Source organism: Caballeronia sp. DA-9 (genome assembly GCF_051615025.1).
GTDB lineage: Bacteria > Pseudomonadota > Gammaproteobacteria > Burkholderiales > Burkholderiaceae > Caballeronia > Caballeronia sordidicola.
Genome location: NZ_CP195132.1, coordinates 1,364,251 through 1,594,936 on the forward strand (window position 1 = coordinate 1,364,251; position 230,686 = coordinate 1,594,936).

General features: G+C 60.2%; 195 protein-coding genes and 2 pseudogenes (2 of these 197 running past the window's edge). 77 read left to right on the forward strand and 120 right to left on the reverse strand.

The genetic code is table 11. The features are described from left to right. The 3 genes from ACRWA7_RS12540 to polA all read right to left on the reverse strand — a co-directional run. Window positions 1-172, reverse strand: partial view of a dienelactone hydrolase family protein gene (locus ACRWA7_RS12540; RefSeq protein WP_438391308.1) — the 5' end (the start) only. 704 nt of this gene lie to the left of the window's left edge; the window shows 172 of its 876 coding nt (coding positions 1-172); it begins with the start codon at window positions 170-172; its stop codon lies beyond the left edge, outside the window. A gap of 231 nt (window positions 173-403) precedes the next feature. Next, window positions 404-1,762: an NAD(P)/FAD-dependent oxidoreductase gene (locus ACRWA7_RS12545; protein WP_438391309.1), complete on the reverse strand. Its 1,359-nt coding sequence runs from the start codon at window positions 1,760-1,762 to the stop codon at window positions 404-406. Window positions 1,763-1,793: 31 nt separating this feature from the next. Beyond that, window positions 1,794-4,532: a DNA polymerase I gene (polA, locus tag ACRWA7_RS12550; protein ID WP_438391310.1), complete on the reverse strand. Its 2,739-nt coding sequence runs from the start codon at window positions 4,530-4,532 to the stop codon at window positions 1,794-1,796. 1 nt (window position 4,533) lies between these two features. On the opposite strand from polA, the gene ACRWA7_RS12555 reads away from it, so the two are divergent. Further along, the gene (locus tag ACRWA7_RS12555; protein ID WP_060818492.1) at window positions 4,534-5,283 is read left to right on the forward strand and encodes a TIGR00730 family Rossman fold protein; all 750 of its coding nucleotides are present in this window, start codon (window positions 4,534-4,536) and stop codon (window positions 5,281-5,283) included. A gap of 62 nt (window positions 5,284-5,345) precedes the next feature. Here ACRWA7_RS12555 and ACRWA7_RS12560 read toward each other — a convergent pair whose 3' ends face one another. After that, entirely contained in the window at window positions 5,346-6,878 is a 1,533-nt protein-coding gene (locus tag ACRWA7_RS12560; RefSeq protein WP_438392775.1) for an AMP nucleosidase, read from the reverse strand. Window positions 6,879-7,100: 222 nt separating this feature from the next. On the opposite strand from ACRWA7_RS12560, the gene ACRWA7_RS12565 reads away from it, so the two are divergent. The 5 genes from ACRWA7_RS12565 (at window position 7,101) to ACRWA7_RS12585 (ending at window position 10,605) form a co-directional block, all read left to right on the forward strand. Further along, complete coding sequence (locus ACRWA7_RS12565; RefSeq protein ID WP_060818491.1) at window positions 7,101-7,514, forward strand: hypothetical protein; 414 nt, start codon at window positions 7,101-7,103, stop codon at window positions 7,512-7,514. A gap of 135 nt (window positions 7,515-7,649) precedes the next feature. Next, the gene (locus tag ACRWA7_RS12570; RefSeq protein WP_438391311.1) at window positions 7,650-8,627 is read left to right on the forward strand and encodes a homoserine kinase; all 978 of its coding nucleotides are present in this window, start codon (window positions 7,650-7,652) and stop codon (window positions 8,625-8,627) included. A 3-nt stretch (window positions 8,628-8,630) separates the two neighbouring features. Further along, a complete protein-coding gene (locus tag ACRWA7_RS12575) occupies window positions 8,631-9,452 on the forward strand; it encodes a BPSS1780 family membrane protein (RefSeq protein ID WP_438391312.1) in 822 nt (273 codons plus the stop codon). Between the two features lie 134 nt (window positions 9,453-9,586). Beyond that, a complete protein-coding gene (locus ACRWA7_RS12580) occupies window positions 9,587-10,039 on the forward strand; it encodes a MarR family winged helix-turn-helix transcriptional regulator (protein ID WP_438391313.1) in 453 nt (150 codons plus the stop codon). Window positions 10,040-10,185: 146 nt separating this feature from the next. Then, window positions 10,186-10,605: an organic hydroperoxide resistance protein gene (locus ACRWA7_RS12585; RefSeq protein WP_438391314.1), complete on the forward strand. Its 420-nt coding sequence runs from the start codon at window positions 10,186-10,188 to the stop codon at window positions 10,603-10,605. Between the two features lie 142 nt (window positions 10,606-10,747). Here the strand turns inward: ACRWA7_RS12585 and ACRWA7_RS12590 are convergent, their stop codons facing one another. Continuing rightward, complete coding sequence (locus tag ACRWA7_RS12590) at window positions 10,748-10,921, reverse strand: DUF3563 family protein (RefSeq protein ID WP_438391315.1); 174 nt, start codon at window positions 10,919-10,921, stop codon at window positions 10,748-10,750. A gap of 127 nt (window positions 10,922-11,048) precedes the next feature. Next, complete coding sequence (locus tag ACRWA7_RS12595) at window positions 11,049-12,203, reverse strand: extracellular catalytic domain type 1 short-chain-length polyhydroxyalkanoate depolymerase (RefSeq protein WP_438391316.1); 1,155 nt, start codon at window positions 12,201-12,203, stop codon at window positions 11,049-11,051. A 270-nt stretch (window positions 12,204-12,473) separates the two neighbouring features. On the opposite strand from ACRWA7_RS12595, the gene ACRWA7_RS12600 reads away from it, so the two are divergent. The 4 genes from ACRWA7_RS12600 (at window position 12,474) to ACRWA7_RS12615 (ending at window position 15,473) form a co-directional block, all read left to right on the forward strand. Continuing rightward, on the forward strand, window positions 12,474-13,169 hold the full coding sequence (locus tag ACRWA7_RS12600; RefSeq protein ID WP_438391317.1) for a phosphatase PAP2 family protein: 696 nt from the start codon (window positions 12,474-12,476) through the stop codon (window positions 13,167-13,169). 125 nt (window positions 13,170-13,294) lie between these two features. Next, complete coding sequence (gene modA, locus ACRWA7_RS12605; protein WP_438392777.1) at window positions 13,295-14,044, forward strand: molybdate ABC transporter substrate-binding protein; 750 nt, start codon at window positions 13,295-13,297, stop codon at window positions 14,042-14,044. A gap of 6 nt (window positions 14,045-14,050) precedes the next feature. Continuing rightward, entirely contained in the window at window positions 14,051-14,725 is a 675-nt protein-coding gene (gene modB / locus ACRWA7_RS12610) for a molybdate ABC transporter permease subunit (protein WP_438391318.1), read from the forward strand. Between the two features lie 13 nt (window positions 14,726-14,738). Then, window positions 14,739-15,473, forward strand: coding sequence for an ATP-binding cassette domain-containing protein (locus ACRWA7_RS12615; RefSeq protein ID WP_438391320.1), 735 nt, complete (start codon window positions 14,739-14,741; stop codon window positions 15,471-15,473). Here the strand turns inward: ACRWA7_RS12615 and ACRWA7_RS12620 are convergent. Continuing rightward, the gene (locus ACRWA7_RS12620; RefSeq protein ID WP_438391321.1) at window positions 15,436-16,272 is read right to left on the reverse strand and encodes a TOBE domain-containing protein; all 837 of its coding nucleotides are present in this window, start codon (window positions 16,270-16,272) and stop codon (window positions 15,436-15,438) included. The genes ACRWA7_RS12615 and ACRWA7_RS12620 overlap by 38 nt on opposite strands. Before the next feature lie 84 nt (window positions 16,273-16,356). Next, complete coding sequence (locus ACRWA7_RS12625; protein WP_438391322.1) at window positions 16,357-17,781, reverse strand: CHAD domain-containing protein; 1,425 nt, start codon at window positions 17,779-17,781, stop codon at window positions 16,357-16,359. Window positions 17,782-18,062: 281 nt separating this feature from the next. Here ACRWA7_RS12625 and ACRWA7_RS12630 point away from each other — a divergent pair, with 281 nt between their 5' ends. The 3 genes from ACRWA7_RS12630 (at window position 18,063) to ACRWA7_RS12640 (ending at window position 21,023) form a co-directional block, all read left to right on the forward strand. Then, a complete protein-coding gene (locus ACRWA7_RS12630; protein WP_060818480.1) occupies window positions 18,063-19,652 on the forward strand; it encodes an inorganic phosphate transporter in 1,590 nt (529 codons plus the stop codon). Window positions 19,653-19,953: 301 nt separating this feature from the next. Continuing rightward, a complete protein-coding gene (locus ACRWA7_RS12635; RefSeq protein ID WP_069638401.1) occupies window positions 19,954-20,112 on the forward strand; it encodes a DUF3309 family protein in 159 nt (52 codons plus the stop codon). 122 nt (window positions 20,113-20,234) lie between these two features. Then, window positions 20,235-21,023, forward strand: a complete 789-nt coding sequence (locus tag ACRWA7_RS12640; RefSeq protein WP_438391323.1) for an SDR family NAD(P)-dependent oxidoreductase — start codon at window positions 20,235-20,237, stop codon at window positions 21,021-21,023. A gap of 36 nt (window positions 21,024-21,059) precedes the next feature. Here ACRWA7_RS12640 and ACRWA7_RS12645 read toward each other — a convergent pair whose 3' ends face one another. Both ACRWA7_RS12645 and ACRWA7_RS12650 read right to left on the reverse strand, forming a co-directional pair. Next, entirely contained in the window at window positions 21,060-21,374 is a 315-nt protein-coding gene (locus tag ACRWA7_RS12645) for a hypothetical protein (RefSeq protein WP_060818478.1), read from the reverse strand. A gap of 79 nt (window positions 21,375-21,453) precedes the next feature. Next, window positions 21,454-21,684: a hypothetical protein gene (locus ACRWA7_RS12650; protein WP_060818477.1), complete on the reverse strand. Its 231-nt coding sequence runs from the start codon at window positions 21,682-21,684 to the stop codon at window positions 21,454-21,456. A gap of 210 nt (window positions 21,685-21,894) precedes the next feature. On the opposite strand from ACRWA7_RS12650, the gene ACRWA7_RS12655 reads away from it, so the two are divergent. The 3 genes from ACRWA7_RS12655 to ACRWA7_RS12665 all read left to right on the forward strand — a co-directional run bounded on the left by ACRWA7_RS12655 (window position 21,895) and on the right by ACRWA7_RS12665 (window position 23,412). Then, complete coding sequence (locus ACRWA7_RS12655; protein WP_438391324.1) at window positions 21,895-22,161, forward strand: DUF2866 domain-containing protein; 267 nt, start codon at window positions 21,895-21,897, stop codon at window positions 22,159-22,161. Between the two features lie 94 nt (window positions 22,162-22,255). Beyond that, on the forward strand, window positions 22,256-22,678 hold the full coding sequence (locus ACRWA7_RS12660) for an MbcA/ParS/Xre antitoxin family protein (protein ID WP_060818475.1): 423 nt from the start codon (window positions 22,256-22,258) through the stop codon (window positions 22,676-22,678). Continuing rightward, window positions 22,675-23,412, forward strand: coding sequence for an RES family NAD+ phosphorylase (locus ACRWA7_RS12665; protein ID WP_438391325.1), 738 nt, complete (start codon window positions 22,675-22,677; stop codon window positions 23,410-23,412). The genes ACRWA7_RS12660 and ACRWA7_RS12665 overlap by 4 nt, the downstream gene beginning before the upstream one ends. 12 nt (window positions 23,413-23,424) lie before the next feature. Here ACRWA7_RS12665 and ACRWA7_RS12670 read toward each other — a convergent pair whose 3' ends face one another. The 5 genes from ACRWA7_RS12670 to ACRWA7_RS12690 all read right to left on the reverse strand — a co-directional run bounded on the left by ACRWA7_RS12670 (window position 23,425) and on the right by ACRWA7_RS12690 (window position 29,440). Beyond that, window positions 23,425-24,738: a DNA topoisomerase IB gene (locus ACRWA7_RS12670; protein WP_438391326.1), complete on the reverse strand. Its 1,314-nt coding sequence runs from the start codon at window positions 24,736-24,738 to the stop codon at window positions 23,425-23,427. 101 nt (window positions 24,739-24,839) lie between these two features. After that, window positions 24,840-25,577 carry a metallophosphoesterase gene (locus ACRWA7_RS12675; protein ID WP_060818473.1) on the reverse strand — a complete coding sequence of 246 codons (738 nt, stop codon included), beginning with the start codon at window positions 25,575-25,577 and terminating at the stop codon, window positions 24,840-24,842. A gap of 169 nt (window positions 25,578-25,746) precedes the next feature. Further along, on the reverse strand, window positions 25,747-27,150 hold the full coding sequence (locus tag ACRWA7_RS12680; RefSeq protein ID WP_438391327.1) for a c-type cytochrome: 1,404 nt from the start codon (window positions 27,148-27,150) through the stop codon (window positions 25,747-25,749). A 23-nt stretch (window positions 27,151-27,173) separates the two neighbouring features. Continuing rightward, window positions 27,174-28,775: a GMC family oxidoreductase gene (locus ACRWA7_RS12685; protein ID WP_438391328.1), complete on the reverse strand. Its 1,602-nt coding sequence runs from the start codon at window positions 28,773-28,775 to the stop codon at window positions 27,174-27,176. A gap of 83 nt (window positions 28,776-28,858) precedes the next feature. Next, a complete protein-coding gene (locus ACRWA7_RS12690) occupies window positions 28,859-29,440 on the reverse strand; it encodes a sugar dehydrogenase complex small subunit (protein WP_438391329.1) in 582 nt (193 codons plus the stop codon). A gap of 259 nt (window positions 29,441-29,699) precedes the next feature. Between ACRWA7_RS12690 and ACRWA7_RS12695 the strand changes: the two genes are divergently transcribed. The 10 genes from ACRWA7_RS12695 to treY all read left to right on the forward strand — a co-directional run bounded on the left by ACRWA7_RS12695 (window position 29,700) and on the right by treY (window position 53,224). Further along, window positions 29,700-30,356, forward strand: coding sequence for a DUF1345 domain-containing protein (locus ACRWA7_RS12695; RefSeq protein WP_438391330.1), 657 nt, complete (start codon window positions 29,700-29,702; stop codon window positions 30,354-30,356). A gap of 395 nt (window positions 30,357-30,751) precedes the next feature. Further along, window positions 30,752-32,413 (forward strand): glycogen synthase GlgA, encoded by a 1,662-nt coding sequence (gene glgA / locus ACRWA7_RS12700; protein ID WP_438391331.1) that lies wholly within the window; start codon window positions 30,752-30,754, stop codon window positions 32,411-32,413. 434 nt (window positions 32,414-32,847) lie between these two features. Then, the gene (locus tag ACRWA7_RS12705) at window positions 32,848-36,243 is read left to right on the forward strand and encodes a maltotransferase domain-containing protein (RefSeq protein WP_438391332.1); all 3,396 of its coding nucleotides are present in this window, start codon (window positions 32,848-32,850) and stop codon (window positions 36,241-36,243) included. 135 nt (window positions 36,244-36,378) lie between these two features. Further along, complete coding sequence (gene treS / locus ACRWA7_RS12710; RefSeq protein WP_060818467.1) at window positions 36,379-39,768, forward strand: maltose alpha-D-glucosyltransferase; 3,390 nt, start codon at window positions 36,379-36,381, stop codon at window positions 39,766-39,768. Next, entirely contained in the window at window positions 39,761-41,980 is a 2,220-nt protein-coding gene (gene glgB / locus ACRWA7_RS12715; protein WP_438391333.1) for a 1,4-alpha-glucan branching protein GlgB, read from the forward strand. The genes treS and glgB overlap by 8 nt, the downstream gene beginning before the upstream one ends. Before the next feature lie 602 nt (window positions 41,981-42,582). Continuing rightward, window positions 42,583-43,653: an IS30 family transposase gene (locus ACRWA7_RS12720; protein ID WP_438390622.1), complete on the forward strand. Its 1,071-nt coding sequence runs from the start codon at window positions 42,583-42,585 to the stop codon at window positions 43,651-43,653. A gap of 171 nt (window positions 43,654-43,824) precedes the next feature. Then, window positions 43,825-46,095, forward strand: a complete 2,271-nt coding sequence (gene glgX, locus ACRWA7_RS12725; protein ID WP_438391334.1) for a glycogen debranching protein GlgX — start codon at window positions 43,825-43,827, stop codon at window positions 46,093-46,095. Window positions 46,096-46,203: 108 nt separating this feature from the next. After that, window positions 46,204-48,075 (forward strand): malto-oligosyltrehalose trehalohydrolase, encoded by a 1,872-nt coding sequence (gene treZ / locus ACRWA7_RS12730; RefSeq protein ID WP_438391335.1) that lies wholly within the window; start codon window positions 46,204-46,206, stop codon window positions 48,073-48,075. Then, window positions 48,072-50,315, forward strand: a complete 2,244-nt coding sequence (gene malQ / locus ACRWA7_RS12735) for a 4-alpha-glucanotransferase (protein ID WP_438391336.1) — start codon at window positions 48,072-48,074, stop codon at window positions 50,313-50,315. The genes treZ and malQ overlap by 4 nt, the downstream gene beginning before the upstream one ends. Continuing rightward, window positions 50,312-53,224, forward strand: a complete 2,913-nt coding sequence (gene treY / locus ACRWA7_RS12740; protein WP_438391337.1) for a malto-oligosyltrehalose synthase — start codon at window positions 50,312-50,314, stop codon at window positions 53,222-53,224. The genes malQ and treY overlap by 4 nt, the downstream gene beginning before the upstream one ends. A gap of 32 nt (window positions 53,225-53,256) precedes the next feature. Here the strand turns inward: treY and ACRWA7_RS12745 are convergent, their stop codons facing one another. Then, window positions 53,257-54,663 carry a hemolysin family protein gene (locus tag ACRWA7_RS12745; RefSeq protein ID WP_438391338.1) on the reverse strand — a complete coding sequence of 469 codons (1,407 nt, stop codon included), beginning with the start codon at window positions 54,661-54,663 and terminating at the stop codon, window positions 53,257-53,259. Between the two features lie 60 nt (window positions 54,664-54,723). Then, entirely contained in the window at window positions 54,724-55,869 is a 1,146-nt protein-coding gene (locus ACRWA7_RS12750; RefSeq protein WP_438391339.1) for a sensor histidine kinase, read from the reverse strand. A 256-nt stretch (window positions 55,870-56,125) separates the two neighbouring features. Between ACRWA7_RS12750 and ACRWA7_RS12755 the strand changes: the two genes are divergently transcribed. Next, complete coding sequence (locus tag ACRWA7_RS12755) at window positions 56,126-56,467, forward strand: FKBP-type peptidyl-prolyl cis-trans isomerase (protein WP_060818465.1); 342 nt, start codon at window positions 56,126-56,128, stop codon at window positions 56,465-56,467. A gap of 51 nt (window positions 56,468-56,518) precedes the next feature. Here the strand turns inward: ACRWA7_RS12755 and ACRWA7_RS12760 are convergent, their stop codons facing one another. From ACRWA7_RS12760 to ACRWA7_RS12890, 27 genes are all read right to left on the reverse strand, one after another. Then, on the reverse strand, window positions 56,519-57,712 hold the full coding sequence (locus ACRWA7_RS12760) for an O-succinylhomoserine sulfhydrylase (RefSeq protein ID WP_438392778.1): 1,194 nt from the start codon (window positions 57,710-57,712) through the stop codon (window positions 56,519-56,521). Between the two features lie 282 nt (window positions 57,713-57,994). Beyond that, window positions 57,995-59,542, reverse strand: a complete 1,548-nt coding sequence (gene purF / locus ACRWA7_RS12765) for an amidophosphoribosyltransferase (protein WP_060818464.1) — start codon at window positions 59,540-59,542, stop codon at window positions 57,995-57,997. Window positions 59,543-59,679: 137 nt separating this feature from the next. After that, the gene (locus ACRWA7_RS12770; protein WP_060818463.1) at window positions 59,680-60,216 is read right to left on the reverse strand and encodes a CvpA family protein; all 537 of its coding nucleotides are present in this window, start codon (window positions 60,214-60,216) and stop codon (window positions 59,680-59,682) included. 6 nt (window positions 60,217-60,222) lie between these two features. After that, entirely contained in the window at window positions 60,223-61,110 is an 888-nt protein-coding gene (locus ACRWA7_RS12775) for an SPOR domain-containing protein (protein WP_438391340.1), read from the reverse strand. Window positions 61,111-61,145: 35 nt separating this feature from the next. Next, window positions 61,146-62,468, reverse strand: a complete 1,323-nt coding sequence (gene folC / locus ACRWA7_RS12780; protein ID WP_438391341.1) for a bifunctional tetrahydrofolate synthase/dihydrofolate synthase — start codon at window positions 62,466-62,468, stop codon at window positions 61,146-61,148. 116 nt (window positions 62,469-62,584) lie between these two features. Next, a complete protein-coding gene (gene accD, locus ACRWA7_RS12785; RefSeq protein WP_060818460.1) occupies window positions 62,585-63,457 on the reverse strand; it encodes an acetyl-CoA carboxylase, carboxyltransferase subunit beta in 873 nt (290 codons plus the stop codon). A gap of 64 nt (window positions 63,458-63,521) precedes the next feature. After that, entirely contained in the window at window positions 63,522-64,325 is an 804-nt protein-coding gene (gene trpA / locus ACRWA7_RS12790) for a tryptophan synthase subunit alpha (protein WP_438391342.1), read from the reverse strand. Window positions 64,326-64,386: 61 nt separating this feature from the next. After that, a complete protein-coding gene (locus ACRWA7_RS12795) occupies window positions 64,387-65,250 on the reverse strand; it encodes a DNA-methyltransferase (RefSeq protein ID WP_438391343.1) in 864 nt (287 codons plus the stop codon). Between the two features lie 11 nt (window positions 65,251-65,261). Then, window positions 65,262-66,455, reverse strand: coding sequence for a tryptophan synthase subunit beta (trpB, locus tag ACRWA7_RS12800; RefSeq protein WP_060818712.1), 1,194 nt, complete (start codon window positions 66,453-66,455; stop codon window positions 65,262-65,264). A 48-nt stretch (window positions 66,456-66,503) separates the two neighbouring features. Continuing rightward, window positions 66,504-67,178 carry a phosphoribosylanthranilate isomerase gene (locus ACRWA7_RS12805; protein WP_438391344.1) on the reverse strand — a complete coding sequence of 225 codons (675 nt, stop codon included), beginning with the start codon at window positions 67,176-67,178 and terminating at the stop codon, window positions 66,504-66,506. Continuing rightward, a complete protein-coding gene (gene truA / locus ACRWA7_RS12810) occupies window positions 67,150-68,001 on the reverse strand; it encodes a tRNA pseudouridine(38-40) synthase TruA (RefSeq protein ID WP_438391345.1) in 852 nt (283 codons plus the stop codon). The genes ACRWA7_RS12805 and truA overlap by 29 nt, the downstream gene beginning before the upstream one ends. Before the next feature lie 7 nt (window positions 68,002-68,008). Next, window positions 68,009-70,051: a FimV/HubP family polar landmark protein gene (locus ACRWA7_RS12815; RefSeq protein WP_438391346.1), complete on the reverse strand. Its 2,043-nt coding sequence runs from the start codon at window positions 70,049-70,051 to the stop codon at window positions 68,009-68,011. Window positions 70,052-70,178: 127 nt separating this feature from the next. Then, complete coding sequence (asd, locus tag ACRWA7_RS12820) at window positions 70,179-71,300, reverse strand: aspartate-semialdehyde dehydrogenase (protein WP_438391347.1); 1,122 nt, start codon at window positions 71,298-71,300, stop codon at window positions 70,179-70,181. 468 nt (window positions 71,301-71,768) lie between these two features. Further along, window positions 71,769-72,836: a 3-isopropylmalate dehydrogenase gene (leuB, locus tag ACRWA7_RS12825; protein WP_438391348.1), complete on the reverse strand. Its 1,068-nt coding sequence runs from the start codon at window positions 72,834-72,836 to the stop codon at window positions 71,769-71,771. Window positions 72,837-72,867: 31 nt separating this feature from the next. Further along, window positions 72,868-73,518 (reverse strand): 3-isopropylmalate dehydratase small subunit, encoded by a 651-nt coding sequence (gene leuD / locus ACRWA7_RS12830; RefSeq protein ID WP_060818452.1) that lies wholly within the window; start codon window positions 73,516-73,518, stop codon window positions 72,868-72,870. Window positions 73,519-73,537: 19 nt separating this feature from the next. Further along, window positions 73,538-73,666, reverse strand: a complete 129-nt coding sequence (locus ACRWA7_RS12835) for an entericidin A/B family lipoprotein (protein ID WP_060818451.1) — start codon at window positions 73,664-73,666, stop codon at window positions 73,538-73,540. After that, window positions 73,663-75,072, reverse strand: a complete 1,410-nt coding sequence (leuC, locus tag ACRWA7_RS12840; RefSeq protein ID WP_438391349.1) for a 3-isopropylmalate dehydratase large subunit — start codon at window positions 75,070-75,072, stop codon at window positions 73,663-73,665. Before leuC ends, ACRWA7_RS12835 begins: the two co-directional genes overlap by 4 nt. Window positions 75,073-75,321: 249 nt before the next feature. Then, window positions 75,322-76,422 (reverse strand): polyphosphate kinase 2, encoded by a 1,101-nt coding sequence (gene ppk2 / locus ACRWA7_RS12845; RefSeq protein ID WP_438391350.1) that lies wholly within the window; start codon window positions 76,420-76,422, stop codon window positions 75,322-75,324. 56 nt (window positions 76,423-76,478) lie between these two features. After that, on the reverse strand, window positions 76,479-76,700 hold the full coding sequence (locus tag ACRWA7_RS12850; RefSeq protein ID WP_060818449.1) for a YdcH family protein: 222 nt from the start codon (window positions 76,698-76,700) through the stop codon (window positions 76,479-76,481). Window positions 76,701-76,865: 165 nt separating this feature from the next. Beyond that, the gene (locus tag ACRWA7_RS12855; RefSeq protein WP_438391351.1) at window positions 76,866-77,081 is read right to left on the reverse strand and encodes a DUF3079 domain-containing protein; all 216 of its coding nucleotides are present in this window, start codon (window positions 77,079-77,081) and stop codon (window positions 76,866-76,868) included. A gap of 222 nt (window positions 77,082-77,303) precedes the next feature. After that, window positions 77,304-78,605: a citrate synthase gene (gene gltA, locus ACRWA7_RS12860; RefSeq protein WP_060818448.1), complete on the reverse strand. Its 1,302-nt coding sequence runs from the start codon at window positions 78,603-78,605 to the stop codon at window positions 77,304-77,306. 74 nt (window positions 78,606-78,679) lie between these two features. Next, complete coding sequence (locus ACRWA7_RS12865) at window positions 78,680-78,952, reverse strand: succinate dehydrogenase assembly factor 2 (protein WP_060818447.1); 273 nt, start codon at window positions 78,950-78,952, stop codon at window positions 78,680-78,682. Between the two features lie 13 nt (window positions 78,953-78,965). Next, window positions 78,966-79,670 carry a succinate dehydrogenase iron-sulfur subunit gene (locus tag ACRWA7_RS12870; protein WP_031362534.1) on the reverse strand — a complete coding sequence of 235 codons (705 nt, stop codon included), beginning with the start codon at window positions 79,668-79,670 and terminating at the stop codon, window positions 78,966-78,968. A 15-nt stretch (window positions 79,671-79,685) separates the two neighbouring features. Beyond that, a complete protein-coding gene (sdhA, locus tag ACRWA7_RS12875) occupies window positions 79,686-81,464 on the reverse strand; it encodes a succinate dehydrogenase flavoprotein subunit (RefSeq protein WP_060818446.1) in 1,779 nt (592 codons plus the stop codon). Window positions 81,465-81,467: 3 nt separating this feature from the next. Then, a complete protein-coding gene (sdhD, locus tag ACRWA7_RS12880) occupies window positions 81,468-81,836 on the reverse strand; it encodes a succinate dehydrogenase, hydrophobic membrane anchor protein (RefSeq protein ID WP_438392780.1) in 369 nt (122 codons plus the stop codon). A gap of 8 nt (window positions 81,837-81,844) precedes the next feature. Continuing rightward, window positions 81,845-82,255 carry a succinate dehydrogenase, cytochrome b556 subunit gene (sdhC, locus tag ACRWA7_RS12885; protein WP_060818444.1) on the reverse strand — a complete coding sequence of 137 codons (411 nt, stop codon included), beginning with the start codon at window positions 82,253-82,255 and terminating at the stop codon, window positions 81,845-81,847. Window positions 82,256-82,412: 157 nt separating this feature from the next. Then, window positions 82,413-83,201 (reverse strand): GntR family transcriptional regulator, encoded by a 789-nt coding sequence (locus ACRWA7_RS12890; protein WP_060818443.1) that lies wholly within the window; start codon window positions 83,199-83,201, stop codon window positions 82,413-82,415. Window positions 83,202-83,780: 579 nt separating this feature from the next. Here ACRWA7_RS12890 and ACRWA7_RS12895 point away from each other — a divergent pair. The 8 genes from ACRWA7_RS12895 (at window position 83,781) to ACRWA7_RS12930 (ending at window position 92,830) form a co-directional block, all read left to right on the forward strand. Next, window positions 83,781-84,767, forward strand: a complete 987-nt coding sequence (locus ACRWA7_RS12895; protein WP_056362837.1) for a malate dehydrogenase — start codon at window positions 83,781-83,783, stop codon at window positions 84,765-84,767. A gap of 135 nt (window positions 84,768-84,902) precedes the next feature. After that, the gene (locus ACRWA7_RS12900) at window positions 84,903-85,898 is read left to right on the forward strand and encodes an HpcH/HpaI aldolase/citrate lyase family protein (RefSeq protein ID WP_438391352.1); all 996 of its coding nucleotides are present in this window, start codon (window positions 84,903-84,905) and stop codon (window positions 85,896-85,898) included. A 30-nt stretch (window positions 85,899-85,928) separates the two neighbouring features. After that, window positions 85,929-87,101: a bifunctional 2-methylcitrate synthase/citrate synthase gene (gene prpC / locus ACRWA7_RS12905; RefSeq protein ID WP_438391353.1), complete on the forward strand. Its 1,173-nt coding sequence runs from the start codon at window positions 85,929-85,931 to the stop codon at window positions 87,099-87,101. A 142-nt stretch (window positions 87,102-87,243) separates the two neighbouring features. After that, window positions 87,244-87,762 (forward strand): hypothetical protein, encoded by a 519-nt coding sequence (locus ACRWA7_RS12910; protein WP_060859150.1) that lies wholly within the window; start codon window positions 87,244-87,246, stop codon window positions 87,760-87,762. Window positions 87,763-87,782: 20 nt separating this feature from the next. After that, window positions 87,783-89,234, forward strand: coding sequence for a bifunctional 2-methylcitrate dehydratase/aconitate hydratase (locus ACRWA7_RS12915; protein WP_438391354.1), 1,452 nt, complete (start codon window positions 87,783-87,785; stop codon window positions 89,232-89,234). 73 nt (window positions 89,235-89,307) lie between these two features. After that, window positions 89,308-92,025: an aconitate hydratase AcnA gene (gene acnA / locus ACRWA7_RS12920; protein ID WP_060817805.1), complete on the forward strand. Its 2,718-nt coding sequence runs from the start codon at window positions 89,308-89,310 to the stop codon at window positions 92,023-92,025. Between the two features lie 165 nt (window positions 92,026-92,190). After that, entirely contained in the window at window positions 92,191-92,427 is a 237-nt protein-coding gene (locus tag ACRWA7_RS12925; protein ID WP_060817806.1) for a FitA-like ribbon-helix-helix domain-containing protein, read from the forward strand. Continuing rightward, window positions 92,414-92,830, forward strand: a complete 417-nt coding sequence (locus ACRWA7_RS12930; RefSeq protein WP_438391355.1) for a type II toxin-antitoxin system VapC family toxin — start codon at window positions 92,414-92,416, stop codon at window positions 92,828-92,830. The genes ACRWA7_RS12925 and ACRWA7_RS12930 overlap by 14 nt, the downstream gene beginning before the upstream one ends. Before the next feature lie 42 nt (window positions 92,831-92,872). On the opposite strand, the gene ACRWA7_RS12935 is transcribed toward ACRWA7_RS12930, so the two are convergent. After that, window positions 92,873-94,312, reverse strand: a complete 1,440-nt coding sequence (locus ACRWA7_RS12935) for an NAD-dependent succinate-semialdehyde dehydrogenase (protein ID WP_438391356.1) — start codon at window positions 94,310-94,312, stop codon at window positions 92,873-92,875. Window positions 94,313-94,514: 202 nt separating this feature from the next. Between ACRWA7_RS12935 and ACRWA7_RS12940 the strand changes: the two genes are divergently transcribed. After that, window positions 94,515-95,585, forward strand: a complete 1,071-nt coding sequence (locus tag ACRWA7_RS12940) for an FUSC family protein (protein ID WP_438391357.1) — start codon at window positions 94,515-94,517, stop codon at window positions 95,583-95,585. A gap of 96 nt (window positions 95,586-95,681) precedes the next feature. Here the strand turns inward: ACRWA7_RS12940 and ACRWA7_RS12945 are convergent, their stop codons facing one another. The 3 genes from ACRWA7_RS12945 to ACRWA7_RS12955 are packed head-to-tail and all read right to left on the reverse strand — an operon-like array spanning window position 95,682 to window position 97,727. Continuing rightward, the gene (locus ACRWA7_RS12945; protein WP_060817808.1) at window positions 95,682-96,305 is read right to left on the reverse strand and encodes a hypothetical protein; all 624 of its coding nucleotides are present in this window, start codon (window positions 96,303-96,305) and stop codon (window positions 95,682-95,684) included. A gap of 30 nt (window positions 96,306-96,335) precedes the next feature. Then, window positions 96,336-97,118 (reverse strand): molybdopterin-dependent oxidoreductase, encoded by a 783-nt coding sequence (locus ACRWA7_RS12950; RefSeq protein ID WP_060817809.1) that lies wholly within the window; start codon window positions 97,116-97,118, stop codon window positions 96,336-96,338. 3 nt (window positions 97,119-97,121) lie between these two features. Further along, entirely contained in the window at window positions 97,122-97,727 is a 606-nt protein-coding gene (locus ACRWA7_RS12955; protein ID WP_060817810.1) for a cytochrome b/b6 domain-containing protein, read from the reverse strand. Between the two features lie 211 nt (window positions 97,728-97,938). On the opposite strand from ACRWA7_RS12955, the gene ACRWA7_RS12960 reads away from it, so the two are divergent. Beyond that, window positions 97,939-98,619, forward strand: coding sequence for a heavy metal response regulator transcription factor (locus ACRWA7_RS12960; RefSeq protein ID WP_438391358.1), 681 nt, complete (start codon window positions 97,939-97,941; stop codon window positions 98,617-98,619). Next, window positions 98,616-100,028: a heavy metal sensor histidine kinase gene (locus tag ACRWA7_RS12965; protein WP_438391359.1), complete on the forward strand. Its 1,413-nt coding sequence runs from the start codon at window positions 98,616-98,618 to the stop codon at window positions 100,026-100,028. The genes ACRWA7_RS12960 and ACRWA7_RS12965 overlap by 4 nt, the downstream gene beginning before the upstream one ends. Before the next feature lie 3 nt (window positions 100,029-100,031). Here the strand turns inward: ACRWA7_RS12965 and ACRWA7_RS12970 are convergent, their stop codons facing one another. The 4 genes from ACRWA7_RS12970 to ACRWA7_RS12985 all read right to left on the reverse strand — a co-directional run bounded on the left by ACRWA7_RS12970 (window position 100,032) and on the right by ACRWA7_RS12985 (window position 108,608). Continuing rightward, window positions 100,032-101,849, reverse strand: a complete 1,818-nt coding sequence (locus ACRWA7_RS12970) for an FAD-dependent oxidoreductase (RefSeq protein WP_438391360.1) — start codon at window positions 101,847-101,849, stop codon at window positions 100,032-100,034. Continuing rightward, window positions 101,846-102,922 carry a DedA family protein/thiosulfate sulfurtransferase GlpE gene (locus tag ACRWA7_RS12975; RefSeq protein WP_082850406.1) on the reverse strand — a complete coding sequence of 359 codons (1,077 nt, stop codon included), beginning with the start codon at window positions 102,920-102,922 and terminating at the stop codon, window positions 101,846-101,848. The genes ACRWA7_RS12970 and ACRWA7_RS12975 overlap by 4 nt, the downstream gene beginning before the upstream one ends. Before the next feature lie 338 nt (window positions 102,923-103,260). Then, a complete protein-coding gene (locus ACRWA7_RS12980; RefSeq protein WP_438391361.1) occupies window positions 103,261-106,923 on the reverse strand; it encodes a DUF748 domain-containing protein in 3,663 nt (1,220 codons plus the stop codon). 158 nt (window positions 106,924-107,081) lie between these two features. Continuing rightward, window positions 107,082-108,608, reverse strand: a complete 1,527-nt coding sequence (locus ACRWA7_RS12985; protein ID WP_438391362.1) for a DUF1254 domain-containing protein — start codon at window positions 108,606-108,608, stop codon at window positions 107,082-107,084. A gap of 414 nt (window positions 108,609-109,022) precedes the next feature. Here ACRWA7_RS12985 and ACRWA7_RS12990 point away from each other — a divergent pair, with 414 nt between their 5' ends. Continuing rightward, entirely contained in the window at window positions 109,023-111,329 is a 2,307-nt protein-coding gene (locus ACRWA7_RS12990) for a heavy metal translocating P-type ATPase (RefSeq protein WP_438391363.1), read from the forward strand. Here ACRWA7_RS12990 and ACRWA7_RS12995 read toward each other — a convergent pair. The 4 genes from ACRWA7_RS12995 to ACRWA7_RS13010 are packed head-to-tail and all read right to left on the reverse strand — an operon-like array spanning window position 111,263 to window position 114,670. Then, window positions 111,263-111,760 carry a thioesterase family protein gene (locus tag ACRWA7_RS12995; RefSeq protein ID WP_438391364.1) on the reverse strand — a complete coding sequence of 166 codons (498 nt, stop codon included), beginning with the start codon at window positions 111,758-111,760 and terminating at the stop codon, window positions 111,263-111,265. The genes ACRWA7_RS12990 and ACRWA7_RS12995 overlap by 67 nt on opposite strands. An 8-nt stretch (window positions 111,761-111,768) precedes the next feature. After that, the gene (locus tag ACRWA7_RS13000) at window positions 111,769-112,716 is read right to left on the reverse strand and encodes an L-carnitine dehydrogenase (protein ID WP_438391365.1); all 948 of its coding nucleotides are present in this window, start codon (window positions 112,714-112,716) and stop codon (window positions 111,769-111,771) included. A 53-nt stretch (window positions 112,717-112,769) separates the two neighbouring features. Continuing rightward, the gene (locus ACRWA7_RS13005) at window positions 112,770-113,699 is read right to left on the reverse strand and encodes a 3-keto-5-aminohexanoate cleavage protein (protein ID WP_438391366.1); all 930 of its coding nucleotides are present in this window, start codon (window positions 113,697-113,699) and stop codon (window positions 112,770-112,772) included. A gap of 14 nt (window positions 113,700-113,713) precedes the next feature. Next, window positions 113,714-114,670: a choline ABC transporter substrate-binding protein gene (locus ACRWA7_RS13010; RefSeq protein ID WP_438391367.1), complete on the reverse strand. Its 957-nt coding sequence runs from the start codon at window positions 114,668-114,670 to the stop codon at window positions 113,714-113,716. A 924-nt stretch (window positions 114,671-115,594) separates the two neighbouring features. Here ACRWA7_RS13010 and ACRWA7_RS13015 point away from each other — a divergent pair. Beyond that, on the forward strand, window positions 115,595-116,593 hold the full coding sequence (locus tag ACRWA7_RS13015; RefSeq protein WP_438392782.1) for a GlxA family transcriptional regulator: 999 nt from the start codon (window positions 115,595-115,597) through the stop codon (window positions 116,591-116,593). A gap of 21 nt (window positions 116,594-116,614) precedes the next feature. On the opposite strand, the gene ACRWA7_RS13020 is transcribed toward ACRWA7_RS13015, so the two are convergent. From ACRWA7_RS13020 to betC, 3 genes are all read right to left on the reverse strand, one after another. Then, window positions 116,615-117,763: a porin gene (locus tag ACRWA7_RS13020; RefSeq protein WP_438391368.1), complete on the reverse strand. Its 1,149-nt coding sequence runs from the start codon at window positions 117,761-117,763 to the stop codon at window positions 116,615-116,617. Window positions 117,764-118,038: 275 nt separating this feature from the next. After that, window positions 118,039-118,989 carry a choline ABC transporter substrate-binding protein gene (locus ACRWA7_RS13025; protein ID WP_438391369.1) on the reverse strand — a complete coding sequence of 317 codons (951 nt, stop codon included), beginning with the start codon at window positions 118,987-118,989 and terminating at the stop codon, window positions 118,039-118,041. A 48-nt stretch (window positions 118,990-119,037) separates the two neighbouring features. Next, on the reverse strand, window positions 119,038-120,576 hold the full coding sequence (gene betC, locus ACRWA7_RS13030) for a choline-sulfatase (protein WP_438391370.1): 1,539 nt from the start codon (window positions 120,574-120,576) through the stop codon (window positions 119,038-119,040). A gap of 124 nt (window positions 120,577-120,700) precedes the next feature. On the opposite strand from betC, the gene ACRWA7_RS13035 reads away from it, so the two are divergent. Together ACRWA7_RS13035 and purU are read left to right on the forward strand one after the other, a co-directional pair. Further along, window positions 120,701-121,621, forward strand: a complete 921-nt coding sequence (locus ACRWA7_RS13035) for a choline sulfate utilization transcriptional regulator (protein WP_438391371.1) — start codon at window positions 120,701-120,703, stop codon at window positions 121,619-121,621. A 117-nt stretch (window positions 121,622-121,738) separates the two neighbouring features. Continuing rightward, the gene (gene purU / locus ACRWA7_RS13040) at window positions 121,739-122,629 is read left to right on the forward strand and encodes a formyltetrahydrofolate deformylase (protein ID WP_438391372.1); all 891 of its coding nucleotides are present in this window, start codon (window positions 121,739-121,741) and stop codon (window positions 122,627-122,629) included. A 78-nt stretch (window positions 122,630-122,707) separates the two neighbouring features. Here purU and ACRWA7_RS13045 read toward each other — a convergent pair whose 3' ends face one another. From ACRWA7_RS13045 to ACRWA7_RS13090, 10 genes are all read right to left on the reverse strand, one after another. Next, on the reverse strand, window positions 122,708-123,568 hold the full coding sequence (locus tag ACRWA7_RS13045; protein WP_060817826.1) for a glycine betaine ABC transporter substrate-binding protein: 861 nt from the start codon (window positions 123,566-123,568) through the stop codon (window positions 122,708-122,710). A 142-nt stretch (window positions 123,569-123,710) separates the two neighbouring features. Further along, window positions 123,711-124,919 (reverse strand): 2Fe-2S iron-sulfur cluster-binding protein, encoded by a 1,209-nt coding sequence (locus tag ACRWA7_RS13050; protein ID WP_438392784.1) that lies wholly within the window; start codon window positions 124,917-124,919, stop codon window positions 123,711-123,713. Window positions 124,920-124,960: 41 nt separating this feature from the next. Then, window positions 124,961-126,262 carry an aromatic ring-hydroxylating oxygenase subunit alpha gene (locus tag ACRWA7_RS13055; protein ID WP_438391373.1) on the reverse strand — a complete coding sequence of 434 codons (1,302 nt, stop codon included), beginning with the start codon at window positions 126,260-126,262 and terminating at the stop codon, window positions 124,961-124,963. 63 nt (window positions 126,263-126,325) lie between these two features. Then, entirely contained in the window at window positions 126,326-127,123 is a 798-nt protein-coding gene (locus ACRWA7_RS13060) for an electron transfer flavoprotein subunit beta/FixA family protein (RefSeq protein WP_438391374.1), read from the reverse strand. Further along, entirely contained in the window at window positions 127,120-128,307 is a 1,188-nt protein-coding gene (locus tag ACRWA7_RS13065; protein WP_438391375.1) for an electron transfer flavoprotein subunit alpha/FixB family protein, read from the reverse strand. The genes ACRWA7_RS13060 and ACRWA7_RS13065 overlap by 4 nt, the downstream gene beginning before the upstream one ends. A gap of 3 nt (window positions 128,308-128,310) precedes the next feature. Continuing rightward, entirely contained in the window at window positions 128,311-130,230 is a 1,920-nt protein-coding gene (locus ACRWA7_RS13070) for a (Fe-S)-binding protein (RefSeq protein WP_438391376.1), read from the reverse strand. Between the two features lie 2 nt (window positions 130,231-130,232). Then, a complete protein-coding gene (locus tag ACRWA7_RS13075; RefSeq protein WP_438391377.1) occupies window positions 130,233-132,296 on the reverse strand; it encodes an FAD-dependent oxidoreductase in 2,064 nt (687 codons plus the stop codon). Window positions 132,297-132,357: 61 nt separating this feature from the next. Next, complete coding sequence (locus ACRWA7_RS13080) at window positions 132,358-132,894, reverse strand: DUF5943 domain-containing protein (protein ID WP_438391378.1); 537 nt, start codon at window positions 132,892-132,894, stop codon at window positions 132,358-132,360. Window positions 132,895-132,940: 46 nt separating this feature from the next. Beyond that, the gene (locus ACRWA7_RS13085) at window positions 132,941-133,912 is read right to left on the reverse strand and encodes a dipeptidase (RefSeq protein WP_438391379.1); all 972 of its coding nucleotides are present in this window, start codon (window positions 133,910-133,912) and stop codon (window positions 132,941-132,943) included. Window positions 133,913-133,939: 27 nt separating this feature from the next. Next, on the reverse strand, window positions 133,940-135,229 hold the full coding sequence (locus ACRWA7_RS13090) for a serine hydroxymethyltransferase (RefSeq protein WP_060817835.1): 1,290 nt from the start codon (window positions 135,227-135,229) through the stop codon (window positions 133,940-133,942). A gap of 428 nt (window positions 135,230-135,657) precedes the next feature. On the opposite strand from ACRWA7_RS13090, the gene ACRWA7_RS13095 reads away from it, so the two are divergent. Further along, window positions 135,658-136,668, forward strand: a complete 1,011-nt coding sequence (locus ACRWA7_RS13095) for a GlxA family transcriptional regulator (protein WP_060817836.1) — start codon at window positions 135,658-135,660, stop codon at window positions 136,666-136,668. Window positions 136,669-136,743: 75 nt separating this feature from the next. On the opposite strand, the gene fdhA is transcribed toward ACRWA7_RS13095, so the two are convergent. Continuing rightward, a complete protein-coding gene (gene fdhA, locus ACRWA7_RS13100) occupies window positions 136,744-137,943 on the reverse strand; it encodes a formaldehyde dehydrogenase, glutathione-independent (RefSeq protein ID WP_438391380.1) in 1,200 nt (399 codons plus the stop codon). Window positions 137,944-138,156: 213 nt separating this feature from the next. Here fdhA and betI point away from each other — a divergent pair, with 213 nt between their 5' ends. The 3 genes from betI to betA are packed head-to-tail and all read left to right on the forward strand — an operon-like array spanning window position 138,157 to window position 141,935. Next, window positions 138,157-138,756, forward strand: coding sequence for a transcriptional regulator BetI (gene betI, locus ACRWA7_RS13105; RefSeq protein ID WP_438391381.1), 600 nt, complete (start codon window positions 138,157-138,159; stop codon window positions 138,754-138,756). 10 nt (window positions 138,757-138,766) lie between these two features. Further along, window positions 138,767-140,236, forward strand: coding sequence for a betaine-aldehyde dehydrogenase (gene betB / locus ACRWA7_RS13110; protein ID WP_438391382.1), 1,470 nt, complete (start codon window positions 138,767-138,769; stop codon window positions 140,234-140,236). 10 nt (window positions 140,237-140,246) lie between these two features. Next, a complete protein-coding gene (betA, locus tag ACRWA7_RS13115; RefSeq protein WP_438391383.1) occupies window positions 140,247-141,935 on the forward strand; it encodes a choline dehydrogenase in 1,689 nt (562 codons plus the stop codon). A 33-nt stretch (window positions 141,936-141,968) separates the two neighbouring features. On the opposite strand, the gene ACRWA7_RS13120 is transcribed toward betA, so the two are convergent. Genes ACRWA7_RS13120 through ACRWA7_RS13150 form a run of 7 tightly spaced genes read right to left on the reverse strand, consistent with a single transcriptional unit; the run spans window position 141,969 to window position 149,326 of the window. After that, window positions 141,969-142,232 carry a hypothetical protein gene (locus ACRWA7_RS13120; RefSeq protein WP_438391384.1) on the reverse strand — a complete coding sequence of 88 codons (264 nt, stop codon included), beginning with the start codon at window positions 142,230-142,232 and terminating at the stop codon, window positions 141,969-141,971. A gap of 7 nt (window positions 142,233-142,239) precedes the next feature. Next, the gene (locus ACRWA7_RS13125) at window positions 142,240-142,689 is read right to left on the reverse strand and encodes a dihydroneopterin aldolase (protein WP_438391385.1); all 450 of its coding nucleotides are present in this window, start codon (window positions 142,687-142,689) and stop codon (window positions 142,240-142,242) included. Continuing rightward, window positions 142,686-143,336: a sarcosine oxidase subunit gamma gene (locus ACRWA7_RS13130; RefSeq protein ID WP_438391386.1), complete on the reverse strand. Its 651-nt coding sequence runs from the start codon at window positions 143,334-143,336 to the stop codon at window positions 142,686-142,688. Before ACRWA7_RS13130 ends, ACRWA7_RS13125 begins: the two co-directional genes overlap by 4 nt. After that, window positions 143,326-146,328, reverse strand: a complete 3,003-nt coding sequence (locus tag ACRWA7_RS13135) for a sarcosine oxidase subunit alpha family protein (protein ID WP_438391387.1) — start codon at window positions 146,326-146,328, stop codon at window positions 143,326-143,328. Before ACRWA7_RS13135 ends, ACRWA7_RS13130 begins: the two co-directional genes overlap by 11 nt. Further along, window positions 146,325-146,627, reverse strand: coding sequence for a sarcosine oxidase subunit delta (locus tag ACRWA7_RS13140; RefSeq protein ID WP_438391388.1), 303 nt, complete (start codon window positions 146,625-146,627; stop codon window positions 146,325-146,327). Before ACRWA7_RS13140 ends, ACRWA7_RS13135 begins: the two co-directional genes overlap by 4 nt. A gap of 20 nt (window positions 146,628-146,647) precedes the next feature. Then, window positions 146,648-147,892, reverse strand: coding sequence for a sarcosine oxidase subunit beta family protein (locus tag ACRWA7_RS13145; protein WP_438391389.1), 1,245 nt, complete (start codon window positions 147,890-147,892; stop codon window positions 146,648-146,650). Window positions 147,893-147,931: 39 nt separating this feature from the next. Beyond that, window positions 147,932-149,326 carry an L-serine ammonia-lyase gene (locus ACRWA7_RS13150; RefSeq protein WP_438391390.1) on the reverse strand — a complete coding sequence of 465 codons (1,395 nt, stop codon included), beginning with the start codon at window positions 149,324-149,326 and terminating at the stop codon, window positions 147,932-147,934. A gap of 367 nt (window positions 149,327-149,693) precedes the next feature. Here ACRWA7_RS13150 and ACRWA7_RS13155 point away from each other — a divergent pair, with 367 nt between their 5' ends. The 3 genes from ACRWA7_RS13155 (at window position 149,694) to ACRWA7_RS13165 (ending at window position 151,695) form a co-directional block, all read left to right on the forward strand. Continuing rightward, window positions 149,694-149,978: a hypothetical protein gene (locus tag ACRWA7_RS13155; protein ID WP_060817848.1), complete on the forward strand. Its 285-nt coding sequence runs from the start codon at window positions 149,694-149,696 to the stop codon at window positions 149,976-149,978. Window positions 149,979-150,237: 259 nt separating this feature from the next. After that, entirely contained in the window at window positions 150,238-150,372 is a 135-nt protein-coding gene (locus ACRWA7_RS13160) for a hypothetical protein (protein ID WP_255580681.1), read from the forward strand. A gap of 216 nt (window positions 150,373-150,588) precedes the next feature. Continuing rightward, window positions 150,589-151,695: a GlxA family transcriptional regulator gene (locus tag ACRWA7_RS13165; protein ID WP_438391391.1), complete on the forward strand. Its 1,107-nt coding sequence runs from the start codon at window positions 150,589-150,591 to the stop codon at window positions 151,693-151,695. Between the two features lie 24 nt (window positions 151,696-151,719). Here ACRWA7_RS13165 and ACRWA7_RS13170 read toward each other — a convergent pair. The 4 genes and pseudogenes from ACRWA7_RS13170 to ACRWA7_RS13185 form a co-directional block, all read right to left on the reverse strand. Further along, window positions 151,720-152,673: pseudogene (locus tag ACRWA7_RS13170) on the reverse strand (choline ABC transporter substrate-binding protein). 76 nt (window positions 152,674-152,749) lie between these two features. Further along, entirely contained in the window at window positions 152,750-153,763 is a 1,014-nt protein-coding gene (locus ACRWA7_RS13175) for a GlxA family transcriptional regulator (RefSeq protein ID WP_060817851.1), read from the reverse strand. 39 nt (window positions 153,764-153,802) lie between these two features. Next, window positions 153,803-154,703: pseudogene (gene choW / locus ACRWA7_RS13180) on the reverse strand (choline ABC transporter permease subunit). Further along, window positions 154,696-155,874 carry a quaternary amine ABC transporter ATP-binding protein gene (locus ACRWA7_RS13185; RefSeq protein ID WP_060817853.1) on the reverse strand — a complete coding sequence of 393 codons (1,179 nt, stop codon included), beginning with the start codon at window positions 155,872-155,874 and terminating at the stop codon, window positions 154,696-154,698. The pseudogene choW and the gene ACRWA7_RS13185 overlap by 8 nt, the downstream one beginning before the upstream one ends. Window positions 155,875-156,194: 320 nt before the next feature. Between ACRWA7_RS13185 and ACRWA7_RS13190 the strand changes: the two genes are divergently transcribed. Continuing rightward, complete coding sequence (locus ACRWA7_RS13190) at window positions 156,195-158,171, forward strand: methyl-accepting chemotaxis protein (RefSeq protein WP_438391392.1); 1,977 nt, start codon at window positions 156,195-156,197, stop codon at window positions 158,169-158,171. A gap of 5 nt (window positions 158,172-158,176) precedes the next feature. On the opposite strand, the gene ACRWA7_RS13195 is transcribed toward ACRWA7_RS13190, so the two are convergent. From ACRWA7_RS13195 to ACRWA7_RS13220, 6 genes are all read right to left on the reverse strand, one after another. Next, entirely contained in the window at window positions 158,177-158,809 is a 633-nt protein-coding gene (locus ACRWA7_RS13195; protein ID WP_438391393.1) for a flavin reductase family protein, read from the reverse strand. Then, complete coding sequence (locus ACRWA7_RS13200; RefSeq protein WP_438392785.1) at window positions 158,802-159,704, reverse strand: 3-hydroxyacyl-CoA dehydrogenase family protein; 903 nt, start codon at window positions 159,702-159,704, stop codon at window positions 158,802-158,804. Before ACRWA7_RS13200 ends, ACRWA7_RS13195 begins: the two co-directional genes overlap by 8 nt. Window positions 159,705-159,947: 243 nt before the next feature. Continuing rightward, window positions 159,948-160,247 carry a hypothetical protein gene (locus ACRWA7_RS13205; RefSeq protein ID WP_060817857.1) on the reverse strand — a complete coding sequence of 100 codons (300 nt, stop codon included), beginning with the start codon at window positions 160,245-160,247 and terminating at the stop codon, window positions 159,948-159,950. A gap of 612 nt (window positions 160,248-160,859) precedes the next feature. Further along, entirely contained in the window at window positions 160,860-161,012 is a 153-nt protein-coding gene (locus ACRWA7_RS13210; protein ID WP_167353905.1) for a hypothetical protein, read from the reverse strand. A 293-nt stretch (window positions 161,013-161,305) separates the two neighbouring features. After that, a complete protein-coding gene (locus ACRWA7_RS13215) occupies window positions 161,306-161,749 on the reverse strand; it encodes a hypothetical protein (RefSeq protein WP_438391394.1) in 444 nt (147 codons plus the stop codon). Window positions 161,750-161,900: 151 nt separating this feature from the next. Continuing rightward, on the reverse strand, window positions 161,901-162,584 hold the full coding sequence (locus tag ACRWA7_RS13220; RefSeq protein ID WP_060817859.1) for an MgtC/SapB family protein: 684 nt from the start codon (window positions 162,582-162,584) through the stop codon (window positions 161,901-161,903). Window positions 162,585-162,774: 190 nt separating this feature from the next. Here ACRWA7_RS13220 and ACRWA7_RS13225 point away from each other — a divergent pair, with 190 nt between their 5' ends. Next, complete coding sequence (locus ACRWA7_RS13225; RefSeq protein WP_438391396.1) at window positions 162,775-163,899, forward strand: AGE family epimerase/isomerase; 1,125 nt, start codon at window positions 162,775-162,777, stop codon at window positions 163,897-163,899. Between the two features lie 268 nt (window positions 163,900-164,167). Next, window positions 164,168-164,608 carry a PaaI family thioesterase gene (locus ACRWA7_RS13230; RefSeq protein ID WP_060817861.1) on the forward strand — a complete coding sequence of 147 codons (441 nt, stop codon included), beginning with the start codon at window positions 164,168-164,170 and terminating at the stop codon, window positions 164,606-164,608. Between the two features lie 86 nt (window positions 164,609-164,694). Here the strand turns inward: ACRWA7_RS13230 and ACRWA7_RS13235 are convergent, their stop codons facing one another. The 5 genes from ACRWA7_RS13235 to ACRWA7_RS13255 all read right to left on the reverse strand — a co-directional run bounded on the left by ACRWA7_RS13235 (window position 164,695) and on the right by ACRWA7_RS13255 (window position 169,344). Further along, window positions 164,695-165,543, reverse strand: a complete 849-nt coding sequence (locus tag ACRWA7_RS13235; RefSeq protein WP_438391397.1) for an ureidoglycolate lyase — start codon at window positions 165,541-165,543, stop codon at window positions 164,695-164,697. 219 nt (window positions 165,544-165,762) lie between these two features. Then, on the reverse strand, window positions 165,763-166,605 hold the full coding sequence (locus ACRWA7_RS13240; RefSeq protein WP_438391399.1) for an amidohydrolase family protein: 843 nt from the start codon (window positions 166,603-166,605) through the stop codon (window positions 165,763-165,765). Then, on the reverse strand, window positions 166,602-167,681 hold the full coding sequence (locus ACRWA7_RS13245) for an aldo/keto reductase (protein ID WP_438391400.1): 1,080 nt from the start codon (window positions 167,679-167,681) through the stop codon (window positions 166,602-166,604). Before ACRWA7_RS13245 ends, ACRWA7_RS13240 begins: the two co-directional genes overlap by 4 nt. Before the next feature lie 11 nt (window positions 167,682-167,692). Continuing rightward, the gene (locus ACRWA7_RS13250) at window positions 167,693-168,985 is read right to left on the reverse strand and encodes a UxaA family hydrolase (protein ID WP_438391401.1); all 1,293 of its coding nucleotides are present in this window, start codon (window positions 168,983-168,985) and stop codon (window positions 167,693-167,695) included. Continuing rightward, window positions 168,982-169,344 carry a UxaA family hydrolase gene (locus ACRWA7_RS13255; RefSeq protein WP_438391402.1) on the reverse strand — a complete coding sequence of 121 codons (363 nt, stop codon included), beginning with the start codon at window positions 169,342-169,344 and terminating at the stop codon, window positions 168,982-168,984. The genes ACRWA7_RS13250 and ACRWA7_RS13255 overlap by 4 nt, the downstream gene beginning before the upstream one ends. Before the next feature lie 179 nt (window positions 169,345-169,523). Between ACRWA7_RS13255 and ACRWA7_RS13260 the strand changes: the two genes are divergently transcribed. Both ACRWA7_RS13260 and ACRWA7_RS13265 read left to right on the forward strand, forming a co-directional pair. Continuing rightward, complete coding sequence (locus ACRWA7_RS13260) at window positions 169,524-170,354, forward strand: IclR family transcriptional regulator (protein ID WP_438391403.1); 831 nt, start codon at window positions 169,524-169,526, stop codon at window positions 170,352-170,354. 96 nt (window positions 170,355-170,450) lie between these two features. Continuing rightward, on the forward strand, window positions 170,451-170,996 hold the full coding sequence (locus ACRWA7_RS13265; protein WP_438391404.1) for a hypothetical protein: 546 nt from the start codon (window positions 170,451-170,453) through the stop codon (window positions 170,994-170,996). A gap of 13 nt (window positions 170,997-171,009) precedes the next feature. On the opposite strand, the gene ACRWA7_RS13270 is transcribed toward ACRWA7_RS13265, so the two are convergent. Next, window positions 171,010-173,391, reverse strand: a complete 2,382-nt coding sequence (locus ACRWA7_RS13270; RefSeq protein WP_438391405.1) for a GNAT family N-acetyltransferase — start codon at window positions 173,389-173,391, stop codon at window positions 171,010-171,012. Window positions 173,392-173,675: 284 nt separating this feature from the next. Here ACRWA7_RS13270 and ACRWA7_RS13275 point away from each other — a divergent pair, with 284 nt between their 5' ends. Continuing rightward, the gene (locus ACRWA7_RS13275) at window positions 173,676-174,551 is read left to right on the forward strand and encodes a LysR family transcriptional regulator (protein ID WP_438391406.1); all 876 of its coding nucleotides are present in this window, start codon (window positions 173,676-173,678) and stop codon (window positions 174,549-174,551) included. A gap of 86 nt (window positions 174,552-174,637) precedes the next feature. Here the strand turns inward: ACRWA7_RS13275 and ACRWA7_RS13280 are convergent, their stop codons facing one another. The 9 genes from ACRWA7_RS13280 to ACRWA7_RS13320 all read right to left on the reverse strand — a co-directional run bounded on the left by ACRWA7_RS13280 (window position 174,638) and on the right by ACRWA7_RS13320 (window position 185,710). Beyond that, a complete protein-coding gene (locus ACRWA7_RS13280) occupies window positions 174,638-177,319 on the reverse strand; it encodes a fimbria/pilus outer membrane usher protein (RefSeq protein WP_438391407.1) in 2,682 nt (893 codons plus the stop codon). Between the two features lie 177 nt (window positions 177,320-177,496). Next, window positions 177,497-178,240, reverse strand: a complete 744-nt coding sequence (locus ACRWA7_RS13285; protein ID WP_438391408.1) for a fimbrial biogenesis chaperone — start codon at window positions 178,238-178,240, stop codon at window positions 177,497-177,499. Window positions 178,241-178,324: 84 nt separating this feature from the next. Further along, window positions 178,325-178,885, reverse strand: coding sequence for a fimbrial protein (locus ACRWA7_RS13290; RefSeq protein WP_438391409.1), 561 nt, complete (start codon window positions 178,883-178,885; stop codon window positions 178,325-178,327). Window positions 178,886-179,243: 358 nt separating this feature from the next. Continuing rightward, window positions 179,244-180,611 (reverse strand): MFS transporter, encoded by a 1,368-nt coding sequence (locus ACRWA7_RS13295; protein ID WP_438392787.1) that lies wholly within the window; start codon window positions 180,609-180,611, stop codon window positions 179,244-179,246. Between the two features lie 145 nt (window positions 180,612-180,756). After that, a complete protein-coding gene (locus ACRWA7_RS13300; RefSeq protein WP_438391410.1) occupies window positions 180,757-182,202 on the reverse strand; it encodes an NAD-dependent succinate-semialdehyde dehydrogenase in 1,446 nt (481 codons plus the stop codon). Further along, window positions 182,199-183,236 carry an aldo/keto reductase gene (locus ACRWA7_RS13305; RefSeq protein ID WP_438391411.1) on the reverse strand — a complete coding sequence of 346 codons (1,038 nt, stop codon included), beginning with the start codon at window positions 183,234-183,236 and terminating at the stop codon, window positions 182,199-182,201. The genes ACRWA7_RS13300 and ACRWA7_RS13305 overlap by 4 nt, the downstream gene beginning before the upstream one ends. A gap of 48 nt (window positions 183,237-183,284) precedes the next feature. After that, window positions 183,285-183,824 (reverse strand): formaldehyde-activating enzyme, encoded by a 540-nt coding sequence (gene fae, locus ACRWA7_RS13310; RefSeq protein WP_438391412.1) that lies wholly within the window; start codon window positions 183,822-183,824, stop codon window positions 183,285-183,287. A gap of 133 nt (window positions 183,825-183,957) precedes the next feature. Next, the gene (locus tag ACRWA7_RS13315) at window positions 183,958-184,245 is read right to left on the reverse strand and encodes a DUF1272 domain-containing protein (protein WP_060817874.1); all 288 of its coding nucleotides are present in this window, start codon (window positions 184,243-184,245) and stop codon (window positions 183,958-183,960) included. A 79-nt stretch (window positions 184,246-184,324) separates the two neighbouring features. Next, entirely contained in the window at window positions 184,325-185,710 is a 1,386-nt protein-coding gene (locus ACRWA7_RS13320) for a GntT/GntP/DsdX family permease (protein WP_438391413.1), read from the reverse strand. A 664-nt stretch (window positions 185,711-186,374) separates the two neighbouring features. On the opposite strand from ACRWA7_RS13320, the gene parA reads away from it, so the two are divergent. Further along, window positions 186,375-187,037: a ParA family partition ATPase gene (gene parA, locus ACRWA7_RS13325; RefSeq protein ID WP_438391414.1), complete on the forward strand. Its 663-nt coding sequence runs from the start codon at window positions 186,375-186,377 to the stop codon at window positions 187,035-187,037. A gap of 24 nt (window positions 187,038-187,061) precedes the next feature. Beyond that, the gene (locus ACRWA7_RS13330; RefSeq protein ID WP_060817877.1) at window positions 187,062-188,126 is read left to right on the forward strand and encodes a ParB/RepB/Spo0J family partition protein; all 1,065 of its coding nucleotides are present in this window, start codon (window positions 187,062-187,064) and stop codon (window positions 188,124-188,126) included. Between the two features lie 64 nt (window positions 188,127-188,190). Here ACRWA7_RS13330 and ACRWA7_RS13335 read toward each other — a convergent pair whose 3' ends face one another. Further along, window positions 188,191-189,540: a replication initiation protein gene (locus ACRWA7_RS13335; RefSeq protein ID WP_438391415.1), complete on the reverse strand. Its 1,350-nt coding sequence runs from the start codon at window positions 189,538-189,540 to the stop codon at window positions 188,191-188,193. Between the two features lie 1,748 nt (window positions 189,541-191,288). Here ACRWA7_RS13335 and ACRWA7_RS13340 point away from each other — a divergent pair. Continuing rightward, window positions 191,289-192,503 carry a DNA-binding protein gene (locus tag ACRWA7_RS13340; RefSeq protein ID WP_438391416.1) on the forward strand — a complete coding sequence of 405 codons (1,215 nt, stop codon included), beginning with the start codon at window positions 191,289-191,291 and terminating at the stop codon, window positions 192,501-192,503. A 19-nt stretch (window positions 192,504-192,522) separates the two neighbouring features. Here ACRWA7_RS13340 and ACRWA7_RS13345 read toward each other — a convergent pair whose 3' ends face one another. Both ACRWA7_RS13345 and ACRWA7_RS13350 read right to left on the reverse strand, forming a co-directional pair. After that, a complete protein-coding gene (locus tag ACRWA7_RS13345) occupies window positions 192,523-193,542 on the reverse strand; it encodes a tyrosine-type recombinase/integrase (RefSeq protein ID WP_438391417.1) in 1,020 nt (339 codons plus the stop codon). Between the two features lie 61 nt (window positions 193,543-193,603). Next, entirely contained in the window at window positions 193,604-193,963 is a 360-nt protein-coding gene (locus ACRWA7_RS13350) for a DUF2471 family protein (RefSeq protein WP_060817881.1), read from the reverse strand. A gap of 256 nt (window positions 193,964-194,219) precedes the next feature. Here ACRWA7_RS13350 and ACRWA7_RS13355 point away from each other — a divergent pair, with 256 nt between their 5' ends. The 6 genes from ACRWA7_RS13355 (at window position 194,220) to ACRWA7_RS13380 (ending at window position 198,784) form a co-directional block, all read left to right on the forward strand. Then, window positions 194,220-194,405: a CsbD family protein gene (locus tag ACRWA7_RS13355; protein WP_056363795.1), complete on the forward strand. Its 186-nt coding sequence runs from the start codon at window positions 194,220-194,222 to the stop codon at window positions 194,403-194,405. A gap of 458 nt (window positions 194,406-194,863) precedes the next feature. Next, window positions 194,864-195,343 (forward strand): hypothetical protein, encoded by a 480-nt coding sequence (locus tag ACRWA7_RS13360; RefSeq protein ID WP_374728608.1) that lies wholly within the window; start codon window positions 194,864-194,866, stop codon window positions 195,341-195,343. A 503-nt stretch (window positions 195,344-195,846) separates the two neighbouring features. After that, complete coding sequence (gene serA, locus ACRWA7_RS13365; RefSeq protein ID WP_438391418.1) at window positions 195,847-197,091, forward strand: phosphoglycerate dehydrogenase; 1,245 nt, start codon at window positions 195,847-195,849, stop codon at window positions 197,089-197,091. Window positions 197,092-197,290: 199 nt separating this feature from the next. Next, window positions 197,291-197,836, forward strand: a complete 546-nt coding sequence (locus tag ACRWA7_RS13370) for a chorismate mutase (RefSeq protein WP_438391419.1) — start codon at window positions 197,291-197,293, stop codon at window positions 197,834-197,836. Between the two features lie 73 nt (window positions 197,837-197,909). Then, a complete protein-coding gene (locus ACRWA7_RS13375) occupies window positions 197,910-198,404 on the forward strand; it encodes a hypothetical protein (protein WP_438391420.1) in 495 nt (164 codons plus the stop codon). A gap of 20 nt (window positions 198,405-198,424) precedes the next feature. Continuing rightward, window positions 198,425-198,784: a VOC family protein gene (locus tag ACRWA7_RS13380; protein ID WP_438391421.1), complete on the forward strand. Its 360-nt coding sequence runs from the start codon at window positions 198,425-198,427 to the stop codon at window positions 198,782-198,784. Between the two features lie 42 nt (window positions 198,785-198,826). Here ACRWA7_RS13380 and ACRWA7_RS13385 read toward each other — a convergent pair whose 3' ends face one another. After that, window positions 198,827-199,168 (reverse strand): hypothetical protein, encoded by a 342-nt coding sequence (locus ACRWA7_RS13385; protein ID WP_438391422.1) that lies wholly within the window; start codon window positions 199,166-199,168, stop codon window positions 198,827-198,829. A 105-nt stretch (window positions 199,169-199,273) separates the two neighbouring features. Then, window positions 199,274-199,456: a DUF1289 domain-containing protein gene (locus ACRWA7_RS13390; protein WP_060818386.1), complete on the reverse strand. Its 183-nt coding sequence runs from the start codon at window positions 199,454-199,456 to the stop codon at window positions 199,274-199,276. Window positions 199,457-199,710: 254 nt separating this feature from the next. On the opposite strand from ACRWA7_RS13390, the gene ACRWA7_RS13395 reads away from it, so the two are divergent. Both ACRWA7_RS13395 and ACRWA7_RS13400 read left to right on the forward strand, forming a co-directional pair. Next, window positions 199,711-202,209, forward strand: coding sequence for a PAS domain-containing protein (locus ACRWA7_RS13395; RefSeq protein WP_438391423.1), 2,499 nt, complete (start codon window positions 199,711-199,713; stop codon window positions 202,207-202,209). A 217-nt stretch (window positions 202,210-202,426) separates the two neighbouring features. Further along, window positions 202,427-204,442, forward strand: coding sequence for an AI-2E family transporter (locus ACRWA7_RS13400; RefSeq protein ID WP_438391424.1), 2,016 nt, complete (start codon window positions 202,427-202,429; stop codon window positions 204,440-204,442). A gap of 11 nt (window positions 204,443-204,453) precedes the next feature. Here ACRWA7_RS13400 and ACRWA7_RS13405 read toward each other — a convergent pair whose 3' ends face one another. The 3 genes from ACRWA7_RS13405 to ACRWA7_RS13415 form a co-directional block, all read right to left on the reverse strand. Next, window positions 204,454-204,687: a hypothetical protein gene (locus ACRWA7_RS13405; protein ID WP_060817887.1), complete on the reverse strand. Its 234-nt coding sequence runs from the start codon at window positions 204,685-204,687 to the stop codon at window positions 204,454-204,456. 97 nt (window positions 204,688-204,784) lie between these two features. Then, the gene (locus tag ACRWA7_RS13410; RefSeq protein WP_438391425.1) at window positions 204,785-205,585 is read right to left on the reverse strand and encodes a 3-hydroxybutyrate dehydrogenase; all 801 of its coding nucleotides are present in this window, start codon (window positions 205,583-205,585) and stop codon (window positions 204,785-204,787) included. 81 nt (window positions 205,586-205,666) lie between these two features. Then, window positions 205,667-207,067, reverse strand: a complete 1,401-nt coding sequence (locus ACRWA7_RS13415; protein WP_060817889.1) for a GntP family permease — start codon at window positions 207,065-207,067, stop codon at window positions 205,667-205,669. 303 nt (window positions 207,068-207,370) lie between these two features. On the opposite strand from ACRWA7_RS13415, the gene ACRWA7_RS13420 reads away from it, so the two are divergent. The 3 genes from ACRWA7_RS13420 to ACRWA7_RS13430 all read left to right on the forward strand — a co-directional run bounded on the left by ACRWA7_RS13420 (window position 207,371) and on the right by ACRWA7_RS13430 (window position 210,526). Continuing rightward, window positions 207,371-208,816: a sigma-54 interaction domain-containing protein gene (locus ACRWA7_RS13420; protein ID WP_438391427.1), complete on the forward strand. Its 1,446-nt coding sequence runs from the start codon at window positions 207,371-207,373 to the stop codon at window positions 208,814-208,816. A 128-nt stretch (window positions 208,817-208,944) separates the two neighbouring features. After that, entirely contained in the window at window positions 208,945-210,177 is a 1,233-nt protein-coding gene (locus ACRWA7_RS13425; RefSeq protein ID WP_438391429.1) for a Fic family protein, read from the forward strand. An 82-nt stretch (window positions 210,178-210,259) separates the two neighbouring features. Next, window positions 210,260-210,526 carry a hypothetical protein gene (locus ACRWA7_RS13430; protein WP_438391430.1) on the forward strand — a complete coding sequence of 89 codons (267 nt, stop codon included), beginning with the start codon at window positions 210,260-210,262 and terminating at the stop codon, window positions 210,524-210,526. Between the two features lie 139 nt (window positions 210,527-210,665). On the opposite strand, the gene ACRWA7_RS13435 is transcribed toward ACRWA7_RS13430, so the two are convergent. Continuing rightward, entirely contained in the window at window positions 210,666-211,232 is a 567-nt protein-coding gene (locus ACRWA7_RS13435; RefSeq protein WP_060817892.1) for a lipocalin family protein, read from the reverse strand. A 641-nt stretch (window positions 211,233-211,873) separates the two neighbouring features. Here ACRWA7_RS13435 and ACRWA7_RS13440 point away from each other — a divergent pair. Further along, window positions 211,874-212,830 (forward strand): AEC family transporter, encoded by a 957-nt coding sequence (locus tag ACRWA7_RS13440; protein WP_438391431.1) that lies wholly within the window; start codon window positions 211,874-211,876, stop codon window positions 212,828-212,830. Window positions 212,831-212,924: 94 nt separating this feature from the next. Here ACRWA7_RS13440 and ACRWA7_RS13445 read toward each other — a convergent pair whose 3' ends face one another. Further along, a complete protein-coding gene (locus ACRWA7_RS13445; protein WP_438391432.1) occupies window positions 212,925-213,194 on the reverse strand; it encodes a DUF4148 domain-containing protein in 270 nt (89 codons plus the stop codon). A gap of 755 nt (window positions 213,195-213,949) precedes the next feature. Between ACRWA7_RS13445 and ACRWA7_RS13450 the strand changes: the two genes are divergently transcribed. Continuing rightward, window positions 213,950-214,504, forward strand: a complete 555-nt coding sequence (locus tag ACRWA7_RS13450) for an NADPH-dependent FMN reductase (protein ID WP_438391433.1) — start codon at window positions 213,950-213,952, stop codon at window positions 214,502-214,504. An 82-nt stretch (window positions 214,505-214,586) separates the two neighbouring features. Here ACRWA7_RS13450 and ACRWA7_RS13455 read toward each other — a convergent pair whose 3' ends face one another. The 6 genes from ACRWA7_RS13455 to ACRWA7_RS13480 all read right to left on the reverse strand — a co-directional run bounded on the left by ACRWA7_RS13455 (window position 214,587) and on the right by ACRWA7_RS13480 (window position 222,812). Continuing rightward, window positions 214,587-215,750 carry a hypothetical protein gene (locus tag ACRWA7_RS13455; protein WP_438391434.1) on the reverse strand — a complete coding sequence of 388 codons (1,164 nt, stop codon included), beginning with the start codon at window positions 215,748-215,750 and terminating at the stop codon, window positions 214,587-214,589. A gap of 184 nt (window positions 215,751-215,934) precedes the next feature. Continuing rightward, a complete protein-coding gene (locus ACRWA7_RS13460) occupies window positions 215,935-218,244 on the reverse strand; it encodes a hybrid sensor histidine kinase/response regulator (RefSeq protein WP_374728605.1) in 2,310 nt (769 codons plus the stop codon). 248 nt (window positions 218,245-218,492) lie between these two features. Then, window positions 218,493-219,620: a porin gene (locus tag ACRWA7_RS13465; RefSeq protein ID WP_438391435.1), complete on the reverse strand. Its 1,128-nt coding sequence runs from the start codon at window positions 219,618-219,620 to the stop codon at window positions 218,493-218,495. A 119-nt stretch (window positions 219,621-219,739) separates the two neighbouring features. Next, complete coding sequence (locus tag ACRWA7_RS13470) at window positions 219,740-220,555, reverse strand: ABC transporter ATP-binding protein (protein ID WP_438391436.1); 816 nt, start codon at window positions 220,553-220,555, stop codon at window positions 219,740-219,742. Beyond that, the gene (locus ACRWA7_RS13475; protein WP_438391437.1) at window positions 220,552-221,613 is read right to left on the reverse strand and encodes a FecCD family ABC transporter permease; all 1,062 of its coding nucleotides are present in this window, start codon (window positions 221,611-221,613) and stop codon (window positions 220,552-220,554) included. The genes ACRWA7_RS13470 and ACRWA7_RS13475 overlap by 4 nt, the downstream gene beginning before the upstream one ends. A 5-nt stretch (window positions 221,614-221,618) precedes the next feature. Then, window positions 221,619-222,812 carry an ABC transporter substrate-binding protein gene (locus tag ACRWA7_RS13480; protein WP_438391438.1) on the reverse strand — a complete coding sequence of 398 codons (1,194 nt, stop codon included), beginning with the start codon at window positions 222,810-222,812 and terminating at the stop codon, window positions 221,619-221,621. 185 nt (window positions 222,813-222,997) lie between these two features. On the opposite strand from ACRWA7_RS13480, the gene ACRWA7_RS13485 reads away from it, so the two are divergent. The 5 genes from ACRWA7_RS13485 to ACRWA7_RS13505 all read left to right on the forward strand — a co-directional run bounded on the left by ACRWA7_RS13485 (window position 222,998) and on the right by ACRWA7_RS13505 (window position 228,743). Beyond that, on the forward strand, window positions 222,998-223,711 hold the full coding sequence (locus ACRWA7_RS13485; protein ID WP_438391439.1) for a response regulator: 714 nt from the start codon (window positions 222,998-223,000) through the stop codon (window positions 223,709-223,711). 256 nt (window positions 223,712-223,967) lie between these two features. Next, entirely contained in the window at window positions 223,968-224,813 is an 846-nt protein-coding gene (gene hpnD / locus ACRWA7_RS13490) for a presqualene diphosphate synthase HpnD (RefSeq protein ID WP_438391440.1), read from the forward strand. Next, on the forward strand, window positions 224,813-226,087 hold the full coding sequence (hpnE, locus tag ACRWA7_RS13495) for a hydroxysqualene dehydroxylase HpnE (protein ID WP_060817909.1): 1,275 nt from the start codon (window positions 224,813-224,815) through the stop codon (window positions 226,085-226,087). Before hpnD ends, hpnE begins: the two co-directional genes overlap by 1 nt. Further along, window positions 226,084-228,069: a squalene--hopene cyclase gene (gene shc / locus ACRWA7_RS13500; RefSeq protein WP_060817910.1), complete on the forward strand. Its 1,986-nt coding sequence runs from the start codon at window positions 226,084-226,086 to the stop codon at window positions 228,067-228,069. The genes hpnE and shc overlap by 4 nt, the downstream gene beginning before the upstream one ends. Before the next feature lie 26 nt (window positions 228,070-228,095). Beyond that, on the forward strand, window positions 228,096-228,743 hold the full coding sequence (locus tag ACRWA7_RS13505; protein WP_060818391.1) for a phosphorylase: 648 nt from the start codon (window positions 228,096-228,098) through the stop codon (window positions 228,741-228,743). Between the two features lie 38 nt (window positions 228,744-228,781). Here ACRWA7_RS13505 and ACRWA7_RS13510 read toward each other — a convergent pair whose 3' ends face one another. Then, on the reverse strand, window positions 228,782-229,687 hold the full coding sequence (locus ACRWA7_RS13510; protein ID WP_438391441.1) for a LysR family transcriptional regulator: 906 nt from the start codon (window positions 229,685-229,687) through the stop codon (window positions 228,782-228,784). Window positions 229,688-229,797: 110 nt separating this feature from the next. Here ACRWA7_RS13510 and ACRWA7_RS13515 point away from each other — a divergent pair, with 110 nt between their 5' ends. Further along, complete coding sequence (locus ACRWA7_RS13515) at window positions 229,798-230,502, forward strand: SDR family NAD(P)-dependent oxidoreductase (protein ID WP_060817914.1); 705 nt, start codon at window positions 229,798-229,800, stop codon at window positions 230,500-230,502. A gap of 53 nt (window positions 230,503-230,555) precedes the next feature. Here the strand turns inward: ACRWA7_RS13515 and ACRWA7_RS13520 are convergent, their stop codons facing one another. Next, window positions 230,556-230,686: the final stretch of an MFS transporter gene (locus ACRWA7_RS13520; RefSeq protein ID WP_438391442.1), read on the reverse strand. 1,174 nt of this gene lie beyond the right edge of the window; only the last 131 of its 1,305 coding nucleotides appear in the window; the start codon falls outside the window, past its right edge; the stop codon is at window positions 230,556-230,558.

Sequence of the window (230,686 nt, forward strand, 5' to 3'; positions counted from 1 at the left end):
CGGCCTTGAAGCCTACCGGCCCAGCTTCGAGACCGTCGCTGTCGGTGATGATGGTTTGCGCGGAAACCGGCAAGACGCAGGCGGCAAACCCGCTGCCGACCGCCGCCTTGATGAACGTGCGGCGATTGAACGGAACATGCGGAACGAGGCTGTCGATTTCAGGCGTAAGCATGCAGAACTCCAGCGGCGTGGGGCCGCGAAGGGACGGCCGGCGGCGGCCAGAAGCGCACCGGACCATCCTGAACGGGTAAGCCCCTGTGCCGGGCTGATGCGCCTGGCAGCGAGGCACGGCAAGGATCTTGACTACGACCACGCCTTGAACGAAACCGCTTCCAAGGCGTGCCGCCCATTCTAAACAGCTTTACGCCGCCTGCTCACTTCTGCCCTGCCTGCTTGCGCAGCCTCAGTGCAGCTTGACCCGCGGCGCGGTGGAGCGCCGCAGCCAGTGCGCGACGGTATCGAGCGCCATGCGCGCCCAGCCGTGCAGTGCTGCAATGTGCATCCGGTAAAGCGACTGGTACATGAAGCGCGCAAAAAGCCCTTCAATCAGCATGTTCCCGCCGATCAACCCGCCCATCAGACTGCCGACCGCGCTGAAATGCCCAAGCGATACGAGCGAGCCGAAGTCCCGATACGTATAGTCGGGCAGCGGCTTGTCTTCGAGCCTTCGTTCCAGCGACTTCAGCAGGAAACTCGCTTGCTGATGCGCGGCTTGCGCGCGCGGCGGCACGTTCCGGCCTTCTTTCTCGCCGCCCGGCCACGCGCATGCAGCGCAATCGCCGAGGGCGAACACGTTGTCGTCGATTTCGGTCTGCAGCGTACGGCGCACAATAAGTTGGCCGAGGCGGTTGGTCGTGAGTCCGTCGAGATTGGACAATATGGCTGGGGCGCGAATGCCAGCCGCCCACACGGTCAGATCCGCCGCAATGGTCTTGCCGCTCGCCGTGCGGATCGCGCTGCGCGACACTTCCGCCACGGTTTCGCCGGTCATGAGACTGACGCCCAGTTTTGCCAGCAATTCGGCGGTCGCCGTGGACACACGCTCGGGCAGCGCGGGCAGGATGCGCGGGCCTGCTTCAATCAGCACGATGCCAATATCGTGTTTCGGATCGAGCTTATGCAGCCCGTAAGCGTGCAGCACCTGCGCGGTATTGCGCAATTCCGCCGATAACTCCACGCCCGTCGCGCCGCCGCCGACGATCGCGACCTGAACGCGAGGCTGCCTTGTCGCGGCATCGGCTGGACCGATGGTTTGCGGATCAGGCGCCCGGTATTCCGCGCGGATACACGCGGCGATCAACCGTTTGCGGAACAGTTCGGCTTGATCCACCGTATCCAGCGCGAGCGAATTTTCCTGCGCGCCCTGCACGCCGAAGAACGCGGTTGTACTGCCAATAGCCACGATCAGCGTGTCGTATTCCAGATCGCGCTGCGGCAACAATTCGCCGGCTTCGTCGTCGAGAAGCGCACCGAGCCTGACCTTCTTCGCGGTCCGGTCGATACCCAGCAGGTCGCCCTGCTGAAACTCGAAGCCATGCCAGCGCGCTTGCGCCGCATAGGGCAACTCCTGCGAGAACGGGTCCAGGCTGCCGGCCGCCACTTCATGCAGCAGCGGCTTCCAGATATGCGTGGAATTCCTGTCGATGAGCGTCACCTGCGCACGCGCCGCGCGCTTGCCATTGGCGCTGCCGAACTTGTCGCCAAGGCGCGTAGCCAGTTCCAACCCGCCCGCCCCGCCGCCGACGATTATGAAGCGATGCATTCAATTCTCCCGTGACATCATTGAAACCCGCTCAATGCGCTTCTTCCCAGTTGTTGCCCACGCCGACTTCGGCGACCAGCGGCACCTTCAGCTTCGCGACGCCACACATGAGTTCCGGCAGGCGTCGGCGCACTTCCGGCAATTCGGCTTCGGGCACCTCGAGCACGAGTTCGTCGTGGACCTGCATGATCATCCTGGTTTGTATCTTCGATGCTTCCAGCCAGTCCTGCACCGCGATCATGGACAGCTTGATCAGGTCCGCAGCCGTGCCCTGCATGGGCGCATTGATCGCCGCGCGCTCGGCGCCCTGCCGGCGCGGACCGCTGCCGCCATTGATCTCGGGCAACCACAGGCGCCGCCCGAACACCGTCTCCACGAAGCCATCGCGCTTTGCCTTCGTGCGCGTTTCGTCCATGTAGTTGGCCACGCCCGGATAGCGCTGGAAATATCTGTCGATATATAGCTTCGCCGCGTCGCGCGAGATGCCTATATTCGACGCCAGCCCGAACGCGCTCATGCCATAGATCAGCCCGAAGTTGATGACCTTCGCGATGCGCCGCTGATCGTTCGATACCTCGATGGGCGTCACGCCAAAAATCTCGGACGCCGTTGCCCGGTGCACATCCTCGCCCTCGGCAAACGAGCGCATGAGCGAAGGATCGCCGGAGATATGCGCCATGATCCGCAACTCGATCTGCGAGTAATCGGCTGAGACGATCTTGCTTCCCGGCGGCGCAATGAACGCCTCGCGAATGCGCCGTCCTTCGGCGGTCCGCACCGGAATGTTCTGCAAGTTCGGTTCATTCGATGACAACCGCCCCGTCACCGCGACAGCTTGTGCGTAGTTCGTATGCACCCGGCCAGTCTGCGCGTTGACCATGCGCGGCAGCTTGTCCGTGTACGTCGACTTCAGCTTCGACAAGCCGCGATGCTCGAGCAGGATCTTCGGCAACGGATAATCTTCCGCGAGCTTCTGCAGGACTTCTTCGTCGGTGGAAGGCGCGCCGCTCGGCGTTTTCTTGACCACCGGCAATTGCAGCTTCTCGAAGAAGATCTGGCCAATCTGCTTCGGCGATCCAAGATTGAATTCGCCGCCCGCGAGCATGTATGCCTCGGCTTCGAGCTGGATCAGACGCGTCGCGATCTGGCCGCTTTGCACGCGCAGCAACTCGCCGTCGATCAGTACGCCATTGCGCTCCATCTTGCGCAATACGCGCGAGGTCGGCATTTCTATATCGCGATACACATGGAGCAATTGCGGCTCGTCGGCGAGTTGCGGAAACAGCGCCTGATGCAGCCGCAATGTGATGTCCGCGTCTTCGGCCGCGTATGGCGCGGCCTGGTCCAGCGCGACTTCGTCGAAGCCGATCTGGGACGCGCCCTTGCCCGCGACCTCTTCATACTTGATGGTCTTCGCGCCCAGATGCCGCAGCGCAAGATTGTCCATGTCGTGCGGCCGGTGCGACTCCAGCACATACGACTGCAACAGCGTGTCGTGCTCGACGCCGTTCAACTCGATACCGTAGTTCGCGAGCACTTGCTCGTCGTACTTCAGATGCTGGCCGACCTTTTTCTTCGATGGATCCTCGAGCCACGATTTAAGCTTCTGCAGGACTTCGTCGCGCGGCAACTGCACGGGCGCGTCCGGACCGCGATGCGCCACCGGAATATAGGCCGCGCGTCCCGGCTCGACCGACACCGACAACCCCACGAGCTGCGCGAGCATGGGGTCGAGCGCGGTCGTTTCGGTATCGAAGGAAGTCAGTTCGGCGGCATTGATGCGTGCGAGCCATGCATCGAACTGTTCCCACGTCTGCACGGTTTCGTAATGCCGCTCCATTTCCGTGGCGGGCGCGGGCGGCGTGTCCGTGGGACCTTCCACCGCGTCGGCAATCTCGACTTCGCGCAGCCACGTCTTGAAGCCGTGGCGCGTGAACAGATCGCGCAGTTCGTCGCGCGCTTCAGGCCGCGACGGCAGTGTTTCTTCAATGGACGCGATCTGCGCCTTCAGGTCGCATTCCGTATGTACGGTAACGAGCTTTCTGGCCATGGGAAGGAAGTCCAGAGCTTGGCGCAGATTGTCTCCCACCGCACCTTTGATTTCGCTCGCATGTGCCACGATGCCATCAAGGGTTTCGTATTGTGTGAGCCACTTCAGCGCCGTCTTCGGTCCGCACTTCTCGACGCCCGGTACGTTATCGACCGTATCGCCGATGAGCGAGAGATAGTCGACGATCCGCTCCGGCGGCACGCCGAACTTACTCAGCACCCCGGCGCGATCGAGCGTCTCGTTGGACATCGTATTGATGAGGGTGACATGATCCGTCACGAGCTGCGCCAGATCCTTGTCGCCTGTCGACACGATAACCTTCATGCCGCGCTTTTCGGCAGCCACAGCAAGCGTGCCGATGACGTCGTCGGCCTCCACGCCTTCGATCATCACGAGCGGCCAGCCGAGCGCCCGCACGGTTTCGTGGATGGGTTCTATCTGCTTCGAAAGGTCATCGGGCATGGACGGCCGGTTGGCCTTGTAATCCGCGTACCAGTCGTCGCGAAACGTCTTGCCTTTGGCGTCGAATATGCACGCGCTATACTCTGCATTGATGTCCTTGCGCAGGCGCCGCAGCATGTTGATCATCCCGTACAGCGCGCCCGTTGGCCCGCCGTGCGGCCCGCGCAGATCCGGCATGGCATGGTAGGCCCGATACAGATAGCTGGATCCATCGACCAATAGCAGGGTCTTACCTTCAAGATTAGGTTCTTCAGGCATTATGAACAAAAGAAAAGTGATTCCGAGTCTGCGATCGCTCGCAGATCAAGAGCGCGCGACGGCCAAGAAGGCCCGCGCATCGTGGCAGATGTTCACGATTATGGCAGAGTTTATCGAGGCGACCGAGTACCTGTCCGAGATCCGCCCTGCCATCAGCATCTATGGTTCGGCGCGCCTGAAACCCGAGTCGCCGTACTACCAGCTCACCATTGAAATCGCGCAGAAATTCTCCGACGCAGGCTTCGCCGTGATCTCCGGCGGCGGCCCCGGCATCATGGAAGCCGCGAACAAGGGCGCGCATGCGGGCAAGTCGCCGTCGGTGGGATTGAACATCGAGTTGCCGCACGAGCAGTCGGGCAATCAGTGGCAGGATATCTCGCTGCGCTTTCGCCATTTCTTCACGCGCAAGGTCACGTTCGTGAAGAATTCGGACGCCGTGGTCGTCATGCCGGGCGGTTTCGGCACGCTTGACGAAATGGCCGAAGTGCTCACGCTGATCCAGACCAAGAAGTCGCGGCATGTTCCCATCGTGCTGGTAGGCGGCGAGTTCTGGGAAGGCCTGCTTTCGTGGTTCCGCAATACGCTCGTACCGAATGGCGTGATCAGCGCGAAAGACCTGGACCTGATGCAGGTCATCGACAATCCGGATCAGGTGCTCGAAGCGGTGCTGCAATTCTATGAAGACCGCGAGACGGCGGAAGAACAGCCGGCCGAAGGCAAGTCCGACGAAGACCGGATGTTCTATCTTTGATGGCTTGATGCGTGCACGGCAGGGGTTAGAAGCGGCTCCATAAACGGAGCCGCTTTTTGCGCTTACTGAAACGCGACTTCGGCGAAGCCGCGCAACTTCCGGCTATGCAGCTTCGACAGCCCGTTCATGCGCAGCAGTTCCATCGCCATTACGCCGATCTGCAAATGCTGGTCCACTTGCGCACGATAAAACTGATCCGCCATGCCGGGCAATTTCAGTTCGCCGTGCAGGGGTTTATCGGAGACACACAGCAGCGTTCCGTAAGGCACCCGGAAACGAAACCCGTTTGCCGCAATGGTCGCGCTTTCCATATCGAGCGCAATGGCGCGGCTCTGCGATAAACGCTGCACCGGCTCGCGATGATCGCGCAGTTCCCAGTTGCGGTTATCCACGCTCGCGACCGTTCCGGTGCGCATCACATGCTTGAGGTCCACGCCTTCGAGCTTGGTCACCTGCGCGACGGCTTTTTCCAGCGCCACCTGAACTTCCGCCAATGCGGGAATGGGAATCCAGAGCGGCAGGTCGGCATCGAGCACGTGGTCTTCGCGCACGTAACCATGCGCGAGCACGTAATCGCCAAGACGCTGCGTATTCCGTAATCCGGCGCAATGCCCAAGCATGATCCACGCATGCGGGCGCAACACGGCTATATGGTCCGTGATCGTCTTGGCGTTCGATGGCCCCACGCCAATATTGATCATCGTGATACCGCTGCCGTCCGCGCGTTTCAGGTGATACGCCGGCATTTGCGGCAAGCGCGCGGGCGCGACGCCTTGCGGTTCTTCCTGCAGATCGCCAAGGTTTTCATTTCCCGTGATCACGTCGCCGGGCTCGACAAACGACGTGTATTCGCTTCGATACTTCCGCGTTTCTTCATCGTCGGCCTTGGACATGATCTTGCGCCCGACCTTTACGAATTCATCGATATAAAACTGGTAGTTCGTATAAAGCACGTAGTTCTGCACGTGCGTGGGCGAAGTCGCGGTGTAATGCTTCAGCCGATGCAACGAGAAATCCACCCGCGCCGCCGTGAACAACGCCAGCGGATGCGGCTCGCCCGGACCCGGCTCATACGTGCCGTTCACAATGCGGTCGTCGAGCAGCGCGAGATCGGGCATGTCGAAGATATTGCGCATGGCGAGCAGCCGGTCGCGATCCAGATCGCCCTCCAGGTGAATGCCTTCGGCAAACGCAAAATGAATGGGAATGGGCTGCGCCGACACACCCACTTCAATGCCGACATGATGGTTCTTGGCGAGTAGCCGCAGTTGCTCACGATAATAATCGCCGAACATGTCGGGGCGCGTCAGCGTGGTTTCGAAGATACCCGGCCCGGCGACAAATCCGTACGAACGGCGTGAATCGATCTGCGTATTCAGTTCGGTGCGCACGCGCACGAACGGATAACACGCCCGCACGCGATGCGAAAACGGCTCGTTCTTCCTGTAGCGCGCGAAGGCGTCGCGCAAGAATGCCGTGTTGGCTTCATAGATGGCCGATACCCGCGCCACCGCGGCCACGGGGTCGTCGAACGATTCCGTGGGGAAGTTGTTGGCTGGGGTGGAATGGCTGGCTTGAGTCCGGTCGTTTGTCATGTTCTTCATGCGCTCTTGTGATGAATCGACATTAACACGGAAGAACCACGCGGCCATGAACACCCCTGCCACCGATGCGTTTCTTCAACACAATGAGCCGCCGCGCGGTGCTTTATTTGAAACCAGCGCAAAATGAGGTCGTGGAGACGGTTCAAAAGGCTATAAGCGTCCCTCAAGCGGGTGCGTTTTGCTAAAATTCGGGGACTCATCTGGAGAAACATCATGAAGTCGCTTCAATCTGTCGCCATGGCGGCTTTCCTGGCCGCAGCCAGCATCGGCGCAAACGCGCAGAGCCTTCCCGCTCAATCGGCAGCCGCGACGGATGCCACTCCGGCGCACGTCATGTCTCCCGAGGAAAACGCCGGCTTGCCCGACCTGAAGGCGATCAATCGCCCGGCGGCGGAAGTCAGCTCGAAAGTGGAAATCTCGCCGCCGCGCTTGCCGAGCTATCACGAGACGAGCACGAACGGCACCGAAATCACCGAATATCGCGACAAGGGCAAGCCCGTTGAAATCAACGTGCGCTCGAATTTCGGCACGCGCTACCAGATGAGCGCGCCCGCCGACACGTCGCCGACCGTGCGTGACAACGGTAAGCCGAGCACGCGCCTGCCGTCGTGGAATTTGCGCTACTGAGTTTTAACGCCGCGCCGGGTTTGCATGGGTTAGTTACCACAATAACCATACCCGGCGTTCGCCGATGTGCCGCCAACGTATAACGGCATTCCGCACTGACCCGCCCGCCTTCCAACCTCACCGACGTTCTCCCGCATGGCCGTATTCACCGCTGTCTCCGATTCCCAGCTAACCGACTGGCTCCAGAACTACGAACTCGGCGAAGTGACCGATTTCCGTGGCATTGCATCCGGTATCGAGAACAGCAATTTCTTTCTGACGACCACGCGCGGCGCGTTTGTCCTGACCATCTTCGAGAACCTCACGGCCACGCAACTGCCGTTTTATCTCGATCTGATGCGCCATCTGGCGTCGCATGCGGTGCCGGTTCCGGATCCCATGCCCCGTCGCGATGGCGCGCTGTTCGGCATGCTCAACGGCAAGCCGGCGGCGATTGTGACAAAGCTCGACGGCGCGCCGGAATTGTCTCCCGCGCCGGCGCACTGCATTGAAGTGGGACATATGCTGGCGCGGCTTCACCTGGCGGGCCGCGATTTCGCGTCGTACCAGCCGAATTTGCGCAGTCTCGCGTGGTGGCAGGAAAACGTGCCGGCCGTGCTACCGCATCTGAGCGGCGGCCAGCGCGCGCTTATAACCGATGAACTCGCGCATCAAGCGGCGTTTTTTGCATCGGCTGAATACAGGGCAATGCCCGAAGGTCCGTGCCACTGCGACTTGTTCCGCGACAACGTGCTGTTCGCGCATCCCACGGCGGATGAAACGCGTCTTGGCGGGTTTTTCGACTTTTATTTCGCCGGCAACGACAAATGGCTTTTCGATGTGGCCGTCTGCGTGAACGACTGGTGCGTCGACCTTGCAACTGGCGCGCTCGACGCCGCGCGCACGGACGCGCTCCTGCGCGCGTATCAGACCGTTCGGCCGTTCACGCCTGCCGAAGAACATCACTGGAACGACATGCTGCGCGCGGGCGCTTTGCGCTTCTGGGTATCGCGTCTTTATGACTTTTACCGGCCACGAGAAGCCGAAATGCTGAAACCGCACGATCCTGGCCATTTCGAACGCATTCTGCGTGAGCGCATCCAATCTGCGCCCCCTCCCGCTGACGGTAATTAATCAATGCATTTGATCGAAGTCCCCGCAAAAACCGGTTATGTGTGGTTCCGCCAGGGTATCTGGCTGTTTCGCCGGAATCCGCTCGCGTTTCTCACGGTGTTCTTCGCGTATCTGTTCGCCATGACGCTGATTTCGCGGCTGCCCGTGATCGGTCCCGTGCTGCCGCTGCTGCTGATTCCAGGCGTCGCGGTGGGATTCATGGCCGCTTGCCGCAATACCATCGCCAAGCAGCCCGTATGGCCGACTGTGCTCGTCGATGGTTTCCGCTCGTATGGGCAGATTGTCGCCCGGCGTCTACTGGTGCTGGGCGTGGTGTACGTGCTCGCGATGGGTATTGTGTTTGCGCTGTCGGCGCTGGTCGACGGCGGCATTCTGCTCAACCTGATGATCGGCAACGGACCGGCGGGCGATCCGGAAACCGTTGCCGCGAGTTTCAATCCGCTGGCGGTGCTCGTCGCAATGGCCTGTTATATCCCCGTTGCCATGCTGTTCTGGTTCGCACCGGTTCTCGTTGCGTGGCACGACGTGCCGCCTGCGAAAGCGCTGTTTTTCAGCTTTGTCGGCTGCTGGCGCAATCGCGGTGCGTTTGTGCTGTATGGCGCGTTGTGGATTGGAGTGGCGTTGGCCGTGTCGTTTGGACTCAGCGCGCTGATGCAAGTGCTCGGCGTCGGTCAGGAGATGGCGCTCGCCGTACTGATGCCGGCGTCCATTCTCGTTACAACCGCGTTGTACTGCTCGTTTTACGCGACATATCGCGGCTGTTTCGGCTTGCAATCCGAGAATCCCGCCGACGATATTCCCGATTTGTCAGGACCTGCGGCCTGACAATTTTTCGACAAAAGACACACCGAAGCGCTGATGACCTTCAAAGTCGCCGGCGCTTTTTCATTTGCTTCGTGCACTAATGATTCGCGTGCAGTATCGTTAGGTATTGTTATTTGCGTAGCGCCCTGACAGCCATGACTTCTTCCCTGCAGATTCCGCTTGAACTCGACGCTCAGCTTTGCTTCGCGCTCTATTCCACATCGCTTGCGATGACAAAAACGTACAAACCGCTTCTGGACAAGGTCGGTCTGACCTATCCGCAATACTTGACGATGCTCGTGTTGTGGGAAAGCGATGCGCTGACCGTCAAGCAGATGGCCGAGCGTTTGAGCCTGGATTCGGCCACCATGACGCCGTTGCTCAAGCGGCTCGAGGCGCAAGGGTTTGTAAAGCGCGTGCGCGGCACGGAAGACGAACGGCAAGTGCATATTCATCTCACGGACACCGGTCGCACGCTAAAAAAAGCCATCCGCGGCATTCCTGGCGAGATCTATTGCGCGGCGGGGTCCGACGGCGAGCGCCTGGTCAAACTGCGCGACGAACTCATGCGTTTGCGTGCGTCACTGATGGAATATAACGAAGCTTGATGGAATCGATAGAAATTAACAATCGTCGTGGATGCTAATTTAGTTTGCACGCTAATGATTAGCGCGATATATTTATCTCCGTGGTCACTGCACTTCCAAACACCCTTCCGCCGTCAGGCGGGCAACCATTGAACAGGAGAAGGATCATGAGCATTCTTTACACCGCACACGCAACGAGCACGGGTGGCCGCGACGGCCGGGCGGTATCGTCGGACAAGAACCTGGATGTGAAATTGAGTGCGCCGAAGGAACTGGGCGGCGCGGGTGCTGCTGGCACGAACCCGGAACAGCTTTTCGCGGCCGGTTATTCAGCTTGCTTTTTGAGCGCGATGAAGTTTGTGGCCGGCCAGCAAAAGAAAACCATCCCGGCCGACACCACCGTTTCCGCCAATGTTGGCGTAGGCCCGAACGACCAGGGCGGCTTTGCGCTGGACATTGAATTGCGTGTTTCGCTGCCGGGCCTGGACGCGGCCGAAGCGCAAACACTGGTCGATACGGCTCACCAGGTTTGCCCGTACTCGAACGCAACGCGCGGCAACGTGGACGTGCGCGTCAAGCTGGTCTGATTTACGTCAACGAGGGCGAAAGCCCTCGGACGCCGGAACGCAAAATGCAAAAATGCCGGCCATTGGAGCCGGCATTTTTTTGCTTCGATACCGCCGATTTTGACGTATCGAATCCTGCTTGTACTTCATTACGACGGTTGAATTACTGCGCGAGCCACGAAGGATGACGTGCCGATGCGCGACGATCCAGCTTCTTCATGCGGTACTCGAGGTCGTAAATGTCAGTGGCTTCGGCCAGATAAGCGTCGTTACGCTCCTTGTCACGCTGGTCGGCGGATTTCGTCAGGAACAGGAAGACGCGGCTGAGCAGATACATGGTGAACCTCGCTTGGGTGATATAGGGTAATTACCTAGTGCTTTTACGAAGTATAGGGTAATCCCTAGTCACACGCTACCGTTCAAAAAGGCCTTTTGACGCAAAAGACTTTTTTACAACACTGGCTCTATGCGAGCGTCTCGTCTTGAACTGCGGCCTGGACGCGGCGCTGATGCTTGAAAAACTCCCAGAGCATGGCTGAGGCGTCCGGACCTTTGGCCGAATGGAATGGCACGGTATCGTCACCACCGCTCCAGGCGTGGCCGAGACCGCGCACAATGCAACTGCGCACCACGCGCCGCCCGTTTTTCACGTAATCCGTCATTACGCCGTCCGGTTGCGTCTCTTCCCGGCGTTCGCCATTTCGCCACGTGCCGTTGGCATCGATAAAACGGTTCAGGCGCAGGAATTCCGTAGTCAGTTGCTCGGCATTGACCTTCGACACCACCGAATCCAGCTCGCCATGCACGATCACGACCGGCATGCCCGGGTAGCGTGCAACATCGACTGACGCGTCGATCAACGCCACCGGATCTTTACGCGAGCCTCGCCGCATGATGTCCATTGCGTCGATGCCGGAATTGGCGTCGCCGAAAACAACGCCCGAATGCAAGCCCACGGCCGCGAAAACGGATGGATATTTGACCGCAAGCATGGCGGCGAGGCCCGCGCCCGCCGACATCCCGGCGAGGTACACGCGCTCGGGGTCCAGGTCGTACTGCGTGGTGATCTCTCTTACCAGTGAAACCACCGACGCCGCCTCCCCACCACCCGATCCGGCGGATTCCTCATACCAGTGCCAGCAACGGTGAACGTGAGCGGTCTTCGACTGTTCGGGATACAAGACCGCGAATCCATACCGGTCCGCGAGCAAGTTGATCCGTGTTCCCTGCGCGAAATCCTCAGCGGATTGCTGGCAGCCATGCATCATCACCAGTAATGGCATGCGGGCAATCGTGGCGTTGGTCGGCAAATACAACGCATAGGCCAGATGATTCACGAACCGGCCGGCCGCTGGCGGTGCCGAGTGAAACGAACGCGTCCATTTCCCTGCCGCCCATGCGGATGCGCGGGGACGCACCCGTGATTCGCGCACAGCACGCGCTTTGACGGGCGTACGTGGCTTGACCGCCGGCCTTGGACTGGCTGCCGCAGGCTTTGCCGTCTTGGCGCCGACAGATCGGGCCGCAGTACGCGGCTTGGGGGATCTGGGCGGCGTGAGTTGGGTGACGACCAGGCGTTTCAAGCCTCGCAGCCATAATTTTGTCAGACTTTTAGGCATCGAATTAGGTCTCGCACACTGGAAATCAGGCCGCTAAACCACTGCGGGAATAACGGATGTTGTGCAGTGCACAATAGCATTTATTCGAGCGCTGTGCGCGCGACACAGAATTTCACTTGTCGCACATTGCGGATACAAAGACGTCGAAAGTGAACAAATTAGGCGACGTTATCTCTCATCCGCTAGTTTTGGGTCATACATCCAAATAACTTTGGGGCTTGGCTCGCCAGCTATAATGTCTGCTTTTTCCCGCTATGCAGAACAATCTTCATGCCTGACTTGCCACTATCCCTCTGGCTCACCATTACATCGATTGGCAGTGTCGGCGTCATGATCCCGCTCGCGCTTGCGGTGGCCGCCTGGCTCGCGCTCGGTTATCCATGGCGCTACGCCGTGTGCTGGGTCGTGCTGCTCGGCGGCGCAAGCGGGCTCGTGTTTGTCACCAAACTCGCGTTCATGGGCTGGGGTATCGGCGTGCGCGAACTAGACTTCACGGGAATCAGCGGCCACGCCATGATTTCGTCGGCGGTGTTGCCGGTTGCGTTGTTCGTCGCGTGCCTGCCTGGCCGGCAATGGGTCCGCGGGCTCGGCGTCCTGCTCGGCGTGCTGGTGGGAATCGTAGTGGGCGTATCGCGCATTTTGCTGAACGCACATTCGGTGTCCGAAGTGGTCACCGGCTGTGGACTCGGCGCGGCGGCGGCTCTCTTGTTCGTTGCGTATGCGTGGCGCGCGGAAGCGGGCAAGTTGTCGCCCGCACCGGTCGTCATCAGCCTCGCCGTCGTCACGGTCGTGCTGCACGGGATTCCCGTTCCTACACAACGCTGGATTACCGACATTGCGCTGCACTTGTCCGGCCGTGAGCAGCCGTTTATCCGGGCGCGCTGGAAAGCAGGCCAATACGACAAGCCAGTGGCAACGCCGGCACGGCATATCGATGTCCGGTTCGGCAGCCCGAGGCAATCCTGAGATAGCAAATAAATACGTACGAACGCATGTCAGCGTGTAAGAGCCTCCCGTTATAGCCACGAATATATTACGATGCGCTTTCCATTCATTTCGACCTGGCCATCGTGTTCAAACTCAAACATTCGCTGATTGCTGCTGTTTTAGCCGTTTCCACCTTCACGTTGCAGAGCGCGGCCCACGCCGATGAAATCGTCGTCTCCGCGGCCGCGAGCCTGACGAACGCATTCAAGGCCATCGGCGATTCCTACGAGAAGCAACATCCAGGCACCAAGGTCCTGATGAACTTCGGTGCGTCCGACGTGCTGATGCAGCAGATCGTGAAAGGCGCGCCCGCCGATGTCTTCGCCTCCGCCGATCAGAAAGCAATGGACAAAGCCGTCCAGGAAAAGGTGATCGTCACCGAATCGCGCCGTGACTTTGCCGCGAATTCGCTCGTGTTGATCGTGCCGAAGGACAGCGCGTTCGCACCAGCCAGCGTGAAAGACCTGACCGAATCCAGCGTGAAGCGCGTGGCTTACGGCGATCCGGCGTCCGTGCCGGTTGGCCGTTACACGGAAGGTGCGCTCAAGGAAGCGGGTGTCTGGGACGCGGTCAGCGCCAAGGGCGTCCTTGCGTCGAACGTGCGCCAAAGCCTGGACTATGTGGCACGCGGCGAAGTGGACGCGGGCTTCGTGTTCAGCACGGACGCCGCCGTGATGCCGGATCGCGTGAAAGTTGCGCTGACCGTGCCCACGCAAACATCGATCACGTATCCGATCGCCCAGGTTGCGCAAAGCAAGCACGCCGCCGACGCCCAGCAGTTCATTGCATATGTGCTGTCGCCGGAAGGCCAGAAGACGCTCGCGCAATTCGGCTTCAGGCCGCCGGCGAAGTAAAGCCGCATGGATCACGCGTGGATACCGCTGCTGCTGTCGCTGAAAGTGGCCGGATGGGCCACGGCGATCGACGTGGTGCTCGGCGTGGCGGTGGCGTTCGGCCTGTCGCGCTGGCGTTCGTCAGCGCGTGAACTGGTCGATTCGTTGCTGACGCTGCCGCTTGTCATGCCGCCTACCGTGCTGGGTTATTACCTGCTCGTGCTGCTTGGGCGGCGCGGCGTGATTGGCGCGTGGCTCGATAAATTCGATATCCAGTTGGTCTTCACCTGGCAAGGCGCTGTGATCGCGTCCGCGGTGGTTGCGTTTCCGCTCGTGCTGAAGTCGGCGCGCACGGCGTTCGAGACCGTCGATCCACAATTCGAGCGCGCAGCGCGAACGCTCGGTATCGATGAAACCGCCGTGTTCTTTCGCGTCACATTGCCGCTTGCCGCGCGCGGCATTCTGGCTGGCGCGCTGCTCGCGTTCGCCCGGGCGCTCGGCGAGTTTGGCGCCACGCTGATGATCGCAGGAAATCTGCCGGGCAGGACGCAGACCCTTTCGGTTGCGGTCTATGCCGCCGTGCAGGCTGGCGACGACAGCACGGCGAACATCCTGGTGATCGTGACATCGGTGACGTGTGTGGTCATCCTGCTCGCGGCCGGACGATTGTTGCCGCAGCGCTCGATGGCGTCGGCGCGTTGATCTGGCATAACTCATGACCGCCCTTTCCATCCGCCTGCGCAAGCATTTCATCACGCCCGAGCGCGACTTCCTGCTCGATGTCGCATTCACTTCGACCAGTCAGCGCATTGTGCTGTTCGGGCCGTCGGGCGCGGGAAAAAGTCTGACGTTGCAGGCCATCGCGGGATTGATTCATCCGGACGAAGGCGAGATCGTGCTGAATGGCACCACGCTGCTCGATACAAGCAAGAAGATCGACCTGAGCCCGCAAGCGCGGCGCATTGCGTACCTGTTTCAGGATTACGCGCTGTTTCCGCATCTGAACGTGCGGCAAAACATTGCGTTCGGCCTGAAGCGCGGCTGGTTGAATCCGTCGAAGCATCACGCGCATGCCGGTGTTGACTACTGGCTCAAGGCGTTCGATCTGACCCAGGTCGCACGGCAGTATCCGGGGCAGTTATCGGGCGGACAAAAACAGCGTGTGGCGCTGGCGCGGGCGTTGATTCCTCATCCGCAATTGCTGCTGCTCGACGAGCCGTTCTCCGCACTCGACATGGCCTTGCGCCAGCGCATGCGCCAGGAACTGGCGGATCTGCAAAGCCGTCTCGATATCCCGATGGTCCTCATCACGCACGATCCCGACGATGTCGCCATGTTCGGCGACCAGGTCGTGAGTCTGCGCGAGGGCGTCGTGAAGACTCACGACGAAAACGCGGCGAACAACAATGACGTCAATCCGTCACGCCGAGAATCACGCTCGACGCCTTGAACGCGGCAATGGCGCTCCGGCCTTCCTCGAGTCCGAGCGTCTCGACGCTTTCGTTGGTGATGATAGCCGTGATCGTGGTCGAGTCATCGAGCGCGAGCGAAACTTCCGCGTTCACCGCGCCGAGCGTCACCTTCGATACCGTGCCCTTCAACTGATTGCGCGCTGAAATGCGGGCCGTGGGCGTGTTCAAGTCGTCGGTCATCAGGATCACCCACGATGCCTTCACCAGCGCAAACGCCTCGCTCCCCTCTTTCAGCCCTAGCGACTCGGTGCTTTCGTGCGTGACAACGGCAACAATCAACTGGCCGCCTGAGAGCGCGAGCTCGATTTCGTCGTTGACCGCGCCGCGCTTGATCTGCCTGACCGTGCCGAACAACTGGTTGCGTGCGCTCGTTTTCATGCCGATCCGTCCAATGAGTTGCCAGTCCTCTGCAAAGCCTTCTATCGCCGCGCCCGCACGTTCGAGAAACACGCGATGTTCACGCTCGATAGCGCGATAGGTATCGATCAGTTTCAGCGCCTTTGGCGTGAGCGTCGTCCCGCCGCCGCCTCGGCCGCCCGTCGCGCGCACGACGAGTGCGGCGCCGGCGAGGTTGTTCATGGCGTCGATGGCGTCCCACGCCGCCTTGTAGCTCATGCCAACCGCTTTGGCCGCGCCCGTGATCGAGCCGGTCTGTTGAATGGCCGCAAGCAGCGCAATGCGCGCGGCGCCGCCGAGTGTCTCGTTGCCGCTGCGAAACCATACCGCGCCGCCGACCTCGATAGGGTCATGCGGCGTCTCGTGCGTGTCCTGGGTCATGGTCGCGTCAACGCCCGTTGTCAAAGTGCGGCGATTATATTGGATCGCCCGATTTAACCCGGGCTCACTCAGGTCCACTTCAGGTCACTTGATACGCGGCCGTTTTATCTTGCGCAGGATGCGTTCGCCTTCCAGCGCGCGCATCTGCTGGGCCGCGATCGCGAAACCTTTCGCAAGTCCCTTCTGGTAGTCGCCGGCTTCCTCCAAAGCCGCGAGACGTTGCGCAGCGACGGCTGCATCGTTGCCCTCGCCCAGTACGCTTTGCAGATCTCCCAGCGCCTTTCCAACGCCTTTGCGCGTGGGGCGCGTCACCATGGAACGGAAGAATTCGAGCGCGTAACGCAAACGCTTCGCATGGATGCGCACTTTGTGGCGCGTGCGGGCGTCGATGGTGGTCAGGTCCGGCGCACGCTCGATCTTCCGATAATGCTTCGTGATGCGCTTTCGCACATGATCCGCGAGCGTGCGATCCGCGTGCTCGGGCGGCGCTTCGAGCTCGCTGAACCATTGCACGAACGATAAAGCGAGTGCGGCGTATCGCGGCGAGTTCATTGCGTCCTGCAAGCGCCGGCGGGCGGCCATGCGCTTTGCATCGGCGGCGCGTTGCAGCCGAGACCATGCGTCTTTGTGATGCGCGTCATCGGCGGCGGCGTAGGCAGCAAGCGTCGTGTCTGCAAAGACATCCCAGTCGCGGGCATCGGCGAGCAGGTCGCCAAACCATTTCAGGTCCGGCGCTACCTGCGCGTTCCAGGTTTCATCTATCCATTCGGGGAAGAGCTTCAGCGCCGTCTTGAGCCGGCGCTGCGCCACGCGCAACTGATGCACGTGTTCAGCTTCAAATGCGCCGCGCGAAGCGGCGTCGTTGCCGAACCATTGTTCGGCCACCGACTTCCCGATCTCGGCAAAGGCGTCAGTGGGCGTGGCATGCCGCGCCAGCTTCAGCCTGGCGGCCTTTACGGGCTCGCGCGCGGCGGGATCGACGGCATCCGGCAAGATCACAAACGGCAGCGCACGCGCAATCTCATGCGCGAACGCAAACAGCGCTTCTCGTACTTCAGGTGCGGCCGCGAGCGTCAATGTCGCCTGGCTGTCGGCCTTCTTCGTCAAGGTCACGCGGATCGGCCCCGGTGCTTCCCATTCGGTTACCGCCGCCTCGGACGCCTCGCTCAGCATGGCGTCGCTCTGCCCAAGTGAATGCTGCACATCGGCAAGCGCTGCTTCGGATGCAAGCCACGCGCGCAGATCGCGAGAATCGTCTTGTGCGCCGACCGCGGTCTCCATGCGCCGGACGAACGGCCATTCGCGATGACATGCCGTAAAGACCCTGTGTTCTCCACGCGTTTCTTCATGCACTTCCCAGCCCCGCAAATCGGCTTCAACTTTTTGCGTTCGCAACATGAAGTCCGTGCGCCGGGCGCTTGAAAACAGGCTCAGTCCGGAAAGTGCCTTATCGGGCGGGGAGTTTGAAATGTCATGAGAAATCATCACCAACTCGACAAGTTGCAACATAAGTTCTCCACCATGAACGCGATGTGTGCGGCTGTGCGCGACCTGCTTCATCGCGATGACTCGATAAAGCAGCAAGTCCCAAGCCGCGCTTTCAAATCAGATGAATTTCAAAGCTGTCAAGCGTCATCAAACTGCAATAAAGCGCGTGCAAACATGAACCGCGTCACTGCCAGATGCCACAAAACCGAACACAAGAAGCAACGCCTTTCATCGCCGAATAGCACCGAAGCCACGCCAACCTCTCCGCTACACGCGCAGCCTTCCAGCACAAAGGACGTTACATGCCTGACTTGACCCTTCCCGATACCGAAACACAAGGGCGCACGCTCGGACGACGGCTGAGCATGCCGCTGTTCCTGATCGTGATTGCCGGCGGCATCATCTATTGCGTCACGCATCTGCTGCACGACCTCGAAGCGGTACCCCAGTCGTCAATACTGCCTTACGTTTTGCTTGGCATTGCGTTAATGATCGCGCTGGGTTTCGAATTCGTAAATGGTTTTCACGATACCGCCAATGCCGTCGCCACAGTGATCTATACCCACTCGCTCGCGCCAAATCTCGCGGTCGTCTGGTCGGGCGCGTGGAACTTTCTGGGCGTGCTGGTTTCGAGCGGCGCGGTCGCGTTCGGCATCCTGCAGTTGCTGCCGGTGGAACTGATTTTGGGCGTGGGGACATCGCAAGGCTTCGCGATGGTGTTCGCGCTCCTGATCGCCGCGATCATCTGGAACCTCGGAACGTGGGCGCTGGGTATTCCGTCGTCGAGTTCGCATACGCTGATTGGGTCGGTGATCGGTGTCGGGCTGATGAACCAGATGCTGCACGGGACATCGGGCACATCGGGCGTCGACTGGAACCAGGCCGTGGCGGTCGGGAAGTCGCTGCTGTTCTCGCCGCTGGTCGGCTTTCTGCTGGCGGGCCTGCTGCTCTACGTGATGAAGCTCGTCGTGCGCGTGCCCGCGCTCTATAAAGAGCCGAAGAAGAACACGCCGCCGCCCTTCTGGATTCGATGCCTGCTGATCCTCACCTGCACGGGCGTCTCGTTCGCGCACGGTTCCAACGACGGCCAGAAGGGCATGGGCCTCATCATGCTTATCCTGATCGGCACCGTGCCCACCGCCTACGCGCTGAACAAGGCCGTGACGCCCGCCGAGACGCAGACCTTCCTGTCGGTCGGCCATCACGCATCCGAAGTGCTCGGCAAATACGCGAACGGAGCCGCGCCGATCGCCGATCCCCGCGCCGCAGTCGAGCACTACGTGCAAACCAAGAAGGTCGAGCCGAACACGGTGATTGCGTTGAAACAGCTCACCGATACCATTGACGGACAAGTCGGTTCGTCCGACTCGATGGCAAGCGTGCCGCAAAACATCGTGAACAACGTGCGCAACAACATGTATGTGAGTTCCGAAGCGCTGCGCCTGATGGACAAGCAGCATGATCCTGCCTTCGCGCCCGAAGACGCCGCCGTGCTCAAGAACTACAAAGGCCAGCTCGACCATTCCACGAAGTTCATCCCGACGTGGGTCAAGGTCGCCGTGGCGGTCGCGCTTGGACTCGGTACGATGGTCGGCTGGAAGCGCATTGTGGTGACGGTTGGCGAGCGCATCGGCAAGACGCATCTGACGTATGGGCAAGGCGCTTCGGCGGAACTGGTCGCCATGGTGACCATCGGCGCCGCCGATGTGTACGGCCTTCCGGTCAGCACCACGCACGTGTTGTCGTCGGGCGTGGCGGGGACGATGGCCGCGAACGGTTCCGGGCTGCAATGGAAGACCGTGCGCAGCCTCGCGCTTGCGTGGGTGTTGACGTTGCCGGTTTCCATCGCGTTGGCGGCGGGCCTCTTCTGGGTTTTCCGCGGCTTGTTCTAACCAACCGTTTTTAACCCGTCTCGATGCTTCCGGCGGCGGTTGCCTCAAACCGCCGCCGCGCTTGCAAAATTTCCCGATCGCCGACAGGCTTTTGTTTGTGATCCAGTCATGTCGCAGTCGCAGCCCATACCCATCAAGCGCTCACGCTTATGGCACAGCACTTGCTCAAGCCATAGGGCAATCGCGAGGGTATCGGCGATGCAGGACACGACAGATTCATCATTCGCCGATATTCACGCCGCCCCACACGCGGCATCGCCATTCACTCTTCAGCAGATGTCAATAATTAAGGAGAAGTGGAATGACTATCGGAACAATCTTGCTCGTAGTGTTGATCCTGTTGCTGCTTGGCGCTTTCCCGTCGTGGCCGCACAGCCGCAGTTGGGGTTATGGCCCAAGCGGGATTCTGGGCGTGGTGCTGATCATCGTGATCGTGCTGCTGCTCATGGGCCGGCTATAAGTCGCCATAAGTCATTGGTCGAGTGAACATCGCCCGTCAGCAGGGAGACATGCCTGCTGACGGGCGTTTTACTTTGTCCCGCCGAACGCACCGATAAACCTTCATCCAGGAGTACGGAATTCATGGACCTCCATCTCAAAGGCAAACTCGCGCTTGTCTCGGGATCGACAAAGGGCATTGGCCTCGCGATCGCCACGGGCCTTGCACGCGAAGGCGCGCATGTGATCGTGAACGGGCGCAAGCAGGCGTCTGTGGACGACGCCATCGTCAAGCTTCGTGCCGCTGTGCCCTATGCAAACGTCGAAGGTTTTGCCGGCGATCTCGCCGATGCTTCGCAAGTCGAGGCGCTGGTCAAGAAGTATCCGGACGTCGATGTGCTCGTGAACAATCTGGGCATTTTCGATCCCAAGCCGTTCGCGGATATTCCGGACGAAGACTGGCAACGCTTCTTCGATACCAACGTCATGTCCGGCGTGCGCCTTTCGCGCGCGTATTTGCCGAAGATGAAAGCGAAGAACTGGGGCCGTGTGGTGTTCATCAGCAGCGAGAGCGGCATCCAGATTCCCGTGGAAATGATCCACTACGGCGTGACGAAGACGGCGCAACTGGGGTTGTCGCGCGGGCTTGCCGAGGATTGCGCGGGCACCGGCGTTACCGTGAATGCTGTGCTGCCGGGGCCGACGCATTCGGACGGCCTGGATGAGATGGCCGCCAAGGGCATGGGCGACAAGACGTTCGAGGAGTTCGAGAAAGGCTTCTTCGAGACAGAACGGCCGAGTTCGCTGATCAAGCGATTTGCGACGACTGAAGAAGTCGCGAACATGGTCGTGTATGTGTGTTCTGAAGCGTCGTCCGCGACAAACGGCGCGGCATTGCGCGTGGACGGCGGCGTGGTGCGTTCGGCGTTCTGACTTTTTTTAGTCACCCGAACCAATCAACCGCCCCAATCACACGCGAAGCACGCGTCCATCCGGCCCGATCAGCGGCGGCAGCTTGGGCAATGAATCAGGCGACTTCGGTGCGGCTTTGGCGCGGCCGGCGCTCGATCCGCCTGCGGAAGGCGCGACCGTCAAGGCCGGCGCAGGCGCTGTGGTTCTGTCGGCGACTTGCTTGACGGCCGGTCCGCTCTTGCGCTTTTTCTTTGCCTGAGCGGACACGACGGGCCGTGTCTTGTTCTTGGTCGCATGCAGTTGCGATTCAGGCGGATTCCAGACTTCGATATAACGCTCGGCAGCCGCCGCGCCTGCAGACCCCAAGCTCATGGAACCTGCCACCAGGGCAAGCGCGACCTTCGAAGAAAGGGCGGATAAAACAGGTCTCACAGCAAACGCTCCAGATAATTCAGTGTCCACCAGCGCGCGAAAGTATAGCGTCGAGCGAGCGCTGCGATGTGTCGAGTTCAAGCAAGGCAATGTCCAGCCGTTGCAGCACCAGCGCCACCGTGTTGCCGCCCGTGCCGAGCTCCGGCTCGACGCGTGTTGCGTCAAACGCCGCCGATACCGCGCGCGTTGCCTGCACATAGCGGGCGAGCGCGGCAGCCTCGGCAGAAGAATGGGATTGAGGACGGTTCATTTCGTGTCCATGCAAAGAGCATCAACCTGTATGAATATACAGTAATGCCGGGCGTGAGAAAAGTATTCGTGCGCTGGGACAAAGTCTGCGCGTAAACCCGCCGCATTTAAGTTGCGCTTAATAGTCCGAAGGCACATTTCAAAACGATAGCTTTCAATTCAGCCAGAAACTGGCCACATTTTCACCGGGGCTTTCACGCGAGGATACGCCATGGCCGCCAGCGCATCGTTTCAGAACATCAAGTCGACGATGAAAACCGAGCACGCATTGCCGTTGCATCAATGCCGCCTTTCCGAAGCCGTGGAACGGCCTTGGGGCAAGGCTTATCGAATGGTTGAATGGGCGCGTAAAAGCGATCCATGCAGCCAGTTGAGCGTGGTGCCGGCGGAATTCACGACCTCAGAGATCGCAGAAGTGCTTCGCGCCCACATTGCGGGCCGCCGCTACGGTCCGACCGACTCTGACGGAAGCGTCTGATCGTTACGGAAGAACAAGCGAAGCCTCGAATAAAGCTTGATTTAGTCCACAAATAGACTAATATACAATTCAAGTTCAAATTGAGACTTTCGCCATGCCTCGCGTTCAACGCGTTCCACGTCCGGCACCCGCGCCGCAGCCTACCCTTGCCGATATGTCCGCAGCCGGGCTGCGCGCGTTTTTCAACATCGCGAACGACTGGACCCTTTCCGCCGATGAGCAGATTGTCCTGCTCGGTTCCCCCGGCCGTTCCACGTTCTTCAAATGGAAATCGGCGCCTGAGACTGCGCGCCTTGGCCGCGATACGCTTGAGCGGCTTTCGTTGATTCTCGGCATCTATAAGGCGCTTCAAATCCTGCTGCCCCAACCCGAAGCTGCCGATGGCTGGATCAAGCGCGCGAATACCGCGCCGCCGTTCGGCGGCCGGCGCGCGCTCGACCGCATGCTTGCGGGCAACGTGAGCGATCTCGTGGCGGTGCGGCAATATCTCGATGCAATGCGAGGCGGCTGGGCGTGAGCGATCTATCCAGTTTGCCAGAGGCCGAAAACGACTGGCGTGCTCGCTGGCCGCACGCTGAACTCGACTGGTCACCGGCGTATCGCGTGATTCCGACGCGTTTTCCGGCCGTCAATCTGTTCGACCGCGTGGCTTCGCCGCAGGATTTCGAGGCGCTTTATGCGCTCGAAGCCATGACCAACGACCGCTTGCGTACCGAAGTAGGCGAACTCGACCTTGTGCCGCTTGATGAACGCCGATTCGGCGCGGGTTATGGCCCGATCATGGCCGCGTTCACGCATTTGAATCCGAACGGCAGCCGCTTTTCCGATGGCAGATACGGCGTGTTCTATTGCGCCCGCGAAAGGCGCACGGCTATAGAAGAAACGCGATATCACTCCGCGCTGTTTCTCGCTCACACGCAACAGGCGCCGCTGCGCCAGCAGATGCGGCTTTACACGGTATCGGCAGAGGGTGAAGTGCTTGATCTGCGCGACGGACGCCTGCAGCAAAGCGCGCTTGATCCGGAGATTCTTTCGCCTTCGGACTACGCCGCCGGCCAGACGCTCGGACGCGCTGCGCGGGCGGCAGGCGTACGCGGAATCGCGTATCCATCGGTGCGGGACCAAGGTGGCGAATGCCTGGCGGCGTTCCGCACGACGCTGCTGCGCGACTGCCACCATGCCGCGTATCTGGAATACGAATGGAACGGCGAAACCGTCAGCAACGTGTACGAGATGAGCAAGGTCGGCTAGCTTCAAGGCCAATCAGCCGATGGCAACCGCCGTCGGCGACCGAACGCGCGCAATCTTCTTGGTCGCCGGCCGCGCGGCTTTCGACGCCACTTTTGGCGACACCGCCTTGACCGCCGCCAGCGCTTCCGCCTTGACGTCCTTGCCGGAATTCTTCAACGCCGCGGCCTTCGCTTTCTGGCTGGACTTGGCAAGCAGCCGCGCCAGGCTCGGGTCCGCGGCACTCGCCTTGCCGCTTCGGGCGCGGGCCGCTTCACGCGCGCGGCGTTTCGCGTCGCGTTCCAGAAAGATGGCAAGCGCGGCTTCATCGGACTTGAGGCCCGAACGGCGCGCCGATGGCAGTTCGTCGGCGAGTTGACCTGCTTCGAATGCCTCGATCACTGCCGGATGCACATAACATTTGCGGCACACCGCCGGCGTATTGCGCAATATCTTCGATACCTCCTTGATCGTCCCCACTACATGCTTGCGCGCCTCCGTGACGGTTTCCCACGCGAGCTTGCGCAGCGCGGCGAGCGCGAATACGCTGCCCGCCCATGTCCTGTAATCCTTCGCCGTGAAATCGGCGCCTGTGATTTCGTGGAGATAGTCGTTGATATCGGAGGAACTGATGGCGTGGCGCTGACCGTCGGCATCGAGATACTGGAAGAGTTCGTGGCCCGGCAAGTCCATGCATCGCTTCACGATCTTTGCAATGCGCGGATCGCTCACCGATACATCGTGTTCAATCCCACTCTTGCCGCGAAACTGAAAGCGCAGCGTGCCCGATTTGACGCTCAGGTGCTTCTTGCGCAGCGTCGTGAGACCATAGGATTTGTTGTCCCGCGCGTATTCCTCGCTGCCAATGCGAACCAGCGTGGTGTCCAGCAGCCTGACAACGGTGGCGAGAACCTTGTTGCGCGGCATGCCTTGCAGGTCAAGGTCACGCGCAACGCGGGCGCGCAGCTTCGGCAGGACGGCGCTGAAGGCGAGCATGCGCTCGTATTTGGTGGCGTCGCGCGTTTCGCGCCACTGCGGATGGTATCGATACTGCTTGCGGCCTCGCGCATCGCGACCGGTCGCTTGCAAATGCCCGCGTGCGTCCGGGCAGATCCAGACGTTCGTGTAGGCAGGCGGAATGGCCAGCGCGTTGATGCGCTTGATATCGGCTTCGTCGGAAAGCTGTTTGCCTTGGGTGTTGAAAAAGACGAACGCGCCATTTTTCCATTCGCGCGTGTAGCCGGCGCGGGAATCATCGACGTAGCGCAGACCCGGCGGCAGATCTTCCGGGCAACCTTTGATGTCGGTGACTGAATCGTTGACTGTTTCGCTGACTGAGGGGGACGGCATGAGTACTGGCCTCGCAAGGAATCCGCCCGTCGGGCAGTTTGGGAGGACACAGCAAGGCTGATGCCGGATGCGGTTTCGTTACCGCTCTCGCGCATGGAATGCTAACGAAAATCCTCGGCCATCGAACCGGCGCCTTTGGCCCAACCCTGCTTCACCGACCATCTCTGGGCCGTTCCGGCTTCTACGATCGTCAAGCGCCCTTCGTCGGTATACGCCCCGGTATCGATAAAAATCTGCGCCCCGATCTGCTTGATTGCCTTGACCGGCGTATGCCCGCAATAGGTCGGCGACAACCCGCGCTGCATCGAGGGCTTTCCCGTTCCGAGCGCGAGCGACCTTCCCCACAGCAATTGCTGGCGGACATCGTCGGGAAAATACGCGACTTCCAGGTCAGCGTCGCTGCCGAAAAACTCGGCGTGCAACACGTTGAAACGCGACGCGCCGTCACCCACTATGCGTACCAGCGGCACGCTCGCCAGCTTTCCGGCCAAGCGCTGCAACTGTTCGTCGGTCAGGTTGGAGGCCCACGCGCCGCCAATCGAATACCAGACATGGCGCTTCATGCGCCCTTCGGCTACCGCGCACAGCGCATCTTCGTGGTTGCCGAGCACCGGGTAGAACCAGGGCTGATCCAGCAGATCCAGCGCGGCAAGCGAGTCGCTGCCGCGGTCAACCAGATCGCCAACGGAAAAAAGCCGGTCTCGCGAGCCATCGAAACCAATTTCATTGAGTAGGTAACGCAACGCGTCGACGCAACCATGCAGGTCGCCCACCACGAGGTCGCGCCCAAGTTTGTTTGCGGGATGCCAGCAAACGACAGGATAAGTAGCAGCAGTCATAGCCCAATCTTCTTCATGCACGGCGCACAAGCGCGCCCTATCTCTAAACGGAACAGTCTCTCATATTCTGAAACCCGCGCCGCCGATACGCAATCGTCCCGCTGCGGCCCGGCAAAAATTGCTGTGCCGCAGCGCACAAACCCGCATTTAATACGCGGATTTATTGAATTCATTGCGGTGTTGCGCGCAATTTGGCGACCTGGTCCGGGCTCATAGCCGATTGAGGATTACCAAAGGTCTTCGTTACATAATTACTGATGGCCGCAATCTGCTCGTCATTGAGTTGATCGGCAAAGGACGGCATGAAGACATTCGCGGTTTTCGTCTCGCGATTCACGCCGTGCAGCATGACCATGGTCAGGTTGTTCGCCGCCGAGGCGCCGACCACGCTGTTATGAATCAGCGATGGATACGCGCCCGCCGCACCGCCGCCACGGCCCTCACCGGTCCAGCTATGGCACGTCGCGCAATTGGCGATGAACAACTGCGCGCCATTCACGCCGCTCACCTGGGTTCCTCGCATCGCGATCACGTCCTGGCTGGTCGGCTTGCCGAAGGAATCGCGCGGACGTGTGTCCCCGCTGTTTTTGGGCGGCACGGTGCGCAAATAGGCGACCATGGAACGCAGGTCCTCCGGCGTCATGTATTGCGTGCTGTTCTGGATGACATCGGCCATGGGACCGGCTGCATTCGCGCGGCCATGCACCGCGCCGGTGGCGAGATATTGCGTGAGTTCGGCGTCGCTCCAGTTGCCCACGCCCGCGTTCTTGTCCGGCGTGAGGTTGTATGCATGCCAGCCCGACAGCTCCGCGCCGCTGAACCGTTCGCTGGTCTTGAGGCCCTGCGTCAAATTACGCGGCGTGTGGCATTCCTCGCAATGCGCCAGACCCTCGACCAGATAAGCCCCGCGATTCCACTCGGCGCTGTTCTTGGGATCCGGCACAAAACGGCCTTCCTTGAAATTGAACATGTTCCAGAACACCATCAGCCAGCGCTGGTTGAACGGGAACGACATCTGGTTGCGCGGCGGCGTGTAATGGATCGGCTCGAGCGTGTTGAGGTAGGCGCGGATCGCCAGTACGTCGCCGTCGGTGACCAGGGTGTAATCCGCGTACGGAAACGCCGGGTACAAGCGCTCGCCGCCCTTGCCGATACCCTCGTGCATCGCGCGCAGGAAATCGCCGTCAGTCCATCTGCCAATGCCGGTATCGGGATCGCTCGTGATGTTGGGCGTGTAGATGGTCCCGAACGGCGTGCTGATAGGCAGGCCGCCAGCGAAGGGACGGGCTTTGTCGGCGGTATGGCACGCAATGCAATCGCCCGCGCGCGCGAGATATTCGCCGCGCTTGATCAGGGCGGCGCCGGCCTGATCGTCGCTGGCTTTTGCCGCCGTTGCGGCCGTCGTTCTGGCCGTTTCGGCACCGTTTTTTGCCCCGGCGGCCGTTTGTGCCTGCGCGGGTTGTACCAGCGCGTGGACGCTCGCAGCGCCTACTATGGCAAGTGCTAGCACGGCGAGCGCGCCGCGAAGGCGTGTTCTGAATCTGCGCGCGTCGCGGTGTTCGTGGTTCTTCATCGTGGCTCTCCGTCGGCGCGCAATCAAAGTTCTTTCTTCAGTTTGTCGGCGAGACGCAGCGACAATGCGGACAGCGTCAGCGTGCAATTCACCGATGCCGCCGTCGGCATCACCGCACTGCCCGCCACAAAAAGATTGGGGTGGTCATGCGTGCGGCATTCGGTATCGACTACGGAATCCTTCGGGTCGGCGCCCATGATGGCCGTGCCCATGATGTGATTGTTCGGGGCGAATTTATCGTCGAAGGTAATCTCCGTGCCGCCGAACAGCTCCGCGATACGCGCGTAATGCGTGCGTGTGTCCGCGGCGCTCTTCTTCACGTAGTCGTTGATGGAGTAATAGATCTCGGGCTGCGGAATGCCGAGCGAATCCTTGTGGTCGGACGAAGGCAGCACGCGGTTCTGGGGCTCCGCCAGATGCTCGTGGAAACTGTTGATGTTCATGGTGCGCGCGGCGCGGTCGCGAATCTGGCGATCGAGTTCGGCGCCGCTCAATCCCTTCGCAATCAGGTCGGCGGTGATCGCCATGGTCGCCACGCCGTTCGATAAATGCAGCTTCTTCGCTGCATACTCGGAGCGAAAGGCGCCATCGCGGAAATTGACGATGGACGTCATTTCCATCGGCCCGCGTCCGGGCCATACGGTTTCGTTGGCAAGGAACGTCACGCCGGTGCCGGGATGATCCATCAGGTTGCGGCCGACCTGATCCGAACTATTGCCAATCCCGCTTTTGAACCTGTCCGATACCGACTGCAACATCAGCTTCGGTGTCTCGATGCCGTTCGCCGCCAGCACGAACAACTTGCCCGTGACGCGCGTGCTGTTGCCGTTCGGGTCTTTATAGTGGACAGCGATGATCAGGCCTTTGTCGTCGGCTTCGATCTTGTAGACCACTGCTTGCGGGATCAGCCTGGCGCCCGCGCGTTCGGCCTTCTCGGCATGCGTGACGCCGTTATACATGGCCGCAATCGGGCAGATGGGCATGCAATTGTTATTGCCGCAACACGTCGGGCGCGAGTCATAAGGGCGGCTGTTGCGCGCAACAGGTTCCGGCACGACATGGAACGAATCGGCGTTGAGGACATCGGAGAAACGCTGGTCCATGTAGGAAAGCGGCAGCATGTCCATGGGATACGGTTTCGAGCGCGGCGAACCGAGATCGACATTGCTGCCCGGACCCGATACACCCAGTTGCACTTCCGCCGCCTGATACCACGGCTCGAGCGTCTCGTACGAAATCGGCCAGTCGCGGCCCACGCCGTAGAGCGTCCTGATCTTGAAATCGGCGGGAAGCAAACGCCACGCGGCCGCCGCCCAGTGCCATGTCGTGCCGCCCACGAGCCGCAGGTATTGCGACGCGTACGGGTACTCGCCCTTCTGAATCAAGTAGTTGTTCGCGGGCGAATACTGCGGATGCGGCGCGTAAGGCGTGGAAGGATACGGCGTTGCGAAATCCGATTTCGCGGGCGAGTTGCGGAAGTTCTCGACGATCTGCCAGCGCGCAATGCGCGGCCCGGCTTCGAGCAGGATCACGGATGCGCCCGCGCTCGCGAGCTGATGGGCGAGCAAGCCGCCCGCGACACCGGATCCGACGACCACGACATCGGCCGAATTCGAATTTGCCATGTGTATTGTCCTGTGAGGTACTGCTTATAGGCTTCGGTCGCGCATTCAGATGGCGCGCCGGCTTGATTCTTCCAGGCTCGGGGTCAGGCGGCCTTGGGTGCGCCAACGGCCGGCGGTTTCTGCGTCCAGTAAAACGGCACATCGCGGCAATATGACGGGATGGTCAGCACGTCGCTCACAGGGTCGAACATCAACGCACGTTCATACGCGACCACGCTCACGCGCGGCGCATCGCCGACGAGCCCGAGATACCACGCGCGCAATGTCGCCGTAACCGTGCTGGCGAGTTTGGGCGTGTCCATCTTGAGTGCTTGCGTAACCGTATCCGACGGCACGCCGCCATGCGCCGCGAGCCACTGGTTGAGCGCGCTCACGTTCGCGACGAACTCGCTGTCCGCTTTCGATAACGCGTCATAGACCCGCTGCGCCACTGCTGGATCGAACGCCGTGCGGCCGGTGAGTTTGCGCGAGAGCAGAAGAAAGGCTTCGAGGCCGGCCGGTGGGGTATCGGCGAAAGCCTGCATGAAGAAGGACGGAAATCCCAAGGCCGCCGATGTGAACGCGAGCGCGGCCGCCGACGCGCATGCGCCGAGCACGAAGCGCCTGCGCGCAGCCGAATGCCCAACCGAACCGGCGGCAGTCAAGGGATGCTGAAGCTTTGTCATTGGTTAGAAGTCTCGATTCGAGTTTTGCAGAAGGCGAAGATCGACACGGTCTGTAGGACACGGGTTGTCGATATCTTTGGAAATGGTTGGCTAAAGCCCGCGTGAAGGAGCGCGCGCAGGTGACAACTGCGAGTTGCACTGAAAGCCCATTGGAATTTGAAAGCTGCGCGCGCAATAATCGCGGCGCAACAGCTTAACGCAGCGTTATGGTTACTGACACCCCGACTGCCAGGACCGCTATTACTAGGCCACGATAAAAATGAATCTCATGCTTCCCAACGTAGTTCGATATCGCCCGAGGGCAGTCATTGCTCTGGTCATTGGTGCCGTTGTCGCAATTTTGGTTCCTCACGAATTACGTCTGCTCGTGCGTGGCCTGATTGGATGGGATACCGCGGTATGGCTTTATCTTGTGCTGATCTGGATTCAGATGTGGAGAGCGCATCAGGACGAAGTGCAAAAGCTCGCCGCGCGCGAGGATGAAAATGCCGGCATGGTATTGCTGATTGTCAGTCTTGCCGCCATGACGAGCATTGTCGCGATTGTTGCGGAGCTGGCCGCCGCCAAGAACATGGGATTTCGCAGCGCCTTCCCCAACTACCTGCTGACTGGCATCACAATGTTCGGCGCATGGTTCCTGATCCCGACCATGTTCACTCTTCACTACGCCCGCCACTACTATCAGTCGCAGGAAGAGACCTCACTGAAATTCCCCGACGCTCACCTCAAGCCCGGCTATTGGGATTTCCTTTATTTCTCGTTCACCATCGCGGTGGCGTCGCAGACTTCGGATGTGGTTCTGCGTTCCACGGAAGTCAGGCGAACCGCATTGGCGCAATCGGTGTTGTCGTTTTTCTTTAATGCGGCTGTGCTCGGTTTGTGCGTCAATACCGCTGCGGGATTATTAGGTTCTTAGAGCATCAAGCAATAATTGCTGTAAGCGGATAATTCCGGTCTTATTTTCCGGAGCAAATAAAGCTGACGAATACGATGTTTCGTACATCGAATGTACAACGGTAGTTTCATATAACCATTCTCAAAACCGCCGTGTAAAAACGCCTTCTTCTACGAGTGCTTTTTTACACGACGTCAAAAGTCTGTCTTCTTCCGAGCGTAACGTCGTGCTTCAAGTGTGGCGTGGCTATCGCTTTCCCGCAGTTTCGCCAAAAAGTATGCTGCATGGCACAACGCTTGCTCTAAACAAATCCGCATCCCCTCTTCCCCCGATAAAAGCACCGGACGCGTGCGCCGCCTATCAATTGGCTGAGCGCCACCCATCGCTTTTCATCTTTCAAACGCCAGGAGTCAGCTTTGTCTTTGAACGTATTGCTTGTCGCTTCCGAGGCCGTGCCGCTTGCCAAAACTGGCGGCCTGGGTGACATGGTCAGCGCATACGCCGCGGCGTTGCGTGAAGCGGGAGTCGATGCCGCAATACTTCTGCCGGCGTATCCGAACGCATTGGCGATGGTCGAGGGATTGCAGAAGGTGGCTTTGATGACGGGCCTTCCGGGCGGTGATGGCGCGCTGTATCGCGGCCGCATGCCGGATACTGGCGTACCTGTGATCCTGCTGCGCATGGATCATTTATATGCGCGCGACGGGCTTTATCAGGATTCAAAGGGACGCGACTACGAAGACAACGCGATCCGGTTCGCTTCGCTTTCAGCGGCGGCCGTTCGCCTGGCCGAAGGCGTGCGCGGCTTTAAAAAGCCGGACATCGTGCATGCGCATGACTGGCATTCCGGCCTCACGCCGCTTTTGATGAAGCATGCGGGCGTGCACGCAAAAAGCGTTTTCACGATCCACAATCTGGCGTTCCAGGGCAACTATTCGCTCTCGCTTGGTGCAGCGCTCGGCGTGCCGGCGGAGTGGCTTGTTCCGGCATTGACGGAACCAAAGAGCATCGAATTTTATGGCGCGTTGAGTCTGATGAAAGCGGGCATTGTCCACGCCGATCATGTCGCGACCGTCAGCGAAACTTACGCACGTGAAATCCTCACGCCGCGTTTCGGGCACCTGATGGAAGGCGTGCTGCAATGCTACGCGGACAAACTCTCGGGAATCATCAACGGGATCGACGTTAGCGCGTGGGATCCAATGACCGACTCGCAGATCGCACGCAATTATTGTTTCGACGACATGCGCGGCAAGCACGCCTGCAAACGCGAACTGCAACAAATGTTTGGCCTTCCGGTGGACCCGTTCGCGCCGGTGATTGCGATAGGCAGCCGGATGACATCGCAGAAAATGGCCGATGTCGCCATCGACGCCATTCCCGCGCTGCTCGAACAGCATCCGCGTTTGCAGATCGCGGTGATCGGCAAAGGCGAAGCGCATATTGAAACGGCGTTTCAGCGGCTGGCGCAAACCTGGCCGGATCGCATTGGCGTGCATATTGGTTACGACGAACGCCGTGCGCATGTGCTGCATTCGGGCGCTGACATCCTGTTGCACGGCAGCCGTTTCGAACCCTGCGGTCTGACTCAGATCTATGCAATGCGTTATGGCACCTTGCCGGTGGCATCGCGCGTGGGCGGACTGGCGGACACCATCGTGGATGCGGCCGAAGCGTCGGCGCTGCAAGAAGGTTTTCAATCTTCGCCGGTCGAAAGCCTGGGCAGCCTCGAGGGCGCAACGTCGTCGAGGCCGGCGACCGGTTTTCTCTTCGATGGCGAGCAGACCCACGACATGGTTGCCGCCGTCACGCGCGCCATTCATGCGTTCGTGCGCCCGCAGCAATGGCGCACGCTCCAGCGCAATGCGATGGCCCGCGACTACGGCTGGAGCCATGCCGTAGCCAAATACATCCACCTCTACGCGGGTCTCACCGACGCGCGTCCGGCCAAGGCGCCGCTGCGTACGCGCCGCGTGCCGGTTCACGCGCCAGCAGTATCCGGCATCGCCGCAATGGCAGCGCCCGCCGCCGATCGACGTACGGCGGAGCAGGCGCAATTCGTCGCGCGCAGCGCCTGAACGCGGTCACTTCGCGCCGTTCAATGGTACGGTTATGACGTTGGCAGTTCGCCACGCTGATTCAAGCGCGGCGAACTGCTGTCGTCCCGACAGAGATTGAAGTCGACGTGACAGGCGCGCCAGCCATGTTCCATCGGTGCGTCGTTCAAACTTCGCCGGGCCATGACACCGAAGTCGAACACAAAACGCAAAAAGGCGCGGCACGCTACGTGCTGTAATTCACTGGCGACCCTGGCGCCGCACCGAACGCTCGTATCGTGCATGACAGGTTCATGAAGATACGTACCGCACGCGTCACCCCGGAACTGGTGCTTTGAAGACTGTCTGAGGCCCGTCTGCCGTAACCGTTCTTGCGGTTGGTTTATCGCCTGGTTGAGCGCGATCGCGTTTTCCCGCATCCACGCCATAGCAGGACGAACTGGAAAAGACGACCGATGGAACACCATCAAATGCTTCAAGCGTATGCGCCACGAATCTATTTCATCGACCCGCTTCTTGTCGGACCATCGTCAGCGTGGCCCGCGCAATTCGAACACGCCGCGGCACTGGGCTTCGATCACATCCTGATCGGCGCGCCCTTTCTGCCGGGCAAGAACGGTCACCGGCAAGCCGTGGCCGATCATCACAAGCTGCATCCCGCTTTCGAATCCGGTCTGTCCGCCAGCGAAGGACTGCGTCTGCTCGCCGACCAGGCTTCGCAACATGGACTCACCCTGCTTGTGGACATCAACCTCGACCGCGTCAGCGCCGAAGGCGGCCTGTTCCAGGACAACCGGCACTGGTTTCATCCGTTCGAGGCGGCGGAAGCGCGGCTCGATCCACGTACCGCACCGCATGAAGAAAGTGTCGCGCACGCGAATTTCGCCGATGGCGAAGCGGCACATGCGCTCACCGAATGGTGGGCGCGTGAATTGATGCTGATTGCCGACGCCGGGATTGGCGGCTTTCGCTTCGAAGCGCCGCACAAGGTGCCGGCGCATGTGTGGCGGCGTCTGGGCGCGGCGGTGCGCGAACGTCATCCGCAAACGAAATGGCTTGCGTGGACGGTCGGCATCAGCCGTCACGATCTGGCCGGTCTCGCCGATGCCGGTTTCGACTCGGTATTTTCATCGGCGAGATGGTGGGACTTTCAGAGCAACTGGCTCTTCGATGAACACGCGGCGTTGTTCCGCATCGCGCCGCCGATTGCGTTCCCTGAAGAGCCGTATGGCACGCGACTGCTTCATGACCTGCCGGACACGAGCGATTCGTCGCTGGTGGAGCGCGCTTACCGGCGCGCGTTGTACACGGCTGCCGGCATGGGCACCGGCGTGCTCGTGCCCATGGGATTCGAATACGGCGTCACGCAGCCGCTCGCGTACAACCACGGCAGCGCGGAAGAATTCAAGCGTGCGAGAGACGGCGCGCGCTTCAACGTGTCGGCGGAAGTGGCGCACGCGAACGCGCTGCAACGCAATTCGGCGGCGCTCGCGAGCACTGGCGAACTGCGCACGCTGACCGGTCCCGGCACGCCCTACGCGGCAATCCTGCGCGGCAGCGGCCCGGATTTGCGCACGGCGAGCGAAGCCGCGCTGATCGTCATCAACGCCGATCTCACCACGCCGGTTTTTATCGATACACGTCATTTGCTCGATGGCGCGCCGGGCAACTTCACGCGTTTTCGCGAGATCGATGAAGACACCTCGGGAACACCGTTGCCGTTGAAACCTTTCCTATTGCAGCCGGGCGAAGTCCGCTTGCTGCGCGGCGCGTCCGAGGCGCCTATTCTGCTTGCGCAGCCACAAGTCAAGCGAGGTGCAAAATCCGCCGATAAAAAATCGGTCAACGAAGCGCTGCTGGCGCCGCGAGTGATGATCGAAAGCGTGACGCCGTCGGTCGATCACGGGCGCTTTCCGGCAAAGCGGATCGTGGGTGAAGCGGTGGAAATCACGGCTGCGATCTTCGCGGAAGGCCACGACAAGATCGCCGCCGCCGTGCAATGGCGCGCCGCCGACGAAACCGACTGGCACGAAGCGAAGATGGTCCCGGTGATTCCACTTGGCAACGACTTGTGGACCACCCGCATTCCGCTCGACCGGCTTGGCCGCCACGAATTTTCGGTGATCGCGTGGCGCGACGACTTTGCGTCGCTGATCGATCACATGCAGAAGAAGCTAAAAGCGGAGCAGACCGTCGAGCTGGAACTCGAAGAATTGCGGCATTTGTTTGCATTGATCCTCGCCGAAGTGAAGACCACGGAAGGTTCGCAAACGGAGCCGCTGGAAGGCATCGTCAAGCAGTTTGCGAAAGCCGACGCCGAAACGCGCCTTGCGATCGCCCTGGCGCCGGAAACAGCGCAGGCAATTGAAGCGGCGCGGCACAGGCCGTTTCTCTCGCGCGATCCGGTGACGTACCGGATCGACGCCGAGCGCGCCGCCGCCCGCTTCGCAAGCTGGTACGAGATCTTCCCGCGTTCCATGAGCGACGACGAGAACCGTCACGGTACGTTTATCGATGTGATCGGCAAGATGCCGCGTATCCGCGAGATGGGTTTCGACGTGCTGTACTTCCCCCCGATCAACCCCATTGGCATTGCGAACCGCAAGGGCAAGAACAATACGCTCACCGCACAACCGGGCGACGTTGGCAGCCCGTACGCCATCGGCGGCAAGGAAGGCGGGCATGACGCGGTGCATCCGGAACTCGGCAATCTCGACGACTTCAAGCGCATGCTCGAAGCCGCGCGTGCGCACGGGCTGGAAATCGCGCTCGACTTCGCGGTGCAATGTTCCCCGGATCACCCGTGGCTCAAGGAACATCCGACCTGGTTTGCGTGGCGTCCAGACGGCACCTTGCGATACGCGGAGAATCCGCCGAAGAAATATCAGGACATCGTGAATCCGGACTTCTACGCGAAGGACGCGAAACCCGACTTGTGGCTTTCATTGCGCGACGTGTTCCTGTTCTGGATCGCAGCGGGCGTAAAGATTTTCCGCGTCGATAACCCGCATACCAAACCCATGCCGTTCTGGGAATGGGTAATTGGCGACGTGCGCGCGCGTCATCCCGATGTGATGTTCCTTGCCGAAGCGTTCACCCGGCCGCGCGTGATGAACCGTCTCGCCAAGCTCGGTTTCTCGCAGTCGTACACGTACTTTACGTGGCGCGAGTCGAAACGCGATTTCATCGAATACATGCATGACCTGACGCAGACCGACGCGAAGGATTTCTTCCGTCCGAATTTCTTCGTCAATACGCCCGACATCAACCCGCGTTTCCTCCAGCGTTCGGGACGCGCCGGGTTTGTGATTCGCGCGGCGCTCGCCGCGACGCTTTCGGGTTTGTGGGGCGTGTACAGCGGTTTCGAGCTTTGCGAAGCCGCCGCATTGCCCAACAGCGAGGAATATCTCGATTCCGAGAAGTATCAGATCCGCGCGTGGGACTGGAACCGGCCGGGAAATATCGTTGGGGAAATTACGGCGCTCAACCGCATCAGGAAAGCGAATCCGGCCCTGCATTCGCATCTCGGCGTCAACTTCCTGCCGGCCCACAACGAAAACATTCTCTTCTTCGAGAAAGCCAACGCCGCGCGCGACAACGTGGTGCTGGTCGCCATCAATCTCGATCCGTTCAACGAGCAAGGCGCGGACGTGGAATTGCCGTGGCAAACGCTCAACGACTGGGGCGTCCAGGAGTGGGACGCGCTTGCCGTGGAGGATCAGTTGACAGGCGAACGTTTCGAATGGCGCGGCAGACGGCAGCACATCCGGCTCGACCCCAACACGCGGCCGTTCGCGATCTGGAGAATCGCGCCGCCGTGGGGCCTGCCTCGCCGGGAGACAGCGGTCTGAAAGCCCAAGGTCCGGCGCGTCCCTTGAAAGACGCGCGGGCCATCATCACGAAGGCATCGGCCGACGTGGCACAGAACAACTCACACAGCCGGAAGCGGGCGCCCAGGCGCACCTCGCCGGCTCAAGGAGCGACACGTGAAGCGCAACAAGAACTCGACTCTCAGCAACGATCCGCTCTGGTACAAAGACGCGATCATCTATCAGATCCACATCAAGTCCTTTTTCGATGCCAACAACGACGGCATCGGCGATTTCCCCGGCCTGCTCGCCAAGCTCGATTACATTGCGGAACTCGGGGTGGATTGCATCTGGCTGCTGCCGTTCTACCCGTCGCCCCGGCGCGACGATGGATATGACATCGCCGATTACCGCAATGTGCATCCGGATTACGGCACGCTCGCCGACGTCAAGCGCTTCATTCAGGAAGCGCATGCGCGCGGTATTCGCGTGGTGACGGAACTGGTCATCAACCATACGTCCGACCAGCATCCGTGGTTCCAGCGCGCCCGGCTCGCGAAGCCCGGTTCGAATCACCGCAACTACTACGTCTGGTCCGATACCGACAAGAAGTACGAAGACACGCGGATCATCTTCATTGATTCGGAGCCGTCCAACTGGACCCACGATCCGGTCGCGGGACAGTATTACTGGCACCGGTTCTTCAATCACCAGCCTGACCTGAACTTCGACAACCCTGCCGTGCTGAAGGAAGTGCTGTCGGTCATGCGTTTCTGGCTGGACATGGGCATTGACGGCCTGCGGCTGGATGCGGTGCCGTATCTCGTGGAACGCGAAGGCACGAATAACGAAAACCTGCCCGAAACGCATGCGATCCTGAAGACGATTCGCGCGACCATCGACAAGGAATATCCGAACCGCATGCTGCTGGCCGAGGCGAATCAATGGCCGGAAGACGTGAAGGAATATTTCGGCGACGAAGACGAATGCCACATGGCATTCCACTTCCCGCTAATGCCGCGCATCTACATGTCGATTGCGAGCGAAGACCGCTTTCCGATCACCGACATCATGCGGCAGACGCCGGACCTCGCGCCAACGAACCAATGGGCGATCTTCCTGCGCAATCACGACGAACTCACGCTGGAAATGGTCACGGATTCGGAGCGCGATTACCTGTGGAACACGTATGCGAGCGATCGCCGCGCGCGGCTGAACCTTGGCATTCGCCGCCGCCTTGCGCCGTTGATGGAGCGCGACCGTCGCCGCATAGAACTGATCAATTCGCTGCTGCTTTCCATGCCCGGCACGCCCGTGATCTATTACGGCGATGAACTCGGCATGGGCGACAACATTCACCTGGGCGACCGCGATGGCGTGCGCACGCCGATGCAATGGTCATCGGATCGGAACGGCGGGTTTTCGCGCGCCGATCCCGAGCAGCTCGTGCTGCCGCCGGTGATGGGCTCGCTCTACGGGTACGACGCGGTCAACGTGGAATCGCAAAGCCGCGATCCGCACTCGCTGCTCAACTGGACACGCAAGATGCTCGCCGTGCGGCGCGCAAAACATGCGTTCGGCCGCGGCACGATCCGTTTCCTGCGTCCGAACAACCGCAAGATCCTGGCGTATATCCGCGAGATAGAAGGCGAGCCGCCAATCCTGTGCGTAGCGAATCTCTCGCGCGCGCCACAAGCGGTGGAACTCGATCTCTCCGAATATGCCGGTTCTGTGCCGCTGGAAATGACCGCCGATTCGGCGTTCCCGCCGATCGGGCAACTGACATATTTGCTGACGTTCCCGCCGTATGGCTTCCTGTGGTTCCAGCTTTGCCCGGGCAATCAGCGTCCGGCGTGGAGCCAGGCGCCATCGGAACAATTGCCGGAATTCGTGACCATGGTGATCCGCGCCGGCCAGACCGGCCCGACGCCGGAAAACGTGCGCCTGCTCGAATCCGAAGTGCTGCCGTCTTACTTGAGCAAGCGTCGCTGGTTTGCATCGAAGGATCAGACGTTGAAGCGCGTGCGGCTTGCCGCGTTGACCACGATTCCCGAAGCAGGCTTTGCGTTCACGGAAGTGGAAGCCGACGTTGGCGATCACACCGAGCGCTATGTGCTGCCGCTGACCATTGCGTGGGGCACGGAAACCACGTCGCCGTTGTACATGCAACTGGCGCTGGCTCGCGTGCGCCAGAGCCGCAATATTGGCCATATCACCGACGCCTTCGCCGTTCCGACGTTCACGTATGGCGTGCTGAGAAAGCTCAAGCAACGCGCGGTCGTGCCGACCGTGCAGAAGAGCGAAATCCGCTTTATTCCCACCGAGCGCCTGGATGAACTGAACTTCAACTTCAAGCCGGGCGAACCCCTGCCCGAGATCCGCTGGCTCGCCGCCGAACAGAGCAACAGTTCCCTTGTGATCGGCGATCAGGTCGTACTGAAGCTGGTGCGGCGTCTTGTTGGCGGCATTCATCCCGAAGCGGAAATGAGCCGCTACCTGACCAAGCTCGGTTACGCGAACACGGGACCGCTCTTCGGCGAAGTCGTGCGTGTCGACCCTGAAGGCGTGCCGCATACGCTGTGCATATTGCAGGGTTTCATCGACAACCAGGGGGATGCCTGGAACTACGCGCTCGATTACCTGCGCCGCACGGTCGATGAACTCGCGCTCGCGGTCGACACCGGCGATCACTCGGTTGATCGCGAGAAGGAAATGCTCGGTATCGAGGGATACCGGAAGATCGCGGGAATCATCGGGCGACGTCTGGGCGAGCTTCATGTCGCGCTCGCCTCGCCTTCCGACGATCCCGCGTTCTCGCCCGAAACGGCGTCGAAGGAAGACGTGCGCGCCTGGAACGACGGCACCCACGCGCTGCTCGTCACCGCGCTCGATATCCTGAGCGCCAAGATTCGCGACTTCAACGAGCATGACCGCGACCTCGCGCAAAGCCTGCTCGATCGCCGCGACCTGTTGCTCGCGGCCGTGCAGAAACTCGTGCCGGAGAGCGCGAAGGCGCTGCGTATCCGCATTCACGGCGACTTCCACCTCGGCCAGGTTCTGATGGCGCAAGGCGATGCATTCCTGATCGACTTCGAAGGCGAACCGGCGCGGCCGCTGGAGGAACGCCGCAAGAAGTCGAGCCCGTTGCGCGACGTGGCCGGCTTATTGCGTTCGTTGTCGTATGCGAGCGCCGCCGCGCAACCGACGACCGAGAACGCGCCGGCGGCAACCGCCGACAGGAAGCGTGCGCTGTTCGAGCGCTTGCGCGCGCATGGCGAAGAAGGTTTCCTGGCCGAGTATCACGCGGCGGTTGCGGCTTCCCCGCAGCCCATTGCCGGCGACGACGCCACCCTGGCCGCCTTGCTCGATCTGTTCCTGATCGAGAAAGCCGCATATGAAATCCGCTATGAAGCGGCGAACCGTCCGACCTGGATCGGCTTGCCGTTACGTGGCCTCGCGTCGCTTGCGAGCCGCCTGCTTGGCGACACGGGCGCGCAGCTCGCGCCCGGCTCGCGTCCCGCAGACGCCGCACAAAAGGACACATCCGATGGAAACGAACATGAATAAGCGCACCGACGACCGAGCCTTGACCGAAGGCCTGCATCCGCTCGATATCGACGCGCTCGTCGAGGCGCGCCATCCCGATCCATTTTCGAAGCTCGGGCTGCACCAGACCGACGCCGGTCCCGTGGTGCGCGTGCTGCTGCCGGGTGCATCCAGCGTGCAGGTTCTTGCACGCGACAGCGGCGCGCCGCTCTCCACGCTCACGCAGATTCATCCGGCGGGGCTGTTCGTTGGGTTTATCGATGAAACGCAGGCTTACCGGCTGAACATCGACTGGCATGGCACGCCGCAGGAAGTCGCCGATACCTATTCCTTCGGCCCCGTTCTCGCCGATGACGCACTGATGCGCATTTCGTGGGGCGATCCCTACGCGGTGCTCGAATGTCTGGGTTCGCGGCCGGTCGTGCACGACGGGGTATCAGGCGTGCGGTTCGCCGTCTGGGCACCGAATGCGCGCCGTGTTTCCGTGGTTGGCGACTTCAATTCGTGGGATGGCCGCCGTCACCCCATGCGGTTGCGCCATGACGCGGGCGTGTGGGAACTGTTCGTGCCGGGGCTCGGCGCGGGCACGCGCTACAAGTACGAGATCATCACTCGCGATGGCCACGCGCTGCCGCTGAAAGCCGACCCTTGCGCGATGCAAAGCGAGCGGCCGCCGGCGACGGCGTCCGTGGTGGCGGACGCGGATGCTATCGACGGATATAGCTGGACGGACAGCGAATGGATGAACACGAAACGCGGTCCGAAGCAGACCGTCAATGCGCCCATTTCGATTTACGAAGTGCATGCCGAATCGTGGCTGCGTGTGCCGGAAGAGGGAAATCGCGGCATGAACTGGCACGAGCTTGCCGAGCGCCTGATTCCTTACGCGAAGAGCATGGGATTCACGCACCTCGAGTTCATGCCGATTGCCGAGCATCCGTTTGGCGGTTCGTGGGGTTATCAGCCGTTGGGGCAATTTGCGCCATCGGCACGATTCGGCACGCCTGAGCAGTTCGCCGAGTTCGTGAACCGCGCGCATGAAGCCGAGCTTGGGATCATTCTCGACTGGGTTCCGGCGCATTTCCCGAACGATGCCCACGGCCTGATCCAGTTCGACGGCACGCCGCTTTATGAACATGCCGATCCGCGCGAGGGGTATCACCAGGACTGGAACACGATGATCTACAACCTCGGGCGCAATGAGGTGAGCGCGTTCCTCGTGGCGTCGGGGCTGGCGTGGTTGAAGCGCTATCACGTGGATGGATTGCGCGTGGACGCGGTGGCGTCGATGTTGTATCGCGATTATTCGCGCAAGGCGGGCGAATGGGTGCCGAACATATATGGCGGCCGTGAGAATCTGGAATCGATTGCGTTTCTCAAGCGCCTTAACCACGAGGTGCGCCAAATTCCCGGCGCGATCACGATTGCGGAAGAATCGACCGCGTGGCCGGGTGTGACGGCGCGGGTTGAAGATGGCGGATTGGGTTTCGATTTCAAGTGGAACATGGGATGGATGCATGACACGCTGCATTACATGGAAGAAGATCCTGTGTATCGGCAGTATCACCACAACATGTTCACGTTCGGGATGGTGTATGCGTATTCCGAGCGGTTCGTGCTGCCTCTTTCGCACGATGAAGTCGTGCATGGCAAGGGATCGTTGATTGGCAAGATGCCGGGCGATCACTGGCAGAAGTTTGCCAACTTGCGGGCTTATCTGGGATTCATGTGGACGCATCCGGGTAAGAAGCTATTGTTCATGGGCGGTGAATTTGGACAATTTGGCGAGTTCAATCACGATGCATCGCCGCAGTGGCATTTGCTGGATGATCCGTACCACGGTGGTTTGCAGAAGCTGGTTCGCGATTTGAATCGTGTGTATGGGGAGGAGCCGGCGCTCCACAAGCTCGATAGTGATCCGCGCGGGTTTGACTGGCTGATTGGCGACGATGCCGGGAATAGTGTGTTTGCTTTTCGGCGCACCGATGGTGAGGGGCGCGAGTGCGTGGTGATATCGAACATGACGCCGGTGCCCCGGCAGGGGTATAGGGTGGGATTGCCGTGCGGCGGAAGGTGGACGGAGATTCTTAATTCCGATGCTTCTGTTTATGGAGGGTCGAATATGGGGAATGGGGGCGTTATTCACGCCGAGAAGGTTTCTAGTCATGGGAGGGAGTTTTCCGCTTTGCTGGTTTTGCCTCCTTTAGCGACTATTGTTTTGAGAGTGGACTAGATTTAGCGGTCAAGGGGAGTGCCGGGTTGCTGCTTTTTAGGTCTTCGCGCGTTCGGTGTTCGTTGATCTTTTTAGCACTGTTAGCCACTATCCGTGGCGGGACTTCATTTCTTTTTCCAACGGCGAAAAAGAAACGAAGCAAAGAAAACGCCTCTCCACCGCTAGTTCTTAAGGAGCCCGAGCGTGCACTGACATCTGCTTGGGACTTCAAAAGAACACTCAGCGTAAAACCATAGACAGTTGAAACCCTCCCCCTTCGTTCATGTCTACCCACACGCTTCGCCACCAGTGTGAGTAGCCTCAAACAGGAAAGCGCAGCGCGCGCGTGTTTGCGTGCTTTGCACGCGAACGAGGTGTTTGGCCGAACTGGTTCTGTGGTTTGTGTGCTTGCCCGAGAGCACTTATGGCGAAGCGTGTGGATGTAGGAGTTCGGAGGGGGAGGGTTTCAGGTGTTGGTGGTTATGGCGTCGAGGGTTCTTTTGAAGTCCCAAGCAGATATCACTGCACGCTCGGTCCACTTAGAAATTAGCGGTTGGAAGGCGTTTTCTTTGCTTGGCGTTTTCAAGGTACAAGTGCAACACCTTTGAAATAGGATATGTTGCATGGGACAAAGCTATGAACATCTCAGCGCTGAGGAGCGTGGCTCAATATTTGCCATGAAACTTGCCAACGAAAGCACGCGCGCGATCGCGCGTGCGCTCCGACGTTCGCCAAGTACGATCAGCCGCGAACTCAAGCGCAATGGCTGGAAGTCCGATGAAGAGCGCGGCGACAGAGGACGGCCTGCGATCGCGGGCGCTTACTGCGCGATCCGTGCTGGTCGACGCGCGGGACGGCTTCGCCGCAAACCGCGTTACGAGCGCAAACTGCACGTTGACGGCGCGTTGTGGCCCGAAGTGCGGCAGTATCTGCAAAAGTGTCACTCACCCGAGCAGATCTCAGCCGCACTCAAACTTGCCCACCCTGATGAGCCTGCTTTGAACGCTTCGCATGAAACCATTTACCGAGCCATTTACGCCGCGCCCCGAGGCGAGTTGCGCCGGGAACTCGTCAGCCTGTTGCGACAGGGACGTGGCGCACGCAGGCCGCGCACGCGAGGACAGGACCGGCGCGGCAAGCTCTCCGACATGCTCAGTATTCACGTACGCCCTCCCGAAGCCAACGACCGGCTCATCCCGGGTCACTGGGAAGGAGATCTGATCAAAGGCCTGGCTAACCGTTCGGCAGTGGGTACGCTGGTGGATCGCAGCACGTTGTTTGTGATGCTGGTCAAGATCGATGGCAGTACGGCGCAGGCAGCGCTGGAAGCCTACAGTGCCGCGTTCGCGCCGCTCGATCAGGGACTGCGTCAAACCCTGACCTACGACCAGGGCAAAGAAATGGCGTTACACAAAAAGCTGGCTGAGGCGACGGGCATCAAGATCTACTTCTGCGATCCACACAGTCCGTGGCAACGCGGTATCTGCGAAAACATCAATGGGCTGCTGCGCCAGTTTCTACCCAAGGCGACCGATCTATCGGTATTCTCGCAGCGACAACTCGATGCGATCGCGCTGAACATGAACACCCGCCCTCGAAAAACGCTCCAGTGGCGCACGCCTGGTGAGGTCTTTATTGAAAACTGCGCCAAGCACGGCATTGTCATTGACCCCGCTGTTGCACTTGGAGTGTGAAAGCGCCCTTCGTTTCTTTTTCGCCGTTGGAAAAAGAAATGAAGTCCCGCCACGGACAGTGGCTAACAGTGCTAAAGAGGAACAACAAACAGGGACCGCGCGTAGGCGCAAATAGCAGCAACCCAGCACTAACCCCCCCAAAAAACCAACCCAAGTGCGAACGAAAACCCCATGGCGAATTCATTACCCGAAAAGTTACTCCCGGGCGTGCCCTACCCGCTCGGAGCAAACTGGGACGGTTTGGGTGTCAACTTCGCGGTTTTCTCCGCGAATGCGCAAAAGATCGAAGTCTGCCTCTTCGACACAACCGGCCGCAAAGAGCTAACCCGCTTCGAGCTCCCCGAATGCACCGATGAAATCTGGCACGGCTACCTCCCCGGCGCCCACCCCGGCACGGTCTACGGCTTTCGCGCCCACGGCGCATACCAGCCGCAACACGGCCACAGATTCAACCCCCACAAGCTCCTCCTCGATCCCTACGCAAAAAAACTCGTCGGCCAATGGCGATGGTCGGACGCACTCTTCGGCTACCGCGTGCATTCGAACCGCCTCGACCTTTCAATGGATCGCCGCGACTCCGCGCCCGCCATGCCCAAATGCGTCGTCACCGACGACGCCTTCGACTGGTCTCGCGACTCCCGCCCCAACGTCCCATGGGGCGAAACCGTCATCTACGAAACGCACGTGCGCGGCACATCCATGCTTCGCCATGACATCCGCCAGCACGAACGTGGTTCGTTCGCGGCACTGTCGTCGCCATGGTTTATCGAACACCTGCAGAAGCTCGGGATTACCGCCGTCGAATTCCTGCCCGTGCACGCGTTTCTCAATGACCGTTTTCTCGTCGAACGCGGCCTGAAGAATTACTGGGGCTACAACACCGCGTGTTTCTTCGCGCCCGAACCGTCCTACCTGTCGACAAACCGTCTGAACGAAATGCGCATCGCCGTGCGCCGCCTGCACGCAGCAGGCATCGAAGTGTTTCTGGACGTGGTCTACAACCACACGTGCGAAGGTAACGAACTCGGCCCGACCATGTCATGGCGCGGCCTCGACAACGCCAGCTATTACCGCCTCGTCCCCGGCGACGAACGCCGCTACATCAACGACACCGGCTGCGGCAACACAGTCAACCTCTCGCATCCGCGCGTGCTGCAAATGGTGATGGACTCGCTGCGCTACTGGGCGACGGCGTTCAATATCGACGGCTTCCGTTTCGATCTCGGCGTGACGCTCGGACGCGAAGGCCATGGTTTCGACCCCGGCTCGGGTTTCTTCGACGCGATCCGCCAGGATCCGATCCTCAACACCCGCAAGATGATTTCGGAACCGTGGGATATCGGCCCCGACGGGTATCAGGTCGGCAACCATCCGCCCGGCTTCGCGGAATGGAACGATAAATTCCGCGATGGCGTGCGCCGTTTCTGGCGCGGCGACGCGGGCGTGCGGCCCGATCTCGCGGCGCGGCTGACCGGATCGGCGGAGCTGTTTCATCGGCGGCACCGGAAACCATGGGCATCGGTGAACTTCGTGGCGTCCCACGACGGCTTTACGCTCGCCGATGTCACCGCGTACGAGCAAAAACACAATGAGGTCAACAAGGAAGGCAACAACGACGGCCATAACGAAAACTGCAGCGCGAACTGGGGCGTGGAAGGCCCGTCCGACGACCCTGACATCCTCGAAACGCGCGGCCGCGTTGCGCGCGCGCTGGTCGCAACCAACCTGCTGTCGCTCGGCACGCCCATGCTCCTTGGCGGCGACGAATTCGGCCGCACGCAACGCGGCAACAACAACGCGTATTGCCAGGACAACGAGATTTCATGGATGGACTGGAGTCTCGCCGAGACGCCCGCCGGCCGCACCATGACAGACTTCGTCGCCCGCGTGATCGCGCTGCGAAAAAACTACCCGCTGTTACGTGAAATGCGTTTCCTCCACGGCGACAAAGAGGTGCTTCCAGGGCTCTACGATGTCGGCTGGTTCGACGAACGGGGCGCGGCGCTCACCATCGACGCATGGCAAGACCCTGAAGGACGCGCGCTCACGCTGCGCCGCGCGGGGCCCGGGCTCGACGGGCAGATCGACGTTGTGCTGATCATGATGAACGCTTCGTCCCAGGCGCTGACTTTCGTGCCACCCGCACCGCACTTGGAATGGAATGTGCTCATGGATAGCGCTGTGCCCGACGCGGTGCGCCACCCGCTGATTGGCCCGGAGCTTGAGCTGCAGGCGCACAGCGTGGCGGTGCTTCTCGCGCAACCAACGGGCGACGCCGACTGGCAGGCCGTGTGGATGGCCGGCGCGCACGAAGGACCACGTCTGCTCACCGCGTTGCCGCCGGACCCCGGCACGGTCGGCCCACGGCGCACGGCGGACCCGTGGAAATCACCAGAGATTCCGGCGACGCACGAGTCCACGCCCGGGGAAGATAAAAGTTGAACCACATAGCGCGGAACGAAGCAGCGAACGTGGCGAATATTGAAGGCCGAGTTGAAGCCTACGCACCACGGCAAAGTATTTGAAAGCGCACTTGAAGGCACACAGACCATGTCCGAAACTCCTATCGATCCGCACAAGCGCCAGTACGCTCATTGCCTGCCCTTCGGCGCTCATCTCACCGATGCCGGACACACGCGCTACCGGTTCTGGGCGCCTTCGCTCAAGTCGGTCCAGCTCGAACTGTATGACGACGGCCAGAAGCCTTTGGTCGTCGAAATGAACGCAACCGGCGAGGGCTGGTACGAAACCCTCGCGCCTGGCGGTGCCGGCACGCGCTACCGGTATCGGTTGAATGACGATCTGGCCGTGCCCGATCCCGCTTCGCGCTTTCAGCCGGAAGACGTTCACGGTCCGAGCGAAGTCGTCGATCCGCGCGCATTCCGGTGGGAAAACACGAACTGGCATGGCCGTCCGTGGGAAGAAACCGTGCTTTACGAACTGCACGTGGGAGCGCTCGGCGGTTATGCCGGGGTCACGCAGCGCCTGGAGGAACTCGCGCATCTCGGCGTGACGGCCATAGAACTCATGCCGCTCAACGACTTCAGCGGCAGCCGCAACTGGGGTTACGACGGCGTGCTGCCCTACGCGCCCGATTCCGCCTACGGCACGCCCGATGAACTCAAAACGCTCATCGATACCGCGCATGGTCTCGGCCTCATGGTCTTCCTCGACGTGGTCTACAACCACTTCGGCCCGGACGGCAACTATCTGAGCGCGTACGCCAAGACATTTTTCCGCGAAGGCGTGAACACGCCGTGGGGCCCGGCAATCGATTTCGAACGCCCGCAAGTGCGCGATTTCTTCTTCGATAACGCCATCTACTGGCTCAATGAATATCGCTTCGACGGTTTGCGCCTCGACGCCGTGCACGCCATCAACGACGACGAATGGCTGCGCGAATTGGCGGACCGGGTGCGTTCGTCGGTGGAACATGGACGGCACGTCCATCTGGTGCTGGAGAACGAGCACAACACGTCGAGCTTGCTGGAATCGCATTTCGACGCGCAGTGGAGCGACGACTCGCACAACACGCTGCACGTGCTGCTGACCGGCGAGGACGAAAGCTACTACGGCGCATACATAGACGAACCGATACAAAAACTCGCCCGCGTACTGAGCGAAGGTTTCGTGTATCAAGGCGAACCCTCACCCATTCACGACAACAAGCCGCGCGGCGAACCAAGCGGCCATTTGCCGCCGACCGCGTTCGTGATGTTCTTGCAGAATCACGATCAGGTCGGCAACCGCGCGATGGGCGACCGTCTGCGAACGCTGACCTCGGAAGACGCGCTTTACGCAGCGACAGGTCTGATGCTGTTGTCGCCGCAAATTCCGATGCTTTTCATGGAAGAACAGTACGGTTCGACTCAGCCGTTCCTGTTCTTCACCGACTATCACGACGAACTCGCCGACGCCGTGCGCGAAGGCCGCCGCAAGGAATTCGCGAAGTTCACCGCCTTTACCGACGAGAAACGCCGTGCTCAGATTCCCGATCCGAACCATATCGACACGTTCAAGATGTCGTCGCCGGATGAGACGAAGCGCGCCGCCGACCACAACGACTGGCTGCATTTCTATCGTTCGGCGCTGGCCGTGCGCACGAAGCTGCTGATGCCGCGCCTGAGGAATTCGCAGGCGCTGGGCGCGAAGGTGATCGGCGTAAAGGCGGTGGTGGCGAACTGGCGTCTCGGCGACGGCAGCACGTATTCCATTGCGCTGAATCTCGGGCGGGAAGCTGTGAAGCTCGCGGGTCATCCTCCGGGCAAGGTCGTATTCGAAACGCCGGCGCGCGCACGCGACATCGCCGACAAGGGCGAACTTGGCGCCGAGACTTTTATCGCGTGGCTGACGGGCGATTTCGCCGATGCCGCGTTCAATCACGACGCCCGCCGCGTCAAAGCTTCGGGGAAAACCTCGTGAGCACGACCACACCGCCGGCCACGGCCGGCCAGACACCGCAAACGCCGCCCACGCCAGTCGAAGCGCTCGCCATCAAGGCCGGCTTCGAAGTCGAATGGCAGGACGCCCACAAGCAAACGCAGCGCGTTCCGGAAGAAACGCTGACCGTGCTGCTGGAACGGCTCGGGCTTCCATGTAGCGACGCAAGCCAGCTCAAGCAAAGCACCGCCACGCTCGACGCCGAATTGACCGGCCGCAAGCTGCCGCCGCTGATGACGGCTGAAATTGACGGCGCCATCGCGCTGCCAGTCGCTGCCGTGAAGACGGGCGCGCGGTATCGGATAGAACTGGAAAGCGGGGCCGTGATCGATGGAAGGTTCACATCGCCTCGCGGCCAGACCGCGTTGCTGTCGCCGATTTCCGAGCCCGGTTATCACACGCTCGTGATCAACGAGCAGCGCACGACGCTCGCGGTCGCGCCGCCACGCTGCTATACCATCGACGACGCCTGGCGCGCGATCGAATCCAACGCGAAAAAAGCGCCGCCACTGTGGGGCGTAGCCGCGCAAGTCTACGGCTTGCGGCGCACGGGCGACGGCGGTGTCGGCGACTACACGGCGCTCGCCACGCTCGCCGCCGAGAGCGCGCAGCGCGGCAGCCACGCGGTCGCCATCAGCCCGATGCACGCCATGTTCAGCGCCGAGCCGAACAAGTTCAGCCCGTATTCGCCGTCGTCGCGCCTGTTCCTGAACATTGCGCATATCGATCCGGCTGCTGTGATGGGTGCCCAAGCGGCGCAGGCGGCTATAAAGGCAGCCGGTGTCGCCGATGAACTCGCCGAACTCGAAGCGCTGCAGCTCGTCGACTGGCCGCACGCGGTGACGGCCAAGCTGGCGGTGTTGCGTGCGCTGTTCGCGCAGTTCAACGCGCCAGGCAATGACACATTGCATGACGACTTCGCGAAGTTCGTCAAGCACGGCGGCCGCGCGCTGGAAGATCACGCACGTTTCGAAGCGCTGCAGGCCGCGCAACTGAAGGAATCCGGCGAGGGCCACTGGCGCAACTGGTCCGGCGATCTCAACAATCCACGCAGCAACGCCGTCGCTGAATTTGCCGCCGCGCACCGGGATGAGGTCGACTTCTTCCTCTTCGCGCAATGGCTCGCCGCGAAAGGCTTGTCGCACGCGCAGCACGTGGCGCGCGACGCCGGCATGGCGATTGGTTTGATCGCGGATCTGGCCGTCGGCTGCGACAGCGCGGGCAGTCACGCATGGTCGTATCGTGATGAAATGCTGCAAGGCGTGTCAGTCGGCGCGCCGCCCGATCTGTTCAACCAGAAAGGGCAGTCGTGGGGACTCACCACGTTCTCTCCGCGCGCCATGCGCACGCAGGGCTTCAAGGCGTTTATCGATATGCTGCGAGCGGCGTTCACGCTCGCGGGCGGGATTCGTATCGATCATATTCTCGGGCTGCGCCGCCTGTGGCTCGTGCCCGACGGCGAGAGCGCAAAAAACGGTGCGTATCTCCGATACCCGCTCGAAGACCTGCTGCGTCTGATCGCGCTCGAATCGTGGCGTCACAAGGCGATCGTGATTGGCGAAGATCTCGGCACGGTTCCGCCGGGTTTTCGCGAGCGCTTGCAGGAACACGGTCTGCTCGGCATTCGCGTGCTGTGGTTCGAACGTGCCGAAGACGGCCCGGGTTTCAAGGCGCCCGCCGACTGGGATCACGGTGTCGCCGCGACCACGACCACGCACGACCTGCCGACTGTCACCGGCTGGTGGATCGGCGAAGACATTGTCTGGCGCTCGAAGATTGGCCAGACCGCCGTACGCGCGGACGGCCGCGACGCCGTTGAAGTGGCGCAGGCAGAACGCGGCGAGGATCGTGAATTGCTATGGACTGCTTTCCAGGAAGCTGGAGTGGCCGCGCCGGATGTCGACGTTCCCGCCGATATCTCCCCGCAGACCGCGCCGGTTGACGAAGCGCTCGCGTTCGTGGCGTCCACGCCCGCGCCGCTCGTCACCTATCCGCTGGAAGACCTGCTCGCGCTCGCCGAAATGCCGAACCTGCCCGGTTCCATCGACGAGCATCCGAACTGGCGCCGAAGACTGGCTGTACCCGTATCCGAACTGTTCGATGACGATTCGTTCGTCGACCGTTTGCTCGCCATCGATCAAGCCCGGCAGAAATCCGGCCAGACGAAGGCGGCCGCGCATGACGCCGCGCTTAACGCATCACCCACTGACCGAACACCATGACCGTCCCGCGCTCCACGCTTCGCCTCCAGCTTCACAAGGATTTCACCTTCGACGACGCCGCGCGCCAGGTCGACTACATGGCGTCGCTCGGAATCAGCCACGCGTATCTGTCGCCGATCACGACCGCCACGAGCGGTTCCACGCACGGCTACGACACCGTCGACTACACGCGCGTGAACCCCGAACTCGGCGGCGAAGAGGGCTTGAAGCGCCTTGTCGACAAGCTGCGCGCGCATGAAATGGGCGCGATCGTGGACGTGGTGCCGAATCACATGGGTGTTGGCGGCTCCGAAAATCTCTGGTGGATGGACATACTCGAATGGGGCCGCCACGCGGCGCACGCGCGTTATTTCGACGTCGACTGGCATTCGCCCGATCCCGCGTTGCGCGGCAAGGTGCTTGCGCCGTTCCTGGGCGCGGCGTATGGCGAGGAGTTGCAGGGCGGCAAGATCAAGCCCACGTTCGACCCCGAAGACGGCCGCTTCAAGATCACGTATTACAGCAACACGTTCCCGGTCAGCCCGCTCGACTACGCGGCCATCCTGCAGGAACACGCGCCGGAAATGGCGCAGCGCTTCACCGGCCTCTCGACGCAACCCGCCGATCAGCCGCGCGCCGACGAAGCGCGCGCCGCGCTCAAGGAATTCGCTGCGTCGGAAGAAGGCAAGAAGACTATCGATACCGCCATCCGCGCGCATTCCGGCGACAACCCGACTGGACGCGACCGTTTGCACCGCCTGCTCGAGCGCCAGCATTACCGCCTCGCGTGGTGGCGCACGGCGGCGGATGAAGTGAACTGGCGCCGTTTTTTCGACGTCAGCACGCTTGGCGGCATGCGCGTGGAGCGCCCGGAAGTGTTCGAGGCGTCGCACGCGCTGATCTTCCGGTTGTTCACCGAAGGGCTGATAGACGGCGTGCGCATCGATCACGTCGATGGCCTCGCCGAACCGCGTGAATATTGCCAGCGCCTGCGCAACCGTCTTGAAGAACTCGCGGCGCAGCGGCCTGAAAATCTGCAGCAACCGCGCACGTATTTCGTCGTGGAGAAAATTCTCGCGCGCGGCGAACCCGTGCGCGACGACTGGCAAATCGATGGCACCACCGGCTACGACTTCATGAACGACGTCGGCGCGCTCCTGCACGATCCGCGCGGCGCGCAACCCCTGGCGCAAAACTGGGCCGAGTTGTCAGGACGCCCCGCCGAGTTCGACGTCGAGGCCAAGGCCGCCCGGCGCAAGATACTTGCGGAGAACCTTTCCGCCGAACTCGACCGCGCGGCGCGCGCGTTGCACCGGATTGCACGCGACACACCGACCACGCGTGACTTCACGTTTTCATCGCTGAAACGGGTGGCGGCCGAACTCGTGGTCCACTTCCCCGTATACCGGATCTATCCCATCGGCGGACAGCGCAGCGCCGAGGACGAACGCTTCTTCGCGCAGGCTTACAAAGGCGCGAAGGCCGCGTTGGCGCCGGCGGACCATGCCATTCTCGACCGGGTCGCGCAATGGCTCGGCGGCCCGGGCGGCGACGAACCCGTCGAAGAAAAGCCGCGCGAACGTCTTCTCGACCGCAACGGGCGCGAGCGTCCGGTGAGCGCATTCCAGAATCCGCCGGCCAGCGCCAGCGGCTCGAATTCGAGCGGTTCACACCGACGCAACGCGCAAACCCTGTTTTCGCAACTGACCTCGCCGGTCGCCGCGAAGGCCGTTGAAGACACCGCGTGTTATCGATACGGCCGGCTCATCTCGCGCAACGAAGTCGGCGCCGATCCGGGCGAGTTTTCCTTGTCGGTCGATCTGTTTCACGAAGGCAATCAGGAACGCGCCGCGCGCTTTCCGAACGCCATGCTGGCCACGGCCACGCACGACCACAAGCGCGGCGAAGACGTGCGCGCGCGGATCGCGGCGTTGAGCGAAATCCCGGACGAATGGGCCGCGACGTTAAAAAGCTGGTCCACGCTGAACACGCCGCACAGACGCATATTGGGCGACGCGGACGGCGACAAGACCGCCTGGGCGCCCGGCGCCGCCGCTGAAGCCATGCTGTATCAAACGCTGGTGGGCTGCTGGCCGCCGACGCTGTCCCCCGACGACGAAGCCGGCGTCAAGGAACTTGCCGAGCGCGTAAGCGCATGGCAACTGAAGGCCATGCGCGAAGCCAAGTTGCGTACCAGCTGGTTCGCGCCCGACGAAGCGTATGAAAACGCCTGCCGCGATTTTCTCTTCGATATCCTCGCGCCCCAGCGCCGCGATGGGTTTCTTGGCGAGCTTCCGGCGTTCGTCGCGCGGATTGCCCGCACAGGCGCAATCAACAGTTTCCAGCAGACCTTGTTGCGGCTGACATCGCCCGGCGTGCCGGATCTTTATCAGGGCACCGAACTATGGGACTTCAGTCTCGTCGATCCCGACAATCGCCGGCCCGTGGATTTCGAACAACGGCGTGCGTGGCTGGCCGAGGGCGAGGCGCAAGGCGCGCCATCGGAGCAGTTGCAGAACTGGCGCGACGGCCGCGTGAAGCTGGGTATCGTGCGCCGCGCACTTGCGTTGCGCGCACATGCGCAGTCATTGTTCGCGCAAGGATCGTACATACCGCTGCAGGCCGAAGGCGAGCACGCGGACAGCGTGATCGCGTTTGCGCGGCATGCGGGGAGCGCCTACGCGGTAGTGATTGCAACGCGCCTGGCCGATTCATTGCTGGCTGAAAACGATTCCGGCCTGCCTCTGGTCGACGCCGCCGATTGGGGCGACACGGCGGTCGTGCTGCCGGAAGCGCTGGCGTCGCGGGCATTGTTCGACTGGTTGAGTCCCAATGCGCCCAAGGCTGATGGCCAACGCCTGTTCATGCGCGATGCGCTGGCTTCAATGCCCGTGGCGTTGCTGATGGAAGAAGGCGTGCCGCGCGTCTAGCGATCGGTCCCAAGCGGTCCCGAGCGGAAGAATCAATGCGCTTCTTCCGCGACCTCTTCATGCGGATACACGCGCACGAGCACAATGCGCGGTCCGTTCATTTTTTTCACGACGATATCGAAGTGGTCGAACCCCACGCGCTGCCCTTCGCTTGGCAAATCGCCCAACGCGTTGATCACGAGGCCGCCAACCGATTCCGCCTGCCCTTCGTCTATATCGATCCCCAACGCCCGCTCAAGCGATACCACAGGCAAGCTGCCCTTGCCCATCAGCGTGCCGTCGTCCATGCGCGACCAGTCGGCGTCGCCCTGACGGAATTCGTCGTGAATCTGGCCGACGAGCGCACCCAGAAGATTGTCGAGCGTAAGAAAACCTAGCGGCTTTTCACCCTTGCGGCCAACCAGGGCGAAATGCGGCGCGCCCTTGCGAAAACGCCGGAACAATTCGAGCGCGGAGAGATTTCCCGCCACGTACTGGACGGGGCGCACATGGCGCGCGAGCGAATCCTGTTTGGTGTCGTGACGCGTCAAGCCGTGGAGAAGGCCGCGCCCGGCGCCATCGCGTGCAAGCAGCAGGTCTTTCAGATGGATCATGCCGAGGACGCGCTCGCTGGTGCCATCGGCGAAAAGCGGATAGCGGCTAAAGCGGTGCCGCGCGACCACCTGCATGTTTTCGCGCATGGACACGTCGTTGCGAAGGCCGATCATTTCGTGACTCGGGCGCATCAGGTCGGACACCGTCATGCGGCTGAAATCCAGCGAATGCGCAATGGTGTTCCATTCGTCGGCGTTATAGCTGGACGCGGCGCTCGATCCCGGCAAACCCAATGTATCCGGCGTGGTCGACGCGCCGCTCAGCCGCCGGCCGCGCAGGATCAGCTTGAGTTCGTCGGTGGAATAATGCGCGTCGCCGCCGTGTCCGGTGCCGAGTCCGAACAGGCGCAGCACGGAGTTCGCGCTTGAATTGAGCACCCAGATGAACGGATACATTGCCCAATAGAAGCCGTAGAGCGGCATGGCGACCCACAGGCCGACCTGTTCGGCGCGGCGGATCGCCCACGATTTCGGCGCGAGTTCGCCCACCACGATGTGCAGAAAAGAAATACAGGAGAAAGCGAAGAACAACGAGACCGCATCGATCAGCTTCGCCGATTCGATACCCGCCAGCGCGAAAAGCGGATGCAGCAACGCGGCGAACGCCGGCTCGCCCAGCCAGCCGAGCCCAAGCGATGCTAGCGTGATGCCGAGCTGACACGCCGACAAATACGCGTCGAGCTTGCCGTGAACCTTCGCGAGCAGGCGCCCGGGCAAGCCGTTCGACCGCGCGATAGCCTGGACGCGCGTGGCGCGCAACTTCACGAGCCCGAACTCGGCCGCGACGAAAAACCCGTTCAACGCGACGAGCAGCAAGGCACCAATTAGCGCGACAACCTGATTCAAAGCAACCTGCTCCACGAGAGAAAACGCCAGTATAGAGGCGCAAGCTGATCGAAAGTTAAATCAGGTGCCGCTCAGCGGGACGCGCAGCTTGAGCGTGATGTTGGCGTTATCGGCTATGTCGTCGTGTTCGAAGATGCCGCCGTGCGACTCCGCTACCCGCTTGCAGAGCGCCAGTCCCCATGCAATGCGCGCCGCTTCCCGCGGCTGCGTGGCCTGCTTGCGCGCAAATGCTTCGAGCGCGTGGGGCAAGTCGGGGTCGGTAAGCGCTTTCACCGATGCGGTGAAACTGACGGCCACCTGGAAAGCGCCGTCCTCCACGCGCGCCTGTGCGATAACCGTTGAGCCTGCCGTGCTGCCCTCGGCGGCGAACGCGAGCATCAGCCACAGCGCCTGCGCCAAGCGTTCTTGATCGCCGCTCATCTGCTCTTCGGCCAGCGCCGATTCCACCTGCAGCGTCACCTTGCGCGCCGTGGCAAGACCCGCGCGCGCGTCGCTCGCCGCGTGCTCGACGAGCGGACGCAAGGCGAATATGGTGCGATCAAGCGTGAGCGTCCGGGTTTCGGCGCGGGTGGTATCGATTGTTTGCTCGATCAGCTTCACCTGTTGCTCGACGCCCGAACGAATCCCGCCAAGGGCGCGTTGCGCTGCGGCATCGGCGGCGTCGACCTTGCGCTCGAGCACGTAACCCCAGCTATGGATCGCGTTCAACGGTCCGCGCAGATCGTGCGACGCGATGCCCAGCACGTGATCGCGCATGAACAACGCCGCTTCGGCGCGCAAGTGCGCGGTACGCTCGTCCGCCTGCTTCTGCGGCGTTTGGCAGGCGGAGGTTTCCGGACTGCACGGCGACACGACCAGCGTCACCGTATCCGTATTGGGCAATGCGAGGATGGCAAATGCGCGCAATCGGGCCGGCGCGTCGCCCTCTTCAATCGATACCCGCGCGCGCCGCACGCTGCCGGCGGCGAGCGCTGCGTCGGCGACTTCGGCCAGCACCGCGATCAATGGCTTGGGCAGCGGGATATCGGTGAGCGCGTGGCCTTCGAACGCGTGGGCGTCGCGATCGAACAGATGGGCGAGGACGGTATCGGCAGAGAGGCAGCGCTGCGCGGCATTCAGCACGAGCACGCCATCCATGCCCGCGACCGGCGCTTCAGGACGGGCAACCCGCCCCGTTTCGACCGTGCCGGAAAAAGACGTTGTCACGATTGGAAATCCTTGAGCGTTGATAGAGGCGAGGCGCTCGCCCGCTTTATCGAGATGCCCACTCATTATAGGGGAGTACCGGAAGGCGCCTCGATTCAGGGAAAGTCAGCCTCATGCAATTATTTTCAAGATATCGGCATGAAGATGGAGCAAATGCCGTGCATGCTTCGCCCGATGTAACGATCAGCTCGAAAGCCCTACAATACGGGTTTCGATTTTAGCTGGCGACGCCGCCGGCACACACAAGGAGAGTTACATGGCGATCGTGACGACAGATTCGGGCCTCAAATATGAAGACCTGATTGTGGGTGAAGGCGCGGATGCCGTCGCCGGAAAAACGGTCAGCGTGCATTACACGGGCTGGCTGACTGACGGGCAGAAGTTCGACTCGAGCCATGACCGCAACGATCCTTTCGCGTTCGTGCTGGGTGGCGGAATGGTCATCAAGGGCTGGGATGAAGGCGTGCAGGGAATGAAAGTCGGCGGCAAGCGCAAGCTGACGATTCCGCCGCAACTCGGATACGGCGTTCGTGGCGCAGGCGGGGTGATTCCGCCGAATGCCACGCTGGTGTTCGATGTGGAATTGCTGGACGTTTGATTTTCCAGCGCGGGCGGCGGCCGGTCAGACCCTGGCCGCCCGCGGCCGGCTTTATCGCGCGTTCAAGCCGCGTTCCAGGTCTCCCTTGATATCCGCGGCATTCTCCAGGCCCACCGCCAGCCGGATCAATCCCTCGCGAATCCCCGCCGCTTCCCGAACCTCAGGCGTCAATCGGCCATGCGTTGTCGTGGATGGATGCGTGATCGTCGTGCGCGTATCGCCGAGATTGCCGGTGATCGAACAGATCTTCGTCGAGTCGATCACGCGCCACGCGTTCGCCCGCTGCTCTTCCCGGGTCGCGCCCTTCAGTTCGAACGACACGATTGCGCCACCCGCCTTCTGCTGCTTTTGCGCAATCGCATATTGCGGATGCGACGCGAGCCCCGGATAAAACACACGCTCGATAGCCGGATGCGTTTCCAGCCAGCGCGCAATCTCCAGCGCATTCGCGGATTGCTTTTCGACGCGTAAGGAAAGCGTTTCCATGCCTTTCAGCAACACCCACGCGTTGAACGCGGACAACGTCGGCCCGGCGCTGCGCACGAACGGAAACACCTTTTCCATGATGAACTGCTTCGACCCGACCAGCGCGCCGCCCAGCACGCGGCCCTGGCCATCGAGAAACTTGGTGGCCGAATGCATCACGACGTCCGCGCCGAGTTTCAAGGGCTGCTGCAGCGCCGGACTGCAAAAACAGTTGTCGACGACGAACAACGCGCCCACTTCCTTCGAAATCTTTCCGATTGCCTCGATGTCCGCAATCTCCGTCAGCGGATTCGACGGCGTCTCGAGGAAAAACATCTTCGTTTCAGGCCGCACGGCGGCGCGCCATTCATCGAGATTGGTCGGATCGACGAATGTGGTGGTAATGCCGAACTTGGTGAAGATCTGCGAGAACATGCCAACCGTCGATCCAAACAGGCTTTTCGAACTGACCAGATGGTCGCCCTGCTGCATGGAACACATCACCGCCGACATGATCGCGGCCATTCCCGACGCGGTCGCCATGCACGCCTCGCCGCCTTCGAGCGCGGCCAGACGCTTCTGGAACATTGCGACGGTTGGATTGGTGAAACGCGAGTACGTATACGCCTCTTCCGCGTTCTTGAAGCTCTCCGCGGCGTGCGCGGCGCTTTCGAACACGAAACTCGATGTCAGGAATATCGCTTCCGAATGCTCGTTGAAGTCGCTGCGCAGCGTTCCTGCGCGCACGGCGAGCGTGTCGAAGTTGAGGTTGTCGTCCATGTTCATATCGTCTGTTCTGTCCATTCTTTTCATCTCTTTTATTCGTGGTGGCCCGGCGGCAGCCAAAAACCGGGACGCAAAAAAGCCCGCTTCTGCGTCAGCATGAGCGGGCTCGGTGCGGAAAAGCCTGTAGCGTCGCCGGGGTGATCGGTATTTACGGTTCTCACCACCGGTTCGCTTTAGCTGTTTCGGGTCTCGACTGATGAAGCCATCAAAACCCGCGTCCGCAAGCTGATCTCAAATCGACGCAAACCCAATCCTATCACGCGTTTCTTAGTCAGGTCATTCCACCGACAACTGCAGATGCAACTGCGAACGCGATACGCCGCCTTCCATCGCTTCACTGGCGGCGTCGCGATCCGACTGCGCCGAGGGCGCCAGCCGCGCCGTTTCGAGCCGATCCAGATAAGCCTCGTTGATATCGCCGGTGATGTAGTTGCCGTCGAAACACGACGCGTCGAATTCGTTCAACTCCGGGTTGATGTCGCGAATGGCCTGCTTGAGATCCGCCACGTCCTGATACACCAGATGATCCGCGCCGATCATGCGCGCGACTTCGTCGTCCGATCGGCCGTGCGCGACCAGTTCGCCACGCGTGGGCATGTCGATGCCATACACGTTCGGGAATTTCACCGGCGGCGCGGCGGACGCGAAAATCACCTTCGCGGCGCCGGCATCGCGCGCCATCTGCACGATTTCATGAGACGTCGTCCCACGAACGATGGAATCGTCCACGATCAACACGTTCTTGCCCTTGAACTCGATCGCCATGGCATTCAGTTTCTGACGCACCGACTTCTTGCGCACCGCCTGGCCCGGCATGATGAACGTGCGGCCAACGTAGCGGTTCTTGAAGAACCCTTCGCGATACTCCACGCCCAGCTTCGCGGCCACCTGCATGGCGGCGGGACGCGACGAATCGGGAATCGGCATCACCACGTCGATTGCCACGCCCGGCAGCACGCGCTTGATCTTCTCGGCGAGGTAATCGCCCATGCGCAGGCGCGCGTTGTAGACCGGCACGCCATCGAGGCACGAATCGGGACGCGCCAGATACACGAGTTCGAAAATGCAGGGGTTGAGGCTGGGGTTATCGGCGCATTGCTGGCTGTGCAGGTTGCCGTCGTTATCGATGAAAATCGCTTCGCCCGGCTCCACGTCGCGCACGAACTCGAAGCCAATGCCTTCAACCGCCACCGATTCCGACGCGACCATCCATTCCACGCCCGTCGCCGTTTCCATCTTGCCGAGCACGAGCGGACGAATGCCGAACGGATCGCGGAAAGCCACGAGCCCGTAACCGGCAATCAGCGAAACGATCGCGTACGAACCCTTCACGCGCCGATGCACGCCGCTCACCGCCTTGAAAAGCGCGGCCGGGTCGAGTTGCAGGCCGGAACTCGACAACTGCAGTTCGTGGGCGAAGACGTTGAGCAGGACTTCGGTATCGGACGCGGTGTTGATGTGCCGGCGATCGATCCGGAACATTTCTTCCTTTAACTGCGGCCAGTTCGTCAGGTTGCCGTTGTGCGCGAGGATGATGCCGAACGGCGCGTTCACGTAGAACGGCTGGGCTTCTTCTTCACTCGAAGCCGACCCGGCTGTCGGATAACGCACCTGGCCAATGCCGACATTGCCCGGCAGGCTGCGCATGTTGCGCGTGCGGAACACGTCGCGCACCATGCCATTGGCCTTATGCATGTGGAAGTTGTTGCCGTTCGCCGTCGCAATGCCCGCTGCATCCTGGCCGCGATGCTGCAGGAGCAGCAGGCTGTCATAGATCAACTGGTTGACGGGAGTCTGGGAAACTACGCCTACGATGCCGCACATGGCATTGGTCCTTCAAAGAGTCGAAACGGGTCGAAAGGGCGTATCGGCGCAACGGTTCAGAGCATCTCAAAATATGCCTGAACTGCGTGGTGCTGCGCCGAGCTTTCACACAACCCCCGTGGAGCGCGCCTTGAGCGTTATTGCGCGGGCGCCGTCGACGGTTCTTGCGAGCCGTCCGGCGTGGTGCGCACATACGCGGCGAGCGTATCGGGAAGCAGCGGTTTCAGTTCTCGCACGCCTTGTTCGGCCGCGGGCCGGAACAACGCGTTACGCCAGAAATCGTGTTGCGGCAGTTCGGTCAAGCCCGCCAGGGCGACCAGGATCACTACCAGAATTGCGCCTCGCACGAGGCCAAACAAAAGTCCAAGCGACCGGTCGATACCGCGCAGCCCCACCACTTCGGTCACGCGCGTGAGCAACGCACCAGCCACGCTCGATATCAGCAGTACCGCCGCCACGATCAGCAAAAACGCGATCAGCCATTGTGTCAGCGCGCCGCCCGGCCAGTTCGCCGGAATGTACGGCACGACGAGCCTGACAAACCGCCCGGCGATCAACAACGCCGCGATCCAGCCGATCAGGCCGAACACTTCGGCCAGCAAGCCACGCCACATGCCGCGCAGCGCGGAGAGGCCGATCACGGCCATCACCGCATAGTCAAAACTCGTGAACATCAAATGCTAATTCGCCGACGCATTGTTGTTGCCGCCACCGCCAAGGCCTGCCTGACGCACCTTGCCCAGCGCCGCCGATGCAGCCGTCCGGTCAGCAAACGGCCCCGCACGCAAGAGTGCGCGCGTCGTGCCGTCGGCTTCTTTCCGATGTTCGACATATGCGGGCACTCCCGCCGCCTTCAACTTGGCAACCCAACTTTGGGCGACGGCGTCTTCGTCGAAAGTACCGATCTGGATCACAAAGCGGCTACCCGCGGGCGATGCAGGCGTGTTCTTCTGGGCGGCAGCGGCAGTTGCCGGCGCGTCCGCGAGCGGCTTCGCGGCTTGTGCGGGCGGCGTTGCCGGTGTGACTGGTTTCTGTGCGGCTGGGGCGGACGCAGCGGCTTTCGCCTGTGCCTGCGATTCGGCGGGTTTTGCAGCCGGCTTCGACTCGGGCCTGGCTGCCGGTGCGGCGGCTTTGGGCGGATTGTCCGCGTCAGCGGCCGGACTGTCGGGCGCCACGCCTGCCTGGGTATCGGTTGCCGATTCGGCCGCTGAATCGGTCGCCGGAACCGCTGCCGTATCGCTACGGGAAGTCTTGGGCAACGGCGCGGCGGGGCGCGCGGGGATATCGATGGAAATGTCGTCGGTGACGGGCTTCGGATGTGAATCCAGCACCATCGGCAGGACGATCACCGCCGCCGCGACCAGCGCAAGCGCGCCCACCAGACGGCGACGCGCACGCTGCTTTTCGGGCAGCGTAGGGTCCAGCATCATGGCATCGGCTTCGGGGCGGTCGCTGCGGCGCGTCCTGCGTTCCGTACGGACGGTCTGACGCGAGCCGCGCGGAGAGTCGGAATATGCATCGCGACCCGAGGGCGCGTCGTCTTTCTTGCCGAACGAAAAAAAGGACATGGTTGGCTTGTGCGAGAGGCTGGCCGGCCGTCCGTTCAATGACGCTGCGATTTACGGTACGCCATGACACCGGCCACCGTATGGAAACTGCCGAAAACCAAAATTCTATCATTTTCGGACGCCCGCTTTAACGCATCTTGAAAAGCGTCGGCCGGATTACTGAATTGTGTAACGCTGCTGTCCGCGCTGTCGTTGACGCCGGCGTCGCGTAAAACGCGTTCGAGCGCGGCCGGCGAGGCGCCGCGGGGCGTGGGTAGCGCCGTCACGTTCCAGCGGTCGATCTCGCCCTTCAGATGCTCCACAATGCCGGCGATGTCCTTATCGGCCATCGCACCGAACACCGCATAGGTGTAGGGAAAAAAGCCCATGTTGCCGAGATTCTGTGCCAGAACCGCTGCTGCGTGCGGGTTGTGGGCGACGTCGAGGATCACTTGCGGCTTGCCGGGCACGACCTGGAAACGGCCCGGCAACTCGACGTTCGCGAGGCCGAGGCGAATATCCTGCGCCGATACGGGAATCCGGTCGCGCAAGGCTTCGAGCGCGGCGAGCGCCGCCGACGTATTGATCAGTTGATTCGCGCCGCGCAATGCCGGATAGGCCAGCGCGGAGCGCCGCTGCGTACGGCCGATGTAACTCCATTGCTGGCGCTCGTTGCCGCCCTGCGCTTCGTATCGGAAGTCTCGCCCGACCAGCCACAGATCCGCACCGATCGCCGTCGCGTGATCGATCAGCGACTGCGGCGGCGACGGATCGCCGCAAACCGCAGGGGTGTTTGCACGGAAAATGCCGGCCTTCTCGAAGCCGATCTTCTCCCGCGTGTCGCCAAGATAGGCCGTATGGTCAATATCGATGCTCGTCACGATCGCACAATCCGCATCGATGATATTGACCGCGTCCAGCCGTCCGCCAAGGCCCACTTCCAGGATCACGGCGTCCAGTCCGCTCGATGCAAACAGCCGCATGATCGCAAGCGTCGTGAATTCGAAATACGTCAGCGACACGGGTTCGGCCAGGCTCGTGCGCGCCTTTTCAACGGCTTCGAAGTGTTCGAGCAATTGCGCATCGGTGGCGTCGGCGCCGTTGATCCGCGCGCGCTCGTTGAATTCAAGCAAATGCGGCGACGTATGGCAGCCCACGCGATATCCGGCGCGCAGCAGGATTGTTTCGATGATCGCGCAGGTCGAACCCTTGCCGTTGGTCCCGCCCACGGTGATCACAGGACACGAGAACTTGAGACCCAGCGCGTCGCGGACCTGGCTGATGCGCGTCAAACCCATATCGATACCGACCGGATGCGCCGATTCCAGATGCGCCAGCCATGCGTCGAGGGAAGGAAAACTAACCGATGAAGTCGTCATGAAAGAGTGCTGCCAGCCGGCTAAAAACGAGCCAAAAAGAAAAGACGAAAACAAAAGCGCCGCACGCAACCCTCGGCGGGTTCGCGCGCGGCGCGTGAAAACAACGCGCTATGACTTCAGGCCACCGAATCAGCCGGCTGCATTGTCAGCAACGCAATCAGGCGCGCAATTTCTTCGCGCATTTTCCGGCGGTCCACGATCATGTCGATCGCGCCCTTCTGAATCAGGAACTCCGAGCGCTGAAAGCCTTCCGGCAATTTTTCGCGCACGGTCTGCTCGATCACGCGCGGTCCGGCAAAGCCAATCAGCGCCTTTGGTTCCGCGATCACCACGTCGCCGAGGAAGGCGAAACTGGCGGATACGCCCCCCATGGTGGGATCGGTGAGAACGGAGATGAACGGCAACTTGGCTTCGGCGAGCTTGGTCAGCATGGCCGTGGTTTTAGCCATCTGCATGAGCGACAGCAAGCTTTCCTGCATCCGCGCACCGCCCGATGCCGTGAAGCAGATGAACGGCGTGCGTTGTTCGAGCGCATTGCGCGCGCCGCGTGCAAAACGTTCGCCGACGACCGAACCCATTGAGCCGCCCATGAAGGAAAACTCGAAGCACGCAGTCGTGACCGGAATAGTGTGGATCGCGCCGCCCATGACCACCATGGCGTCGGTCTCGTCGGTATCTTCCATCGCTTCTTTCAGGCGATCCGGATACTTGCGGCTGTCCTTGAACTTGAGCGCGTCGACGGGCAGCACTTCCTGGCCGATTTCATAGCGGCCTTCCGGATCGAGCAGGCCGTCAAGCCGTTCGCGCGCGCCAATCCGCATGTGGTGGCTGCACTTCGGACAGACATGCAGATTCGCCTCGACGTCGTTGCGGTACAGCACCGCTTCGCACGACGGGCACTTGATCCACAACCCTTCCGGAATACCCTTGCGGCTTTTCGGATCGGTTTGCTTGATCTTCGGCGGTAACAGTTTGTCGAGCCAGCTCATCGTGTTTCCTTCATGTTTCGCGTGTTTTCGCAGCTATTTTGCTTCATATAGCCACAATCACGGGTTATTTTGCAGAATCGAGCGCCGCACGAATCTCGGCGATAAAACCCGTCAGTTTCTCAGCCGCCGTATCCGGCGACGCCTCTTCGAGCAATTGCACGAGACGGCTGCCGATCACGACAGCATCCGCTACATCCGCCACCAGCCTTGCCGACGCCGCATCGCGGATACCAAAACCAACGCCGACCGGCAGCGCTACATGCGCCTTGATGGCCGGGATTTTACTCGCGATACTCGCCACGTCCAGATTTGCCGCGCCGGTCACGCCTTTCAGCGACACGTAATACACATAGCCGCTTGCCACCTTGCCCACGGCGGCAATGCGTTCATCGGTCGATGTGGGCGCAAGCAAAAAGATGGGATCGATACCGGCGGCGAGCATCGACTGGCTGAATTCCACCGATTCCTCCGGCGGATAATCCACGACCAATACGCCATCCACGCCCGCTTCCTTCGCGGCTTTTGCGAAATCTTCGGTGCCCATGCGCTCGATCGGATTCGCATATCCCATCAGCACAACCGGCGTCACGGTATTGGTTTCGCGAAAGCGTGTTACGTCAGCGAGAACGTGCTTGAGCGATACGCCGCGCGCCAAAGCCCGCTCGGAAGAACGCTGGATCACGGGACCATCGGCCATGGGGTCGGAAAACGGAACGCCGAGTTCGATTACGTCCGCGCCGCCCTTGGCGAGCGCGTGCATGAATTCGACGGTCTGCTCGGGATTCGGATCGCCCGCGGTGATGAACGGGATCAAGCCCTTTTTGCCCTGCTCGGCCAACGCCGCGAAAGTACTTTTAATACGGGACATGATTATCTCTTTGCGCATTAGCCGCGCGTTTAACGTTTTTTAGCAGCGACTTGAGCGAAATTCACGCTTGATCGATGGAAGCATTTTCAGCGATGGCCGCCGGCTTTTCGGCAGCCACAACAGCCGGTGGAGTCTGTGCCACGCGCGCTTGCGCAATCGCGTGGTAATCCGCGTTGATCTCGTAGCCGACGAACAGCCGCCCGTGGCGCGCGCAGGCAACCGCCGTCGTGCCGCTGCCCATGAACGGATCGAGCACGCGGCCGCCGCGCGGACAACTCGCCAGCACCATTCGCTCGACGATTTCGAGCGGCTTTTGCGTCGGATGATCAACACGCTCAGCATGCTGCCGATGCAACCGCGACACCGACCACACGTCTTTGGGGTTGTATCCGAGTTCGAGCCACTTGCTACCTTCGAACAATTTTCGCGAACGCGCTTTCTTCGTCACTGCGTCGTAGGGAATGCGGATGGGATCGAGATCGAAGAAGTAATCCTTCGATACCGCAAAATAACCGATGTTGTCATGCACCGACGTAAATCTGCGCACCGTTCCGCCCATGCTCGGCACCCGCCTATCCCAGACAATCTCGTTGACCATTGTCAGGCGGCGCTTGAGGAACACAAAAATCTCGGGCGCATATTGCCACGTGCAAAAAATGTAGAGCGAACCGCTCGGCTTGAGCTTCGGAATGGCCAGTTCAAGCCAGCCGTAGGTCCAGTCGAGGAAGGCATCGCCGGAACGCATGTCCGAATCGTTGCCGTAATCCTTGCCGAGACCATACGGCGGATCGGCCACGATCAGATCGATCGAGCCGTCCGGCAGGTTCGCGGCATCGGCGAGAAAATCGCGATGATGCAACTGGATACCGCCGTGCGCGTAGGCGTCGGTGGCATCCGGCGTTGCATGGACAATCTCATCGCGCATGGGTTGTGGGCTCAGAACGTGATGCCGGTGCGCTCGGCGACCGTATGCATGTCCTTGTCGCCACGACCTGACAGATTGACGAGCAGCAGCTTGTCCTTGGGCAACGTGGGCGCGAGCTTCGCGGCGTAGGCGAGCGCATGGCTCGACTCGAGCGCGGGAATGATCCCTTCGATCCGGCAGCAATCGTGGAAACCCTTCAGCGCTTCTTCGTCGGTAATGCCCACGTACTCCGCGCGTCCCGCATCCTTCAGCCACGCGTGTTCCGGACCGACGCCCGGATAATCCAGCCCCGCCGAGACCGAATGCGTCTCGATAATCTGACCGTTGTCATCTTGGAGAAGATAGGTGCGATTGCCGTGCAGCACGCCCGGACTTCCACCTATCAGCGAAGCAGCATGACGCCCGCTTTCGATGCCATCGCCCGCAGCTTCCACGCCGATCAGCCGCACGTCTTCATTCTCGATGTACGGATAAAAGATACCCATTGCGTTCGATCCACCGCCGACACATGCGATCACCGCATCGGGCTGACGACCGGTCATCTCGGGCATCTGAACCTTGCATTCGTCGCCAATGACGCGCTGGAAGTCGCGCACCATCATCGGATACGGATGCGGACCCGCCACCGTGCCAATGATGTAGAACGTGTTTTCGACGTTCGTGACCCAGTCGCGCATGGCTTCATTCAGCGCGTCTTTTAGCGTCTTGGAACCGGATTCCACCGGCACGACCGTCGCGCCAAGGAGCTTCATGCGGTACACGTTCGCAGCCTGACGCTTCACGTCCTCCGAGCCCATATACACAACGCATTCCATGCCGAAACGCGCCGCAATGGTCGCGGTCGCCACGCCGTGCTGTCCCGCGCCGGTTTCCGCGATCACGCGCGGCTTGCCCATCTTGCGTGCGAGCAGCGCCTGGCCAATCACGTTGTTCACCTTGTGCGCGCCGGTGTGGTTCAAGTCCTCGCGCTTCAGGTAAATCTGCGCGCCGCCGAGCATCTCGCTCCAGCGCTTGGCGTGATAGATCGGCGACGGACGGCCAACGTAATGCTTCAGTTCATATTCATATTCCGCGATGAACGCCGGATCCTTGCTGCATTCGGCGTATGCATCGCGAAGTTCGTCGAGTGCGTGAATGAGCGTTTCGGAGACGAACGTGCCGCCATAAGGGCCGAAATGGCCTCGATTGTCTGGTAAGTTGTACATGTATGTCACTCTCTCGGTCCGCGGAAGCGTTGCGCTTGTCCACGTTGATCATCCGGCATCCGCTTCACGCACCGCGCGTACGAACGCCGCCATTCGGGCGTGATCTTTCACGCCCCTGGCCCCCGCTACTTCGATGCCGCTGGAGACATCGACCGCGTAGGGCCGCACGAGCCGGATGGCCTCATGGACGTTTTGCGCGTTCAACCCACCACTCAAAACGGCCCGATGCCCGAGATCTGTTGGGATAAGTGACCAATCGAATACCTTTCCACCGCCACCGTAGCCATCGACAAAAGCGTCGAGAAGCAAACCGCTGGCTGCTGAATAATTGAGAGATGATTCTACCAAATCGCGTGCGTTGGCATCGGGCCCTACCCGAACCGCCCGCCACCATGGCAAACCGGCGACTTCGGCAAGCGCGGCGCATTGGGCCGGGGTTTCGTCGCCATGGAATTGCAGCAGGGACAATCTCACATTCGACGTCACTTCGCGAATCCATTCCGGCGTCGCGTTGACGAACAAACCCACGGCCGACACCAGCGGCGGCACGCGCTCCGCCAGATCTATCGCCTGGCCGACACTGACCGATCGCGGGCTCGGCGGATAAAACACGAAACCGACGGCGTCGGCGCCCAGGTCGACGGCGGTATCGACGTCTTCCGTCTTCGACAGACCACACAGCTTGATGCGCGTTCTATGCAGATCCTGATTGTTCTCGTTCACGTTCACGCTCTCGTCCACGTTCGATTTCTTGCCAGACCGCGCTCCACGGGTAGCTTCCCAGACACGGCGCGGGCACGGCGAAGTGCTCAGGATAGCCGACCTCGGCCAGATAGAGGCCGTCGGGCATGAAGGTCGGCGCGGCGCGCTTGCGATCGCGCGCCTCCAGCAATTCGCGCATCCAAGAAGGCGGATGCTTGCCGCGGCCAATCGCGACGAAACATCCCATCAGGTTGCGCACCATGTGATGCAAAAACGCGTTTGCGCGAAAGCGGAAGTGGATGAAATCGCCCTGCTCCACAATGTCGATCTGATGCAGGTATTTCACCGGCGTCTTCGCCTGGCACTCGGACGATCGAAACGCCGTGAAATCATGCTTGCCGATAATGCTGGCCGCCGCCTCGCGCATTGCGTCGGCGTCGAGCGGCGCGTAGCACCAGCCGGCGCGGCCGGGGATCATAGGCGAGCGAACGGGGTTCACGTACAGCGCGTAGTAATACGTGCGCTCGAACGCGCCGAAGCGCGCGTGGAAATCGTCGGGCATCGGGCGCGCCCACTGGACCGCGACACTGTGCGGCAAATACGCGTTCGTTCCGCGAACCCAGGCAAAGTCGGTACGGTCGAGCTCGGTATCGAAATGAACGACCTGACCCAGCGCATGAACACCCGCGTCCGTGCGTCCCGCGACAACCGTCTGCACGCGCGTCTGCATGAACTTGCCGAGCGCATGTTCGAGCACGTCCTGCACGGTCTCGACCTCGGATTGTGTCTGCCAGCCGCTGAACGCCGAACCGTCGTACTGGATACCAAGTGCAATGCGTTTCAAGGGCATATCAGGAAAGCGGCGCCAGTGTGGATAACAGCGTGGCGGCGGGCTGGCGCGTGGCTGGATCGTTGGATTCGATGACTTCCTGCAACAGCGTGCGCGCGCCGGACAAGTCGCCGAGTTCGATGTATTCGACAGCCAGTTCCAGCTTGTTGCGGGCGATGGTTGCAATCTGCTCCGGGGTGAATGCGGGCAGCGGCTCGGTCTGGCTTGCGGGCGAGTCGTAGTCGAAGTCGAGGCTCAACGGCCCGAAGCGCGACGCGCCCAGACCGGCCACCGAGGCCGCGCCGGCCGTCCCCGTTTCGATTTTCCCGGCGGCCGATTCCGCAGACGGCCCGGCCGGTGCATCGGGATGACGATGCTGCTCGTTCTGACGATCGAACACGGCGGGATCGGCGATGGGTTGCGGGATTATCGTGGCTGGATCGATTTGGGGTGGTTCTGCCGCTGCGGGATGGTCGGTTTCAAGCGGCGCTTCCCGGCGAGGCGGCAAGCCGAAATCGAGCGCGCTCAAGGCTTCGATTGCTTCCTGCGGGAATTTGGGCTGAGGAAGGCCCGAAGCGGCGGAGGATGGCTCGTCGTCGTAGGAAGAATCGGAGTCGGTTGCGTGATCGGTGGGCTGAATCGTGGCTTCTTGTGCAGCGGCTTCACGAGCTTCGGCTTCTTGCGCTTCGGCTTCCCGAACTGCTGCTTCGCGCGCCTCAGCCTCCACTCTTTCGGCCTCATGCGCAGCCGCCTCGCGTGCCGCCGCCTCCCTCGCCTCCGCTTCCCGAACGGCAGCTTCCCGGGCAATGGCCTCCCGCGTCGCTTGCTCCAGGGCTGCGGCGTGTTCTGCTGCAGCGCGTTCAGCAGCCAGCGCCGCCTCGACCGCGCCCGGCCGTGGCGGCGTGAAATCACGATGAAGCGCCGCCGGTGCATCCGGCATGAACGGCGCACGCTTCGCCTCTGGCTCGGGCGGCAGGGCAGCAGTGCTCAACGTCACGCGCGCTGCGTCGGCATCGTCGAGATCGGCTTCGTTCGGCGTGAGCGGCATGTCTTCAGTAGGGGAATCGAAGACCTGGGCCGCATCGTAGTTTTCCATGCTGCCCGCGACCACGTTCAACTCACCTTGCCCGCGTTGCACGGCCGTGCCTTCCAGATCGGCAGCGCCTGTCGCCGAATGCGAAGGGGCTTCGTGCGCCAGGGTACGCGGCGTTTCCGGTGGCGGTGAAACAACAGGCGTGTCCGGCGTTACGGGTTCGTCCGCTGGCGCTGCGGCGACACGGCGCCGCTTGCCGGCTCGCATTGCCATGAGAAGCAGGCCAATAGCCACGATCACGCCGATAATCCAGACGATCGGCCCGTTTGCCGGCGCGGCCGAAGGACTCACCGTGGACGCGGGCACAACCGGCGGCGCAGCGGGCGCCGACGCAACTGCCGGCGTGGATGCCGGCGTACTTTCGCTGCCGCTCGCGGTAGGCTGAGCGTCGGAGACAGGTGCTGCTGCGCTTGCATCGCTCGATGCGGTCGCGGCGCCGCTTATTGTCCCACCGGTGACATTCGATGCCGCCTCCGCCGGAGCGGCTGCGATTTCCGGAGCGCTTGCGCCGACTGTTGGCGCCGACGCCACGGACGCCACCGACGCCGCCGTACCGGACGCCGCTCCATCAGGAGCCGAAGCCTCCGCCGCGCTCGCCGCGCCATCTGTCTGAGGCACGTTCAAAACCGATCCCAGTTTCAACCGGCTTGGATCGTGACCCATGAACGCGTTCGGATTGGCATCGAAGAGCGCGCGGGCCATTTTTTCGCGCGTGGCCCGATCGGTCGATCCTGTGATCTGCGTAGCGATATCGCTCAGCGATTGCCCGGGCTTCACGCTGTATTGCGTGACCGCGCCTGCGTCCGATGCAGCCACGGTGGCGGATGCAGCGCTGGCTTGAGCCATTGCATCGAATGAAACCGACGTCCCGAGCAGCACACTCGCAACGCTCGCCGCAATCAGCACCGTGCGCCGCACACGGCTGGCGTGGCGGGGCTGCGAACGAAGTGGCCGACTCGGACGAACGATCATTGAAACTCCAGGCGAGTGGACGGAAAACAGGAAACGGAACCGCGGAAACGCCGTCGCAAAACGAAAAAGCGCCGCGCAAGCGCGACGCTTCAATCGAACAGCCGCGCGTCGTGGCGCGTAGTTTACTTTACTTGTCGAGCAGGATGCGAAGCATCCGGCGCAGCGGTTCGGCCGCGCCCCATAGCAACTGGTCGCCCACGGTGAACGCGGACAGATATTCGCCGCCCATCGCGAGTTTGCGCAGACGGCCGACCGGCACCGTCAGCGAACCCGTAACGACCGCCGGCGACAAATCGCGCATCGACGCTTCACGTTCGTTCGGGACCACCTTCACCCAATCATTCGCCGATGCCAGAATGCCGTGCACTTCATCCAGCGGCACGTCCTTCGTGAGCTTGATGGTGAGCGCCTGCGAATGGCAACGCATTGCGCCGATGCGCACGCACAGGCCATCGACCGGAACCGAGCCTGGCTCGCCCATGGCGGGAAGCCCGAGAATCTTGTTGGTTTCCGCGCCGCCCTTCCATTCTTCCTTCGACATGCCGTTGCCGAGATCTTTATCGATCCACGGAATCAGCGAGCCCGCGAGCGGCACGCCGAAGTTGTCAACAGGCATGCGTTCGCTCGACATGGCCGCCAGAACGCGCTTGTCGATATCCAGAATAGCCGATGCCGGGTCCGCCAGATCTTCCTTGGCCGCCCCGTACAGCACGCCCATTTGCTGCAGCAGTTCGCGCATGTTCTGCGCGCCCGCGCCAGAAGCCGCCTGATACGTCATGGCGGTCGTCCATTCGACCAGCTTGTGATTGAACAGGCCGCCGAGCGCCATCAGCATCAGGCTGACCGTGCAATTCCCGCCGATAAAATTCCGGCCGCCCTTGACCAGCGAATCCTTGATGACGTTCAGGTTCACCGGATCAAGAATAATGACGGCGTCGTCCTTCATGCGCAGCGACGAAGCCGCGTCGATCCAGTAACCTTTCCAGCCGGCCGCGCGCAGCTTCGGATACACGTCGTTCGTGTAATCGCCGCCCTGGCACGTAATGATCGCGTCGCACTTTTTCAGGTCGTCAATGCTTGTCGCATCTTTGAGTTTCGTCTCGTTTTTCGCGAACGACGGCGCATTGCCGCCCGCATTGCTGGTGCTGAAAAACACCGGTTCGATCAGGTCGAAATCGCCTTCCTGCTGCATGCGCTGCATCAGGACGCTGCCGACCATGCCGCGCCAACCAACGAGACCTACGTTCATGACTAACCTTTAGTTTGGACACTTCCCCGCTTGGATCCGACCCTCCGCCGGCGTGACCGCGCGGGGAAGATGGGCGGGCACGGCAGGCGATCAGCGCAACGTGATCGTTTTGAGGGAAATGGTTTTCGTAATGCGTTTGAGGCACGTGCGTGTGTTCAAACGCGTAATGGCGAGACGAGTCGTGCGGGCGCCTTCAATGCCGCCGCATGAAATCGAGTCCTGAGAGATTTTAGAGATCTTCGCCATAACAAAAGAGTCTACACGATAACCCACCTATTTCGTGCTCGTTTCGTGCTCTGCGCATGCGTTTCACGCTGTTTCGACGTGGTTCATGCGCCAAAAGCCACGAATCGAGATGAAATATCGCGATCGACCGTATCTTGATAACACCCCGATCGCGAGACGCTTTTCCACCGGAATTTTTCGCCGCTTTGCTCAGCGGAAAAGCGCGTTGCCATTTCCAGGAACTTAAAGCGCCGCGAGAACCGCGTCGCCCATTTCCTTCGTACCGACCGTGCGGCCGTCTTGCGTGGCGATATCGCCGGTACGGAAACCTTGCGCCAGCACCTTCTTCACCGCCGTTTCAATGCGATCCGCCTGCTCCGTCTTGCCGAGCGAATAACGCAGCATCATTGCGGCGGAAAGGATGGTTGCGAGCGGATTCGCCACGCCCTTGCCTGCGATATCCGGCGCCGAACCATGCGACGGTTCGTACAAGCCCTTGTTGTTCTTGTCGAGGGAAGCCGAAGGCAACATGCCGATAGACCCCGTCAACATGGCCGCTTCGTCCGAGAGAATGTCGCCGAACATGTTGCCCGTCACGACCACGTCGAACGCTTTCGGCGCCTTTACCAGCTGCATGGCCGCGTTGTCCACGTACATGTGCGACAGCTCGACGTCCGCATATTCCTTCGATATATCGATCATCACGTCGCGCCACAACTGCGACGTTTCGAGCACGTTCGCCTTGTCGACGCTCGTCAGCTTCTTCGCGCGCTTTTGCGCGGCCTGAAACGCGACGTGTGCAATGCGGCGCACTTCCGGCTCGGAATAACGCATGGTGTCGAAGCCTTCCTTCGCGCCTTCGAACAAGCCATCCGGCGATGACCGCACGCCGCGCGGCTGGCCGAAATAGATATCGCCATTCAGTTCGCGGATGATCAAAATATCCAGCCCGGCAACAATCTCCGGTTTCAGCGACGAAGCCGCCGTCAGTTGCGGATAACAAATCGCTGGCCGGAAATTCGCGAACAATTGCAGATGCTTGCGCAGGCCCAGAATAGCTTGCTCGGGACGCAGTGCGCGCTCGAGCGAATCGTATTTCCAGTCGCCGACCGCGCCGAACAGGATCGCATCCGATGCCTTCGCCAGCGCGAGCGTTGCGTCCGGCAGCGGATGGCCGCTCGCCTCGTAACCCGCGCCACCGACCGGCGCTTCTTCGATCTCGAACTTCTCACCGAGCGCGTTCAGGACCTTGACAGCTTCCTTGATGATTTCCGGACCGATGCCATCGCCGGGCAGCACTGCAATCTTCATGGTGTTTCCTTGGGTCTTGGTTGTTTGGTTCTTAGCGCACGAGGCGATTGTTCAGCCACGGTTGCGTGACGAGACGCTCGTTTTCGAATTGCCGGATCTTGTCGGCATGGCGCAGCGTCAGGGCGATATCGTCGAAACCATTCAGCAGGCAGAACTTGCGAAAGCCCGGTACGTCGAACGGATATTCCGTGCCGTTGCCCGTCAGCACGACCTGACGCTCGAGGTCCACGGTCAGCGTGAAGCCGTTGAATGCGTAGGTTTCGTTGAACAGCTTGTCGACCTGGCTTTCCGTCAGCACGATCGGCAGCAGGCCATTCTTGAAGCAGTTGTTATAGAAGATATCCGCGAAACTCGGCGCAATGATCGCCCGAAAACCGTACTGGTCCAGCGCCCACGGCGCATGTTCGCGCGAGCTGCCGCAACCGAAGTTCTCGCGCGTCAGCAAAATCGACGCGCCCTTGTAGCGCGCCTGATTCAACACGAAATCGGGGTTCAACGGACGCTTCGAATTGTCCTGGCCGGGTTCGCCGACATCAAGGTAACGCCATTCATCGAACGCATTCGGGCCAAAACCCGTGCGCTTGATCGACTTCAGAAACTGCTTCGGAATGATCGCGTCGGTGTCGACGTTTGCACGATCCAGCGGCGCCACGAGCCCGCTATGTACAGTGAATTTTTCCATGATCCGTAACCGGTTTGGTTTATTTGACCGCGTTGCTGATTGCGTTGCCGGTGGCGCGCATGTCCTCGCCGAAGCCGTGAACCGTGTTGCAGGCCGCGGCGCCGAGTACGACGCCCATCAGCGCAAGCCAGATTGCGACGCGTTTCATGCGAGCTCGCGAATATCGACGAAATGGCCCTCGATGGCCGCCGCCGCCGCCATTGCCGGGCTCACCAGATGCGTGCGGCCGCCCGCGCCCTGACGTCCTTCGAAATTGCGATTCGACGTGGACGCGCACCGTTCACCCGGATCCAGCCGGTCGGCATTCATGGCGAGACACATCGAGCAACCGGGTTCGCGCCACTGAAAACCCGCGTCGATAAACACCTTGTCCAACCCTTCGCGCTCGGCTTGCGCCTTTACGAGACCCGAGCCCGGCACGACCATCGCCAGACGAATATTCGACGCCACGCGGCGGCCGAGCGTCTTCACCACATACGCCGCCGCGCGCAAGTCCTCAATCCGCGCATTCGTGCACGAACCGATAAAAATCTTGTCCGGCTTGATGGATTGCATCGGCGTGTTCGGTTCGAGCGCCATGTATTTCAACGCGCGCTCAATCGCATCGCGCTTGACCGGATCCTTCTCGCGTTCGGGATCGGGCACGCGGCCGTCGATGGACGTCACCATTTCCGGCGACGTACCCCACGTCACTTGCGGTACGATCTCGGCCGCATTCAACTCCACCACGCGATCGAATTTCGCGTCCGCGTCGGACTTGAACGAGCGCCAATACGTGGCCGCCTGCTCGAATTCCACGCCCTGCGGCGAAAACGGACGATCTTTCAGGTAGTTGATGGTAGTTTCATCGACAGCGACCATGCCAGCCCGCGCGCCCGCCTCAATAGCCATGTTGCAGACTGTCATGCGGCCTTCCATGGACAGCGCCCGAATGGTCGATCCGCCGAATTCGATGGCATAACCCGTGCCGCCGGCCGTTCCGATCTTGCCGATGATCGCCAGCACGATGTCTTTGGCCGTGCAGCCGCGCGGCAACGGCCCTTCCACCTTGACGAGCATGTTCTTGCTCTTCTTTTGCAGCAGCGTTTGCGTGGCGAGGACGTGCTCGACTTCCGACGTGCCAATGCCGTGCGCCAGCGCGCCAAACGCACCGTGCGTTGAAGTATGCGAATCGCCGCAGACTATGGTCATGCCCGGCAGCGTGGCGCCCTGTTCCGGCCCGATGATATGCACGATGCCCTGGCGCAAGTCGTTCATCTTGAACTGCGTAATGCCGTAGGCGTCGCAGTTGTCGTCGAGCGTATCGACTTGCAGCTTCGAGATAGGATCGGCGATGCCGTTTGAACGGTCGGTGGTCGGCACGTTGTGATCCGACACCGCCAGGTTCGCGCTGATTCGCCAGACTGGCCGTTCAGCGAGCTTCAGTCCCTCGAACGCTTGCGGGCTGGTCACTTCATGCAGCAAATGACGATCGATATACAAAATGGACGTGCCGTCGTCCTCGGTGTGGATCACATGCGAATTCCACAACTTGTCGTAGAGAGTCTGGGCCATGGTCTTTTGAACGGTTGTAACTGCGGGGTATGTTTTTCTGGTTTGATGATTATGCCACGCACAGCGGCGCGCCGCGCTGCCGCTCAAGAAAAAACCGATATAAAACATGGAGTTAGGGTGGTACTCATGCTACCTGTATGGGAAATACCGGGCTGGCGCGTTGCGGACAATCCGCGCGCCAGAACGCAAAACGGGCGTAAGCACTTATCGCACTTACGCCCGAAAATACCTTTATCTCAGCCTGAAAACTTACAAGGCTCGCCCCACGATCAACGGATCGACCGTCCCGATTGCGCGAATATCCCGATTCGCATACGGCAGCTTATGCAGGATATGACGCATGGCATTGAGCCGCGCGCGCTTCTTGCAGTCCGACCGGACCACCGCCCACGGACAATCGGCCGTGTCCGTTTGCGCGAACATAGCCTCTTTGGCTTCGGTGTACTCGTCCCATTTGTCCAGCGATGCAAGGTCAACAGGGCTCAACTTCCACTGCTTGAGCGGATGAATCTCGCGTTCCTTGAAACGCCGGCGTTGCTCTTCCCGGCTTACCGAGAACCAGAACTTCACGACATGTATTCCGCTGCGGACCAGTTGCCGTTCAAACTCCGGCACCTGTTGCATGAAATCGGTGTATTCATTTTCCGAGCAAAAGCCCATCACACGCTCGACGCCCGCGCGGTTGTACCAGGAACGATCGAACAAGACGATCTCACCCGCCGTGGGAAGATGCTGGACGTATCGCTGGAAATACCATTGGCCGCGCTCGGATTCCGACGGTTTCTCAAGCGCGACGACGCGGGCTCCGCGCGGGTTCATGTGTTCCATGAACCGTTTGATGGCGCCGCCCTTGCCTGCCGCGTCGCGCCCTTCGAAAACGATCACGAGACGTTCGCCCGTTTCCCGTACCCACGCCTGCAGTTTCAACAATTCCACTTGCAGCGCGTACTTTTCCTTCTCATATCCGCGCCGCGACATTAGATTCCGGTACGGATAACCGCCCGTGCGCCAGTTACGCGACAACTCGTCGTCCGGGTGACGCGAAGAGCGGGCATTCCACAACGCCGGGTCGCCCTCCAGCATGACGCTGCGCAAGGCCGCGGTTTCATCGGGCGAAAGGCCGTTCATCAACGTCTTGATGGTTTCCATCAACGTGACGGGATCCTGCGTGACATTCGTCGACAGTACTTGCTGGACGGTGCTTGCAATATGTTCGTTGGCTGCGTCGATGGCGCGGCTTGTTTCATCGATCTGCGCGGCTCGCGCGGTGCGGGTCGGTAGTACGTCTCCGCGCGCAACGTTGCGCACGGTTGAATTGCGAGCGTCGAGTTTGTCGTGCTGTGTTGTCAAAGTATTTTTCCTTGTCTGAGTGCCCCGGCTGTCCGGTTTGCCGGGGCACCGCCCTCTCAAGCGGTTGTTGCGGCCTTCTTCAGAACCACATAGATCTTGTCCTTCAGCAGCAGTTTTTCCTTCTTGAGCGTTTCGACGGACCGCCCATCCGCCGGAAGCGGACCGTTCTCCAGGTTCTTGATCTGATGATCCAGTTCGTTGTGCCGCTGGAACAATCGGGCAAAGTGAGCGTCTTCGGTTTTGAGTGTGGAAATCAGATCACGGAATTCGGGAAACATCTGGAGCTCCTCAAACATGATGCGGGTAACGCCCGCAGGGTCAGTAAGCCTGGATATCTTGGCATTACTACACAATTGCGATGTTGATAAACATCGTGTTTGCGTGAGTTTTGGCTTGGGTGGGATGGGTTGTGATGGGTTGGGACGCCGGTCAAGAACTTTGCACTACGCCACTTCGTCTTGCCGCCTGACCTGCACCGCCACCATCTCCTCAGCAACGCCCCGTTCCCATTCGAGCCAATCGTCCCCTAGCACTTCAACCGGGTGTTGCGTGCGGACGTTGCCATTTCCACAGCTCATGGAACCGGCAGCGCAGTATTTATGGCATTCCCAACAATTTCGTTCGGGATGCTTCGGGTGTTCCGGAAATTTCTTTGCCATTTGATTGACTCTCTTCGCAGATGAAAACGCGAAGAGCGGCTGCCGGCTTCGCACCGCTGAACATTCTCTCTCCGTTCACACTCGGCGCACACGAGCTGCGGCAATTAGCATCAACCAAAGAAAACGCCCTGACTGAGAACCAGTCAGGGCGTTTGTCAATCCAGCCTTGCCTCGCGCATTACACGCCCTTTGGGGTCATGCATGCGCGAAATGGCTTATTGCTTACCGCTTATCAATCGCCTTCGCTTCACGCGGCGTTTCACCAATAAACAACTGACGCGGACGACCAATCTTCTGCTCCGGATCAGCAATCATTTCGTTCCACTGCGCGATCCAGCCCACGGTACGTGCCATTGCAAACACGCAAGTGAACATGGCGGTTGGAATACCAAGCGCACGCTGAACAATACCCGAGTAAAAATCAACATTCGGGTACAGCTTGCGCGAAACGAAGTATTCATCTTCCAGCGCAATCTTTTCCAGCGCCATTGCGAGCTTGAACAATGGATCATCATGCAGACCCAGTTCTTCGAGCACTTCATGGCACGTTTCACGCATCAGTTTCGCGCGCGGATCGTAGTTCTTGTACACGCGATGCCCGAAGCCCATCAGCTTCACGCCCGAATTCTTGTCCTTCACCTGCTTGATGAATTCAGGAATGTTATCGACGGAACCGATCTCTTCCAGCATGTTCAACGCGGCTTCGTTCGCGCCGCCGTGCGCCGGGCCCCACAAGCAAGCAATCCCCGCGGCAATACACGCAAACGGATTCGCGCCCGAAGAACCGGCAAGACGCACGGTAGAAGTCGATGCATTTTGCTCATGGTCCGCATGCAGGATCAGGATGCGATCCAGCGCGCGCACGAGCACGTCGTTGACCTTGTACTCTTCGCACGGGTTCGAGAACATCATGTGCATGAAGTTCGCGCTGTACGACAAGTCGTTCTTCGGATACACGAACGGCTGGCCGATCGTGAACTTGTACGCCATGGCCACCAGCGTCGGCAGCTTCGCAATCATGCGAATGGCCGATACATCGCGGTGACGCGGGTCGTTGATGTTCAGCGAGTCGTGGTAGAACGCCGACAGCGCGCCAACGGCGGCCACGAGCACGGCCATCGGGTGTGCGTCGCGACGGAAACCGCGGAAGAAGAAATGCATTTGCTCGTGAACCATCGTGTGCTTCGTGACGGTTTCAACGAACTCTTCCTTCTGCTCGGCGGTCGGCAAGTCGCCATGCAACAGCGCGTAGCAGGTTTCAAGAAAGTCGGCCTTGACCGCGAGTTCCTCGATCGGATATCCGCGATACAGCAACTCGCCCTTGTCGCCGTCAATGTACGTGATCGCGGAGTTGCACGCCGCCGTCGACATGAAGCCCGGATCGTAGGTGAACTTGCCGGTCTGGCCGTACAGCTTGCGGATGTCGATCACGTCCGGGCCCAGGGTGCCCTTGTAGATCGGCATTTCGACGCTCGGCGAGTTGTCGCTGAACGATAGCGTGGCTTTAACATCTGACGGGGTCATAGCACATCCTCAATCGAAGTATGGAAACAGGTTTTCGATAATTCGCACGACAATTGCACAACTGCGTGGCTGGCTCAGGCTGAGCGCAGCATCTCCAGCACACGAGTCATATCCGGCGAGGCCAGTTCGCCATCCGGTTCCTTGCGTGCCAGCAGCAAGTCCATCAGGTCGTTGTCGCTCAGTTCCAGCAGTTTCGTCAGCACGCCGACGTCCGTGTCACTGAGGTCATGCTCATATCGGCTGAAAAAACGCTCGAAGATCAGATCGTTTTCCAGCAGACCGCGCCGCGCCCGCCACCTAAGGCGTGCGCGACGTAGAGGGTCGGACTGATGCCCGGAGTCATTCATGACACAGTCCCTATCAGACAGCGCGGCGCACCATCAATTCCTTGATCTTGCCAATTGCCTTCGTGGGATTCAGTCCCTTCGGGCACACATCCACGCAATTCATGATCGTGTGGCAACGGAACAGACGATACGGATCTTCCAGGTTGTCCAGACGTTCACCCGTCGCTTCGTCGCGGCTGTCCGCAATGAAACGATAGGCTTGCAGCAAGCCCGCCGGACCCACGAACTTGTCCGGGTTCCACCAGAAGCTCGGGCACGAGGTGGAGCAACTGGCGCACAGAATGCACTCGTACAGGCCGTCAAGCTCGTCGCGTTCCTCGGGCGTCTGCAGACGCTCCTTTTCCGGCGGCGGCGTATCGTTGATCAGGTACGGCTTGATCGAATGATACTGGTTGAAGAATTGCGTGAAGTCGCAAATCAGGTCGCGAACAACCGGCAGGCCCGGCAACGGACGCAGCACGATCTTCTGCGGCAGGTCGTTCATGTTCTGCAGGCAGGCGAGACCGTTCTTGCCATTGATGTTCATGGCGTCCGAACCGCACACGCCCTCACGGCACGAGCGGCGGAACGACAGGGTTTCATCGACTGATTTCAGCTTCAGCAGCGCGTCCAGCAACATGCGCTCGTGCGAGTCGATTTCGATCTCGTACGTCTGCATGCGAGGCGCCGCGTCCTTGTCCGGATCGTAGCGGTAGATTTCAAAAGTACGCTTTGCCATTTCGATTCCTTTGCCTTAGAAGGTCCGCGCTTTGGGCGGCACCGATTCGACCGTCAGCGGCGTCATGTGCACCGGCTTGTAGTCGAGTTTGTCGCCTTCGCTGAACCACAGCGTGTGCTTCATCCAGTTGTCGTCGTCGCGGATCTCGAAGTTGCTGTGCGCATGCGCACCGCGGCTTTCCTTGCGCGCTTCCGCCGAAATCATGGTGGCGCGCGCCACTTCGATCAGGTTTGCGAGTTCGAGCGCCTCGACCTTCGCCGTGTTGAAGACCTTCGACTTGTCCTTCAGATGCACATGCTTCACGCGCTCGGACAGTTCCTTGATCTTGCCCACGCCTTCCGCCAGCAACGCGGACGTACGGAACACGCCGGCGTGCGCCTGCATGGTCGCGCGGATGTCGTTGGCGATGGCTTGCGTGTATTCGCCCGACGACGAGTTTTCCAGCACCGCGAGGCGCGCGAGCGCGGCGTCGGCTGCGTCGGCCGGAAGGGGCTTGTGCTCCTTCATTTCCTTCGCGTGCTTGATGATGTGGTTGCCAGCCGCGCGGCCGAACACCACGAGATCGAGCAGCGAGTTCGTGCCAAGCCGGTTCGCGCCATGCACCGACACACACGAGCATTCGCCGACAGCGTAGAAGCCGTTGACGGGTTCTTCGTAGCCGCCCTTGAGTGTGCCGACAACCTGGCCGTGAATGTTCGTCGGAATGCCGCCCATCTGGTAATGGATGGTCGGCACAACCGGAATGGGCTCCTTGATGCAATCGACGTTCGCAAACTTCATTGCGATTTCGCGGATGGACGGCAGACGCTTCATGATCGTCTCGGCGCCAATGTGCGACAGGTCCAGCAGCACGTGATCCTTGTTCGGACCCACGCCGCGGCCTTCCTTGATTTCCTGGTCCATCGAACGCGAAACGAAGTCACGCGGCGCCAGATCCTTTAGCGTCGGCGCATAACGTTCCATGAAGCGCTCGCCATCCGAATTACGCAAGATGCCGCCTTCGCCGCGCACGCCTTCGGTAATCAGCACGCCCGCGCCGGCAACGCCGGTCGGATGGAATTGCCAGAATTCCATGTCCTGCAACGCGATGCCCGAACGCGCCGCCATGCCGAGTCCGTCGCCGGTATTGATGAACGCGTTGGTCGATGCCGCGAAGATCCGGCCCGCGCCGCCCGTTGCGAACAGCGTGGTCTTGCCTTCGAGAATGTGGACGTCGCCCGTTTCCATTTCCAGCGCGGTCACGCCGAGCACGTCGCCGTCGGCGTCGCGGATCAGGTCTAGCGCCATCCATTCAACGAAGAAGTGCGTCTTGGCCGCGACGTTCTGCTGATACAGCGTGTGCAAGAGCGCGTGGCCGGTGCGGTCGGCTGCAGCGCACGCGCGCTGGACCGGCTTTTCGCCATAGTTCGCGGTATGGCCGCCGAACGGACGCTGATAGATCGTGCCGTCCGCATTGCGGTCGAACGGCATGCCCATGTGTTCGAGTTCGTAGACAGCGCCGGGCGCTTCACGGCACATGAATTCGATCGCGTCCTGATCGCCGAGCCAGTCGGAACCCTTGATGGTGTCGTAGAAATGGTAGTGCCAGTTGTCTTCGCTCATGTTGCCGAGCGACGCGCCAATGCCGCCTTGCGCCGCGACCGTGTGCGAACGCGTGGGGAACACCTTCGAGAGCACCGCGACCGACAGACCCGCGCGAGCGAGTTGCAGCGAAGCGCGCATGCCGGAACCGCCTGCACCTACGATGACTACGTCGAAACGGCGACGCGGCAGGGACGTTTTAATTGCAGCCATTCTTTAAACTCTCCAGAGAATCTGTGCCGCGTAGCCGATACAACCGACCAGCCAGAGGATCGTTGCCACTTGCAGGAACAGACGCAAGCCCACCGGCTTCACGTAGTCCATCCAGATGTCCCGAGTGCCGACCCACGCGTGATAGAAGAGCGAGAGCAAGGCTACGAAAGTGGCGAGCTTCATCCATTGCATGGCGAAGATCGACGCCCAGCCGTCATACGAAAAATCGCGCGCACCGAAAAACCAGAACAGCAGCACCAGCGTGTACAAAGCCATGATAACGGCGGTAATGCGCTGCGCGAGCCAGTCGCGCAGGCCGTAATGCGCGCCGACCACGAGGCGCTTGGGACCAATTCGGTTGTTGTTATTCACGGCCATTGTCAGAAGGCTCCGAAGAGTTTAAGCGCAACGACGATTGTCAGCAGGGTCGACACCGTCAGGACGACGATGGACGTCTGCTTGCCGCCTTCCTTGCTGACTGCGCGATGGGTATCGAGGAGGAGAAAACGGATGCCTGCGCAAAAGTGGAACAGGAAGGACCACGACAGCACGAGCACCACGAGCTTGACGAGAGGGTTGGCTAGAAAGCCCTTGAATGCGTCGAAACTGATTTCAGACGTCAGGCTTTGGTCCAGCAGATAAAGCAGAAACGGCAGCGCTACGAATAGAAGCAGACCACTGATGCGGTGAAGAATCGAAACCTTGCCCGCTAGCGGCAAGCGGTAGGTTGCGAGCTGAGCAAGTCCGATATTCCGGTACTCAGGCCTTGGTTTTTTTACAGCTTCAGCCATGCTAGACCCCAACTTTGTTATCACACTAGTCCGCGATTTTAGCGCCTTTTCATATCGCGCTGCAGCGAAATGCCTCACAAGAAGCTATTGCCAATCGCGTGAGAAAGGCTTTCATGCCGACCTTGCGGGTTCGTCATCAAGCCGTCCACGTTCTGTTTCAACTCAAATCGTTTTGATAGTAATAGCCGTTCGTGACATACCACCCGCGCCGCACTTCTACCGGCCGGTCGCCATAGGTGTAGGACACGCGCTCGACAGACAGCAGCGGCGAACCCTCGCTTACGCCGAGCAATTGCGCGACCGCGACGTCCGCGCCGACTGCCCTGATTTTTTCCGATGCCCGGATCATGCGGGTGCCGAACTCGGTTTCGAACATGGCATAAAGCGGGCCTTTGTAATCCGCGAGCCGCTCGGCTGTAAGTCCGCGAAATACCGCGCCGGGCAGCCAGATTTCATCGAATACCGTGGTTTCGCCATCGAACTGCAGCAGACGCTTGATGCAAACCACCGGATCGGACGGCTTCAGGTCGAGCTGGCGGGCGATCTCAGCGGGTGCGCGCAAGCGGCGGCACTCCAGCAAACGGCTGACGTGGGGATGGACGTCGCCGTCTTCGGGCAGCAGCCTGAGAAAGCGGAACTGTACGCGATCTTCGTTGTGCGTCGCAACAAACGTGCCTTTTCCCTGACGGCGCACGAGCAGATTGTCGGCCGAGAGTTCGTCGATCGCCTTGCGCACCGTGCCCTGGCTCACCTTGTAGCGGGCAGCAAGCTCGACTTCGCTGGGAATGATTTCGCCGGGCTTCCATTCGCCCGATTCGAGCCCCTGGGTGATGAGGGCCTTGATCTGCTGATACAGCGGGCTGAACGTCGGCGACGAAGCGGGCGCGACGTCAGCCGCGCCGGGCGTGCCGGGAGAGTTCGGTGTGCTCGCTGGGTTGGAATTCATCCGCGCATTTCATCATAAAGGCGCAAGCCGCGTCCAGCGGTTTCCCGGTCATTCCTATGTCTTATATAAGACATATGATATGGTTGACTTTGGCTCATTCGAATCCTACACTCCTTGGCGAGCAAGGGTTTGCGGGGTGACGCACGCGCCGCCGGGCGTATCTGGCTTGTCGGCTGACCAGGCGCTTTTTGCACTGCGTTTTTGCCGAACTCGCGTCAGAACTGTCTGGCTCATCGCTTGAGGCCGAACCGTTTTCATGTTCGCCCGGCCGCTGTCAGTGCTCCGCCCTCGCAACGCCTGAGCATATGAAAAGCGCGACGCACAGGGCGCTGGGCTGCTGACGGAAGCTTGATCCTCAACGCAAACCCGCTCTCAGGACCCGATTTCCAGCAGGCGAATCAGGCTGCGATTGCCGGCATGCTACCGGACAGTCAGTGACAATCTCGCTTCAGGCGCGTTGCCACGGGCTTTTCAGGGTTGCCCGCGCAGTTCGGATCACCTGCTTCATCAACGCTTCGCGTAACACGCCTAAAATGGCGTTTTCCCCAGCGTTTCACGCACCGTTCAGGAGTGTTCTCAATGGCTAAGTCCGCAAAGCGCGTTGCCGTCACTGGCGCCGCAGGTCAAATCGGTTACTCGCTGCTGTTTCGCATCGCCAATGGCGATCTGCTTGGCAAGGATCAGCCGGTCATCCTTCAGTTGCTCGACCTGCCGCAGGCGCAAGGCGCCGTCAAGGGCGTAGTCATGGAACTGGAAGACTGCGCATTCCCGCTGCTGGCCGGCGTGGTGGTGACCGACGACCCGAAGGTCGCGTTCAAGGACGCCGACGTGGCGTTGCTGGTCGGCGCGCGTCCCCGTTCGAAGGGCATGGAGCGCAAGGACCTGCTTTCGGCGAACGCGGAAATCTTCACGGTGCAAGGCAAGGCGCTCAACGACGTGGCGAGCCGCGACGTGAAGGTTTTGGTTGTGGGCAACCCGGCGAATACGAACGCGTACATCGCGATGAAGTCGGCGCCGGACCTGCCGAAGAAGAATTTCACGGCAATGCTGCGCCTGGACCACAACCGCGCACTGTCGCAACTGGCGTCGAAGTCGGGCAAGCCGGTCGCCGCCATCGAAAAACTGGCTGTGTGGGGCAATCACTCGCCGACGATGTATCCGGATTTCCGCTTTGCAACGGTCGAAGGCGAGTCGCTCACCAAGCTCATCAACGACGACGAATGGAACCGCAACACGTTCATCCCGACAGTCGGCAAACGCGGCGCGGCGATCATCGAGGCGCGTGGCCTGTCGTCGGCAGCGTCCGCTGCGAATGCGGCGATCGACCATGTGCGCGACTGGGTGCTCGGCACGAACGGCAAGTGGGTCACCATGGGCATTCCGTCTGACGGTTCGTACGAAATCCCGGAAGACATCATCTATGGCGTGCCGGTGACGTGCGAAAACGGCGAATACAAGCGCGTGGAAGGTCTGGAAATCGACGCGTTCTCGCGCGAGAAGATGACCGGCACGCTGAACGAATTGCTGGAAGAGCGCGACGGCGTTGCGCATCTGCTGGGCAAGTAAGCCGCCTCATGTAGTCACGCGGGCGCTTTCAAGGGCGCCCGCGGCTGATTCGAGTGCGTTTGGCCGGTTTATATCTAGCCGAATCCATTCGAATCCGCAGTTTCCACCCTCTTTAAAGCAAACCCGACGCCGACGATGCGCGCTCTCACCCCCGCCGAAGTGCTGTTTGAAGGCGATGTGCCCCCCGCCGTGATGCCCCCGTGCGATCACTACGCGGGAAGCGAGAAGCTGATCAGGAAATCGCTCGCGTTGCAGGTGCAACTCGGTCCGGTATTCGATATCACGCTAGACTGCGAAGACGGCGCGCAAGTCGGGCAGGAAGCGTCTCACGCGGAATTGGTGGCGTCGTTTCTGGGCGGCGAAGATGACCGCTTCGGCCGCGTTGGCGTTCGCATCCACGACTTCGCGAACCGCGCGTGGCGCGACGATGTACGCATCATCTTGCGCGCCGCCAAAAAGGCGCCGGCCTACATCACCCTTCCCAAGATCCGCAGCGTGTTCGACGCCGCCGAGATGATCGCGTTTATCGAGGCGTCGCGATGTGAGTTCGGGATCGAGCACGCCATCCCTTGCCATCTGCTGATCGAAACGCATGGCGCGCTGGCCGAAGTGTTCGACCTCGCGGCTTTGCCCGGCGTCGACGCGCTGAGTTTCGGGCTGATGGACTTTGTGTCGGCGCATAACGGCGCGATTCCCGATACCGCCATGCGCTCGCCCGGCCAGTTCGATCATCCGCTCGTGCGGCGCGCGAAGCTCGAAATCGCAGCGGCTTGCCATGCGCACGGGAAAGTGGCGTCCCATAACGTCTGCACCGAAGTGCGCGACATGAGCGTGGTTGCCAACGACGCCCGGCGCGCCCGCAACGAGTTCGGCTACACGCGCATGTGGAGCATTCATCCGGATCAGATCAAGCCGATAGTCGATGCCTTCCTGCCGCGCGGCGACGAAATCGTCACGGCCACGGAGATCTTGCTCGCTGCGCAAAACGCGCAGTGGGGCCCGACGCGGTATCGGGACACCTTGCACGATCGCGCGAGTTATCGATATTACTGGTCAGTGCTGCGCCGCGCGAAAGCGTCGGCACAAGCGCTACCCAAAAGCGCAGAGACGCTTTTTTCAGAAGACGAGTAGCGTGACCTACCTATCAGGAGACCGGGTCGAATGAGCGATACCCTGACAAAAGAAGCACCCGCTGCCGGCGGCTTCAAACCGAAAAAATCCGTCGCGCTTTCAGGCGTGACTGCGGGTAACACCGCGCTGTGCACTGTCGGCAAGACGGGCAATGACCTGCATTATCGTGGCTATGACATTCTCGATATCGCCGGCACGTCCGAGTTCGAGGAGATCGCCTATCTGCTCGTGCATGGCAAGTTGCCCAACGCCGCCGAACTCAAGTCGTACAAGACCAAGCTCAAGGCTTTGCGCGGCCTGCCCGCGAACCTGAAAGCAGCGCTCGAATGGATTCCGGCGTCCGCTCACCCCATGGACGTCATGCGCACCGGCGTCTCCGTACTCGGCACCGTGCTGCCCGAAAAAGAGGATCACAACGTCGCGGGCGCAAAAGATATTGCTGACCGGCTGATGGCGTCGCTCGGATCGATCCTGCTTTACTGGTATCACTATTCGCATAACGGCCGGCGCATCGAAACCGAAACGGACGACGATTCCATCGGCGGGCATTTCCTGCATTTGCTGCATGGCGTGCCGCCTTCGAAGTCATGGGTCGACGCCATGCATGCATCGCTGATCCTTTACGCCGAGCACGAATTCAACGCATCCACGTTCACTTGCCGCGTGATCGCTGGCACGGGATCGGACATGTATTCGGCAATCACGGGCGGCATTGGCGCGTTGCGCGGCCCGAAGCATGGCGGCGCGAACGAAGCCGCGTTCGATATCCAGTCCCGCTATCAAACGCCCGACGAAGCGGAAGCCGATATCCGCCGCCGCGTGGACGCGAAGGAAGTCGTGATCGGCTTCGGCCATCCGGTGTACACGATCTCCGATCCGCGCAACAAGGTGATCAAGGACATCGCGAAGAAGCTCTCGAAGGAAGCGGGCGACACGAAAATGTACGACGTGGCCGAGCGGCTCGAAACCACCATGTGGGACGCGAAGAAGATGTTCCCGAACCTGGACTGGTTCAGCGCGGTTTCGTACCACGCGATGGGCGTGCCCACGGCCATGTTCACGCCGCTCTTCGTGATCTCGCGGACCTCGGGGTGGAGCGCGCACATCATCGAACAACGGATCGACAACAAGATCATTCGCCCCAGCGCAAATTACACCGGGCCCGAAAATCTGAAGTTCCTGCCTCTAAATAAGCGAAAATAGCGCGCTGCGCGTGCCGGATGGTCCAACTGGCGTGCGTGCTTTCGCAAAACGGGCCAGTACGGCGGACTATTTCACATCGAAATATCCCGTCGTAAAAGACCCGGATTGAACACTTAAACGATTTTTAGAAAGGCTGTCATTGATGAACAAACTCCTGATCGCGGCCGTTGCCGGCGCCCTATCCATGTCGGGCATGCTCGCCACCACGAGCGCGCTGGCCGCAGACGCTGCAACCGCCACCACGGCAAAGAAAGCTGTTGCAAAACGCCCGGCGCCGGCACGCCGCCTGATTAAACGTAAACCCTCTACCGAAGCCAAGGCTGCGGCGAAGGTCGATCCGATTCCCGATGGTTCGACCAAATGGTCGTGTAACGAAGGCCTCGCTTTCTACCTGAAAGGCGACATGAAACGCGACCAGATCGTCACCGTGAACTGGGCAAAGAAGGATTACCAATTGCCGCGTCAAGCCACCACGACGGGCGCGGACCGTTTCCACGACTCGGCTACGGGCCTCGACCTGGTCGTGATCCCGTCGAAGGCCATGCTTTTCTCCGACAAGGACGAAGCGCGTCTCGCCGACGAATGCAAGACGGCTGAAATGGCGGCATCGGGCGCACCGGCGCCTACGCAAGCAAACGAGCTGATCAAGAACGTCAAGTAAGTTTTCAACTGGGATTTTCGATGTCCGCACCGATTTCAAACGTCCGGCCCGAGCCGGATCGCGTACTGGTCGACATAGTCGACTACGTTCTCGACTATCCGATCGACAGCACGCTCGCGCTCGATACCGCGCGCAACTGCCTGATCGACACCCTCGGTTGCGGACTCGAAGCCCTTACCTACCCCGCCTGCACCAAGCTGATGGGACCCATCGTGCCCGGCACGATTGTCCCCAACGGCGCCAAGGTGCCGGGCACCTCATTTCAGCTCGACCCGGTTCAGGCCGCCTTCAACATCGGCGCAATGATCCGCTGGCTCGACTTCAACGACACCTGGCTTGCCGCCGAATGGGGCCATCCGTCGGATAATCTCGGCGGCATTCTGGCGACCGCCGACTGGTTGTCGCGCAACGCCGTCGCCACCGGCAAAACGCCGCTGACAATGAAAGACGTCCTGATCGCGATGGTCAAGGCGCACGAAATTCAGGGCTGTATCGCGCTGGAAAACTCGTTCAACAAGGTCGGGCTCGATCACGTCCTGCTGGTCAAGCTCGCATCGACGGCGGTGGTCGGGCACATGCTCGGCCTCACGCGCGACGAACTCATTAACGCGGTGTCGCTGGCTTTTGTCGATGGTCACTCGCTGCGCACCTATCGTCATGCGCCGAATACGGGCTCGCGCAAATCGTGGGCCGCGGGCGATGCGACCTCGCGCGCCGTGCGTCTTGCGTTGATCGCGAAGACCGGCGAGATGGGGTATCCGTCGGTTCTGAGCGCTAAAACGTGGGGCTTTTACGATGTCCTCTTCAAAGGCAACGAGTTCAAGTTCCAGCGTCCATACGGCTCGTACGTGATGGAGAACGTGCTCTTCAAGATCTCGTTCCCGGCTGAATTCCACTCGCAAACGGCGGTGGAAGCGGCGATGACGCTGCATGCGAAACTTGCCGAAACCGGCAAGAAGATCGAAGACATCAGGAAGATCACGATCCGCACGCATGAGGCGGCGATTCGCATCATCGATAAAAAAGGTCCGCTCGATAACCCCGCCGACCGCGATCACTGCATCCAGTACATGGTGGCCGTGCCGCTGATTTATGGCCGACTGACGGCATCGGATTATGAAGACGCGGTGGCGAAAGATCCGCGTATCGATACCTTGCGCGCCAGGATCGAATGCGTGGAAGACCCGCAATTCACGCGCGATTATTTCGATCCCGAGAAGCGTTCGATCGCCAATGCGCTGACGGTCGAATTCAACGATGGCAGCACGTTCGACGAGCTGGTCGTCGAATACCCGATCGGGCACAAGCGCCGCCGCGAAGACGGCATCCCGCTGCTGGTCGAAAAGTTCCGGACCAACCTCGCGCGGCGTTTCCCGGCGAAACAGCAAGAGGCGATCATTGCGGCATCGCTGGATCAGGCAACGCTCGAAGCAATGCCGGTCAATGAATATGTTGATTTGTACGTGATTTAGTCAGCATCCGTGACACGTTCTTTAGATTGACAGTATTGAAGGTGTTTCCTCGTTTAAACCCAGGAAAAAAAACATGGCCCACAATCTCCATAAAACGCTCAAGGAATTCGACACGGGTTCCGGCAAAGGCAAGTTCTACTCGCTGCCCGCGCTTGGCCGCGCACTGAACATCAAGGTGGAACGCCTGCCGGTATCGATCCGCATTGTGCTGGAATCGGTTCTGCGCAATTACGACGGGAAGAAAATCGGCGAAGAACACATCAAGCAACTGGCGAGCTGGAAGCCGGTCGCGGATCGTACCGACGAAATCCCGTTCGTGGTCTCACGCGTCGTGCTGCAGGACTTCACGGGCGTGCCGCTGCTTGCGGATATTGCCGCAATGCGCGGCGTGGCGAAACGCGCCGGCAAGGACCCGAAGGCTATCGAGCCGCTCGTGCCGGTCGATCTGGTGGTCGATCATTCGGTGCAGATCGATTACTTCCGCCAGAAGGACGCGCTCGACCTGAACATGAAACTGGAATTCCAGCGCAATAACGAGCGCTACCAGTTCATGAAGTGGGGCATGCAGGCTTTCGATACGTTCAAGGTCGTGCCCCCGGGCGTCGGCATCGTTCACCAGGTGAACCTGGAATATCTGGCGCGCGGCGTGCACAAGAAGTCGCTGGAAGGCGACACCGTGTATTACCCGGATACGCTCGTCGGCACGGACAGCCACACGACCATGATCAATGGCATCGGCGTGGTGGGCTGGGGCGTGGGCGGTATTGAAGCGGAAGCCGGCATGCTCGGCCAGCCGGTGTATTTCCTGACGCCGGACGTGGTGGGCGTCGAGTTGAAGGGCAAGATTCGCGAAGGCGTGACGGCAACCGACCTGGTGCTGACCGTCACCGAAATGCTGCGTAAGGAGAAAGTGGTCGGCAAGTTCGTCGAGTTCTTCGGCGAAGGCACGGCTTCGTTGTCGCTGCCGGATCGCGCGACCATTGGCAACATGGCGCCGGAATATGGCGCGACCATGGGCTTTTTCCCCGTCGATGAAAAGACCATCGATTACTTCAAGGGAACGGGCCGTACCGACGCTGAAATCTCCGCGTTCGAAGCATATTTCAAGGCGCAGAATCTCTTCGGCGTGCCGAAGGCCGGCGAGATCGACTACACGAAGACGCTGACACTCGACCTGGGCACCGTGGCTCCGTCGCTGGCGGGTCCGAAGCGTCCGCAAGACCGTATCGAAATCACGAACGTGAAGTCGAACTTCACCGAGCTGTTCTCGAAGGCCGTCACCGACAATGGTTTTGGCAAGAAGGCCGCCGACCTGAACACGCAATACACCACGACGAACAACGTCAACGTGAAGAACGGCGACATCCTGATCGCCGCCATCACGTCGTGCACGAACACGTCGAACCCGAGCGTGTTGCTGGCTGCCGGGTTGCTGGCGAAGAAGGCTGTTGAAGCGGGTTTGACCGTGGCGCCGCACATCAAGACGTCGCTTGCGCCGGGATCGCGCATTGTCACGGAATACCTGACGAAGACGAACTTGCTGACGTATCTCGACCAGCTTGGTTTCACGCTGGCCGCCTACGGCTGCACGACGTGTATCGGCAATGCGGGCGACCTCACGCCGGAACTGAACGACGCGATCACGAAGAACGATATCGTGGCTGCAGCCGTGCTGTCCGGCAACCGCAACTTCGAAGCGCGCATTCACCCGAACATCCGCGCGAACTTTTTGGCTTCGCCGCCGCTGGTCGTGGCTTACGCCATTGCCGGGAACATGACGGTCGACCTGATGACGGAACCGGTCGGCAAGGGCAAGAACGGCAAGGACATTTTCCTCGGCGACATCTGGCCGACGAGCGAAGAAGTCAACGCGCTGCTCAAGTACGCACTCGACGCCGATGCATTCCGCAAGAACTACGCGGAGCTCACGAAGACCGGCGACCTGTGGAGCAAGATCGAAGGCGAAGCGGGTCAGGTTTATGACTGGCCGAAGTCGACGTACATTGCCGAGCCGCCGTTCTTCGGCAAGGACTTTTCGATGTCCCCCGCCGACAGCATTCCGGCCGTCAAGGGCGCGCGTCCGCTGGGCATTTTCGGCGACTCGGTCACGACCGACCACATCAGCCCGGCTGGATCGATCAAGGAAAGCTCGCCTGCGGGCGTGTGGCTGAAGGCGAACGGCGTGCAGAAGGCCGACTTCAACAGCTACGGCTCGCGTCGCGGCAATCACGACGTCATGATGCGCGGCACCTTCGCCAACGTGCGGATCAAGAACCTGATGATTCCGCTGAAGGCCGACGGTTCGCGCGTGGAAGGCGGCGTGACGATATTCCAGCCGAGCGGCGAAGAAATGTCGATCTACGATGCAGCGATGAAGTATATCGATGCAGGCACGCCGACCATCGTGTTCGCGGGTGAGGAGTACGGCACGGGTTCATCGCGCGACTGGGCCGCGAAGGGCACGCAATTGCTCGGCGTGAAGCTGGTCGTGGCGCGCAGCTTCGAGCGGATTCATCGTTCGAACCTGGTTGGCATGGGCGTGTTGCCGCTGCAGTTCAAGGGCTCGGACAGCGTGCAGTCGTTGAACATCACCGGCGAAGAAACGTTCGACCTGGAAGGCCTCTCGTCGGATATCAAGCCGCAGCAGGAAGTGACGCTCGTGATCCATCGCAAGGATGGCAGCGAAGAGCGCGTGACGGTGCTGCTGCGTATCGATACGCCGATTGAAGTCGATTACTACAAGCACGGCGGGATTCTGCCGTTCGTGCTGCGGTCGTTGCTGGCTGCTTGAGGTTTTAGTTTTGCAGGTGACCGCGCCCTTGAGATCAGGGCGCGGGAACATTGAACCCGGCCTTGGCCGGGTTTTTTTTCGATCCTGCTACGGCGTTGCTGTGATAGCAATGCTTGCATTTTTCTCCTTTCATGCTATCGTTGATAACACATTGGGAGAGCTACGATGGCAAATCTATTGGTTCGCGGGATTGATGAAGCGCTGGTGCAAAGCCTGCGCGAACGCGCCGCCGCGCACGGTCGCAGCGCCGAAGCCGAGCATCGGGAAATTCTTGCGCAGGCGTTGAGCCGGCCGAAGAAACGCAGTCTGGCGCAAGTACTGGCGAGCATGCCGAATGTTGGAGAAGACTCGGATTTCGAGCGGATTCAAGATACGGGCGGAGCGCCACGTGTATTTGATTGATACCAACGTCATAAGCGAAGCCCGAAAAGGCGCAAACGCAAATAAAGGCGTGCGCAAATTCTTTAAACGGACTGATAAAGACAAGAGCCCTTTGCACCTGTCAGCCATTACGATGGGCGAACTCCGGCGCGGGACCGAGATGGTGAGGCACCGTGGCGACGCTCCACAGGCTGCACTGCTCGAAGCCTGGATTGGAATCCTGCTGAAAGATTATGCGATGGACGTGATCTCCATCGACGACGACATAGCGCAACTATGGGGCCGCTTGCGCGTGCCGAACCCCGAGAACGAAATAGACAAGCTGATTGCCGCAACAGCTTTGATGCATGACCTCACGGTCGTCACGCGGAATGTCAGAGACTTCGAGAGAACGGGCGTCAAGCTGCTGAACCCGTTCGAGTAATCGATGAAATGGCGCGGCCGCGCCGCGCCATTCAGTTTCGCCTTACCGCGCCTCGCTCACGAACTTCGTGACCAGATAAGCTTCCATTGCTTCGCTGCCGCCTTCCGAACCGTAGCCCGATTCCTTCACGCCGCCAAACGGCGTTTCCGGAATTCCGAGCCCGTGGTGATTGATCGACACCATGCCGCTTTCGATATCCTCGCCCACCGCCGCCGATGTCGCGCTCGAACGCGTATAAGCGTAAGCCGCGAGCCCGAACGGCAGACGATTGGCTTCCGCAATGGCTTCGTCGTAGGACTTGAATGTCGAGATCGGCGCGATCGGGCCGAACGGCTCTTCCGTCATGATGCGCGCCGAAAGCGGCACATTGGCGAGAACTGTCGGTGCAAAGAAGAACCCTTCGCGTCCAATGCGCTCACCGCCCGTCAGCACCTTGGCGCCGTGCTCCACGGCATCGGCGACCAGACGCTCCATGGCTTGAAGACGGCGGCCATTGGCCAGCGCGCCCATCTGCACGCCCTCTTCCAGCCCGTTGCCGACCTTTACCTTCTTAGTCGCAGCGACGAAATGCTCGGTGAACTCCTCATAAGCCGATTCCTCGACGATAAACCGCGTCGGCGAAATGCAGACCTGGCCGGCATTGCGGAACTTGGCGCCGGCCACCAGCTTGGCGGCGCGCGGGATGTCGGCATCGGCGAATACGAGTGCCGGCGCGTGGCCGCCAAGTTCCATGGTGGCGCGCTTCATGTGCTCGCCGGCCATCGCGGCCAGCAGCTTGCCTACCGGGGTTGAACCCGTGAACGAGATCTTGCGGATCAGCGGATGCGCGATCAGGTACTTCGAGACATCGGCGGGAACGCCGAACACGAGATTCAGCACGCCGGCGGGCAAGCCCGCGTCGATATACGCCTGAACCAGCGCCGCGCAGCTCGCCGGCGTTTCTTCCGGTCCCTTCAGCACGACTGAACACCCTGCGGCGAGCGCGGCCGAGACCTTGCGCACCGCCTGATTGATCGGGAAATTCCACGGCGTGAACGCGGCAACCGGGCCAACCGGTTCGCGCGTCACGATCTGGCGGACGTTCTCGGCGCGCGCCGGAATCACACGGCCGTAAGTGCGGCGCGCTTCCTCGGCGAACCAGTCGATGGTATCCGCCGCACCCAGCACCTCGATGCGCGCTTCGACCAGCGGCTTGCCCTGCTCCATCGTCATGATGGTGGCGACTTCTTCCGCGCGATCGCGCAGATTTTGCGCGGCGCGACGCATCAGCTTGCTGCGCTCGAACGCCGAGACCTTGCGCCACGCCTTGAAGCCGCGGCCAGCGGCTTCGGCGGCTTCCGCGAGTTGCTGTTCGCCGGCCAGCGCGAGGCGGCCGATTTCCCCTTCCGTGGCCGGATTGACGACGGCCGTGTCGCGTGCGCCGGCGCGCCAGGCGCCATCGATATACAACTGCGTGCTCGGATATTGGGTGGTTTGGCTCATGCGTGGCTCCTGGATTGAGTGTGATCGATGAAACCGGTGAAAATGCGCGCTAACTTTGAAAAACCGCGCGAATACTGAACTTCTAATGGTAACGCGGCCAGCCCGATGCTGCAGGCGGCCGGATTGATCGGCGTTTGAATGCCTACACGGGAAAGTGCGCGCGCTCAGCCATAATTCAAGCACCCAATCCGGTTTCTCCCCAATGCCACTAGCCGCCTTTCACGCTCTTCGACGTTTCACTTTCCAACCCGGCGGCGCCGAGGTACGGCGCTTCGCGCGAACGCTGATCGGCTGTTTGCTGAGTTACGGCGCGGCCCGGCTCGCGACGCTGCCCGAGCTTTACTGGGCGGTCATTACCACGCTGATTGTGGTCACCCAGCCGAGTCTCAACCAGGCGCTGATCACGGGACGCGATCAGATTATCGGAGCGGTGATCGGCGCGACGCTCGGCGTGCTTGGTTTGCTCGCTGTCGTTCGTGGAGCAGCGCCACTCGCGGTGTTTGCTATTGGACTCGTGCCGCTCGCGGCGCTTGCGGCATGGCGTCCGACTTTGCGGCTTGCGTGCGTCACGCTCGTGATCGTGGTACTGATTCCGGCGACGGGAACCGGATCGCCGTTTGAGAGGCCTATCGATCGCGTGCTGGAGATTTTGATTGGCGCGGGCGCGGCGCTGGTTGTCGCGTTCCTGATGCCGAACCGGGCGATCAACGCCGCGCACGATCGCGCGGGAGAAATCGTGCGGGCGCTGGGCGAACTGATCGCGCTTTATTTGCGCAAACCCGGCGATGCGCGGACGGCGGAAGGGTTGCATCGAAGATCCGCGGCGGCTGAGCAGGCGCTTGACGATGCGATTACCGAAGCTGGGCGGGAGCATATACTCGTGCCGGTCAAGAGGTCGCGCGAGAACGTGATCGACAAGGTGGTGCCAATGCTGACGCGGTTGCATCGCGATGCGCTGTTTTTAGGGCAGGCGTTTGCGGGGGATACGGGATTGGCGGGACGATTGACGGTAATCACGCGGGAAGCGTTGGGAGAGACGGCCGATGCGATTGATGCGTTGGCGAAGGCCTTGGCAGCTACGCTCGACGCCGATAGACGGCGGCAGGATGAAAATGTTGCAGCGGCAAGAGCAGCGTTTGAGAGGCTAAGGCAGGTGGCGGATCAAGCGAATGCGTCGATGGAGAAAAATACCGTGCTGCCGTTTGTGCTGAATTTGCTGGTGACGGATTTTGGGGATTTGGTGACTACGGTGGAGGGAAAGGGCGACCATTGACGGAAGACCATCATCAACCATTTTCCAACGGGTCTTAAAAAATAAAAAAGCCGACCCCCGGTCGGCTTTGTGTTTCACACGCCTACGCCAAAAATCTCACATCGGCGGCGCAACGCCATCCTTCTCGACCACGACGCGCGAAGCGGCATATTCCGTGCCCTTGACCGGACTAGCCACAATAAACACCTTCTTCCCGGCAATCAGATCCGCGCGCGTAGCCGGCGCAAACGTAACCACAGGCACGCCTTCCGGCACCGTCACGGTATTCGAGCCGCCCTTATAAGAAAGCTTCAAATCCCGGCCGCTGGTCCCGGTCACGACCTGATCCACATTGGCGTTGGTCATCGTGCTATTCGGCGAAAGGTCCCACGCGTAATGCCCCTCGCCGGTTCCGCGCGCCGCTTCCGGGAATACCAGCACTTCGGTCGCCGTCATCTTTCCATCGGTGCCCGTGGTAGCTGCCGTGCCGATAAACGACCCCGCCTTGATATCCCCGAGCTTGATGTTCTTCACGGCCGTCACGGGCGTGTCCTGCTTCATGTCGATGGTCACGGTATCGCCGCTGCGACGATGCACGGTCAGCGTATCGCCGGAAATCGAAACGATATCGCCACGAATGCGCGCGGGCTTCGCAGCCGGTGCCTGAGCCAGCGCAACACCTGCAAATGCGAGCGCTGCAATCGATACACCCAGTTTCATGCGGATTGACGCAGATGACATGGAGACTCCAATAGTGATTGATGAAAAAGCTTAAGCCCCGCCGAACCAGTTATAGCCCTGGTTCTCCCAGTAACCACCGGGATATTCGTTCGTCACGGTGATCGCGACAATGTGCTTCGGATTCTTGTAACCCAGCTTCGTGGGCATGCGCAGCTTCATCGGAAAGCCGTATTTCGGCGGCAGGACCTGACCGTCGTACGTCAGCGTCAGGAGCGTCTGCGCGTGCAGCGCAGTCGGCATGTCGATGCTGGTGGAATAGTTATCCGCGCAATGGAACGCCACGTATTTGGCAGTGGTGTCCGCACCCGAACGCTTGAGGAAATCGGCGAAACGCACGCCGCCCCACTTGCCAATCGCGCTCCAGCCTTCAATGCATATGTGCCGCGTAACCTGGCTTTCCTGCGGCAGCGCGCGCAACTCCTCAAGAGTCCAAACGTTCTTGCCTTTCACCAGACCGCCAATGGGCAGCTTGTAGGTCGCGGCATCGACCATGGGGACATCGTCTATGTCGTAGAACGCGTTGAACGGGAACGGCCGCGTGATCATCGACTCGGGATAGGTCGGCGCGAGCTTGTTCGGGTCGAAGAGGAACGCCTGCGCGTCGTCGTTGAAACGCGACATGGTGCGCAGCACGGTGTTGACGGATTTATCGTCGGAGATATTGCAGCCCGACAGCAGCATCAAGCCACCCAGCGACAAGATGCGCTTGCCGAACAGACGCCGCGCGGGCGCCTTCAACTCGTTGCGTGCGTCCTTGAGGATGTTGTCGACATCGAGATGTTTGGCTATCAGTTCGCTCTTTCGGTTCAACATGGTTCAGCGGCCCCGGATCATCAGCAACAACGAGCGTGGAACGAGCGCGACCATCACCACGTGTAGCACGAAGAACGCAACAAGGAAACTCATCGCGAAGAAATGGACAACGCGCGCATTGTCGTAACCGCCCATCAAGTCACGCAACAATGGAAACTGCACCGACTTCCAGATCGCAAGTCCCGACAGGATCACGACCACAATGTCCAGGATGACCGCAAGATAAGCCGCCTTCTGCACAGCGTTGTAGTGCGACAGATCGTCGTGCTTGAGCTTGCCGGTGATCGCCGCGCGCAGATCGCCAATCAGACTTTTCACGCTGAGCGGAAACAGCTTGCGGCGAAATCGTCCCGACACAATGTTCATGGCGACATAGATCAGGAAGTTGGCAACCAGCACCCACATGGCCGCGAAATGCCAGAGCAGCGCGCCGCCGAGCCACCCGCCCAACGTGATGCTTGCCGGGAAAACAAGCGCGGGAAAAATAGGAGAAGCGTTATAGACCTGCCAGCCGCTCGTGACCATGACCACGACCGCAAGCGCGTTGATCCAGTGTGTGATGCGAACCCAGCCGGGTTGCACGGCGCGCGGGGGCGCGACCGGTGTCATGGAGTGAGTCGAAGGTTGAGCCAAATTCGCCTCATCGAAATAGTTGTGCAACGCTATGAACGCTGCTTGATTGCATCTTAACGACCGCACGCTGATGAACGCATGACACGTTAATGACTTTTTTGTCATCTTTCCGGCGGGCGCAAGGCGGGTAGTTAGAATAAGGTTCTTTGTCACCCAAAATGCAACCCCAAACGCAACGCACCGCGGCATGACCATTCTCGTTATAGAAGACGACCGCAAGACCGGCGACTACCTGAAGAAGGGGCTGACAGAGTCCGGGTATCAGGTCGACCTGGTTCGTAACGGCGCTGATGGCCTGCATCAGGCGTTGGCGCACCCTTACGAGCTGATCGTGCTCGACGTGATGCTGCCCGGCCTCGACGGCTGGCAGATCATGCAGGCGTTGCGGGCCAAGCGTGATTTGCCGGTCATCTTCCTGACGGCGCGCGATCACGTCAGCGACCGCATCCACGGACTGGAACTCGGCGCGGACGATTATCTCGTGAAGCCGTTTTCTTTCACCGAACTCGTACTGCGCATTCGCACATTGCTGCGCCGCGGCGTGATACGCGAATCGGATGTGTTCCAGGTCGCGGATCTTCACGTGGATGTATTGCGCCGCAGGGTGACGCGTCAGGGCACGGACATCGCGCTGACGAACAAGGAATTCGCGCTGCTGCATCTTTTCTGCAAACGGCAAGGCGAAGCATTGTCGCGCACGCTGATTGCGTCGGAAGTGTGGGACATGAATTTCGACAGCGATACCAACGTGGTCGACGTCGCCATCAAGCGCCTGCGCGCGAAGCTCGATCAACCCTTCGATATCAAGCTCATCCACACGGTGCGCAGCATCGGTTATTCGTTCGGCGCGACCGGAGACACGCATTGAAACCGGTACGCTGGCGCTCGCGCTCGATTGTTGTCCGCATCACGATCCTGTTTGCGTTGATTGTGTGCGTGGTGGTCAGCATGGTCGGCGGATCGCTTTATCACGCAACCAGCCTCACCTTGTCCACGCGCGCGGACTATCAGTTGATCGCGCGTGTGGAACATTTTCGTTCGTTGCTGCACGACCTCTATACGATCCAGGAAATCGAGGCGCGGCCCAAGCTCTTCGAAACCATGCTCGGCGACCGGCAGGACGTCATCATCTTTCGACGTCCGGGCGTGCCGCCATTCATCAATGTGAACCCCGAGAACATGCCGTTGCCGCCGCTGGTTCCGGTGCCCGTGCAACGCGCGGTGAACCTGGATGCGCTCTATGAAGGCACGCGCTCGGACGGCGTGCGCATGCGCTGGGTCGCGGCGCAGGCGCAAGTGGGCGATAGCGGCGAAGTGGTCGAGATCATCGCGGCGCACGTGATGACCCAGGAGGCGCGGGTTTTGTCGACGTATCTCGTGCGCGTGTGGATCAATGTGGCGATCGCGGTTCTGGTCACGGCGTTGCTGGCGTGGTGGGTATCGAGCCGGGGTCTTACGCCCTTGCGCAAGATGGCCGACAAAGCCGCCGAAATCACGCCCAACACGCTTTCAGCACGGCTCGACGTCGAGAACACGCCGGCCGAATTGCAGAGCCTGGCTATATCGTTTAACGCGATGCTCGATCGCCTGTCCACCGGCTACGAACGGCTGCTGCAATTCTCGGCCGATCTCGCGCATGAAGTGCGCACGCCTATCGGCGTATTGATCGGGCAAACGCAGGTCACGCTCGCCCACACGCGCAGCGAGAGCGAATACAAGAGCGTGCTGGAATCGAATCTGGAGGAACTGGAGCGGTTGGGACGCATCGCGCAGAACATCCTGTTTCTCGCGCAAGCGGATCACGAACGCCAGGAAATGGAGCGCACGACGTTGAATACGCGCGAGCAGCTCGAAACCATTGCGACCTACTTCGAAGGTCTCGCCGACGAACGCAATCTCAGCTTCGACGTCCAGGCCGAAGGCGAGATGTTCGTGAACGAGATCATGTCGCGGCGCGCGATCAGCAACGTGGTGGTGAACGCGGTTCGATACGCGGAGCCGGGCACGACAATCCGGCTGACCGGCAGCGAAGACGCGCACGGTGCGCGGATCGTGATAGGCAATCAGGGAAAGCGCGTTTCGCCGGAAGAACTCGCGCGGCTCTTCGACCGGTTTTATCGCGCCGATGCAGCACGAAGCGAGTTCACCGAATCAAGCGGCCTTGGACTCGCAATCGTGCAGGCGATCATGCGGCTGCACGGCGGCTCGGCGTCGGCGAGTTGCTCGGACGACGGGTGGATCGAGTTCACGCTGCAGTTCGGGCCAAGGCCGCGCTGACTGCTATTGCACCGCGCCAGCGTTCAACGCCAGTTCCTGCCGCGAGGCCAGCAAGCCGTGTATCTGCGAAACAACCGCCGCGCCTTCGCCCACGGCGGCAGCCACGCGCTTGGTCGATGCCGATCGCACATCGCCAATGGCGAATACGCCCGGCACGCTCGTCTCGAGCGCGGTCGCGCCATCCGTATAGCCCTCATTCGCTTCCGGGCCCGTGAGCACGAAACCCTTGCTGTCCGTGCGCACGTTGCATCCGGTCAGCCAGGCGGTGTTGGGATCGGCGCCGGTGAACAGGAACAGATGCCGCGCCTCCAGCTTGAGCGGACCATCAGGCGTCTTGCAATGCACAGCGGCGAGCGAGCGGCCATCGCCTTCGAGCGATTCGATTTGCGTGCGCGTATGCACGGTGACGTTCGGCAACGCGGCGATCCGGTCGATCAGATACCTCGACATGCTCGATTCGAGCCCCGGCCCGCGGATCAGCACGTGCACGCGCGCCGCATGCGATGCAAGATAAACGACCGCTTGGCCCGCCGAATTTCCGCCGCCGACCAGCACGACTTCCGAGCCCTTGCAAAGCTTGGCCTCGACCGGCGACGCCCAATAATAGGTGCCGCGCCCTTCGAACTTTTCAAGCCCTTCGATGTTCGGCCGCCGATACGCCGCGCCCGTCGCGATCACGACCGTATGCGCCGTGACACGCGTGCCGTTCATCAATTCGATCTGGATAGGCGTGCAATCGCAATGCAGCGCCTTGATCTCGGTCGGAATGGCGATGTGCGCGCCGAACTTCTGCGCCTGCACGAACGCGCGTCCGGCCAGCGCCTGACCGGAAATACCGGTCGGAAAACCCAGATAATTTTCGATACGCGAACTCGCGCCCGCCTGCCCGCCCGGCGCGCGGCAATCGAACACCGCCACAGACAACCCCTCGGAAGCCGCATACACGGCCGTTGCCAGTCCGGCCGGTCCCGCGCCGACGACCGCAACGTCGTAGATATGCGCCGGATCGAATTCCGGCAGCCAGCCCAGTTGCGACGCGAGCTGGTTTTCGTCGGGCGCGCGCATGACGGTGCCATCGGGACAGATGACCAGCGGGAAATCCGCCTTCGACGTCGATATCCGTTCCAGCAGCGCAATGGCTTCGGGGTCGGTGCAGGCGTCGATCACGGTATGCGGATAACCGTTGCGCCCCAAAAAACCTTGCAGCGATACCAGCCGCCCGTCGTCCGACTGACCCACGAGGATCGGCCCGCTGCCTTTTTCGATCAACCCCACGCGGCGCAGGATCAGCGAGCGCATGATCCGCTCACCCAGGTCCGCTTCGGCCACGAGCAGCGCGCGCAGCCGGTCGGGCGCGATCAGGATGGCTTTCACGTCGTCGATTGCGTGGCCATCGACCAAAGCGGGTTTCCCCGATAACTGCGCGACCTCCGCCAGGAATTGCCCCGGCTCGGACTCGACCACCAGATGCACATGGCCGAGGCCGTCGCGCCGCGTGATCCTCACGCGGCCATCGAGCAGCACGAACATGCCTGGACCGGGCGCGCCGACTTCGAACATCAGTTCGCCAGCGCGGAAGTGCCTGATCACGCCGAAGCCGCGCATGCGATCGATTTCATCGGCGGTGAGATGCGGGTACATCTGGTGCCGGCGGCTTTGAAGCGGGGAAAACGGCGCATCGACGGCCGCTTCAGGTTGCGGGGCGCTGCCCGTGTCACTGGTGATCGTGTTGAGGTTTTCCTGCGTGGGCGTTGCGCTCTCCCGCCATTCCGAACGGCCCTGATCCGATCCTTCGTGCGTGCCTTCGTGGACTGTACTCATGCGTGCCGGTCTCCGTGAAGATAGACGGCGTCATGCAGCGCGCCCTTGCCGGCGGCCGGCGCTTTGGCGGGCCACGGACACATGGCGGCCATTTCGCCCAGATCCTCGCGCGCGCCGCCGAAGTCCGTGAGCGGCTTGAGTTCGAGGCCGGCGAGACGCCACGCGTCAAGCCCGCCGGTCAGTGGCACGACATCCTTGAATCCGGCGTTGCGCAGCGACTTCGCCATCCACGCCGCCGATACTTCATTCGGACACGAGCAATAAATAACGATCTTCTGATCAGGCTGATAACTCTCGACAATCTTCTGCAACTCGCGTTCATCGGCGAAAACGGAACCGGGAATCACAAACGGATCGAGCACGCGTTTTTCCGACGAGCGGATATCGAAGATGGCCGGCAGCGGTTCATTTTCCATCAGCGCATAGAGTTCATCGACTGTGATGCGCGCGGTTTCCAGCGTCTTCATCAGCATCTTCCGGCGCCAGTAGCGATACGCCACGTACCCGGCCAGCGCGATCGCGACCACGATCAACGCCTGCCGCCCAAGTTGCGCGATCATCGCGAAAACCATGTCGAGTTGCGCTGCGAACGCCACGCCGACCAGCAGGCCAACCGCCGCCCAGAGCGCCACGCCCACGCCGTCATGCGCGACGAACGAGCGCGTGCGCACGCCCATTGCGCCGGCAAGCGGCACGGAAACCAGCGACAAACCCGGAATGAACTTCGCGACCAGCAACACGCGCACGCCCCATTGGCCGAAGAAACGTTCGGTCTTCTTCACGCACGTATCGCGCGAGAGCGACAACTTGCAGATGGTCTTGAGCGTCCGGTCGCCATAACGCCGCCCGCCCAGGAACCAGACGAGATCACCCAGCACGCCGCCAAGCACGGCAATGCCGAGCATCAACGCGAGGTGCGGGAGCAATGCCTGGCCGTTCGCGCCCATCATGGCAACGGACGCGCCGACCACGATCAGCGTGGGCATGGCGGGCACGGGCAGGCCGAGCGCCGCGCCCATCACGTTGAAAAAGACGATGGCCGGACCATACCGGTCAGCCAGTTCATGCAACAGCATGGGATTCTCCCGCGGGTTGTGCAGCGCTGAATTCGGTGGGAATTGCCAACTCGCCGGACGCCGCCCGGTGCGCGCTTTTTAATCACTTCTCGCGCGCGAGATGGGAGCGATAAACGGCATTATTCACGGCCCTGAAACGGAGCGCGGGACGAAAACAGGAACAATTTCCATGATGGCTCGCGCGTCGTCCGGCGCCGCTGCATTAATGAGATGAGTGTAGCGCGGATTGACGAAAATGCCATGAACGACGCGCTTCGCCCTATGCCATATGACAGCGCCGGATTTTCAGCGCACGCCTAAATAATCGCGCTTCTCCAGGCGCTTCATAAACACCGTTATTGCAGGCCGAAATCCACGCGTGTGGGCGCGCCTTTATCCTTGATGCCGTCGGCGTTCATATGCGGCGACACGATGAAAATCCGCTTGCTGTCGATTTTCCCATCGAAGTATGCCTTCACCACCGACGCCCGTTTTTGCGCCAGCGCGCCAAGCGCGCCATCGTCAATCGGCGCGTTTGCCGCCAGTGCCGCTTTCATGTCGGCATCGGGCAAAGTCTTCGTCAGGCCGATCATGTTGCGCGGCTTCTTGAAGTCGGCCTCCTTGTACGCTTTTGTCAGGAACTTCGTGTATTCGTCGGTGGAAAGAGAAACGGTCGACGGGCTGATGTTCGGGTTGTCGTCGCTGGAATCCTTCATTTTCGCGAGGCGAACCTGGCGGTCGACGTACGCCGCGCGCAGGCCGGGTTCATCGACGGCCGGATCGACCCGCGCCGACAGATCCATCTTGACGGACGGTTTGTCCGCCAGCGCCTTTGCGATCGTGTCGAGCTTCTGCTTTGCGGCATCGCTGAGCGTGGACGAACCCGGATCGAATTCAACGTAACCGAGTTCCTCGGCGCCCTTGCCGCCGCCGAACGCATTCGCGAGCAGCGAGAACGGCGCGGTCACCGCGCGCTCGAGCAGGTTGACGATAGCCGTCCACACCAGCGCGCCGACCGAGAATTCCGGATTCGACAGCGAGCCGGAAATCGGGATGTTCACATCAATTTCGCCGCGCGAATTCTTGAGCAGCGACACCGCCAGGCGCACCGGCAATTTGGTTGCGGTGGTGTTGTCCACGTGATCGCCGAACGTGAGCTGATCGATGAAAAGATGGTTGTTCGCCGAGAGTTTGTCGTCGGCAAGCTGGTAGTGCAGATCCACGTTGAGCTTGCCTTTGGTGATCGGATATCCGGCGTATTTCGTGGAATACGGTGAGATGTTGGGCAATTCCACGTCGTGCGCGCTCGCGGTCAGATCCAGCGACGGTTTCGCGATCAGCGGATTGACTTCGCCCTTGATCGATACCGGCCCGTTGGCGTTGAGTTTCGCGGCGACGTCGACCGGCGCGGACACGTTCGAATGTGTGCCGAATGCGCCGATGGTGCCCGTGATCGCGACCAGATTCGCGGTGAAATTCGGCTTAATGAAGTTGTCGGTGTAGGTCACGCGGCCGTTTTGCAGCACGAGCTGGCCGAACCGCAAATTGGGCATGGGAGACGCCGACGCTGTATTGGGCACAACCGGCGCCGAGGCCGCTTGCGCGGGCTCGGCAGGCGTCTTGTCCTTCGCCACCACATCGCGCAGATTCAGCTTGCCTTGCGCGTCGAGCAGCACGCGGCCGTAAAAGTTGGCGAATGTGACGCGCGCGGCTTCCACGTCGGCGCCCTTCTCGTCGTAGCGCGCGTTCAGCTTCGTCAGGCCGAGCAGCTTCCATCCGGCAAGCGGCTGGGAACTCACCCGGTCGATCAAGCGCACGTTCGACAACGATACGTCACCCTTGTAGCCAGCCTTGAGCGTGCGTCCTGCGCCGGAGAACGACGCGTCGCCGTTCGCGCTCAGCAGCGCGCTCGACAGCGAGGCGTTCAACGCGCCGCCAAAATACGGCTCGAACGCCGATGCATCCAGTTGGCTTGCATCCAGATGCAGCGCGAGGCTCAGCGGCTTGATTGTCAACGTGCCCGCCGTCGCAAGTGCGCCCTTGCCGTTCATGGTCAGCTTGCCGTCCACGGCGAGCGGCTTCGTGAGGTCGTCGGTGACTTGCTTCACGCTGACCTGAAGCGGCGCGATATGAAGCTTCACCGGGCGCGGCGTGGTTTCGTCCGTGAAATCGGCGGTACTGTCATTGAGCGACACCTGGGCGATCTGGTAACGCCACGCCGGGCCGGCCGCGTTGGCCTTTTCGACCTTGCGCGTCGCGCTCGCTTCGGGCGCGGTTTCATGGGGACCGGCGAGCGCCGCAAGATCGATGCTGCCGTCTTTCAGGCGTTTTGTATTGATGGAAAGACCGTTCAGCGTCACGCTTTCCAGAGCGGCGGTGCGCGCGGCGACGTCGATTTTCGTGATCTTTGCTTGCGCGGAAGCCAAGGCAACCGGCGCTGTATTGACAGTTGGAACGAGTTTCAGCGACTTGAGCGAGACGTCGCCAGCGCCAACCTGGAGCGCAAGCTCGGGCTTCGACCAGTCCACCTGGAGCGGCAAACTGGCGCTGAGCGCGCCGTCCGACACCCGCGCGGCCACCGCATTCGCCATGTAGGGTTGCAGCGGCGGAAGCGGCAAGTCGTTGAGCGCGAATTTGGCGTCGGCGTTCTTGCCGGCCAGTGTGAATCCGCCCGATGCCGCGAGCGTTCCGCCGTGATCCAGCGCGGTTTTCAGCGTATAGCGCGCTGGAGGTTTGCCGAGCGTCGAGAAATCATCGAGCGTTATATCCAGCGCCTTGAGGCCGAGTTGAGCAGGTTGCGCCATCAGGCTGTCGTCGAAAGCGATCTGGCCCTGGTCGATCGCAACATGCTTGATCGATATATCGAGTGGTCGCGTTTCTGCTGCGGCCTTGGTTTCGGCGGCCGGGGGATTGGCAGCAGGTTGGCCGCTCAGTTTCTGGAAGTTGAAGGCGCCGGCTTTATCGCGGGAAAGCTTTACATCCGGTCGGGCTAATTTTATCTCCGACAATTGATAAACATTGCGCAGCGGCTCCAGATTCAACGCGTTCACATGCAAAGACTGCGCGGCGAACAGCGGCGCATTCTCCTTGTCTGTCACGGCAATATCCGCGAGGTCGGCCGTGCCCTTGATGCGCACAACGGGCGCATTGCCATTGAGTGAAAAGCTCACGTCGAGATCGGTCGAAAGCCGGCCGCCTTTCACCGCGACCGGCAGCGAAGCCGGCGCGTACGAGAGCATTTTCGGCACGTCAAGGCCGTCGAGCTGCAGCGCGATCTCCGATTCGCGGGACTCGGCGAACGGCTTCGTGCGACCTTTGATGGACAACGGCGAGCCGTCGATGCGCGCCTGCAGCGACGGCGTCACGAACAACTCGGTTGTGGACGGAAGGTTTGCAATGAACGGAATCCCGACCGACCACTGATCGATCACGTGCTGCGTTTTGAGCATCCGGTCATCGAAATCGATGCGCCCGTTCGCGATCCGGATATTCGATACCGAAAAACGCGCGGGTTTGTCGGAAGGCGTAGCGGACGGTTTCGAAAACTTCTCGATGAGATCCGAGAAATTGAAACGCTGCGCATCGAATCGGACGATATGAAAGCGCGGCGAATCGATCTTGAGTTCGTTGATCACCGGCGCGAGCCGGAACAGCGACGACCACGAAGGCAGCACAACCAGCCGTTCAATATCGATGAAATCGCCGGATTGAGCATTAGCCGCGAGATTGCCCTTCGCCTCGCAAATGTGCACGCGGTCGGCTTCGAGGCTGAGCGTATAGGGATTGAGCGCGATACGGCCAATGCTGGCCGGACGGCCTAGCTGGGTGGAAATCTGCTGCTCGGCAATGTGACGAATGAGCGGCGGAGCCGCGAAAAAACCCAGCAACCCGATCACGATGACAGCAATCACGAGGCCGATCGTGATTCGGCGGGTGCGGCGCGACTGGGCTACCGCGTTTGCTCGATCGATCAGGCCACGGCCGGCGGATGTCAGGGAAGTCTTGTTCAGGCTTGCCATGCGGGCCTCACAGCGCGGTCATGCGCTGGAACACCGCGCGTGACCTGGGGAAACGGAAGACCCGAGTATACGACGCGAAAGCGTCAAATTGAATCCGCGAGGGTAGCTACGATTTGCCGCGCGGTGAGATTTCTCCCACGCGAGCAAACCGCAATTCCTTACTGTCGAACGATCGCCGGGGGCGCCCACGCTCCCGAAGTCGCCTCGGGTTTCGGTGCATAGAGACGCAGCATCAACTGGAAGTCGCCATCGGGCGCGGGCAACCAGTTCGACGCACGCGCCTTGCCGGGCGAACTCGCCGAAACGATCACATCGGTCGAGCCATCGCGATTCTTCTTCAGGCGGTCGCGGTCGTTTAGCGAAAGGCGCAAGGCTTTGTCGTCGATAAGCGCGCCGTCCGCCGTGTATGCGGTCAAGGTCCAGAAACCGCGCACCGGCGGCAACTGGTTCGGCGCGAAATGCAGCACGTAGGTATTCGCGCCGTTGAGCGTGTGGTCGTCGCTGTCCGAAACCGCGACGGGCTTCACTTCGCCGTCTTTCGTGCCCGTGCCCGGCTGACGTTTGGTGAGGAACGCCCGCAAGGTGTAATCGGTGTCGTAATGGCCGACGGCGTCGCCGAACCACACCCAGCCGTTGCGACTCAGCGCATTGGAGGGCACCGTGTCCACGCGCCCGCGGCCATCGGCGAGACCGGCCGCGAGCAACGCCGAATCCGATGCGCGGAACTGCACCGGCTCGCCCGCTTTCACGCCCAGTTGCGCCAGCAGGCTCACGGCATGCGGATCGTCGGGAGCAGGGGGATTGTCTTCCATTGCCTTGGCTAAACGGCTGAAGAAAGCGGTGGCATCCAGCGAATCGGCCTTGTCGCCGCTCGGAACCACGCTCGGCGTGTTGGCCGTCACGTTTGGCCACGCGCTGCCGGCGGTGGCGGGGCTGGTTTTATCGGCGGGAGGCGCGTCTATGCGCATGGCGGTCTGCAGCTTGCGAGCCTCGCGCACGTCGCGCTGACCGTTCACCCGCACCCGAATCGATAACCACACGTAACGCGTCGGCGTTTCCACGCGCGTGACGCCTTCAGGCAGCGCGCCGGTATAGCCTTTCGGGACGAAAACGAGTTCGCTCGTGCGTTCGGCCGCGGCACGTGCAGCGCGTGCGGCCTTGCCATGCGGTCTGGCCGCGGGCGGCACGGACGTGTCGGACGTGGCGTCGACGCTCGAATAGATCACGTTGGTCCAGGCATCGAAGGCGCGTGCATCGAAATAGCGGCCGCGCAATTGGCCAGAACCCACGGATTGCATGGACGGCAACGCAGGCAAGGAAACCAGCACCGGTCCACTCGATACATCCAGCCAGGCAGTCGATTCCAGCGTATCCACGCTGGGCCGCCCCGCTGCACCGACCGGCGGCAACGCGGTGACGTGCCGCAAGGTGTTCACCGGCGCTTGTCCGGGCTTCGATGCATCTCCGCCCGTGGCTTTTTCACGCGCCAGATCGGACGCCACCAGCGGATAACCAAATACGTAAGCGTCGGCGATCTGGTCCTTGCGCCAGCCATCCCCGCTCGCCGCCACGGGCGCCTGTGTTGCGCACCCGCCCAGGATCGCCAGGCTGCACAAACCGGCGACCATCCAACGTGCCCCATGCAACGGAAACAACGGAACTGCCCAGCGTCGGTTATTTTTCATTCGAATTAGGTCTATTTAGGCTTTTTTACTTCGTTCGGCGCGCACGCCGGCTGGTCCTGGAATCACGTCCTGCGGGTCCGCACGCCAAGGCTCAAGCTATCTTGAAAACGCGTTTTATCTTATCCAATGAGCTTAGGCAAGAAGCGCGTGACAATGCTCGAAAATAAGTCTGATGTTTATAAAAAACTGCGGCTTTTTGGCAAATTCGAAACATGGTTTTCAACCGCCTCACTTTAGAACCGCCGATAAGTCCGCAGCGCGTGATCGCCCCATATAGTGCAGGTTTTTATGCACGTGCTGCGGCAATGACGGGCAAACTCTCTTGAAAATACACCTTGACCTTCCAATCATTGGAATGTCGATACTGGTTTCATCGGCTGAAATTTGCGGCCAGCATTGGAACGGGAAGTCTTTATGTCTGCTAGTCCAGGTCAAAACGTTGGCGCTGTATCGGATACCGCATTGAATACCGCGGAATTCGCCATTGGCGGAATGACGTGCGCGTCGTGCGTGCGGCGCGTCGAAAAGGCGCTCGCCAAGGTGCCGGGCGTGGAACAGGTATCCGTGAATCTCGCCACAGAAAAAGCCACGGTTTGCGCCGAACCTTCCGTTTCTCGCGACCAGCTTCTTGCCGCTGTCACGAAGGCGGGCTATGAAGCCACGTTTATTGAGCCGGAATCCGCGCCGGCCGCCGCGCCCGCCCATAGCGGCGAACTTGCCGCGGTGGTCGTGTCGGCGCTGCTGACGCTGCCGCTCGTCCTGCCGATGCTCGGGATCGACCTGCATCTTGGCGTGTGGATATCGCTGGCGCTCGCGAGCATCGTCCAGTTCGTGCTCGGCGCGCGGTTTTATGTCGGCGGTTTCAAGGCGGTCCGTTCCGGCGAAGGCAACATGGATTTGCTCGTCGCGCTGGGCACGTCGGCGGCGTGGGGTTTGAGCGTGTACGAACTGTTCGCGCATCCCGGCGAAACGGCGCATCTCTATTTCGAGGCCGCGGCGGTCGTGATCACGCTCGTGCGCTTCGGCAAATGGCTGGAGGCGCGCGCGAAACGGCAAACGACCGATGCCATCCGCGCCCTCGACGCGCTGCGCCCGGAGCGCGCGCGTATTCGCGATGCCGTGACCGGTCAGGAACGCGAGGTCGCGCTGGCCGAAGTGCGTCATGGCGACATGGCGATCGTCCGGCCCGGCGAACGGATGCCGGTGGACGGCGTGATCCGCGAAGGCCGCACGCATGTGGACGAGTCGCTGATTACGGGCGAAAGCTTGCCGGTCGCGAAGGAAACCGGCGCCCACGTCACGGCGGGATCGATCAACGGCGAAGGCGCGATTGCCGTCGAAACGACCGCGACCGGCGCGGAAACCACGCTTGCACGGATCATCCGGCTGGTGGAATCGGCGCAAGCAGAGAAAGCGCCCATACAGCGGCTGGTCGACCGGGTATCGGCGATCTTCGTGCCGGTCATTCTGGTGATTGCGCTCGTGACGCTGATCGGCTGGCTGGCTATGGGCGCGGGCGCTGAAACGGCCGTGCTGAACGCGGTCGCGGTGCTTGTGATTGCCTGTCCGTGCGCGCTCGGCCTGGCGACGCCCGCTGCGATCATGGCCGGAACCGGCGTTGCGGCGCGTCACGGCGTGCTGATCAAGGATCCGCAGGCGCTGGAAATGGCGCATCGGATCAGGATTGTCGCCTTCGATAAAACCGGCACGCTGACCGTCGGCAAGCCTTCGATGACCGAATTCGACGCGGCCGACGGCGTGGACAGGAAGGAAGCCCTGGGATTGGCCGCGGCCGTACAGCGCTTGAGCGATCACCCGCTGGCGCGCGCGGTGGTGGCTGCCGCCGACGCAGAGTCGATTCAACCAGTCGGCGCAAGCAATGCGAAAGCGGTCGCGGGACGCGGCGTGGAGGCGCACGTGGGTGAACGCCTGAATGAGCGCCGGCTGGCTATTGCGAGCGCGCGCTGGCTGGAGGAATTGCAGCTTGCCGCGCCGGATGCGCTCGCCACGCGGGCGGCGGAACTCGAAAAGCTCGGCAACACGGTGTCGTGGCTAGTGGACCTGGGCGCTTCGCCGGATGCCACGGCCCGCGTCCTCGCACTGCTTGCGTTCGGCGATTCGCTGAAACCTGGCGCGCGTCAGGCTATCGCCCGGTTGAACGCAATGGGCATCCAGAGCGTCCTGCTCACCGGCGACAACGCGGGCAGCGCGGCAAACGTTGCACACTCGCTTGGCATGACGCCGGACGCCGTCCACGCGCACATGCTTCCCGCCGACAAGGCGCGCGTGATCACGGAACTGAAAGCGCGTGCAACGGGCACGGTCGCGATGGCCGGCGACGGCATCAACGACGCGCCCGCGCTCGCCGCCGCCGATATCGGCATTGCAATGGCAACCGGCACGGACGTCGCCATGGAAGCGGCTGGCATTACGCTGATGCGCAGCGACCCGGTACTCGTGGCCGACGCCATCGACATTGCGCGGCGCACGTATCGCAAGATCCAGCAGAACCTGTTCTGGGCGTTCGTCTACAACCTGATCGGCATTCCGCTCGCGGCGTTCGGCCTGCTCAATCCCATGCTTGCCGGCGCGGCGATGGCGTTCTCAAGCGTAAGCGTGGTGACGAACGCACTGTTGTTGCGAACGTGGCGCGCTCAGGCGGGACGTGCCGTGGCGGAAGCGCGCGATCCCGAAGGCAAGCCGATCACGCGCCCGGCGTAACGCGGCTCCGTGATCGAGCCGGCATGCATTGCTTCAATGCGGCCGGCAATGTCCGTATCGAAGACAGCCGATTTTGCGCCGCCAGTCATGTCGACGTGAAGAAGCATTTGCTCGCTCGCCGCAATGGGCTCCGCGCCGTCGCCCTCGTACATCTCCATGTAGAGGTGAACGCGCTTGGCATCGAACGCAAGCACCGATGCTTCCACGCGAACCGCCGCGCCCTCCTTGATCTCGTGCAGATAATTGATGTGCGCCTCGAGCGTGAACAGCGAGCGCTTGCGCGACGCGCGCCCCGCCTCGTCGAGCCCGATGCGGTCCATGAATGCGTCGGTGGCGAAGCTGAAGATCAGCATGTAGAACGCGTCACGCAAGTGCCCGTTGTAGTCGACCCACTCGGGCTTTACCGTGTCGCGATGGATGATCGTTGGCATTGGCGTATTCAGTTCGTGATGCCATGGCGCGATTTTGCTTCGGCTATTGCCGTCAGCACGCTCGTAATACAGTCGTCGCGATAACGTTCCAGTTGCTTGATCGAATGCGGACCTTGCTGATCCGCCGTGCCTTCCACTACGCGGTCGATGAGTTCATCGGTGAGCTTGGGTGCGACGAGCTTGGTCCAGGGCAATTCTAACGCCGGGCCGAACTGCTGCATGAAATGACGCATGCCGGCTTCGCCGCCCGCGAGCGTGTAGGTCAGAAACGTGCCCATGAACGACCAGCGGATACCTGCGCCAAAACGAATGGCATCGTCTATTTCACCGGTCGTCGCCACGCCCTCGTTCACCAGATGCAGCGCCTCGCGCCAAAGCGCCTCGAGCAACCGGTCCGCGATAAACCCCGGCACTTCTTTGCGAACCCGCAACGGCCTCATGCCGATGGATTCATAGAATGTGGACGCGGCTTTCAACGTGTCTTCCGAGGTCTGCTCGCCGCCCAGGACCTCGACCAACGGCAGCAGATAAACCGGATTGAATGGATGACCCACAATGCAGCGCGACGGATCCTTCGCGCTGGCGTAGAAGTCCGTTGGCAGCAAGCCCGAAGTGGATGACGAGATGATCGCTTCGGGCTTCGCCGCCTTCGATACCCGCTCGTGAAGACTCAGCTTCAGGTCTTCGCGCTCGGGCGCGCTTTCCTGAATGAAGTCCGCGTCAGCCACGCATTCCTCGACCGTTTCGACGAACCGCAATCTTTCCTTCGACGCCCCTTCTGCAAGCCCGACGCGCTCAAGCGCGGGCCACGCATTCGCGACGTTGTTCCTCAATTGTTCCTCGGCGTCCGGCGCTGGGTCCCACGCGATCACATCCAGTCCGTGCGCCAATGCTCTTGATACCCATCCGCTTCCGATCACGCCAACGCCCAATGCAGAAAACTTCCTGACTTGCATATAACGGATTCCTTAGTAATTTCGTTTTATTCAATTTTGCGTTGATCGGTCGTTCAGGCAAATTGTTCGATCTTCCGGCGCTCCAGCAATCGCTCGCCGCGCGCGGGCAAGTTCAGCTTTTTGCGGCCTTCGGCCGGCGTCAGCGCACGGCCGCCCAGACGCTCGATGATTTCAACCGCACGCTGCACGAGCGTCCCGTTGCTCGCATGCACGCCGCGGTCCAGATACAGGTTGTCTTCCAGTCCAACACGAACGTGACCGCCCAGCAGCATGGCTTGAGCGACCATTGGCATCTGCATGCGGCCAATGCCGAATCCTGCCCAATGCGCGCCCGCGGGCATGTTGTCGACCATTGACTTGAACGTGCCGACATCCGGCGGCGCGCCCCATGGAATGCCCATGCAAAGCTGAAACAGCGGGGCATCGTCGAGCAAGCCTTCCTTTTGCATTTGCCTGGCGAACCAGAGATGGCCGGTATCGAAGATCTCGAGTTCCGGCTTCACGCCAAGCGCCTGAATACGTTTTGCGCCTGCCCGGAGTTGTGCGGGCGTCGATACATAAATGGTGTCGCCATCGCCGAAATTGAGCGTGCCGCAATCCAGCGTGCAGATTTCCGGCAACAGTTCTTCCACATGGGCAAGGCGTGTCAAACCGCCGACAAGATCGGTCGCGGCGCCGAATAGCATCGGCGATTCTCCGCCGCCGATTTCCAGATCGCCGCCCATGCCCGCCGTGAGATTGATGATCACGTCCGTGTCCGATGACCGGATCCGGTCCACGACCTCGCGATACAACGCCGGATCGCGGCTGCCGCGGCCAGTTTCTGGATCGCGGACATGGCAATGCGCCACGGTCGCGCCCGCTCTCGCCGCCTCGATCGCCGCTTCCGCGATTTGCTTGGGCGTGACCGGGATTGCCGGATGTTTGCCGATGGTGTCGCCCGCGCCCGTTACTGCACACGTCACGATTACTTCGTAGTTCATGTCACGCCGTCCTTTCAAAGGCCAAGATATTGCTTGACTGCCGGCAAGCCATCCTTGCCGTCAACTGTTTTGACGCCTGCAAGCCATGCATCGAGCACTTGCGGATTTTTCTTCAGATAGGCCTTCGCCGCGTCAGTCGGGCGCTCCTTCGCCATTACTGGAATCATCAACTGGTTTTCGAGTTGGGTTGTGAATCGCAGGTTCGATACGAGCTTGCCGGCGTTCGGGCAACGCGTCAGGAAGTCCGGATTTGTCAGTGTGTAGACGCGTGCTTCGCCGTAGTTGGGGCCGAATACTTCGTCGCCGCCGGCTAGATAATTCATCTTGACCTGGATGTTCATGGGATGCGGTTCCCAGCCCACGAACACGACCCATTTCTTGTCGCGAACCGCGCGATCGACGGTCACCAGCATGCCGGCTTCGCTTGATTGGACGAGTTTGAAGCCGCCGAGTCCGAACTTGTTGGTATCGATCATCTTCTGGATTTGCGCGTTTGCGCTGCTGCCCGGTTCGATACCATAGATCTTGCCGTCGAGTTCGTCCTTGTGTTTCGCGATGTCCTGGAATGTTTTCAGGCCTGCGTCGTATTCATAGCTCGGCACGGCGAGCGTGGCTTTCGCGCCGGAAAGATTGGGCGGGTCGAGTTTGTCGATGGCCTTCGAGTCGATGAACGGCTGGACCACCTTTTCCTGCACGGGCCACCAGTATCCGAGCGATACATCGATTTGTTTGCTTTTGAGGCCTGCCAGCGAGATGGGCACGGACGCGACCGTGACTTTCGGGTCATAGCCCAGGCCCTGGAATACGACTGATGCCAGCGCGGTGGTCGAGGTGATGTCGGTCCAGCCGATGTCGACGAAACGTACCGTATGGCAGGTTGCGTCTTCCTTGCTCTGGGCAGATACGGCGAATGAGGTCAGCGCGAAACACAGGCAGGCGAGCAGCTTTTTCGTGGCCGGGGAAGTTGGCATGGGGTTGGGTTCCGATTGGAAGCGATGAGGGTTTGGGCTTGGCTTGGCTGGGTTTGGGTTTGGCCCTGATCGACCATGGGCTAAGGTACTGCCGCAGAATACCGCTGAGGCGACCGGTTGCGACCCGGTTTTGACTATATGCGACCGGGGAGTCGTTCGCACTGTACGGGGGAGGTGGGTGGGGTCCTGCTTTTTGCGCCTGCGCGCGTTCGCTGTTCGTTGGTCCTCTTTAGCACTATTAGCCACTGTCCGTGGCGGGACTTCATTTCTTTTTCCAACGGCGAAAAAGAAACGAAGCAAAGAAAACGCCTTTCAACCGCTAATTTTTAAAGAGACCAAGCGTGCACGTATATCTGCTTGGGACTTCAAAAGAACGCTCAGCGCATAACTCCGCACAGTTGAAACCCTCCCGCTCCGTCCACGGTTACCCACACGCTTCGCCACCAGTGTAAGTAGCCGTCAACGGGAAAGCGCGGCGCGCGCGCCGCGCTTCGCGCGACGGGGTGTTCGGCCGAACTGGTTCTGTGGGTTATGTGCTTGCCCGAGAGCGCTGGTGGCGAAGCGTGTGGATGTAGGGGTCCGGAGGGGGAGGGTTTCAGGTGTTGGTGGTTATGGCGTCGAGGGTTCTTTTGAAGTCCCAAGCAGATGTACGTGCACGCTCGGGACACTTAAGAATTAGCGGTTGGAAGGCGTTTTCTTTGCTTCGTTTCTTTGTCGCCGTTGGACAAAGAAATGAAGTCCCGCCACGGATAGTGGCTAACAGTGCTAAAAAAGATCAACGAACACGGAACGCGCGAAGCCCCAAAAAGCAGGACCCCACCCCCCAACCCCGTACAGTGCGAACGAAACCCTCCGGATCATTCCCCATTGCGCCAGCATTTTCCACTTGCTACTGTGCCCGGTCAGATCAAAAAAGCCCCCTCAATGCCACCGCCCGAAGACTTTCATTTCCTGCTGCTCCCGGAGTTCTCATCCATCGGCTTCATGTCGGCGATCGAACCCCTTCGCGTGGCAAACCGCTTCCGCGGCGATCTATACCGTTGGCATATTCTAAGCATCGACGGTGGCCCCGTCTGCGCCAGCAACGGCATCTCCCTGAACGCCGAAAGCGCCCTGGCAGACGTCAAGTCAGCCAAAAACGTCATCGTTGTAGCCGGGTTCAATCCCCTCAACCGCTACACGCGTGAACTCGGCGATTGGCTGCGCAACATGGACCGCGCCGGCGCAACACTAGGCGGCATAGATACAGGAAGCTTCATACTGGCCGAAGCCGGTCTCCTCCAGCACGAACGCGTCACCCTCCATTGGGAAGCGGCATCGGCATTCCAGGAACGCTATCCGTCGCTGGCGGTCAGCCAGGAACTGTTTGAAATCGACGCGCGCCGCATCACCTGCGCAGGCGGCACAGCGTCGATCGACCTGATGCTGGATCTGATCGGCCGCCGGCACGGAGCGGAACTCGCTGCTCAGGTATCCGAACAGTTCGTACTCGGCCGGATCCGGCAACGCTCCGACCATCAGCGCATGCAGATCGCGGCGCGCTATGGCATCCATAATCGCAAGCTGATTCAGGTAATCGGCGTAATGGAACAACACATGGAGGAACCGCTTTCGCCCGACGCACTGGCCGAGGAAATTGGCGTGACGCGGCGCCAGCTTGAACGCCTGTTCTGCTCGGCGCTGAAAGATACGCCAACGCATTTCTATCTCGGACTGCGCCTCGCGCGCGCCCGCGAATTGCTGCAGCAAACCGACATGTCGATCACCACGGTCTGCGTGGCCTGCGGCTTCGAATCGCCATCGCATTTTTCGCGCACTTACCGCACGCGCTTTGGTTCCAGTCCACGACAAGACCGCACTTCGCCACGCGCGACGGCCCCGTTTCCGGAAGCCGCCGTGGTTGAACCAGTCACGGTCGTCTAAGCCGTTCTACACGTAACCGCTTTAGAACGAGTGACGCAAGCCAATACGCACATCGCTCTGCGTATTTGAGGTCGACGGCGTGAAGCTATATCCAATCACCGCATCCACTCCGTTCGACGCCCTCAGGTAGTCGCCCGAAATATAGACATCGGTGCGCTTGGACAAGAGGTAATGCAGTGCGAGCGAACCCATGTTCCACTTGTGACCTTCGAACGCCGTGTATTGATACCCGCCGTACAGAATCAGCGCCGGCGTGAAGTTATACGACGCGCCACCCTCGCCCACGTGCATGTGCGACGACTGCCCAAAACCCTTGATGGTGGTGTACGTATAGTTGCCGAGCACCATGAGGTTGCCGAATGCATACGATGACCCAATGCCGAAGGTCGCCTGACTGTCGACCGCAAGCGGCGTGCTGCTGAACAGGTCGTTGACCGCGCCCGTCGCCGGATCCACGGTCGCAACAGTCTGGCCGAGGAAGGTCTTCGTGCCGATCATCGCGTACGGATCGAAGGCGTAAATGCCGTTAGGATTGTTCAGGCGCGTGTACGCGGTGCCAACGGTGAAATTGCCATGTGCGTAATGCGCGCCCGCGCTATATGCGCTCTGCTGATGGAAGTTGCCAGCAACGTTGCCGAACGAATACATGCCGCCGAATGTGAGACCGTTGATATCGGGCGACATGTACTTGATCGCGTTCGGCAGACGGTCGCCATTCATGCGGTCGAAGTCGCCCTGATGGATCGCATAGCCGCTTGCAAAGGCAGAGATGTTGTAGCCTTCCATAAACTCGTTGGTCATGTCGAGCTGATTGCCAAGCGATATTGTTCCCCACTGACTTTGCAAGCCGACATACGCCTGCCGTCCAAACTCCGCGCCGCCAAACGCGTACCGGCCCGTGCCAATGTGAAAGCCGGATTCAAGCGCGAAGATCGCCTTCAATCCGCCGCCGAGATCCTCCACGCCTTTGAAGCCCAGCCGGTTGCCATACGAAATGCCGTCCTCGAACCTGAAGGCGTGCGAGCCGGCCGTGTTGTTCACGTAGGTGATACCCGCGTCCAGAATGCCGTACAGCGTCACGCTGCCTTGCGCGTGAACCACGGCGGGTGCGGATACGGCGCCCGCACTCAATGCAAGGGCCGCCAGCTTTGCGGCATGTCGCTTATTCATTTGTTGATTCTCCCTGATACCCGTGTTTGCTTGTTTCGAAGGGCTAAGCAAGTCCCGCGCTGCCAGGGCGAAACCGCCCTAAGGCCGGCATCGCGCAACGCCTCTCGCTCGATTTTTATTGCAGAAACTGGCTTGGTACGGTGATCTGAAGCCTATGACGCTGGTGCGTGCCGGTGACTCTTCCGGTCCGGCACCAGCCATGCAAAAGTACGGGTCCATATTTACAGCGGCTCGACGGTTTGCGACCAAAACCTGCCCAATGGCGACGTATGTTGTTATTTGGATCCAAGCGCCGTTTGTACGGCTTGCAAACCATTTCCTCCTGTGGCCGTGGTCACACCATCGAGCCACGCCTTCATGATGTCCGGATTGCGCTTGAGCGCCGCAGTAGCGGCGGTATCGATGTTGGTCTTGTTTTGCAGTACATCCGTAATGATGCCGTTCTCAAGGTCCACGTTAAACGTCATCTGCCTGAAGAGGCGTCCTACATTAGGGCATTCGCCGATATACCCCGTGCGCGCAACCGTGTTCACCGTCGCACCGCCGAAGTTCGGGCCGAAGTATTTATCGCCACCGTCGAGGTAGGTGAGGTGGAATTTTGTGTTCATCAAGTGCGGTTCCCAGGCAAGGAACACGATCCATTTCTTGTCGCGTACAGCGCGCTCGACCTGCGTCAGCATGCCGGTTTCGCTGGACTCAATCAACTTCCATCCTTCGAGTCCGAACGCTTTTTCATCGACCATTTTCTTGATGTTCTGGTTGGCCGGCGCGCCCGGCTCAATGCCATAGATCTTGCTCTCGAACCTGGCCGCGTTCTTCTGCAAGTCCGCGAACGTATGAACGCCAGCGGCCGCTACATAATCAGGAACCGCAAGCGTGAACTTGGCGTTCGTCAGGTTTGGATGCACCACTTCAATGGACTTCTCATCAATGAAGGGCTTTACCAAAGGTCCTTGTGCAGGCATCCAGTTGCCAAGAAACGCGTCGATCTGCCCTTTCTTCAAGCCCTGGTAAGTGATCGGCACAGAAAGATTTGCGACGCTTTGCTTGTAGCCCAACGCTTTCAGCACCACTCCCGCCATGGCGTTGGTCGCGTCGATGTCAGTCCAGCCCGGATCCGCCATCTTTACCTGCATGCAGCTTTGAGGCTCGGCCGCAATCACCGCGCCAACAGAGCCTAAAAGCGCTGCGATGCAGAATAGTGCTTGTTTCAAGGGCTTTTTCATGGTCGATTCCTGTGGTTGTGTGTTTCTGCAAGCGCGTTTGACGCCCGTTCAGCGTTTGACCGCGGGGAAACGCGCCATGGCTTCGAGCGTGTCCAGGTCGATGTGATTGCGCATATAGCGCTGGCTGGCATCGACTAATGGTTGCCAGTCCCAAGACTCGATCGCGCCTTGCGTGGTGGCGTGGAAATGAAATTGCCGGCGACGCTGGCTTTGCACAACGTCGTCACGCAGCTTGCCAAGGTCCCAGCGTCGCGCTATTTCTTCACGGAATGCAGCCACGCGCGCCGCGTGTTCCGGATGCCGGGCAAGGTTTGTCCGCTCCAAGGGATCGGCGGTGACGTCGAAAAGCTGATCGGGGTCGGCCGGTGTGTGGATGAACTTGAAGTCGCCACGGCGCAGCATGACGATAGGCGCGATAGCACCCTCGGCAAGGTATTCGCCGATGGCTTCATCGTGAGCGTGAGGTTCGCGGCGAAGATGCGGTATGAGACTTTTTCCGTCGAGTGTATCGGGCCATGCTGGTCTTGCCGAACCTCTGCCCAGTTCAACCAGCGTCGGCAGCAGGTCGAGATGAGAGACCGAAGCCTTCACGTGACCCGCCTCGAATTGCCCCGGCGCGTGCACGATCAGCGGCACGCGGCAACCGCCCTCGAAGAATGTCATCTTGTACCAAAGGCCGCGTTCGCCCAGCATCTCGCCGTGATCGGAGGTCACGATCACGATGGTGTCATCGGCCATGCCGGATTGATCGAGCGCTTCAAGGATCGCGCCGAATTGCGCATCCACGTAAGAGATCGCGCCGTAATACGCATGGCGCGCATTGCGAACCTGCTGATCGGTCGGCGGCGTTTTGTCGGTTTCGCAAATATAACGGAGACGCTTCGAATGCGGATCGGCGGCCTCCAGCGTGTCGCGATACGCGGGCATTGCGATGTCTTCATCGCGATATATGTCCCAGTATTTCTGCGGGATCGCGTAAGGATCGTGCGGATGCGTCAGCGAAGCCACCACGCAAAACGGCCGCGCATCTTTACCGGCTTGCCGCTCGCGAGCGATATCGAACAGCTTCTGGCGCGTGGTGTAGATGACCTCGTCATCGAAATCGAGCTGGTTGGTGCGTACGCACGGGCCTGCATCGATCACGGAACTCATGTTGTGATACCAGCTCGGACGCGTTTCGAAGTCATCCCAGTCAGGCGTCCAGCCAAAATCCGCTGGGTAGATATCGGTCGTGAGGCGTTCTTCGAAACCGTGCAACTGGTCAGGACCGCAGAAATGCATTTTTCCTGAAAGCACCGTTCGATACCCCTCCGCCCGCAGGTAATGGGCGAACGTCAATGTTTGCGATGGAAATTCGGCGGCGTTATCGTAGGCACCTATGTTCGATGGCAACTTCCCGGACAAGAATGAAAAGCGCGACGGCGCGCAGAGCGGACTTGCGCAATATGCGGAATCGAAGACCACGCCGCGCGCCGCTAGCGCGTCCATGTTCGGCGTCTTTGTCACGGTGTGACCATAAGCCGATAACGCAAACGGCGTCATCTGATCAGCCATCAGAATAAGGATATTTTGTTTGGGCTTAAGCATCGGGGCAAGGCTCGAATAGAATCGGAAAGGTGGAACGCAAAACGCACTGCACCGCGCATCACTATTGCTGTCCAATTCACGGCTGTGAAGAGCGCAAAACGTTATGAGCTCATAAGGGGTGCTTATGCCGAGACAAAATCGTTTGCCGCCAATGCAGGCGCTGTCCATGTTCGAGTCCGCCGCGCGCCTTGCCAGCTTTACCGCAGCCGCCCGCGAGCTTGGCTCCACGCAACCGGCGGTCAGCCAGCGCGTGGTGCAGCTTGAAGAGGCGCTTGGCGCGCCGCTGTTCGAGCGCGGGCATCGTGGCGTGACGTTGACCGAAGACGGGGTACGGCTTTTCGAAGCCGTGCGCCAGAGCCTTGAAACCATCCGCGTTGCCACGAACGATATCCGCGCGCGTCATGCAGCGCCGGCCCAGCAATCGCTCAACCTTCTCACCGACTTCGGCTTTGCAACCTACTGGCTGATGCCACGTCTTTCGCAATTCAAGGCGCTCATGCCTGACGTCGATGTGAAGATCACCACGGCGCAAGACGTGCTCGCGGCGGAGCACGATCACGCGGATATCGTGATCGGCTTCGGTCACGTTTCAATGAACTGGCCCGGGCGCGGCACGCTCAAGTTGTTTCCCGAACAAGTCACGCCGGTATGCAGTCCCGCATTTCTCGCGCGGCACGGCAAGCCGGTGCATCCGTCGGATTTGAGCGAACTGCCGCTGCTGCATCTTGAACCGACAAACCCGGAGCGCTGGCTTTCATGGCATGGCTGGTTCGCGGCGCAAGGGCTGAGCGCGCCGGCCGCGCATCGCGGCATTACGTTCAACAACTATGGCTTTGTTGCGCACGCCGCGCTCATGGGTCAGGGCGTGGCGCTCGGTTGGGCGCCGCTCGTGGATGAGCTTGTTCTAAGCGGGCAACTCGTGCAATTGTTCGATACCCCCGTCACGACCGATGGCGGCTATCTCCTGAGCGCGCCGCGCGCACAGACCACGGCGGTTCGCGCGTTCCGCGACTGGCTGCTGGCCGAATGCGGAGTAACGGCTTGACGCTCCAATACCAGCATCTCGGCGTATAGCTTCTAGCCGCGGCCCCATGCAATTTGCTCTACTGCGTAATGCACGCGCCGTCTTTGCGGCGCTGCCCTTTGCATAGTGGAGAACCGCATGGCCGGCGATATCGCAAGCAACATCCTTTCTCATCATCGACTCGTGCTGACAGTTGCCTGTCCCAGCGCGGCAGGCCAGGTTGCGGCCGTGGTCGGCTTTCTCGATCGCCATCAATGTTATGTCGATGAACTCACCGTCTTCGACGACGACCTGAGCCAGCGCTTTTTCGTACGCTGCGTCTTCCACGGCGTAAATCGCGACGAGACACTGCAGATCGCCGCGTTACAGCAGGAATTCGCGCCCATAGCCGAGCGTTTCGCCATGACGTGGGCCATCCATAACGTCGATGCGCGGCCCAAGGTGCTGATCATGGTGTCGAAGCTGGAACACTGCCTCGCGGACCTTTTATTCCGCTGGCGCATGGGCGAACTGAAAATGGATATCGTGGGCATTGGGTCGAATCATCGGGACCTGGAACCGCTTGCTGTTCAACACGGTTTGCCCTTTCATCATCTCCCCGTCACCGCCGATACCAAACCGCAACAGGAAGCGCGCCTGCTCGATTTGTTCGATAGCTCCGGTGCGGAATTGCTGATTCTCGCGCGCTATATGCAGATCCTATCGGGCGAAACAAGCCGCAAGCTGGCCGCGCGAGCGATCAATATCCATCATTCGTTCCTGCCGGGATTCAAAGGCGCCAAGCCTTATCATCAGGCGCACACGCGCGGCGTAAAGCTGATTGGCGCGACCGCGCACTTTGTCACCGATGACCTGGACGAAGGACCGATCATCGAGCAGGTGGTCGAGCGCGTGGACCATTCGTACAAGCCGGAGCGCCTGCTCGCGACCGGACGCGATGTGGAATGCATCACGCTCGCGCGAGCAGTGAAGGCATTCATCGAGCGGCGTGTGTTTATTAATGGTGACCGCACCGTAGTACTGCAATAACGCCGCCTCAGACCAATAAGAAACGCCGCTTGATCAAGCGGCGTTTTTCGTTACAGCGAAGGCTTCATGGAACAGGGTTTATTTCGTCCAGGTCGTTACACGGTCTCCATGTGCATTGATCCATGCATCGGCGGCGGCAGCAGGCTTTGCACCATTCGTCGTTGCCAGCATGACGCTGTCGATTTCGCCCGGTTTCCACTGAAACTTCTTCAGGAATGCGACCACGGTCGGCGCCTTCGTCTCAAGCCCCGGATTCACCACGCTATCCACATGCTCGGCTTCGCCGAATACCTTCTTCGGATCGTCCAGGAATTTCAGCTTGTACTTCGCGAACATCCAGTGCGGCTTCCAGCCCGTCACAATGATCGGCTTCTTCGCATTCTCGGCACGTGCCAATTCCGCCGTCATCGCGCTGCCCGAACTCGGCATCAGCGTGTAGTCGAGGTTATAGGCCTTGATTGCCTCGCTCGTCTTGGACATCACGCCAGCGCCTGCATCGATACCCACAATCCGGCCGCCGAAATCCGCCTTCTTCGCTTCCAGATCAGTGAGGCTCGTCACGGGTGCATCTTCCGGCACGATCAAGCCGATCTTCGCGTCCGGAAAATTCGCGCCAAGGTCAACGACCTTCGACTTGAAGTTATCCCAGTATGCGCCGTGCGTGACCGGCAACCACGCCGACAAGGTTGCATCGAGGTCGCCGCGCGCCACGCCTTGCCACATCACGCCCGCTGCCACGGGCACGAGTTGCACGGGATACCCCAGCTTCTTCTCGATGATCTGCGCCGCCACATTCGACGTCGCCACGCTGTCATCCCAGCCTTCCACGTAGCCTATCTTGATGGTCGGTTTCGCATCGGCGGCGATTGCCGTTACGCTGGCTGCGGCCAACGCTGCGCTCATCGTGCTGAGAACAAGCAGTTTCTTGATCAGTTTCATTGTCTTCTCCCCTTCGCGGTCCAAACCATTGAGCCTTTAGAATCACCGGCCAGAAATGCGCTGACTGGTTTTTTTTCGACACCCAGTTGTCCGGATGCGACCTCGTTTTATCCGGGTGCGCCGCCGGTCCTGATGAATACCCTTACTTGTCTACAACCAGATCGGTCAGCGGCTTGCTGCAGCACAGAAGGACCATGCCCTGGTCGATTTCCCGCTGACGAATGCCGCCGTTATGCTTCATCTGCACTTCGCCGGATAAGAGCTTGACCTTGCAGGTGCCGCACATGCCTTGCGTGCAGGACGCCGGCAGACGCACGCCGGATTTCTTTGCCGCGTCCAGAACATGCTGCCCGCTGCCGCATTCGATTTCGCGGTTGCTTTTCGCAAAGCTCACCTTGAATGTGGTTTCCACGGGCGCGGCAACAGGTATGGGTGCGGGTGCAAAGCCAATAGCGGTTTCCCGGTCCTCCGCGAACGTCTCCGAAGATAGCAGCGCATCGGCGACATGCGCCGTCGTGAGTTCAGCCGCGACTTCCGCAATCGTTTCGAAGGAAAAGCTTTCCTCGTGATAATGCGTGGCGTCGAAACCGCCTTCCGCAAGAAGATCGCGTACCGCTTTCATATACGGCGCGGGACCGCATGTGAAAATCTCGCGCTCCAGGAAATCCGGCGCGATAAGCTTGAGCAAGGGCAACGTCAGAAACCCCGTCACGCCCGGCCAGTTCGTTCTCGCGCCGACCCGTTCGCACACAAATGCGGTCCGGAAGTTCGCTTGATTTGCGGCGATCAGGTCGAGTTCCCGCGCGAAGATAATGTCGTCGGGCGTACGCGCGCTATGTACGAACACAATGTCGCGATCTTCGCCCAGTTCGTGATGTGCGCGGCTCATGGACATCAAGGGCGTAATCCCCGATCCCGCCGATAAAAACAGAAACTTTCGCGCCGGATGCCGCGCGCAAGTGAACTCGCCCGCAGGCCCGAGCACGCGCACCTTGCCGCCCGCCTGCAGATTGTCGTGTAGCCAGTTCGACACCTGGCCGCCCGGCACGCGCTTGACCGTGATCGAAATAGTGTGCGGACGCGTAGGCGGCGACGAAATGGTGTAGCAGCGATTGATCGACTCGCCCTCTATCTCCAGTTCAAGCGTGACGAACTGGCCGGGCTCGAAAACAAACGTGCGTTCATTGGGCGCGCGAAAGAAAAAACTCTTCACGTCATGCGTTTCCTGGCGCACGTGACAACATACGAGCGTGTCGTCCGTATCGCTGTCCCAGCGTGCGGGAAGCTTGCCCCAGAACTCGGGCTGGGTGACTCGGTTCGGGGCGGGCTCGAACGTCGCCTGGTCGCGCATCATCTGTTTCTCCGCTTTTTGGCTTTGAGTACGCGTTGTGATCAGCGTTTGAACGATACGACTTTTTCGCCGTGCGAAGACGGCACGGCTGCTTCGTCCGGCGTGTTCGCATAGTCGTCGAGCCGCCCGATGTACCACTCGCAAAACTTCTCCACGAGCCCTTCGGTGAACGGTGAATACGGACCCGGCTCGTACGCGCTGCTCGTCACGCCCAGCTGCGAGTATTCGACCAGCGCGCGATCCTGATCGTTGGTCGCGCGCCAGACGGCCGTGAGGTTATCGACGTTGTAGTCAATGCCTTCGCGCGCATCCTTGTTCACCAGCCACTTCGTGCGCACCAGCGTCTCGCCGGCGGAGAGCGGAATCACCGAGAAACTTACAATGTGGTCGCTCATGAAGTGATGCCATGAGTTCGGCTGCGTCCAGAACGACAGGCCGCCGAGATCGGCTTGCTCGAAACCGCCCAGCAGTTTGGTCGATGCAACCTTCGCGTCCATGGTCTGCGACTCGCCGCTGCGATCCAGCGGCAACCTTTGCGTGCGAAAGCCGGTGACAAGGTCAGCCAGCCTGTCGATTTCCTTCGACGGCAGGTTCATTGCTTCCCATTGCGCCGTGCGCTCGGCAACGGTCTTGTCGAACGCGGCCATGGCTTCTTCGTTGTCGGCGGAGCGTTGATAGCCGAAGCCATATTCATAGAGCGAAATAGTCAGTTCAGGATGGTTCGCGACGCAGTGATAGCACTCGCGGTTGTTCTCCATCGTGAGCTTCCAGTTGCCCTTTTCAATGATGTCGATGGACGCCGCGACCTTGCAATCAGCCAGACGATGCGGCAGCAAATATGGTTCCATTGAAGCACGCAGCACCGCAAAATCGGCGGGCGGTGTTTCAGCGAGGCATATGAAAATGAGTCCCGCAAGATTCTCGAGATGGACCTTCTTCAGACTGTGCTTGCACTTGTCGAACTGTTCGCCCATATGCTCGGCGAACATCAGGTCGCCGTTGAGGTTATACGTCCAACTGTGATACGTGCACACAATATTGCCAAGCGAGCCCTTTTCCGAGTTGCACAAACGCGCGCCGCGATGTCGGCAGACGTTATGAAACGCGCGGATCTGCATGTCGTCGTCGCGCACGATCAGGATGGAATCGTCGCCGAGTTCCACCGTCATGTAGTCGCCCGCTTCCGGCACATCCGGCTCGACCGCCACCTGAATCCAGTGCTTGCGAAAGATCGCGTCCATGTCGAGCGCATGGATTTCCTCGCTCGCGTAGAACGGCGCTTCAAGCGTGTGGCCCTTCTTGCGGCGTTCGATCATTGCGCGAACGTCAGCGGAAACTTTCATCGTGTACTCCGTGTTTTGGTGCCCCGCGCGACCTTGAACGCGCGGGAAATTTCATATCGCGAATCAGTAATCTACGAGTTGATGCTCGCGCAAATACGCCAGAATCACTTGTGCTTTTTCGACGGAAGTCCCTTCAATTACGACGCTTCCGCCACGGCTTTCGGTGGTCGTTGCGGACAACATGCGCGCGTGCCCCGAGCGCTTCTCGGTGGCGGCCAGCCGCACGGGTTTCGCGCTCGCGGGTTTGACGGACCACGCGGCAGCATCCGGCGCGTTCGCCGCGCTCACGAGCACTTTTTCAATCGCGCCTTCGCGCAGCCTGGCGTACGCATAGCGCGGCGTGGCGTTGGCCATGGGATGCACGGCGACGAGCGCCGGCAGCGGCGCCTTGATGCGGCGGCGCAAACCTTTCGGCAGGAATTGCCTGACCGTCACATGGTCAGCTTCGACTTCGATGTCCACTGCCGATGCAAGCAAAGGCACACCTAAAGCGTCGGCGAGTTGATACGGCAGCATGCCGCTGTCTTGCGTGCCTTCGGCGCGCGTACCGGTCAGGACAAGGTCGTAGCCTTTCAATCGAACGCTCAGCGCGGCAGCAATCTCGTCGCCGTCGGCGACTGAAAGCACTTCGACTTTCACCGCGCCAAGCGCGAGATATTCACGCAACGCGGTGTTCGTGGGATCCCCCGCGTGGATCACGTCAAGCGCCGCTCGATGCTTCGTGGCAAGCGCAATTGCAAGCGTCAATGCAGCCGCGTCATTCCGGCTGTAGCGTTGCGTCCCGCTGACCGGATGACGGCCAACCGACACGAGCACCGCGATCCTCGCCACACCTTTCACGGACGATGCGTTCGGGTTCATGCAAGCGCTCCTTCCAGCTTTGCCGGTTTCGGCGCGATGCCACTGTGCGCCGTCGTCGTATTGGGATTCGCGCGTGCGTTGCGTGCCGACGCGGCGGCATCGGTCAGCGCTGCAATGGTCTCGGCCGCGTCGCCAATGATCGTCAGGTTCGCGCGTTTCGCAATCGGCGCGCTTGCGTCCAGATTGACCGCGATCACATGGCGGCAATCCTTGATGCCCTGCAAATGCTGCACCGCGCCCGAGATACCGAACGCGATGTAAATGCTTGCATCGACAGTCTTGCCTGTCGCGCCGATTTGCTTGTCGCGCGGGAATTTGCCGTCGTCCACCGCCACGCGGCTCGCGCCAATCGCCGCACCAACCGTGCTCGCAAGGCGCTCGAACGCGGGGATGTCCGTCACGCCATTGCCTGCGGAAACAATGAAATCCGCTTCTTCCAGCGCGACCTGAGCGGCGTCGATTTCTTCAATACCGAGGTCTGTGTAGAGGCTTGTTGTTTGCACGCCCGCAGGGCCAAATTGCGCCGCCTCCACTTGCTCGCCCGCACCGACAAAAGGCAAACGTGCATCCACTGCGTTTTGTGCAAGAAGGATCACATCAGGCAATGCGCGCACCGCGAAGGCCTTACGCGCTTGCGTATAAACCGATACGTGCGTGGAGTCGATCTCGACCACTTGCGTCGCGATCGACGCCTTGGCCTGCGCCGCATATCTACGGCCTAGATCGCCGTCGCCGGTTGCGTTGTCTGGCAGGAAAACGTGTGCCGGCGAATAGGCCGCCACGCACGCAGCAAGCGCGTTGAGCGCGGCGTCGGGTGCGAAGGCGCGTCGATCAAATGCGGACAACTCGATCACCTTGTCCGCACCAAGCGAGGCCGCGTCGTCCTTCAATTCGCCGAATACCAGCAGCACGACTTGTGTGTCAGCCTGCGCGAGCAACGCGGCGGCGGCAAGTGCCTGGCGTGCGTGATCATCGAGCGAGCCGCGATCGCTGTGCGCTGCAACCAGCAGCGAACGAAGCACCAAGGACGTGGTGCGGCGCGGCTTTGCCTGTTCCCGATGCCCGGCAAGCGCCACGAAGCCGGTGTCGCCAGCCGCGCCCACAGCACCTAGCGTAATGCGCCGAAGCCCTTGCGCCGTGACAGAAAACGGCCGGCGCGGATCAATTCGTTTGATTGTGTGCATTGCTTACTCCAGCGCCGCTGCAACGAGTTCGGCCACGTCGAGCACGTCAGGACGCGCACCGACGACACCTTCCAGCATCGCCGTGCAGTTCGGACATCCGACCGCGACGATCTCGGCATTGATCGCACGCGCGTCGTTGATGCGGATATCGGGAATGCGCTGCTTGCCGGGAATGTCCGTGAGTGGCGCGCCGCCGCCGCCGCCGCAGCATCGTCCGCGCATGCCGTTGCGTTCCATCTCCACCACCTTGATACCAATGGTTCTCAGCAGCGTGCGCGGCGCTTCGGTTTCGCCGTTGTATCGGCCGAGATAGCACGGGTCGTGATATGTAACGGTCTTGCCTTCGGCGAGCGTACTCTGCGCCAGCGGCTTCAGCTTGCCGCTTGCCACGAGTTCCGCGATCAGCGCGGTGTGATGCTGCACTTCATACAAGCCGCCAAGCGCGCGATATTCATTACGCAAGCTGTGCATGACGTGCGGATCTGCGGTAACGATCTTCTTGAATGAATACTGCGAGAGCGTTTCGATCAGTTGCGTGGCAAGTTGCTGGAACGTGGCTTCGTCGCCAAGACGGCGGGCCGTGTCGCCCGTGTCCGTTTCCACGCCCCCGAGCACCGCATAATCCACGCCGGCGCGGTTCAGCACTTTCACGAGCGCGCGCAACGAGCGTTGATAGCGCATGTCGAAGGAGCCTTCGCCTGCCAACAACAATATGTCCACGGGGCGGCCGGGTTGTGCGACCTGAACTTGCAGATCGACCGCCCAGTCGTAACGCGCGCCAATATCGAAGCCATTCGCGCTGCCTGTTTCACGTAGGTTGGCGAGGGTCTCCGGCCCCTTGCCCGGCACGAACCCTTCTACCAGCGTCTGGTTGCGGCGCATGTCGACGATAGCGTCTACATGCTCGATCAACATTGGACATTCCTGAACGCATGCACGGCAGGTAGTGCAGGACCAGATCGTATCTGCCTCGATCATGGTGGAGATGAGCGGCTTCGATGGCGCGCCCGAATGCTTGCCAAGAGCAATGCCCGGCGTCGGACTGCCCGCGTAGGCGGCGTCCGTGCCGCCGACCATGCCGGTCACCAGGTCCTGTATCAGCTTCTTCGGGTTCAGCGGCTGGCCTGCCGCGAACGCCGGACATGCCGCTTCGCACTTGCCGCACTGCACGCAGGCATCGAAACTCAGCAATTGATTCCAGCGGAACTCCACGGGCTTCGCAACGCCGTACTCCTTTGCATCCAGAAGAGGCATCTTGAGTGCGGTCGGCGGCACCACGTCATGCTCATGGCTGCGGCCAGTGAAGCGTTCCTGACGCGGATGAAACGCAAGATGCAGCAGGCCCGCGAGCGCGTGTTTCATCGGACCGCCGCGTGCAGCGCCGAACGTCATCGTGAAAGCGCCCGCTGCAATCAGCAACGCAACGATAATCGCCAAAGCACCCGACATGGCCGCTGCCGGCAACACGATGAACAATACGAGCCCGAGCGCAAACGATCCAAGCAGCAACGGCAGGCTATCCCACGGACCACGCGACAAGCGCGCCGGCACCGCTTTGGCGCCATGGCGCCGGCGCCACACGAACACCGCGCCCACAAGCATGATCAATGCGGCAAGGAAAATCAGCTTGTCGATCCATGGCGAATAAATCGCCAGACCGTAATTGATGAACACGAGCCCCATTGCAGCAATAGCACCACCCGCGGTCGCCACATGCGTCTTCGCAATATACGGATCACGCGCGACCACGTGATGCAGGTCGACGAAATAGCGCTTGGGAATGGACAGCAGATTGCCCCAGCCATATGCACCCGCAGCCGTCGCACGGCCTTCGCGCCAGTATCCCGCACGCTTGAACAATGCGAATGCCAGACCCGCCACCGACAACCACAACAACGCGGTAATGACAAACACCGGGCTCATTATCAGAAGTCCTTGACGAGGCGCAGCGCGTCATAGATCGCGCCGTGGATGTTGTGCATGGAGATGCAGTCGCCAACGCGGAACAGCAGGAATCGGCCGTTGCCCAGTTCTTCGCTCAACGATGGTTGCGGCTCTGACGCGAACAGTTTATGTACATCGACTTGTCCGCGATTGAGCGACTCGGGTTTGAGCTTCCAGTAAAGGTCGTCATTCGGCGTGATGCCATTTTCGATCACGACCTGATCGACCGCCCGCTCCTCCTGCTCCTCGGTATATTCGTTGCGGATCACGGCGATCTTCTTGCCGTCTTCCTCGTAGACTTTATCGAGCCAGTAATTCGGCGTGGAGATCACGCCTTGCGCATACAGACGTCGATAAAAAATCGGGAACGTCGTGCCGCCCACGTCATCGGAGACCTTCACATCCGGCGTCACGATCTCGACATTCGCGCCACGGCTCGCGATGAAATCCGCCACGCCCGCGCCCGCGTGCATGCTCACGCCGTCATACACCAGCACGTTCTTGCCTGGCTCGACCTTGCCCGAGAGAATGTCCCACGAACTGACGGCGAGCCCTTGCTCGACGCCCCACGCGGGAACCTGTTGCGTGAACGACGAACCGCCGGTTGCGAGGACGATGACGTCCGGCTTCTCCGCCATGATCATCTTGTCGTCGGCGGCCACGCCAAGGCGGCGATCCACGCCGAGGCGCTTCGTTTCCATATCGAACCAGCGCACAATGCCGGCCATCTGCTCGCGCTGCGGCGCCTTGGCCGCGAGCATGATCTGGCCGCCAACGTAATCATTCTTCTCGAACAGCACCACGTCATGACCGCGCGACCTCGCCACGCGCGCCGCTTCCAGTCCGGCAGGACCCGCGCCCACAACAACGACCTTGCGCTTCGGTCCGCGCGACTTCTCGATCACGTGCGGCATGGTCGCCTCGCGCGAGGTTGCCGCGTTCTGCACGCACAGCACATCGAGACCGTTGTACTGCCGGTCGATGCAATAATTCGCGCCCACGCATTGCTTGATTTCGTCTTCGCGGCCGTCGCGAATCTTGATGACCATATGCGGGTCGGCGATCTGCGCACGCGTCATGCCAACCAGATCGATCATGCCGGATTCGAGCAGACGCTCGGCCTGTCCTGCATCGCGAATACTTTGCGCGTGCATCACCGGCAGCTTCACGACGGACTTGATACCCGCGGCAAGATGCACGAACGGCTCGGGGGGCAAAGCCATCGGCGGCATGCAGTTCGCAAGCGTGTTGTGCGTGTCCGCACCCGAACCAATCACGCCAATGTAATCGATAAGACCCGACTCCGACATCGACTGCGCGATTTCCTTCAGTTGCGTATGGTCGAGCCCGTCCTCGTGAAATTCATCTCCGCACATGCGCAGGCCGACGCAGAAATCCGGACCCACCGCTTCACGCACTGCCTTGAGTACTTCGTTACCGAAGCGAAGACGGTTTTCGAGCGAACCGCCCCATTCATCGGTACGAAAATTTGTGCGCGGGCTCCAGAACTGGTCAATCAGATGTTGATGCGCGGCCGAGATTTCGACGCCGTCCATGCCCGCGTCCTTGACGCGTTTTGCGGCCGCCGCGAAGTCGGAAATGATGCGCCTGATTTCCTCGACTTCAATGATCTTTGCATTACCGCGATGCACCGGCTCACGCACGCCCGAAGGCGACATCAGATGCGGCCAGTGCTCGCCATGATATGCCGTGCGACGGCCCATGTGGGTCGCCTGGATCATGATCTTCGCGCCGTGCTTGTGCATGGCCTCCGCAAGACGCGCGAGCGGATCGATGATTTGGTCAGTCGACAGATTCACCGACTTCCACCAGCCTTGCGGACTATCCACCGAGACCGGGCTCGAACCGCCGCACACGGCCAGTCCCACACCGCCCTTCGCCTTTTCCTCGTAATAGCGGATATATCTGTCGCCCGGCAAACCGCCCGGTTCCGCATAGACCTCCGCGTGCGCCGTGCTGACAATACGGTTGCGCAACGTCAGTTTGTTCAGCGTAAGAGGCTTGAAAAGGTTGGGGTAACGCATCGCGGTAGACCTCGGATTTATCTATTTACTGTGCGGCCTGTTACTCATGCTTGTTACGCGTTCATGCTTGCAGCGGCGTCACTTCGAACACGCAATGCGGATGACCTTCCGCCGCGCATTGCGTCTCCACCGAGAAGGACTTCGGTCCTTTCTTCGTGCCTTGCGGCGCGGTATCGTTGACCCAGTCCATTGCACCCGCGAACCAGCCGGCGAACATGTAGCAAAGCTTGCCTTCCTTGCCCGGCTGAGCAAGCACGAACGACGAGTTATGCAAATGCACGGTCGCAGTCGATGCCGCCGGATCGCTCCTGACGATCGAAAAGAGCCCCCAGCCCCGCTGCGACAAGCGCTTCAGATAATGTTCGAATACCGCCATGCCGCTGATGCCGTGCTGTTTGGCTTCCTTGTCGCACCAGTGATATGCCGACTTATGGCCCGCCGTATACAAGCTCTTTGCATATACTTCACGCCCCAGCGCTTCTTCAACCGCTAAGTGATTGTTCGTGAAGAAATGACGCGGCACGTACAGCATGGGCAGCGAGTCGGTTGTCCAGACGCCGGTTTCCGGATCGACGTCTATAGGCAGTTGCGGTTGCATTGTTTGCTTTCCTTGGGGAAGGTGATTCGGGCTTGGCGACGCGGTCCTAGACGTTCCAGACGCTGTCGAACACGCGCACCCAGTTCTCGCCCATGACTTTCCTGATGCGCGACTCGCTCCAGCCGGCACGCTCCATTGCGGCAGTCAGGTTGGGAAATTCACCAATGGTTCGGATTCCTTCCGGGTTCACAACCTTGCCGAAATTCGTCAGTTGCCTATAACGACCTTTGTCGTGCGTGATCCAGTCGAAGAATTCCGTGCTGTAACCTTGAGTGAAATCAGTACCAATGCCGACGTTGTCTTCGCCGATCAGATCGACCACATATTCAATGGCTTCCAGATAATCCTCTACAGTCGCATCGGGACCGCGCTTGAGGAACGGCGCGAACATGGTCACGCCGACAAAGCCGCCCGCATCGACGATTTCCCTCAGTTGTTCATCCGTCTTGTTGCGCGGATGTTCTTTCAAGCCCGAAGGGCAACAATGCGAATAGCAAACCGGCCTGGTGGAAGCCGCGATCGCTTCCGAAGACGTCTTCCCGCCGACATGCGAAAGATCGACCATGATTCCCACGCGATTCATTTCCTGGATCACCTCGCGGCCGAATCCGGAGAGCCCCCCGTCGCGCTCGTAACATCCCGTGCCAACCAGGTTCTGCGTGTTGTAGCAAAGCTGCACCACGTTCACGCCAAGCTGCTTGAACGTTTCTATATAACCAAGGTTATCCTCGAACGCATGCGCGTTCTGGAAGCCGAAGATGATCCCGGTCTTGTTCTCTTTCTTGGCACGGCGAATGTCGTCCGTGGTGCGCACGAGCGTGAGAATATCGCTGTGTTCGCGCATCATCTGGCGCATCTCTGCAATGTTGTCCACGGTCTTCTGGAAGCTCTCCCAGACCGATACGGTGCAGTTCACCGCGGTCACGCCGCCCTTTCTCATGTCCTCGAACACGGAAGGCTCGAACTTCGAGATGTTCAACCCGTCGATAATGATGCTGGTGTCGTGCAATGTGCTCATCTCATGCTCCAGAATGGCGGGACGTAATCAATAGATAGGGAAACGCTCGCACAACGCGAAGATTTCGCGGCGCACGCGCTGTTCGGTATTGGCATGGCCTTCCGGGTGGTCGCGCAGCGCGTCGAACACTTCCACGATCAGGCGGCCAATCTCGCGGAACTCGGCAACGCCAAAACCACGCGTGGTGCCGGCCGGCGTACCCAGGCGCACGCCCGAGGTGATAGTGGGCTTTTCCGGATCGAAAGGGATGCCGTTCTTGTTGCAGGTGATGCCGGCGCGCTCCAGTGCCTGCTCGACCTGATTACCTTTCAGGCCCTTCGGACGCAGATCGACGAGCAGCAGATGGTTGTCCGTGCCTCCGGTAACGAGATCCACGCCGCCCGACTTGAGCACTTCGCCCAACGCCTTCGCGTTCGCCAGCACATTGTCGATATACGTCTTGAACGAAGGCTGCAGCGCCTCGCCGAAGGCCACGGCCTTACCCGCGATCACATGCATGAGAGGACCGCCCTGGAGGCCCGGAAAGACCGCTGAATTGATCTTCTTGGCAATGTCTTCGTCGTTCGTCAGCACAAAGCCCCCGCGCGGACCGCGCAGGGTCTTGTGCGTGGTCGACGTCACCACATGTGCGTGCTCGACCGGGTTCTGATGACGTCCCGCCGCGATTACACCGGCAATGTGCGCCATGTCGACCATCAACCTGGACCCGGCTTTATCAGCAATAGCGCGCAGCCGCGCGAAATCCAGTTCACGCGGATAAGCCGAGAAACCGGCGATCAACAGCGTGGGCTTGTGCTGCATCGCGAGTTCTTCGATCTGCTCGTAATCAATCAGCATGGTCTCGCGGTTCACGCCGTACTGGACCGCGTTGAACCACTTGCCCGACAACGCCGGCTTCGCGCCATGCGTCAGGTGACCGCCGGCATCGAGCGACATGCCGAGCACGGTGTCGCCGGGTTTGGTCAACGCGAGCATCACCGCGCCGTTAGCCTGCGCGCCCGAATGCGGCTGAACGTTCGCGAATTGCGCGTTGAAGATCTGCTTCACACGATCGATCGCGAGCGTTTCGATTTCATCGACAAACTCACAGCCGCCGTAATAACGCTTGCCCGGATAACCTTCCGCGTATTTGTTCGTCAATACCGAACCTTGCGCCTCGAGCACGGCGCGCGAGACGATATTCTCCGACGCGATCAGTTCGATCTGCGACTGCTGGCGTTCCAGCTCTTTAAGGATGGCGCTGCGCACGGGCGCGTCGCGAGAGGCAAGCGGTTCATCGAAGAACGGGGCGGCGGGGCGAGTCGTGGAGTTTGACATTGAAGCATCCGTGGGTTCGGGAACAAGTCGTTTTTTGAAAGCAGATTCATGACGCCGCGGCACGCCAGATCAGCGCTTAAATCCGCTTTCCGATGCGTCTATTCTTGACTTTCGCCGAATCCGCCAATTTATGAATTTAGACGTGTTCTTGGCCTTTTCCGACATGGGCGTCCGTTTTACACAAGTCGCGTCTGACGCATTTATCCAGCCACCCGATGCTGCACTGCGACGGACGGTGGGCGCTCTTGCGCGGTGCGTGCCACGCGTTCGATCCCTGTCCGGGTGCGCTTTCAAGCGTCTGTATCGCGATGGAGTTTCGTCGCCGATAGGGTTTAGCCTGATGGCATGCTAGTTGCAAACATCTACAAAATGTAGATAGTCGTGCCCCACGACAGCGCAACTCAAGATTCGAAGGAATCATTCCTCTCATGTCCCCCGATCGCACCGCGTCGCTCGCGCATTTCGCGTTCATGCCGCTGCCGAACTTCACCATGATCGCGTTCACCAACGCTATTGAAGTGCTGCGCATGGCGAACTATCTGACGGGGCAAAAGCTTTACACGTGGTCTATCGTGAGTCCTGATGGCGGCCCAGTAACAGCCAGCAACGGTCTTTCCGTCGATACCGGACCCGTGGAATGCGTGGGACAGCCGGACATCGTGTTCGTGGTCGGCGGTATCGACGTTCAGCGCGAAACGACGGCCGCGCATCTCGCTGCACTGCGCCGCTTCGCGCGTCTGGGGAGCGTGCTGGGCAGCCTTTGCACCGGCACCTACGCGCTCGCCCGCGCTGGTTTGCTCGCGGGCTACGCGTGCGCGATTCACTGGGAAAACATGTCGGCCTTGAAAGAGGAATTTCCCGATACACGCTTTCTCAAAGAGCTATTCGTGATCGATCGGGATCGCGTGACGTGTACCGGCGGCGTCGCGCCGCTCGACATGATGCTGAACCTTATCTCCACGCGCGTTGGTTCGGCAAAGGTCACGCAGATCGCGGAACAGTTCATTGTGGAACATGTCCGCGATACGAGCGCGCAGCAGCGCATGCCGCTCGTTGCACGCCTTGGGTCGGCGAACAAGTCGCTGTTCGAAGTGATTTCGCTGATGGAGAACAACATTGAAGAGCCGTTGTCGAGAGAAGAACTCGCGCGGCTCGCAGGGATGTCACAGCGTCAGTTGCAGCGCCTGTTCCGCGAGCATCTTGGCATGACGCCTACGCACTACTACCTCACGTTGCGGCTGCGCCGTGCGCGCGAATTGCTGCTTCAGACCGATATGTCGATCATGCATATCACGATGGCTTGCGGGTTCCAGTCGGCATGCCACTTCAGCAAGAGCTATCGCGATGCTTTTGGCACTGCGCCCACGCGCGAGCGGCGGCGGCAATTGCCGCCGCTCGCGGTGGTTCCATCCTTGGCGGTTGTGCAAAGCGCCGCGTAGATTGTTGCTGGCACTTAAGCGTTCGATGACTTAGTCCCACGGCCATCGACCGCTCAAGCAACAGCGGCTCTATTCCTAAGCCGCCTTTAACAATCCGTGCGGGTCGATCACGAACTTGCGCGGCGCACCGCCATCAAACTGGCGATATCCATCCGGCGCCTGATCGAGCGTCACCACCGACACGTTCACAATATCCGCAATCGGCAATCGATCCCACAAGATCGCCTGCATCAGGTTCTGGTTGTACTTCATGACCGGCGTCTGGCCAGTGAAGAACGAATGCGACTTGGCCCAGCCCAAACCGAAGCGAATGCTCAGCGCACCCTTTTTCGCGGCTGCGTCGGCGGCGCCCGGATCGTCCGTGACATACAGGCCCGGAATCCCGATTGCGCCTGCTACCCGCGTGATTTCCATTAGTGAGTTGAGCACCGTGGCAGGCGCTTCTTCATGATGCCCGCTGCTGCCGTGACCATGCGCTTCGAAGCCGACGCAATCGACCGCGCAATCCACCTCAGGCGTGCCGAGAATCGCCGCGATCTGCTCACTGAGCGTTGCATCCTTCGATAAATCCACCGTCTCGAAGCCCACTTTGCGCGCATGGGCAAGACGCTCTTCATTCATGTCGCCGACAATCGTGCAGGCAGCGCCGAGCAAACGCGCGGATGCGGCCGCCGCCATTCCGACCGGTCCTGCGCCCGCGATATAAACCGTCGAGCCGGGCTTCACGCCTGCCATTACCGCTCCGTGATAACCCGTTGGCAGGATGTCCGAGAGGCACGTCAGGTCGCGGATCTTCGACATCGCCTGGTCACGGTCGGGAAACTTCAGCAGATTGAAATCGGCATACGGGACCATGACATATTCCGCCTGTCCGCCAATCCAGCCACCCATGTCGACGTAACCGTATGCACCGCCCGCACGCGATGGATTCACGTTCAGGCACACGCCAGTGTTTTGCGCCTTGCAGGTCGGGCAGCGTCCGCAGGCCACGTTGAACGGCACTGAAACCAGATCCCCGATCTTCAGCGTTTCCACGTCGCGTCCGACTTCAATTACTTCGCCTGTGATTTCGTGTCCGAGCACCAGACCGACTTGAGCGGTCGTGCGGCCGCGCACCATGTGCTGGTCGGAGCCGCAGATATTCGTGGTGACGACCTTGAGGATTACACCGTGGCCAATTTGCCGGCCGCCCGGATCCACCATCTTCGGATAGTCGATGGATTGCACTTCCACCTTGCCCTGCCCCAAATACACGACGCCGCGATTGCTGCTCATTGCCTGTCTCCTTTCTCTTGTGGACGATCCGCATGGCAGACGACGCCATGCACCGTCTCACGAGCGTAGTCCTGCCGTGCACAAGAGACGCGCCTCCAACGCGACGCGAGTTTGGCCGAAACCGACATCGTGCATTTTTATTGATTGACCGTTCAATATAAAATACTTAGGCTTTGGATCATGCATCTGGCAACTGTCATATAGGGAACGTTCATGCCCAAGCTTGGAATGCGTGAAATCCGCCGGGCGCAGTTGATCGATGCGACCCTGCTCACCATCGACCATGCCGGCTTGCCCGGCACTACGCTGGCCTCGGTTGCGCAACGCGCGAGTATTTCAACGGGTATCGTCAGTCACTATTTCGGCGACAAGGACGGATTGCTCGAAGCCACCATGCGCCACGTGCTGCGCGACTTGTGGAGCGCGACATCGCGAAGACGCCGCCTTGCGAAAGACGAGCCGCGCGCGCGCCTGCGCGCCGTGGTAACGGCGAACTTCGACGCGGCGCAGGTCAGCAATCCGGTGACAAAGACGTGGCTCGCGTTCTGGTCAGAGAGCATGCACAAGCCCCAATTGCAGCGCTTGCAACGCATCAACACGCGCCGTCTCTATTCCAACTTGTGCGCCGACTTTTCGAAAGCGCTGCCACGTGTAGCAGCGCGTCGCGCTGCAAGCGGGCTAGCTGCATTGATCGACGGATTGTGGCTGCGCGGCGCATTGTCGGGCGAACCCTTCGATACCAAGGCCGCTATCCGGCTCGCCAATGACTACATCGATCTCGTGCTCGATACGCGCGGCCGCACGCTTACCTAAGGATCACACCATGCCCATATTCGGATTGCAGCGCCTGTATATTGGCGGCGCTTACGTCGACGCCACCAGTGGCGAGACTTTCACCACGGTCGATCCCGCCACCGGCGAGACGCTCGCAAGCGTGCAGCAGGCGAGTGCGGCCGACATCGACCGTGCAGTGCGATCGGCGTACGAAGGACAGCGCGAATGGGCTGCCATGAACGCCATGCAGCGCTCGCGCATCCTGCGCCGCGCAGTGGAGATTCTTCGCGAACGTAACGACGAACTTGCCGCTCTCGAAACACGCGACACGGGCAAGCCGATTGCCGAAACACGCGCGGTCGATATTGTCACGGGCGCCGACGTGATCGAATACTACGCGGGGCTCGCACCAGCGCTGGAAGGTCAGCAGATCCCACTGCGCCCCACTTCATTCGTCTACACGCGACGCGAGCCGCTTGGCGTTTGCGCGGGCATTGGCGCGTGGAACTATCCAATCCAGATTGCCTGCTGGAAAGCAGCGCCCGCCCTCGCCGCAGGCAACGCAATGATCTTCAAGCCGAGCGAAGTCACGCCGCTAAGCACGTTGAAACTAGCCGAGATCTTTACGGAAGCGGGCGTTCCCGCAGGCGTGTTCAACGTCGTGCAAGGCGATGGCCGCATTGGCGCAATGCTGGCGGCGCATCCGGATATTGCGAAGGTCTCGTTCACTGGCGGTGTCGAAACTGGCAAGAAAGTCATGTCGGCGGCAGGCGCTTCGTCGTTGAAAGAAGTCACGATGGAACTGGGCGGCAAATCGCCCCTCATTGTTTTCGACGACGCCAATCTCGAACGCGCCGCCGACATTGCCCTGAGCGCCAACTTCTTCAGCTCCGGGCAGGTTTGCACGAACGGCACGCGCGTATTCGTACAACGGACTGTGTATGAGCGCTTCGAAGCGCTGCTGCTGGAACGGGTGAAACGCATCCGCCCAGGACCGCCAATGGACGCAAACACGAACTTCGGTCCGTTGGTCAGCGCCGCGCAGTTGCTTAAGGTGATGGGTTTTATTGAAAGTGGCAAGAAGGAAGGGGCGCGGCTTATCGCTGGTGGATCGCGCATTGTGCATGGCGCGTTTGCTCAAGGGCAGTACGTCGAGCCGACCGTCTTTACCGATTGCAGCGATGGCATGCGAATCGTACGCGAGGAAATCTTTGGACCGGTCATGAGCATTCTCGTCTTCGATGAGGAAAGCGAAGCAATAGCACGCGCCAACGCCACATCATATGGCCTTGCCGCAGGCGTGGTGACCGACAATCTGGCGCGTGCGCACCGCGTCATTCATGCAATGCAGGCCGGCATTTGCTGGATCAATACATGGGGCGAATCACCCGCGGAAATGCCCGTGGGCGGCTACAAGCAATCGGGCGTTGGCCGCGAAAACGGAATCACCACGCTCGAGCACTACACGAGCATCAAGTCGGTCCAGGTCGAGATGGGTCCGTACCAACCCGTGTTCTAAGGAGCATTCAATGGACAGAAAGGAGTTCGACTACATCGTCGTGGGTGCGGGTTCGGCAGGTAACGTGCTGGCGTCGCGTCTCACGGAAGACGCCGACGTGACCGTGTTGCTGCTCGAAGCGGGCGGCCCCGATTATCGTTTTGATTTCCGCACGCAAATGCCGGCGGCGCTTGCGTTCCCGCTGCAGGGCCGTCGATACAACTGGGCGTATGAAACCGATCCCGAGCCGCACATGAACAACCGGCGCATGGAATGCGGCCGGGGCAAGGGACTTGGCGGTTCGTCGCTCATCAACGGCATGTGCTACATACGCGGCAACGCGCTTGACTACGACGGCTGGGCCGGGCGGCAAGGCCTCGAGAACTGGACCTATTCGGATTGCCTGCCGTACTTTCGCAAGGCGGAAACACGCGACGCCGGCCCCAACCCGTATCACGGTGGCGACGGTCCGGTACACGTAACGACATCGAAGCCCGGCAACAATCCCTTGTTTGCCGCAATGGTCGAGGCAGGCGTGCAGGCAGGCTATCCGCGTACCGACGACCTCAACGGCTACAGCCAGGAAGGTTTTGGACCGATGGATCGAACGGTGACGCCAAACGGCCGCAGATCGAGCACGGCGCGCGGCTATCTCGACCGCGCGAAGGACCGGCCGAATCTCACCATCGTCACGCATGCGGTGACCGACCGTATACTGTTTTCAGGCAAGCGAGCCATCGGCGTTGCGTATCTTCATGGCGGCGAACGCGTGAGCGCCCATGTGCGCCGCGAAGTGCTCGTGTGCAGCGGCGCGATTGCTTCGCCGCAATTGCTGCAACGTTCGGGCGTTGGACGCTCCACATGGCTGCGCGAACTCGATGTACCGCTGGTCCATGACCTGCCCGGTGTCGGCGAAAATCTCCAGGACCATCTGGAAATGTACATGCAGTACGAGTGTCTCGAACCCGTGTCGCTGTATCCGGCGTTGCAATGGTGGAACCAGCCGCAGATCGGCATTGAATGGATGTTGAAGGGCACCGGTATTGGCGCGAGCAATCAATTTGAAGCGGGCGGATTCATTCGCACGCGTGACGACGATCTCTGGCCGAACATTCAGTATCACTTCCTGCCTGTCGCGATCAACTACAACGGCTCGAATCCCATCAAGATGCACGGTTTCCAGGCGCATGTCGGGTCAATGCGTTCGCCCAGCCGCGGGCGCGTGAAGTTGACGTCGCGTGATCCGAACGCGCATCCGAGCATCTTGTTCAACTACATGTCGGACCCGCTCGACTGGCGAGAATTCCGCGACGCCATTCTCATCACGCGCGAGATCATGCATCAGCCGGCGCTGAAGAATTATTGCGGGCGCGAGTTGCATCCCGGTGCGGACTTGAGGACTGACGACGCGCTCGATGCGTTCGTGAGACAGCGCGCGGAGACTGCCTACCATCCATCGTGCTCGTGCAAGATGGGTTACGACGATATGTCCGTGGTAGATAATCAAGGCCGCGTGCACGGGCTTGAATCCCTGCGTGTGGTCGACGCTTCGATCATGCCGCAAATAGTGACCGGCAATCTGAACGCGCCGACCATCATGCTTGCCGAAAAGATCGCCGACGCAATTCGCGGACATGCGCCGCTGGCTCGCGCCGACACGCCGTATTTCGTCGCGGGCGGGGCGAAAGCGCGGAAGAGCGAAGTTATCGCGGCGATGTAGCAAAGTCGATTGCAACAAGCTCGTAACGCTGATTCATTGTTCGAACCGGGCGCGCGCAGCCGTCGCTATGCGTGCAATGCTTTCTGTGCTCAATCGCCCGGCAATCTTTCGCACATACTCGTGATGCCGCGCGCCAAGGGGCGCATTGAGATATTGCGCGTGCAGGTATCGGATCAACGCAATGCGCCTGTGCCCAAGCGCGATACTTCTGTCGAGCAACGCAAGCGCCGCGTGGGCGTCATGTTGCTCGCACGCAAGCTGCAAGAGCTCGGCGGTTTCAGCACGCGTCGATGTCATGTGAGATTCAGCGTGCTGCACTCAAGCGTGCTTTATCGGATGCGCGCCATGAGTCGAAGTCAGCACGATACCAATCAAGCTCCACGCCCACTCGCCGCGTGCCCTCACGAATCTTCGGCTTGTAAAAAAGCAGCGTCAACGCATCGAGCGCCGGCCACTCCGTGAATGACAATGCCGCCACTTCCACCGCGAGCGTTTCAAGCAAGCGAGTATGCGGTTTATCCGCCAGATACCTGGCAACACGTTCACACCACGCCTCGTAATCGATCAACCCATGCGTGCTTCCTTCAACCGGTACGCCGCGATAACGAAGGCTTGCATCAATCGCGACAGGCTGTGGCGCAACATATTCCCGATCATGCAAGCCGATGCGCGTGACCACGATCAGTTCATCAACCACGATGCGCCAGCCGCGGCCTCCCGGACTCAATGATCCTGCGGTCTCATACAGTTTCACGACATCAGCGGTTCGGCCGCGTCGAGCATGATCTTCACGAAGTAGTCCGCGAAGCTGCGGCGGATCACGAGGTCGAAGCTGTCTTCGCCAGTCGGCGCGATCGTCACCGACGCCTTGAAATAATGACTCTGCGCGCATTGGCCGACGCCAAACAATCGCGGATGCAAGTCGAGCGGACAGCCGCGGGCGAGAACATCGCGAGTACGTGTGCCGCTGATTTCGAGCACCGTATAACCGCTGCCGATATCCACCGCGGCCGCATACAAACCTGTGAAGGCTTCGCGCAACTTCGCTTCCATTGGTGCGGTTTGCGTGGCCGAGTGGGACGCGACCGAGCGCACCAGCCATTCGTCCGGTCCCAGCCATAACACGTCGTAGCCATTGCCGGCCGCCGTCGTGTTCGCCTTCTCGGGAGGCTTGCAGCCAAGCACATTTTCCACAGCGGCCACGAACGCCGTGTCACGCAGATCGCCACGCAGATTCACGAGTTCGAGAAATGGCCGCTCGACCAGACGAAACGCTTTAGATGATGCAGCCTGATGTTTCTTCAGCACACTATCCACGCCTACCAGCGGCGACTCCTGCCATACACCCTGCCCGATTGAACGATCCACGACCGCCTGATTACTTCCGTTCTCATTCCACATGTTGACGTGCTCCTTCGCTGTCGTAGAACACCGAGCTGGTGATTTTCGCCGGCATCTGCTTGCCGCCGGTAAGCGGAATCATCACCGACTCGCCGATCCTGTCGAGACCGCCCTTGATGACGGCCATCGCGATCGAGCGCTTTAGAATAGGGCTGAAATAGCTCGACGTGACATGACCGAGCATCGGCGCGGTCGTGCCACTATACGGACCCGCGACGATCTGCGAACCTTCGGGAATGACGAACGCCGTATCTTCGGCGAGCAAACCAACCAACTGTTTGCGTCCGGTCTTAGCCGTGTCCGAGCGCGTCAACGAACGCTTGCCAAGGAAGTCCTTCGACTTTGCAACAAGACCGCCCATGCCAAGGTCGTGCGGTGTCATGGAACCATCGGTGTCCTGACCCACGATGATGTAGCCCTTCTCCGCACGCAACACGTGCATGGTTTCCGTGCCGTAAGGCGTGATGTCGAACTCGGCGCCGGCGGCCATGAGTGCTTCCCACACCGCGCGTCCCACGTTGGCCGGCACGTTGACTTCGTATGCAAGTTCGCCGGAGAAGCTGATACGCATGACACGCGACGCCGCCCCCGCCACGGTTCCCTCGCGATAGCTCATGAAAGGAAACGTGGCGTTCGCGAAGTCGATATCGCGGCAGACCTTTTGCAGCACCTTGCGGCTATTCGGGCCGACCACGGCGAAGGTAGCCCAGTGGTCCGTCACCGACGCGAGACGCACGCGCATGTCGGGCCATTCCGTCTGGAGCCAGCGCTCCAGCCACGTCAGCACGCGAGCCGCGCCGCCGGTTGTCGTGGTCATCATGTAGTGCTGATCGGCGAGGCGCACGGTCACGCCATCGTCGAAGATCATGCCGTTTTCATCGAGCATCAGACCGTAGCGGCACTTGCCCACTTCCAGCTTGCTCCACGGGTTCGTATAAACCCAGTTGAGCAGCTTGGCGGCATCGGGGCCTTGAATGTCGATCTTGCCCAGCGTCGATGCATCCAGTATTCCCACGCTCGTGCGCGTGGCCAGCGACTCGCGCGCGACAGCCGCGTGCACGTCTTCCCCATGACGCGGGTAGTACCACGGCCGCTTCCAGTTGCCCACGTCCTCGAACGCCGCGCCATTTTCCACATGCCACTCGTGCACGGCGGTCTTGCGAATGGGATCGAGAAACTCGCCCAGTTCACGCCCGGCGAAAGTGCCGAAGCTGACCGGCGTGTAGTTCGGACGGAACGTCGTGGTGCCCGTTTCAGGGATGGTCTTGCTCAGCGCCTGCGCGAGAATCGCCATGCCATTGATGTTGCCAAGCTTGCCCTGATCCGTACCAAAGCCCATCGCCGTGTAGCGTTTTACGTGCTCCGCGGATTCGAACCCTTCGCGCGCGGCGAGGAAGATATCGGCGGCGGAGACGTCGTTCTGATAGTCGATGAATTGCTTGGGACCGCGTGTCGCCAACTCGCGTCCACCGACAAGCCAGAGCGGCATCAACGGCGCTTCGCTGATCTCGGCAACTTGCACGGGCGTCGGACGCGCGACGATCAGTCCGACGGCACGCGCGGCGTCAACACCGGCGTCCACTGCAAAACGAATCGAGCGAGCAAGCGTGAATTCACCCGCGCATCCGCCAACACTGCTTTCGGCTTGCATTGCCTTGCCGGGCACGAAGCAAAGTTTTTCGTCGTGCCAATGCGCCTTGCCGCCGGACTGCGCGAACAAGTGCAGGATTGGGCTCCAGCCGCCGGACATGGCGAGCAGATCGCAAGGCAACTCGGCATGCTTCGCGCCAACCTTGCCGTTGGAATAAGCGCCGACTTCGACCGACGCCACCCGCAGCTTGCCGTGCGCAACGGTCACCACCGATCCGTTCAGCACCTTCACGCCATAGCGTTTTGCCTGCGCCTGTAACGCGCCTTTTTCGTCCGAGAGACGCGGGTCCACCACGCTCACTTGCGCGCCCGCCGCCTTCAGGTCCAGCGCGCATTGATAACCGCTGTCGTTGTTCGTAAATACGACCGCGTTGCGTCCTGGCAGCACGGCGTATCGATGCAAATACGAAGACACCGCCGACGCCAGCATCACGCCCGGCAGATCGTTGTTGCCGAATACGATTGGACGTTCCTGCGCGCCGGTCGCCAGAATGACGCGCTTCGCACGGATTTTCCACAGCAGTTCGCGCGTGCCCTTCCTCATCGATACAGGCAGATGTTCCGTCAAACGCTGCGTGACGGTCACGAGATTGTGGTCCTGATAACCGAACGCGGTGCTGCGGCACAAGATCTTCACCTCGGGCATCTTGCGCAGTTCGGCTTCGATCTTCTGCACCCATTTCAGGCCAGGCGCACCGTCTATTTCCGCGCGGCACGACAGCAGCGAACCGCCGAGTTCCGGCTGGTCATCGACCAGAATCACACGTGCGCCCGACAACGCCGCCGCATGCGCCGCAGCAAGTCCCGAAGGGCCTGCCCCGACCACGAGCACGTCGCAATGCGCGAAGCATTTGTCGTAGCGATCGGCATCGACCTGTCTCGGCGCCCGGCCAAGACCCGCCGCGTCGCGAATCACTTCTTCGTATTTCGGCCAGAACTTGCGCGGCCACATGAAGGTCTTGTAGTAGAACCCCGCCGGAATAAAACGCGCGATCTTCTGGTTCACTGCCATGCGATCGTTTTCGATACTCGGCTTCGCGTTCACGCTCGTTGCAACCAGCCCCTGATACAACTCGATCTCGGTTGCACGCGCATTCGGCACGGTGTAAGCGCCGGTTTCGAGTTGAACGACCGCATTCGGTTCTGCCACGTCGGCGGTCACAATGCCGCGCGGCCGATGGTACTTCCAGCTACGCGCGACGAAATGCACGCCATTGGCAAGCAGCGCGGACGCAAGCGTGTCGCCTTGATGGCCCTGATACGTCTTGCCGTTGAACGTGAACGTGAGCGCGATTGCACGGTTTATGCGTCCGCCCGTGGCGAGTCGGTCTTTCTGGCTCATTTCGGCTGTCCTTCTTCTTTCGATTCCATCACGGCAAGCGGCCGCGCAAACGTGTCGTAGCCCTGGAACGCATAGCTCACGGTATCGCGCTCGGCCATGAACCAGCGGCGGCAGCCTTGCGCATGCATCCATTGCTCACGATGCACACCGCGCGGGTTCTTGCGCATGAAGAGGTAGTCGCCCCATTCCTTATCGGTGAGCTTTTCGGTATCGAGCGGCCTGGCGATGTCAGCCTCGCCGCCGCACGAGAATTCGGTTTCGGCACGCGGTCCGCACCAAGGGCATTCGATCAGCAACATGTCATCTCTCCTGAAGCCGATTAATGGGCAACGGCGGCGGCGCCGTGTTCGTCGATCAGATGGCCCGTATAAAAACGGTCGATGGAAAACGGCGCGTTCAACGGATGCGGCTCGTCCTTCGCAATCGTGTGTGCATACGCCCAACCCGAACCCGGTGTCGCCTTGAAGCCGCCCGTACCCCATCCGCAGTTGAAATAGAGACCTTTGACATCGGTCTTGCTGATGATCGGGCACGCATCCGGCGATACATCCACAATGCCGCCCCACTGCCGGTTCATACGCACGCGCGAGAAAACGGGGAACATCTCGACAATGGCCTCGAGCGTTCCTTCAATGATGTGGAAACTGCCGCGCTGGCCGAAGCCCGTGTATTGATCGACACCTGCGCCAATCACGAGATCGCCCTTGTCGGACTGGCTGATATACGCGTGCACCGCGTTCGACATCACCACCGTGTTGACCACCGGTTTGATCGGCTCGGAGACAAGCGCCTGCAACGGATGACTTTCGAGCGGTAAGCGGATGCCGGCCATGTCGGCGAGCGTCGAGGTGTTGCCTGCCGCGACCACGGCAACCTTCTTCGCCTTGATAAAACCCTTGGTTGTATCGACACCGACAACCTGAGCGCCGTTACGGCGAATGCCCGTTACCTGGCAGTTCTGCACGATATCCACGCCGGCCTGATCCGCGCCGCGCGCATAACCCCACGCGACCGCGTCGTGACGGGCAACACCGCCGCGACGCTGGATGGACGCACCAAGCACGGGGTATCGGCTATTCAGGTTGATCGTGGGCTCGATCTGCTTGATCTGTTCGGGCGTAAGAAATTCGGCGTCGACACCATTCAGGCGGTTGGCATTCACACGACGTTCAGTATCCCGAACATCCTGCAATGTATGCGCGAGATTCATCACGCCACGCTGGCTGAACATCACGTTGTAGTTCAGGTCCTGCGAAAGCCCTTCCCAAAGCTGCATCGCTTTTTCATACAGCGCCGCCGATTCGTCCCACAGATAATTCGAACGCACAATGGTCGTGTTGCGCGCCGTGTTCCCGCCGCCAATCCAGCCTTTCTCGAGCACCGCGACATTGCGAACGCCATGCTCCTTGGCAAGGTAATACGCCGTAGCGAGACCGTGTCCGCCGCCGCCGACGATCACCACGTCGTATTCCTGCTTGGGCTCCGGGCTTTTCCACTGACGCTCCCAGTTCTCGTGATACGACATGCCATTGCGCAGCAGACTGAATATCGAATAGCGGCTCATGGTGTTTCCTTGAACTTGTAAATTTCCAAACCGTTTAAATCAACACTCGATGACGTTCACGGCCAGTCCGCCGCGCGACGTCTCCTTGTATTTCGTTTTCATGTCCGCGCCGGTTTCGCGCATGGTCTTGATCACGTTATCGAGCGATACATAGTGCGTGCCATCGCCTTTCATTGCCATGCGTGCCGCGTTGAGCGCCTTGATCGCGCCCATTGCATTGCGTTCGATGCACGGAATCTGCACGAGCCCGCCTACTGGATCGCAGGTCATGCCAAGGTTGTGTTCCATGCCGATTTCAGCAGCGTTTTCGACTTGCGTCGGCGTGCCGCCCATTACGGCCGCCAGCGCGGCGGCGGCCATGGAACACGCCACGCCCACTTCGCCCTGACAACCGACTTCCGCGCCGGATATCGACGCGGTTTCCTTGTAGATGATCCCGATCGCCGCCGCCGTCAGCAGGAACGTGACAATGCCTTCGTCGGTCGCGTTGTGCATGAACTTCACGTAGTAATGCAACACGGCGGGGATCACGCCGGCAGCACCGTTCGTGGGCGCCGTGACCACGCGCCCGCCCGCCGCGTTTTCTTCGTTCACGGCCATGGCGTACAGGTTGACCCAGTCGAGCATGGAGAGCGGATCGCGCAGCGATTCTTCCGAGCGGTTGCGCAGTTGTGCCGAAAGGTCGGCGGCGCGACGCTTGACATGCATCGGACCCGGCAACTCGCCACGAACCTTGCAGCCACGCTCCACGCACGCCGCCATCACGCGCCAGATTGCGAGCAAGCCCGCGCGTACTTCGCTTTCGGAACGCGATGCGCATTCGTTCAACATTGTCACTTGTGCAATCGATAAACCCGTCTCGCGGCACACGCGCATCAGGTCGTCGCCGGTGCGAAACGGATGGGGCACCTCCGCGCCCGACTGCACGCCGTTCACACGCGTGCCTTCGCGATTGATCACGAAGCCGCCGCCTACCGAGTAATACTCTTTCTCAACAACAAGCTGGCCGTTTTCGTCGAAGGCCTGAAAGCGCATGCCGTTAGGATGCACGACGCTCGAGCCGGGCGCACCCGGCATCAGCTTGCGGAAGAAACCGAGATGTTCGCGTTCATCGAACTTCACTTCGTGCTTGCCGAGCAGCATCAGCGCCTTGCACTCGCGGATCGCGCGCAGGCGCGGTTCGATCGCATCGGGATCGATCGAGTCGGGGAAATAACCTTCGAGTCCGAGAAGCACGGCCTTGTCGGTGCCATGACCTTTGCCTGTCGCGCCCAGCGAACCGAACAAGTCCACTTGCACGCGGCGTACGAACGCCAGCAAATTAGCGTCTTCAATATGCGAGGCAAAGCGGCACGCCGCGATCATCGGGCCGACCGTATGCGAACTCGACGGACCGATGCCGATCTTGAACAGATCGAAAACGCTGACGTTCATGGGCTGCCTTTGTGTGAATGCGAAATGAAAATGCGCGTTGGTTGCGAGCGGTTACGAGCCGCATGCGTGGAAAATCGCCACATAGCCATTGCACCGCACGTCAATTTTCGCCGATAGAACAAAAACGGCATGCATGTGGGACGGCGGCGTCAGCATGTGAAATCGCTTGCACGACAAGCGTCAATACAACGCATGAGCGGCGTATTAACGAAACTCCACGGCGGAAACCGGCAAGTGAAAAGCGCCTGGCGATGGTCGTGGCACGTCACATGCTGAGTACGGGTTTGAGCAAGCAAGTGAGCGTCCGCTTGTTCGATGTCAAACGATCCCTGGACGTCTCGCCCGTCTTACAGAAAGGAATACAGGCATGAAGCACTTCTCAATGGCATGCGCGATCGGCGCCGTACTTTGTGTTTCCAGTACGGCTTTCGCCCAAAACAACCCGCCCAGTTCGAACACTGGCTTACAGGCCGGTGACAACGCCCAGACGACGAACCAGTCGGCTGGCTCTGGAACGACCGGAATGACGCACCACAAGACGATGAAGCACAAGAATTCAACGTCCATGGGCAAGAGCAATACGCCTGGCATGGGCACGGCAGACCCAAGTGGGCCGGCTGCGCCCGTCACGGCAAGCGGTTCAGGCTCATAAGCTCGCGCGTGAGCGGGGAATGTCGTGCTGCGGCGTTCCCTATTTAATTTGCTGCGGACTTTTTTTTGGTTACACCCAGACGGCCGTAAGCGATGCCTTAAACGCGGCTGAGCGCTTGACATAGGCAGCAATACAACACTTTTTGCGACCGGCGTTATCGACCATTTCTGGTTGAATAAACGCTGCGCTAAACTGTGTCGGCGTTTTGCAATGCGCCATGTAAACCCTTCGTCAAACTCTCGCCCATCAGGCTCGTCTCATGAACAATCTTCTGAAGAAATTCCTCGCGGTTCTCATTGTTGCTGCAGTTGCGGCGCCGGCCGTTTCGTACGCAAAGCCGCATCATCACCACAAGTTTCCGAAAGCCAAGCACGTGACGCACACGGCTCACTAAGTCACTTGAATGGTTCATAGCTGAAGCCGGCGTGGTTGGCTAGCCAGAGACTATTAAAGAACGGCTTGCTCTTTACGGGCAAGCCGTTTTTCCTTGGTTGATTCAAAATTCCAAAGCACGCTTTAATAGCAATCAAGCGGTGATATGCTGCCCTATTATTCCGTCGTCGTTTCCAGTCCGCATTTCCTGATTTAGCTGCATATCCACGGCAAGCGCATGAATCCCGCTGACCTTCTTCCCGCTCAATCGCCCGACACAGCGTCCAAACAACGCATCCGGTTTGGCATTGTGTTGCTGCCGAATTTCACGCTCACGGCGTTTTCCGGCTTTGTCGATTTATTGCGTCTTTCCGCCGACGAAGGCGATTTCAGCAAACCGGTACGGTGCTCGTGGAGCGTAATTGGCGAAACGCTTGCTCCGGTGCGGGCGAGCTGCGGCATCCAGATCACGCCGTGGGAAACATTCGATAAAGCCGAGCCATTTGATTACGTCGTGGTTGTGGGCGGTTTGCTGCATTCCGGCGCGGGCGCAAGCGACGCCACGCTGCAATTCATTCGCCGCGCCGCCACGACCGACGCCACGCTCGTTGGCATTTGCACCGGGGTGTTTTCGTTGATGCGCGCCGGCGTGCTGGATGGATACCGGATCTGCGTAAGCTGGTTTCATTACTGGGATTTCGTGGAGCGGTTTCCTGGCGCAAATGAAGAAATGCTCGTCGCAGACCGGTTGTTCGTCACGGATCACCGGCGCATTACCTGCTCCGGCGGGCGTGCATCAATCGACGTTGCCGCGGCCATCTTGCTGCGCCATTTCGAGGCCGCGACGGTCCAAAAGGCGCTGCGCATCCTGCTTGTCGACGACATGCAAAAGGGCAATGCGCCGCAGCCGCATCCGCCAGGACTTGCGCCCGCCACGCACCCCAAGGTGAAGCGTGCCATCCTGCTGATGGAGCAGCACGTGGGCCGTTCGCTGACGCTCGACGAGCTTGCACACAAGCTGGATTTATCGACGCGGCAGCTGGAAAGATTATTCAAGGCAGAGACGGGAAAAGCACCACAGGCCTACGCGAAGCAGGTCAGGTTGCGCACGGCGGCATGGTTGCTGACCAGCTCCGATAAAACCGTCGCCGATATTGCGTCAAGCTGCGGATTTTCAGACGCTTCGCACCTGGGCCGCGAGTTCAGGAAGCAGTTCGGGCTTGCGCCCATGATGTATCGCGAGCAACGTGGCACCGCTGCGCCGGAGGACGCAGCAAGCATCGCGACAATCGATCTCGCTGCGGACTTCGATGAAACCTTTCCAGGAAGGGCGCGGGCAATGTAGCCGCTCGCACCCTGCGTGAGCCAACTATTGTGCGACGTAGGTTCTAACGGCGGCCAATCCGTCCTTTCCATCGAACGTTTTTACGCCTGCAAGCCACTTGTCCAGCACTGCGGGATTTGCCTTGAGCCAATCTTTTGCCGCCTTGTTCGGGTCGGTTTTATTCATGATCGGCGTCATCACGTGATTTTCAATATCTGTCGAGAACTTCAGGTTATCGACCAGATGAGCAACGTTCGGGCACCGCGCGGCATAATCCGGCGGCGTCACCGTCATCACCTTTGCTTCGCCGTAGTTCGGTCCGAACACATCGTCGCCGCCGCTTAAATAATCGATTTTCATCGACACGTTCATGGGATGCGGCTCCCAGCCGAGGAACACAATCCACTTCTTCTCGCGAATCGCGCGGCCCACTTCGACCAGCATCCCGGCTTCGCTCGACTCGACCATCTTGAACTTGCCCAGTCCATACTGATTCGCGTCGATCATTTTCTTGATCAGCGCGTTTCCATCGTTGCCCGGCTCGATGCCATAGATCTTGCCGTCTAGCTTGTCGTAATTTTTGGCGATGTCGTTAAAGGATTTCAGGCCGCCCTGGTACGCATAATCAGGAACAGCCAGCGTGTATTTGGCGCCCGTCAGGTTGGGCGAAGGCAACACCTTTATCTGGCTCGCCTTCTGGAAGGGCTCGACAATCGGGTCCATCGTCGGCGACTAGTAGCCGAGAAACACGTCTATCTGCTTGTTCTTGATACCCGCAAATGTAATGGGCACGGAAGCGATGGTCTTTGTCGGCTTGTACCCGAGACCCTGAAGCACGGTGGTCGCGAGGCCCGTTGTCGCGGCGATATCGGTCCAGCCGACGTCGGCGAAACGCACGTTCTGGCACGCGGCTGAATCGGCGGCAAACGCGCCGCCGGATAGCGTGATATTCAACAAGACAGCCAGCGCACACGAGGACGCGATTCCGTGTAGTTTCATGTTTTCTCCATGTTGTGGAAACTGTAGACACGACAATGCCGCGCCAAGGACAGCGCGTCATGTTTGAAAATTCGTTTTAAGCTGATTGCCTGCGCTCGATACTCGGCGCATGGCCGAATTGCGCGCGATACGCCTTGCTGAAATGACATGGCGAATGGAAACCGCAAATAGCGGTCACGCGCGAAATTGAAGCGTCGCTGTTACGCAGCAATTCACGCGCACGCCGCAAGCGCAGCGTGAGGTAATAATGCGTTGGAGATACGCTCAGGAACATCTTGAACATGCGCTGCAAATGGCGCTGCGACAGCTTTACGAGCCGCGCGAGTTCCTCGAGTGAAAGCGGCTCCTCTATGTTCGCTTCCATCAACCGCACGACTTCGATCAGTTCAGCGCGTGAAAAGCCAACGCGCGCATCCACCGGAATATGCTGATGATCCGTCGTGCCGCGAATGCGTTCCACAATGAACTGTTCGGACACCTGTGCAGCATGCGCCTGACCAAGCCGCATGCCCACGAGATTCAACATGAGGTCGAGCGGCGCGGTGCCGCCCGTGCACGTCACGCGATCACGGTCGATGACAAAGATTTCATCGGCGAAACGCACGTGGGGGAAACGCTTGTGCAGCGGCGACATGTCCTCCCAATGCACGGTGCATCGATAGCCGTCGAGCAGGTTCGCGGCCAGCAGCGCGTATGCGCCGGTGCAAATGCCGCCAAGCGGCACGCCTTGTTGCGCGACCTGCTGCAGCAGCGCAATGACTTTGTCGTCCACGTAATCGCGTACGTGCCAGCCGGCGCACACGATCAACACATCCGGCATGCCGGCTTCGGCAAGCGTCCTGGTCGGCTTAACCGTGATGCCATTACTCGCGCGCGCCGGCTCACCATCGGGTGTAATCACAGACCATGTGTAGTGTTCCGCGCGCCCCACATAGTTCGCCATCCGTAATACTTCTATGGCGCTGGTGAACGCGATCATCGAAAAATTCGGCAGCGTCAAAAACCCGAAGTGCGACAGCTTCGATAACGGCGAGTCAGGCGTCTTGCCCGCTGGATGAATCCGGTCCGGCACCATCGCGTCGCGTTTCATCGGGTTTTTATCCTTGGCTGCGTGCGCTCATTACTACCGTTAGCCTTGTTGCGCGGCCGGCGCGCGCCGCACCCGCATCACGCTGCGAATCCCCGACAGCAGCGGCGCGCGCCATGCCCGGCGAACGGCCGAAGCTTTCCGTGATCCGGTCCAGGATGATCGCGAGCAACACCACCGACAAGCCGCTTTCGAATCCGAGCCCAATATCCAGGCGCTGAATACTTGCCAGCACGTCGTTGCCCAGACCGCCGGCGCCGACCATGGACGCAATGATCACCATCGACAACGCCATCATGATGGTCTGGTTCACGCCGGTCATGATGGACGGCAGCGCGTTCGGAAACTGAACCTTGTAGAGCAGTTGCCACGGCGTGCACCCGAACGCCTGACCCGCTTCCACGATCTCGCGATTCACATGCTTGATCCCGAGCGATGTCAGGCGCACAGCGGGCGGCATCGCGAAAATCACCGTCGACAAGATGCCAGGCACCCGTCCCAGGCCGAACAACATGGCCGCCGGAATCAGGTACACGAACGCCGGCATGGTCTGCATGAGGTCGAGCACCGGGCGCACGATCGTCTCGATGGTCTTGCTCTTCGCGGTCCAGATGCCAAGCGGAATGCCGAGCAGCAGGCTGATCAAGGTGGACGACAGCGTCAGACCGAGTGTGATCACCATCTGGTCCCAGAAGCCGGTCGCGTAGATCAGCAAGAGCGATAGCAGCACGAACAGCGCAAAACGCCAGCCAACCCGCCACAGGCCGATGCCCACGAAGATCGCCATCATCAGCCACATGGGAATGGCCTGCAGGCCGTGTTCGACGACCGCCGCGAAGCTCTCGATGACCTTTCCGATCGCGTCGAACGTTTTCGCGTCGTGGTCCAGCAGATATTTGACGCCGTGATCGACCCAACTGCCGAGCGGGACAATTTCAGACATGTGAGCCTCTATGTCGAGTCAGAGCCTTGAGGACGTTCGTCTTGTTGACCGAACCGCAATACGATCCGTCCGCGTCAACCACCGGCAGCGGCGCGCGGCTCGCGACCACGCGGCTCACCACCACATCGAGCGGCGTGGTGCGTTGAATGCATTCAATGACGTTGATTTCCGGCGACGCCTGCCCGACGGCGTCGCGGCATACGAAGCCGCGGATCTTGCGCTCCTGGTCCATCACGAACGCATAGTCGGCGCTGCCGTTGAGCGCCTGCGAGACACTCGACGCATCGATGTGCGAAGCGTGGTTCATCAGCGGCACGGCATCGGTTTGCATGAGGTCGCCGGCGGTGAGATAACGGCTGGTATCGATACCTTCGAAGAACGCGCGCACGTAGTCGTCGGCGGGATTCGAGATGATTTCCTGCGGCGTGCCGATCTGCACCACGCGTCCGCCTTCCATGATCGCGATGCGCGTGCCGATGCGCAGCGCCTCTTCCAGATCGTGCGACACGAACATGATCGTGCGCTGCTGTTCGCGCTGCAGGTCGAGCAGCACGTTCTGCATTTCCTTGCGCTTGAGCGGATCGAGGGCGGAAAACGCCTCGTCCATGATCATCAGCGACGGATTCACCGCCAGCGCCCGCGCAAGACCCACGCGCTGCTGCATCCCGCCCGACAACTGCGCCGGAAGTTTCTGCGCGAACGGCGCGAGACCGACTTGCTCGAGCACGACCATTGCGCGCTTCTCGCGTTCCTTGCGTCCGACTCCGGCCACTTCCAGCCCGAACGCGGCGTTCGATAAAACCGTGCGTTGCGGCATCAGCGCGAACGACTGGAACACCATGCTCATGTCCTTGCGCCTGAGCGAGGTCAGTTCCGAGCGCGGCACGGAAGCCACATCGCGGCCATCGATCAGGACCTTGCCCACCGTCGGCTCGACCAGCCGGTTGATCAACCGGATCAGTGTCGATTTGCCCGAACCCGACAAGCCCATCAGCACGAAAATCTCGCCCTCGCGCACGTCGAAGGACACGTTGTGCACGCCGACGATCTGTCCTGTCCTGGCGAAAACTTCTTCCTTCGTTGCCCCGCCGGCAAGCATGTCGATTGCCTGCTTCGGGCTCGTGCCGAACACCTTGCACAGGTTCTCGACCACGACCTTTTCGGATTTCATCGAACGCTCTCCTGGTTGGCGGACGTGCGTCCGCGCTCTCTATACATAGTTGCCAGAAAAAAGTGCGGGTTGCCGACTATTTCCGACGCCCACATGTGGAAATACGACACCCTGATTTGCTTTTTCTGGCGGCTGGAAAGAAGGAGCCTTGCGGGACAAGGGTTTGCGAGCAGTCGTCAGCGGCATGTTGCATGTTTTGGCATGTCGCGCCAGAGCAAGTGCGGGCCACGCACAGGATGCGAACGATCGTTCAGGGTCAAGAATGGTGCAGCGCTGCCGATAACCATTCATATTCCCTACATGTCGTTCAGAAATCAACTATGTCGAAATTCAACCTTCGCCGCGCAAGTGTCGGCGCGAAGTTCGCTGTCCTGGCGTGCGCCTTGGCGGCCGTGGTCGTGGCCGGTTTCACCCTCGCCGTCACGCATTCCGCAGGGCAGGAAATCGATGTCCAGGCGCTCGAACGCATGGACGACGACAACCGCGCGATCGGCACGATGATCCATCTCTACGACAAGTCCGTAAGCGCCGAAGTGGAGCGCGCGATGACGTTGTTCGCGAGCTTCCTGCCAACGGATTTCGCGCTCGATGAAACCCAAAAGGTCGATATTGGCGGTATTGCGACGCCAACGTTCAAGGCCGGCGACAAGCCTATGAACCTCGATTTCTCGATTCCCGATCAGTTCCTTGAGCGCAGCGGCGCGATTGCGACTGTGTTCGCGCGCAGCGGCGACGATTTCGTGCGCGTGACGACATCGCTGAAAAAGCAGGATGGCGCGCGTGCGGTCGGCACGCTGCTCGACCGCAAGGGTCCGGCGTACGCGCTGATCCTGGGCGGCAAGCGGTTTATCGGCATGGCTTCGCTGTTTGGCAAGCAGTACATCACCGAGTACAAGCCGGTCGCGGATGCATCGGGCCGCGTGATCGGCGCGCTCTTCGTTGGCGTGGACATCACCGCGGAGATCGCCACGCTGCAACAGAACATCCGCGATCTGAAAGTGGGCGAGAACGGCTACTTTTTTGTCATCGATGCATCGAATGGGCCGAATCGCGGCAAGCTTCTGGTGCATCCGGGCATGGAAAGCGCGAACGGTTCAACCCCTCAAGTAGCCGATGAACGCATCGCGCCATTCAAGCAGATGCTGGACGCCAAGCAAGGCCGTCTTTCCTTCGATGCCCCCGACACGCCCGATCTCGCAAACCGCCAGGTGCATGGCGGCGCGAAGGAAATCGTGTTTCGTTCGGTGCCCGAATGGCAATGGGTGATCGGCGGGATTGCTTATCGCGACGAGTTGCTCGCCGACATGCGCGCCATGCGGCAACGCTTTCTGGTGCTGGGTTTGCTCGTGATCGCCGGCTTGGTCGCGGTGCTGCTTTTCGCTGTCCGGAAATTGGTGACTCAGCCGCTGGAACAGCTTACGCACGCATCCGAGCAAATCGCGGCGGGTGACCTCAGCGTGCGTCTCGCCACCACGCGTGAGGACGATGTCGGGCGGTTGATGAGCGCCATCGATGGCATTGCGACCGGCCTGGCGCGCATCGTGACGCAAGTGCGCAGCGCCTCGGCGGATATGTCGGATGGCACCGGCCGGATCGCGGCAGGCAGCAGCGACATTTCGCTGCGCATCGCGACGCAGGCCAGCAGCCTCGAAGAAACGGCCGCGAGCATGGAACAGATCACATCGACGGTGCAGCAGAACGCCGCCAATACCGCGCAAGCGGACCAACTGGTGGCATCGGCGTCCGATGCGGCCCGCGCGGGCGGCGAAGCGGTAAGCCGCGTGGTCAACACCATGAGCGAAATCGATGCGTCCGCGCGCAAGATCTCGGACATTACGTCGGTGATCGAAGGAATCGCGTTTCAGACAAACATCCTCGCGTTGAACGCGGCGGTCGAAGCCGCGCGCGCCGGCGAACATGGCAGGGGGTTTGCCGTAGTGGCGTCTGAAGTGCGCGGGCTCGCGCAACGCAGCGCCGCCGCGGTCAAGGAGATCGAGGCGTTGATCGCGGAGTCGGTCGGGCGTGTCGCCACCGGCTACCGGATCGCCGAAGAAGCCCGCGGCACCATGAGCGGAATCGTTGAACGCGTCGCGCGGGTGAATGCGATCATCGGCGAAATCAGCATGGCGTCGCGCGAGCAATCGAGCGGTATTGAACAAGTGAATCTTGCGGTCGCGCAGATTGGCGAAGCGACGCAGCAAAATGCGGCGCTCGTTGGCGAAGCGGAACAATCCACGGCCGGCCTACACGAACAAGCAGAACGGCTTTCCCGCGTTGTCAGCGTGTTCCGGCTATGAGCCGGTTATGACGCCGGCCGGATCATTTCGAACATTTCGCCAATGCCCGCATAATCGCCGCGATAACCTGCGCGCATGATCGGCTGAGCAGCGGCGGTATCGAAGATCCCGTCCTTCAGGAACTCGCGGCGGATATGCACGCCGACCACTTGGCCGAGTGCAAGCCAGTTGTTCATGGGCGTGCCGTCGAGCGTCTTGAGCCGGATGATCTGCAGCAGCTTGCATTCGAGCGCGGCGGGAGACTGCGCCACATGCGGCACGGCCACGTTCACGCCCGGCGCCTTGGTCAGCCCGGCAAGCTCGAACTCATCGACCTCATGCGGCACTGGCGCCGATGTCTGGTTCATCTGCTCGGCAAGCGGCCTGCTCGACAGGTTCCACACGAACTCGCCGGTCTGCTCGATGTTCCTGATGCTGTCCTTGTACCCTTCACTCGAGAATCCGATGATCTGCGGAAACGTCGCGAACGCGCCAAAGAAACTGTAGGGCGCGAGGTTCACGTGGCCGTTGATGTCCTGGCTCGATATCCAGCCGATCACCCGCGGCGCGACGATCGCCTTGAACGGATCGTGGCGAAGCTGATGACCTTCGTCGGGATGATAGAAGTGCGTGCCGGAGTTATTGCTGCTTTCACTCATGGGTTTTCCTGGCCTTTTTTGCGGTGTGGTGAATCAGGCGCTTGCGCCCCGCCTTCACGCGCGCGTGGTGCGCGTCGCTCCAGTCGTAAAAGCCCTGGCCGCTGCGCACGCCCACATGACCTTTTTCCACGCGCTCGCGCATCAGTTGCAATACGTCTTCATCTTTTGCGAGTTCCGGCATCAGGTGCAAACCAATATCGAGCAGCGTGTCGAGGCCACCCAGGTCCGCGCTTTCCAGCGGCCCGACCATGCCGTAACGCCGTCCAAGCGACGCTTTCATGACTGCGTCGACAACCTCGGGCGTTGCCGCGCCCGACCTCACAATAGCCAGCGCCTCGCGCAGCACCGCGAACTGTAGCCGATTGCCGACAAAACCCGGAATTGCCTTTGTCAGAACAACCGGCTCCATACCGATTGCCGTCATCAAGTCCGCGGTGCGCCGCGTGACTTCAGGATCGGTTTCGGTGCCCGGAACGACTTCGACGAGCGGAATGGTATGCGGCGGATTCCAGAAGTGTGCGATCACGAACCGGGACTTGTTGCGCAGCACCTGCGCGAGAAGATCGGGCGGAAACCCGCTGGTATTGCTGGCAAAGATGGCGTCGTCACGCAATAACGGTTCGAGCGCTTTATAGGTTCGATTTTTCAGTTCGAGCACTTCGGGAATGGCTTCCACGATAAAGCCCGCCGTGGCCACCCGTTCCAGCCTGTCCGTGGTTTCAATACGGCCGAGCACGCTCGCTTTATCGTCCGCATGGAACACGTTGGCGTCGATCAATTCGTCGAGGATCGCCGCCGCTTTTGCGTGCACCGACACGAGCCGCCCAGCGTCAATGTCATGAACGATGGTCGCATAGCCGTGCAGCGCCGCCTGTGTTGCAATGCCGACGCCCATCAGGCCGCTGCCCACTACGCCAATAGTGATTTGATTCAAGTTCTCTCCGTTGCTTCAAGACCGGTTGCGGGTAAGGTTCGCCTCCCGTGGCAACAAGGATAGCGCAGCAACCTCAAACACGCGGCTCAGCCAAATGGGCTATGACTTGAATCCCGTCGCCAGATTCGGGGCGAAAAAAAACCGGCTGCCTTTTAAAGCAGCCGGCGTTCGCCGTGCAACTCAACCGGACTTCAACTCGCCCGATCAGCCGTGACGATGGTCGTCGTGGCGCTCTGCGTGCGGCGGGTGATGCGGACCTGAGTCATGCGGATGATTGCGCATCCATTCGTCGCGCTGCCAATAACGGTGCCCATCCCAATAACGGTCGCCGTGCCAGCCCAGGTTGATGACCACGGCCGTTTTCATCATGTGCGGTTCGCCGTAGCTTTGCTGCATTGCCGGCCCGTGGATCATGCCGTTATCTACTTGCGCAAATGCCGCCGTAGCGCTGAACAACGCGCCGCCAGCGAGCATGGCGGCAATGATTGTGCGTGAGGTTTTCATGACTATTCTCCCGTTTTAGCTTCTCAAAAAGACGCGCAGCGAATTGATCGATGTGCTGTGTCAGTGCCGCGTCGTTGGAATCACTTTAGCCATCACGCAGATTGCACGACGTGAGCGCTTGTAAGTGTTCGTATCAATAAGAAGACCAGTGGGCGTCTGTTTGCGAGACATATAAGCCACTGATTGAACAGGCTTTTGAGTCCCATACGCGCTGATGTTTCAGCGGGTCTCCGCACGCGATATGTAAGCGATAAAAATATGAAATGGTGCCGTGCCATTCGCTTAATTACGAAACGATTTCATTAAACCGTCTTTTATGCATTCGTAATATTGGATGTGCGTTGTTCGGTTCGCTCTGGGACAGCAGGAAACGGCAAGATTGAAGCGGAAAAAGCACAACAGCGAGCGCAGGAAGCAGCGCGGAGAACATGCAGGATGGCAGAAACGACGGCCGAAGAACAAAGGGGCTATCGGTAAAACAATTTCAAGCTAGAAAAACTACAAATTCTTCAAACTACGAAAACAGGCAGACTGCACTACGAAAATCAGATGTCAAGAAAAAACAAAGACAGGCTCATTTTTCGTCGCAGTCCGCACTGCTTTCAGGACAGCTCACAGACGGATACCAAAAACGGTGCCACGTGCCTTGCGAACACGCTCGGCCTCGCGCTGGCGGGCTTGATAAGAATAATCCGAGTCCATGGGGAGATGCGGTGATTCAAACAGCGATGCGAATTTTTGCAGCAGTGCGAAGAGGTAGCTCATGTCAGACTCCGTTAAGTGGTTCAGGGTTATCCCTTAGTCATCATTATAGGGTTTTCACTGACCGTTTCCTAGCGCAACGCAACATTTTTCCCGTAGTTTTTCTACATCACTGCATTTCTGCAACAGGCGAGCGACGCTGCAGACTGCGAATCAGTAGCTGTTACCGGATTTAACCCCGGTACGTTTTGTACGCGCATGATTCGAGCACCGCAGCGGCTCCAGTTGCCATGAGAATGGCCCGAGAACGAGTCGCCAGGAAGTAAATTTGTTTAGAAGGAAATTCCCGTCAACAATCAGGCGATTGGCGGCGCGAACGGTAACTCACCATTGAGTGCGCCGTCCGTCGCGACGGAAGCCGTTATAGCGGCGTCATCGTTCCGTGAGTCATACCCGCGCCGCGGCTGGCGTGTCGATGCCGTGTGATCGTCCGCATTCGCCGCCGCCATTACAGCCTCCACAGACGCCATAAAGACTTCGGGCAGTTCGAAGCCCGGCAGCATGCACTGCCGGATATCAGTGTTCAATGCCTGGAGCATTGCGCGCTCGGCATCTTCGGCGAACAGGTCGAGCGTCGGCGCGCCGTACGGCACGGGGGGCGTGGTGGGCCGCTGCGCTGATCGCGCTGCGCGAACGAACCTGGCGCCAGAGTCCATCGCGGCGGGCGGATTGGCTGCAGGGCCATCGGCCAAAGCAGGAGAAACGCCGGGACGAGCAGGATTTACAGCGGAATCGGGCATAAGTCGATGAACAACAACGGCGCGGCAAGCAAGACGCGCAGGTGCGCAGCAGCCTTTCACAAAACAAGCCGATGGCAGACCGTCTGGCACGGAGGAATTTTCGGGGCGCATTGTCGCATGCCGGACGCTGACAATTTAAGCATTCGCCCTGCTACATCGCGCCTTCTTCCTTGAACTCGCGCACGGTTTCCAGCGCGCGCAGCCGGGTGCAAATCGCCTCATATTCGGTCGACGACACCCGTGACAGCGAAATCTGCACTTCATCCAGGTCGGCGGAATCATCGCTTTGTTGCACGACGAACTGCTTCACCCGCACGCTGCCGGCGCCGAGCGCTTCGTGCAGCGCATGAAAATTCAACGTGCCGCGATCGACGAGCAAGGTCAATTGCCGGCGCTGCTTCACAGATATGAAACGCCGCTCCAGCGGTTTGATCCCTGCGAGAATGATCAGGATGATGATGGTTGCCGCTATCGACGCGGTGTAGAGGCCGCCGCCCACCGCAAGTCCGATTGCCGCGACCGACCAGAGGCTTGCCGCTGTCGTGAGGCCGCGGACAATCTCGCCGCGCAGCAAGATGGAGCCCGCGCCAAGAAAACCGATTCCCGACACGACCTGGGCCGCGATCCGCGATGGATCGAGCACGATGTGGTCACTGCCGAGGACATCGGCGAAACCGAACGCCGACACGATCATGATGAGCGTCGATCCCACGCACACGAGCATGTGCGTACGCAGTCCGGCCGCCCATGACAGCCGTTCGCGCTCGAAGCCGATCACGCTGCCAAGCGCGGCGGCCAGTACGAGCCGGGCGATGAGTTCCAGATTGCCTAACATGAGTGAGTTTCTCCTTATGAACGCGTTTTATATTGGTCATGGCGGAGCGGGCAGCCGAGCGGACGCGTGTTTCGCTCAAATGCAGGCAGGAAACCGCCTGATATCCCGACGCGCGGCCGTTTTGATTTATCCTTGGTGCCCGCGTCCGGTGGCGAACGCCGCCGGGCTCAACCATCATCGATAAAGCCGTATGCACGACCCTGATTTCACCGCTGGAACATCCCCGACCAGCGCGACCTGCGCGACCCTCAGGGCGCATTATGAGCGTGTCGTGCTGCCCATATGGCGCGGGCCAGGCTTCAATCCGGCCATGCGTCTTGCGTACGAAGCTGTCGCCAGCGACGGCGTGACGCCGGTCCCCGCGCATCGATACCGCGCCATGGCATGCGCCCGGCAACTGTTCGTGTTCGCGCACGCCGGAGACATCGGTCACGCCGATACGCTGTTCGATTCGCTTCAGACCTATTTTCAGGACAGGCAAAACGGCGGTTGGTTCTATAGCGTGGACGCAAGCGGCGCACCGCATGAGCGGCAGAAGGATCTTTATACGCACGCATTCGTGATCTTCGCGTGTGCGGAATATGCCAGGCGCGCATTGCCGGCGGCTGCAAATAACGCGCTGGCGGTGCTGGAGGAGACATCGGCGACCATCGAAAGCCGGATGAGCGCCGAAGGCGACCTGTTCCAATCCGCGATGACCGAGGATTTTTCCACCGCATCAGGTTCTGCGTTGCAAAACCCGCTGATGCACCTGACCGAGGCGTGGCTCGCAGCCCGTAAGACCACTGGTGACGCCGTGTTCGATCGCCGGCTGAACAAGCTCGCGGCGGCCTTGGCGCGCGCCTTCGTGCATCGGGAAACGGGGTGTATCGCCGAATTGCCGATGGGAAGCGCCAACAACTGGCTCGAACCGGGCCATCAGTTCGAGTGGCTGTTTCTTGTGGAAGGCAGCGGGCACGCGGCGTTTGAAGCGGCTGGGCTGAACCGCGCGCTCATGCGCGCTTTCGACTTCGTGCAGCAGTACGGCGTGGACCCGTTGACGGGTGGCGTAGCGGCATCGGTCAATGAGCATGGCGATGTCATTGATTCGACGCAGCGTATCTGGGCGCAGACCGAATATCTGCGCGCGCTTGCCACCCACGCCGGTGGCGCGGTGCGCGCGCAACTGCCCGCGCAGATCGAGCGCTTCACGAAGCGTTTCCTGCGCCCGCACGGGTGGATCGAAAGCCAGACGGCCCATGGCGGTATCGTGCGCGCGGAAATGCCCTCGACCACGCCCTACCATCTCGCAACCGCCTACGACGCGTTGCCCTGACGCATTCACGCGTATCCGGCACTTTCTAAACGCCTCGCCCCCGCGCGAGGCGTTTCGCATTCACGCCTGAAAACATCGGCCGCCTTTCGTTCAAATCGCTTCGAAAGATCATTTAAACCAGTATTTTGTCCGCGAAGTAGAGATCGTCCTTGCGCAGTTGAGACGCGCTACCTACAGTCTCTGCAGGACCGCGCCGATGACCTTCGCCCCGGCGCGGATGGATGGGACTCAAGCTGACTGGACCGAAACCAAATGTAGGAGTGTCCGAATGGCCGAAATTGTCGATATCGCACGGGGCGCGTTGAACGCGCAGCCGTTTAGCGCCTTGCTGGGAACGAAACTCATGCAGGTCGACTCCACGAGTCTCACGCTATGTCTGACCATCCGCGATGAATTCAGGCAGCAGCACGGTTTTGTGCACGGTGGCGTGGTGAGTTATCTAGTCGATAACGCCCTGACCTTTGCCGGCGCGCTGCGCCTGGGTCCGAAGGTCGTCACCGGCGAATACAAGATCAATTATCTGCGGCCCGCCGTCTCCGGCACATTGCTCGCCCGCGCTCGCGTGATCTACGCGGGAATGACGCAGGCAACATGTCAATGCGACGTATATGTCACCGATGGCGGCACTGAGCGGCTTGTCGCGGTGGCGCAAGGAACAATTCACAGGATCAGCGAAATGGCGGCAGAACTGGAGCCGGTGAGCGCTTGAGCGGTTTTCGGCATGCTAAAAAGAAAAGAGGCCGTTCCAGCTGATGCAGGAACGGCCTCTTTCGTTAGCTTTTTAAGGCTAGTCGCTTATTTTGCGTCGACCATACGTTGCCGCTGTTCGCCCAGGCCCTGGATGCCGAGGCGAACCGTCTGGCCGGCCTTCAGATAAACGGGCGAAGGTTTCACGCCCATGCCCACGCCTGGCGGCGTGCCGGTGGAAATGACATCGCCGGGTTGCAGGCTCATTACTTTCGACAGATACGCGACCAGTTCCGCGACGCCGAAAACCATGGTCCTGGTGTTGCCGTTCTGGTAGCGGTGTCCGTCCACTTCCAGCCACAGATCCAGTTGCTGCGGATCGGGGATTTCGTCTTTCGTGACAAGCCACGGACCGAGCGGGCCGAAGGTGTCGAATCCCTTGCCCTTGTCCCATTGCGTGCCGTGCTCGATTTGCCATTCGCGTTCGGAAACGTCATTGATCACGCAATATCCGGCCACGTAATCCAGCGCGTCCGCTTCGCTGACGTACTTTGCATGCTTGCCGATCACCACGCCGAGTTCGACTTCCCAGTCGGTCTTTTTCGATGCACGCGGGATTTCCACGTCGTCGTTCGGACCGCAGATGGCGCTCGTCCATTTGCCGAACAGCACCGGTTCGGTCGGCACCGGCAGGTTTGATTCGGCGGCGTGATCCGCGTAATTCAATCCGATACACACAAACTTGCCCACGCGCCCCACGCACGGGCCAATGCGCGGTTCGCCCGTTACTTCAGGCAGCGTGGCCGGATCGACTGCGCGGAGCTTCGCGAGCGTGGCATCCGAGAGTGTTTCGCCGGCGATATCGTCAATGACATTCGACAGATCGCGAATCTTGCCGTTCTGATCCAGCAAACCCGGTTTTTCCTGACCATTCGGCCCAAAGCGCAGCAGTTTCATCGTGAGTGATCCTTCAGTTTTCAGGTTTTGATTCGGTTGGTGAGGTGTTCTGTGCCGTCAGGCGCTGCCTGGTTCGCTGGAAGCGGCGTTTCAGCGAATGTGCGGTAGAACCATAACATCCGCATGACACGTATTTTTACCATTCAAGGCTTTCGTTGCGATTGCCGATGCGAAATTCCGTGTATACCGCGCGGATTTGTTCATGCAATTCACTCATATTTACAAGCGATAAAAAGTCCGCGCGGTATCGCCGAAAATGGCCTGCTGTTGTGCTGCTTCCAGATGCGACGTCAACCGCCGCGCCGCCGTGTGCCATTGCGCATAGTCGCCATTCACGTTCAGCACCGGCCAGTCGCTGCCCCACATCAAGCGATCGGGGCCAAAGTGCTGCAAAAGATGATCGACGTAAGGCTTGAGTTTCTCCGCTGTCCAACCCGGCGCGGCTTCGGTTGCGAGACCCGACAACTTGCAACGCAATCCTTGCGGCAGCGCCGCCAGTTCCGCAATACCGTCCGCCCAAATTTGCCACGCGGCCTCGCCATCCTTGATTTGTGGCTTCGCGCCGTGATCGACGACGATCCGCAAATCAGGAAAACGCTCCGCAAATATCTTTAGCGATGCAATGTGGCGCGGGAAAATCAAAGCATCGAAGGCAAGGTCGTTTTTGATCAGCGCATGAATGGCCGGCGTCAGCACGGGATTCTCGATCCATCGATCATCGGGCAGGTCCTGCAGCATTGGACGCACAGCCTTGAATTTCGGCTCGCGTGCCAGTTTATCGATCAAGCCAGCGGCGTTCGGCGCGTCCAGCGGGGCCCAGCCAACTACGCCTGCAATATCGGGATTGTTGCGCGCGAGATCGAGCAGATAACGGGTTTCATCGACGGTGGGCGCGGCCTGCACAACCACCGTGCGCCTGACATTCACCGCGTCGCGAAGCGGCTTCAGATCATCCGGACCAAACACGCGATACAGCGCGCCTAGCTCCGGCGTCAACCAGCCGTAGTCTCCGCGAGAAGGGTCCCAGAAATGCTGATGCGAATCGACAGATTCAACGGTCATGGCGCGTTTTCTTGGGTACGCGCGGGCACCGGCGCCGATGCATGCAGCAATCCGGCCGCTCGCAACGCGTCCCATAATTCGGCCGGCAATGGATCGGCAAACGACGCGGCGTTCAACCGCACTTCGTCGGGATTGCGCGCCCCCATCAGCACGGTGGCGACAACTTTATGCGCATAAGGAAACTGAAGGGCCGCGCTCGACAAGGCAACGCCATGCTCGCGGCATATCCGTTCAAGCGCGTCGACACGCTCGATAATCGACTGTGGCGCGTCGCCGTAGTTGAACTTCTGGTTGATCGCTTTTGGCGGCACGTCATGCGTCAAGCCGCGCGCAAGAATGCCCGAGTTGAATGCGCCGCCAAGCAAAATGCTGACGCCGCGTTTCTCGCACTGCGGCAGCAGATCGTCGAGAACCGCTTGCTCCAGCAACGTGTATCGGCCGGCGAGAAGCGCGCAATCGATGTCGAATTCCGCCATCGCTTCCTGCACCGCTGCGCCCTCGTTCACACCGAGTCCAACCGCTTTCACTCCGCGCGATGCGCGCAGTTCATCGAGTGCGCGAAACCCGCCTTCGTTCGTGAGTTGCCGCCAGTAAAAAGCGTTCTTCTCGCCATGCGTGACGCGGCCAATGTCATGAATCAGCACGATGTCGATATCAACAATGCCGAGACGCTGCTGACTATCTTCGAATGAACGAAGAATGCCGTTGTAGGTGTAATCGTAGATGGCCTGGAACGGCAACGGGTCGGACCAGCCTTCGCTGCCATCGTATGGTGTCGTGCGCGGCACGAAGCGGCGTCCGACCTTGGTCGACAGCACGTAGTCTTCACGCGGATAGCGCCGCAACGCATCGCCAATCCGATGTTCGGCTTTGGTGTGGCCATAGTGCGGAGCGGTATCGAAGTAACGGATGCCGGCTTGCCATGCGGCGTCGACCGTAGCTTGCGCGTCTTCTTCCGACAGATCGTGATACAAGCCGCCAAGTGGCGCACTGCCCAACGACAACGCCGTGACTTCCAGCAACGTTTTTCCAACCTTGCGCTTTTTCACGACGGGATTTCCGGTGATGGGGTTCATCGCGTGATCACTCAAACCGAAGCAATCGATACCGCATGCCGCGGCGTCGCGTTCGCCGGCAGACATGCAGGACCGACGGGATCGAACGTCTTGTACGTCAGGATGAACTCCTGATGACCAAGCGATTCGGACTTGGACGCGGCGCCCGCCGCGACTTTCACGGTGACATCGAATACTTCGCGGCCTACCTCGTCGAGCGTTGCGCGGCCTTCCAGAATGCGGCCGGCATCGACATCCATATCACCGGACAGATTACGATACGTTGCTGGATTCGCGCAGACCTTGATCACCGGCGAGATGGCGGAACCGACGACCGAACCGCGCCCGGTCGTAAATAGAATCACATGCGCGCCACACGCTATCAATTCGCCGATTTCCGCGTTGTCGCTGATATTCGGGAAACCAAAGCGCGGTTCGCCGTCCGGCACGACGTCGAGCAGGTACAAACCGCCGACCGGCGGAATGTCGCCCGGTTTGATGATGCCGACAATAGGCGACGCGCCGCTTTTTGCGTACGCACCCAGCGATTTTTCTTCTTGCGTCGTGAGGCCGCCATCCGCGTTGCCGACCGCGAACGAGCCGTGGCCCAGAATCGAGTAATAGCGCGCCGCCTTGTCCACGCACGCGACGATTTCCTGCCCGAGCTCCGGCCGCGCCGCGCGGCTCTTCATATGGAATTCGCAACCGACAAGTTCGCCGGTCTCCTCGAAGATGCAGGCAGCGCCGGCATCGATAAGTGTATCGAACGCGCGGCCGACAGCGGGATTCGCTGTGATTCCGCTGGTGCCGTCTGAACCGCCGCAAATCGTGCCGACGATGAGTTCGTCGAGCGCCATCGGCACTTTTGGCTGGGCAGCGAGCGCGGCGCGCGTCTCGCGAATCCAGTCGATGCCGTTCTGGATCGTGCTGCGCGTACCGCCCTTTTCCTGGATCGTCAGGACTTCGGCGGGACGGCTGCTCGCGCGCACGGCATCGACAAGATAGTGCTTGTTCATGCTTTCGCATCCGAGCGATACAAACAACACCGCGCCCACGTTCGGATGCGTGGTCAGCCGCTCCATCATCTTTTCGGCATAACCATTTGGGTAACAGCCCGGAAAGCCGATCAGATGAACGGGCGGCTCCGTGCCGGGGTCATCGAAGGCATCGAGCGAATTGAATGCGGGGCGAAACTGCGTGACGATCTCGCGCGCCACGTGATGTGCGCACTCCACGAGATAAGCAACCGCGATCACGTTGCGAATGCCCTTGCGGCCGTCGGCACGCAAGAAGCCCTGGAGTTGGGGAGCGTTGAGTGCTGTCATTTAGCCTGGCTTTCCCGATGATCCACGAACGCGTGGCCGGCGTCGTGGGTATAGGTCGGGAGGTAGTCGCTCTCGAGATTGTGGGTATGCAAATGGTCGCCGGGCTGAACGTCCGAGCTGACGTGACCAATGATCGCGCCGTAGCGCAGCACCTTCTGATCAGTTTGCAGCGCGTATCGCGCAACCTTGTGTCCAAGGTCGATGGTCTTCGCGAGCGTGACAAACTGCCCTTCGATTTCGACGCGCTCCCCCACGAGAAGACACGCTCCCGCAATCAGGCAGTTGTCTTGCGGGCTCTGAAGTATCAAGCGAGCGTCGGTACGCCGTGCGTCGACTCGGTCATGCGGGGTTTGCGGCACGAGAAACTTCCTTGATTCGTTTCGCCAACTGTATTCGCAGCGCGGGTTTGTATCAGTACAATCATTCATCAGTGAACGTATTATTCATATGCGGACAAGTCGAAGTCAAGCTTACTGCGCGCTGGAACAGTCCGTGTTTTCCCTTAGCATCTTGTCTTTCAGTGTTTATCAAGGCCGACATGCAGGCAGAAGATCCCACCGACGCCGACCGATACCGCGCGCCCGCCCTGGATAAAGGGCTCGACATCCTCGAGTTGCTTGCCGAACAGAAGGACGGATTGACGCGCGCGGAGATCACGAAGTCGCTCGGGCGCAATGCGAGCGAGATGTATCGGATGCTCGAGCGGCTGGTCGCGCGGCAATATGTGGTGCGCTCGCCCGCGGGTGACCGGTATTCGCTGAGCCTCAAGCTGTACGCGCTCGCACACCGCCATCCGCCGATGAACCGTCTCATCACCGAAGCCCTGCCGGTCATGCAGCGCTTCGCAGATCGGGCGGAGCAGTCGTGTCATCTCGCCACTTATGACCGGGGCAATCTGCTGGTGATCGCGCAGGTCGATGGACCGGGCACGTGGGGAATTTCTGTGCGGCTCGGTGCGCGTATCGGCTTGATCGATACTGGTTCGGGCCGCGTGACGCTGGCGTTCCAAAGCGCCGAACAGCGCGTGCACATGCTCGCCGAACACACACAAGTCAAAGGCGAAACCCCGCTGGATCCGGTCGCACTGGAGGGCGCGTACGCGAAGATCCGGGCGGACGGCTTCCTGCATAAGGAGAGCCAGCAGACGTTCGGCGTGATGGACGTGAGTTTCCCAGTGCTCGGACCGTCGGGTCAGGCCGTCGCGACGCTGACCTGCCCGTATCTCAGGCGTATCGACGAATACGTCGCGCCGGCGATAGATCAGGTGAGCGCCCTGCTAGGCGAAGCGGCCGCGGCGCTCTCGATGTATCGTGAACCCGAAGCCGGGATCGACGTCTTGCAGGACGCGCGGGATTCCAGCGCGGCTTGATCCGCAGCCGATCCAGGGCTTGATAGAATGGCGGCCCTCTCAAAAAGCGGCAGGTCGCTCAATGCGACTTTCCGCGTCTTTATTTACGCGAAGGCCATGGCGAAACTTCTCTCCGATCCCGAATTCCAGCGCTTCTCCGAACTTCAGCAAAAGCAGTCCAGCTTCACGATCACGAGCGAAGAAGCCGACGAACTGCGCGACATCGTTGCCCGCGCGCAGAAAAAGCGCGATGACCGCGCGGCCGCAATGCAAAGCATCGAAACCTTCATCCAGCAATTCGATATTGGCGCGGACGAACTCTTTACCGCCGACCAGATCGCCGATGCCGCCCGCAACTTCGGCCTGATTCCCGCAGCAAAGAAAGAACGCGTCATGCCGCCGCAACTGTCGTTCAACGGCAAGCCGTACCAATGGACAAGCCGCGCACTGCCCGACGACATTCGCGTGCCGTTGTTCGAAGCGTTCACGTCGGGGGCATCGGTCAAGTCGTTCATTGCAACGCCCAAGGACGCATCGCGGTGCGCCGCGACCATTGCGCGCCTGGAACGCGAGACCGGCAGCGTTTATGCGGATGCATGGCTTGAGGAACTGGCTGTGTCGCGTGCACAAGTCGATGAAGCCCTCGCCAAGCTCGCGGCCTGAATATTAAAAGCATTCATGGTGGCGTTGCTTCGGGCGCGGCCAGCCGCATGCGAAAAGCCACCACGCCCGGATCGTCCGTCGACGAAACCTGGAAACCGCAGCGGCGCGCAAGCGCGATCATTCCCGTGTTCTCGCGCAACGCCTCGCCGGCAAGCCACCGAGTTCCGCGCGACTTGCAATACGCAATGATCCGCGACAGCAGCAACATGCCCAGACGACGGCCTTTCTGATCGGAACGCACCGCTACCGCGAACTCGGCCGTCTCGTTGTCCGGGTCGGCTATCGCGCGGGCCACACCCAATGTCTCCATTGCGTCGCTCTCACCCGTGACCGCGATGAACGCCATCTCCCGGTCGTAATCGATTTGCGTCATTCGCGCCAGTTGCGTGTGATCGAAACTGCGCACCGAACTGAAAAAACGCAGGCGCAAATCCTCCGGTGTCATTGCCGCCACAAAAGCGCTGTGAGCGGCTTCGTCGTCGGGACGGATCGGACGTAGGGTCACCTGCAAGCCATTCCAGTCGAGCATTTCTTCGAGCCTGCGCGGATACGGCTGGATGGCCAGCGGCGTACGGTGCGCGGCCAGCGTCAGATGCGGCTCGTACACGACTACAGCCTGGCGCGTGACCTGCACCGTCAGACGCAATGCAACGATCTGCTCGATCTCGCACACCGCATTCGACAAAGCCGTCAATGCGGTCAGCAAGCTCTCGGCTGGCAGTTCGCGCGCCCGGGGAGAACGCATCACGAGGTCACGTGCCAGCACGGGGTTCAGCGGCGGAAAAGCGAACTCGTGAAGCGAGTCCGGCAAACCAAGCGCGCCCGCCGCCCTGAACTCAAACACCGGACCGAATATACGGTGATTAAGCAACCGGACTTCGATTTCGATGGCTTCGTCGCTGCGCGGTCCCGGCGGCCCTGCCTTCACAATAATCCCGAACTGCCCGAGGATCCGCGACGCGCGCTCGCCCTGCAGTTCGGCAATACCCGCGCTCAACGCGGCCGCGACCTGAGCCTGTGCGCTGTCGAGCGCGCCCGCCGCCTGGGGTAAGGGTCCGTCGGGCGTCTGCATCAGCAGTTCCCGGCCCTGACGATAGTCGACCAGCCGGGCGAAACCCCGCGCGAGCCGCTGGGGCGTGGTATGAACCGGGATGCCTTGAGCATGCAACGCATCGCGCGTGGTTTCGTCGACACAACCAAAAAAGCATGCGAGCAGTCCGCGATACGCATGGTTTTTCTGCGCGATCATGGTATGCGCGACCTCGGCAACAGGCGCTGCGTGCGTTGGCGCGTGGACCACGAACGCAGTCCCCGTTTCGCGATGCGGCGCAAGCGCTTCGAGCGCTGCGCCAAAGTCGGCGGCAGTGGCCGCGTCGCCCAGTTGCAGCGGATTGCCAAGTTGCGCACGCGGCAATGCCACGGCGACGGATTTGCGCGCCGCGTCCGGCCACAGCGCGAGTGCGTCACCGGCGGCGGCGAATGCATCGGCCGCGAGCGCGGCTACGCCTCGGTCACTCGTGATCACGGTTGCACGATCGCTCGCCGCCACGCGGCCAACGCCGAGCGTTTCGATTTCATCCAGCAGGTCGTCGAGAGAGTCGACGCGTACCAGACCCGCGCGCCGGAATGCGGCGCTGTAGAGCGCATCGAACGGATCGTCATGTCCAGTTCGCAGAACCAGCACGGGCTTGTTGCGCGCCGCAGCCCGCGCCGCGGACATGAACTTGCGCGCCATGCGCACCGATTCGACAGCAAGCAGAACCGCGCGCGTACGCGCGTCGCTTGCAAGGAAATCGAGGGTATCTCCAACGTCGACGTCCGCTTCGTCACCCAGCGCCACCACCCGCGAGAAACCAAGACCGCGTGCGTTTGCCCATCCCAGCACACCATTGGTCAATGCGTTCGACGCCGATACCCACGCCACGCCGCCTGCCGCAACTACACATGACGGTGCGCCCAGCACGGCGCCCGACGCGGGGGTCATCACGCCCAGGCTCGCGGGGCCGACAACACGCAACAAGAAAGGCCGCGCCGCGGCAAGTGTCCGGCTGGTCCAGTTATCGACCGGCCGGTCCCGTCTTTCACCCGACTCACCAACAATCACAACTGCCCGGGTGCCGCGCTCGCCAAGTTGCTGGACAATTTCCGGCCACGTGGCTGGCGGCGTGCACAGCACCGCCACCGTAGGGTCAGCGGGCAAATCCTGAATGCGGGCATAAACCACGGTTTCACCAAGCTGGCGATGCTTCGGGTTCACCGGCCAGATCGCGCCCGCATATCTCGTGCTGTTGAGACGCGACCACACCATTTCGCCGATACTCCCCGCGCGCAGCGATGCGCCGATCACGGCGATCGACTTAGGATCGAATAGCGCGTCAAGATTGCGGACGGTCATGCGGCCTCCTGGAATACGATCTATCCAGCATAGGCGATTCAGGCGGCGGCAACTACTGACCAAATGGCCTAGTCCCCGCCTTTTTCATCACGGGTTCTTAGCTTTGGTGACGACCGTTTATGACAATTCGTGCTGACCTGACGTTAGCCAAAAGGTCTATTGTTTCACACCCGGAATCAGGGTAATTTTATCGAACGCGGGACGATGACTTCGGTTCCCCACCAGCGAGGCCCGTGCATCCGGCCAATAAGAACAATCAGGGAGACTGGCAGTAAGGAATCACTATGCGACACCTTCCATCATTGATTGCGTTACGTTTCTTTGAAGAGACGGCGCGTCATTTAAGTTTTAACCGTGCAGCGCGAGCGCTGTGCGTCACGCAGGGAGCCGTAAGCCGGCAAATCCGGTTGCTGGAGGAATCGCTGGGCGTGAAGCTTTTTGAGCGCGACCACAAGGGAATCAGACTGACGCCGGCTGGCGTGCTGTTGATGCCGTCGGTAACAGAGGCATTCGACGTCATCGAACGGGGGACGCGGCATTTGACAGGCGCTGTCGAGCGCAGGCGCCTGGTTGTATCGCTGCCGCCCACGTTTGCAACACAATGGTTTTCTTCGCGGCTGGGCGCACTGGCAGAGCAGCTTCCGGACGTGGATTTATCGATACGCACGCAAGATAGTGGCGATTGTCATTGCAGCGTCCGGTTCGGGCGCGAGCCGTCACGGGAGTCGGCCGCTGAAGGCGGCTCCGAGCTTTTGCTGATGGAAAAGCACGCGCTGGTTGGCGCGCCTGAGTTTGCCGGCATGCCTGTCGAGCGCCTGCTGGATGAATTGCCCGCACTGCACGTGCTGCACGAAGACGTCCGGTTGAAGTTGTGGCCGAACTGGCTGGCCAAAGCCGGGATGCCGGCGCGCTATGCGGACAACGGCATCGAATTCTCGAATTTGCAGCAAGCCATTCATGCTGCACGGCGTGGTGTGGGACTCGCGGTCGTGGACCTGAACATGATTGACGACGAACTGGCCGAAGGCGCGCTCGTCAGAATGTCCGAGGTAGAGATTGTCGGACCGTTTGGATATTGGCTTGATGTGCCGGAAGCGCATCGCGAAGCTGAAACAGTGAGTGCGTTTGCAGCGTGGTTGCGTAATGAAGCAAATGAATGAAGCAAGCGAATGAAACAAGCGCATCGCCTGGCCAGATGGCGATGCATCGGGCCGGAACGTTGCGTACTTCAACTGCCGCTTTTTTTTCAGCGCACGGCAGTTGTTCGCGCCTTTGCAGGAACGCCGTTCGCTTGCATTTCAACCCCGGGTACACAATGCGACTGCACCGATAAATACCCGGGGTTATATGCCTTTGGGTCTTTTTTCGGCAATGTGTAGCTGATCCGGCATTGCTCGACAGGGCCGCTGCCCCACTTCACTGTAAGCGCGCCCTGTTCTTCAAGACCTCGTGCAAAAACTCTGCTGTCCTGACCAACTACGCCCACCATCTTTCCTTGTTCGTCTTCCACACTCGCTCCAAATGGTAACGTTCCACCACCCAGTTTCGGCGCCTGAATCAGCGCTGCCCGGCCGCTCACCGTCTCATATTTCATCATCACTATAGAGCCTGCGCGCGGCGCGACCTGTGCCGATGTCGATTTAAATTCGACATCGGTAGATGTACCTTTGGGATCGATATCGACTGTGTTCATACTGTACGGCGACAGGTACGGAATCACCGCATATCCATGCGAGTCGACCTTGGTTCCCGGCGCATTCGTGACGTTTGCGCCAGCGGCGGCGGGCGCATCCACAACGCCAAATGTGTCGCCGACTGTTTGCGAGAACGTCACGCCGCCCGGGTGCGCGACAACCGAACCCTGAACGCCCGCCGATACCTGGCGTGTTCCGCCGCCACCGCTCGCGGATGCGTTAAACGTAGCGTATGGCGCGCGGTAAGTCGCGCTCACGCCGGCATTGCCATTGTTCGCAGAACTGCCGCCGGCGTTATACGTGCCATAACCGTTGTAGGAAAACTGGTTCGTATCGCCCAGCGAACCGCTCACGTTTGCCTGCATGTTTGTCGCGCCATCGGAGTTGTGCGAAGCGTTTGTGGTCAACAGAGGCGCGTGTGCCGCGTGCCCGAGCGGGATGGTCGTGCTCAGCAGGAATTCATTCGATAACTGGCCGTCCATGGTCCGCGTGCGGCCGGCCGTCAGGCTGTAGGTCCCATATTTGAATGCGTTGGTATATCCGGCCTGAAACAGTGTGTCGGTGCCGCCGCGATGCCAGTAGTTCTGCGATGATCCCGTGATGAACATGGTGCCGTGTTCGCCGAGCTTCTGGTTCACCGAGACCTGCATGCGATTGCGCTGCCGGTAAATCGAATCGATGTCGCCACCATGCTCCGAGATATCGCGAATGGACGCAGCGTCGCTCAGGTTCAGATATCCCGCCGACGAGAACCGGTAGGCCGCTACGGAAACGTTTGTATCGGTGGCTGCAACGAACTTGCTGTAGCCAATGCGCAAGCTCGTACCGCGCATTGACTGAGCGTTCGGCACGCTGGTGGCGGCGCCGGTAATGTCCATCGAAAAGGCGCCAAAGCCGGTATTCAACGCGCCGCCGAAATTCACGGCGCCGTAGCCGCTCGATGCCACCGCGCCGCCGTAGGCGGTGACCGTGTTCGTCAGGCCGCGTTGAAGCGTGAACTGGGCGAAAGCGGGTTTTGAATCGAGGGAATCGTTACGCAACTGGCCAGCCGTGGCGCTAAAACGCGTAACGCCGGGGCGCAGCAATTGCGCGACCGACGCGAACGGCACCGTGAACTCTTTGCTGCGACCGTCGGCTTCGGTTACGGTCACAACCAGATCGCCGCCGTAGCCAGTTGAATACAGGTCGTTGATCTCGAACGGCCCGGGAGCAACGTTGGTTTCTTCCAGTACCTGGCCGTTTTGCCGAATCGTGACGCGTGCATTCGTTTCCGCGACGCCGCGCACGACAGGCGCATAGCCGCGCATGGAATCGGGCAGCATGCGGTCGTCAGTGGCAAGTTGCGCACCGCGAAATGACACGCTGTCGAAGATTTCGCCAGTCGTGCTCGAATCACCGAGCGTCAGTTGAGCGCCCAGCTTTTCGACGTCGTGCTGCGCGTAGGTCGCGATATTGTCGAATTGCGTGCGCTGGCCCGTTCCCGACGATACCGACGATTGATGACGGATATGCCATGAGCCCAGATTCAGACCGGCATTGAGGCCAAGATAGCTTTGTGTCGAACCGGGGCCCGAGCCGTCCGTTCTGAAGGTGTTCGCGTTATAGCTCACGAACGCGCCGTTGACACCTTTGTCCCATTGTTCGGGCGGCACGTAACCTCGCACCGCGTTGCGCATGAATGCTTGCGGCAAGCTCAGTTCGAGTGTCTGCTGAGCAAAATCGAAGTCGACCGTCGCGCCGGGCACGAGCGTGCCGATCTCTTCGCACGTGCTGGCATCGGATGCCGATGCAGACGTTGATGTCGATGCGGTGCGCCCGCTGGCAGCATCGGCTTTAGCCAAATCGACACCCGCGCGCTGCAACAACGCCCGACTGAAACACGGCTTGGCGCCAGATACGCCGCCTTTGGAAACAAAACGAATATCTTCCCGGCTCATGCGCGCGCCATTCACGAACAAGTCGACCGAATACGTTCCCGGCGAAACCGCGTTGCCACGCGTGAACCGGCTGGTATCGATCGCGGTGCCCCCTTCCTCGCGCAGGTAGGTGTTATCGAAGCTCACTTCGGCCGCAACGCTCGTTTTGCCTTGACCCGATCCCGTTTCATCCGCTGCAGCCTGGGGGATCGCAGCACATGCCATCATCGAAAAGGCAATAGCAGCGAGAGGCTTCAGGCGCAAGCGGAACAAGTCCTGATTTTGACCAGGGGCAAGATAGTGAGCAGCTTGTTTCATGATTCGGCCTGCGTGATTCGATCTATCGGTCTGCATGGACGCGACTTGACCAGCGGGCTGTGCGGACAGACCGTTCGGTAAAACGCGTGATTGTTTTATTGAAGAAGGCGTCGGCCAGGTAATGCCCGCAACGCCTTCGATTAACCTTGATCGGGACGCCCCGCTGAGGGCGACGCCTTATGGAGCGAGCGGTGTGTCGAGCGGCACGGCGCCGCCGAAGTCGCTAATGCTGGAAAACTTGACGTGCGCATTAGCTGGCGCTGTCTTCAAATTCTTGATTGGAAACTGCGCGCTTCCACGTGGCTCGACCATTCCGCCTACGTCATTGGTGTAGGTCTGACCGGCGCCCATCACATCGATTCTGCTGAACGACACGTAATAGGCAGTCGGGTTGGTCGCCTTCACCTCGTAGCCTTTGTTGTCGGCCGCGGGTACGAGTTTCCATGTCACTTTTGCAGGAGCTTCGTCTGCGGTTCCGGGCAAGCCCTTCGGACGCGCAAACACCTTGATTCGAGTCCGGAACGCGAACTGCAGCGTGTTGACATCGGAGTCCTTGGCGACCTTGGGCGGCACATCGAGCACGTTTAGCCAAAACACGGATTCGCGGTCCTGGGGCAATGCGTCACCCGTGTACATCATGCGCAGCGTTTGGGACTTGCCCCCGTCCATGCGAAAGATCGGCGGCGTCAGCACAAAGGGGGCACTTGCCTCGCCAGGCTTTGCGGTCGCGTTGCCTTGGTCCATCCATACCTGCACCAACGATGGATCGGTGCGGTCATTGGTCAACTTGACCGTCACCTCACGATTCTCAAGGGGATACACCACGCGTGTTCCGCCGACTGTCACGCTCGCGCCCGCGCTCCCGGCAAGCAGGGCCGCGACCACGCCAAAACCACATGCGATTTGCCTGATGGACTTCATGATTGATGCATCTCCGTAAAAAACGTATCTCGAAAATTAGGAAAAAAACAGGCATCCGCACCCGCAGATGCCTGTCAATTCGGCTTACTGATAATCGACGGTGTATTGGACCGACGTGTTGACCGGACCAGCCGTAGCCTTACCCGTTGCGTAGTACTCAGCGAAGTACTTGAGTTCAGCGTTGCCCGATACGATGGCCGTGCCATTGCCGGCCATATCGTTATTTGCACCTGTGACAACGTTAATAGGGAGGCGCGACGCGTTCAGCAAGCGGACTTGCACGTTTTGGGCACCGGCAGGCGCTTGGTTGGTCAGGTAACCGGTCGTTTGGTCGATCGTCGGGCCATTTTCGAAACGAGCGACCGCCTTCGTTTCTGACGAGCAACCACTCAATACGAAGGTCAAATCCGTTGGGGAAGTTGTGCCGGCAGTTGCGCCCGCCGCACTCAACGTGCTACCCGTTACGGTCGGCAGCGTGACGTTCTTGTCAGCGGCACCGGCTGTTTTTCCATCGATTGAGCAAGTCGTGTCAGTCACTGCACCGGTAAACGTAATCGTGCCATCGGCGGCGTTTGCGCCGGTCGATGCCAAAGCGATGGTTGCGAGCGTTGCGGCAACGGCGACGGTAGAGATGAATGATTTCATGAAGTTTCCTAATAGAGAAATTAACGAGTTTTGAACACTTGCGGCGCTTGGACTGCGAGTCCGGTTGATGCCGACCGCGCAGTGCGAGCCGCTTTTTTATCGTCTGATTTCGTGAGAGGCGATAAACCGGTTTGTCTGCGAGTGAATGAATCTTAAAGCTCGGCGCTTTGGGTTACCCTCGGAAATCTCCGAAAGAATTGAGACGAAAATAAGAATTCCTAATATTGAAACAGCGCAATTTCCAGGTGATACGGCGGCATCTTCAAACGAAAAAGGCGTCCGCATGCGGACGCCTTTATAAGGTGAGAGTTTTCGGGAGGGGGCGCGATACCCTGATGTCAGATAGCGCGTTCGAAGATCATGACGATCCGCTCGCGGCTCTCAACGTCAGGTTGCGTGTCTCGGGAGCCCACGCAATCGAGACGATCATTCCGACGAGCAAAACCCCGGCAAGGATCATCATTGTGTAGTGAAACCCGATTTCCGCTATGCCGACCGGCAGCAAGAACGTGCCGATCGCTGAACCAAGCCGGCTGCACGCAATGGAAAGGCCCACGCCTGACGCGCGCACCTCGGTTGGAAAACATTCGGGCGGAAATACCCCGACCAGATTGCTGAACGCCGACATGGTCAACGTAAAGACAGCGAATGCAATGATCATTGCAAGCGTTGCCGAAGCCGGCAAAAGGCTCATGGCCACAAGCATTGCGCAGGTGACAGCGAATGATCCGATAAGGAAGTGCCGACGGGGTAGCTTGATGGTAAGCCAGATCCCGAGCACGGCGCCTATGACCAGCACCGCGTTGAGCAACAGGTCTGCACCAAACCCGCCGTTCAATCCGATGACCTTCAAGATTCCCGGCAAGAATGTGTAGATCGCGAAATATGGAATGACCAGACACACGAAGAACCCACAATTGAACAATGTCCTGCGAATCAGGTCAGGTTGAAACAATCGCGCATAGCCGTGCCTTCCACTCGTAGCCCGAGTTGCCGCCTCAGTGTCAAGGATGACGTCGGGCCCGAAATGCTTGAGAACCACATCGTGCGCTTCCTTCACGCGGCCCTTCCCGAGCAGCCAACGCGGAGATTCCGGCGTGCCGATGCGCAGCAGGAGCACGATGAATGCAGGAAGACTCGCCGATGCAAGCAGCCAGCGCCAGGCGTCAGGACTTGCTTCTCCATATGCCATGCCAAGGACATTCGCTACCACATAGCCGATTGTCCAGACCACGCTGAACGATCCGAGAAGCGCGCCGCGATGCTTGCGTGGAGAAAATTCCGCCAGGATGGCATGTCCAACCGTGAAGTCACCGCCCATGCCAAAACCGATCAAAACCCGAAGTGCAAACAGTTCCAGCGGCGATGTAGCAAAGAACTGAAGGAATGCGGCGACGGTGATAATGACAAAACTGGTGAGAAAGATACGCTGACGGCCAAGTCGATCAGACAGACGTCCAAAGATCAGGCTGCCCAAGAAAATGCCGATCAACGCCGAGCTTCCGATCGCGCCCATCCAGAAGGAATCGAGCGGCATCTGCCGGTTCATCGATGCCAGCGCGTACCCGACCGTGCCCAACGCATACCCTTCGGTGAAATGCGCGCCAAACGTCAGGCCTGCGATCTTGATGTGAAAGCGGTTCAGCGGAATGTCGTCGAGTAGTACGGGCTTCGACGCGGGCGCATCGTGCGTGCGGAGAGAGGCGACGTTCGGGTGTAACTCCACACCGATGGGCAATGCACTGCTTGAAGTGTCCTGATGACTCACTGCGTCTCCTTACTTATGTGTTCTTCGATTACCCGCACTACTGCCGGCTACATACGACGGCAACAGTGCATTCGCGAGCAATCAGTGGCGAAACAGCGGCAAATCAGCGTCCGGTTGCCATCAGGCCGCTGATCATCATGTATTTAAGTTCCATATATTCGTCGAGACCGTACTTCGATCCTTCCCGGCCCAGACCCGATTGCTTGACGCCGCCAAACGGCGCTACCTCCGTGGATATGATTCCTTCATTGATTCCGACCATGCCCGTTTCGAGCGCGTCCGCGACCCGCCATGCGCGCCCCAGATCCCGCGTATAGAAGTAAGCGGCAAGTCCAAAGGGAGTGTCATTGGCCAGCTTGATGGCTTCAGCCTCGGTCTCGAATTGAAAGCACGCGGCGACCGGTCCGAACGTTTCTTCCTGCGCGATGAACATGCTTCGATTCGCGTGCGCCAATACGGTTGGTTCATAGAACGTGCCGCCCAATGAATGCGGACGACCGCCAGTCATGACGGTTGCACCTTTGCTCACGGCGTCCTGCACGTGGTCGCCGACCTTCCTGAACGCTGCATCGTTGATAAGCGGACCTTGGTCGACATCCTGCTCGAGCGCATTGCCTACGCGGAGCTTGCCAACGGCATGTGTCAGACGCCGCGTGAATTCGGCATAGACCCCTGCCTGCACGAAGAAACGATTGACGCACACGCACGTCTGGCCCGTATTGCGAAATTTCGATGCCATGGCGCCTTGTACCGCAGCGTCCAGATCGGCGTCGTCGAATACGATGAACGGCGCATTGCCACCGAGTTCCAGCGAAAGCTTCTTTAGCGTATCGGCCGATTGCGCGGCCAGAAGCTTGCCGACCCGCGTCGACCCGGTGAACGACAACTTGCGTACGACCGGCGATGCAGTCAACTCTGCCCCGATCGCCACCGCGTCGCCTGATAAAACATTGAACACGCCCGCCGGGATGCCGGCTTCCTCAGCGAGCGTGGCGAGCGCCAGCGCGCTCAGCGGCGTTTCCTCGGATGGCTTGAGAACCATTGTGCAGCCTGCTGCCAGGGCAGGTCCGGCCTTTCGCGTGATCATCGCAAGCGGGAAATTCCATGGCGTGATCGCCGCCACGACCCCGACAGGCTCGCGCGTGACAATGATCTTCGAGCCAGCCTTGGAGCTCGGAATCACGTCGCCGTAGCTGCGTTTCGCCTCTTCAGCAAACCATTCCAGGAAGCTCGCGGCATAGGCTACTTCGCCTGCTGCTTCCGCCAGCGGCTTTCCCTGCTCCTGTGTGAGCAATTTTCCCAGCGCATCACGATGCTCGAGCATCAGTTCGCCCCAACGCCGCACCCGTGCGCCCCGTTCCTTTGCGCTTAACGCGCGCCATGCCGGAAAGGCGCTTTCCGCGGCAAGAATGGCCTGCTGTGTCTCGCGTGCGCCCGCTTTCGCGACTTCCGCGATCACGTCTCCCGTGGCCGGATTGCGAACCGGGTAAGTTTCGGCGCTGTCTTGCCAGAGACCATTGATGTAATGCTCTTTGCGAAGCAGGTTCATGCTGCATCCTTCATTGACTGAACAAAATCACCCTGCGGCGCACGTGGTTCGCGTGCAATTCGCCGGCCGGCCGTGTAGTCATTGATAACGTCGCACGGTGTGTAGTTGCGCTCGAGCTCGAAAAGCTCGTCTGCTTCGAGATGCGTACCGAGCGCGTTGAGTGCGCTGTCGAACTGGGCGGGTGAATCGGCGCCGACCAGCATGCTCGCAACGCCTGCGCGCTGCAGCACCCAAGCTTGCGCAATTTGCGCGGCACTTACACCGCGCAACCGTGCGACGCGTTCCACGGAAGCCGCGATGGCGCGCGACGCCGCGTCGCCATACATTTGCGAAGTAAAAAAGTCGGTCTGATTACGCGTGGAGGCGGCGTCGCAGGTCAAGAGTCCGCGCGCCAGCGGGCTGAACACGGACACGCCCAGTCCCTGGTCCGCGCAGTACGGCATCATTTCGCGCTCTTCCTCGCGATATGCAAGGTTCAACTGCAGTTGCATGTTGATGGGCTTATGCCAGCCGTTGCGCTCGCACACTTGAATGATTTTCGCGAGTTGCCACGTGTACATGGTCGACACACCGATGTAACGCGCCTTGCCCGACCGGACAATATCGTCCAGCGCGGCCATGGTTTCTTCAACCGGCGTGGCGGTGTCGAAGTAATGCAGCATGTAGATGTCCACGTAATCCATGCCGAGGCGCCGCAGCGAGGCATCGATACCGTGAAGCACGTGCTTGCGCGAATGACCGCCCGCGTTTTGATACGCGCCCATGTCGTAGCCGACCTTGGTGGTCACCACGATCTCCTCGCGTCGGGCGAGGCGTCCAAGAATCCTGCCAACGACTTCTTCGCCGACGCCCGCCGAATAGAAATCGGCAAGGTCAATGAAGTTCACGCCGGCTTCCAGCGCGTGGCGGACGATCGGCTCGCTCTTCTGTTCGTCGAAGATCCACGGTTTCCATTGCGGTGTGCCCATATTCATGGTGCCTAGGCACAGGCGTGACACTTTCAGGCCGGACTGGCCCAAGCGAACGTATTCCATTACTAAGTCTCCATGGCGAGCGCCGGCACGCGGCGCCCATAGGTGTTTTTAGAGGGCATCGCGCGATAAACGCGGCGTATAGAAGGGATTCGATACTTCGCGCGCGGCGGCGAACACATCGCTCTTCGACGGCAGGCCAGCCATGGCGGCCCTGATCGCGTTCCTGGTCGCGCGGTAGTTGTTGCGAAACACGGCGTCCAGATCGTCGGCTGCCGGGTTCACCCAATTTGCCGATACGACCACCCAGTCGTTTTCCGCTTCGGGCGGCAGTGTCCCGTCTTCGAGCGACTCGGCAACCGCCTTCGCGATTCCAGCCTGTGACGCGCCCCACGTTGCGTTGCCGTGGAACTCGCTGGCGATCTGCGCCTTGTTCACATACAGCGTAAGCGGCTTGGTGGGAATGCCTGGCTGGGCAATGACGACAAACGGAGCGTGGCCCGCTGATGGCGTAGCAAGCGCCGTGGCGAAGGCTTGTCCGGCGGGGCCGTTGCGCGGGCCGACGAGCACGTTGATATGGGCGAGATTGACGCCCGGTCCTTCAAAACCCTCGCCGATGTGAAGGTTGCGCTCGGATTGCGATGCTGGCATGTTGACTTCCGTTCAAGGAGTGGATCGATGAACAGATTGTGCGAGCCAGCATCGACGAGGAGGAATCGATGATTCGTGAGCACCGGTATGAGCGCCGCTCAGATCGGTAGATTCCCTGAGGCGTTGCGCGTACTTATCGTTCGGATGGCGCAATGGCGCCGTAGCGCGCAAGGAACTCCCGATGTTGTTGCTCGTCCACGCCCACGGGATGGATTTCCGTTGATGCCGGGCGGCTCGCGAGCCGCGCCTTCGGACGGATCGGGCGGAACTGAAAGCCGCCGCCGCAATTCGGGCAGACGTTATGAAGCCGTGACACGCACGACTCGCAGAACGTGCATTCGAAGCTGCAGATCATGGCGTCGCGGGCTGCGGGCGGGAGCGGCTTTCCGCAGCATTCACAGGTTGGGCGCAAGGCAAGCATGGGCATATCTCCTTTCCTGCATTTTAGGATCAGTGGTCCGCCCGCCCTCGCCAATCTGGCCACAATTTACGTCAGTTGTTCACGTCAGTACGCCCCACATCACTAGCGTGAGCGCAAGGCCAACCACCGAGACGATGGTCTGCAGCACCGACCAGACATACACCGTCTGTTTCAACTGCAATCCGAAGTACTCACGGATCATCCAGAAACCGGCGTCGTTGACATGGCAAAAGAACACCGAACCTGCACCGATCGCAAGCGCCAACAGCGAGTTGTGGGTCGCGCTCAGTCCTGCCACCACCGGCGCGATGATTCCTGCCGTCGTCGTGGTCGCGACCGTGGCCGAGCCGGTTGCCTGGCGCAACGCCACCGCGATCAGCCATGCAAGCAGGATCAGCGGCATGTGTGCGCCAACCGCAATCTTGCCGATCGTGGTGCTGATTCCACCCAGTACCAGCGTTTGCTTGAGGCCGCCGCCAGCGCCGATGGTCAACAGCAGTGCGCAGATTGGAGGCAGGCTTTTGCGCAGGATACCGCTGACCTTGTCGCGCGGCATGCCACGCGTCCAGCCCAATGCGACGATTGCGAAAAGAACGGTGAGTCCAAGGGCAATCAATGGCTCACCGAGAAAATTGAGCGTATTGAACAGCAGCGTTTCAGGCTGGACGCCCAGTCTCGCTATCGTGCGGCCAAGCATCAGAAGCACGGGCAGGAGAATCGTCAGCAGCGAGATACGGAAGCTGGGCGCGTCGAGCGCACCGGTTGCATCGACTTTCGACGCAAACAGCTTGCCCATCTCCTCCGGTTCCTCGACGTGCATCCGGCGTGACAGCCACATTCCATATAGCGGACCGGCCAGGATCACAGCGGGAATCGCCACGATGATGCCCAAGCCCATCGTGATCCCGAGGTCCGCATGCAGCGCGCTGACCGCGATCAACGGGCCCGGGTGCGGCGGCAGCAGCGCATGCAGGGTTGTCATGCCGGCAAGCGCGGGAATCGCGATACGCAGGATCGGCTGCTTCGAGCGGCGCGCCATCACGAAAATGATGGGCACCATCATCACAAGTCCGACTTCGAAAAAAAGCGGCAAGCCGATGACGAGCGCGACCAGCGCCATCAGCCAGGGCAACGTGCGTGGCGTGGAATGATCGAGGATGGTGGAAACCAGCCTGTCGGCCGCGCCGGACTCGGCCATCAGGGCGCCGAGCATCGCACCGAGCGCGATGATGATGCCCACATCGCCCAGCAACCCGCCCGCGCCTTTGCTGAATGCGCTCGCGACGGCTTCGAGAGGCAGACCCGCAGTGAAGCCGGCCACAAAAGTGCCGACGAGTATCGAGAGAAACGGCGCCAACTTCAGCGCGCTGATAAGAACAATGATCGACGCCAGACCGAGCGCGCATGCGATAAGAAGGCGCGTGTCGTGGTCGGACCACGCGGCGAAAGTCGAAGTCAGATGCACTGAAATGCCCTTGGCTGGTTGATGGAAGTGAGTAGCGTACCTGCGGCCGTATGCCGCCGCGCGGTGGCGGCGATTTTACGAGTGCTTGCTTACGGGATGCTTGGGCTCGATTTAATCGGGCGGATTGTTACGGGTTACGGGATTTGGGGTCGCGAATAGGGTCGCGTAAGAAAAGCAAAGATTTTAAGGCATCGATATAAAGTTTTTATTAACTGTTATTTTGATACCTATTTGTATTTAGCCCAGCCGCCGAAGTCAAATGCTCTTTGCTTGTATAGCCGTTCTTCTGCCCAGCGGCGAAGTCGAACACTGGGCGCTTTGTTCATCAGGCAACTTTATGCGCATAAAGCAATGCGCTCCATTGTCGGCAACTGCTCCCGAAGCCGACAATGAGCACGCAAAAGCCCTTTTCAATTATGGACGATCCCAGAACGAACAACGGCGTACCTACGCGAACGCGCCTCATGAATGCATCCTGGCTCTAAATTACGACCAAACATTTCGCGTCTCTCTCCTCACTATCTTCGCAATCACCCGAGAAGTCCGCCGACTTTATGCGCATAAACTCCGGCCATCCTCGGTCGAATGGCTAATCTCAATCGTTATCTCTAGAATTTTTCAGTTTTCAATGTAAAATTCGAAAAGCTAAACTTGGGAGCACAACGTGGCAGCCGAAATCATTGCGATCACGCAACAGAAGGGCGGAGTGGGGAAAAGCACGATCGCAATGCATTTGGGCGCTGCGTTCCATGAAAAGGGGAAGCGGGTCCTCGTCGTCGATGCAGACGGGCAAAACACGCTCGTCCACTGGGCCAGCGCCGCATCTGATGAAGCCAGCGGCATTCCATTTCCGATCGTGAACCTGTCCGAAGCGGGCGCCCAGATTCATCGCGAAATCAGGAAGTTCGTAAACGACTACGACGTCATCGTGGTCGATTGCCCGCCTTCCATCACTGAGAAAGTCTCGGGCGTTGTCCTGCTCGCGGCGTCCGTCGCTATTGTGCCGACGTCGTCATCGCCCGCGGACTACTGGTCGAGTGTTGGCTTGGTCAAACTCATCCAGCAAGCTCAGGTTATGAATGAGGATCTACGCGCCGTATTTCTTCTGAATAAAACTGAAGAGAAACGAATGTTGACCCGCGAATTAAAACGAGCCCTGGAGGAGTTGGGTTTCCCGTTGCTCAAGACACAAATTCCGACGCGGGAATGCTACAAGCAGGCAATGGCCTTGGGCCAGACCGTGCTCCAGATGACCGATCGAGGCTCGCGCCTCGCGGCAACCGAAATACGTGCGTGCGCAGACGAAGTTCTCGCCATGCTTCCCTGACTTTATGCGCATAAAGGACCCTGAATGAAACCGAACCAGTTCGCTAAAGGCTTTAAGGCTAGACCCGACACAACAAGCAGCGAAAAACGTACGGCCCTCGATCGCATCAATGCCATCGACGAAATCGTCAACCAAGAGGCTGGTAACGACAAGCAAGTGACCGGCCGCTCCAGCGGCTATTCGGACGATGAATTTCAGGGCGACGCAGATGCACCGGAGTCGGAAGCATTTAAAGCTTGGCGCCGTACAAACAGATATGTTCAGGGCCAAGTAATCGAATTGCCGTTGAAGGCTATCAAGCCAAGTCCTTTCAATCCTCGCCACTTCTATCTGAAAGCATCCATCGCCGAACTGGCCGTGAACCTGGCCAAACAAGGCCAGCAGCAAGCCATTCACGTGATACCCGATCACGACAATCCGGGCACCTTTTTTGTGAGCGACGGAGGCCGGCGGGTTCGTGCTCTTAGGGAAGCGAATAAAGAAACGGTGAAGGCAATTGTCATCGACCTTCCGATTGGTATCGAAAGCTATAAGCTCGGCTACGACCTGAATGTGCAGCGCGACTCGCAAACGGTGTTCGATAACGCAGTCGTCTGGAAGCGGTTTCTCGACGAGAAGCATTTTCAGAGTCAGCGGGAACTTGCCGATCACCTCGGTCTCGACGAATCGACCATCGCGGTTGCGCTGGCAATCGCCAAGCTGCCAGAGAACGTTATGCACGAGATGGTTGCACGCCCCGACAGGTTTGGATCGAACATGGCCTATCAGGTCTCGCGCTTTCATGGAGCGCGTGGCGCCGACGCGACGCTCCGGCTGATCAACAAGATCGCCTCCGATGATCTCAGTACGCGCCAAGTCGCGGACATCGTAAAGGGACGTGCGAGCGCACAAGAAACGCCAAAGCCTGCAGGTCGACAACGCTATGCGCAGCGGCTGGAAATCAAATTAGAGGGAATCTCAGTGGGCGACCTCAAAACTTACGGCGACGACCGGCTGGAGTTGCGATTGCGGGGCCTGTCGAAAGACAAACGCGATGCGCTTCTTCAACAGATCGAGAAAATGCTGCAGACCGAATCAGCCAAACGGTAGTTCCAAAGCCGTTCACGCGGTGCGCGGCGATATCACACAAGCCGGCGTTAGCACGACGCCAAGCTTATGCCGCGCGGTTTTGGTTCAAGGTGAAGGCCAGCAGGTCGCCGTCAGTCGGTTCACCCCACGTCTTGCGCGCGAGCCAGTCGAAGAATGAGCTTTCACCCATTTTCGAGTCGAGTCCACGCTTACGCCAATCGTCACGCATGTGAGCGCCGAGTTCCGGCAGAACATCCTCTTCAAAGGTTTGCCGCGCCAGATTCCGTTCCGACTCACCCTGTTCCTCATACAGCGCGCGGGCTTCCTTTCGGCGATAAACCGAAAATTCGCTCAACAAGCGTGCTTTGAGGTCATCTGCTGGCGCGCCATTGCTTTTGGCAGGCGCTACAGCAGCGGGCAACGCCTCCAGTTGCGGCGCATAGCCCTTCTTCAGAGCATCCTTGAACAGCGCCGCTGCACTTCGTACCGGGGGCAGAGAAGTGCTTCGCATTCTTTGTTCGGTCATCTGCAAGGCGGCCCGGATCCGATTTTCCTCGCTATCTGCGTAAAGCGTCTGTGCGTCTTTCAGCGGTATTCCGATCTTGACCATTCGATCGACAAGCGTGCTGTCGAAGACGTTCGGATGTTCATCGAGCGCAAGCATGGGTTGCTTGCGCTCCGTCACACGGAACTGAATCTCGGCGACTCGTCTACCTTCCCGATGCTCGATTAGCTCGACGAAAATGTTGGTTACGGCATTCACTTCAGCAATCGCCGGCCGAAGATAATCACGTTTGAAATATTTATACTCGCGTTTGGCCTCGTCACCAGCTTCAGTATCGGGTGTGCCAGAGAGGATCGGCCGCCACCACTCCCAGGTTTCGCGCATGGTGAGATGGCTCGGATTAGTCAAATACCGGACGCAAATCTCGTAGAGAGCAAGCCCCGCGCTGCTTCGCAACTGACTTTGGAACTGCAGGCTCAGGCGTGCATATTGAACCGGGTCGAGCAGTTTTTTCTTGATCTTGGGCGCGAAGGAAAACTCAACCCATACGCGGCGCGTAGCAGGATCTTCGAGAATTTCGGCATCTGCGATTAACGTCGATATTCCCCACTTGCGCCCAGGCTTCTGGCTCGACGTCCCTGTACTCCATTCGACCTGAACCGACACCATCCGGCGCAAATGCTCTTTTACCAAAGCTGTGTCGTTGGAATCAAAGGCTGAATTGGCGACAATGTCCGAGAGCAACGCCCGATAGGTATCGCCGGATTCGTCGGCCTGTTGCGCGACGGCCAGCAACACGTTGAATAACTTGCGGGTCAAAAGCGTGATCTTTCCGCTTTTGGGCTGAATTGCGATTGCTTCGACGGCTTTTCGCAGTTCTGCCGAGCTCGGACTCACCACATCGGTCTTCTTCGCGCGTTTGGTTGCCATGCTTGAGTCAGGGAGGATTTTGGGAAAGCATACCGATGACGGTGAAGCTCGTCTACAGGCGTGGACTCACCCTGAAGCGGTGATGAGCACTTTACGTACTGAACTCACTGAGGTGCACTCCCGAAAGTTCTCACCCTCACCGTCGTGTGCCATCCCGTTTGTCCCCGCACCATGCGGGTAAACGGTTTGAGTCGCCTTCTAAGCTGTTTCCAAGGCCCTATTGACGGTCCCGTATTCCCTCACCCAAAAAAAATTTGCGATCGTAACTCTTCATCACTGGACTACTCGCCGATTCAATATGGGACTCCGACGCGTCAAAAGTGACCCAATTACCTCTTAATTCACACCGCACGAGTTTTCAGGGCGAAACCATCGCGAATCGGGTCCCGAAAAAGCTCACCCCTGCTTGAGCGGAGAGTCTTTTATCACGGCAGACACGCTGCAGCGAGCGCTTCCACGTGCCTTCAACAAGTCCCGAATTCCCTCACCTTTGCTCCGAACTACACGATCCGTCTCCGGTAGACCGACCAAGGGCACCCGGAAAGTCTCACCTTTAGGGGGAAAAAGCAGCTCTTTGATGGTCAGGCGTACCCCTAGAGTGCTTTTAGTACTTGAAATGCTGAAACTCTGATCCCGTAAAAGCTCACCTCGATCAAATATCCGACTCATTTCTGCTGCTTTCGATCTACCTCTTGCACCTCCCGAAAAAGCTCACCTTGACCGCGGTTCATCAGCAGCATTGAGAAAAATACCTTATTATTTTCAGTATGTTATGACGCTTCCCTTATAGATGCGAGGGTGGGGGAAAATCATTGGCGTTATCTTCAACACCAGAACAGCTCCTGTATAGACTCACCGGAAAACGAAGTCACGTGTCAATCGCCCTTTTTGTCGACAGGATTCAAGCTTCCCGGAAAAGCTCACCTTAAACGGGCGCTGGCGCAAATACCCATTAAAACCAAGGGATTATTGGTCCGCCATAATGAATCTCAGCGCAACGAATGCTCCCGTAACTCCTCACCTCAGTGCACCGCGCCCAAGGCTTTCTGTTCAGCTCGCCCACGCGAGACTTGAAAAATCTCACCTCACGGAGCGTTTGGCTCCCGAAAACACTCACCAATCGGTATAAATGACCGATTTAATCTGCAGTTCTTTGATTTATTCGGATCCCGCAAACACTCACTTGGCGCATTCGGCATGTAAGTATCCTTCGTCCGCTGGTTGGGCGCGACAGGTATGCAGCATCCCGAATATTCTCACCTTACAAACGGAGGCAACTCCCGAACTCGCTCACGTAAGCTCCCGTAGTGGCTCACGCTCATCCCCGAACCCCATCACCGTGGTCCCCTGTTTGCGCTCACCTTCTATCCCGCAAACCCTCACCTATGTACCCGGAACGCCTTGTTCCATAAGGGTTTGCCGTGGCGTTAACGTCTTTAACTAGGGTTCAAAGGTGTTTACTTCTAATACTCTCAAGGCCACCTGAGCGCCTCCATAGAGAAAAATGCAGCCCCGACCACGTGAAACATCTCGAGACTTATCAAATCAGCAACAAACCCCTAGTAATCAATGACTTGAAACATTAAGCTCTACATGTTTCACGAAAAATACCCGCACAGGTAGTTGACCGTGTCGATTTTGAATACTGCAACGGTGTTAAACGGAGCCGAAGTGTATTTCAAGAAAAAATGTAGTGTTCGATACGTAATGTATTATGTATCGAACAAAAAATGCGCTGAGGAGTAAACATGAATGACGAAGAAAGGGCTGCTTTACGAACCGAACTTGTTGAGTTACGGGCGCGTGGAGCCCGGCGACAGGAGCTTTCGCAACACGCGTGCAAGCGTCTTTTCTTCGATTTTGGCATTCGCCCCTCAATGGCGACAGTCAGAGATCTGACTCAGACGGGCAGTGCTAGCGATATACCGAAGGACATCGATGCGTTCTGGATGCGAATCAGATCCGCATCCAAAATTCGTATTGAGGGCGGCGCGATTCCTGACACGTTGCAGGAGCGTGCCGGGGAGTTACTGGGGCAATTGTTTCAGGAAGCGAAGCATTTGGCCAACCAGGCGCTTGAAACGGAAAGGAATGCTGCAAGAGACGAAGCGAGCGCTGCCTTGAATCGTCTGCACGATTTTGAGGTGCGTTTTACTACTGTCGAAGAGGCGCTTCAGCGCAGTGAAGCACGTACTGAAGCCGCGCTCATACGAAATTCTGCTTTGGAAACCGAAATTCGCGCGCTGAAAGAGCAGGATTCGGATGCGCAAGGTGGCCTGCATGCGTTGATTCATCGTTTGGAAAATGAAAATGCTGCGCTGATCAAACGTCTCGATGCTGACCAAACAGCGAACGCTGCGCTTCGCGACCGGCTTGACTTACTGAACTACGAGCTGCGGCAGAACACCGAGCACTATGCGCAGCAGATCAAGGATGCGGTCAGTGAAGCTGAGCGCCGCGTCAAGCCGATGTTGGTGGAACTTGACTCACTTCGCGGCGTGGCAGCGACATATCAAAGCGGTGTACGCCAAGCCAGTCAAAAAGAATTCGATTTTATTCAACAACTTAGTACCGCAAAGGCGCGCTCCGATCGCTTGGAGCAGCAACTTCGCGAAAAGTCCGATGAGATAGACGAATTAGCGTCAGAACGCGACACGCTGCGCGCACAAGGCGGAATGGGCAAAAATGCAGCGCGGCTAATTTGCGCGATGGTCGATGAAGGCCGGCTATCGAATGCGGAAATTGCGGCATTGGGGACCGAAATCGATGCATTCGTTACGCTGCCGTCACATTGTCCGGCATGCTCAATTGGCGAACCTGATCTTGTCCAGCATGGAGCTGAATTCGAGCTTTCATGTCCTGATTGCGAGCGGTCATCGGGCAACGCCTCGTCGCGGCTGATGGCCGTAGCCTGTTTTAAGACCGCAGATATGCTCGAGGCAAGCCAACCAACCGACAGGTGAGCTTATTCGGGAGCGAAAACTAGAGTGGTGGATCGTTGGCAAGCGTGACGCCTTGTTTTACACGCGCCAAATCGTGCTCCCGTATTTCCTCACCTATCCAGCGCTCCCAGGCGCGATACAACCTTTGTGCTGAAATTTCTTGCTGAAACCCCAGCCATTGTCCGACCTGCTCCGGTGCTGTTCCGCTTTCGAAAAGGTCCGCCGCGAACGTATTACGCAACGTCTGGGGACTCGCGCGGGCTCTCCTGGATTCCGCGATCCCAGCCGCCAGAGTTATTGCATCGACCGCGCGTAACATCGTGGCCTTGTGCATGATTCGCCCTGAAGGTGCCGATGGAAACAGCAGGTTGCCTAGCAACCGGGCGGTTTTGCGTTCGCTGATCCATTGATTGAGCAGCGCGATGGCAAAGGGTGCCAGCCGGGTTTGTCGATTAAATGCCGGGTTTGCGGCTTCGACCGTTAGCCAGGGTTGGTTCCAGTCAAAGTGACTAACGCTCAGCGTGGCTGCTTCCCCGGTTTTTACTCCCCCGCCAAGAAATACACCGACCAGCGCACGGTCCCGGCATTCACGCCAACGATGACCGGTCGATAAATCTCCAATCGGCGAGAAAAGGTAATTGATCAGCGTTGCACGTTCGCCGTGCGCAAGGAAACCCGTTGGCTCATTTTCGCGCGCGTCCCGCCACCGAGCTTCGCCGTCCTGCGCAATAAAGCGTGCGGGGTTCGTGGATGCGAGTTCTATCTCGCGAATGTGATCGAGTACCCGTTCAATAAGGCGCAAATAACGCATGCGTTGCGGCTTCCGAGCGTCCAGTTGGGTCACAAACTGTTCGATGGCGGGCCTGTCCACGGTCTGTATCGTGACGCATTTGACATTGAGCCACTCGAGAAATAAACCCCATTGAGCGCGGTAGACATTCGCTGAAGACGCTTTGAATGCCTGATTGGCCATCCATGCGTCGAACGCGCTTGCTGGATCCACGTGCCAACTGGCGCGTTCGCGGTCGAAAATATCGTTGGTGCCAGCGTGTGAGGGCATCGGGAAATTGTCCGTTTATGTGACGCTAACGCTTCGGACCTGCTTTATTGATGCGCTCATTTTAATGCGCAGCCGCAATTGCCAGTTCCGGATGTCCCGCGTGCGCGGCTTGATCGTAGGCATCCACGGCAAATGCGAACACTGGCGGCAGCACATTGGACGTTCCGAAATCGACAAGATCGTCCGTTTCGGGAAACATCAGGTCGTCGGGACGTGCAAAGAGCGCGCGAAGCGCTGACTCGTGACGGCCAGCGAATCCCAGGTCGGCTAAGGCCTCAGCCTCGATAGCAAGCAGCAGGCGCCAGGTCAGCTGCACCCCTTGCACGATGTAGCGTTGCGCAACCTCCCGAGTAATGCGCTCCAGATCTCTTACCACGCGCGCGAACTCAGGGGTATCGATACGATCTTCCTCAAAATCCATTTTTGTCTCCATCTCTCGAACCATACGACAGGCTGGTACTGTACAAACATACAGTATTTATCGCAATCTTTCTTCTAGCGTCGCGCCGAGGCGAAATGGCGTATGTGCGATTCCGCCTACGCGGTAATCAGACGCGGTCGGCTATTGGATGCACGGCCGATTTGCGATCCTGATTACACGGTCAGGGAGCTTCCTTGACATAGCGCCGCGAAATTCATTACATCGGATTCGCGCTTTGATACGAAAGGAGATGAACATGAACAAGGATCAGAAAGACGGCGTAGTTAAACAGGCCAAGGGTAAGGTCAATGAGGTTGTCGGCAAAGTAACCGGCGATAGGGCGCAGGAAGCCAAGGGCGACGTGCAACAGGCTGCAGGCAAGGTGCAAAAAGGTGCTGGCGACGCTCGGGAAGACATGAAAGATGCGTTGAAGAAGCATTAAGAGTGCGAATCGACCGTTCCGGACGAGAATTGTCCGGAATGGCTCTAGTGCTCTGGATTCAGCAGGATAAAAGCAGACCAAGGCCGCCTCCGACACAAGTCGGTGCGGCCTTTCTGTTTCGGGCATTGGACACAGCGCTCCGTGACGACCAATCTGGCTTTTGCTGCGGCTCTTTCTCACGCTAACGAGCGCGATATCCGTCCCCTTGAAAACTTTATGCGCATCAAGTTCCCCGGCTGACCACGCGTCACCGATAGTGAACAAGACAATTGATTCGATCAGCCGCAAACCGCTTGAGGACCGCGTGCATTCACACAAATAGACATTGCGTTCATGTACAGTTTCGCTCGAACTTAATATCGAAAAAGCGTTGCCGCTTAATTCGAGTGGTGGCGAAACGTACAGGTTTAGGGCGAATGAAAAAGACAACGACAGTCTCAAAAATATTCTCCGTACCAATGGCCCTCTTCGCACTAGCCGCGTTCGCTACATCCGCTCATAGCGCCGCAGCCGAAATTTGTGGCAACGGCCTTTGGGCCGACGCAATGATCGGCTCGTACCATGTTCATCCCAAAAAACACTTCGATCAGTTCAATCCCGGTATTGGCGCGGAATGCTGGGTGTCGCCCCAATGGGCTGTAACCGGCGGCTATTTTCGAAATTCGCTTTCGGCCCCGTCGTTTTATGGCGGTGGCGTCTGGTCGCCGGAGTTTGTTCATTGGGGTTATGTCCGGCTTGCGGTCATGGGCGGCGTCATCTCAGGGTATGACTATGGCAAATGGGGATTCGGTCACGACCATAAGGTAGGACCTGTTGCTGCACCTTTGATCATGGCCGAGTACGGACGGATTGGTGCAAACATCATTTTGATTCCACCCATACCGTCGAGCGACTTGCCTTTCACACTGGGTTTTCAGCTACGTGTCCGCTTTTGGTGACGCGCTGCATGACACGTGATGCGAGCGGCGCCTTTGAATTTAGTATATCGAAGTAAAAATTCACGACAGGCTTGATGACGTCTGCCCGGTCGTAAAGGTGAGCTTTTGCGGGAGGCTCGAACGACTTCGCGCTGGTAGGACTCGGGGTGTTGAATCCGCTTGTGTCAACCGGCCATGCGCCTCGAGTATCAACGCTTCGTACGTTACCCCATCTGCAGCGTGATCTCGGTGCGCTGCCGATTTCGCCGCCCGGATTGATCTGGAAGTAATGGTATTAACATAACCGCAGCTTTGCCGACGCGTTGATTGTTCGCTAGAAAGAACAATCGGGTAAGCCAACTCTAAACAAACCATTAATAAACATCCAAGCAAAAGGCCATATCGCGAGTAGGGTGGCAAATGCTTAGGCTCTGCAAGCGGTAACATCAATGCGATGCCGACTGCGTGGCGTCGACTTGTCCGGCGTGCGTTGCACGGACTTACTCTTGCCATTTGCGGGGCGTATGACACCCACGCCAACCCACGTCACGATACATAAGCGTTCTATGACCTCTGTTCTTCTACTTGAAAATATCCACGATACCGCCGTCGCCCGCTTCAGCGAGGCCAAGCTCGAAGTCGAGCGCCGCGCGGGTGCGCTGGCCGGAGTGGAACTGCTGAGCGCGCTGCGGGCTCACAACCTTGTCGGGATTCGATCGGCAACGCATCTCAAGAAAGGTGAAATCGACGCCGCGCGCCATCTGCTCGCGATCGGGTGCTTTTGCATCGGGACATCACAAGTCGATTTGAACGCCGCTGCTCACGCAGGCATTCCGGTGTTCAACGCGCCATTTTCCAACACGCGCTCCGTGGCGGAACTGGTTATTGCGGAAGCGATCCTGCTGTTGCGGCGCGTGCCCGAGAAAAGCGTGCAGGCGCATGCGGGACAGTGGGCCAAGGGCGCAAGCGGATCATTCGAGACGCGCGGCAAGACTATCGCGATCGTGGGTTACGGGAACATTGGTTCACAGGTCGGCGTGCTTGCTGAAGGCATGGGAATGCGCGTGGTTTATTACGACGTGCAAGCGCGTTTGTCACTGGGGTCGGCCCGTGCATCGCAATCGCTCGCCGACGCTGTATCGCAAGCCGATGTCGTGACGCTTCACGTTCCGGCCACCGCGCAGACCAATTGCATGATCGACGCAGAGATGCTCGCCTGCTTCAAGCCGGGCGCAATCCTGATCAATGCGTCGCGGGGTTCGGTCGTGGATATCGAAGCGCTCGCGCAGGCGTTGAGCGCGAAACGGCTGGGCGGTGCGGCTATCGATGTATTCCCGGAAGAGCCGAAGACGAATGCCGATGAATTCAAAAGCGTGCTTCAAGGTTTGCCGAATGTCATCCTGACGCCGCACGTGGGCGGCAGCACAGAGGAAGCGCAGGAGAACATAGGCACGGAGGTCGCGACCAAACTGATTTCGTTCCTGACCACGGGCGACACAGTGGGCGCGGTCAACTTTCCGCACGTGAATCCGGGACCGCTCGATGCACCCGCGCGTTTGCTCAACGTCCACGGCAATGCGCCGGGAGCGCTCGCCACGCTCAACACCCGACTTGCGGCAGAGGGCGCCAATATCGTTGCGCAGCATCTGCAAACGCAGGGCGAAACGGGATATGTGGTGACTGATCTGGACCGTGCGCCATCGAATGAATTGATCGAGACGCTCGCGAAAGAACCCGGCTTCATTCGAACGCGCCTGCTGGTCAAATAGACGCGACGCTAATATTGCATGTTCCATTCTTTTAAAAAGCCCGGCCAAGATATTGACCGGGCTTTGTCTTGGCTTGTTTCAAGCGGCGTATCAGCTAACGTCGCGCGCAAGGTCTACTTTCACTAGTCAAGAAGGCTCATTGATGTTCAATCGGATTCCCCGTATTTCGCGGCTCTGCCAAGGCCTCGTCGCGACTGCATTGTTGGCCGTAACATCCACTTCGCAAAGCGCTGCTGTATCGAACGCATCGAACTCATGGAACGGAGATTTTTCCCGCCTGATCGATTTGACGGCAACCCGCTTGCACGTGGCACGCGAAGTTGCGCTAACGAAATGGGATACGCGCAAGCCGATTGAAGACAGCGAGCGCGAAGGCGTGGTGATCTCCGCAGCCGCGACGCAAGCCGAACCGGCCGGCGTGCCGCGTCAACTCGCCACTCACTTTTTCGCCGACCAGATAGAGGCTAACAAGCTCGTGCAATATGGGCTTCTTGCACGGTGGCATCGGGCGGGAAAAGCGCCTTCGGATCACCGCGCCAGCTTGACCGACGATATTCGTCCCGAGCTCGATCGTCTTCAAGGTGAGTTTATTCGGGAGCTGGCGGCAACCGATGCATTGCGTGCAGCACCTGATTGCTATGCGCGTTTGGCGCGCGCTACACAGTCGTATTCTTCAGCGCACAAACTCGATGCGCTGTATTCCGTGGCGCTGGATCGCGCGCTTGCTCGCGTGTGCGAGAAATAAGGGAACGCGCCAACGTGGCGAAGTTTGCGGGCGCGCGTATTCTTGCAATATTGCGCCTTGGATCCCGACACCGATGGACCTGCCAACCCGATCTGCTGTGTGCTGCATCGCGCTTGCATTCGCGGCGGCTCCGCGCACGAACCACGGCAACGATCCGTTCTTTCAGATTTCGACGGCCGTCGCGCATTGCCCGACGCCTTTGGGCCCGGTGCAAACCGATCAGGAATGGCTCGGCGATGCGCATTACCGCATCGAACGCGGCAATAGCTGCTGGGTGGAAGGCCGCTGCCGCTTGTCCAATGCGTATCGCTACGATGCCGAAATTGTTGATGCTGTGCAGCGGCGCCTGAACGCAATCAATCCCGCCACGCACTGGCGTGAAAACTCGACGTTATGGCTTACGCTGCAGCGACGGTTTATATACGTGCAGGGCTGTGTATCGAAGGAGTTCGACACAGCGAAGTTCTTGACCATGCTGGGTGAAACAGCGGACGTGGAACAAGTGATCGATAACACCACGGCCTCGCTCGGCAAGCGTCCGCTGCCGTACAAAACACCGGCCGACTAACGCATAAGCAAAGGAAACACATGCAGGTCAGACGAATCGTTGCGAATATGTCCACGCAGGACGTTGCGCGGGCGAAGCCGTTCTATCAGGACGCACTCGGGTTGGATCTGTTGATGGATCACGGCTGGATCCGGACTTATGGTTCCTCGGCCACAACGGGAGTGCAGATCAGCGTGGCGGAGGAGGGCGGATCGGGCACGGCGATGCCCGACTTATCGATAGAAGTCGATGATGTCGACACCGCGCTTGAGCGCATGAAATCGGCGGGCTTTCCGATTGAATACGGACCCGCCGATGAACCTTGGGGCGTTCGGCGCTTCTATGTGCGAGACCCGTTCGGGAAACTCGTCAACGTGCTTGAACATCGGGTACAGCCCTGATTTTCAGGCAGCAACGCCCTCATACGTGTCCGGCACGCTTTCCTAATAGCCTTGCGGCACGTTCGCCTTGTTACCCGCCAGCGGCGAACCATAGCCGCCGCTTTGTGTGTTGTTCGGCAAGCCATTCACAAGCTGCGCACGCGGGTCGGTCGGGTTCAGGTTCATCTCACCGGCCTGCGCATTACCGTGCGTAGGATATTCGCTGCCAAGCGGCGCATTGGGCATCAGGCGCGTGTCATTTGCAGGTGCGCGCATGTCGTCGTTCGGACTCAATCCGTGGCTCATGCTCGCGGTCTGTGCTACCACCGCTTGCGCTGCAAAAAGAGTAATCAAGGCCGCCGTACTCACCGCCATGACGCGTTTCAACTGAACGTGGATAACCATGACTGGAACTCCCTGAAGTTGGGTTTCGTGTCCGTGATTGATTGGGGTTCGCGTTAAGCCGGCACGCGTTATTGTGGGCAAACGAGCCTGGAACAGTTCTGTACGTTACTTGCGCGCCTTCTTGAGCGTGGCTTCGCGCTTGGGCCGTTCATCGATAATTCTTGTCCGGGCCTTGTTCTTCAGCTTCTTCCACTGCTTGCACTCGTCCTTGGTCCGCAAGCAGCCCGTACATAGGCCCGTTTTGCTGTCGAACTTGCAAATATTGATGCAGGGAGAATCAACTGCCATAACAATCCATTGGATTCCGTGGAGAAAATGCGTGAAGATCAATGCATGCAATCTCGCACGATGCATGCCCGAATGCCAAAAACATAATCCCGATAAGGCCAATAGCCGGCGCAGCGTGACTGTAGACAAATTGTCTATCCGCATACGCCATCTGGGGCGTATCAGACTCAGATGCTAAGATTTGGAACATTTCGTCGCATTGTGCGGAAACGTTTATACGCCGTCTGCGACCAACCGGCTTTTTGCTCTGGACCATGCAAAAACCTCCCCTGTTCTCGACGCTGAGCCAGCTTGAGTTCGAGCGCGCCGTCCTGGGACGCGTCGTGGCAGGCATGCCGCTGCATGAAGTGCTCGAGCACGTTATTCATCGGGTGGAAAATCGCTCGGAGCAGCCCATGCGGGCCTCCGTGCTGCTGGTCGACGCTACGGGAAAACGCTTGATTCACGGCGCGGCGCCGAGTTTGCCTGAGGAATACAACCGCATTGTCGATGGCCTAGAGACCGGCCCTTTGATGGGTTCGTGCGGCGCTGCGGCATTCCGGGGCGAGCCGGTGATCGTGGAGGACATCGAAACAGATCCTGTCTGGGCCGCTTTTCGCGATATCGCCCGGAAGTTCGAATTGCGTGCGTGCTGGTCCATGCCCATTTGCGCCGCCGACGGCCGCGTGCTCGGCACCTTCGCCAACTATTATTCGGTGCCCAAAAAACCGTCGGCCGAAGAACTGGACGATATTGCGCAAGTGGCCAGCGTGACGGCGCTTGCAATCGAGCGGCACGCGAGCGACCGGGCGCTGCGGGAAAGCGAAGAGCGTTTGCGCATTGCCCAGCGTGCAGGCGGCATTGGTACCTTCGAGCTGTTTCCGGATACCGGGCGTATGGCGGTATCGGAGGAACTTTGCCGGCAGTGGGGTTTGACGCCTCGCCATGAAACCCATCTCGACGTGCTGCTGGAACTCGTGCATCCCGATGACCGCGCGCGGGTGCTTGCAGCGCATCGCACCATGCCGACGGGCGCGCTGGACTATCTCGAATACCGGATTCATCGCGCGGACAGCGGCGAAGAGCGCTGGATGGCGCGCCGCGGAGAAGCAGTCGCCCACAATAACGCCGGCCTGCGCTTTATTGGTGTGACCTACGACATTACAGACCACAAGCGCTTCGAGGAGCGCCTGCGAGTAAGCGAGACACAACTGCGCCGCCTGAACGATTCGCTCGCCGCCGAAGTCGATGCGCGCACGCGCGAGCGCAACAGCATCTGGCGCAATTCGCGCGACCTTTTTATTGTTGCGAGCAGCGCGGGCGTGCTGCGCGCGGTGAATCCCGCGTGGACCGATATTCTCGGGTTCCGCGAGGACGAGTTGATCGGCAGATCATTTGCGGAAATCGTTCATCCCGATGATGTGCAAGCCACGGACGCCGCGCTGCAGTCCGTCGCGCACACGGGACGCGTGCGCTTCGAGAACCGCAATCGCCATAAGGATGGGTCGTATCGTTGGGTATCGTGGGTCGCGGCGTTCGAAGGTGACACGCTGTATGGCAACGGACGCGATGTCACGAGCGAAAAGGAAACCCGGCGCGCGCTCCAGCAGACCGAGGAAGCGTTGCGCCAGGCGCAGAAAATGGAGGCGCTTGGCCAGTTGACGGGCGGCATTGCGCATGATTTCAACAATCTGCTGCAAGGCATCACCGGTCCGCTGGAACTGATTCGCCGATACACCCAGCTAGGCCGCACGGACGACATCGACCGTTTCATCACGATGGCAACGGGCGCCGCGAATCGCGCGGCGTCGCTGACGCACCGGCTGCTGGCGTTTTCGCGGCGTCAGCCGCTCGACCCCAAGCCGGTGAACGCGGACGAGCTGCTGCATTCCATCGACGATCTTCTCAAGCGCACGATGGGCGAGGCGATCGACACGCGCGTGATCCACAATCCGCATCTCTGGCTCACGCGTTGCGACGCGAATCAGCTCGAAAACGCGCTGCTGAATTTCGCGATCAACGCGCGCGACGCCATGCCGGAGGGCGGCCGCCTGACGCTCGAAACCGACAACGTGGAGCTGGGTCGCGAATTCGCCGCGTCGCATCCCGATGTGATGCCGGGACAATACGTGGTGGTATCGGCGTCGGATACGGGCGTCGGCATGCCGGACGACGTCAAGGCGCGCGCCTTCGATCCGTTCTATACGACCAAGCCGCTGGGGCAGGGCACAGGGCTGGGTTTATCGATGGCCTACGGGTTCGCCAAGCAATCGGGCGGGATTGCGACCATTGAAAGCGCGCCCGATGCCGGCACGACGATCCGGCTGTATCTGCCGCGCTTTACAGGCGGCGCGGGCAAGCAGGAATCGGCGACGGCGCTCACGGAAGCGCATCGGGCGGCCGACGGACACGTGATCCTGGTGGTCGAAGACGACACGTCGGTGCGCGAACTTGTGTGCGAGATACTGCGCGACCTGGACTACGAGGTCCTCGAAGCCATCGACGGGCCGTCCGGACTGGCGATACTGAATTCGCGGGCGCGTATCGATCTGCTGGTGACCGATGTCGGTCTGCCGGGCCTGAATGGCCGCCAGCTAGCCGACGCAGCCCGCGCAACCCGGCCCTCGCTCCGGGTCTTGTTCATGACGGGTTATGCCGAGTCGGCCACGCGCGCAAACGGGTTCCTCGACACGGGCATGGAGATGATTACGAAGCCCTTCACGCTGGAATCGATGGCAAGCCGCATCCGGCGCATGGTCACCATGGCGAGATGACCACGCCTGCCGTATCGATATAAATCGGCACAAATCCTTCCGATTGGCATGGCCTTTGCTCATACAGATCGGGCGCGCATATTCCCGAGACCGATGGACACCGGCTCGTGGCCAATTACTCTATAAACCGACGCAGCGCCAGGGCTGGCCTTCCTTGATGGATCGCCGGCGCGACCGCATCATGAACCCCGCTAAAGCTCCATACGAGAACGACGTCATGACACCCAATCCCGTTCCGCGCCGGCCCGCGTCGAAGGTTTTGCCGCCCGAAGCGCCCGGCATACGGGCGCTGCTGTCGCTGGTGACAGGCGTGGTGGTGATCTGCGCGCTGTATTTCGGGCGCGCGGTGCTGATTCCGATCATTCTCGCGGTGTTGCTCAGTTTTCTGGTCGCGCCTTTCGTCGATTTGTTGCGTCGGCTGAAACTGGGACAGGTGCCGTCCGTCATCCTGGCGGTGCTGGTCGCGTTGTCCGTGCTGACGGCGGTCGGCGCGTTGATTGGCGCACAAGTGGCGCAGCTTGCCGGCGATCTTCCGCGCTATCAGGTTGCCGTGGAACGGAAAATCAGCGCTGTGCAGGAAAAGACCGTTGGCCGCGCCGACGCGTTTCTTGGCAAGGCGGCGACGGCGCTCAAGCGGATTTCGCCAAGCCGGCAGGAAGAAATCCGCAAGAGCCAGGAGAACCAGACGGCGTCTCCCATCGATGCGCCCATGCCCGTCGAGGTCCACGAGCCGTCGCCCTCGCCGGTGGAACTTGCGCAGCGGTTTTTGTCGCCCGTGATCAGTCCTTTGGAAACCACGGGCATTGTCCTCGTTGTAGCTATTTTTATCTTGTTGCAGCGAGAAGACCTTCGCGACCGGTTGATCCGGCTGTTTGGGTCGCGCGATCTGCACCGCGCAACCACGGCCATGGACGAAGCCGCGCGCCGGCTATCGCGCTATTTTTTGGCTCAGTTGGGTATCAACATGGGCGTCGGTATCGTAATCTCGATCGGGCTTGCGATTATTGGCGTGCCGGGTGCGTTGCTGTTCGGCGTGCTGACGGGATTGCTGCGTTTCGTGCCGTATGTCGGAACCTGGATCGCGGCGTTGCTCGCCGTGGTATTTGCTGCTGCCGTCGGCCCCGGCTGGGCGATGATGATCTGGACCATCGCACTGTTCGGTGTCACGGATGTGGTCGCCGGCCAGGTCGTCGAGCCAATGCTTTATGGGCATAGCACGGGACTTTCGCCGTTTGCGGTGATTGTCGCGGCGATTTTCTGGAGCTGGATCTGGGGGCCGATCGGGCTGGTTTTATCGACGCCGCTGACGCTGTGCCTGGTGATTCTAGGGCGCCACGTGGACCGGCTTGAATTTCTCGATGTGCTTTTCGGCGACCGTCCGGCGTTGACGCCAGCGGAAAATTTTTATCAGCGGCTGCTCGCCAACGATCCCGACGAAGCGCTCGTGCAGGCCGAAACGCTTTTAAAGGAACGTTCGCTGAGTGCGTACTATGACGAGGTCGCGCTGGAAGGCTTGCGGATCGCGCATCAGGACGTGCTGCGCGGCGTGGTGACGGCGGACCAGCTCAAACGCATCAACGAATCCGCGATGGATATTGTCGAAGGACTCGAAGAGGTCGAAGACGTGGTGATGGCTGCGCGGCCCGAGGAAGAACCGCCGGCGAGCCTCGAGATGTCTGATAGCGAGGCGGGCATTGTGCATGAAACGCCCCCGGCTCACTTCGATGCCGTCAAGGAAGGCCATACGTCATCCGTCCTGTGCATTGCGGGGCGCGGCGTGCTGGACGACCTGGCCGCGACCATTGCTGTGCAACTGTTTCGCAAGCACGGATTGGGCGCGGATCTCGCGCCGTACGAGCGTTTCTCGCGCACGCGTTTCGATGACGTTGACTTGACGGGTGTATCGCTGATCTGCGTGATTTCCTTCGATGCCGCCGAGTCGCCGCCGTATTTGCGGAATTTGTTGCGCCGTTTGCGTCAGCGTGCGGGAACGGCGGATTTGATCGTCGGGCTGGTCGTGCCGGATAGCGCGCTGGAGGGCGAGGCGGTGATCAGGAAGACGTCGGCGGCGACGTCGTTCAAGGAACTGGTCGAGGCGTGCGTGGCCGCGGCGCGGCGTCAGTCAACCGATGGCGTGTCGTGGGAAGGCTTGAATCCGGAAGACCCCGAGCCGGCCGCCGGCGCGGCGAACGCAAAAGCGCCACCAGTCGTTCCGGTCTTGCGGGGCGCTTGAAAAAACACGGCCTAGCGGTTGCCGTCGAAAAGATCGTTGAGCATGGTGTCGAACGCGCCCTGCGCCTCTTCGAGTTCCTGCAGCGCGGCGTCGAAAGTCTGCAATGCGATCTGCGTGGGTCGTCCGTCGCCGTTGGGCGGAAACTGGCTCTGCAATGCCGTGAACGCCGCCTGTACCTGCCGCGTGGCGTTCACGATGCGCTCCATCGCCTGCGCTTCTTCTGTTCGGTTGTGTTCAGCAGTCATCGGAGTCTCCGTTCTGGGAACCCCGATATTACCAACGGATGTGGCGGGCGGCACGCGCTACTCGGGACCGGCCGCTCATCCGCCGCCCGGCCGCCAATCACTGCGAAGTCCATCCACCGTCGATCTGAAGCGCCGAACCGCGCATTTCATCGGCGGCTTCCGAGCAGAGAAACACCGCCAGCTTGCCGATCTGTTCCGGCGTCACGAACTGTTCCGACGGCTGTTTCTCGCCAAGCAGCTTCGAGCGCGCGGCGTCGGACGACAGATTTTCTTTCGCGGCGATATCGTCGATCTGCTTTTGCACCAGGGGCGTCAGCACGAAGCCGGGGCAAATGGCGTTCACCGTTACGCCAGTGCGTGCATTTTCCAGCGCGGCCACCTTCGTCAAGCCGACAATGCCGTGCTTCGCGGCCACATAAGCCGATTTCCCGGCCGACCCGACCAGTCCATGCGCCGACGCAATATTGATCACGCGGCCCCAGCCCTTATCGCGCATTGTCGGCAATGCAACGCGCATGGTGTGGAACGCCGAGGTCAGATTGATCGCAATGATGGCGTCCCATTTCTCGACCGGGAACGTGTCGATGGTCGCTACATGCTGAATGCCCGCATTGTTGACCAGTACATCCACGGCGCCGAACTGCTCGATGGCAAACGCGATCATGGCTTCTATCTCGTTCGCCTTCGACATGTCCGCGCCGTGATGCACGGCCTTCACGCCGTGCTTCTCGATCTGCGTTTTTGCGCTCTCGATCACGCTTGCATCGCCGAAACCGTTCAGCACGATATTCGCGCCGGCTTGCGCGAGCGCATTGGCGATCCCGAGGCCGATGCCGCTCGTCGATCCGGTGACGAGGGCGGTCTTGCCGGCAAGCGGGGTTGCTGAAGATGAAGTCATGGGCGAGTCCTGTGGAAGAGGAGGGTGGATGGCAACAGCAGAAAGCGCTGTTGCCAAGTTTGCCAGATGTTTTGCCGGCGGTTAAACCAGGCCGGTCGTGTAATACACCGCGATCACGAAGAACACGGCGAGCGTCTTGATGATCGTCACGGCAAAAATATCGCGATACGACTCGCGGTGCGTCAATCCCGTCACGGCGAGCAGCGTGATCACCGCGCCGTTGTGCGGCAGCGTGTCCATGCCGCCGCTCGCCATGGCGACCACGCGGTGCAGCACGTCGAGCGGAATATGCGCCGCTTCCGCACCCTTGATGAACGTATCCGACATGGCGGCGAGCGCAATGCTCATTCCGCCCGACGCCGACCCGGTAATCCCTGCAAGCGAACTCACGGAAACCGCCGCGTTGACCAGCGGATTCGGAATGCTCTTGAGCGCGTCGCTCACCACGATAAACCCCGGCAACGCCGCGATGACGCCACCGAAACCATACTCGGACGCGGTGTTCATCGCGGCGAGCAACGCACCGCCGACCGCCGCCTTCGTACCCACGGCAAAGCGTTCACGCACGCGCCCGAACGCCGTCAGCACGACGAGCAGGATGCCGAGCAGCAGCGCGCCTTCAACGGCCCAGATGGCCACCACCGATTTGATCGGCGTCACGACCGCCGCATGCACACCCGGCAGTACGTCGGGTGCGACCGAATAACTTGCGCCGTACCAGACGGGAATCAGCTTGGTCAACGCGAAGTTCGCGACGCCAACCAGCACGAGCGGCGCAACCGCGAGCAGCGGATTGGGCAATTGCGCGTTTTCCACGCGCTCCGGTTCATTGACGAGCGACGTGCCGTAGCCTTCGCCGGTCGCCATCACCGAGCGGCGGCGCCATTCCAGAAACGCCAGCCCGACCACGATAATAAAGAGCGAGCCGATCGTCCCGAGAATGGGCGCGGCCCAGCCCGTGGTCTTGAAAAACGTCGTGGGAATGATGTTCTGGATCTGCGGCGTGCCGGGCAGGGAATCCATCGTGAACGAGAAAGCGCCGAGCGCGATCGCGCCGGGCATCAGGCGCTTGGGGATATTGCTTTGCCGGTACATTTCGGCCGCGAACGGATAGACCGCGAACACGACCACGAACAGCGATACGCCGCCATACGTGAGCAACGCGCACACCGCCACGATCACCGCATTGACGCGCGTCTTGCCGATATACCGGATGGCGGCGGCCACGATGGATTCCGAGAATCCCGACAGTTCGACAACCTTGCCGAATACCGCGCCAAGCAGAAATACAGGGAAGTACAGCTTGACGAAGCCGACCATCTTTTCCATGAAGATGCCCGAAAACACGGGCGCGACGGCGGCAGGTTCAGTAAGCAGGACGGCGGCGAGGGCGGCGAGCGGGGCCACCAGGATCACGCTGTAGCCGCGATAAGCGGCCAGCATGAGAAACGCCAGCGCGGCGAGAACGATGATGAACGACATTAAGTCTCCGATACTTGTTGTGGGTTGCTTCGTGCGCATCCGGGGCGAATGCCGTTCCGGAAGCGGTGCGCCCCTAATGCAGCATTCGTGCCAATGCCCGCGCAGACTGGCTCTTTGAGGTTAAACAGCGCATATGACGATGTACATGCCGCGTTTGTCCACGCATTGAGACGAAATCGTTTGGAAAGGGCGCTAAAAAATTGCGTTGAACTTCAGCCGAACGGCCGGTAGTTTAATGCCTTGCCGTGTTTCCACGTTTAGAGATATTCTGTCTCGATATCGAGAAACCTCTCGGAGACACCGATGCTCAACGACTGGACGCATGTCCCCGTCGACTACAGCGACGTTTTGCGCCGCGCGATGGATTCGCTTTTCAAGACTTTCGAAAATTTCAGTGAAGGCACGTTTATCGTCGATAAAGACGCGCGCGTGGTCTGGATCAACAAGCGCTACGCGGCGCGTTTTGGCTTTGCGGACCCCGAAGACGCCATCGGCCGCGATTGCGAAGCCGTAATTCCAAACAGCCTGATGCGCGAGGTCGTGACCACCGGCAAGCCGATCCTGCTCGACCTGCTGGAAACCGACCGCGAACCGCTGGTCGTCACCCGGCTACCGCTGAAGGACGATTTCGGCGAAACGGTCGGCGCGATTGGCTTTGCGCTCTTCGATGAAATGAAGGCGCTCACGCCCTTGTTTTCGCATTACTCGCGCGTGCAGCAAGAGCTTATCGCCACGCGGCAATCGCTTGCCCAGGCGCGGCGTGCTAAATACACATTCGCGAGTTTTGTCGGTACGAGCACGGCGAGCCTGGATGTAAAACGCCAGGCGCGGCGGGCGGCGCAAGTCGATTCGCCGGTATTGCTGTCGGGCGAGACGGGTACGGGCAAGGAACTGCTCGCACACGCAATCCACGGCGCGTCGGCGCGCTCGGCGCGTCCGCTTGTCTCGGTGAACGTCGCGGCCATCCCCGATACCTTGCTCGAAGTCGAGTTTTTCGGTGCGTCGGCGGGCGCTTATACCGGCGCGGATCGCAAAGGGCGCGTGGGCAAGTTCGAACTCGCCGACGGGGGCACCTTGTTCCTCGATGAAATTGGCGACATGCCGCTCGCCCTTCAGGGCAAATTGCTGCGCGTATTGCAGGAGAAGGAGTTCGAGCCGCTCGGATCGAACCGGATCGTGCGCACCGATGTGCGGATCATTGCGGCCACATCGGCGGATTTGCCCGCTCTCGTGGCGAGCGGCCGGTTTCGGGCGGACTTGTTTTATCGGCTGAATGTGCTGGCGATCCATGCGCCGCCGCTGCGTCAGCGCGTGGGGGATATCGAGGCGCTTGTGTACGCCATGCTCGAAGAGCTTTCCGCCGATGCCCGTCCGCGCCACGCCGGCCAGTTCGTCCTTCACGACGATGCATTGCGCCTGCTGTGCGCCTATTCGTGGCCTGGAAACGTGCGCGAATTGCGCAATGCGCTGGAGCGCGCGGTGATGTTGTCGGACAGCGAGCATATCGATGCCCGCGCGTTGGGATCGTTTATGGGCGAGGAAACGGTGACGCCAGAGCCTGAACCGCCACGGGCGTCCACGGAGGAGGAGACCGTGCCGTATGCACAGGCCATGGCGTCGTTTGAAAAGCAGTTTCTTTCCGATGCCTTGCATGCAAGCGGCGGCCGGGTTGCCGAAGCGGCGCAGCGAATCGGCATTGGGCGGGCAACGATGTATAAAAAAATCGTGGCGCTGGGAATCGCGGTCTAGCGTTGATTTTCACACTCTAATGATTCGCCACGAGATTCGCCACGGTACAACTATCTATTTGTAATATAATGGTTTTCAGGAAAATTTACTGTTCCAAAGATTCGCCATGATATTCGCCAACAAGGACCATGACATCTGCCGATTCGAAATATCCGTATTACGCGGTCCATCAGATGCATCCAATGCTGCCTTCCGCGCTGAAGATGGATGCATTGCGTCCGTTGGCGGCCAATGTCATTGGACAGGCGAAGGATCTGGCTGCGCATGGCATGCCGCATTTGCGGGCGCTTTTGCGCGAAGCGCTGCGGCCCATGAATTCCTACTATACAAACAAGATCGAGGGACAGCATACGGAGCCGCTCCTGATCGAGCGGGCGCTGCACGAGGATTTTTCCGCCAAGCCGGGGGAGGCGCATAAACAGCGCATCGCGGTTGCGCATATTGGCACCGAGCGCTGGGGCGAGGACACCTTTCCTGCATTCGATTCCGCATCGTTCTTCGAGGGCTCGGTCGTCCAGTCGATTCATCGGCATCTGCACGATCAATTGTCGGCGCAAGACCTGCTCCAGACAGGCGACGACGGCAAAGAGGAAAAAATCACGCCGGGCGCCTGGCGCGAGAAAGGCGTCAAGGTTGGCGCGCATATTCCTCCGGATCCGGCAACACTGCCTCGGTTCATGGAAGAGTGGACAAGCGGGTATCGCTACGCCCGGGCCGGGGAAACGGCCGTCATCGCGTTGACGGCGGCGCATCACCGGCTTGCGTGGATTCACCCTTTTCTAGACGGCAACGGCCGTACCGCGCGATTGCATACGCATATTGGTTTGTCGGCGTTAGGGCTGACACAGGGCCTCTGGTCGCCCATGCGCGGCTTCGCACGCGAACAAGCGGCTTACTATCAATATCTGATCGCAGCCGATCAGCGTCGCAAAGGCGACTATGACGGCAGGGGCGTGCTGAGCGAAAGCGGGCTGGTTGAATTTATAGACTTTTGCATGAACCTCTATCTGGACCAGATCGGTTTCATGGACGGCATGTTGCAAATGCAGGCGTTCGAAGCAAGACTCTCCCAGATGCTGGCCGCTGAAGCAACCAAGGTTGATACCCGCTTTCTGCGCGTCGAAGCTGCGCAGCCGCTTGCTTATCTGGGCAGCGTCGCGTCTATCGACAGAACCCGCTTCAAGGCCATGATGGGACTCGCGAGCCGAACTGCGGATCGCGCACTGGCCGATCTATTCAAGCTCGGCATTGTCAGTTCAAAAACGCCGAAAGGGCCGATCGAGCTGGCCTTGCCGCTCAAGCTGTTCCGCTATCTCTTTCCGCGCCTCTGGCCCGAAGCCGAGGTCGATACGGCAAGATAAACCGCGACCTCCAAAGGCAAGCTGAAAGCGCCGCATGGCATACTTGCGGCATCAGAAAAACAGCGACAAAAGGGGGTATCGGATGAAGCTTTTCAGCGTTTTTGCCGCGCGTTCCGCGGCGCTAGTGCCGCTTTTGGCGGTGCTTTCCGCGTTGTCCGCATGCAGCAGCGCGCCGCCGCTTTTTTCATCCGACGGACGCCCGACTTCCATGATCCAGTGCCCGAGCAGCGGCGGATGGAGCAACTGCCAGGAAAACGCGCGCGCCATGTGTGCGGGCAGCTATGACGTTCTCGATCAAAGCAGCGAAAACGGCCAGAACGGATTGCTTATTGCGTGTCAGGCGAAATGAACCTGCGTGTGTGGATTCTCTAACCTGCACACGCTCGATGCGCCGACAGGTTGGATGAACAAATTCGTTCAATAGTTCTGGTTCAATCAACGGCCGTACTCTAGCGCCATCTCCACGACGCGCTATCGATGACTGATGTTCAATGCAGCGTCTCGCGCAAGAGCGTCACGTCGTAGCCGAGCTTGCGCGCACGGTCGATCAACGCCGTTCGTATCGCCGCCGACGGCTTCGCTTCACGCGTAAGAATCCATAGATAACGTCCGCTCGGTTCACCGACGATGGACCACGTATAGTCATCCGCGTGATCGAGCACCCAGTAATCGCCCACATAGAATGGCCCGAAAAACGAGACCTTGAGCTTGGCGTTATGCGAGTCCGCGACGACCTTGGCCTTGCCTTCCGATGACTTCGGCGTCCCGTTCACGCCCCCATGACGGCAGGAGTTGATCACCGATATCAATCCGTCTTCCCGCTTTGCATAGTTTGCGGTAACTGCTTCGCAGCCGCGTTCGAAGCGGTTTTCATAGCGCGCGAATTCGTACCATTGCCCAAGATATCGATCGAGATCAACATCCTTGGCGGGCTCGGGCACCTGCTCGTTGCCGCTCTTGCTGCTCCCCGCCATCGCGCAAGCGGCCAGCGCGCCCAGTCCGCCGATCACCAGCAAAGCCGCAGCGCCGATGGCGACGGATCGTTTGAATTTCATCTGTGTCCTCATTGTGTGTATGCAGTGGCGTTGAGCTGTGAGCAAGCTTTGTTCCGTTATTTGTTCGATAAGACAAGGTCCCGCATAAGCTCACCTCTAGCGTTTCAACTGATGGATGAAGGGTATCCGAGAAGCCTGTTAGCAAAGGTGTCGATGTGTATCAACTGTTTTAACAACAGGTCGCAAGCTATTGATCCCGAACGCTTTAATGCCCGGACTTCGAGCTGGACCGGATCGGACGCATCGCTCTTCAAGTGTCTTCTAAAGACTGCGCAATGGGGTCCCGTATTCCCTCACCTAAAGATGTAAAGCCTCACCGGCTTGCCTACGCGTCGTGCTGAGCGCAACGCGCGCGCGGCGCACAGGAGCAAGGTCACGGGCTTGCCGCCAGCAAGCCCTTAAGCTTGAAAGCCCTATGGGTAAAGGATTTCAAGCCGATACATAACCTATTCGATGAACTTCGGCGCGATCGCGTATCTAGTTAGCGATACTTGCAATCGGCTTTGGCGTGAGCTTTTGCATCGGTGCGAAGCTCACCTCGCGCGGCTCCCGAAATCGCTCACCTTTGGAAACTCGCCCAGCGGTGACTTGCATCTGCCGCTATGCTTTGCGCCTTGCCCAATCAAGTCGCGCTCTTACTCATGCCGTTGCTGGTCTCGTCGCTGTTCAAGCCGCTTCTCACCATCATCCTTCCTGTGTTCGCACTCATCTTCGCGGGCTATGCCTGCCGCAAGACGAATCGGTTAGGGCCGAATGCCTCGTCGGAACTGAATCGCTTTGTCGTGTATCTTGCGTTGCCCGCGCTGCTCTTCGACATCATGGCCACCACGCCCTGGCGTTCGCTGGACCAGCCTGCGTTTATCGCTGCGTTCGGAATCGCGGCTGCCGCGATCTTCTTGCTGACCTTGCTGGCGAGCTTGAAGAGATCGAGCCATCTCGCCGACGCCAGCCTCGACGCGCTCAACGCTGCTTATCCGAACGCCGGATTTATCGGCTTGCCTTTGTGTGCGCTTGCGTTTGGCCACGCGAGCCTCGCGCCTGCGGTGATCGCATTGATCCTCACGGTATGCGTGTTGTTTGCCGTGGCTATCGTGTTGATTGAACTTGGCTTGCAGACCGAGAAGCACTTTGCCGCGACGTTGGGCAAGGTGGTCAGATCGCTCGTGACCAACCCGTTGCTGTTCGCGCCGTTCGCCGGATGGCTATGCAGCGGCGCGGGCCTCGCCATCCCGGGCGGCGCGGATACATTCCTCAAGTTATTGGGTGCGGCGGCAAGTCCATGCGCGCTGGTTGCACTTGGCTTGTTTCTTGGCGAAAAGTCGAAAGGCGGCGCAGCCGGAAAGACTTCTATGCTGGTCATCGCCAAGTTGATCGCGCAGCCGCTGCTCACTTGGTGGCTGGCGTTTCACGTGTTCGCGCTGCCGCTCTTATGGGCAAAGACCGCGGTCATGCTTAGCGCGCTGCCAACCGGAACGGGGCCGTTCATGCTGGCGGAGTTTTATCGGCGGGAAGCGGGCGTGACGTCGAGCACCATTCTGTTCTCCACGCTGATTTCGCTCGTGACCGTCACGTTATGCCTTACCGCCATCACACACTGACGCGCATAAAAAAGCCCGGTGCTTGAGTACCGGGCAAACCTCATCGGAGCGAGGTGTGAGAGAAGCTGTTATGACACGAAGGCCGTGGTCTTGATTATTGCGTACTGATACGCGCGCTGTTCGCCTCGGTGACGGACGTCCCGACTGCACGTCCAGCGTCTGGCGACCTTGCTGTTTGGTAAGGCAGCAACTCCGGATAGCTTTCCGAATGAATCGCATCGAGTTCGCCACTGTTTCGCGCCGCAATGAGCTCGGCCTTGACCTCAGCTCGCGTTTTCGGCGCAGTGTTCGAAGATTGAGCGAAGGCGCTGGCCGATGAAGCCAGTACAGCGACAAGCAAACTGCCAATAAGCACGCGTTTCATGTGAGCCTCTGATTTTCAAGACGGCGCGCCTTGCGCCATCGATATGAATCAGTCTATTCACATGACTATCGAAGACCAATGTCGATTAAGAAAACATATTGTTGCTGCAGGCGCATGAATGTGAATTTTGTTTGCCAACGGCGTGCGTGTTTTGACGTACACCCTTGCGCATTTTGTAAAGGATATTTCCGGTACCTGGCGTTTTTCTGCGGCGGCTTCGTCCGTATGCTCGGTTCTGCGATCCAGCAGCAAGTCAGCCGGACTTCATCAGTCAACCGAGGTATTGCCATGAAACGCGTTTTTTCCGTCTTTGCTGCTGTCGTTCTTCTTGCCGTCGCCAGTGCGGTAAACGCCGCTGAAACTTCAAATTCGCAACCGGCCACGTGTCAAGGCCCGGCGTCGCAGTGCAATGTATTTTTCGGCCATTGAGTTCCAACGATTTCGCCGCAGCGCTCTGACTAGCCTTCTTCCGCCAAACTCTTGGCGGTTTAGTGCGAATTATTAAACATCTTCAAAGTTGTCCACAATTTCTGTGGACAACTTTGTGGAAATCATCTCAAAAAGAGCGTGAAAGCGGCACGTCAGGCGGGTTCTGCTTGAATTGCTCAATGCGAGGCCAAAGCGCCCGCTAATCGCGCTATTGCTGCGTGCTTCGCGTTGTTCAACATCGCAGTCGCAATAGCTGCCCGCTACTTGCGCGCCTATGATATTCGTGGTGCCCCATCACCTGTTCAGCTCAGTCAGAGGGAATATCTATGGCCTACAAAATCGCGGTTGTCGTTGGCAGCATCCGGCGTGATTCGTTCAACAAGCAGCTGGCGCACGCATTGATCTCGCTCGCGCCGCCGGATTTCTCGTTCGATTTTCTCGATATCGCCAGCCTGCCGCTTTATAGCCAGGACTACGATGCCGATTTTCCAGAGGCGGCGCGAACGCTCAAGCAAAAGATATCGGAGGCGGACGGGTTGCTGTTCGTCACGCCCGAGTACAACCGTTCAATTCCCGGCGTGCTGAAAAATGCGCTCGACTGGGGTTCGCGGCCGTGGGGACAAAGCGCGTGGGCGAACAAGCCGGGTGCGTTGATCGGGACATCCGTGGGCGCGATCGGCACGGCGCTCGCGCAGGCGCATCTGCGTAATGTGCTGGCGTATCTCGATGTGCCGCTGATGGGTCAGCCGGAAATGTTCATCAAGCACGATGAGAGCCGTATCGATGCAAGCGGCAAGATCGTGAACGAGGATACCCGCAAGTTCCTGCAGGCTTTCGTCGATAAATACGTAGCGTGGGTCAAACGGATCTCAGCGGCATAAAGGCACAGCAAAAAAGTAGCAGCCCGCCAAAGCGGGCCGCTACTTTTCAAGCGAGTTGCTGGATCAATCAAATCGCCTTGAGTTACGTATGGTGATGCCCCGTCACGCGATCCCAGCCGTGACGCACCGCGAGCTTGAAACGCTCCCACGTGTCTTCGCCATGCGGATTACGGCCTTGCCAGTCGCGTTGCAACTCCGTTTCCATCGAATCGTCCCAGGTCCGGCCACGATAACGCTCGTCGTTGCCAAGTGTGGCGCCATACCGGTAGGCATCTTCGTATTCTTCGTAGCGCGCGCCCGTAGCTGCGTAGCGTGATTCGTAGTCGGTGCGGAAATCGTCTTCATACTCCATATATTCATCGGGCATGGAGTTTCGGGACAGCGGCAGATCGGGCCTGAGCGGATCGGTTGCCGACTGGCTCAGCGACCCAGCCACGGGCGTACCCGCTTCACTGCGTTGCGCCGATGCCTCGGTTTCATCGAGCGGGTCAACTGGGGCGACGGGGCGCCAGCCTTGCGTGGTTTCATCTTTTGCCGGCCACACGGAACCGCTGGTCATTGGATCGCCACCGGTCGCACGATAGGTCGAATCGCTGCCGCCCGCGAACGGATCGCGTGCAACGGGGCTGATCGGGTCAAGCGGGTCGACCGGTTCCAGCGCGGCAGGGTCGCCTTGATCCGCGCGAGGATAAGCACGCGCACGCGAGTCATTACGCGCCGTGGCAAGCGGATCGGCTGCCGGATTGACCGGTCCGCGTCCCGGCACGGCGCTTCCCGAACCCAGCCCAAGCTCATCAAGCAGCGAATGATCGCGGTCGTCGGCGGTGGTGTTGATCGTGCCCGGATTATTCAGCGCGCCCCAGCTTGCAGCGCGTTCATCGATATCGATTGCACCTTGCTCAGCGAGCGTTTGCCGGGCTGTGTTGGCGCGTTCTTCCGACGGCGTATTCACAGCCACCAGTATTCCGCCACGCCGCACGGCTTCCGAATAATGCGCGACCTCGGGCGGCTGATCGCGGCCACCGAACAGCATCGAGAAGAACCGTTCTATATTCGCCAGCACGCCGCCTGTTTCCGGCGGTTGTACAGCGCCGGCAGGTTCAAGCGCCGGGTCCGCCGGTGACGAAGGTTCCGGCGCGGCCTGGAGTTCGATGTCGCCACGAGCAAAACCCGAAGCCACGAGCGCACTGCGCGCGACTTCGGCCTGATCGTAGGTGTCGAAGATACCGATAACTGTGTGTCGCATGGCTGCCTCCCTGGGTGGCCTTGGAGTAAGTTGCGACGCGTTCGTACGCATTCGCCGCAAGTCTCGCTGAGGATCGCAACTCCCGTGCCGGGTCGTGCGACACGCGCAGGCGAGCCACCCCGGCGTGCCGGTTCCCGCTGATCCGCCCGGAAATCGCCGACGTTTTTACAAACCGTGAGAAAACTCAGTGCGGCGCTTCGCCGTGTTCCCGGTCGGCGCGTGCGCTCAGGTCTTCCCGGATGGTTTGAAGAAGCGTATCGAGCAGGCCGATATCGAATGGTTTCGACAACACGCGCGCATCCACATGCCGCGCCCGGTCGAGTTCTTCCGCGTAGCCGGTGACAAGGATCACCGGCACGCGCGGCGTGCGCGTTTGCAGGATCTCCGCGAGATCGATGCCGTTCAGCTTGCCGGGCATATGAATATCGGAGAGGACGACATCGAATGGCGGTGAGTCGACCGTCGCGGGATTGCCGCGGGCGGCGTCGAGCATTGCGATTGCGCCGTCCGCGTTGAAGATATGGGTGACCTTATGATTCATCATCGATAACAACGCTTCCGTGCCCGCGGCCACTTCCTCGTTGTCCTCCACCAGCAGCACCCGCAAGCCTTTCGAATCGCTGGCCGTGGTGGCGTCGTGCGGCACGTCGGCTGTCTGCTCCGCCGATGCGCCCGCTCGCGGCAAATAAAGCCGTACCGACGTGCCCGCGCCCACGGCGCTGTCTATGGTCGCCACGCCGCCCGCGCGCTCGCAGAAGGCGAACACCTGCGGCAGTCCAAGCCCGGTTCCCATGCCCTTCGACTTGGTGGTGAACAGCGGTTCGAATGCGCGGCCAAGGATTTCGGGACCCATGCCGTCTCCGGTGTCCTCGAGCGTCAACTGGACGAATTCGCCGACAAGCGGAAAGCCATCCTCATGACGAAACTGGACGTTGTCCGCACGAACCGAGAACGTGCCGCCGTTGGGCATGGCGTCGCGGGCATTTACAGCAACATTGATGAGCGCGAGTTCAAGCTCGGCGGCATCGACGCGAATTGGCCAGACATCCGTATCCGTTTCCAGATTCAGCGCAACCTTGGCCCCAAGCGATGCCTTCAGCAATTCGCGGCACGCCGGCAGCCATTTGCCGATTGCGATGGTTTCATTGCGCAGCGGCTGCTTGCGCGCCACGCCGAGCAACTGGCGCGTGAGCGACTGGCCGCTTTTGAGCGCGCGTTCCATGGCGGACAATTCGCGATCGAGCCCCACCGCACCGCGCCGGCGGGCAATCTGCACATTAGTGGAAAGGATCATCAGCAGATTGTTGAAATCGTGCGCGACGCTGCCGACCAGATTGCCCAGCGCTTCCATCTTGCGCGCCTGCCGGTAGGCCGATTCAATGGAACGTCGCATCGACGCTTCCGCCTGCCAGCGTTCCCACGCATCTTCTTCGTTGGCGAGACGCCGCAGCGAAAGCCAGATCACGCCCCAAAGGACCACGCAGGGCGCGAACAGCGACAGCATCAGCACGCTGACGTGTTGATACCAGGCCGCCCAGATGGTCGCGACCGGATAGCCGCTCGACACATACACCGGGTAATTTCCGACGCGCCGGAACGCGACCACTTTCAACTGGTTATCGAGCCCGGAACGCATGCGCACGACACCCGCATGGCGCGCCGACGAATACGCTTCACGCAATGGCGAACTGGCGGCGAGCGCCATGCGGTTTGGCGGACGCACCGGATACCAGGCCAGCACGGCGCCGTCGGCCCGAGTCAGGCCAAGCGACACGCTGGTGTTGTCGCCCAGCAGTTCCCGATAAAACCCCGCGAAATAGCTCGGGCGCAGCGCGATGGACACAATCCCCGCGAATTTGCCGTCCGGCGTCTTGCGCGGCACGGCGGTATTGAACACGCTTTCGCCCACGACCTTGCCCTGCATGACGCTCGAGACATTCTCGATGGCCGGATGATCGCGCACGGCAATGAAATCCTCGCGCGTTTCTATTGAAACGTCTGGTGTCGGGAACACGCGGCTGGTCGCGATCAACCGTCCGTCCGCGCCAATGATGCTCACCGCCGCCACTTGCGGATAACCACCGCCCATCGACTTGAGTTTTTGGTGAATGGAAGCTTCGTTGCTGCGCAGTGTCGCGTCGTCCAGTCCGTCGATCAGATCGATGACCCGCGCGTTGAGCGTCTGGTTCATGTCGAAGACTTTCAGCGCATGTTCTTCCGCGACGTGCGCGTTGCGTTCGGCGATTTCGGCGGCATCGGCTTCGCGCGCCTTCAGGTCGCTCCATGACATGGCCGTCACGTAAAGACAGGGCAGGACAATCGCGGCGATCAGCAATACGCGTAACGTGGCGCGCTGAGCGGCAAAATTGCGCTCGGGCACGACCGGGAACGGCGGCTCGTCTTGCCAGTGGTCAGCGCCCGTTTCCTCGCGATGCGGCGTCATGGATTTGTTTTCGGTCTGGTCGGAATATGGCTGCGCTGGATACTCGCGCATAAATCATGCCTTCAATCTGACGACAACATGTGATGATTTGCTTGTCGTGATCGATAAAGACGATTTTATTTTAGTCGAACAGGTTTGCAGGACAGGGAATGAGACGGTCGAATTGAATGATGAGTTCCAGCTGAAATTCAAAATCTGGTGCGGAACAAGGACGAGGATATCGGTCGATTAAATCGCAGAGCGGGCTGCGAAATAATCGATCGGATTTTTCTTTCTGTTCGCAACCGAGCAAGCGCCTTTTAAAACCGATGCCGGATCCCCAGCGCCAGAACGGTTTGTGCGTCGCCGGAAGCGGGCGATTGGCGATTGATATCGGCGGTCAGGCCCGAGCCATTGCTTGCCAGATGCTGATAAAGCGCTTCTGCATACACGTCGGTTCGCTTTGAAAACGCATAGTCGAGCAACAGCGAAACCTCGTTCCATTTGGGATGGAAATTACCCTGACGATTATCGAGTTTGCCTGCCGTGTAGGTGTATGCGCCAGTCAACGTCCAGGCCGGTGTAAAGCGATACATCGTGTTGATCTCGAAGTTATCGAAACGCGCGTTGGCGTTGGTCTGCGTAATTCCCAGACTGCCGATTCCGTTGATTGTCTTCAAGCCATCGAATTGGGAACGCGTCCAGAGGAAATCAATTCTGGCGGCCCCTGCCTGATAGGTGGCGCCCGCGCCAAAGGTCCGCTGAAGCGCTGCAATGAAGGTCCGGTCCGAGAGCGTCACGGCGCCGTCAGTATTGCTGCCCGCCGTGTTGCTCACCTGCAGGTACGCCGCCGCGATCTTGAGATTGCCCATTGCGTATGACGTCCCCGCGCTCCAGGCGCGGTTGTTGGCGAATTCGCCTGCGTCGTTGGAGAAGCCGTATAAGCCGCTGACGCGTAAACCGCCGAACCATTCGTTGCTGTACTTCACCGAATTGTTGACGCGAAATCCATGGTTCAGGTTGTCGTTGTCGTAGGGATGTGCGGCGAGGTTATTACTCACGGGTTTATGCAGCGGCGCGAGGAAGTCCACCACGGAGTCGTACTGCCGTCCCAGCGTCACGCGCCCAAGGCGCTGGTCGTCAAGTCCCACGTAGGCCTGATAGCCAAACTCGCGGCCGTTCTGCGTCGCCGTGCCGTTCATCAGGTTAAAGCCGTTTTCAAGCCGGAATATGGCTTTCGCGCCGCCGCCGAGATCTTCAGCGCCGATAAACCCCCAGTGGCTGCCTTGCAGATCGCCGCTCGTCGCCGACACGCCCGAATTCCCGTGTTGATTGCTGGCGTAGGAAAAGCCGGCGTTGATCACGCCATACAACGCGACGCTGCTCTGTGCATGCGCCGCGCAGGCGTACCCCGCCGCGCATGCGGCTATTGCTAAAGTCTTTTTCATTTTCCCCTGGCTTTTGATAAGCCGTTCGCGCGCGTCGACGCGATGCCTCGAGAAGGCATCGAAAAAACGCGCGGATAAACGGCTGGTTGAAGCGCTGGCTTGCCGTGCTTGTGCTGCTGTTACCGGCTGGCGACGCGCGAGCGATCGGCGAGACCGTCGATCGAAACTTGCAGTTGGCCTTGCGAACACGGCTCGATACGCGCTATCACCCCAAACACCTGGTCAAGCCGATCAGGCGTCACGACCTCCGCGGGCGTGCCAAAACCGCAGATGCGACCGCCGTGAAGGAGCATGGCTTTGTCACAGGAACGCAGCGCCGTGTTGATGTCGTGGAGGACCACGACCGTGACCATGTTTCTATGGCGCGTCTCCGAGCGCAGCGTACGCATTACGTGGAACTGGTGATTCAGGTCGAGCGCGGAAAGCGGCTCATCGAGCAGCAGCACCTGTGGATCGCGAACCAGCGCCTGCGCGATTCCAACGAGTTGCCGCTGGCCGCCCGAGAGTTCATCGAGCGAGCGCGTTGCAAGCGATTCAATGCCAAGACGCTGCAACACGCCATGCACGTGGGCGAGATCGTCCGCCGTGTTTCGCGGCGTGCCATAACCCTGACTACGCGTCGCGCGATATGCGACCAGCACGGATTCCAGCACCTGCAGCCGCACGCCGGCCGGCAACGCCTGCGGCAGATACACGACGCTGTGCGAGCGCGCGCCCGACGCACTGAGCGCGAGCGTTTCGCCGTCGAGCACGAGCTTGCCCGACTGGGAGCGCGTGAGGCCGGACAGCGCGCGCAGCAAGGTCGACTTGCCGCTGCCGTTCGGTCCGAGCAACGCGGTGATTTCGCCACGTGGAAGCGGCCCGGCGGCGAGCGAGTCGAGAATGCGGCGGCGGCCGTAGCTGAGCGAGAGGTTATCGATGGAAAGCCTGCTCATCCGAGTTCTCCATGCGACGAAATCACAATGCCGAGGAACAGCGGAATCCCGACAAGCGCCGTCACGATACCCACCGGAATCAGCACGCCGGGAATGATCAGCTTGGACGCAATCGACGCCAGCGACATCATCAAAGCGCCGGTCAACGCGCTGCCGGGCAGATAAAAGCGGTGATCCTCGCCAAACAGCGCCCGCGCCACGTGCGGCGCGATCAGGCCGACAAAGCCAATCGTCCCGACGAACGACACCGCAAGCGCCGTCAGCACGGCTACGCGCAAGAGCGTGCCGAGGCGCAGGCGCCGGACATCGATACCGAAGCTTGCCGCACGATCCTCGCCCAGGCGCAGCGCGGTAAGCCGCGACGCGTTTGCAAAGGACATCGGCAACGCGACGGCAAGCGCCGCGGCCAGTACGCCGATCTTCGTCCAGTCGGAGCGTGCGAGCGAACCGAGCGTCCAGAAGACCAGGCCTTGCAGGGCATCGGCGGACGCGATGAACTGCATCAGCGCAACCAGCGCGTGAAACGAGAACACGAGCGAGATGCCCATCAGCACCACGCCCGCCGTGCTCATGCCGCGCCAGCGGGCGACGGTATCGAGCAGCAGTGCCGAAAGCAGCGCAAACGCGAACGCATTGGCCGAGATCACCCAGGTCTGGGCAACGCCGGGAATCGTGATGTTCGCCACGATGGCAAGCGACGCGCCAAACGCCGCCGCCGCCGATACCCCCAGCGTATAAGGACTCGCAAGCGGATTGTTGAGGATGGTCTGCACTTCCGCGCCCGACAGCCCGAGCGCCGCGCCCACCAGGAGCGCCATCACGGCGTAGGGCAGGCGGATTTGCCAGACGATCACGGCGATATCCGGCGCCACCGCGCGCGGATAAAACACCGCATGCAGAATCGCCGACACGGTCAGGCCGGACGGTCCGGTCCTGCAATCGAACAGGAGCGCGGCTGCGATCAGCACGCCCACCAGCATCAACCCGCCAATACGGCGGCGCGTCAGGCGCTGATACGAACGCACATTGTCATTCGCAATGAGAAGAGCGGTCGCCATGCGGATCAGCCTTTCGCCGGCGCGGGATGATCGACCCAATAGGTGCCGTCGGAGGGCACCGCCAGGAATCGCCGATACATCTCGTCATGCGTCGCCTTCACGCTCAAATCCTTGAACTGCGCCGGATAGAACCACTTCGCGAACGCTTCAATGGCGATGATGTTGTAGGGCGAGTCATAGTAGTTATGCCAGATGCCGAAGACGCGGCCATCGTGAATGGCCTTGATGGCGTCGTAGCCCGGACGAGCCACGAGCGCAGACAAGCTTTGTTCCGCGTCCTGCTCGGACGTCAGCGCGCCGACCCGCAACGCGGTCACGCCCGGACGCGTCCATGTTCCGTCGGCCACGTAAATGTCGGGCTTCGCGACGATCAACTGTTCCATGCTGATATCGCCCAGCACGCCGGGCAGCAGATCCGCCGCGATATTGCGGCCGCCCGCAACCTTGATGAATTCGCCAAAGCTGCCATTACCCGCCGTGTGGCAGCAGACACCCCACGAACCCGCGAGCATGTCGATGAAAACCTTCGGGCGCTGCGCGTCAGGCACCGAGGCGACCACGCTTTGAACGCGCGCGAGGTGCTCCTGGTAGAACTTGATATAGGCATCGGCCTGTTCGTTCCGATGCAGGACTTCACCCAGCAATTTCATGCTTGCCAGCGTGTTTTGCATCGGATGAATGCGGAAGTCGACGAACACCACCACCGTGCCCGTGGCTTCGAGCTGCTTGACCAGCGCGTTGTACTGGCCGGGGCCTTCGCCGCCAAACGTGAAGATCGCGAGATCGGCTTTGAGGCTCAGCGCTTTTTCATCGCTGACGCTGCTTTCCGTCGCCTTGCCGATCAGCGGGATATCGTTGATTTGCGGGAATTTCTTTGCGTAGACGTCGAAAGTTTGCGGGTCGCGGTTTTTCAGGTCGCCCTGCCAGCCGACGATATTCGCGAGCGGATGCTCGCCTTCGAGCAAGGCCACCGCCATCAGCAGACGGCTTTCTCCCAGCAGGATCCGCCTCGGATTCTGCGGGATCCTGACCGTGCGGCCAGCGACATCGGTGACGATCTGGGCCGCGTCAAGCGTGGCCAGGCCCGGCGCATTTTCCGCGCGGGCCGCGTTGAAGGACAACGCGCCCGCCATGCACGTTGCCAAAGCCAAAGCCGCGAACCTCAAGCGTCGCGGCGTGAAAATCCGGAACATCGACATGTGATACCTTGCATGAAAGCCTGTTGAATAAGAATGATTGCGATTTGCAACGCAGACTTTATCGGGCCGATGTAATGCGGATATATCGAAGCGGCGCTGTTTTGTAATGGAATGTGTTGGCTCAGCCATTCAGCCGGCGGCTGGGCTACGCTCGCCAGCTTTGAAGGCAGCCATCCGGCAGATACATGGACCAGATACTCGTTGTCGATGACGATCCGAACATCCGTCAGCTTTTGCTCGATTACCTGAGCAGCATGGGATACGGCGTGCAGGCCGCGAAAGGCGGCGCGCAGATGAAGCAGATCATCAACTCGTCGCGCGTCGATCTGGTCGTGCTCGACCTGATGCTCGACGGCGAAGACGGCCTCGACCTCACGCGCGAACTGCGCCGCAACAATACGGTTCCCATTGTCATGCTGAGCGCCCGCGGCGGTTTGCTCGACCGCGTGCTTGGCCTCGAAATGGGCGCCGACGACTACCTTCCCAAACCGTTCGATCCGCGCGAACTCGTCGCCAAGATCAAGGTGATCCTGCGGCGCGCGCGCAGCATCCCGAACGCGCGGCCGGCGGACGCCATCGCGAGCATCAGTTTTGCCGGATGGCATCTCGATACGCGCATGAAACAAATGCTTTCGCCCGAGGGCGTGATCATCACGCTCGGCGGCTCTGATTACCGGACCTTGCGCACGCTGCTCGACCATCCGAACCGGCCGCTGTCGCGCGAATATCTGCTCGATGAAGTGTTCGGCAAGAACCTTACGCCGCTGGATCGGGCTATCGATGTCTGCATCAGCCGCTTGCGGCAACATTTGAAGGACACGGCGCGCGACGCCGCGCTGATTCGCACGGTCCGCAACGAGGGATATATGCTGACGGCGGACGTTTCGTACGAAGGTTGAGGCGGGTTTCCGGATCGCCAAGGTGGCTCAAGGGCAACAGGTCACAAACATTGATATACTTTTCGCCGCTTCCAGCGGCGTTTGGACGTGGCTTATGGTCCGTTCCATGCGCGTTCCATGAGCGTTTCGGCGCCGCAGGAAGCCGGTTTGCGCTGTTTCGCACGAGTTGTGCTTCGCCGTTACCACGGCTTGCCCGCTCGCGCACGGCGCCCGATCCAACATTACTGCCCTTGGGGGCGCCACAGCGGAGTCCGTCTTGGCCGTTTCCAATCTTATCGCCGATGAACCAGTGCCCGACGCCGCCAAGGCGTCCTCGGGCAGTTCGTTTTATCTTGCCATGCGCATCCTGCCGGCTGCGCAGCGCGACGCGATGTACCAGGTCTACGCGTTTTGCCGCGCGGTGGACGACATAGCCGACGACGGCACCATGCCGCGTCACGAACGCGCCGCCGCGCTCGAGCAATGGCGCGCCGACATAGACGACTGCTACGCCGGCAAGCCGCGCAAGTCGCTCGCCGCGCTGACGCAGCACATCCACGCATTCCATCTTTCGCGCGATGACTTCATTGCCGTGATCGACGGCATGGCAATGGATTCCGAAGATATCGTCGCGCCCGACGAAGCCACGCTCGACCTCTATTGCGATCGCGTGGCGAGCGCGGTGGGGCGTTTGTCGGTGAGGATATTCGGGATGCAGGAAGATGCCGGCCGGCGTCTCGCGCATCACCTTGGCCGCGCGCTGCAGTTGACGAATATTCTTCGCGATATCGATGAAGACGCGGCTATCGGCCGGGTGTATCTGCCGCGCGAACTGTTGTCGCGCGAGGGCATTTCCACCACCGACATTGCGTCCATAGTCGGCGACGCGCGCCTCCCGCGCGTGTGCCTGACCCTCGCCGAGCGGGCCCGCAGCCATTACGCGCAATCCGACGCCATCATGGCCAACGCGCCGCGAGCACAGGTGAAGGCGCCGCGCATCATGTCGGGCGCGTACCGCTGCGTACTCGAGGCGAACCTGAAGCGTGGCTTCGATCTCCCGCGCAATCACGTCCGTACGCCACGGTCACGGCTGTTGTGGATCGTGGCGCGCAACGTGTTCTGATGTCGCGGACAGTTCATGTCATTGGCGCTGGCTTATCCGGGCTTGCCGCCGCAGTCCAGTTGCAACGCCGCGGCGCGCGGGTCGTTCTGCACGAAGCCGCGCCGCATGCGGGCGGCCGATGCCGTTCGTATTTCGACATCAAGCTCAACGCCACGATCGACAACGGCAATCACCTGATCCTGTCCGGCAACCACGCCGCGCTGGGATTTGCCAAGGCCATTGGCGCCGCCGACGAACTTATCGGCCCGACTCAAGCCGATTACCCCTTCATGGATTTGCGCAGCGGTTCGCGCTGGACCCTGAAGATATCGCCCGGACGCTTTCCCGCCTGGATCTTCGACACGGCGACGCGCGTTCCCGGCACGCTGCCCGCGGACTATCTCTCGCTATTGCGCTTGCTGCTCGCCAATCCGGGGCGAACCGTCGAGCAGACCATGCGCGCGAGCGGCCGTCTCTGGGACGCCATGCTCGATCCGTTTCTGCTCGCGTTGCTCAACGTCGATCCCCGCGAAGGGAGCGCCGTGCTGGCCGCCAATGTGATGAAGGAAACCGTGTTGCCGGGCGGCCAGGCGTGCCGGCCGCTGACCGCGCGCAATGGCTTGGGGCACGCGTTTATTGAACCTGCGCTGCGGCTTCTGCAATATGGTGGCGCGGAAATCCGGCTGGGATCGCGTCTCACGGCAATCGGTTTTGCCGGCACTGATTCGAAAACCCGCGTGCGCTCGCTTGATTTCGATGAAACCCGCGTGGAGATTGGCGCGGCCGACGGCGTGGTGCTTGCCGTGCCTCCTTACGCCGCGCGGGAACTCGTGCCGGGGCTGATCGCGCCAACAGCGTTTCGCGCGATCATCAATGCGCATTTCGCGGTTGGACCGCCGCTCGCATTCGAGCCTGTGACCGGTTTGCTCAATGGCACGGCCGACTGGCTCCTGGCCTACGACGACCGCTTGTCCGTGACCATTCATAATGCGGATCGTTTTATCGATATCCCGCGTGAAACGCTTGCACAAACGCTGTGGCAGGAGGTGGCGAAAGCCGCGCGGTTACCCGTCGAGCGCATGCCTGCCTGGCAGATCGTGACCGAAAAACGCGCGACGTTCGCCGCGCTGCCAAGCCAGGCGAATCTCCGGCCGGCGACCCGCACCCGCTGGCCCAATCTCATGCTGGCGGGCGACTGGACGGCCACCGGCCTGCCTGCAACCATAGAAGGTTCGATCCGCTCAGGCCAGAAGGCCGCGGACCTCCTCATGAATCCCCCGATGGAATTCAGATGAACGACATTGTCCAGCCTTCCAACGCCTCGACCGCGCCCATCAGCGCGGCGGCCCTGGAGGCATCGGTATCCCGCGCGGCCGACGCGCTGCTCGCCGATCAGCATCCCGAAGGCTACTGGCTCTACGAACTCGAAGCCGACGCTACCATTCCCGCCGAGTATGTGCTGCTCGTGCATTACCTCGGCGAGACGCCCAAGCCCGCACTCGAAGCGAAGATTGGCCGCTACTTGCGCCGCATCCAGCGCGAAGACGGCGGCTGGCCTTTGTTCACCGATGGCGCCATGGACGTGAGCGCCACCGTCAAGGCGTATTTCGCGCTGAAGATGATCGGCGATTCGCCCGAAGCGGAACATATGCAGCGCGCGCGCCGCGCGGTCATTGCGGCTGGCGGCGCGGAAAAATCGAACGTTTTCACGCGCATTCTGCTCGCGCTGTTCGGCGTGATCTCATGGCGCGCGGTGCCCATGATGCCCGTAGAAATCATGCTTCTGCCCGAATGGTTTCCGTTTCATTTGTCGAAGGTGTCTTACTGGGCGCGCACCGTTATCGTGCCCTTGCTGGTGCTCAACGCCAAACGGCCGAAGGCGCGCAATCCGAAGGGCGTGCGCATTGACGAGCTTTTCTTCGACGCCCCTGTCAACGCCGGCATGGCCGCGCGCGCGCCGCATCAGCATCAGGGCTGGTTCGTGTTGTTTCGGGCAGTCGACGCCGTGCTGCGCGCCGCCGATCCGCTGTTTCCGCGCCATACGCGCCAGCGTGCAATCGAGGCGGCCGTGCGGTTTGTCGACGAACGCCTGAACGGCGAGGATGGTCTCGGCGCGATTTTTCCCGCCATGGCCAATTCCGTGATGATGTACGACATGCTCGGCTACGCGGAGGATCATCCGAACCGGGCGATCGCGCGCAAGTCGATCGAGAAGCTGTTGATCATTGACGAAGTGCCCGATGGCGAGGCGTATTGCCAGCCGTGCTTGTCGCCTGTCTGGGATACGTCGCTGGCCGCGCACGCGTTGCTCGAAGCCGATACACCCCGCGCGCGCGCGGCGGTATCGCGCGGTCTTGACTGGCTCGTGCCGCTGCAGATTCTCGATGTGCGCGGCGACTGGATCTCGCGCCGACCAAACATCCGGCCGGGCGGCTGGGCGTTCCAGTTTGCGAATCCGCATTATCCGGATGTGGACGATACCGCCGTTGTCGCCATGGCGATGGAACGCGCCGATCGCGAAAACGGCACCGCGTTGTATGGCGAGGCGATTTCTCGCGGGCGGGAATGGGTCGTCGGCATGCAAAGCAGCGACGGCGGATGGGGCGCGTTCGAGCCCGAAAACACGCAGTATTACCTCAACAACATTCCGTTCTCGGATCACGGCGCGCTGCTCGATCCGCCGACGGTGGATGTGTCGGGACGATGTTTGTCGATGCTCGCGCAGCTTGGCGAATTGCCCGCGACGAGCGAGCCGGCAAAGCGCTCGCTGGACTACATCCTGCGCGATCAGGAACGCGATGGAAGCTGGTACGGGCGCTGGGGGCTGAACTATATCTATGGGACGTGGACGGCGTTGTGCGCGCTGAACGCGGCGGGATTGCCGCTGACGGATTCACGCGTGCAGCGCGCCGCGCAGTGGCTTGTCAGCATTCAAAACGCCGATGGCGGATGGGGCGAAGGCGGCGAGAGCTACAAGCTGGACTATCGCGGATATGAGGCGGCACCGAGCACGGCGTCGCAGACATCCTGGGCGTTGCTCGGGTTGATGGCGGCGGGGCTGGTCGGACATCCGGCGGTGGCGAAGGGAATTCAGTATTTGCATTCGACCCAGCGCGAGCACGGGCTTTGGGATGAAACCCGGTTCACCGCGACCGGCTTCCCGCGCGTTTTCTATCTCCGATATCACGGGTATAGAAAGTTTTTTCCGCTCTGGGCGCTGGCACGCTACAGGAACATGCTGCGCGATGGCACCACGCGCGTGACGGCGGGGATGTGAGCTTGCCCGTCATCGCGGTCACGGGAATGGCGTTCGAAGCGCGCATTGCACGCGGGCCGGGCGTCGAGGCCGTGTTTGCGGCGCGGGCGGATTTGCTGGAGCGTGCGTTGAGCGAAGCCTTGGCGCGGGGGTGTTCCGGCATCGTCAGCTTTGGAACGGCGGGTGGCCTCGCGCCCGATCTGGAGCCGGGAACGGTGATCATTGCGAGCGCCGTGTCGGGACCGCTTGGGGTTATCGATACGGATCTGGAATGGTCGGCGCGAATGTTTTCGGCTTTTTCCGGAACGCCGGTCGGAGCAAAGGCGGTGCGCGGGAAGATGGCTGGCGTTGCGGCGCCATTGGCGGGGGAGCAGGAAAAGAGCTCGCTTTATCGATCGACGGGGGCGCTGGCGGTGGATATGGAATCGCATGTTGCCGGGGCGATTGCCAAGGCGAGAGGGCTGCCGTTCGCCGTGTGCAGGGCGATTGTGGATCCGGCGTGGAGGAGTTTGCCGAAGGCGGCGACAGCCGGATTGCGCGACGATGGAACCACGACGATTCTGCCGATTCTGCGTGAGTTGCTGAGGGAGCCTTCGCAGCTTGGCGCACTGTTGAAAATCGCGGGAGATGCGCGGGCGGCGAAGGGATCGTTGGTGCAGGCGCGGCACGCGATGGGAAGGGCGGGGGTGTTCTAGATGCGCCGTGCGCATGCTCGCTCCTGCGAAGGCATCGGTCAGGTCGATTTCCGGCCCACGCTCAGTGTCATTTGCCGAAGCCATCGATGCACAGGATCGACCTCCAAACGCGGATGCCACATCTGCGACACCGTAATCTGCTCCGTTTTCACGGGAAGCTCGAACGCATCAATGCTGGCGGACGCGGCCTCACTGCGAACCAGAGAAGCAGGCACGAGTGCAATCAAATCCGAAGTCCGCGCAACAGCGAGCGCGGCGGGAAAACTCGGAACCACAGCGACAATCGTCCGTTTAAGGCCTAAGGTCGCCAGCGCTTCATCGACCGGTCCATTCCCGCGGCCGTGGCGTGAAGCAACGACATGGCCGAACGCGGTGTACCGTTTCGCCGTCACCTCGCCCTTCGCTGCTAACGGATGTCCCTTCCTGACAGCACCCACAAAGCGATCCCGGAACAACGCCTGCACGCGTACTTCCGGCCCCATGTCGCCCAGCACGCCAATTTCCAGATCGGCCGACCCGTCCCGCAAGAAAGCCGCCGTTTTCTCCGGCTTGGGCGCAAAACGCAAGCGCACCAGAGGCGCAACCGCGCTCACCACGGCAATCAATGACGCACCGAAGGCCTCGACAAAACCATCGTTGGCGCGAATGGTGAAGGTTCGCTGCAATGTCGAAAAGTCGGGCTCCGCGGATGATGGACGAAGTACCGCACGCGCCTCGTGAACCGCATTCCGAGTGCGTTGGCGCAGTGCTTCTGCGTGAGGCGTCAACACCATGCCGCGCCCTGCACGAACCAATAACGGGTCGCCGGTCGTCTCCCGCAGACGCGCCAACGTTCGGCTCATTGCCGATGCACTCAAACCCAATCGGCGCGCAGCACCGGCCACGCTTCCGTCGGCGAGCAGTACGTCTAGCGCAATGAGCAAATTCAGATCGGGTTCTGCCATGCCCCGATCCTAGCATGGCGTTTGGTGCAGGTTATCAATGCAAATGCTGCGCCTTCCGCCATGTATCGGGCGTCGATATATTGGTTGTATCGACACATACGGAGCTACTGATGCAAGACACATCCACGCAGAAAACCGTCCTTCTCGTTGGCGCATCGCGCGGTCTCGGATTCGCCATGGTCGAGGAATTTCTCGAACGCGGCTGGCGAGTGATCGCCACCGGCCGCGCAGACTCAACAGAAAAACTGCGCCGGCTCTCTGAAACCGCCCGCGGCGCGCTTGAAGTCGAATCAGTGGACATCACGATTCCCGATCAGGTCGCCGCATTACGCGCTCGTCTCGAAGACCGGCGACTGGACATGCTTTTCGTGAACGCCGGCGTGAAGAACGACGACCGCGAAACCATTGCCGATGTCTCGACCGAGGAATTCGTGCGCATCATGGTCACGAACTCATTGAGTCCGATGAGGGTCATCGAAGCATTTCAGGGCCTCGTGCAGCCGAATGGAACAATTGCCGTCATGTCGTCCGGGCAAGGCAGCCTGACGAACAATACCAATGGCAACTACGAGGTATATCGAGGCAGCAAGGCGGCGCTCAATATGTTCATGCGCAGCTTTGCAGCGCGTCATCAGGACGACGCTAAAACGCTCCTGTTGATGGCCCCCGGATGGGTCAGGACGGACATGGGCGGTTCGGGCGCGCGTCTGACTATCGAGGAAAGCATCCCGAATCTGGTGAATACGATGGAGGCTTACGAAGGACGCTCCGGCTTGCATTACCTGGACTATCTGGGACGGGTCGTGCCGTGGTGAACCACGGACAATGGACCGGCTCGTGAAAAAAGCCGGTCACGCCGAGATCAAACTCACCTGTCCGCCAGTTTCCCCGATATCGTCCTGACCAGCACCGCTCCCAACACCAGGCACACGGCGACGAAGTAAAGGCCCATGCGGTTATCGTGCGTGGCGACGTTGAGCCATCCCACCACATAAGGCG

Bases quoted from the DNA above. Each gene is read 5' to 3' on its own strand.
- ACRWA7_RS12545 (WP_438391309.1), bottom strand. From the start codon at position 1,762: ATGCATCGCTTCATAATCGTCGGCGGCGGGGCGGGCGGGTTGGAACTG.
- polA (WP_438391310.1), bottom strand. From the start codon at position 4,532: ATGCCTGAAGAACCTAATCTTGAAGGTAAGACCCTGCTATTGGTCGAT.
- ACRWA7_RS12555 (WP_060818492.1), top strand. From the start codon at position 4,534: ATGAACAAAAGAAAAGTGATTCCGAGTCTGCGATCGCTCGCAGATCAA.
- ACRWA7_RS12560 (WP_438392775.1), bottom strand. From the start codon at position 6,878: ATGACAAACGACCGGACTCAAGCCAGCCATTCCACCCCAGCCAACAAC.
- ACRWA7_RS12565 (WP_060818491.1), top strand. From the start codon at position 7,101: ATGAAGTCGCTTCAATCTGTCGCCATGGCGGCTTTCCTGGCCGCAGCC.
- ACRWA7_RS12570 (WP_438391311.1), top strand. From the start codon at position 7,650: ATGGCCGTATTCACCGCTGTCTCCGATTCCCAGCTAACCGACTGGCTC.
- ACRWA7_RS12575 (WP_438391312.1), top strand. From the start codon at position 8,631: ATGCATTTGATCGAAGTCCCCGCAAAAACCGGTTATGTGTGGTTCCGC.
- ACRWA7_RS12580 (WP_438391313.1), top strand. From the start codon at position 9,587: ATGACTTCTTCCCTGCAGATTCCGCTTGAACTCGACGCTCAGCTTTGC.
- ACRWA7_RS12585 (WP_438391314.1), top strand. From the start codon at position 10,186: ATGAGCATTCTTTACACCGCACACGCAACGAGCACGGGTGGCCGCGAC.
- ACRWA7_RS12590 (WP_438391315.1), bottom strand. From the start codon at position 10,921: ATGTATCTGCTCAGCCGCGTCTTCCTGTTCCTGACGAAATCCGCCGAC.
- ACRWA7_RS12595 (WP_438391316.1), bottom strand. From the start codon at position 12,203: ATGCCTAAAAGTCTGACAAAATTATGGCTGCGAGGCTTGAAACGCCTG.
- ACRWA7_RS12600 (WP_438391317.1), top strand. From the start codon at position 12,474: ATGCCTGACTTGCCACTATCCCTCTGGCTCACCATTACATCGATTGGC.
- modB (WP_438391318.1), top strand. From the start codon at position 14,051: ATGGATCACGCGTGGATACCGCTGCTGCTGTCGCTGAAAGTGGCCGGA.
- ACRWA7_RS12615 (WP_438391320.1), top strand. From the start codon at position 14,739: ATGACCGCCCTTTCCATCCGCCTGCGCAAGCATTTCATCACGCCCGAG.
- ACRWA7_RS12620 (WP_438391321.1), bottom strand. From the start codon at position 16,272: ATGACCCAGGACACGCACGAGACGCCGCATGACCCTATCGAGGTCGGC.
- ACRWA7_RS12625 (WP_438391322.1), bottom strand. From the start codon at position 17,781: ATGTTGCAACTTGTCGAGTTGGTGATGATTTCTCATGACATTTCAAAC.
- ACRWA7_RS12630 (WP_060818480.1), top strand. From the start codon at position 18,063: ATGCCTGACTTGACCCTTCCCGATACCGAAACACAAGGGCGCACGCTC.
- ACRWA7_RS12635 (WP_069638401.1), top strand. From the start codon at position 19,954: ATGACTATCGGAACAATCTTGCTCGTAGTGTTGATCCTGTTGCTGCTT.
- ACRWA7_RS12640 (WP_438391323.1), top strand. From the start codon at position 20,235: ATGGACCTCCATCTCAAAGGCAAACTCGCGCTTGTCTCGGGATCGACA.
- ACRWA7_RS12645 (WP_060818478.1), bottom strand. From the start codon at position 21,374: ATGAGCTTGGGGTCTGCAGGCGCGGCGGCTGCCGAGCGTTATATCGAA.
- ACRWA7_RS12650 (WP_060818477.1), bottom strand. From the start codon at position 21,684: ATGAACCGTCCTCAATCCCATTCTTCTGCCGAGGCTGCCGCGCTCGCC.
- ACRWA7_RS12655 (WP_438391324.1), top strand. From the start codon at position 21,895: ATGGCCGCCAGCGCATCGTTTCAGAACATCAAGTCGACGATGAAAACC.
- ACRWA7_RS12660 (WP_060818475.1), top strand. From the start codon at position 22,256: ATGCCTCGCGTTCAACGCGTTCCACGTCCGGCACCCGCGCCGCAGCCT.
- ACRWA7_RS12670 (WP_438391326.1), bottom strand. From the start codon at position 24,738: ATGCCGTCCCCCTCAGTCAGCGAAACAGTCAACGATTCAGTCACCGAC.
- ACRWA7_RS12675 (WP_060818473.1), bottom strand. From the start codon at position 25,577: ATGACTGCTGCTACTTATCCTGTCGTTTGCTGGCATCCCGCAAACAAA.
- ACRWA7_RS12680 (WP_438391327.1), bottom strand. From the start codon at position 27,150: ATGAAGAACCACGAACACCGCGACGCGCGCAGATTCAGAACACGCCTT.
- ACRWA7_RS12685 (WP_438391328.1), bottom strand. From the start codon at position 28,775: ATGGCAAATTCGAATTCGGCCGATGTCGTGGTCGTCGGATCCGGTGTC.
- ACRWA7_RS12690 (WP_438391329.1), bottom strand. From the start codon at position 29,440: ATGACAAAGCTTCAGCATCCCTTGACTGCCGCCGGTTCGGTTGGGCAT.
- ACRWA7_RS12695 (WP_438391330.1), top strand. From the start codon at position 29,700: ATGAATCTCATGCTTCCCAACGTAGTTCGATATCGCCCGAGGGCAGTC.
- ACRWA7_RS12705 (WP_438391332.1), top strand. From the start codon at position 32,848: ATGGAACACCATCAAATGCTTCAAGCGTATGCGCCACGAATCTATTTC.
- glgB (WP_438391333.1), top strand. From the start codon at position 39,761: ATGAATAAGCGCACCGACGACCGAGCCTTGACCGAAGGCCTGCATCCG.
- ACRWA7_RS12720 (WP_438390622.1), top strand. From the start codon at position 42,583: ATGGGACAAAGCTATGAACATCTCAGCGCTGAGGAGCGTGGCTCAATA.
- glgX (WP_438391334.1), top strand. From the start codon at position 43,825: ATGGCGAATTCATTACCCGAAAAGTTACTCCCGGGCGTGCCCTACCCG.
- treZ (WP_438391335.1), top strand. From the start codon at position 46,204: ATGTCCGAAACTCCTATCGATCCGCACAAGCGCCAGTACGCTCATTGC.
- treY (WP_438391337.1), top strand. From the start codon at position 50,312: ATGACCGTCCCGCGCTCCACGCTTCGCCTCCAGCTTCACAAGGATTTC.
- ACRWA7_RS12755 (WP_060818465.1), top strand. From the start codon at position 56,126: ATGGCGATCGTGACGACAGATTCGGGCCTCAAATATGAAGACCTGATT.
- ACRWA7_RS12760 (WP_438392778.1), bottom strand. From the start codon at position 57,712: ATGGACGACAACCTCAACTTCGACACGCTCGCCGTGCGCGCAGGAACG.
- purF (WP_060818464.1), bottom strand. From the start codon at position 59,542: ATGTGCGGCATCGTAGGCGTAGTTTCCCAGACTCCCGTCAACCAGTTG.
- ACRWA7_RS12770 (WP_060818463.1), bottom strand. From the start codon at position 60,216: ATGTTCACGAGTTTTGACTATGCGGTGATGGCCGTGATCGGCCTCTCC.
- ACRWA7_RS12775 (WP_438391340.1), bottom strand. From the start codon at position 61,110: ATGTCCTTTTTTTCGTTCGGCAAGAAAGACGACGCGCCCTCGGGTCGC.
- folC (WP_438391341.1), bottom strand. From the start codon at position 62,468: ATGACGACTTCATCGGTTAGTTTTCCTTCCCTCGACGCATGGCTGGCG.
- accD (WP_060818460.1), bottom strand. From the start codon at position 63,457: ATGAGCTGGCTCGACAAACTGTTACCGCCGAAGATCAAGCAAACCGAT.
- trpA (WP_438391342.1), bottom strand. From the start codon at position 64,325: ATGTCCCGTATTAAAAGTACTTTCGCGGCGTTGGCCGAGCAGGGCAAA.
- ACRWA7_RS12795 (WP_438391343.1), bottom strand. From the start codon at position 65,250: ATGCGCGATGAGATTGTCCATGCAACGCCGGATGCCACCGACGCCTAC.
- trpB (WP_060818712.1), bottom strand. From the start codon at position 66,455: ATGTACAACTTACCAGACAATCGAGGCCATTTCGGCCCTTATGGCGGC.
- ACRWA7_RS12815 (WP_438391346.1), bottom strand. From the start codon at position 70,051: ATGATCGTTCGTCCGAGTCGGCCACTTCGTTCGCAGCCCCGCCACGCC.
- asd (WP_438391347.1), bottom strand. From the start codon at position 71,300: ATGAACGTAGGTCTCGTTGGTTGGCGCGGCATGGTCGGCAGCGTCCTG.
- leuB (WP_438391348.1), bottom strand. From the start codon at position 72,836: ATGAAGATTGCAGTGCTGCCCGGCGATGGCATCGGTCCGGAAATCATC.
- leuD (WP_060818452.1), bottom strand. From the start codon at position 73,518: ATGGAAAAATTCACTGTACATAGCGGGCTCGTGGCGCCGCTGGATCGT.
- ACRWA7_RS12835 (WP_060818451.1), bottom strand. From the start codon at position 73,666: ATGAAACGCGTCGCAATCTGGCTTGCGCTGATGGGCGTCGTACTCGGC.
- leuC (WP_438391349.1), bottom strand. From the start codon at position 75,072: ATGGCCCAGACTCTCTACGACAAGTTGTGGAATTCGCATGTGATCCAC.
- ACRWA7_RS12850 (WP_060818449.1), bottom strand. From the start codon at position 76,700: ATGTTTCCCGAATTCCGTGATCTGATTTCCACACTCAAAACCGAAGAC.
- ACRWA7_RS12855 (WP_438391351.1), bottom strand. From the start codon at position 77,081: ATGGCAAAGAAATTTCCGGAACACCCGAAGCATCCCGAACGAAATTGT.
- gltA (WP_060818448.1), bottom strand. From the start codon at position 78,605: ATGACCCCGTCAGATGTTAAAGCCACGCTATCGTTCAGCGACAACTCG.
- ACRWA7_RS12865 (WP_060818447.1), bottom strand. From the start codon at position 78,952: ATGAATGACTCCGGGCATCAGTCCGACCCTCTACGTCGCGCACGCCTT.
- ACRWA7_RS12870 (WP_031362534.1), bottom strand. From the start codon at position 79,670: ATGGCAAAGCGTACTTTTGAAATCTACCGCTACGATCCGGACAAGGAC.
- sdhA (WP_060818446.1), bottom strand. From the start codon at position 81,464: ATGGCTGCAATTAAAACGTCCCTGCCGCGTCGCCGTTTCGACGTAGTC.
- sdhC (WP_060818444.1), bottom strand. From the start codon at position 82,255: ATGGCTGAAGCTGTAAAAAAACCAAGGCCTGAGTACCGGAATATCGGA.
- ACRWA7_RS12890 (WP_060818443.1), bottom strand. From the start codon at position 83,201: ATGAATTCCAACCCAGCGAGCACACCGAACTCTCCCGGCACGCCCGGC.
- ACRWA7_RS12895 (WP_056362837.1), top strand. From the start codon at position 83,781: ATGGCTAAGTCCGCAAAGCGCGTTGCCGTCACTGGCGCCGCAGGTCAA.
- ACRWA7_RS12900 (WP_438391352.1), top strand. From the start codon at position 84,903: ATGCGCGCTCTCACCCCCGCCGAAGTGCTGTTTGAAGGCGATGTGCCC.
- prpC (WP_438391353.1), top strand. From the start codon at position 85,929: ATGAGCGATACCCTGACAAAAGAAGCACCCGCTGCCGGCGGCTTCAAA.
- ACRWA7_RS12910 (WP_060859150.1), top strand. From the start codon at position 87,244: ATGAACAAACTCCTGATCGCGGCCGTTGCCGGCGCCCTATCCATGTCG.
- ACRWA7_RS12915 (WP_438391354.1), top strand. From the start codon at position 87,783: ATGTCCGCACCGATTTCAAACGTCCGGCCCGAGCCGGATCGCGTACTG.
- acnA (WP_060817805.1), top strand. From the start codon at position 89,308: ATGGCCCACAATCTCCATAAAACGCTCAAGGAATTCGACACGGGTTCC.
- ACRWA7_RS12925 (WP_060817806.1), top strand. From the start codon at position 92,191: ATGGCAAATCTATTGGTTCGCGGGATTGATGAAGCGCTGGTGCAAAGC.
- ACRWA7_RS12935 (WP_438391356.1), bottom strand. From the start codon at position 94,312: ATGAGCCAAACCACCCAATATCCGAGCACGCAGTTGTATATCGATGGC.
- ACRWA7_RS12940 (WP_438391357.1), top strand. From the start codon at position 94,515: ATGCCACTAGCCGCCTTTCACGCTCTTCGACGTTTCACTTTCCAACCC.
- ACRWA7_RS12945 (WP_060817808.1), bottom strand. From the start codon at position 96,305: ATGTCATCTGCGTCAATCCGCATGAAACTGGGTGTATCGATTGCAGCG.
- ACRWA7_RS12950 (WP_060817809.1), bottom strand. From the start codon at position 97,118: ATGTTGAACCGAAAGAGCGAACTGATAGCCAAACATCTCGATGTCGAC.
- ACRWA7_RS12955 (WP_060817810.1), bottom strand. From the start codon at position 97,727: ATGACACCGGTCGCGCCCCCGCGCGCCGTGCAACCCGGCTGGGTTCGC.
- ACRWA7_RS12960 (WP_438391358.1), top strand. From the start codon at position 97,939: ATGACCATTCTCGTTATAGAAGACGACCGCAAGACCGGCGACTACCTG.
- ACRWA7_RS12970 (WP_438391360.1), bottom strand. From the start codon at position 101,849: ATGAGTACAGTCCACGAAGGCACGCACGAAGGATCGGATCAGGGCCGT.
- ACRWA7_RS12980 (WP_438391361.1), bottom strand. From the start codon at position 106,923: ATGGCAAGCCTGAACAAGACTTCCCTGACATCCGCCGGCCGTGGCCTG.
- ACRWA7_RS12985 (WP_438391362.1), bottom strand. From the start codon at position 108,608: ATGAAAAATAACCGACGCTGGGCAGTTCCGTTGTTTCCGTTGCATGGG.
- ACRWA7_RS12990 (WP_438391363.1), top strand. From the start codon at position 109,023: ATGTCTGCTAGTCCAGGTCAAAACGTTGGCGCTGTATCGGATACCGCA.
- ACRWA7_RS12995 (WP_438391364.1), bottom strand. From the start codon at position 111,760: ATGCCAACGATCATCCATCGCGACACGGTAAAGCCCGAGTGGGTCGAC.
- ACRWA7_RS13000 (WP_438391365.1), bottom strand. From the start codon at position 112,716: ATGCAAGTCAGGAAGTTTTCTGCATTGGGCGTTGGCGTGATCGGAAGC.
- ACRWA7_RS13005 (WP_438391366.1), bottom strand. From the start codon at position 113,699: ATGAACTACGAAGTAATCGTGACGTGTGCAGTAACGGGCGCGGGCGAC.
- ACRWA7_RS13010 (WP_438391367.1), bottom strand. From the start codon at position 114,670: ATGCCAACTTCCCCGGCCACGAAAAAGCTGCTCGCCTGCCTGTGTTTC.
- ACRWA7_RS13015 (WP_438392782.1), top strand. From the start codon at position 115,595: ATGCCACCGCCCGAAGACTTTCATTTCCTGCTGCTCCCGGAGTTCTCA.
- ACRWA7_RS13020 (WP_438391368.1), bottom strand. From the start codon at position 117,763: ATGAATAAGCGACATGCCGCAAAGCTGGCGGCCCTTGCATTGAGTGCG.
- ACRWA7_RS13025 (WP_438391369.1), bottom strand. From the start codon at position 118,989: ATGAAAAAGCCCTTGAAACAAGCACTATTCTGCATCGCAGCGCTTTTA.
- betC (WP_438391370.1), bottom strand. From the start codon at position 120,576: ATGCTTAAGCCCAAACAAAATATCCTTATTCTGATGGCTGATCAGATG.
- ACRWA7_RS13035 (WP_438391371.1), top strand. From the start codon at position 120,701: ATGCCGAGACAAAATCGTTTGCCGCCAATGCAGGCGCTGTCCATGTTC.
- purU (WP_438391372.1), top strand. From the start codon at position 121,739: ATGGCCGGCGATATCGCAAGCAACATCCTTTCTCATCATCGACTCGTG.
- ACRWA7_RS13045 (WP_060817826.1), bottom strand. From the start codon at position 123,568: ATGAAACTGATCAAGAAACTGCTTGTTCTCAGCACGATGAGCGCAGCG.
- ACRWA7_RS13050 (WP_438392784.1), bottom strand. From the start codon at position 124,919: ATGCGCGACCAGGCGACGTTCGAGCCCGCCCCGAACCGAGTCACCCAG.
- ACRWA7_RS13055 (WP_438391373.1), bottom strand. From the start codon at position 126,262: ATGAAAGTTTCCGCTGACGTTCGCGCAATGATCGAACGCCGCAAGAAG.
- ACRWA7_RS13060 (WP_438391374.1), bottom strand. From the start codon at position 127,123: ATGAACCCGAACGCATCGTCCGTGAAAGGTGTGGCGAGGATCGCGGTG.
- ACRWA7_RS13065 (WP_438391375.1), bottom strand. From the start codon at position 128,307: ATGCACACAATCAAACGAATTGATCCGCGCCGGCCGTTTTCTGTCACG.
- ACRWA7_RS13070 (WP_438391376.1), bottom strand. From the start codon at position 130,230: ATGAGCCCGGTGTTTGTCATTACCGCGTTGTTGTGGTTGTCGGTGGCG.
- ACRWA7_RS13075 (WP_438391377.1), bottom strand. From the start codon at position 132,296: ATGCGTTACCCCAACCTTTTCAAGCCTCTTACGCTGAACAAACTGACG.
- ACRWA7_RS13080 (WP_438391378.1), bottom strand. From the start codon at position 132,894: ATGCAACCGCAACTGCCTATAGACGTCGATCCGGAAACCGGCGTCTGG.
- ACRWA7_RS13085 (WP_438391379.1), bottom strand. From the start codon at position 133,912: ATGAGCACATTGCACGACACCAGCATCATTATCGACGGGTTGAACATC.
- ACRWA7_RS13090 (WP_060817835.1), bottom strand. From the start codon at position 135,229: ATGTCAAACTCCACGACTCGCCCCGCCGCCCCGTTCTTCGATGAACCG.
- ACRWA7_RS13095 (WP_060817836.1), top strand. From the start codon at position 135,658: ATGTCCCCCGATCGCACCGCGTCGCTCGCGCATTTCGCGTTCATGCCG.
- fdhA (WP_438391380.1), bottom strand. From the start codon at position 137,943: ATGAGCAGCAATCGCGGCGTCGTGTATTTGGGGCAGGGCAAGGTGGAA.
- betI (WP_438391381.1), top strand. From the start codon at position 138,157: ATGCCCAAGCTTGGAATGCGTGAAATCCGCCGGGCGCAGTTGATCGAT.
- betB (WP_438391382.1), top strand. From the start codon at position 138,767: ATGCCCATATTCGGATTGCAGCGCCTGTATATTGGCGGCGCTTACGTC.
- betA (WP_438391383.1), top strand. From the start codon at position 140,247: ATGGACAGAAAGGAGTTCGACTACATCGTCGTGGGTGCGGGTTCGGCA.
- ACRWA7_RS13120 (WP_438391384.1), bottom strand. From the start codon at position 142,232: ATGACATCGACGCGTGCTGAAACCGCCGAGCTCTTGCAGCTTGCGTGC.
- ACRWA7_RS13130 (WP_438391386.1), bottom strand. From the start codon at position 143,336: ATGTGGAATGAGAACGGAAGTAATCAGGCGGTCGTGGATCGTTCAATC.
- ACRWA7_RS13135 (WP_438391387.1), bottom strand. From the start codon at position 146,328: ATGAGCCAGAAAGACCGACTCGCCACGGGCGGACGCATAAACCGTGCA.
- ACRWA7_RS13140 (WP_438391388.1), bottom strand. From the start codon at position 146,627: ATGTTGCTGATCGAATGCCCTTGGTGCGGACCGCGTGCCGAAACCGAA.
- ACRWA7_RS13145 (WP_438391389.1), bottom strand. From the start codon at position 147,892: ATGAGCCGCTATTCGATATTCAGTCTGCTGCGCAATGGCATGTCGTAT.
- ACRWA7_RS13150 (WP_438391390.1), bottom strand. From the start codon at position 149,326: ATGAACGTCAGCGTTTTCGATCTGTTCAAGATCGGCATCGGTCCGTCG.
- ACRWA7_RS13155 (WP_060817848.1), top strand. From the start codon at position 149,694: ATGAAGCACTTCTCAATGGCATGCGCGATCGGCGCCGTACTTTGTGTT.
- ACRWA7_RS13160 (WP_255580681.1), top strand. From the start codon at position 150,238: ATGAACAATCTTCTGAAGAAATTCCTCGCGGTTCTCATTGTTGCTGCA.
- ACRWA7_RS13165 (WP_438391391.1), top strand. From the start codon at position 150,589: ATGAATCCCGCTGACCTTCTTCCCGCTCAATCGCCCGACACAGCGTCC.
- ACRWA7_RS13175 (WP_060817851.1), bottom strand. From the start codon at position 153,763: ATGAAACGCGACGCGATGGTGCCGGACCGGATTCATCCAGCGGGCAAG.
- ACRWA7_RS13185 (WP_060817853.1), bottom strand. From the start codon at position 155,874: ATGAAATCCGAAAAGGTCGTGGTCGAGAACCTGTGCAAGGTGTTCGGC.
- ACRWA7_RS13190 (WP_438391392.1), top strand. From the start codon at position 156,195: ATGTCGAAATTCAACCTTCGCCGCGCAAGTGTCGGCGCGAAGTTCGCT.
- ACRWA7_RS13195 (WP_438391393.1), bottom strand. From the start codon at position 158,809: ATGAGTGAAAGCAGCAATAACTCCGGCACGCACTTCTATCATCCCGAC.
- ACRWA7_RS13200 (WP_438392785.1), bottom strand. From the start codon at position 159,704: ATGGGCGTCGGCATTGCAACACAGGCGGCGCTGCACGGCTATGCGACC.
- ACRWA7_RS13205 (WP_060817857.1), bottom strand. From the start codon at position 160,247: ATGAAAACCTCACGCACAATCATTGCCGCCATGCTCGCTGGCGGCGCG.
- ACRWA7_RS13210 (WP_167353905.1), bottom strand. From the start codon at position 161,012: ATGAGCTACCTCTTCGCACTGCTGCAAAAATTCGCATCGCTGTTTGAA.
- ACRWA7_RS13215 (WP_438391394.1), bottom strand. From the start codon at position 161,749: ATGCCCGATTCCGCTGTAAATCCTGCTCGTCCCGGCGTTTCTCCTGCT.
- ACRWA7_RS13220 (WP_060817859.1), bottom strand. From the start codon at position 162,584: ATGTTAGGCAATCTGGAACTCATCGCCCGGCTCGTACTGGCCGCCGCG.
- ACRWA7_RS13225 (WP_438391396.1), top strand. From the start codon at position 162,775: ATGCACGACCCTGATTTCACCGCTGGAACATCCCCGACCAGCGCGACC.
- ACRWA7_RS13230 (WP_060817861.1), top strand. From the start codon at position 164,168: ATGGCCGAAATTGTCGATATCGCACGGGGCGCGTTGAACGCGCAGCCG.
- ACRWA7_RS13235 (WP_438391397.1), bottom strand. From the start codon at position 165,543: ATGAAACTGCTGCGCTTTGGGCCGAATGGTCAGGAAAAACCGGGTTTG.
- ACRWA7_RS13240 (WP_438391399.1), bottom strand. From the start codon at position 166,605: ATGACCGTTGAATCTGTCGATTCGCATCAGCATTTCTGGGACCCTTCT.
- ACRWA7_RS13245 (WP_438391400.1), bottom strand. From the start codon at position 167,681: ATGAACCCCATCACCGGAAATCCCGTCGTGAAAAAGCGCAAGGTTGGA.
- ACRWA7_RS13250 (WP_438391401.1), bottom strand. From the start codon at position 168,985: ATGACAGCACTCAACGCTCCCCAACTCCAGGGCTTCTTGCGTGCCGAC.
- ACRWA7_RS13260 (WP_438391403.1), top strand. From the start codon at position 169,524: ATGCAGGCAGAAGATCCCACCGACGCCGACCGATACCGCGCGCCCGCC.
- ACRWA7_RS13265 (WP_438391404.1), top strand. From the start codon at position 170,451: ATGGCGAAACTTCTCTCCGATCCCGAATTCCAGCGCTTCTCCGAACTT.
- ACRWA7_RS13270 (WP_438391405.1), bottom strand. From the start codon at position 173,391: ATGACCGTCCGCAATCTTGACGCGCTATTCGATCCTAAGTCGATCGCC.
- ACRWA7_RS13275 (WP_438391406.1), top strand. From the start codon at position 173,676: ATGCGACACCTTCCATCATTGATTGCGTTACGTTTCTTTGAAGAGACG.
- ACRWA7_RS13280 (WP_438391407.1), bottom strand. From the start codon at position 177,319: ATGAAACAAGCTGCTCACTATCTTGCCCCTGGTCAAAATCAGGACTTG.
- ACRWA7_RS13285 (WP_438391408.1), bottom strand. From the start codon at position 178,240: ATGAAGTCCATCAGGCAAATCGCATGTGGTTTTGGCGTGGTCGCGGCC.
- ACRWA7_RS13290 (WP_438391409.1), bottom strand. From the start codon at position 178,885: ATGAAATCATTCATCTCTACCGTCGCCGTTGCCGCAACGCTCGCAACC.
- ACRWA7_RS13300 (WP_438391410.1), bottom strand. From the start codon at position 182,202: ATGAACCTGCTTCGCAAAGAGCATTACATCAATGGTCTCTGGCAAGAC.
- ACRWA7_RS13305 (WP_438391411.1), bottom strand. From the start codon at position 183,236: ATGGAATACGTTCGCTTGGGCCAGTCCGGCCTGAAAGTGTCACGCCTG.
- fae (WP_438391412.1), bottom strand. From the start codon at position 183,824: ATGCCAGCATCGCAATCCGAGCGCAACCTTCACATCGGCGAGGGTTTT.
- ACRWA7_RS13315 (WP_060817874.1), bottom strand. From the start codon at position 184,245: ATGCTTGCCTTGCGCCCAACCTGTGAATGCTGCGGAAAGCCGCTCCCG.
- ACRWA7_RS13330 (WP_060817877.1), top strand. From the start codon at position 187,062: ATGAAACCGAACCAGTTCGCTAAAGGCTTTAAGGCTAGACCCGACACA.
- ACRWA7_RS13335 (WP_438391415.1), bottom strand. From the start codon at position 189,540: ATGGCAACCAAACGCGCGAAGAAGACCGATGTGGTGAGTCCGAGCTCG.
- ACRWA7_RS13340 (WP_438391416.1), top strand. From the start codon at position 191,289: ATGAATGACGAAGAAAGGGCTGCTTTACGAACCGAACTTGTTGAGTTA.
- ACRWA7_RS13345 (WP_438391417.1), bottom strand. From the start codon at position 193,542: ATGCCCTCACACGCTGGCACCAACGATATTTTCGACCGCGAACGCGCC.
- ACRWA7_RS13350 (WP_060817881.1), bottom strand. From the start codon at position 193,963: ATGGATTTTGAGGAAGATCGTATCGATACCCCTGAGTTCGCGCGCGTG.
- ACRWA7_RS13355 (WP_056363795.1), top strand. From the start codon at position 194,220: ATGAACAAGGATCAGAAAGACGGCGTAGTTAAACAGGCCAAGGGTAAG.
- ACRWA7_RS13360 (WP_374728608.1), top strand. From the start codon at position 194,864: ATGGCCCTCTTCGCACTAGCCGCGTTCGCTACATCCGCTCATAGCGCC.
- serA (WP_438391418.1), top strand. From the start codon at position 195,847: ATGACACCCACGCCAACCCACGTCACGATACATAAGCGTTCTATGACC.
- ACRWA7_RS13375 (WP_438391420.1), top strand. From the start codon at position 197,910: ATGGACCTGCCAACCCGATCTGCTGTGTGCTGCATCGCGCTTGCATTC.
- ACRWA7_RS13380 (WP_438391421.1), top strand. From the start codon at position 198,425: ATGCAGGTCAGACGAATCGTTGCGAATATGTCCACGCAGGACGTTGCG.
- ACRWA7_RS13385 (WP_438391422.1), bottom strand. From the start codon at position 199,168: ATGGTTATCCACGTTCAGTTGAAACGCGTCATGGCGGTGAGTACGGCG.
- ACRWA7_RS13390 (WP_060818386.1), bottom strand. From the start codon at position 199,456: ATGGCAGTTGATTCTCCCTGCATCAATATTTGCAAGTTCGACAGCAAA.
- ACRWA7_RS13395 (WP_438391423.1), top strand. From the start codon at position 199,711: ATGCAAAAACCTCCCCTGTTCTCGACGCTGAGCCAGCTTGAGTTCGAG.
- ACRWA7_RS13400 (WP_438391424.1), top strand. From the start codon at position 202,427: ATGACACCCAATCCCGTTCCGCGCCGGCCCGCGTCGAAGGTTTTGCCG.
- ACRWA7_RS13405 (WP_060817887.1), bottom strand. From the start codon at position 204,687: ATGACTGCTGAACACAACCGAACAGAAGAAGCGCAGGCGATGGAGCGC.
- ACRWA7_RS13410 (WP_438391425.1), bottom strand. From the start codon at position 205,585: ATGACTTCATCTTCAGCAACCCCGCTTGCCGGCAAGACCGCCCTCGTC.
- ACRWA7_RS13415 (WP_060817889.1), bottom strand. From the start codon at position 207,067: ATGTCGTTCATCATCGTTCTCGCCGCGCTGGCGTTTCTCATGCTGGCC.
- ACRWA7_RS13420 (WP_438391427.1), top strand. From the start codon at position 207,371: ATGCTCAACGACTGGACGCATGTCCCCGTCGACTACAGCGACGTTTTG.
- ACRWA7_RS13425 (WP_438391429.1), top strand. From the start codon at position 208,945: ATGACATCTGCCGATTCGAAATATCCGTATTACGCGGTCCATCAGATG.
- ACRWA7_RS13430 (WP_438391430.1), top strand. From the start codon at position 210,260: ATGAAGCTTTTCAGCGTTTTTGCCGCGCGTTCCGCGGCGCTAGTGCCG.
- ACRWA7_RS13435 (WP_060817892.1), bottom strand. From the start codon at position 211,232: ATGAAATTCAAACGATCCGTCGCCATCGGCGCTGCGGCTTTGCTGGTG.
- ACRWA7_RS13440 (WP_438391431.1), top strand. From the start codon at position 211,874: ATGCCGTTGCTGGTCTCGTCGCTGTTCAAGCCGCTTCTCACCATCATC.
- ACRWA7_RS13445 (WP_438391432.1), bottom strand. From the start codon at position 213,194: ATGAAACGCGTGCTTATTGGCAGTTTGCTTGTCGCTGTACTGGCTTCA.
- ACRWA7_RS13450 (WP_438391433.1), top strand. From the start codon at position 213,950: ATGGCCTACAAAATCGCGGTTGTCGTTGGCAGCATCCGGCGTGATTCG.
- ACRWA7_RS13455 (WP_438391434.1), bottom strand. From the start codon at position 215,750: ATGCGACACACAGTTATCGGTATCTTCGACACCTACGATCAGGCCGAA.
- ACRWA7_RS13460 (WP_374728605.1), bottom strand. From the start codon at position 218,244: ATGCGCGAGTATCCAGCGCAGCCATATTCCGACCAGACCGAAAACAAA.
- ACRWA7_RS13465 (WP_438391435.1), bottom strand. From the start codon at position 219,620: ATGAAAAAGACTTTAGCAATAGCCGCATGCGCGGCGGGGTACGCCTGC.
- ACRWA7_RS13470 (WP_438391436.1), bottom strand. From the start codon at position 220,555: ATGAGCAGGCTTTCCATCGATAACCTCTCGCTCAGCTACGGCCGCCGC.
- ACRWA7_RS13475 (WP_438391437.1), bottom strand. From the start codon at position 221,613: ATGGCGACCGCTCTTCTCATTGCGAATGACAATGTGCGTTCGTATCAG.
- ACRWA7_RS13480 (WP_438391438.1), bottom strand. From the start codon at position 222,812: ATGTCGATGTTCCGGATTTTCACGCCGCGACGCTTGAGGTTCGCGGCT.
- ACRWA7_RS13485 (WP_438391439.1), top strand. From the start codon at position 222,998: ATGGACCAGATACTCGTTGTCGATGACGATCCGAACATCCGTCAGCTT.
- hpnE (WP_060817909.1), top strand. From the start codon at position 224,813: ATGTCGCGGACAGTTCATGTCATTGGCGCTGGCTTATCCGGGCTTGCC.
- shc (WP_060817910.1), top strand. From the start codon at position 226,084: ATGAACGACATTGTCCAGCCTTCCAACGCCTCGACCGCGCCCATCAGC.
- ACRWA7_RS13505 (WP_060818391.1), top strand. From the start codon at position 228,096: ATGGCGTTCGAAGCGCGCATTGCACGCGGGCCGGGCGTCGAGGCCGTG.
- ACRWA7_RS13510 (WP_438391441.1), bottom strand. From the start codon at position 229,687: ATGGCAGAACCCGATCTGAATTTGCTCATTGCGCTAGACGTACTGCTC.
- ACRWA7_RS13515 (WP_060817914.1), top strand. From the start codon at position 229,798: ATGCAAGACACATCCACGCAGAAAACCGTCCTTCTCGTTGGCGCATCG.